Genomic DNA, 224,707 nt, shown 5'->3' with positions numbered 1-224,707 from the left:
TTATCCCGCTGCACTTCGACCTCATGCGCATCGTAGGCGACGAACTCGAGCCCAGCACCTTCGGCATCGAAGACCTGGCTGCAGCAGGTGACAAAGCGTGGGCGATCGGACTGGACCAGACGCACCGCATACGAGATCCCGATATGGGCCGTCTCGGGATCGGCATCCGCGAGCTTCCAGGGAATGCCGCCGGCCTTGACGTAGAGCGCGAGCCCGATTCGCCACATCACGCTGGCCTGGTCGGGATAGGCGAGTGCCTTGTCCTCCCGCAACAATTGGACCGGCAGGCGCCGCGCGGCGGTTGCGGCCTTCAGGTGATCGTGGAGATCGAAATCGTCCGAACTGCCGCCAGTGAACCCGGCCGCCCAGCGCCGAGGGATGTAGACGAAGAGGACATCGAAGTCGGCGCGGCGTGCCTCCAGCGACTGGACGGCACGCAACAGGCGTGCGGCAAGCACGATATGAGGTGTCGCCGTTGCCGCAAGATCGGACTCGAGGTGCTGGTCAAGCTCGATATGACAGCCCCTAGCTGCGCCGCGCATGTGCAGCCCGAACACACGCTGGAAACCAGGCCATTCCGGCAGATAGTCGCGCCGCTCCGTCGGCTTCGACGCCGTGTTCAGTTCCCGCACGAAGCCGAAGAGACGCTCGCTCTCTCCGGCCGGCGAGATCGTCGCGACACGGATGGGGTCCGGCACCAGGCCCGACGAATACGGACCAAAGCGCAGAAGCCCCCGAAGCGGATGGATATCGCGGTCGGACGTGCGTTCGGGATGGAACGCGAGCCTCGGTTCGGGCAGCCAGATGTGGGGGGCGATCTCGCTCGTCATGCTCAGGCTCTCCGGGAGAACGCAGTATCCGGCGACAGACGGAAGACCGCATCGATGCCATTGCCGAGGCCAAGCGCCCGCAGCTCGTCATCCTGTGCGAGATAGCCCGACCAGAAGCCGAGGAGATCGTTAAGCGGTCGATTGTAGCGCTTGACCGTCCGCTCGCGCGCGAAGTCCGCGGCGAAGGCCTTGTTCGTGTCGTCGATCCCTTCGAACACGGTGCAGGGATCGAGGAGAATCCACAGTCGGTCGTCCGCCCAGTCGAGCCGGGTGCTGATGCCCTCCCGCCAACGCAATTCGGGATGATTGGGCACCACGCCCGACAATGGACCGACCAGTCGACGAAGGTCCGACCAGGCGTCCGCTTCACCATCTGAGGGCGCTAGCAGGTCGGCGCTGCGCCGATGGACCGAATTCACCGCGCGTGTGCGGACGATCGCGCGTGTCAATGCCTCGCGCAGCAAGCCGCGTTCGGCGGATTCATATCGCAGCCGCTTGATTTCGATGGTGTGGAGGTCCAAGTCCGTAATGCCGTGGCCATCGAAGACCTTGCGGACGTCGCCGTCAGAACCAAAGGCCAGGACGCCCGCCTTTGTTCGGGCGGCGAGGATGGCGACCTCAGCCTGTTCGATCGCGGCGCGGACGTCGGCATAACCGCCGATCTCGCAGACGATACGCCGGCAGACAGTCGGTGCCTGGGTGATCGGCAGCGCATTCAGGCGCACCACAGGCCAGCCCTTGCGGCCGACCGGACGCGGCGCCGGACTCCAGCGCCGGCGCTCGGCCGCGAACGAGTCGAGTTCCGTCGTATCCAGGCTATCCATCAGCCGGATGATATCGCGTAGAGCTTCGTCGAAATTCTCGATCCGGACCAGCACCGCCTGGATGCCATTGGCCGCAGCGCGGGCGAGTAACGCGCGCACGCGCGGCAGCGGTAGGTCGTCTCCGCGATGGAGCCAGAAAAGACCCGCGGGGAATGCCCCGGATCTGCTCGCTGCCTCGTCCAGCGTGTCCATGATGGAACGGTCGCGGCCGCTATAGCCCGCAACCACCAGCCCGAACCGCGCGCACGCATCGACCAGCAACTGGCGAAGCTGGGAATCCTGCTGCCGCAGCTCATCGTTGGTATTCTTCAGACGGCGCGAACGGAAATCGCCGTGGAGCTTCACTTCGACCGGCCAGCGGCCTTCATCGATCACTTGCTGCGCGAGGTCGGGGGCATCGAGGGCGACGCTCGTCAGCGTCCCCGTGGTCCCGAAGATCTTCGCGCACGAATCGGCCACCAGCGGATCGAAGTTCGTGGTCCACACGAGGCGCGCGCCCTGCCCGCGCATGAGCGCCGCCAGCGCCAGATGCCCATAGGAAGGTTTTGCGCCACTCAGCTTGGCGTCGAGGAAAGCGCGCCGGTCCGATTCGGCCGGATAGACAGCCTCGAACAAGCCTGCATATTCCTCGGGTGAGCCGGCCGCCGGCAAGGCTCCGGCGGCGTCGGTGTGAGCCTGCAGTTGGGCACGGATCGCGGGGTTGGAGAGGTCGGCCACGGTCTGCAACGCAACTCGCCGCTGGCTCACAAACAGCAATTGCTTGAATTCCCAGATCATGTCCCAGGCAGTGGGAATGCCGGCCGAGGCTGACGCGCCGGCACCGAGCAGCCACATGAGATTGCCCGCCCGTAACGCGAAGCGGCGGGTGAAGTCATCTATGCCAAGCTCCGGCGGGTCGTTCCCCGTGGACATCAACGCAAGGTCCTGTTTCCGATTCCACCATAATACATGCACGGGACGAGACCCGTCAGAACCGACGCCATGTCGGCCGGTTACAGGCTGTCCTGGCTCCCGTGCTTGACAGCATGCCTGGACTGGCGAGGCTATCTGTCGTCAGGCCCGTAAGGCTCCGGTTCGTAATCGACGCCTCGAAATCATATCCTGGCCTGCCAGTGGATGCCGGTGCCTCACGCTTAAACCCGAGAGCCGTGAAGTCGAGGCCATCGACGAAGGCAACTGCGACCCCAGTTGATGGAGTCGGCGCGCCGCGGAGCAGAGCCCCACCCAAAGGTGAGGCTCCCGGCGGTTTCCACTAGCCTGTCACGCGCCAGCCTCGGCGAATTGCCACACGGGAATGCCGAGCTTCCTGGCCTTGTCAGCCAGGTTGGCCTGGATGCCGCTGCCGGCGAACACCATGACGCCGATCGGCAGCACCTCGAGCATGGCGTCGTTGCGCTTGAAGGGTGCCGCCTTGGCGTGCCTGTGCCAGTCCGGCTTGAAGGCGATCTGCGGCACCTTGCGATGGTCGGCCCAGCGGGCGGCGATGAGCTCGGCGCCCTTCGGCGAGCCGCCGTGCAGCAGCACCATGTCGGGATGCTTGGCGTGGACCTGATCGAGCTTGGCCCAGATCAGGCGATGGTCGTTGAAGTCGAGCCCGCCGCTGAGCGCGATCTTGGGGCCCTTGGGCAACAAGACTTCGGTGTCCGCGCGACGCCGGGCGGCGAGGAAGTCGCGGCTGTCGATCATCGCGGCGGTGAGCGTGCTGCGGCTGACCATCGAGCCGGTGTGCGGCCGCCAGGCTGAGCCGGTGTGGCGCTCGAACTGCTCGGCGGCCTGGTCGCGGAAGAGCTCCATGGCGTTGCGCCGCTCGATCAGCGTGATGCCCTGGGCGGTCAGCCGTTCGAGCTCGACCGAGCGCACCTCCGAGCCGTTCTGCTCGCGCTGGCTCTTGTGTTGCGCCCGCTCGTTGTCGTCGAGCCCGCGTTCGATGCGATCGGCGGCGCGGTGGAAGAGGTTGACGGTGGACCACAGCAGGTCCTCGAGGTCGGGCTCGAGGCGGGTGTCGCTCAGGGTCGCGACCAGGGCGTCGAAGATGTCGGCGACGGCACCGGCGATGGCTTTGCCCTCGGGCAGGGGCCGCGGGTCGGGCTCATCGTCGAAGGGACGCCAGCCGTGGAGCTGCAGCTCGCTGAGGACGTGCTCGGTCGGGGAGGCGGTGTCGGCGGGTTCGAGATCGTCGTTGGTGGTCATGATGAGGTCCTTTGCCGGATCGGCCGCGCCCATCGCGGCCTTCGTGGGCGCAGACAGACGGCAGGCGGACCGGGCCTGCACCGCGGAGCGGCCGGAGCGTCAGCGGAGGACGGCAGAGCGCGGCTATTTTGCTTCGCGATGCAAAGGCGCGTCAGCGCCGGCGGAAAATAGCCGCGCGCCGCCGTTGCAGGAGCCGGACCGCCTGCCGTCCGATCGCCCTCTAGAAGGCCGGCCGCGGCCTGTCCTTGCGGCCCCGGACCTCATCGTTGCCGACCGCGACGATTGCGGCCTTGCCCGCTCGTCACCCCATCCCGGCCATCTTCGAATCGCAGAAATGCTGGGCGTCCTGCGGCGCGAGTTGATGCCGCAATACTGCCCGCAGTTCGTCAACGCCGAAGGCGCGCAAGTCGTCGTTGAAGTCGCCGAACTTGGGCGAGAGCGAGATCGCCTCGATCCCCGCCTCCTGGGCGCGGGTGCTGAGCGTCACCGTCGCGCGGTCGCCGGCTGCATCGGCGTCGCGCGCGATATAGAGCCGGCGCAGCGTCGATGGGAGAAGCAGGGCGGCGAGGTGATTGGCCGAGAGTGCCGCGGCTGCGGGCATGGTCGGCAGGGCAAATCGCATCGACAGCATGGTCTCGATGCCCTCGCCGGCTGCGAGCACGTCGTCGGCTGTGCCGAAGCGCACGGCATTGCCCAAGAGCTCGCCCATTGCGCGACGCGGCGTGTCGATCGGGGCCTTGCCGCGGCCGGAGCGGTCGAGCCAGGTGCGATGCACGCCAGTGATGCGGCCGTCGAAATCCGTGATGCACGCGATCATGGCCGGCCAAGCCTCAATCGGGGCGTGCTCGTCGGGGCGATAGTAGCAGCGCGGATGGAAACGCAGGGCTCCGCCGTCATGCACGGTGACGATGCCTCGCGCGTGCAGGTATGCCTCCGCGAGCGTGCCCGCGATCGGCCGTGACATCGCATACAGACGTCGGGCAGATTCAGGCGAGCCACGGGGTGCTGGCTTCGTGCCTGGGGACACGAGTCGGCGTTCGGACTTGGGCAGGCCGAGGAACCGTCGTGCCTCCTCGGCGACATCGCGGAAATCGACGAGACCGCAGCTCTCGCGGATGACGTCGAGCAGATCGCCATATTCGGCCGACGCTGCATCTGTCCAGTGCCCGGCGGCGCCGGGACCGGATTCTGGCCCGCTGAGCCTGACGAACATCGACCGGCCCGGCATGTTGTGCACATCGCCGACCAACCAGTAGCGGCCCTGGCGACGGCCGTTGGAGAGATAGTGGCGGCACACGGCCTCGGCGTCGCGCGCGAGGCGGCGCGCCAGATCGGCGGCGAATAGGGCCATGACCGCCTCCTCACGCTGCCACACGCTCGGCGATCCGCCGCATCGGATGCCGCTCGAGCAAGGCCTCGAGGATCGCGGGCCCGTTCGCGCCGGTCGGCACGAACAGCCGGAGCTTCCAGGCAATGATCTCCGACATCAGTCCCATCGCCTTCAGGCGGTCGAGCATGCCCTCGCTGAAGCCTGACAGCTCGACCCGACGGCCATTCATGATGGTCGCGCGGCGTAGTTCCAGACCATCGTCGAGCGTCAGCACCGCGCCGCGCTCGAAGAGAGCGGTCCACGCCTCTTCGGCCGAAAGCTGCGGCGTCTCGCCGACGGCGTCGGCCACCCAGGCCGCGGAGACCTGCCGGCCGATGACGCGCTGGCCGTCATCGGTCTCGAGGCGCCAGACGCGACAGCCCTCCTCCGGCAGGCGCTGCCAGATCGGCAGGAGCAAGCCGGTCACCACATAGAGGTGGCTCTCGGCGAACGCCGGCAGCTCGGCGACCTCGGCCTGCCACGCTGCAGCGAAGGCGGCCTTGTCAGCCTCCTCCCAGGCTGACATCGCGAGCGAGTCGGCGGCGAGAGCCGGGCGCTCCATCGGTCGCACGAGGCGCACCCGCCGCTCGATGGCACCGTCGTCGAGCATCACACTCGGCGCGGAGACCTGGACGGCAGCGCGGTGGGACTTCGCATTGACCAGCAGGCGGCCACGTTCGCGGGCCAGGTCGAGGGCCTCGTTGAGCGCGAGCGGCCGGTTGCGATCGCGGCGCAGGATGGTGAGCACCTCAGTCTCGGCGCCCGTCCCGGCGTGGCTGTAGATCGTGCGCCGGTCGATAATGCGGAGCGAGTCGGCCACGACCGTCTCGACGCCACGGTCATAAGTGCCGGAAGCGATGGCGCCCTCGATCTTGGCGCGCAGCAACGCCTCGAAAACCTCGAAGAGGATGTTCTGCAGCTCGATGGTGAGCGCCAGCAGCCGGTTGAGGAACTGCGCGATCGAGGGCAGTTCCTCGCGCAGCGAGCCGTCGCGATCGGTGAGCGACAACCCGGTCGCCGCCTCGAAGCGCTGCAAGGAGCAGCCCTCGATCTTGCCGGCATAGAGCAGCGTGTAGAGCTGGCGCAGAGCGGCGCGGGCGTAGGGGCTCTCGAGATTGTCCTCGGGCCGGAACAGGCCCTGCCCGCCGGTCTGCCGCTGGCCGCGTGTGATGGCGCCCAGCGTATCGAGGCGGCGCGCGATGGTGCTGAGGAACCGCTTCTCGGCGGCAACGTCTGACGCGATCGGCCGGAACAGCGGTGGCTGCGCCTGGGCCGTTCGGTTGGTCCGGCCGAGCCCTTGGATCGCGGCATCGGCCTTCCAGCCGGCCTCCAGCAGATAGTGGACCCGAAGTCGCTGATTGCGAGCCGAAACATCGGAATGGTAGCTGCGCCCCGTCCCGCCGGCTTCGCTGAACACCAGGATGCGCTTCTTGTCGTCCTGGAACGCGGCAGCTTCGGCGAGATTGGCGGACGGCGCGCGCGTTTCCACGGCGAGCCGATCGCCCTTGCGCACGATGCGGCGGGTCCGGCCCGTCACTTCGGCCACCTGATCGATGCCGAAGCGCTGCACAATCTGGTCCAGCGCGCCGGGCACCGGCGGGAGGGCCGCGAGCTTCTCGATCAATCGGTCGCGCCGCTCAATCGCCTCACGGCACTGCACCGGCTGGCCGTCGCGAAACACCGGCCGCGACAGGAGCTTGCCCTCGTCGTCGGTGTACTCCTCGAAGAGCTGGGTCGGGAACGAATGGGCGAGATAGTCGAGCACGTACTCGCGCGGGGTAATGTCGACCGCGATGTCGTTCCATTCGGACGTTGGGATCTCGGCCAGCCGGCGCTCCATCAGAGCTTCGCCGGTGGATACGATCTGGATGACGGCCGCGTGACCCTGGGCGAGGTCGCGCTCGATCGACTGCACGAGGGTCGGGATCTTCATGCTCGTCAGCAGATGGCCGAAGAAGCGCTGCTTGGCGGCTTCGAAGGCCGAGCGCGCCGCCGACTTGGCCTGCGCGTTCAGCGTGCGGGACCCGCCCTCGCCGGTACCCGTGATGTTGGCCGCCTCGAGGGCGGCATTGAGGTTGTTGTGGATGATCTCGAAGGCGCCGGCATAGGCGTCGTAGACCCTCCGCTGCTCGTCGCTCAGCGCGTGCTCCAGGAGCTCATACGCGATGCCGGCATAGGAGAGGGACCGCGCGGTGTAGAGGCCAAGGCTCTTGAGGTCGCGCGCCAGGACCTCCATCGCCGCCACCCCGCCCGCCTCGATCGCCTCGACGAACTCCGCACGGGTGGCGAACGGGAAGTCGTCGCCGCCCCACAGGCCGAGCCGCTGGGCATAGGCGAGGTTGCGCACCGTGGTGGCGCCGGTCGCCGAGACGTAGAGCACGCGGGCGTCGGGCAGCGCATGCTGCAAGCGCAGGCCGGCGCGGCCCTGCTGGGACGGCGCCTGCTCGCCGCGTTCGCCACCCCTACCGTCCCTTGGGCCGCCCGCGGCGTTCGCCATGGCGTGCGCCTCGTCGAACACGATCATGCCGTCGAAGCCCAGGCCCAGCCACTCAAGGATCTGGTCCAGCCGCGAGAGCTTGCCGTCGCGTTCGGCGGAGCGCAGCGTGGCATAGGTCAGAAATAGGACCCCCTCGTGCAGCTGGATCGGCATGCCCGGCCGGAAGCGTGACAGGGGCTGGACGAGCAGGCGCTCCTGGCCGAGCGCCGACCAGTCGCGCCGCGCGTCCTCGATCAGGGCGTCGGACTTGGAGATCCAGAGCGCACGGCGGCGGCCGCGCAGCCAGTGGTCGAGGATGATGGCAGCGACCTGGCGGCCCTTGCCGCAGCCGGTGCCGTCGCCGAGGAAGAAGCCGCGGCGGAAGCGGACCGCATGCTCGGCCTCCTCGGGCGCGGCCGAGAGCGTGTCGAAGGTTTCATCCACGGTCCAGGCGCCGGCGAGCAGGCCCGAATGGGCCTCGCCGGCATAGACCACGGTCTCGAGCTGGGCGTCGGAAAGCACGCCCTTGGCGGCCAGGCCGGACGCAAGCCGCGGTCGATGGGACGGCTTCGGCGGCGCGACCGATGCCATGGCGGCCGACTGCACAAGCGGCGTCGGATGCGGCTCAGCGCCGGTAATCCGGATCGATTGCAGTGCATAGGGTTCATAGAGCGACTCGGTGAGCCGGCCGGTCTCGGCCGGCCGCCAATCGGTGGTCTGATAGGTCACCTCCGCGAACTTGGTGTCGGCGACAGCCAACGAGACCGAGCGCGGGGCAACCGCGCGGGCGCTGCGCGGCGACACAATGCGGGACGCAGGCAGCGGCGTGACAACGCCGTCGACAGGCAGTCGGGCCGGCACCGATACGAGCGCCCAGGCCAGCAGGGTCGCTGCATCCTTCGCCACGCCGGGCGAATCAGGGAAGCCCTTCGAATCGTCGGCCGGCCGCTTGTCGATGACGAGGAGACGCGTCGGCGTGGTCGTGCCGTGCCGCGCGTACACAGCGCCATCGACTACCGCCGTGAACACGAGGCGGGCCCGTTCCTGCAGGCGCACGAAGGCGTCGCGCCAGGCGGGATGGTCAGGGGACAGATTGGCGCCGGTGATGGCGACCAGGCGTCCGCCATCACAGAGCCGCGCCAGTGCCGAGCGGAGGTGCCTGAGTGCCGCATCGGCGACGCGGCCGTCGACGTGCGCGCCGGCCGAGAATGGCGGGTTCATCAGCACGACGCTCGGCTGCACGCCGGCATCGAGATGGTCGTGAATATGCGCCGCGTCGAAGCGGGTGACAGAGATTGCCGGAAAGAGAAGATCGAGGAGGCCAGCGCGCGTGTCGGCGAGCTCGTTCAGGGCCAGCCCGGCGCCTGCCAGCTCGGCAAAAATGGCGAGCAGACCGGTGCCGGCCGAAGGTTCCAAGACATGGTCGGCTGGTGTGATGGCAGCAGCCGCGCTCGCCGCAAGGCCAAGCGCAATCGGCGTGGAGAATTGCTGCAGGGATTGGCTTTCCTGCGACCGGCGGGTGTGGCTGGGCAGGAGGGCGGCGATCTTGTCCAGCATCGCCAGCAGCACCGCCGGCGATGCCGCGCGCGCTCGCATGCCCGGGCCGAAGCGACGCAGGAAGAGGACCGTAGCCACCTCGCAGGCGTCATAGGCGGCCTTCCAGTCCCAAAGGCCTTCGGCATCGGAGCCGCCGAAGGCGTGCTCCATCGCTGCCCGCAGGGCCGCAGCATCAATGCGCCGGCCACGAGCAAGATCATGCAGGAGATGCGCGGAGGCGCCGAGAAGCTGGGCAGCAGTGTTGGGCGCAGGCGTGCTCGAAGCGGCAGCCGGGCTGGCTGCGATAACGGGGGTCGTCATGGAGGAGACCTCGGGAGAGCAGGAACAGGGCGAGCCGATGGGCGCTCTCTCTTCGACCCGAGCGGCTCACTCCCGTCCCGGCAGGCCTCTCCCTCTCATCACGTCGCGATCACCGCCCCTAAACAAGAAGTGCCGGCCACAAAGCTGCGCCGTAGCGGCCGGGCCGCTCGAAGCGGCACGCGCCTACATCAAAGCAATCCAAGAGACTTGAACGACGCGTGCTTGCCGTGACCGATCACGACATGGTCGTGCAGTTCAATCTCCAGAGCGTCCGCTGCTGCCTTCAATTGACGCGTCGTCTCGATATCTTCCCGGGACGGCTTGGGATCGCCCGACGGATGATTGTGCACGACGATGAGAGCCGAGGCGTTGAGGATCAAGGCACGCTTCATCACCTCCCGCGGGTAAACAGGCGTGTGACTGACCGTGCCGCGCTGCTGCACCTCGTCGGCGATGACAGTGTTCTTGCGATCAAGAAATAGAATTCGAAATTGTTCGATCTGCTGATACGCCATTGCCGTCTGCAAGTAGGCGAGCAGCGCCTGCCAATTACTGAGGACGGGACGGCTGCGCACTTCGGCTCTGGCCATGCGGCACGCGATTTCGTGGACAAGGCGCAAGAGGGCAATATCGCGACCGCTTAGACCGAATGCGCGAAGCTGTGACGCTTCAGCCGAGATCACATGCCCAATGCTGGGAAAGTGCCGCAAGAGGGCAGATGCGTACGCCGTACCTTGCGACGAAGCCAACAATCCCGCGAGCAGGTTCTGGTCTGGGATCTCTTCCGTCGGCAGGGCAACAGCGCTGCCGTCCTGGAAACAACTTTGGCCACCGCGGACGCGCGCCTTCGCTGGTGTGGATTCTGTCGTGGATGAAGGGGCGCGCCCGCCTTCCGTATCGCTGTGACGATAAGCGTCTTCCATGACGGCGCGCAGTACGCCGGCGTCGATGCGCCGGCCGCGTTGGCGATGGCGACCGGGACGAGGATGCTGCGCGGCCTCGGCGACGCACTTGGCGGGATCGAGCGCAGGGGCGACTCGAACGGATGCGGCCGCGCAAGCGGCCGCTGTGGTGACGACAGCAGTCATGGGGAAGACCTCGGGAGAGCCGGGAACGGACAAACCGGTCGGCGCTCTCTCTCGACCTGAACCGGCTCACTCCCTTCCCGGCAGGCCTCTCCCTCTCGTGGCGGCAGTCACTGCCGTCAAACAAAGGCGCCCGGCACACGGCCGGGCGCCAAGGCGTGGTCGATGAAGAACCAGGGATGGGGGATGCCGTCCTGGCGTGATCGTTATTCAGCTGCTTGCTGAGGTCGCTCCTCTGACGTATCGGCCGTGGCGTCGTCGCCAGTCAGGAACTCCGGCAACGCCTCGCCCCGTGCGGATGGCTCGTCGGCCTCCGGTGCGGCGGTGGCGACTCGCAGCGGCTCAGGCAGCCACCCGGAGCCATCGAGCAACCGCTCGGCCTCCTTCGCCATGTCGCCTTTCTTGAGATGATCGATGAGCTGAGCCGCCTGCTCGCCCCTCGCCTCGCGCACCGCTTCGAGGATGCGGGGTTTGGTCACGCGGCCGAGGTAGTTCTCGACGGTCGGTTGCCAGCCAGCGGCGACCATGTCGAGGCCGACGGCCGCAGCCAATCGGTCAGCTTGCACTAGGCGACAGCGCAAGCCGTGCTCGCTGGGACCCGCACCATAGCGGCCCGGCCGTTCGTAGAGAGCATTGACGCCGAACGACACGCAATGGGCCAGGAGTTGAGCTCGCCGACCGTCGTCGAGCGCCGCAAGCCAGTCCCAAAGGACGACCTCCTCTGTCGGCAGCTCCGCCTTCCACGCTTCGTGCCGCTCCGCCACAGCCTTCGCCGCCTCGGCGTCCCCGAGGTCGGAGGCCTGGACGGCGAAGAAGACATGGCCGACCGAGGCCTCGAGACAGGCGGGAGACGTGCTGTGCTGGAAGGCATCCAGACACAGCTTGTGCAGGAGCGCCGTCAGGGCGACGTGCGGATCGTTGGCAACGGCGTTGCGCAGCGCGAGCGTGCGGTGCGCCGTCAGCTCCATCAAGAGGCGCTCCGGCAACGGTCGGATGGCTTCGTCATCCTCGGCTTCGACGTCCGACTGGTATCCAAAGGTGATGACCGTGCCCTGATCGACCGTCGTGCACGGCGATTGGGCAGATGACGCGCCGGAGTCTGCATGTTCCGTTTCCTGCCCGTCGGCGTCCCTTCGATACTCGTCCTCGGGCCGAACGTAGCCGCGGTCGAGCGAAAGTCGGCCCTCACTGTCGATACTGATGAAGGCACCGGCTCGGGCGATCTCGAGGGGATCGTAGGTCACTGGCCGATCGTCGAAGGCGGCCAGCTCCGTCTCGATCTCGCCCAGCCGCTGGTCTACTTCGTCCGGCAATTCGTCGGCGTTTTGGTATTCGGCCTCGAGCCGGGCGTACTCGGCATTCAGGGCGTCGATGGTGGCCTGCTCGTCGGCCGAGAGGTCGGCTTGCACGCCCTTGAGCTTGCGCAGGCGGTGCGTGTGGTCGTAGGGGAAGTCGACGGCGACCTCGATCCACTTCCAGCCCTCGTCCGCGATGGCGTGGGCGTCGGCCTTCAGCTTCTCGGCGACCAAGCCGTCGAGCAGGCCCAAGTCCTCCAGCCAGCCGCCGTGGTCCTGCTCGAACAGGTCGCGGACAACGACGCCGCCCGCCGCCTCGTAGGCGTCGACGCCGACGAAGCGCACGCGTTTGTCGGAGGCCCGTACTGCACGCTCCGTCAGCATGCGGCGGATCTGGTAGGGATCCTGGTTGTACGAGTCCTGCACCGCCTCCCATACCTGTTCCTGCCGTGTCTGGTCGCTGGTCACGGCGAAGGCCATGAGCTGCTCGAGCGACAGGCCGTCTTCGGCGTAGAGGTCGAGCAGCTTTGGCGAAACGGAGGCCAGCCGCAGGCGCTGCCTCACGACGTTGACGGTAACGAAGAAAGCGGCGGCAATGTCCTCCTCTGAACGGCCCTTCTCGCGCAAGGCTTGGAAGGCGCGGAACTGATCAAGCGGATGCAGTGGAACGCGCTGGACGTTCTCGGCGAGCGAATCGTCCTCGGCGAGGATGTCGGTAGCGGCGTCACGAACGATGCAAGGAACGGGCGCTGTCTTAGCGAGACGCTTCTGTTCGACGAGACGTGCCAGCGCCTTGAAACGACGCCCGCCCGCCGGCACCTCGAACGTGCCGGTCTCCTTTCCCTGGGAGTCGAGTACCGGCCGGACGTTGAGGCTTTGTAGGAGCCCGCGTCGGGCGATGTCCTCGGCCAACTCCTCGATCGAGAGACCGGTCTTCACACGCCGGACGTTCGACTGGCTGAGAAGGAGCTTGTTGAAGGGAATGTCGCGCGAGGCGCTGAGCGTGATCTTCTGTACAGTCTTGGCCATGTCGGTCACTCCGTAACGGACGGCCGAGAAACCCTCTCTCGACCTCCAAATCCGTCATGGAACTCGGCGCGGCCCTCTCACTCTCGCTGACCAGGCCTGCATGCCAACGACAAGGGTTCTTGGTCCGTCGTGCGACGTAGCGAAGGCGAAGGCAACGCGAAGGGCTCGCGGCAGATTGATCCGACCGGTTGGCCGACATCGCCCTTTTAGAACCTGCGACTCAGCATGGGGATTGGTTTGCCGACTGCAAGTCTTATGTCGTTACGGCGCTGTGATCTTGGGCGCCGTCGTGCTCAGCATGAAGATCGAACGCATATGCTCGGCGCATTGAAGTGCGCCGACTACTTTTGCGGGTAGGCGAAGGTGAATATCTCGGTAAACGGTTTCCACCAGGCCGGCACGCCGGTTTCCTTGTCGACGTGCCTCAGGAACCCGTTCGCCTCGGGCGGCGTGAACCGATACGTGACCATGTAGGTTCCCGGTCCGTCCATCCGCACATTGTCGGCATAGTGCGGACCGTCCTTGGCGATCATCGGTTTGAGCATGCCGGACGCCTTCCAGGAGGTCCCTTCCTTCTCGAGCACGTACTCTATCGTGAGGTAACCGACCCAGGCGCCATCGGGATAGCCATTGCCGTTGTCGGCCGTGGCGTGAACGTCGGCTTCCAGGTGGATGACGTCAGGTCCATGCACCATGCCGGCCGTCATCGGCGCCATCTCGATACCCACGAGATAGTTGGCGACGATTTCCATGTCGAATTTCTGCACCGGACCGCCGACATAATACTCCCGCGCCCACCCAAGATTTGCCCAGGACGCGACAGCAGTGGCGACAGCCGCGATCAGAGCCAAGCGTCGCATTCGATGTCTCCAGTCTCATTCGGCAACGGGGGATACGTTCGGCGTGTTTCGGGCCGACGAAGCATTGACGAGTCGCGCACCGATCACAAGCGCGCCCAAGGTGGCGAGATAGGCGACAAGCTGGATGCCCATGGGTCGGTCCGAGTAGCCGACCAAAGCCCGCATTGCCCGTCCGACGATGCTGCTTTCATCGAGCAGCCATGACGTATCCCAGATCTCGAAGCCCCAGCTGGGGACGATGTCGGCCTTCGCCAGCAGGGCCACGGATTGGCTTGCCATGCCCGCGGCAAGCAGCGCGATCAGCCAACTCGTTACCTGAAACAACCGGCCGATTGGTATAGCCAGCAGCCCGCGATACAGCAGCCAGGACACCGCGCCGCCGCCCGCAATGCCCAGCGCGCCGCCAAGCAGCAACATCGGCCAGCCACCGCCGCCCGAGGCGGCGATGCCGTAGAGGAACAGCACGATCTCCGCTCCCTCGCGCAGGACGGCTGCGGTAACCACGAAGGCCACGGCAAACAGCGGCCGATTGCCGGCAGAGACCTCAACACCGACGGCCTTGATCTGTTGCGCCATCTCGCGGCCATGACTGGCCATCCAGATGTTGTGCCAACCGAGCATCACCACCGCCGCGGCCAAGATGCTGGCATTGAAGATTTCCTGACCGTTGCCGCCGAAGGCGTCGGACAAGGTGCCCGCGAAGACGGCAAGTACGGTTGCGCCCAATACTCCTGCAGCGATGCCTCCGGCGATCCAAACAGCGCGTCCGGCAACGCCCTGGGTCGCCGCCAGCACGATGCCGACGATCAATCCCGCTTCCAGGACCTCGCGAAAAACGATGAGCAGCGAAGCAAGCATCTCCTACTGCCCCGTCGGTATGGCGGTCAGTGTGCCGTTTGCCGTGTCCGGGTGGTAGTCGTCGAAAAACTTGTAGGTCCCCGGCTTCAGCGGCCCGACCAGCACCGTGATCCGGCCGCCCGGCGCGATGATCTTCTCCACACGAAGATCATGGCTTTCGAATTCGGCCGGCGTTGCATCCTCGTTTCTGACCTCGAGCCGCACCTTCGTGCCTGCCGGTGCCGTCACCGCATTCGGCGCGAAGCGATTGCCCTTGAGGACCAGCACGATGGGGTCGGCGGCCAGCGCCGGCAGCGTCGCCAACCCCATGAAAAAACAGGCAAATCCGACTGATCGACGAGCTTGCATGAGCATTGGTGACGATCGCCTGCGATGCTGGTAACTATCAACTTGATAATGATAACCGCTCGCAATAACAAGCCCCGCATGATCCCGCCGTTTGCTCCTCCAAGTCGAGCCCGTTCGCCATGACCACCGCTCCGCACGCGCTGGAGGTATTGCGCATCCCGACCAGCGTGCTCGTCGCTTTCGACTGGCGCCCGTTTCACTTCGTCCTGCAGCCCGTTCACCACCTCGTCCGCATGGCGCACATCGTCACGGTGTCGGGCTTTTATGGCGCCATTGGGCTGCTCGATCTCCGATTGATGGGTTGGAACGACGCCCTCCCGCTGCGAGCGCTTGCTGAGCGCACGCTTCCGATCCTTCGTGGCCTTTTCGTTGCCGCGGTCATCACGGGGGTGGGTCTTTTCCTGTACGAACCCGTCAAAGTTGGCAGCCACGCCTATTTCACGCCGAAGCTCATTCTGATCGTGCTCGGTATGGCCAATGCCGGGCTGTTCCATCTTGGCAACTTCAAATCGGCTCTCGCGGCAGAGACGATTGGGCGTCATGCCCGACTGGCCGGCGGCGCGTCGCTCCTGTTCTGGACGATGGTGATCGTCTTCGCCTGCCTCAATACCGAAGCCGCCCCCAAAATGCTCCTGCGATAACGACGTACTGAAGAAACGAGGCCTCCGGCGTGCGATTGGAGGGTTGGACAACCAAGACGGGCGCGCCGTTGTGGCCTTCTGGCGCCACGGGCGGTACGGTTTGAGCGCATCAGCCTCGCATGGGCAGACGACAAACGGGGGTCCCGGGTGGAGGAGAGACGGTCCGACATGGAGTAGAATAGTTTGTGTGTCGGTACTCAACACTGAGATTGATGCATGATTGCGTCATCTGTCCTCGCGCGGCCGAAGGTCTTCCAACTTGAGGCGCCCGCTCGCCGGGTCAACGAGATGTACGCGTCCACATGCGAGGCAGGTTTGCAAAACGAACTCCTTGCCTTTTGCTTCTTCGTCACCGATCGATCCTTGAACATTCAACTTAGTTACGGGGCAGCGAAAGATGAAATTGCGCATGCATAAGTGTCAGAAGCGCCTCCAAAGTCTGCATTGATTTGGATCAAAGCACTACCTGGGATGCGAACCTCTCCGAGCGCTCCCAAACGGAGGAAAAAGCATCAAGGGTCCGATGATTCATCGCACTCCTTGATATCACTCCTCGCGAACAATCCCGAGGATTGTCACCGAGGGCAGCGGGCTGTGAATCGTTCGCGAAAATCTTCAAACCTTCTCCCCGTCGCTGACGCGAGATCGACAATTTCGTAGCAGTCGACGCGAGCTGGAGCTCCTAAGTGTCCGGCCTTCCCGGATTGACAACAATCTTGAGTACGTCGGTCTTCAGATACAGCGCTAGCGAGCGACAGTGTGGGCAACGCGCGACAAACCGGTCAGGCAATTCGTCCGCTGATTCGTCAGCGGCCGAGGCAAGGCTAATTTGCCTGTCGCATAGCCGGCAACGTACGAAAGACGCGTCGTTTCTGGCAGGCATGGCCGGCTCTCGTTGCGGTAGTTGAAGGCACGCCGGCAGGTCACACAAGTCCACATACTCGTAAGAACCGCCGCGCGTTTTCATATTTACTACTCTTCATGGCCTGGCTCGGACCTCGCGAATAACGAGCAGGACCAATGCGACCGTACCAATAGCGATCAGGATGCTTCCCAGAATGTCGACCGGGTGATGTAGACCGACATACACGCGGGCGGCACCGACCAGCAGGGCGATAAACCACAGCAAGAGGCTCAGGCGCCCATTCCAACAACTCGCGAGGGCAGCGAGCGCCGATAGCAATAGGGTGTGATCCGAGGGAAAGCCATTGTCCGGCGTGTGTGCGATTAAAGGCGTGAAGTGGTCTACGACGAAGGGCCGAGGGTCGATATAGAGATGGCGATCACACCGATTCCGTACGTGAGAGCCAGCGAGGGAAAGGCTAGCAGCGCCATCCTCTTTCTTGTATCCCACGGCTGCCGCAGGAAATACCAACCAAGGACAATGATCGGTCCGATAAACAGGTATTGGGCAACGAAGACGGCGATCAGATCCATTTAGGACTTGGTTCTCTGGCTGCTGCGTCCGTGAGGGCCTCTGCGACATTAGGCTCGAATCGCCCAAGAGTAACCTTACGAATCGGTAAGGTCCGGGCAATGGCGACCCAAGGCTCAGTCTCCAAGTATCTGTCCAACCGTCAGCAACCTTGCTGGCCAACGTAAGGAACTGGAGACAAGCAATGTATCGTTCAAAATTGACCATGGCCGCGATGGCCACTGTCATTGCCCTTGGGGCCGCCGGTACCGCTTTTGCTGAAACCGGCGAGCACGAAGACAACAAGGAAGTTGGCGTGGTGCTCGGCGCCAAGACCGCGCCAAGTCAGGCCATCGCCACCGCGGAGCAGAAGACGGGCGGGCGGGCTGTGCGCATCGATGTCGAGAAAGAGAACGGCGTCTATCTCTACGAGATCAAGACAATGACACCCGACAAGGTGGCAAACGTCTTTGTCGACCTCGTGTCCGGACAAGTGGTGCGGGTCGATAACGAGGGCCCGATCACCAAGCTCCTGGATCGCGACGACAAGGACGAGCTTGCCAGGCTGGCGGCGGCGCCCACGACACTCCCGGCAGCCATTGCCGCGGCCGAGCAGCATGTGGGCGGCAAGGCCATCGAAGCGAGCTTCGATGACGAAAACGGCACGATTCTCTACAAGGTCGCGGTCGCCAAAGACAGCATTGTGCACCACCTCACCGTCGATAGCACGACCGGCAAGATCACGAAGGCGGCCGTTGGAGAAGACGGCGAACACGGCGAACACGAGGACTGATCGTCGCTAGGGTGCCGGCCTACGCCGGCGCCCCTCGCTCTCAAATCGATTCGGATATTGCCATGCTGATAGAAATCGACGGGCTACGTTTGTCGATCGGCGGGGTTCCCATCCTGCACGACGTGCGACTGGCACTCGGTGAGGGGGAGATCTACGGGCTGTTGGGCCCGAACGGGGCCGGCAAGAGCACGACGATCGCGGCGGCATTGGGTCTCCTCAAACCCGACGGCGGACGGGTTCGCGTCTTCGGCAAGGACCCCTGGATGGCTGGTCCCGAGATCTACGGCGGGATCGGTGTCGTTCCGGAACAGAACGGCTTCTACGACTGGATGACGGCTGAAGAGTATCTCGCCTTCTTTGCGCAGCTCCATCGGCGTGACGACGGGCCGAACAAGATGCGGGAGCAGATTGCCGCCGTCGGCCTGGAGCCACGGCCGGGACAGGCGATCGGTACCTATTCCCGTGGCATGCGTCAGCGCCTGAGCCTCGCACGCGCGCTCGTCGCGGAGCCCAAGCTGCTCGTGCTCGATGAGCCCACGAACGGCCTCGATCCCCGGGGACGTCGCGACATCCATGATCTTCTGATTGAGTTGGCTGGCCGGGGCGTCGGGATCCTTCTCTGTACACACCTGCTGGACGACGTAGACCGGCTCTGCCGGCGCGTCGGGATCATCGCCGAGGGCCGGACGGTGGCGGAAGGGGTCATCGCCGATCTGGTTCGCAGTGAGCGCCGGCTGGCCCGGTTCCGTCTCCGCCTGATCGGCCAACCGGCCACGATGCCGACCGAAATCCGACACGTGTCAGTGGTGGCCCATGAGGGCGAATGGTGGATCGTCGACCTCGATCCCGAAGTGACGCCGGATGCCGCTTGGCGCGAACTCCTGTTCCGTGGCTGGCCGATCGCCGAGATCCGCCGCGAGAGTGGGGGACTCGACGAGCTCTATCTCGCATTGACGGAACGGAGGGCGGCATGAGCGCGGCGCGCCTGATCGCCCGCAAGGAAGCCGGCGAATTGCTGCTCAGTCTACGCGGCCTCTCCTGGCTGATGGCTGTTGCGGTTGCGTTGTCCGTGTTCGGCCTGTTGCTCGTGAGCAACACCGAACTGAGCCTCTTGGACAATGCGCAGGTGGTTTACGACATGGTCGCCATCGTCACCGCGCTGGGCGGCCTTCTTGCCCTTGTCGTCGGCCTCGATGCCGTGGCCGGCGAGCGCGAACGGGGCAGCCTCGTCGCGCTTCTGCTGACGCCGGCATCGCGGGACGCGATCCTTTCAGGAAAGCTGGGAGGAATCGCGGTCGCCTGGGCCGTCATGTACGCCCTTGCCCTGCCGTATCTATGGGCGGTCGGTAGCACCGGACAGAATTTGCGGGAGGCCGTGACCATTCTCGCGGTATTGGGCTCGCCGGTGGTGCTGGGCTTCGGCTTCTTCGGCATGGCTCTTGGCGCCAGGCTCGCAACCGCGCGTACGGCCCTGCTCACCGGTCTGATCGGGCTCATGATCTCCGCCAGCCCCCTTCTGCTCGGTCCGAGCCTTCGCCAGTCCGCGATCGGGCGTGCGTTCGATGTCATCAACCCGATCTCGGCGGCGGTCAATGCCTACGACGGGGTGATCATCGACTCGCAGCCAGTTCTCGGCCAATGGCCCCATGCCCTCCTTGCGGCCGCCTGGCTGGTGCTCGCCTTGTGGCTGGCGCGCTCCGGCTTCCGTCGGGTCGCCCGTTGAGGAGCCGAACATGAAGCTTGTCGGCCTGCTGTTCGCCCTGGGCCTTGCTCTCGTGGCGAACCCTTCCTCGGCCGAGACTTTGTCTGTCGATCTTCGGCCGGCCGCTGCGAACGCGGCATCCCCGCAAATGGGTGACAGACTTTCGTTCCGTACGACGATCCGCAACGATGGCACGGCGGCCGTCCATGGGCTCATTGCCTGGATCAGTCTCGTCCAGCTCGACAAGGGCAAGGAGCAGCCCGTCGATTTGGAGGACTGGAGCGCCCACAAAGCCGTCACTGCTGCTTCGCTTGCTCCCGGCCAGATCCTCGAGACCGACTGGCCAATGCGGTTGATCCAGGCCGGCACATACCGCGTGGTGGTGAGTGCCGTCAGTCGCGGCAGCGCGGGGCTGGTTGTCAGCCCCTTTGCAGACTTCACGGTCCGGCAAAAGCCGGTCGTCGAGTCGCAGCGCGTTCTGCCCGTGGCCCTCGGATTGCCGCTCTTGATCGCTGTCGCGATGCTCTGGCGACGTCGTCGTCGGTAGTGGACGCCGAAACCACCGAAAGTTCTCAGGGAGATACTTTCATGACTTCACCAAGCTCCGATTGTCAGCAGGTCACTGTGCCCGCCGTCATCTACAACAGGGTGCCGAGAGTCACCGCCGACTTCTGGCTGATCAAGCTCATGGCCGTCACCGTAGGCGAGACCGCTGCCGACTTCCTGGCGGGCCATCTCGGCTTCGGCCTTCCGATGACTTCGTGGCTCATGAGCGGCTTCCTGGTTGTCTCCCTCGCGCTGCAGTTTGCACAGAGAAAGTACCTGCCTTCGGTTTATTGGCTGACCGTCGTCGTCATCAGCGTGGTCGGGACGCTGATCAGCGACAACTTGGTGGACAATCTAGGGGTCAGCCTGGAGACAACCACGACTGTGTTCGGCCTTGCTCTGGCTGCAACGTTCATCGTGTGGTTTGCGATCGAGCGGACGTTGTCGATCCATACCATCTATACGACACGGCGCGAGGCCTTCTACTGGCTCGCCATTCTCTTTACGTTCGCCCTCGGGACCGCGGCCGGCGACCTGCTCGCTGAAGGATTGGGGCTGGGCTATCTGCAGGCAGGGCTGATGTATGGCCTTGTCATCGGCGCCATCGCATTCGCCTACTACGTGCGAAAGGCCAACGGAATCCTGGCATTCTGGCTTGCCTACATCCTGACGCGCCCGATGGGAGCTTCCTTCGGGGACCTTCTGGCACAATCCCACGCCAATGGCGGCCTGGGTTTGGGAACCGTCGTCACGAGTTTCGCCTTTCTGGCGATTATCGCCGCAATCATCGTGTACATGACTGTGACGCACGAAGGCTTGGAGGGCGGGTCAGGGCAATAGATCATGCCTCGCCGAGACCGACACCTGCAGTTGAATGAGGGAATAGAATGAACAGCACCATTGAAAGGAGCTTGAGCAAGGTTCCGGAAGTCACCTTGACCTTCTGGATCGTCAAGATCGCCGCCACCACGCTGGGCGAGACTGGCGGCGACGCGGTGTCGATGTCCATGAACCTCGGCTATCTGGTCGGCACGGCAATCTTTGCCGCCTTGTTCGTTGCCGCCGTAGTGGCCCAGGTCTCTGCCCGGCGCTTTCGCCCCTTCCTCTACTGGATCACGATCATTGCGTCGACGACGGTCGGAACCACGATGGCGGACTTTGCCGACCGGTCCCTGGGCATCGGCTATGCCGGTGGAAGCTCGATTCTGTTTGCCCTTCTCATGGCGTCCCTGTTGATCTGGTACCGCACGCTTGGCTCCATATCGGTCAACACGGTGAGCTCTCCCAAAGCGGAAATGTTTTACTGGGTAACCATCATGTTTTCGCAGACCTTGGGCACGGCTCTTGGAGATTGGACAGCCGACACGGCCGGCCTGGGCTACACGGGCGGGGCTCTGGTCTTCAGCGCTCTGCTCGCGGTCGTCGTCGCTGCCTACTACAGGACCGGCATCTCCAGGACCATTCTATTCTGGATCGCGTTCATCTTGACAAGGCCGCTTGGCGCTGTGGTGGGGGATTTCCTCGACAAGCCTCACAGTATGGGCGGACTGGATCTCAGCCGGTTTGCGGCGTCCGACGTGCTGCTCATGTTCATTGTTGCCTGTATTCTCCTTTTCCCGCAGCGGGCAGCGGAAAGAGCCCACTGACGCCCGAGCAATGAAGATCCTGCTGATCGAGGACGATGCGAGAACTGCGCAGCACATCGTGAAGAGCCTGCGCCAGCACGGACATGTCGTCGACCAAGCTGCGAACGGCCGCGACGGTCTGCTGCTGGCGGCAGGCGAAGCCTATGACGTCATGATCGTGGACCGCATGTTGCCCGGCCTGGACGGACTGGCCATCGTCAAGACGATCCGCGGCGCGGGAGTAAGAACTCCGGTCCTGTTCCTGACCACCTTGGGCGGAATCGACGATCGAGTAGAGGGCCTGGAAGCCGGCGGCGACGACTACCTCGTCAAGCCATTTGCGTTCGCCGAGCTTCTCGCGCGCATCAACGCCCTGGCCCGCCGACCGCCAATTACCGCCAATGAGACGAAGCTTCGGGTCTCCGACCTCGAGATGGATGTGGTGAAAAGAATAGTGGCCCGCGCCGGTCGGCGGATCGAGCTGCAACCCCAGGAGTTCAAGTTGCTGGAGTATCTGATGCGCCACGCGGGCCGTGTCGTTACCCGGACCATGCTGTTGGAGAATGTGTGGGAGTTCCATTTCGACCCCCAAACCAGTGTCGTTGAAACGCATATCAGCCGGCTCCGCAGCAAGATCGATCGAGACTTCGACGTCGAGCTCATTCAGACTGTCCGCGGTGCCGGGTACTGTCTCCGTGCCCCCGCTTAGGATTCTTCGGACGATCGGGTTTAGGCTGGCCGCATTCTATGCGGCCTTGTTCGCCGTCTCGGTCATCGTCTTGTTCGGTATCATTTACTGGACGGCAGGCGATGCGTTGCGCCGTCAGTTGGCGGCAAACGTGCAAGGTGAGGTTGGAACGCTTGTCGATGACTACCGAACGGGCGGCGTTGCGCACACCGCCCGCACCATCGAAAAGCGACTTTCCTCGGGCCTGCATCCGGCCACGTACTATTTGCTGCTCGATTCGACGGGTCGAAAGGCAGCCGGGAATCTGCCGCCTGTGTCACGCGATGCAGGCTGGAAAGAGTTACCGCCGCAGCAACAGGAGGGCGAATTCGAAGGGGATAGCGGAGAGCATCGGTTGCTGGCCCTGGGAGCGTCGCTTCCGGATGGCGCTTTTGTCCTCGTGGCCGAAGACACTCATGGCATGGTCGAGGTCCAGGAGGCGATGCTGGAAGCGCTTGCCTGGGCCCTCGCGGCAACGATCTTGCTCGGTGCCGCCGGCGGGACCGTTCTCAGCCTCGGCTTTCTGCGTCGTGTCGACGCGATAAATCGAACGACTCGAGCCATCATCGGCGGGCGCTTGACGGATCGCGTGCCAACTCGTGGCACATCGGACGAGCTCGACGAGCTGGCACGCAATCTCAACGAGATGCTGGATCGCCTCCAGATGTTGATGGAGAGCCTGCGCCAGGTATCGAGCGACGTTGCGCATGACCTGCGAACGCCGCTCAGCCGCCTCCGCCAGCAGCTCGAAGCGGCACGCCTCGAAGCGCGCAGCATGGAGGACTACGAAACCGCCGTTGCAGACGCCATTATCGACGCCGACGAGATCCTCAAGATCTTTTCGGCGCTGCTGCGCATCGCCGAAATCGAAGGGGGCGCGAGAAGGGGCGCCTTTACGACAGTCGATCTCTCCAGCGTGTTCCAGTCCATAGCCGACACCTACGGGCCGGTCGCCGAGGAGCAGGGGCGGTCGCTGAGTGCCGCAATCGAGCCCGGCATCGAAACACGGGGAGATCGGGATCTGCTCATGCAAATGATGGCCAACCTTGTCGAAAATGCCATCCGGCATACGCCGGAGGGGACGAAGATCAGCATCGCCCTGCAAAGAGGCCCATCCGGCCCATTGGGGACTATTGCCGACAACGGCCCAGGCATTCCCGAAGAGGATCGGCAAAAGGTTTTCCGACGCTTCTTTCGGCTGGAACGAAGCCGATCGACCGGTGGTAGCGGACTTGGCCTTTCTCTGGTCGCCGCCGTCGCCGAGATGCACGGGATTGCAATCTCGCTCGCGGACAACGCCCCGGGCCTCAAAGTGGAATTGCGCTTTTCATAAAGTAGTGTGCACTTTTTTGTATGCCGACGGCGGATCGGTCCGGCACTTAACGAGGCGGCCGGCATCACACTTGGAGCAGGCGGAGCCTTCGCAAACAGGCGGACGGAGCCCGAAACCCGCGGTATCATAGGCAGTCTCCTCAAGCTCCGATGGACGCACCTGCCCAACCATTCTTCGTCCGACGTCCGCGGAGATGTGTCTGATGCTGCTAACCCTCGAGAGTGACCCCGGGCGCAACAACTGGCACTCCGCTCGAATTCTCGTGCGGGAATGCTATCATTGAGCCATGAAGATTTTGATCGTAGAGGATGACACCAAGACGGCCGGCTACTTGAAGAAGGGACTGACGGAGAACGGTTTCGTGGTCGATCTGGCGGTCAACGGCGAGGACGGGGTTCATCTCGTACGAACGGGCGGGTACGATGTGATCGTTCTCGACGTAATGCTTCCGGTGCGCGACGGATGGTCGGTGATGGGCGATCTGCGTCACCAGGGCATTACCACGCCCGTGCTCTTTCTGACAGCTCGCGACTCGGTGCTTGACCGCGTGAAGGGTCTCGAACTCGGCGCCGACGACTATCTCGTCAAACCCTTTGCCTTTGCTGAGCTCCTCGCACGGGTGAGGACGATCCTGCGCCGCGGACCGGCGCGGCAATCGTCATTGCTCAAGATCGCCGATCTCGAGCTGGACCTGCACCGACATCGTGCGGTGCGAGCGGGACACGTGCTCGATCTTACGCCCAAGGAATTTCAACTGCTGTCGCTGCTGTTGCGCCGCACCGGCGAGGTGCTGTCGCGTACTCTAATTGCCGAGCAGATCTGGGACGTCAATTTCGACAGCGATTCGAACGTCGTCGAAGTCCATATGCGCCGGCTGCGTGGCAAGATCGACGACCCGTTTGAGAAAAAACTCATCCATACGATCCGCGGCATGGGCTATGTCCTCGATCAACGCACCTGACAAGGCTGCCGACGTGGCGGGCCGCCGCCGTTCCATGTCGATCGCGCTGCGCTTGACCCTGTGGTACGCAGTTTCGACGTTCGCCGTCGTTCTTGTGGCGACTGCGGCTCTTTATTGGTCGCTGGTAAAGGCCATGTACAACGAGGATGTCAGCGACCTTGCTGACAATCTGGACTATGCGCGACTCCTGATTCGCTCGTCACCGGAGTCGCAGTCGGCACTGGCCTTCCGTCTTCAGTCACGGTCTGCACCTCGGAGCGCAATTTACCTGCGTCTCCTCGATAGCGACGCCAACCCGCTGACGGAGAGCCCCGGCATGAAGGAGGAGCTGGCGCCGCCGACGAAGGAAGAGCTTGCCACGCTCGGCTCGATCCAAAGCAACCCTCATCGGAGTTTCTCGCGATCCGGCGAGCCGCTGCTCAGTCTGCTGGCGCGCGTGGACGGCGAGAAATCGCCCGGACCGCCCCGTTACTTGCAAATCGCGATGGAGCGCGGGCACGACGAGCAATTCCTCGTTCGCTATCGGGCTCACGTCTGGTTCGTGCTTGGCCTGGCACTTGTCGTGTGCGCCTTCGTCGGTCACCTCATTGCGCGAACCGGCATGCGGCCGATCGAGAATATCGGACGCGCGGCGGCGCGTATCCGAGCGACGACCCTGCACGAACGAATAGAGACGCGCGGCCTGCCTGCCGAACTCTCGGAACTGGCATCGGCGTTCAACGACATGCTCGATCGCCTCGATCAGTCCTTTCGGCATATCTCGCAATTTTCCGACGATGTCGCGCACGAACTGCGCACGCCGATCAACAACCTCCGCGGCGAAATCGAGGTGGGACTAAGCAAGTCACGCTCTGCGGAGGAGTACCGTGCTGTCCTCGAATCATGCCAGGAAGAATGCGGCCGTCTCTCGCACCTGGTTCGAACGCTGCTCTTTCTCGCCCGATCCGATACGGCAGGCGACGGGCTGCAACGGCAGAAGATCAATGTCGGCGAGGAATTGCGCAAAATCGAGACCTACTATGAGGCTGCGGCCGCGGAGGCCGGCATCGATCTCGAAGTCGCGGCGCCGGGCAGCGTTCACGCCGATCTCGACCGCACCCTGTTCCAGCAAGCAGTCGGCAATCTCGTCGCCAATGCGATGACCTACACGCCCGCGGGCGGCCACGTGCGGCTCGCCGCGAAGACCTGTCAAAGCGGAATCACCGTCAGCGTCAGCGACACGGGCTGCGGCATCGCACCGGAGCATTTGCCGCGCGTCTTCGAGCGCTTCTACAGGGCTGATCCTGCACGAGGGAACTCGGCGCAGAATGTGGGGCTGGGCCTCGCCGTGGTGAAGAGCATCGCCCAGCGCCACGGCGGCCATGTCGAGATCGACAGCAAGGTCGGCCGCGGGACGGAGGTCAGATTGATCTTGCCCGTTTCCGCGTAACACTCAGAAGAGCAGGCCCGCCCCACATTACGATTTCGTCATCGGGGCGTCAGCGACGCTTCAGCTTGGCCGCCTATGTTGTTCCCGCCAAGTCCAACCGGAACCTGTCCAGACGCGTATGCGCCGTGCGCTCGTCATTGCCATTGCCGCTTGTCTAAGCGCGTCTCTTCCGGGCTGCGCGAGCTATAAGCCGGCGCCGATCTCGCCGGCCGAGAATGCGAGATCGCTGGAGAACCGCAGCCTAGACAACCCTCGCCTGCGCCATTTCATTGCTGTCGAGCTCGGTGGCGAGTCCAAGGCGGACCCCGCGCCATCCTGGAACCTTTCGACGCTCACCCTGGCCGCCATCTACTACCATCCCGACATCGAGATCGCTCATGCCAAGCTGGCCGTCGCCCAAGCGGGCATCGTCACCGCCCGGCAGCACCCGAATCCGCCCTTCAGTCTCGCGAATGTCTTCGGTACGGCGGCCGTGGCCACCGCCGCCCCACCGGCCGGCGTCGCAGCGATCACCATCGGGCCGGTTATCGATTTCCTTATCGAGACCTTTGGCAAGCGCGAGAAACGCACTGCCCAAGCGCAGCATCTTGCCGATGCGGCGCGCTGGGATCTCGCCACGGCCGGTTGGCAGGTGCGGGGCCGGGTGCGGACCGCCCTTCTCGACCTTTGGGCCGCCCAGCAGCGCCTAGTCTTGAGCCGCCGACAACTGGCCATGCAGGATGAGCTGTTGGGATTGCTCGAAGAGCGCTTTGCCGTTGGCGAAGCGTCTTCAGTAGACGTCATGCTCGCGCGCGTGGGCAAGACGCAGATCACTCTTGCGATTCGCGGTCTCGAGCAATCCGAAGCGGTCGCCCGCGCGCAGCTTGCGACCGCGCTCGGCATCCCAGTGCGCGCGCTCGGTGGCACAGGCCTTTCGCTCGCCGCGTTCAACCATCCGCCGCCGTTGCCGGCGAGCGTCGACACGGGTCAATTGCGTCAGGAAGCGCTCACGAAGCGAACCGACGTCCAGGCCAGCCTCCAGCAATACGAGGCCGCCCAATCAGCACTTCAGCTCCAGACCGCGAACCAGTTCCCGAACGTCATTGTAAGTCCAGGCTACAACTACGATTTCGGCATCAACAAATACATGCTCGGCCTTGGCGTAGATTCCCTGCCGATTTTCCACCAGAACCAGGGGCCGATCGCTCAAGCTCTTGGCCGCCGGCAGCAAGCGGCGGCGAGCTTGGATGCGCTCCAGGCGCACATCATTGGCCAGATCGACCAGGCGGCGGCGGCCTATCGGGCGGCAACCCGCAGTGTCGCGACAGGGGATGCGCTTCTTGCCGACGATCAGCGCCGAGGGGCCATGATCGAGCGCCAGTTCCAGGCCGGCCAAGTCGATCGCGTGGCACTGGTGACGACGCGGCTCGACGTCGCCGCTACGGAGCTGGCGCGGCTCGATGCCGTGGCGCGACAACGGCAGGCTATCGGCGACCTGGAGGATGCCCTGCAGCAGCCGCTGTTCGACCCCGGCCATTGGCCATCGGTGGCCGGTCAGACCGCCGAGCTCGAGCACACGAAGGGATCGCCATGACCCAACCGCGTTCGAGCACAGGCAGCGGGTTGCCATGGGTCGTTGCTGCTGTCCTCATCGCCCTGGGGCTCGCAGCTCTGCTCGCCTGGGGCTTCATCCGCGGTCGCGGTCAAGCGACGACAGAGGCTCGAAGCGAACAGCCGGTTAAACCAAGTGTCGAGGTATCGTCGGCGAAGATTGGACCACCGACCATCACCCTGGGGCCTGACTTGCAGCAGCAGGCCGACATTCGGGTAGAACCGGCCACCCCATCGGCTTATCAAAAGCATATCCAGGCCTATGGCAGCGTGGTGGACTTGCAGCCGTTCACCGAACTCAGCAATGCGAACGCCAGTGCCAAGGCCCAGCTCGCTATCGCCCAGGCCAGGCTTGCGGCGTCGCAGTCGGCCTTCGAGCGGGCGCAGTTGTTGTACAAGAATGGGCAGAACTTCTCGATCGCACAGCTTCAGGCAGCCGAAGCGGCCTATAAATCGGATGCGGCAAGTGTTGGGGCGGCGCAGATCCGGACCCGGAACGCGGCGGCCAGCGCTTATCAGGCTTGGGGGCCTGTCCTTGGCCAGTCCCTGACCGATGGCACGGACCTCGCGCAGGATCTGATACAGCACCGCAAGGTCCTAGTGCAGGTCACGCTGCCGCTGGGCGTGGCACTGCCGCAGCCGCCGCCATCGGCGTCGATCGAGACCAGCACGGGCCAGCGGGTCAGCATCGACTTCGCCTCCGCGGCAACCCGCACCGATCCGAGGATCCAGGGCGTGAGTTTCTTCTATACCGCCGATGGCTCGAGCGGAGCGCTGCCGGGGATGAACGTCGTTGCATTGCTTCCGGCGGGGCGGCCTGCGCCGGGTATCGCCGTCCCGGCCGCCGCTGTGGTCTGGCTGCAGGGACGAGCATGGGTCTATGTCCAGAGTTCGCCTAACAGCTTCACTCGACGCGAGATATCCACCTCGCTACCACAGCCGGGTGGCGGCTACGTCGTGCCTGCAATCACAGGCGGTTCCGCACGGGCTACTTCTGAGAAAGGACTCTCGGCCAATCAGGCCCTCGTCGTGAGCGGGGCGCAGGTGCTGCTGTCGCAGGAGTTCAGTGCGCAGATCCGAGACCTGGGCGACTAGAGGCGACTAGACATGATTCCGTCCGGTTCGTCGCACCCGTCCGGCTTGCAAGCCGCCATCATCGCCTTTTCCATCCGCTTTCGCGGCGTGGTCATAGCGCTCGCCTGCCTGCTGCTCCTCTATGGTGCCTATAGCCTGCACCGCGCCAAATACGATGTCTTCCCTGAGTTCGCGCCTCCCCAGGTTGGCATCCAGACAGAAGCACCAGGCCTCACGCCCGAGCAGGTGGAGACGCTGGTCACTACGCCGATCGAGACGCAAATCAACGGCGTCCCGGGAATCCAGAAGTTGCTTTCAAACTCGATCCAAGGGCTTTCCGTCATAACCGTCTTTTTCGACCCCGCAACCGACATCTATCGCGACCGACAGGTTGTGGCCGAGCGCCTGAGTGTCGCTGCACGGGACCTTCCGCAAGGGGTCAAAGCGCCAGCGATGACGCCCTTGACCTCGTCGAGCGGACTCGCGCTGGTCGCCGGCCTGACCTCCGACTCGCGCTCGCTGATGGAGCTCAAGACGGTCGCACAATGGACGCTACGTCCTCGACTGCTGGCGGTTCCGGGAGTGGCCAGAGTCGCCCTGTTCGGAAGCGACACACACTCCCTCCAGATCCAGGTCCGCCCCGATCAGCTCATCCGCTATCAGCTTGGCATGAACGATGTCCTGAATGCGGCCCGAAAGGCGACCGCGGTGCGGGGCGCTGGCTTCATCGACACGGCCAATCAGCGCATCCTCTTCCAGAGCGAGGGCCAATCGCTCACGCCCGACCAGCTCGCCCGCACCGTCCTGCTCGGCCGGGGAGCAGCGCGGGTGACCCTCGGCGACATCGCAAACGTCGTCGAAGCGTCCAAGCCTTCCATCGGCGGCGCCACCATCAACGGCAAGCCGGGCGTCATACTGTTCATTTCACAGCAGTATCTCGCCAATACGCTCGAGGTGACGCATGCGCTCGAAGCTGCTCTGGCGGACCTGACGCCGAGCCTCAAGGCACAAGGGATCGAACTGGATACGACGCTCTTCCGCCCCGCTGACTTCATCGACACGGCGATGGGCAACATCCGCGAGTCGCTGTACTACGGCGGTGCGCTCGTCGTCATCGTGCTGACGCTCTTCCTGTTCGACCTGCGCACGGCCGCCATCGCCCTCTCCGCGATACCGCTATCGCTGATTGCGGGCATCATCGTTCTCGAGAGGCTAAACCTCACCCTCAACGCCATGACTCTGGGCGGTCTCGCGATAGCGGTCGGCGTCGTGGTCGACGACGCGGTCATAGACCTCGAGAATATCGTGCGGCGGCTTCGCGAGAACCGGCAAAGGGCAGATCCAAGGCCGGTCGCGCGCGTCGTTCTGGAAGCTGCTTTTGAAGTCCGCAATCCGGTCGTCTACGCGACCTTCGCGGTCCTTCTTGTGTTCGCGCCGATCCTGTTGCTATCCGGGCTGTCGGGCGCGCTCTTCGCTCCCCTGGGCATCAGCTACTGCTTCGCGGTCTTGGCATCGCTTGCCGTGGCGCTGACACTTGTCCCTGCGCTGAGTATGGTCCTGCTGGCGCGCCGGACCGAAACCAAAGCTCCCCCGATCGTGCGCTGGTCGCGCGCGCGCTACGAGGCGCTGCTTGAGCGCATTTCGAGCCGACCGCGCCTGGTGATCGCTCTTGCAGCAACCTTTACCATCGTTGGCTGCGCCACCCTGCCTCTCTTTGGCGCTAGCTTTATACCGGACCTGAAGGAAGGTCACTTCGTGGTCCATAGCTCGGCGGTGCCCGGCACTTCCATCGAGCAGACCATGGCCATGGGGCAACGCGTGGCCGAGGCCCTTCGAAAGATACCTACGGTGCGGTCCGTAGCACAGCGTGTCGGCCGGGCTGAACTGGCGGAGGATACCTGGGGCACCCACTACAGCGAAATCGAGGTGGATCTGAAACCCGGCCTTTCGGGGGATGACCAGGAGAAGGCGCAAGCGGAGATTCGCCAGGCCCTGGCGAGGTTCGTCGGCGTGAACTTTGCAGTGAAGACCTTGTTGAGCGAACGAATCGAGGAGACGTTGTCGGGCTACACGGCCACGGTTGCCGTCAATATCATCGGCAACGACCTCGATATTCTCGACCAAAAAGCGCAGGAGGTCGCACGTGTGCTCGGCACCGTTCCGGGCGTCACCGAAATTTCCCTTCAGTCGCCCCCTGGGTCGCCGCAAGTCACCATCGCCGTTCAAAAGGACGCGCTGGTTCGCTGGGGTTTCGATCCAGTCGATGTGCTGGATGTCGTGAGATCGGCTTACGCCGGGGACACTGTCGGACAGACATATCAGGGCAATCAGGTCTTCGATGTAATTCTGATCCTGAATGCCGCGAATCGCAGCAGCGTCGCCGATATCGGAAACCTGCCGTTGCGGGCGCCCGACGGCACGCTCGTGCCGTTACGGGAGATTGCCGACATCTACGAAGCGAGCGGGCGCTATCAGGTCACGCATCAGGGCGGGCAGCGGATGGCGAGCGTAACATTCAATGTCGCCGGTCGGGCGACCTCCGATGTCGTTCAGGCGGCGAAAGAGCAGCTTGCCGCCCACGTCAAGCTGCCGGCCGGGATCTATATCCAGTTCGCTGGCAGCGCCCAGGCACAGGCAGAGGCGCAGCGTGATCTTATCCTGAATTCCGTCATCGCAGGCGTCGCTATCGTGCTCTTACTGTCCATCGTCACACGCAGCAGGCGCAACCTCCTGCTCATCCTGGTCAATCTTCCGTTCGCACTGGTGGGAGGTGTGCTGGCGGTATTCGGAACTGGCGGCTTCCTCACACTCGGCTCAATGGTCGGGTTCGTTACGGTGTTCGGGATCACGATACGCAATTCGATCCTGATCATCTCTCACTACGAACACCTGGTCGAAGTCGAGAGCATGAGCTGGAACCTCGAGACGGCCATCAAAGGCGCCGGGGATCGGCTGACGCCGATTCTGATGACATCGCTCGTGACTGGCCTCGGGCTGCTGCCTCTGGCGCTGGGCGGTGATGCGCCCGGGCAGGAGATCGAAGGACCGATGGCCATCGTAATCCTCGGTGGCCTCCTGACGTCGATGGTGCTCAACCTTCTGGTGCTGCCAACTTTGGCTCTGCGCTACGGACGTTTTGCGCCCATCGCAGACGAGTTTCGGAGCGATGAGGTCGGGGCGGAAACGGTGGCAGACGACGGAAGCCTGTGGCGATGAGTAACCTCACTCGTCCGACGCACGGCCAAGTTTCCGCGCGACGCAGCGCCGCATCCGAGAAGGAAGCAAAGACAATGAACAAAGAACGCGGAGATGGCGATAGTCCAGAGGGTTTGCAGGCGCTAGCACGCCGTGCCCGCTTTCTTGCTTCTCACCTACCCGAACCCGACAAGAGCCGGATCGAGGCCTACGCCGCCAAGTTGGAGAGAGCGGCTGCGCAGAAAGAGCGATCCGACCAGTGATTCTCAGAACAAGTCACCAGCTGGTGCGTAGTGTTGTCGGATTGGTGGTCGGGTTGAGTAGATGAAGGAGCTAAGTTTCTCGGACGCGGAAGACGGCGGCAAGCGCACTCGGCGTGAGGTGTTTCTGCCGGAGATGCACTTGGCGGTACCGCAGCTCGTGAGCCGCTACGAGACCGTCGCCATGGTGGGCGACGGCGTGAACGACGCCCCTGCGCTTGCGCGAGCGAACCTGGGGATCGCCATGGGGGCCATCGGCAGCGACGCCGCCATCGAGACGGCCGACGTTGCCTTGATGACTGACGACATCTCGAGGCTTCCTTGGCTCATCCGTCACGCCAAGCGGACACTGGCTGTGATCCGCCAGAACATCGCCTTTTCGCTGAGCGTCAAGGCGCTGTTCTTCGTGCTGACATTCGTCGGGATGGCGAGCTTGTGGGGTGCCATTGCCGCAGACGTCGGCGCGTCGCTTCTCGTCGTGTTCAATGCCCTGCGCCTTCTACAGAGCAGAGATGCGACGCCGCCGATTGGTGCGCGCCCGTAGTTGGGCTGGTGGATGCGCCCCCCGGTAGGATTGGCCAAGCGAACGAGGTTCTCGTCCGCCTGGCCCGCCTGATCGGTCGCCAGCTGGCTCGCGAGGCCTTCGAGCGTTGCCTACGTCGAACGCGGGCCGAAAAGGAACCACGACGGCTCCAACAATGTCCCAACGGTCGGGTCGCGCTCCCTCGAGAAGCCAAAGCCAGGCGATAGAGACCGCTACGTAGATACCGCCATAAGCAGCATAGGCACGGCCGGCATAGTCAGAGTCGATCAAGGTCAGTAGCCAGGCGAACGCGACCAGACTAGCCATGCCCGGCAAGATCCAGACTGGCGACTTGCCGCTCCGCAGCCATACCCAGAAGGCAAAGCAACCGGCAATTTCCGCGAGTGCCGCGCTGATATAGATCAAGAGAGCCTTGGCCATGCGATCTATCGAAGAAATCATCTGACGCGGCGCCGTGACCGCGAGCGGCGTATGGCGGTCGGATCCTTGGCTGCATCAACGCCTGTTCTGGGAGCCGTTTTGGGCATAGCTACTCTCACCGTGGGCGCTGCCAGGGCTTCCAGCAACAGGCATTCGGGCACCGTGCTGCCCTCGCAGGAATGGATGAGGTCCGACAATACGCGTTCCATCCGACGCAGGTTCGCGAGCTTCGCGCGTACCTCTGCCAGATGCGCGCCAGCCAGCTCTTGGACTTCGTCGCAGGTATTCACCTTGCGGTCGGCAAGACCAAGTAGCTGTCTCACGGCATCGAGCTTGAATCCGAGGTCTCGCGCATGGCGGATGAACGACAGCCGCTCGACATCGGAGGCGTCGTACAGCCGGTAGCCACCCGCGGAGCGTTCTGGCTTACGCAAGAGCCCTTCCGTCTCGTAATAACGGATGGTTTCAGCCAGCACGCCCGAGCGTCTGGCAAGAGCGCCAATCGACATCATCCCTGTACCGGCCATGGTTCCACCGCCTTCACTCCGGACATACTTGACCTTGTAGTTCCTACAAGGTCTAGGCTCGCCAGACCATGGCTGATCTTCACAACACACGCGCTCCGATAGCTCCGGCAGAAGCCGGCCGCGACGTCGCCAAGACGACGTTTGCCGCGGGCGCGGTCCTGGCGGCATTTGGTGTGGCATCTTGCTGCGCGCTGCCGATCGCTCTCGGCGCACTCGGCATCAGCTCGGCCGGGCTGTTTGCAATCGCAGAACTGGTCGGGCCCTATCAACTCTATGTTCTCGCCGCGGCGGTCATCTGCCTCCTCGGCACCGTCCTACTCCTATGGCGCCAACGCCGCGCGCGTGCCTGTGGCGTTGCGGGTCCGTGCAGTCGGCCGGTCCTAGACCGCTTCACTTACGTCACCGTCGTCCTGGCCTTCGGCCTACTGGCCCTGACGTTTTGGATGGAGCCGCCGCTATGACCCCGATCCTGGAGTCGACGCTGACCTGCCCGGATTGCGGCACTCAGGCGGTCGAGACCATGCCGACGCATGCCTGCCTCTACTTCTACACCTGCGCCGGCTGTGGCCGCCAGCTCAAGCCGAAGCACGGCGATTGCTGTGTCTTCTGTTCCTATGGATCGGTTCCCTGTCCGCCGATTCAGATAGGAGACGGAAACGCGTGCTGTGGCGCCGAACCGACAAGCACGGTCCCCGAGGTTTGCTCGCTGCAGCCGGCCGCATTCCATGAGCGGATGGCGGAAATCGCGGCACTCATGCAGGCCTTCGGCGGCATGGCGGAGCGCACGCCGGACGGCCTGGCACTGCGTTTCAAGAAGGGAGAAGGTTTGCGCGCTGCGCTCGACGCGCTCGCCGAGAAGGAGCGCTCATGCTGCGCGACCCTCGAGTTCACGGTAACGGAAGGGGCCGGTTTGATCTCGTTCGGGATTCGCGGTCAGGCTTCCAACAGCACGGCGGTCGAGGACTTGGCAACGCGTCTTGGCATTGCGCCGAGGGCCGGATGGCGATTCAGGGCATAGACCATCCGCCTATTTCTTCGTTGTGACCACCCAAACGCCGCACAGGCCTCCTGGCAGCCCTGTTAGGGGTCGCCCGCTTCGGCTGATCACAGTTTTATCGTGGCTTACGCGCCAAGAAGGCATAGCCATACACGGCGAACCGGCGTGCATTCTTTTCGCCGCGCGCACCCTTGAAGGTGTCTATCGGCGGGCCGATCCGGACATCGGTGAATCCTGCTTCTTCCAACATCTGCTGCCAGGCTGCACACGGCAGACCACCGGCAATTCAAGCCGTCCAAAGGTCGACATTGTTGAGTGCCGAGGCCGGAACCGGATTGCCGTTGGCGATGTCGGCGAATTGCAGCCATCCACCGGGCCGCAGCGCTCGATGGATTTCCGCGAAGACGGCCCGTTTGTCGGCGCACAGGTTGATCACCCCGTTGCTGATGACAACGTCGGCCCAGCCGTCCTCTACCGGCAGTCGTTCAGCCAGTCCTTCACGGAACTCGACGGTCGCGTTGGCGAGCAAGGCAGCCGTCGATCGCGCCTTACTCAGCATCTCCTGCGTCATGTCGACACCGACCACATTGCCGTTTGGCCCGACAAAGTGGGACGCCACGAACGAGTCGAAGCCCGCTCCCGACCCGACATCGACGACCCGCTCGCCTTCTTGCAGCGGCCGCAGGGAGAACGGATTGGCCACGCCGGCAAAGGACTCGACGGCCACATCAGGCAAAGACGCGACGAAGACGTCGTCGTATCCCAGGTGCGCCGCGAGGTAGCGTCCCGTATGGAAGTGATGTTCGCCGTGGGGATTGGTGGCAACCTCGCGATACTTATCCCTGACCTGATCTCGCAGGACGTCAGCGTCGACGGTGACGTCGTCTTTCGCGGCAATGCTCATCTCGATCTCCTCATCGGCCGGTGATGGTCGTCCGCTACTGAGGCCACTGGCCCACAAAGCTACGCTCACTTCAAGTGCAGCCACGGCAGCTGCTCATTGCGGAAAAAGTGCTTCGATGGCTCGAACTGGGTCGGATCATCGAACGCGCCCACGTGGAAATGCGTCTCGGTCGGCAGTTGCCTGACTTCGCAGGTCAGCGTGGAGCCGCAGGCTCGGCAGAAGCCGCGCGTCGTGCCCGGCGAAGACTTGAACTTCGTGATCTCTCCCTTCGTCACCGTGTAGGCATGGAGCTCGATACCGACGAAGACCGAGACCGGCGCACCACTGTGCCGGCGACAGCTCTGGCAATGACACCAGAACACTCCTTTGGGCGCCCCAGTAGCGAGGAAACGGACGGCGCCACAGAGGCAGCCGCCTTCGAACTTGTCGCTCATGACGAACCAACGGGCAGCCCGGCCGCCCTCCACTCGGGATAGCCGTCCTGCAGGCGGCGGACCTTGTAGCCGTGACGGCGCAGAAGGGCGACGGCCTCGAAGGAGAAGACGCAATAGGGGCCGCGGCAGTAAGCGACGATCTCCTGGTTCTTCGGGATATCGGCAAGGCGGCGCTTCAACTCGTCGACCGGGATGTTGACCGCCCCGGGAAGGTGGCCAAGCACGAACTCGTCCTGAGGGCGCACATCCAGAACGACCACGGTGCCGGCTTTCAGGCGGTGTACCAGCTCCTTGCGTGAGACGGGCTCGAGTTCGTCGAGACGATGGAAGTAGTCCGAAACGATCTTGCCCACTTCGGGGCGGTTGCGCTCGGCGTAGGTTCGGAGCGCTGCGAGCAGCGACAGGATGGGGCCGTCGGCCAGGCCATAGAGAACACGTTTGCCGTCACGGCGCGCCTGCACGAAGCCGCCCAGCCGCAACTGCTTGAGATGCTGCGAGGCGTTGGCGACGGACAGTCCGCTGAGTTGCGCCAGGCGCTCCACCGAGCGCTCGCCCTGCGCTACGTATTCGAGCAGTTCGAGTCGGTGTGCGTGGCCCAGGACGCGTGCCAATTCGGCAAATTGCTCAAAGACCTGAAGTTTGGCGCGGCTCATTGACAGAAGCCTAGTGGTCCGGAATCATTCAATCAATAAATTAAGTGATGTCAGTGGTCGATTTCAGGGAGACACCCCATGATCCTGCGCCCGTTCCTCCACGCCGATCCGGTGGCGATCTCCTATCTGTTCGGTTGCGGCGGCAAGGCGTCGGCTGCGGTCGTCGATCCGCTGGGCGACGTCAAGCCCTACCTCGCCGCCGCGGACGCCACCGGCATGAAGATCCTCTACGTCGTCGACACCCACCTGCATGCCGATCATCTGTCGGCCGGCCGTCGGCTCGCCGACGCGGCGGGTGCCGAGTACGCGATGTTCGCCGGGGCCGATGCGTCCGTGCCGTTCCGCGGCGTGCACCACGGCGACGTGCTGCCGCTCGGCAACGTCACCGCCGAGGTCCTCCACACGCCCGGCCATACGCCCGAGCACCTCTGCCTGCTGGTGACCGATCACACCCGCGCCGAGGAGCCATGGTTCGTCCTCACCGGCCATACGCTGATGGTGGGCGATGTCGGACGCACCGAGCTCGCCTCGGCGGCCGACGAGGGTGCGCGGATTCTGTTCAAGAGCCTGCAGCGCCTGAAGGCGCTGCCGGATTACGTCGAGGTGCTGCCCGGCGCCTATTCCGGCTCGGTGTGCGGGCGGCGGCTGAGCGGCAAGCCTGCCTCGACCGTCGGCTTCGAGCGGCGCCACAACGCGGCGTTCCGCATCGACGACGAGGCGGCGTTCGTGCGCTTGATGCTCGAGGACATTCCCGCCCCGCCGCCGCAGGCAGCGCGTTTGCGCGGGATCAATGCGGGGCTGCTCGCCGCATAGCCCGGTACCAGGGCATGAACGCGAGCGGTGCACCGACGACCATCGGACCGAAGGCCTACGAAGCCTGGCGGGCGCAATCGCTCGGCGCGCTCACCGAAGCGATCGAGTTGCGCGCAGTCCTCGACCTGGCGGGCGACGTCTCGGGCGTGCGCCTTCTCGACGCCGGCTGCGGCGACGGCGCGCTGGTCGCTACAATGGCGGCAAAGGGTGCCGAGGTGACGGGCGTCGATCCCGATCCGGCGATGCTGCTCGCCGCGCAAAAACGCGTGGCTGATGCAGGCGTCAAGGCGACGTTCACCGAGGGCAGGCTCGAGGGGCTCCCTTTCCCCGACGCCAGCTTCGACGTCGTCGCCTCGATCACCGTCCTCTGCTTCCTGCCGGATGCCACCGGTGCCTTTCGCGAGATGGCGCGGGTGCTGCGGCCGGGCGGCCGGCTCGTTCTCGGCGAGCTCGGTCGATGGAGCCTGTGGGCCGCCCAGCGTCGCGTGCGGGGATGGCTGGGGTCGCGCACCTGGAAGGCGGCCCGCTTCCGCACCCCGGGCGAACTGCGCGCGCTCGCCGAGCAGGCGGGCCTCAGGGTCACGGCGCTGCGCGGCGCCGTCTACTATCCGCGGATCGGCTGGCTCGCGCGCGTGATGGCACCGTTCGACCGGTGGTTCGGACGTCTCGGCACCTTCGGCGCCGCCTTCCTGGCACTGCGTGCGGAGAAGCCATGACGGCGCCCGCCGACTCTCGGGGCGTGCGGCTCGGCTTGCGCGAGAACTGGCGGCAATTCTCCCTGCTGGTGCTGGTCAACGCCTTCGTTGGCGGCATGGTCGGGCTTGAGCGCACGGTGGTGCCGCTGATCGGCGCCGAGGAATTCAAGATCGCCTCGACCACCATCGTCGTCTCTTTCATCGTGAGCTTCGGCGTCGTCAAGGCACTGGCTAATCTGGTGTCGGGGCACTTCGCCGACATCTACGGCCGCAAGCACATGCTGATCCTGGGCTGGCTGGTCGGCCTGCCGGTGCCGTTCATGATCGGCTGGGCGCCGAGCTGGGGCTGGGTGGTGGCGGCCAACGCCCTGCTCGGCATCAACCAGGGCTTCGCCTGGTCGATGACGGTGATCATGAAGGTCGACCTGGTCGGGCCGAAGTCGCGCGGACTGGCGGTCGGCCTCAACGAGTTCGCGGGCTACCTCTCCGTCGGGTTGACCGCCTTCCTGACCGGCTATCTTGCCCAGCGCTACGGCCTGCGTCCCGAGCCGTTCTATCTCGGCATCGCCTATGCGGTATTGGGGCTCGGCCTTTCACTCCTGCTGGTGCGTGACACGCGTCACCATGTCAGGCTCGAGACGGCGGGGCACGCGGCGGCCACCGAGGCGCTGCGCTTCTGGCAGATCTTCCATCGCGCCTCGTTCGGCGACCGCAACCTGTTCGCCGCCTCGCAGGCCGGCCTGGTCAACAACCTCAACGACGGCATGAGCTGGGGCATTTTCCCGCTGTTCTTCGCGGGCTTCGGCCTCGGCGTCGAGAAGATCGGCATCCTGAAGGCGGTCTATCCCGCCGTGTGGGGCGTGCTGCAGACGATCACCGGACCGCTCAGCGACCGCTGGGGCCGCAGGGGCCTGATCGTCGGCGGCATGTGGGTGCAGGCGGCCGGCCTCTTCCTCACCGCGCTCACCGCGACCTTCTGGTGGTGGTTCGCTGCCAGCGTGCTGCTGGGGCTGGGCACGGCGATGGTCTATCCGACCCTGATCGCCTCGGTGTCCGATGCTTCGCACCCCTCGTGGCGGGCGCTCTCGCTCAGCGTCTACCGCTTCTGGCGCGACCTCGGCTACGCGATCGGCGCGCTGTCGGCGGGCATCATCACCGACCTTTTCGGCGCCGCCTCGGCGATCGGCGCCATCGGCTTGCTGACCTTCGCGTCGGGCGCCGTCGTCGCCGCCGTCATGAAGGAAAGCCGCCAGCAATGAAAAAACGGCCGAAGCCGATGCAATCCCCTGCCGGCGCCGGAACTTTCCCGGCCTCCCTGGAAGCCACCAGCGTCGTCCGCGATCTCGGTGCTGGCGCTCAATCGGCTTACTTTCGACCTCGCATCAAAGCGTCGGCTCCGGTTGCCAGTTCCAGGATCTCGGCCGTGATTTCCTGCTGACGGTACTGTCGCTCGCGCCGGTGCAGCGTGTCGAGCTTGGCATCGATGTTCGTGCGCGCCGCGCCCATCGCCAGCATGCGCGCTTCATTCTCGGCCTCGAACGCCAGCATGGCGGCCTGACAAAGCTGGGCAAACACATACTCCGAAGCCAGGCGCGCGAGCAGGCGCGACGGAGCGAGATTGGTCAGCGGAATCCTGCGCTCGATGGGACGCCTGAACTGGCCGAAGTCGAGCGGCAGCAGCGAGCGGCGCTCGATCTCGATGCCGCCCGACGCGGCAGTCCGCGAATAGACCATGTCGACGAAGGCGAGACCGTCGTTCGAAATGCGGGCATAGAGCGTTTCGGCAAGGCGGCTCGCGAGGTGCGGAACGGCGGCTGCGCTGGTCGCCATCGGCGACGTCCAGGCCGGCGCCATCGCCCTTTCCCGGGCCAGCATGGCTCCCCGCGTCCCCACCAGCAGGAGGGTCGTCTCCGGAGGGACGCCGGTGGCCCGGTCGAGCACGCGCTCGCTGAAGGCGCCGACAAACCCCTGCTCGGCACAGAACAACACGAGGCTCCGGCGCTTGGCCCGGTCGGGCGGCGACGGCGAACCGTCGCCCTCGCCCGGTATCAGGTTCAGGGCCGCACCGATCGCCCGCGAGACGACCCAGGCATAAGCGTCGATGCCCGGCAGAAGCGTGCGCCCGCTTTGGGCCCGCGAGGCGGCGATGCCGCGCATGGCCGTAACGACCGCCTCCAACTGACGGACGCTCTCGATCTGCGCGCTGAGGTCGGACAGGCGCTCCGCCATCAAGGGCTCCCCTTTGTCATCCGCGGCGGCGTCTGTCCCGGCGGCTGAATGGCCGCCACCAGCGCGCGAACGGCCTTCTCCAACCCGGCGCGCGCAACCGGCGTCAGCCGGCCGTGCTGCTGGATATCGGCGACCGATGGCCCGGCCAGCCGATCGAGCCACGCCGGGAGTTGGCTGCGGAAGCTGCGGACCGCTTCGACCGGCAGCCCGTCCAGCAATCCGGCCTGGACGCCATGGACCAGGGCGACCTCGTCGGCCAGCCGCAAGGGCGCGTGCAGCGGCTGCGACAGGATTTCGCGAATACGCCGGCCGCGCTCCAGACGACCGCGGACCTGGCGGTCCGTGACTCCGCCGAAGCGCGTGAACACTTCCAGCTCGAGAAACTGCGCGTAGTCGAGCCGCAACGTCTCCGACGCTTCTCGCAGCGCCGGCGCCTGCGTCTTGCCGCCGACCCGGCTGACGCTCGTGCCCATATCGACCGCGGGCTTGTGGCCTTCCTGGAAGAGCCGCGAATCGAGGACGATCTGGCCGTCGGTGATCGAGATCAGGTTGGTCGGTATGTAGGCGCTGAGGTTGCCCGCATCGAGCTCGGCGATCGGCAGCGCCGTCAGGGAACCGCCGCCGGCCCTCTTCCCCAGCTTGGCCGCCCGTTCCAGGAGCCGCGCGTGGACGTAGAAGATGTCACCGGGATAGGCCTCGCGGCCCGGCGGCTGGCGCGTCAGCAAGGCGATTTCGCGGTGCGTCGCGGCGTGCTTGGTCATGTCGTCCACGACGACGAGCGCGTGCTGGCCCCGATCGCGAAAATACTCGGCCATGGTGAACCCGGCGAAGGGACCGAGCCACTGCAGGCCCGGCGCCGCCGAAGCCGCGGCGCACACGAAGAAGCAGCGTTCGAAGGCGCCGTGCGTACGGATGGCCTGGATCACGCGGCTGACCGTCGAGGATTTCTGGCCGACCGCCACGTAGACGCAGACGATGTCGCTCTCGCGCTGATTGATGATGCAGTCGACGGCGATGGACGTCTTGCCGACGGCGCGGTCGCCGATGATCAGCTCGCGCTGGCCGCGCCCCAGCGCGAACATCGCGTCGAGAACCAGAAGGCCAGTCTGCACCGGCTCGGTGACGAAATCGCGGTCGATGATGGACGGCGCCGGCCGGTCCACCGCTTCGTGTTCGCGCGCTTCGATGGGCGCCCCGCCATCCAGCGGCCTGCCCAGCGGATCGACGACACGGCCGAGCAGTTCCGGCCCCACGGGCACGCGCACTATTTCGCCGGTGCCGCGAACCTCGTGCCCGGCCTCGATCCCCTCGGACTCGTCGAGCAGCACGCAGCCCACCAGATCCCGTTCCAGGGTGAGCACGAAACCCATCTGGCCCTTTTCGAAGCGGACGAGCTCGTCGAGACGCACCCGGCGCAGGCCGCTGATCAATGCGATGCCATCCGCCACCGATTCGACACACCCGAGCTCCTCCGCCATGACGCCGAGCGTCGATGCGCGCAGGCGTCGTCGGGCGTCGTCCAGCCAGGCGTCAAGTCTTGCCGAGACGTCCGTCATCAGTGAGCTCCTCGCGAATGCGTTCGAGGTCGGAACGCCAGCTGTTGCGCACGACCGTCGTGGGACCGCGCAGTTCCAATCCCACCATCAAGGTCTCGTCCCGCCGGAAGGTCATGGGCACCTCGGCGCCGAGCGCTTCCACGAGCTTGCGACGCAGGTATTGCTTCTGTTCGTCGGACAAGTCGGTCGCGGTCAATACCTCGATCGTTCCGCCGGGCTTCGACATCGATATAAGGCCGGCACGCGACGAATCCGGCAGGGACCGCACTTCCCGACAGAGCTCCTCGGCGAAAGTCTGCAAGGCCATGTCGGGCGGCACACGCGACAGCAGGCGCCGCGCGATCTCGAGTGACAATTCGCCCGCATGCCGCATCATCGCGCTGTCGCACGCAACGCGGTCGCGCTCGGCGGCGGCGGCGGCCGCCTCGCGCATCTTCGCCAGGTCGCGGGAGGCTTCATCGAGCAGGCGGGCCTTCTCGGCCATCGCTTCCTGTCGCGACTGATCGAGGAATCGCAGCCGCTGCGCGTCCAACTCGGCGCGCGCCTTGTCCGCTTGCGATCGCGCCTCCTCCGCCTGATGCCGAATCGACGAGGCGTCCGACAGCAGCTTCTTCGCCGCCTCCTGCCGCTTGGCGACGATCGCCGTCACGGGACGGAAGAAGAACCGACCGAGGATCCAGACCAGGATGAGGACGTTGACGGTCTGAAGAGCCAGCGTCCACCAATCGATATGCATTGCCCTAGCGAATGAACGGATTGGCAAACAGGACGAGAAGAGCGACCACGAGACAGTAGATCGCCATCGTCTCGATCATGGCGAGGCCCACGAACAGCGTGCGCGAAATCGTGCCGGCGGCCTCGGGCTGTCGCGCGATGGCGTCCATCGCCGCGGCGACCGCGCGTCCTTCCGCCAAGGCGGGGCCGATGGCGCCGAACGAGACGGCTATGGCCGCCGCGGCGATGCTGACGATCTCCAACCAATTCATGCTGCGTCTCCTTGCTTGCCATCGGCGGAACGAGTCTCGCCGACCGCCCCGCCAATGAAGACCATGGCCAGCACCGTGAAGATGTAGGCCTGAACCGCGCCGGTCAGCAGATCGAGTGCCATCAATGGTATGGGCACCAGCAGACCGGCCAGCGAGAGAATAATGCCGACGATGAAGACACCGCTCATGACGTTCCCGAACAGGCGCACGATGAGCGAAAAAGTTCGGGTAAAGGTCTCGATGATGTTCAAAGGCACCATCAGCAACGTCGGCTCGGCAAACGTCCGGAGATAGGCGGCCAGTCCGCGGGCACGGATGCCGAAGTAGATGACGGCAACGAAGACGATAACGGCCAGTGCAGCATCGGTCTCGATATGCGCCGTCGGAGGCTCGATGCCGGGCACCACGGACGACCAGTTGGCCAGCAGGATGAAAATGAAGATCGTGCCAAGGAGCGTCAGGTAAGGTTCGGGAGATCTCCGCATCGTGTCCCGAATCAGATCCTGCATGGCCACGACTATTGCCTCCAGCGCCGCCTGGCTGCGCGACGGGATGATCGAAAGGCGAGGCCGGATCAGGATACCGGCGAGCGTCAAGAGCACCATCAGTCCCCAGGTCACAACAACGGGCTCGGTGACCGTGACCGGTCCCAGCGTGAACACGACCTTCGTGGCGAGGGGCGAGCCCATCAGGTCCTCGCTGCCCGACGAAGGGCCACTGCGCGCGCGGCCAGAACGCCGCCCGCCGAAGCCAGGAGCGCGTAGGCGCCTTGATGGACGGCGGCGAAAGTGAGGGCAGCGCCGATCGAGGCGAAACGTGCCAATTGAGTTAGGAAGGGCAACAGTACGGATCGCCCGGCGGCAAACAGCCCGATGCTCCAGCGCAGTGACATCCAATGCAGGGTGCCGAGGATCGCCCCGGCGATGAACCACGCCAACAGAAAGGGAAGATGCGCCGTCATTGCCTCTTTATCCACTTCCAGGCCGAGAAGCTGCCGATCACCACGCCCACCAGCAGCAGGGGCGCACTCCAGAAAATGCCGGTTCCGAACCTGTGGTCGAGCCATCGGCCGGCGAACAGGCCGATCAGAATGGGCGCAACCACGATCCATCCGAGCACACCGATCTGCCCGACGAAGCGCGCGATGGATGGCTCGCCTTCCGTGAGCCAATGCTGGCGCCGTTTGCTCTGGCGGCGCGCCGCGGCTGCCATCTCTTCGTCATGTGGCGGTCTGGGACCGGAAGCGCCCGCAGTCATGCTCATCGCTCGCCGGCGCCATGCCGCTCAGGCCGCAGGTAGCGAACGATCTGCCTGATCACTTTCATCTCGAGCTCGAGCCCCGTCGCCCTGGCGGCACGCTCGCTCTCGGCCCGTTGGTGAAATTCGGCAAGAACCACCCGCTCCAGACGGTCGAGGTCATCGCCCATGACGGCTTCGCGGGTGGCGATCGCAACCTCCCGGCCGTTGGCGACCGACAAAATACCGCGACACACCGCGCAGTACCTCGGGCGGTCACCTGGCCGATGCCAACTCACGACGGAAACCGTCAGCGCGGTCAGGAGGTCGTCGTGGCCGTCGAGGATGCCAAAGCTGCCGCTTTCGTCCTCGGCCCGCACCGAGCTCACGGCGGGCTCGTCGACCACCACCGCGGTCGGGGTTGTGATGAGGAGCCTCATGACGCCTTCGCAGCGTCAGCGGCGCCTTCGAGCCTCTCATGTGCCTCTTCGATGGCGCCGACCATGTAGAGCGCACTCTCCGGCCAACTATCGGAGACGCCGTCCAGGATCTTGCGGCAACCGGCGAGAGTGTCCTTGAGCGGCACGGAACGGCCGGGCTTTCCCGTGAAAGCCTCGGTGACGGTGAAGGGCTGCGTCAGGAACCTTTGCAGGCGTCTTGCTCGCGAGACGATCAAGCGATCTCGAGCGCTCAGTTCCTCGACGCCGAGAAGGGAGATGATGTCCTGCAGCTCGACGTAGCGCGCGATCGCCTCGCGGACCTCCTCGGCGATGCGGTAGTGTTCTTCGCCGACAACCACCGGATCGAGCAATATCGACGACGAGCGCAGCGGATCAATCGAGGGATACATCCCCTCGGCAGCCATCGACCGCGACAACACGATCATGCTGTCGAGATGGCTGGAGATGGCGGTGACTGCCGGGTCGGTGAAGTCGTCGGCCGGCACATAGACCGCTTCAATGGCAGTCACGGCCTGCCCGCCGACCGAGGCGATGCGTTCATGCAGCGCCGCGACCTCGCTGGTGAGGGTCGGCTGATAGCCGACGCGTGACGGCAGCCGCCCGAGCAGGCCGGAGACCTCGCTGCCTGCCTGGACGAACCGGAAGACATTGTCCATCAGCAGCAGGACGTTCTGCTTCTTCACGTCCCGAAAGTATTCGGCGATCGTCAACGCCGTCATGCCGACCCGCCAGCGCGCACCCGGCGGTTCGTTCATCTGGCCATAGACCAGCACACTGCGATCGAGCACGCCGGATCGGCGCATCTCCGAGAGAAGCTCATGACCCTCGCGCGATCGCTCACCGACCCCTGCGAAGACGGAGATGCCCTGGTAGCTCTGGACCATGGCGTGGATCAGCTCCATGACCACGACGGTCTTGCCGACGCCCGCGCCGCCGAACATGGCGGCCTTGCCGCCCTGAGGCAGAGGTGCCAGCAGATCGATGACCTTGATGCCGGTCTCGAAAATCGACGTTGCCGAGTTCCGGTCGCGCAACGGCGGCGGCGCTCGATGGATCGGCGAGCGTGCCAGGTCCGTCGGCAAGACGGGCCCGCCATCTTGAACGTCACCGGTGGCGTCGAGCAGGCGACCAAGGATAAGGTCGCCCACAGGTACGGTGATGGGACTGCCGGTGGCGCGAACCCGCTCTCCCCGGCGCATCCCGGCGGTGGACTGTAGCGCCACGCCGCGTACCGCTTTGGAGTGGAGATGCGCCTGGACCTCGACGACGATCGAGCCGAGTAGCCCGCTCTCTACGACGAGAGCTTCATCTATCTGAGGCAGCTCGCCTTCTTGAAAGGACACGTCGACGACAGCGCCGCGGACGGCGAGTACCTTGCCTGTCGATCGTGTCGCTTGCTCCATTTGGAAACGTCCGATCCTGCTGGATTGCGACAATAGGTTGCACAGTGCCAGCTTCCGTGATCGCGGAGGCCCGCCCATCGCGTTGCGCACCGTAGCCAGATGTACTGAGGCCAAACCCATCAAAATCGGTGCAATAGCGCATTGTCATAGATCAAATATCGTTTGTTTACCGCGGCTTTGCTGTCGGCGCTCCGCGACGTCTCGGATGTCTGCCAGTTCCACTCGCCAAGAGCTGTTTCCACTCACAGCTCCCGCACAACACCTGATCCAGATCAAACCGACGTCAACGGCCGGTCAGTAGCATCACTGGGCGAGCAGGAGCGCCCGGCGGATGCGCATACTATTTGTGACATCAGAGCTGCACCCATTGGCTAAGTCTGGTGGACTGGGAGATGTGTCTCGCGGCCTGGCCGCCTCGCTGCATGGGCTGGGTGTGGATGTCTGTGTCGTCCTGCCTGCTTATTCACAGGCAAAGGCTGCATTACAAGACATCCATACAATCGCACAATTGCCTCCACTTCTCGGGATCAGTGGCGGAGCGGTCCTTTCGGGTCGCGTTCCGGGCTCTTCGGTGCCGACACTGCTGATTGACGCGCCCTCGCTGTTCAGTCGCACGGGCGGCCTTTACCAGGATGAAAACGGCGCAGACTGGATCGACAATGCCGAGCGCTTCGCCTATTTCGCCCATGCCGCGAGCCTTATTGCAGAAGGTCTGGTGGGCAACTGGGTCCCTCACGTTGTGCATGCCAATGATTGGCACGCTGGCCTGTTACCCTTGTTGCTTTCGTTGAAGCCCAAGCCGCGGCCCGCCACAGTGTTCACAATCCACAACCTCGCGTTCCAGGGGAACTTCCCCAAGCATCTCCTCCCCAAAGTGGGTGTGCCGCAAAGCCTGTTCACGCCGGCCGGCATCGAATTCTATGATCAAATATCCTTCATGAAGGCCGCGATCCGGTATAGCGATCGCATCACCACTGTGAGCCCGACCTATGCTCAGGAAATTCTGACGCACGAATTCGGCTGCGGAATGGATGGACTCCTGCGGGAACGTGCCGGCGACCTGTCGGGAATCCTGAACGGCATCGACACAGATGAATGGAATCCGGCGGAAGATGGATATCTGGCCAATCCGTACGGGCAACACAATTTATCCGGCAAGCGGATCTGCAAAGAAGCCATACAAAAAGAATTCGGTCTCGAGAGCAACAGGACGTGTCCGCTGATCGGCTTTTGCAGCCGCATCACACAGCAGAAGATGGCGGATGTGGTGGCCGAGGCCATTCCAACGCTTATCGAAGCAGGCGCACAGTTCGCCTTGCTCGGAGAAGGCGATCCCTCGCTCGAGGCAGCGCTTGCTGACGCCGGCCGCCGTTATCCGCGGCAAGTCTCAATCAATCTCTCGTTCGAAGAAAGTATGGCGCACCGGCTCCAGGCTGGCGCCGATATCCTGCTTGCCCCGGCGCGTTTCGAGCCCTGCGGGCTGACGCAGCTCTATGCGCTGCGATACGGGACGCTCCCCGTGGTACGGCGCACCGGCGGGCTGGCCGACACTGTCATCGACACAACGGCCGAGACCTTGAAACGCCGCGAGGCGACAGGATTTTCCTTCGAGGAGGCGGATCAGGCCGCACTACTCAACGCGGCGCTGCGCGCGATGTGTATCTATCACGACTCGCTGACTTGGCGACGGCTGCAAGAACAAGCGATGTCACAAGATTTTAGCTGGGACGCCAGTGCCGCTACATACGCAAGTCTGTATATCGATATGGCGAGATGTAGATGAGGCCAGCGATTGAACGGCCCATGGGCGCAGACGTCGGAGCAGACGCGCGCAAGATTAGTTCGCTCGTTGGATCTTGGCGACCTCGCGTACGCGTGCGACACCCCCCATAGGCGTCGGAGCGCTAACTCGAAGGATCGAGAGAGCGGCTGACCATCGTGCCGGTGGGCGCTAAGCTTCTTATATGCGTGCGGAACGTGTTCCCATGGAAAGGACCGACAAGGTAACGTTGACGGTCGACGCGCTGCAGGGCCTCCTGGATGAACTCAGAGGCCGAGGATTCCGCGTCGTAGGACCGACGTTGCGCGACAAGGCAATCGTCTATGACGACATAGCTCAATTGTCGGAACTGCCACGAGGCTGGACCGACGAGCAGGCGGGCGGCCACTATCGCCTGGTGCGGCGCGAAGACGACGCGCTCTTTGGCTATGCCGTGGGACCGCAGAGCTGGAAGAGGTTCCTTCACCAGCCGGTGCAACGCCTGTGGCAGGCCGTGCGCGACGGAGAAGGTGCGCGGATCCTTCCCGAGCTCCCGTCCAATGAGTGCTTCGCCTTCATTGGGGTGCGCGCCTGCGAACTGCACGCCATCGCGATCCAGGACCGGGTCCTGCTTGGCGGGCGATACGTCGATCCGCACTATCGCGCAAGACGGGATGGCGCGTTCATCGTGGCGCTGAATTGCAGTGCGGCGGGCGGGATCTGCTTCTGCGTATCGATGAAGACCGGGCCGACGGTCGAAGCGGGGTTCGATATCGCGTTGACTGAGATCGTCGTGGACGGGCAGCGCAGGTTCATTGCCGAGGCCGCTTCCGCACCCGGTCGCGATGTGCTCGCGCAGCTGCCTCAGCGACCTGCAACCACGGAGGAGATCGAGGAGTCGAGGGCAGTCCTGGCCCGGACGGCCGCAACGATGGGCCGAACGATGCGCTCGGACGACTTGCGCGACCTGCTCATGCGCAATCTCGATCATCCGCGCTGGGACGATGTTGCCGCTCGCTGCCTGACCTGCGGCAACTGCACCATGGCCTGTCCGACCTGCTTCTGTACCTCGGTCGAGGAGTCGAGCGACCTCGCCGGTGAAACGACCAGCCACAGCCGGCGCTGGGATTCGTGCTTCACGATGGATTTCTCCTACATCCATGGCGGCAGCGTCCGCGCCAGCGCGCGCTCGCGTTACCGGCAATGGATGACTCACAAGCTTGCCTCCTGGATCGACCAGTTCGGGAGTTCGGGCTGCGTCGGCTGCGGCCGATGCGTCACCTGGTGCCCCGTGGGCATCGACATCACGGAGGAGGTGTCGGCAATCCGCGAGAGCGAATCGGCCAAAGGAGGGCAACATGAAGGTTAGGCCCCTCGAGCAAATCGTGAGCGAGCATCGCTTCTTTGCCGGATTGGACGAGGTCTATTGCAAGCTGGTCTGCGGCTGCGCCAGGAACGTCCGCTTCGAGGCCGGCCAGTACTTGTTCCGCGAGGGCGATCCCGCCGACCAGCACCCTCTTTTCGGGAACATGTACAGGCCGCATCTCATTGCTCGCTCTCGCGCGGATTGTAGAATTGGAAGTGGCGATGTAGATCGTCTAGCCGCTTGAAACGGCGGATCAAACCCCTGAAGACATAGACACGACCACCGATCTCGACGATATCGCCCGCCAAAAGCCAAAGTGGGAATTGCACCGGACGCGGCTTTGAGTAGAGCCAGTTCGGCAGCACGCGACTACTCTTCGTCTCGCTCGTGCAGAAGGTGAGGTGGTCGCGCGGAACGTTCTGTGCGAAGCGCCGCCCGCACCATTGCTCGGTAAATCTCCGCAACGAGCGCGTAGTCGTCGAGGGAACGATGTTGGCCGAGTGCATCGGCCCCCGCTTTGAGCATGGCCGGAGACACGACAATTCTCGATGATCTTTGAGCGTCCTTCATTCGGTTGGAGTCTAGGGGACTTCGCTTACGCCAGACTGACTGTCGCCTGCCTTCAGGGGCTGTCCAGGCCGAGCTCGGAGGCCGCCGAGACGGAATGGCTGGGAACTCGAGATGCTGCGCGAGGAACTGAAGGGCTGAGTTTGAATTCGAAAAAAAATCGCCAGTGTCAGGCTAGTGTCAGCACAGGGTCAGGACATCGTCAGGCGGGAAGCGCTCAATGGAGGAGACTAGGGGGAGTAGAAAGGGATCTCCACCATGACTCGTACACTCATACTGACAGGAATTCTCTTTGCAGGGATGGCCTCATTGGCCCACGCCCAGAGCGCCGCATCCTCGACGAGCAAATGCGGGCCGGAGGCCTGGTCCACCGATAAGATGACCTACGTCGGTGTTCCGTGCCCCGGGGGCCAGGGTGGCACGTCGTCGGCGAGCAACTGCGGGCCCGAGACGTGGTCCACCGACAAGATGGCCTATGTCGGCGTTCCGTGCTCAACCGGCCAGACCCCTGGCACGCAGCAGGCCTCCGCGCCGACCAGTCTTCAGTATTGCAACGAGCTCGTCGCGCGCTACGACCAGTACCTGAACAAGGGCGGCAAGAGCGGCGGTATGCAGTCGGCCAACGCGGCTGCCAACGTCGCCGCGGCCAAGTGCCGGGCCGGGGACGCGAGCGACATCAGCGCGCTGGAAGGAGCGCTGAGGGATGCCCGGATCGCGCTGCCGCCGCATAGCTAACCGCTAGGTGTCAATCGGCGTTCAACTTTGACCCCGGATCGGCGTCCAATGTTGACCCCCTTGTTCGGCGGGGTTTGGTGGTAGCGCTCGCGCCGACGGAGCCGGTCGGGGTTGCGGAGGCGGCGCGAGCGCGGCTTTCCGGCAGGTCCTCATCTCGGCTCTTGAAGCGCCAGCTGTCGTTGCCGGTCTCGACGATGTCGCAGTGATGGGTCAGGCGATCGAGCAGCGCGGTGGTCATCTTGGCGTCGCCGAAGACGGTCGGCCATTCGCCGAAGGCGAGGTTGGTGGTGACGATGATCGAGGTCCGCTCGTAGAGCCGGCTGACGAGGGGGAACAGGAGCTGGCTGGCCGCCGGCTTGGGCGAATGGCAGGTAGCCGAGTTCGTCCAGCACGATGAAGTCCATGCGGGTCAGATGATCGGCCAATCGGCCCTGGCGGCCGCTGCGGGCCTCGGTCTCGAGGCGATTGACGAGATCGACGACGTTGTAGAAGCGGCCTCGGGCGCCGCCGCGGATGCAGCTTCGGGCCATGGCGATGGCGAGGTGGGTCTTGCCGGTGCCGGTCCCGCCGATCAGCACGGCGTTGCGCTGCTGAGCGAGGAAGTCCGCGCCTGCAAGATCGCGCACCAGCGTCTCGTTGATCGGGGTGCCGGCGAACAGGAAGTCGTCGAGGTCCTTTGCCAGGGGCAGCTTGGCGATGGTGAGCTGGTATCGGATCGAACGCGCCTGCTTCTCGCTGACCTCGGCGGTGAGCAGATCCCATCGCTTGAGGTTGAAGCGGTTGCAGTTGTCATTCCGAGTAACCGCGTGCCGAAGGCCCGGCGCCAGGGCGTTCAGTTGGAGAAGGACTTTGAGCGTCGAGCGATTAATCGGACGCATAGCCAGCGTCTTTGAAGTAGTTCCAGCGCTCCTGCTCGGAGTACAGGGCGCAGACGTCGCCGATGGCTTTTCAGAGAGCGCGATGATCCGGGCGCCGATACGTCGGAGATGGGCCTTGAGCTTGGCGAAGGCCATCTCGATCGGATTGAGATCTGGGCTATAGGGCGGCAGGAAGAGGAACCAGGCGCCGCGTTGCTTGAGGATAGCCTCGTCCTTTGCGCTCTTGTGACTGGGCAGATTGTCGAGGATCACCACATCGCCCTGCTGGAGTGTCGGAGCGAGTTGGGTCTGGACATAGGTATCGAAGGTCTCGCGGTTCATGGGATGGTCGATCACCCAGGGCGCGGTCAAACCATCGCACCGCAGCCCGGCGATGAAGGTCTGGGTCGCCCAGTGTCCGAACGGCGCATCGGCCTTCAATCGGGTGCCGCGGCGCGCCCGGCCGCGCAGCCGGATCAACTTGGTCGTCGTGCCAGTTTCGTCGAGGAAGACCAGTCGATGCATTGCCTCGCGCATGCGTGGCTGGCGGTGCACTTTCCATTCGTCAAGCGCCTGGCGCACGTCCTCGCGCTCGACTTCCGAGGCCAGCAGAGTTTTTTTGAACGACAGGCCAGCCTGCAACAGCACCCGCGACAGCGAGGCCGGATGCGCCGTCACAGCTCTCTCGGCCAGCAATTTGGCAGCCAGCTCCGGCATCGTGATGTCCGGCTCGGCGGCGACCCGCGAGCAGAAGTCCCAGATGCCGCGCCAGCTTCCCGCCGCCGGGAGGGCGGCCTTGCCGCGCCGGCTCTGCTGATCCCGTCCGCGACACCCGATCGGCCAGCTTCACTGCAAAGCTGGCGCTGACATCGTAATGGCGAGCTGCGGCACGCCGAGACTGCCCGCCAGTGACCGCGGCTTGGACACGTTCCCGAAGGTCAGCGCTACGTTCCCTTCGGCGGCAAGTGTCCCACGAACATTCGCTCCAACTCTGGTGTTATTTTTGCGAGCCAAGCCAAACGTATGAAACTTCGGTTTGCGATGGCTACCCCTCGGCCATCGTCGCTACTCCTTGCCATCAGGCGATGATTGGCGGCTCGATTGCCGGACTTCTGCCGCTCGGAGGAGCAATGCCGATCGAGCAACGAACTCCGCCGACACGCCTGTCAGCATCAGCAGGGCGGGCCCCATTGGCATCGAATAGAGGCGGTCCGGCGTGGCGAGAATGGCCTGGACGATGAACAGGCAAATGATCACGAGGGCAGCGCCTCCCAGCAGAAGGCCTTGGGAATAGCCAATGCGAGACCACAGCCCAAGCGCTGTCGCCGCAAGGAAGAGAGAAAGCGCCGACGACAGGACGACGGCCAATGGCGGCGCCGAGTCGAGAATCCGGTCGGCAAGAATGCGCTTGGCCTTTTCGAGGTAGATGCGCATGACCTCGGCGGGTTGGCTCGCGACCGTGTGGAAGTAGAGTCGCCACATGATCTTGAAGTATCTCCCGGAGCAATAGACGACCCTGGGATCGATCCGCTCGGCGGCTCTTTTCGCCACGTCGTCGGCGTACGAAATCCCCAGCGAGTTCGGAACCGCTCCCAGGCCCATATAGAGAATGTCCGAGAAACCGTGCCTGCCCATGCGTCCCGATGGCTGAACGGTGAAGAAGACGTCCCGGGCTGCGGGAGCAATTCGCGGGGCAACGGGCGAAAGGAAGGCCAAGAGGCCGACGACCAGCAGATGGCGATATTGGAGACCTTTGCATCGACGGCGGGCCACGACGAGCATGATCGTGACAAGGGTCGTCACGATACCCATCACTCCAACCGCCTCTCGAACGAGCATCGCGATGGCAAGCCCGAAGATGCCGAGGGCGACATACGCAATGCCGAGCCTGCGTGACAGGAAGCGGCATTCCCTCGCCAGGATCGCCATCGGAAGAAGGGCTGCGATGCTGGTGATGCCGATGAAGCTCCAATGCGGGGAGACACCGATCCATCCGAAGTAGATGGTCGGACCAAGGATGATGAGCGCAATCGCTGCAATATATGAGCCGGTGGCGAACAGGAAGCTTGCCAGCACGACAAAGCCCAGGATGTTCAGGCCGATGTTCAAATGGGCGACATCGACAAGCGAGGCCGGCGTGTCGCTCGCGATCGCCCACAAATCCAGCAGAAGGGCGTGACCAAGGTCGTCGCCCAGGGCCGATTGCGTGATCGCAACCAATGTGCCGTCATCGCGGCAAAGAGCGAGCCAGACGCGCTGTCGTTGGGCGCACTCACTGCTCTTCAGCCAGACATTCGTCGGTTCCCAGCCCGACGTCCTTACTTCAGCAAAATGCCCGGCCTTGTCGAGTACCGTCTCGATCGGTCCCCAACCGCTCGCGATCAACAAAAGGGCAAACAGCATCCAGCGACACCAGCCACTCTCTTTGATGGCGTGCAGAATACCCTGGCGTTCGAAGTCGTGCCTTTCCGTCAGAGCGACATCGCTCGCTCGGAAATTGCCGGGAGAGGTCGCACCAGTCTCCAATGGGAAAAAACGCTCGGCATTCGCCTGACGTTCGCGCCTTAAGGCCGGCGCGTCATCACCCGTCCAACTGACCATCTTTGCCGTCCCCAATACGACCACTCCGGGCTCATTGCCGGGTTCTGGTCGCCTCCCTCTACAATCGTCGCTCGATCCGAGCGAAAGAGCAACCTTCCGTGACAACACTTAGGGGGAGATGTCAACGCCGACCTAAAAGTGACCCGCCTTTGGCGACAGTCGCCGAAGTAAAACTGACCCACCTGGACGCTTGATGCGCTGGTCGGGTGCGGAGGGCGTAGCCCGCAGCAGCCGACCAGCGCGGCATCCTATTTGTCGGTCGTCGCCACCTTTCTGGCCGCCTGGCCGGCCTTGCGTTTGTCTCTCAGGCGATAACTCTCGCCGCTGATCTGCACGATGTGGGCGTGATGCAGCAGGCGATCGAGCATGGCCGCCGTCAGCGTCTGATCGTCGGCGAATGCCGAAGCCCACTGCGTGAACGGCAGATTGCTGGTCAGCACGATCGAGCCACGCTCGTAGCGCTTGGCCACCACGTTGAAGAACAGGTTGGCCTCCTCCCGGCCGAACGGGAGGTAGCCGATCTCGTCGATCACCAGCAGCTTCGGTCCGAGTACGGCACGGTTGAAGTATTCCTTCAGCCGGCCTTGGGCACGCGCCGCTGCCAGCTGCAGCATCAGATCCGCCGCCGTGATGAAGCGCACCTTGTGGCCCGCCATCACCGCGCGATAGGCCACCGCCAGGGCGATGTGCGTCTTGCCCACGCTGCTGGGACCCAGCAGCACCACGTTCTCCGCCCGCGCAACGAAGCTCAGGTGCCCGAGCTCCAGGATCTGCGCCTTCGGCGCTCCACTGCCAGCGCTCCAGTCGTACTGCTCCAGCGTCTTGACCGCCGACAACGTCGCACGGGCTGTGCCTGTTCCTCGACGACGGTCGCGTTGAGATCGATAGCAACGTTGTCGAACGAACCATCCGTCCGCTGGCACTGACCCGCAAGAACGCTCTGTTCGCCGGTTCCGACGGCGGCGCCGAGCATTGGGCCGTCATCGCCTCGCTCGTCGAGACCTGCAAGCTGATCGGCCTCGAACCTTACCGTTACCTCGCCGACGTCATCACCCGCATCGTCAACGGCCATCCCAATAGCCGCCTCGATGAGCTCCTGCCTTGGGCCTATCACTCTACGACCGAGCTCAAGCCTGTGGCCTGAGAACGACGCTTACCATAGGCCACCGCGATCGTCAGGATCATCCCATCGTAGTTTGCAGTCGCTTCCCGGGCTGCGCGAATCGCCGCGACCAGAGAACTGGGCAACAACTCGAGCTTGCCGATCGCCTGCACGCGTACCCGCTGGCGATGGATTTGCGGATCATGCGCGAGGGCCCTTAGCTTGGCTTCCGTGGCCGCCAGGATCCCCGAGACCTGATCGGCCGGACGCTCCAGGTTGTCGGTCGAGAACACCCAGAGGGTGACAGCAGGGATGGCCAGCTCGGCGCACCCGTCCAGCACGTCGTCAAGTTTACGCGCTCCCAAATCATAGATTTGGCGCGGATCATGGAGGCCGAGTCGCGCCCCGTTCCGCCGGTTGCCGTCGAGAATGATGCCGATATGGCGCGGCGCCGGCATAGATTGAACCTGGCGAAGGAGCCAGTGTTGATAAAGCCGATAAAGCGGATGAGCTGCAAGGCCCGCCCAACCACGCCAGAGTGCCTCGCTGGACTCATGCCATCCAAGGCGCGCGGGCAAAGTGCTCGTCTCGGCGGCCGGTCGATCCCGAAGCCTCTGTCGTTGATAGGAGGTGTTATCCATTCCGTCGCTCCCGATCGCCCGGGCGCTCCCCGTCGCCATTGCTCATGCGGCGCCGTCTGATGCAGTAGCGCTCCGTTCAATCATCGGCGGAGCCGGGGCACACGAGGACAAGTACCGTCGACGGTCTCAGTTACAAGGAGGCGGCCGGCGTGCTCGGGATTGCCGTCGGAACCGTCATGAGCCGCCTGGCGCGAGGTCGCCAGGCACTGAATGAAAAATTGGGCGAGCGGTCGGCTGGCAACGGCACCGTGCTGCGCCTGGGGCGGTAACAATGACCGATATGGAACTGCAGCTCATGGCCTATGCCGACGGCGAGCTCGGGACCGAAGAGGCAGCCGAGGTCGAGCGGGTGCTCGACACCGATCCGCGCGCCCAGCGGCAGCTCAGGATCTACCGCGAGACGGCGGTGCTGCTGCGCGCCGCATGCGCCGAACCGTTCTACGCGACGTTCCACCAAAGCTCGTCGCGACGATCCAGAGGGATCACCCGAAATTGCCGGTGCGCCGGCGTCTGGTGTTCGCGCTTGCCGCTTCACTCTTGCTGGGCGTCTTCAGTTTCGCGGCCGGATACGGCATCGGCGCCCGGCCGGACTCGGCGTATGAAGCGCTGCTCACTGATATCGCGCAATATCATCCGATCTACGCCCGCGATACTGCGCATCTCGTCGAGATTCCCGCCAGCCGCATCAACGACCTCGAGGCGTGGATCAAAGAGCGCACTGGGCGCGAATTCGCTGTGCCAGACCTGTTCTCGACTGGCTTCGACTTCACCGGCGGGCGGGTGCTCGTGGTGAACGGTCAATCAGTCGCCCAGCTCCTTTACGCGCGCGCTGGCACGATGCCGCTCGGCATCTGCTTTACGGCCCTGGTGGGTGCGCCGCAGCCGCAGCGCATCGACCATCACAGCGAGGTCAATCTGCTCTCGTGGAGTGACGGGCACTATGCCTATGTCATCGTCGGCGATGTGGCTGACAGTATGTTGCGCGCACTCGCAACGCGGGTTTCCGCCGAGTTGGGTCGTGGAGCGTAGCGGACCTCGCCGCTAAGCCAGCGCGGCAATGACCGTCGCTCCGCCTCAAGATAGGCATAGTGCAAGGTCGCGGCCGCCATGGGGACGAAGCCGCCGACGCCGCAGAAAAGCGTGAGCCGCCAGCACGGTATTCAGTGCTCCCAAAGGTAGCCGGCTATCGGATCACTTCGAGCGACCTTAAGGAAGACAACGTCATCTTCCTCGTCAGCCTATCGCTGACGATGTGATGCGCCTGCACTATAAGCCAGCAACAGTGCAAGACCTTCCAGCAGCTCCTCCGGCATCAGCGGCTTCGCTATATACGACTGGTTGCGCACCGCAACTGGAATTAGATGCGCGCTCGTAACCCGTCATGAGGATGAACGGCACCGCCTGCTCCTTGAGCACTGTTGCGACATGCTCACAGGTTTCCGTCCCGGAGAGAAAAACCTCCATCAGGGCCGCGTCGACCTGCTGGTTATGCAGCAGGCCTAGGGAAGGTCTGACCTAGTCCCCCAGCCGGCGGCACTCCGATAATGGCGTCGTATCGGCTGATTTTCGTCGGGAGGTGGTTGCGATTATGCGCCGGACTTGAGGTTGAGGGCGGCGTTCTCGCTGTCTTGGCCCTCCTCGGACGCAGCTATCCTGTGGCGAGCGGCTGCCCGCGTCAGGTTGTCAGCCCGTGCGCCCGGTGGCGCTGATCGGGCTTGGTGCCGCCCGAAGGTCATCGTATGGCGATCTCGTTGTTGACGCTGCGCACGCCCTTGACCCGTTGGGCGATTTGCACCGCGCGCTGCCGTTCGCGATCTGAATTCACTTGGCCTGTCAGTCGAACATTGCCGTTCAGCGTGGTCACGCCGATATCGAGTATATGAACCACCGAGTCTTCGACGAACCTGGCCCGAATGGTGTTGGTGATGGTGGAATCGTCGGCATATTCAGTAACGTTCTGCTTGCCTTGGAACACGTCACAGGCCGCGACAGGGATGACAAGCACCAAGGCCGTCAGCAGACGGTTTGTCAGCGAAGCGAGAGACATGGAAGGCCTCCTCCGCAATACAAAGCAGTCGCCAGATCGAAACGACGGCCCAATGGAGCAGGTTCCTTGCCGGGAACGTTCGGGCATCTCATTGGATCACGGCCACTTTGCTGATCTAGACCAGCCTGCCGAGGAGCGGCGAACTGTCAGAACCGTCAGCACTGTCAGCAGGATTCCTGAGGGGCATCGGCATCATAGGGTGTCCATTCGCCGGCGACGCACGCCGATCTACTGCCGTAGGACCAGGTTCTCAGCCTCCAGCTGGGCTCTCAACTTTAACAGCCAAGCGATAACAGCGAAAGCAAGCTGGAGCAGGTCGGCCATCAAGTAGCCATCTTACGCTGTCTCCTCCATGCGTCGACGTCGAATTGCATTTTCAGTACAACGATTGACCTGCGTCAAAGCAGCATGGATGTATCGGTAAATGATTATTCGCGTGGGCTATCCGACCTACCATGCTGTCAATCAATCGCCGGGACGAAGTTCGCCTTTCCCACACGGGTAACTACCTGATCTATTCATGAAATAGGATGCAATCGAATCGGCTGGAGACTTCCGCCCTATCACCCCAAGCCCCACGCGCCCGACGGCTCTCACGCTGGCGCGTACTGGTGCTTGTGCTCCTTGCGGGCCTGGTCGCCGTTGGCATCGTGACCTGGGATCGTCGTTCCGAAGTGCTGACTGCCGCGGCAACGCGGGCACTGGAGCAGCGCGGCGTTGGACCGGTTCGGCTGACGATCGATCGGATCGGGCTCTCGTCCGCCCATGCCAGGGATATCGGCCTCTATGGCGGTGCAGTCCGGGCGTCTTCCATCGAGTTCACGTTCCGGCCAGGCGACCTTTTCGATGGGAGGGTGGAAAAGATCGAGATCCAGGGCATGCGCGCCAAGATCGCGATCGACCGTGGACAGATCACCATAGGCGGCCATGCGTTGCCCGTTGCATCGACTTCCGGCACGCCGGACGCAGCGGGTGTCGGGTTGCTGGTATTGAGCGACGCCGAAATCGAAACTGCCATTCCCGATCTTCCGGAGCCGATCCGCCTGGTCGGCCGGGCCGTCGTCACTGGCCCGACTTTCGAGTTCGATGGCATTGCAACCACGAGCGGCCAGCACCCATCGACCGTGGAGATCGTGGCCGCCGGCAAGCACGACATCGTTGCCGGCAGCGGTGCGGCCAACGTCACCATCAAAACGAAGAAGTTCAATCGGGACGGCACACAGCCGAAGGACCTCTTGCCGGCACTCGGCACAACGCTGCCGCCGATGGATGGCCAGGCAAGCGCCGCGGGTACGGTGCAGTGGACCCGCTCGACCATCTCTCCTGACTTGGTGGTGCATCTCGACCGCGTTGGATTCGATACTGGAAATGCCAAAGTGGTCGACGTTTCCGGCGAATTCCACCTGAGCGGACTACTGCGGTTACCTTCTGTCTCGGCTACTGGGGCACAGACCCCAGCGGACTTCGACTCTATCGTCGTGAGCGATGCCAGCATCACCGCCGTCACCCCCTCCCTTGCCGCGCCGCTCCGTGTGGTCGGAAAGGCCGGCTACGCCAGTGGCTCGGTGAAGTTCGATCTCGCGGCGAAGATGAGCGGTCCGCATGAGTCCGTCCTGGAAATCGTCGCCACCGGCGCACACGACTTCAATGCCAGCAGCGGCAACTCCGACGTTCAGGTCAAGACAATGAAGTTCCATCGGGGCAGTAAACAGCCGAAGGACTTGCTGCCCGGACTGGGAATGACACTGCCGCCGATCGACGGTCAGGCGAGCGCGAAGGGCACGGTGCACTGGAATGGCTCGACAATCGTGCCCGATCTGCTGGTCCGGTTGGAGGACATCGCCTTCGATACCGACAATGCCAAAGTAAGCAGCATCGATGCCGAGATCCGTCTGTCCGGCCTGGTGCCACCGTCGACGCCGCCGCATCAGATCGTGAAGGCCTTGCTCCAGCCGGGCGGCCTGCCGGTGAGCGCGTTGACGCTTCAGTTTCAGCTTCAGACCAAACCCGCAATCATCGTCGAGGCGCTTGCCTCCGAATTCGCCGATGGCAAGATCTCGGCTTCGCCTTTCACCATCGATCCCGCCCATCCGGCGATCGATACGGCACTGCGTTTTTCTGCGGTCAATCTCGAGCGCGTGCTTGGATTGCTGAACATCGAGGGCGTCGCCGGAACAGGCCGCCTCGACGGAACGGTTGGGCTGCACGTGAGCAATGGCAAGCTGCGCATCGATGACAGCCGCCTGACTGCTTCTACTCCCGGCATCCTCCGCATCTCCAACCGGTGGCTGACGGAACAATTGGGTGGAAGCAACGAAACCGTCCGCCAGGCAACGTTGGCCCTGAACAACTTCTACTACGACACCCTCGCGATCGAATTGGCACAGGCCAAAAACGGCGACGGCTCGGTCATGTTGCGCCTTCAGGGTAGCAACCCGGCGGTCCTCCAGGGCCAGAAGTTCAACTTCAACATCAAGCTCGAGAGCAATTTCGACCGACTGACCGAGATCGCGTTGCGCAGCGTGACTGTCGCCCATCAACTGCTGCGCGGTAAGGAGCGTTGAGAGCATGAGACCTGGCAGTTCCCATTTACGCCGACCGCTGGCGGCGCTGCTTGCGGGCAGCGTCGCCGCGGCCTGTACGCCCAAGGTGGAGGTCGTCGCGCCAAAAGAGCCGATCACCATCAACCTCAATATCAAACTCGATGCCGACGTGCGCCTGCGCGTCGAGAAGGAGGCGACCAATGACGTCCGGAACAAGCCGATTTTCTAGGCGCCTGCTACTTGGTGGGTTCGTCGCCTTTATCGCTCCGTCGCTAGGGGCCGAGGCACAATCGGCCCGGGTGCTCGACGGGCCGCGTGCGGCCGGTCTCGTCGGCGAACGTTTCGATGGCTATGCCGCCATCCGCGGGGCGGCGCCGGCCGATGTTCGGGCACTCGTCGACCATGTGAATGCGGAGCGGCGCGCCCTCTACGCCCAGCGGGCCGCCGCCACCAACGCGCCAGTGGACGCTGTCGGTCGCCTTTATGCGGCCGAGATTTTCCGCCGTTTGCCTGCCGGCTCATGGATCCAGGCCGAGGACGGCAGATGGGTACAAAAATAGTCTTTGCGCCTTGGCGCAAAGATGAAGCGGATCGGTGTCCCCACCAAGAACCTGTGTGTACCGAATATTGGATTCGACCATATTGATGCTGAAGACCGCCAAGGATCGGGTGCGATGTAACAGTGCCGAGGCGCTCGATGATGCGATGGAGCGGCGTGTCCTTGATCAAAGATCAGTGAATTCTGAGTTTGTTGTAAATAGTCCCGGCGCAGCTGCGCTTTGCCCAAGATCACGCCATGATCCAGCCAGTCTCCTCGAATCGAGCCGGTTATCCGTTCGATTTGTCCATTTTCCAGGGTGAGCGGGGCGCCGTTGGCCGATCCTGGATGCCCGTGGCCGCAAGACGTCGCGTAACAGCGCGGCCATAGAGGCACCTCTGTCGCGAATGACGTATCGGAGCGCCTGATCCCCAGGGGAAAGCCTCGGTGATCTGTTGGGGCGATCCACTCCGCTGTCCCCCATACCGCGACACGCGGTTCGCTTGGACGCGCTTGCATCGCGTTTGCGAGGCGACTGCGACGCATTCTCATTGACAATAATTGCGAATCACTCTTAAAAGCAATCCTCCAGTGCATCTGAAGACCCAGTGCACAGAAAAAGAACCGGGGACCATCAGTGAATATTGGATCAAGGCTGATGAAATCATTGTTTGCCGGGGCGTTGGCGTTGTCGATGACAGCGCCCGCTGCGCGGGCGGGCGAAGGGCCGTTCGCCTTCATCTACACGCTGGATCTGCAGCCGCAGGGCACCTGGCAGTTCGAGCAATGGGAATGGCTGCAGACCGGACAAAGCCAGGGCAACTATTACTTCCTGACCAACCGCAGCGAACTCGAGTACGGCTTCAAGCCGTGGTTCCAGGTCGGCCTCTACGTCAACACCGAATACGCCTATGCCTTCCGCAACGGCGTCGACGGCACGACCGGCGGGCCCGGCACGAACATCGATCCCAGCTCCGACCTCTCGGCGCCTTACTCGTCCTTCCGGTTCAAGAGCATATCGTTCGAGAACATCGTCCGCTTCATGAACCCCTACACCGACGGCTGGGGGCTTGGCCTCTACTTCGAGCCGGCGATCGGACCGTATGGCTACGAGCTCGAATGGAAGCTTCTTCTCCAGAAGAACTTTATCGACGACCGGCTCGTGCTCGCCGCCAACATCGTCTTCGAGACCGAGCAGGAATGGCGGAGCGGCGCCACGGAATTTGCCAGCGTCCTCGACCTCATCGTCGGTGCCTCCTATCGCTTCACCGACAACTGGGCGGCCGGCGTCGAATTCCGCAATCACCGCGAGTTCACCGGCCAGCTCCTGAACGAGCCCGAGCACTCGGCCTACTTCCTGGGACCGACGATCCACTACTCTGCCGAGAAGTGGTGGGCGACCCTCGGCTGGCGCCATCAGCTGCCGATCGTGGCAGCCTTCAACGACGACCAGCGGTCGGTCGTGGTCAACGGCCAGATCTTCGGCAATGAGCATGCAAGCGACGAGTTCATGCTGCGCATCGGCTTCCCGTTCGGCGGCGACAAGCGACACGAGCGGTACTAGCGTGCGCTGGATGCCCCTTCTCGCCGCGCCCGCCGCCGTGATCATCACGGTGCCGGCGCATGCGACGATCTACTTCACGACCGAGCAGGCGCAGCAGAAGATGTTCCCCGGCGCGAGCTTCAGCCCGGCGCCGGCGCAGCTTTCCGACGCCGACCGCCGCGCCATGTACGACCGTTCCGGCGTGCACGAGCCCTTCGATCCCAGCAGGGTCTGGCGCGCCTCGACCGGCGGCTGGTTCGTGATCGACGAGGTCGTGGGCAAGCACGAGCACATCAAATACGCCGTCGCTATCGGCGCCGACGGCGCGGTGCGCAGCATCGAGATCATGGAGTACAACGAATCCTACGGCTACGAGGTGCGTGACCCGTCGTGGCGCCAGCAGTTCGTCGGCAAGACGGCAAGCTCATCGCTCAAGTTCGGCAGCGACATCAGGAACATCAGCGGCGCCACGCTTTCGTCGAAGCACATCACCGACGGCGTAAGGCGCGTTCTGGCCATGTACGACCTGGTGCTGAAGGGCAGATGATGAAGCGCCTGCGCCCGCTGCTCGGGACCTGGGTCGAGATCGGCGTCGAGGATGTCGAGGCAAGCCGCGCTGCCTCAGTGATCGAGCGCGGCTTCGCCGCGGTCGAGCTGGTGCATCGTCTGATGAGCGTGCACCGGCCGGACAGTGACCTCTCGCGGATCAATCACGACGCCTGGCGCGCGCCCGTGACGGTCCATCCCTGGACGCTCAAGACGCTGCGCTGGGCCTTGCTGATCCGCGCCGCAACCGACGGCCTGTTCGACTGTGCGCTGGGCCACGAGCTTGGCCGCCATGGCCTGGTCGATGGCCACGCCTTCGAGGGTGCCGCGTCGGGCTCGCTCGCCGATGTCGGAATTGCACGCGACGGCGCGGTGCGCCTCACGCGCCGGATCGCCCTCGACTTCGGCGGCATCGCCAAGGGCTTTGCGGTCGATCGCGCCATCGCAATCTTGCGCGCGGCCGGGGCGCGGCGCGCCTCGGTCAACGCCGGCGGGGATCTGCGCGTCATGGGCGATGCGCCGCAAGCCGTCCATGTAAGGACTCCGTCCGATCCGCGCGGTCTGCGGCTCGCGGGCTTTCTCACGAACGGGGCGATCGCCACGTCGGCCACCGACGGCGCGATCGACGTCACGACCCGGCAGCCGATCCGCGACGGCAGGATCTGGTCAGTGATCGCGCCGCGCTGCATCGTGGCCGACGCCCTCACCAAGGTCGTGGCGCAGACCGGCCGAACCGAAGCGCCCTGGCTCGCGCGTTTCGGCGCTACGGTGTGGGTGCCCCCGCCTCTCCTCGCCACGGCTTGAGCGGGGGCGGTCGTGCGGCTCGGCAAATGGCACCGCCAACTCGTGATTGCGGCCCTCGGCCTGGTCGGCGTCTCCGGCGTGCTGTGGTTCGCGCTGCACGATGTGATGGACCGTGCGCCGGACGATCTGCTGCACTGGCTGCTCGTGGCCCATGGCGTCACCGCCTACCTCTCGGCCGTCGCCTTCGGTTCGCTCCTGCCGCTGCATGTGGTCGCGGGCTGGCGCTACAGACGTCATCTGATCAGCGGTTTTGCCGCCGTCGTTACGCTTGCCCTCCTGATCGGCTCGGCGTTGCTGCTCTACTATGGCGGCGAGGAGACCCAGGCCTGGGCCCGGCTGGTGCACATCGCCACCGGCTTCGGCGCCGTGCTCGCCGTACCGATCCACATTGTGCTCGGCCGCCGCCTCAGGAAACAGACTGACCGCGTGGAGCTTCGACGGGTGTTGACGGTCCGTGCGAGGTAAACGTTCTCGCGCAATACGCGCGCGCGAGGCGCACTCGTTTCGTTGCTCGTCGGGCCCCTCCTATTGGTCCCTTTGTGACTCCCGTTCTTGCCGTTTCTCATCTCCAGCGTCAGCGCGAAGGCGAGCTCGCGCGCCAGATCGTTGGAGGACATCTCCTCGTCGACCGGCGTCTTCACCTCGGCCGTCAGCCTGTTCGCCGTAGACCTTCGGCAGCATCTTGGCCAACATCCACTTCCTTGTGTCGACGCGCAGGCGAGCGCGGGCGACGCGGCTCGCCCGGTGGCCGCCGGGCCTCGACGTGCACGCCTTGAAGCGCGTTGTCGAGGCGGGCGCGCCGCTGCAGCTGATTGACGTGCGCTCGCGCGACGAGGTTGCCGAGGGGCTCATACCCGGTGCGCGGCCCATCTAGGATCGAGGCGCGTGCCCGGCGAGATTTCTCCGGGGCCAGTCGTGACCTACTGTGCCTCGGGACGCCGAGTGCTGGTGGTGGCGGCGGCGCTGAAGCGAATGGGGGGCCCGACGTCTCGGTGTGCTGGGGCTCGATGACAGCTTGGCGGGCGGCGGGCTATCCGCTCGATCAGCAGTGACCGCATAAGCGGCTACAGAGCGCCTCGCGCGATCCGTTGTCACGCGTTGTGGTCATAGCTTGGCAGGGACGAGTCGAGCGTCCCTAGAGGAAGGCGCCCCCTGCCCTTCTCCAGGGCTTTGCCGGGTCATGCAGGCTGTTGATGAAGAGTCGGCCGATGGAACTGAGGCCGCGGCCTTTGAGCGTCACGACACTGAGCGGCAACGACCACCGCGACATGTCGATCGGCAAGACCTTGATGGGCGGGCGTTGCGGCCCATAGTACAGGGCCGAGCCCGGAATCAGGGTAATGAACCGGCCGGTCGCCAGGAGCCCGTACCTTAGATTGAGGGACTCGCTGGTCACGACGCGGGGGAACCGCCGCACCGATCGCGCGGAACGCTTCAACGAACAGCTGCTCATAGCATACAGGGTCCGCCGTGAAGTCCGGCTCGGCCGCGGTCGGCCGAATCACCGCCATCGGCTGGTGCCGGGTAAACCCGAAGCTCGCCACGTTCGGCTCGCCCGGGGCGGGAACACTGCCGCACTTCCTTGGATCGGGTCTGGCGCGGGAGGCGGTGTTGAGCTTGTCCACCTGCCCTACAAGGGCGGGGCGGCCGCCATTCAGGACCTCCTCCTGGCTGGCCAGCTTCCGGCAGCCGTCTTCACGCTTGCCGCCGTCCTCGGTCCGATCCGAAGCAGAAGCCTGAGAGTCCTGGCCACGACGGCTCCGAAGCGCAGCTCCCTGCTTGCGGACGTCCAGACAGTGCGGGAAGCGGGCTACCCTGCGCTCGAAGGACTCATTTGGTTCGGCATTCTCGTTCCCGCGCGGACACCCACCGACATCGTCGCGAGGCTGAACACGATGGTTTGCCAGGTCCTCCAAACCGACGCGATCAAGGCAGGGCTCGCGAGGCAATCGCTCGAGGTCGCGGGGTCGACGACGAGCGAGTTCGCCGAGCTCTTGACGTCCGACACAAGACGGTGGGGCGAACTCGTGAAGAAGTCTGAGTTCACGCGGGTGGAGTAAGCATCGGGTCATCGACCGCGCTCATCGTGCTGGTGATCCCGGCCATATGTGTCTGGCTGCGTGACGAGGGCAGGCCGCTCGAAATGACCCGACCGTCAGCCAGCACGACGATCTCACCCTCGCCGAGCGGGCACCACCGCTCGCTGCTAAGCGGCACGCTGGCCAGCAATGCAATGCGCTGCGTCTCCCCGCCCGGCTCGACGTTGACGCCCGCCGATGCCATCGCCCCGGGGTCCACCGCGCACTCACGTTGCAGGCACCACAAGCCCGGCGGCTCGATGGTACCGTTCGCCTGGGTCCGGCGATGCCCGTGGCCAAAGATGAAGTCGCCGTCGCTGTACAGGAAATTGGCCGGTCCGAGCGCCCGCATGTCTTCGGCAAACTTGGCGAGCACAGCCAGCCTGAGAGGAAGAGCGGGAGTACTGCCGTTCTCCCAAAGGCGAGAGAAGCGCTCCAGCAAGAGGCAGAAGGCCATCTCCGAGTCGGTCTCGCCGACGGGCCGAAACCGGGCGCTGGATCGGCCAACTTCTCCCTGGATGCCATTCAGGAAGCCGTTGTGCGCGAAGGCGTGGGCGCGGCCGCCCAACTCGCGCACAAAGGGCTGGGTATTGGCCAGGGTGACGCCGCCGCCCAAGGCATGCCGAATATGCGAGATCAGGATTCGAGTCGGCAGGTGCCGCCCCTGGATGAAGCCCAGCCACGAGCTGTCGGTCGCCGGCTCGGGCTCCTTGTAGAGCCGAACGTCGCGGCCGTCGTGAAAGGCGAGCCCCCAGCCGTCGACATTCCGGCCACCCGGCGCGCCATGGGCGGCAAAGGCCTTTAGCGAAAAGGTCGCGCGGGTCGGCAGGCAACTGGAGAGACAGAACAGCTCACACATGGTCGGGCTGTCCTGCGGGGTCACGCCGCCTTCAGGATGCGCCCGTCCGGCGCCGCCACCGTGACCTTGAAGGGCATCCCTGCCTCGACGCTCTTGGACACGGTGCAGAAGTCTTGGAACTGCGCCAGCGCACGGTCGAGATGGCCGAGCGCTTCGGGTGCGACGCCCAGGGTCATGTTTACGTCGAGGGCGATGATCCGCAGGCGGTTCTCGTCATTTCGCCCGATCCGGCAGAGCGCGGTCGCTTTCAGGGTGCCCGGATCCTCTTTGAATTTGCCGCAGGCAAACAACAGGCTGGCGCTAAGACAATTGGCGACGGCGGCGGCCAGCAGCTGCACCGGCGACGGGCCCGCTCCATCGCCGAGCGGCGGCGGTTCGTCGGCCACTGCCGGCGTTGTTCCCAGGCCGAAATCGACAATGAAGCGGTACTTCTCCTGTCGGGTGATAGTGACCGATACCTGATCGCTCATTGCCTTACTCCTGCCAAGGGCCTGACGGCTATCGGCGAAGCCAAGTGTCGATGGACCGAAGGGGTGTCGCCTTGATCTCCCTCAAATTGATTGCCGCACCTCGGGCTGCCGACAGACCGCACGCGAACGTCCTTCCAAGGCGTAAACAGTCAGCCGCCTGATGGAGGAGTACCGCGATCCTCGGGCCGTCCTGCTCGAGATCGCCAGCATGGACAGGCAAGAGCTCGCCACGAAGATGTCGATGCCGCTGGCCGATGCCCTTGCCGAGCGCCGACTGGGTGACCAAGCGGTTCTTCCGTATGTGGCCCAGAAGCTACCCGTGCAGGTCGACATGGGACACACGCGTGCGATCCATAGGACGTCTATGAGCCTGGCACCGTCATCGACGAAGACGGCCGCACCACCTTGCCGAACAGCCAGTACGAAGAGGTGGTCGAGTTGGCCGCTCCCCGAGATACAGAGGCCGAGGCACTGCACGACGAGCCATTGCGACTGCTGGCGGGGCTCGCACTGGAGACTGGGCGCCGGTCGTTCGCGTGAAGGACGGCGATGTCAGCCGAGCACGCGCGTACTGCGCAGAAAGGGAACGACAAGGGCCCTGCTCGTCATGCAAGTACCCCTATTTCGAGCGGCCTCGAAGCCCAAAGACCTCGAAACTATCGAGCGAATCTGGCAGGACGTGCGATCCGAAAGAGGTCAGTTCTTCGGCGCAGTGGATCGCGAATTCGCGGGAAGCCACGAGCCGGCTTCCCAATGACTTGTTGAGCGCCTCGAGATGGGTTGTGAAATTCAGCGCCGAGCCAATCGCCGTGAAGTCTAGGCGGTCGGGTGCGCCAACGTTCCCGAAGAGAACCTCACCGACATGCAGCGCAATACCGATGCCGATCGACGATAGCCCGGCCTTGGCGCGTTCTGCGTTCAGCCGGTCAATGGCTACAAGAGCGGCGCGCGCAGCATCCAGGCCGTGATGCACCGCAACTTCAAGGTTTCGGCTCGTTGCAAGCGGAAAGACTGCTATGAGGCCGTCGCCGACGAATTTCAGGACTTCTCCGCCGCGTGCCTGGATAGGTTCAACAACGGCGGCGAAGAACTCGTCGAGCAAAGTGATAGTCTGCTCGCCGCCGAGCGTTCGCGATAGGGCGCTGAAACCACGCATGTCGGCAACCAGAATCGCCGCTTCAATTCGCTCGGTCATGCCGCGGCGGATAGCACCGTCGAGAACGCGAGAGCCCGCTTCGCGCCCGAGGTAGATTCCGAGAAGGTCACGCGCCATGCGCTTTGTGGCGTGGAGTTCCAGGACGAGAGCGAGGAGCCGACTGAGTTCGGTAAGTCGTGCAACGTGGGTATCGGTGAACCCGTCCGCCCGATCGGTCGCGAAGGTCAGACACTGATGGCGGCCATTCGAAAAGGTCACCGGCATGGCGATATAGTCCGTACCGCCACGGGCGCGGAGCTCCGCCAGGACGGGAAATTCAAGTGCCTCCGCGTCACCCAGGCGTCGATGCACGATTTCACCCCGCTCCATGACCAGAGGTACCGGGCTATTGCGATAAGCGCCGGTCTCCTCCATGCCGTGAAGGACGGATAGCTCCTCCACAAGGCCGGCGTCATGCCACCATCGGACGGCATAGGCGCGCAGCTGCGGGTGGAGCGTGGCGAGATGGAGAGTCGATCGCCAGATCGGAACGCCGGCATCGATGAGACGCCAGCAAAGCTCATCGATCACTTCATAGAGCTGCGTGCGGCGGCTCGCTTTTTCGATCAACCAGTCGGAAAGCGACAGGCCGTCGGCCGGCGGCGGCAAACTGGTGTGATCGGCAATGGTGACCAAGCCAGCGGGTAGCGGGACACGCCGTGGCGCCTCGCGGGGCTGGCTCACGCTGGTTTTCTGCTCGGCCATGCTCCCCTACCAGTAATCGGGCAAAGGCGCGGCAGCTCTTGGCAAATCATCAGCCCACCACGCCAACTGGCGCTGTGATTACCCGGTTGACGACCGACTGCGCGACCCAGTTTAGAAAAGAATGAGCGAGACACCCAAGCCGCGGCCTTGACCTGCATCAATGTCCGCTAACAGCCGTGGTCGCATCGTTTTGCCTTCGGGGAAATTACCATGAGCGGCCACGTTCTGATGTCCCCACACGATTTGTCGAAGCTGATGGCTGACGAGCCGACGGTCCTCATCGATGCTCGCGAGCGCGGCGCACATCGCGGGCCGTGAATGTCCGCAAGGTCTTTACGGCTTACGATCCATCCCCTTGACGCCCGTTTGGCGCATTCCTAGTTAGTTACCAATAACTCACTACTGAAATTGGCCATGCGCATCAGGAAGTCTGCCGAGGCCCGGAGGCTGGAAATCGTGCAGGCGAGCCTTCGCCTGGCGGGCGAGTTGGGCCCCGACCGCCTCACGACGGCAACGGTGGCCCGGAACGTGGGCCTTACACAGCCGGCCATCTTTCGGCATTTCGCGACGAAGCAGGATCTGTGGGATGCGATCACCGACTACATCGGCAAGACAATGGAAGCGGGCTGGGCCGAAGCGGCCCAGTGTAACGGCACGCCGGCGCAGCGGCTGCGCTGTCTTGTCGCCGTGCAATTGCGCTTGATCCAGTCCACGCCGGCGATCCCCGCCATCCTATTTTCGCGAGAACTGCATTCGAGGAATGTGGCTCTCCGGAAGGCCCTGTTTGGGCTCATGCGGCGCTTTGGCGGCTTGGTGGCCCGATGCATCGCCCAGGCGCGCGACGTCGGAGAGTTCCGCGATGATCTCGACCCCGACGATGCTGCCTTGCTCATCATCGGCTTGATCCAAGGATTGGCTCTACGGTGGTCTCTGAGCGGGCGGGCATTCGGCCTGGCCAAAGAGGGAGGCCGTCTGCTGGACATCCAGTTGCGCGGGTTCGCCCCCCTGCCGGCGACTACGACGCGAAACAGGAGGCCCAGGTGAACAAGCGCCTGCTGTCCTATCTTTCTGTGGCCATCGTCCTGGCGGCGAGCGCAGCCTCTGTTGGCCTCTTTCTCCACATGCGTCCCGTCTCGGTGACGGTCGTAGCCCCCGAGCAGCACGTACCGGTGCGCGTCTTCGGCCTCGGCACTGTCGAAGCGCGCATTGTTTCAAAGATCGGCTTCGAGATCGGCGCGGCGATCGTCGAGTTACGGGCCGATCATGGCGACATCGTAAAGAAGGGCGACGTCCTCGCACGGCTTCACGCCTCCGCTCAAGAGGCCAAGGTCGTACGGGCGAAGGCCATCGTGCTCAGTGCCGAGGCAGGTCTCACGAAGGTGGACGCCAACATCGCCAAGGCGCGCGCCGTCTTTGCCCAAAAGCAGGCTACCAATCGACGCGTGCAGCAGCTTGCCGACCGCAAGGTCGTCTCCGAGCAAACTGCGGAAGAAACGCAGCGCGACGAGGGTGTCGCCAAGGCGGATCTCACGGTAGCGCTCGCAGAGGCGGAGGTTGCCAATGCCTTCCTGGCGGACGCGCGCGCACAGCTCCAGGTGGAAGAGGCGCTCCTCGCGCAATATGTGTTGATCGCTCCCTTCGACGCCATGGTCGTTGAGCGGCACAAGGAGCTCGGCACCGTCATAAAGCCGGGCGATCCGATCTTCACTCTGGTCGCCCCCGAGACGGTATGGGGACTGGCCTACATCGACGAAGCGCGCGCCGGGCCGATCGCGGAGGGCCAGCCGGCAATCGTGCGTTTGCGCTCGCTGCCGCAGCAGCGCTTCGAGGCGAAAGTGGTCCGCATTGGCATCGAAAGTGATCGCGTCAACGAGGAACGGCGTGTCTATGTCAAATGCGGACAGTGTCCGCCGCAGTTCCATCTCGGTGAGCAGGCCGAGGTGCTTATCACCGTGGCCAATCTCGATCATGCGCTGCTCGTGCCGGAGGCGGCCGTCCGGGGCTTCGATGGGACCACCGGCACGGTCTGGACAGTCGAGAACGGACTACTGGAACGTCGCGTGCTCATCTTCCGATATCGCACCGAGGATGCGCGACTCGAGGTTGTGGGCGGCCTGCCCGACCATGCCAAGATCGTCGCTGCACCTGGCGCGGGCTTTCGCGGAGGCCGCGCGGCACGCGTCATCGCGGAGACCGGCAAATGAACCTCGCCTACCGCGATGTCCGCCATAGCCTCGGGCGCTTTCTGTTGACCTGCGCAGGCCTTGGCCTGCTGCTCGGAGTGGTGCTGGCCATGATCGGCATCTACCGCGGCCTAGTCATCGAAGCGCTTACGATCGCGCGCGCGCCAGCAGTCGACCTATGGGTTGTCGAATCCGGCACCCGGGGGCCATTCGCCGAAGCTTCTCGCATTCCGGGCGACACGCGGGAAGCGATCGCCCGACTCGGTGGTGTCGCCCAAGCCGGCAGCATTACCTACCAGACCGTCGAAACTGAGCACATGTCGGGCAAGCTGCGCCTCTACGTCATCGGCTACGAGCCTGGCAGGCTCGGCGGGCCGCCGCGCCTGGTCGCCGGGCGCGGCCTTGCAGCCAGCCATTTTGAACTCGTAGCCGACCTCAGCGCGGGATTGGCGCTCGGTGACCGACTTCAGCTGGGACGCGAGACATTCACAGTCATCGGCCTGACCGAGCAGCAGGTAAACTCGGGTGGCGATCCTGCTGTTTACATTTCGCTGCTGGATGCGCAAAAGCTGCAGTTCGACTTGGCCCCGCCCGCCGCGCGACAGCAGCTCGCGCGCGGCACGGCAAGAACCAACCTGGATACCGTCAACGCCGTCGTGGCGCGGTTGCTGCCGAACGCAACGCCGGAGAGTGTTGCCGAGGCGGTCAACCGCTGGAAGCATCTCTCCGCGATCACGCAGGAGGGGCAGGAGGGCATCCTGACCAAGTCCCTCGTCGATCGGGCGCGGCGCCAGATCGGTCTCTTCACTTCGCTGTTGCTTGTCGTCTCGGCCGTTATCATCGCGCTGATCATCTATACGATGACCATGGAAAAGCTCAAGCAGATCGCCACCTTGAAGCTCATCGGTGCGCCGGATCGCACGATCATTGGAATGATCGTGCAGCAGGCGCTGGCGCTCGGCCTGATCGGCTTCACGATCGGCGCAACGCTGATCCTGAACGTCAAGGACTACTTTCCCCGGCGTGTCGTTCTCGAACCGGACAATATATTCGTGCTGGCGGCCGTCGTTTTCCTCGTCTGCCTCTTCTCGAGCGGACTGGGCGTGCGCGCGGCATTGCGCGTCGACCCCGCCATTGCGCTCGGGGGCTGAGCATGGTCGAGAGCGTCCCGCAAGAGCCGCTGGTCAGACTACGCAACGTCTCGAAGCATTTTGGCGAGGGCGAGACGCGCGTCGATGCGCTAAAGGACGTGTCGCTTGAGGTCTTCCCCCGCCAAGTGGTGGCATTGCTCGGGCCATCGGGTTCGGGCAAGACCACTCTCCTCAATACCATAGGCTGCGTTCTCGCACCGTCTAGCGGCTGGATGCAGCTCGACGGCGATGTCGTCTACGATGGCAGGTGGCTCCGTTCTGATTTGCGAAGACTGAGGCTCGACAAGATCGGGTTCATCTTTCAGTTCCACAACCTTCTGCCGTTCCTCGATGCCACCGACAACGTGGCCGTCGTGCTAAGTCTCGCCGGCGCGAACACCAGAGTGGCCCACCGGCGAGCCGTCGAACTGCTCGACTATCTCGAGGTTGGTCACCGCAAGACCGCTTTTCCAGCCAAGCTCTCGGGTGGAGAAGCACAGCGTGTTGCCATTGCGCGGGCACTCGCCAACCGGCCACGCATCATTCTGGCCGACGAGCCGACTGCGGCGCTTGATTCGAAGCGTGCCGGCATCGTCATGGACCTGTTGCGCAAGCTCGCCGTCGAGCAGCAGGCGGCCATCATTGCCGTCACGCATGACGAGAAGATCTTCGATCGCTTCGACCGCATCTTTCACTTGCGCGATGGCCGCCTCGATCAGGAGGCAGAAGGATGAGCGCAGGCGATTCAGAATCTCCCCTATGACGCCCTTGCAAGTAGCGACAAATGCTGTCCGTCGTCAGATAAATTGTTACGGCTGGGGTCTATTTAGAAGAGAGGGTCCTGCGCATCTGCTGATTGATGTTAAGCGGCGATTGCACGGTGGTTCAAGCGTCTGCGTTGGATGGTCTGTCGTTTGATCCTTTCTCGTTCCAATAGGATGGTTTGGCCGCGCCCGAAGTAGACGTCGGCCGGTGTTAGATTGGCGATGGCCTCGTGGTAACGCTGGTGATTGTAGTGATCGACGAAGGCGTTGATCTGGGCCTCGAGATCGCCGGGCAGATAGTAGTTCTCGAGCAGGATGCGGTTCTTCAGCGTCTGGTGCCAGCGTTCGATCTTGCCCTGAGTTTGGGGATGGAAGGGTGCGCCCCGGATGTGCCTGATGCCGCGGTCCTCGAGCCATTCCGCCAGATCGCCGGCGATGTACGAGGAACCGTTATCGCTTAGCAGACGTGGCCGACGGGCAACCTGGGCGCTCTCGCAGCCTGATGCTGTGAGCGCCAGCTCCAGTGTGTCGGTTACATCCTCGGCTTTCATCGTCGTGCACAGCTTCCAGGCGATGATGTAACGGGAGAAGTCGTCGAGGATTGTCGACAGGTAGAACCAGCCCCAACCGATCGCCTTCAGGTAGGTGAAGTCGGTCTGCCATAGCTGGTTCGGCGCCGTCGTCTTGTCCTTGAACTGATCGGCCGCCTTGACGACGATGAAGGCCGGACTGGTGATCAGGTCGTGCGCCTTGAGCAGCCGATAAACCGATGCCTCAGATACAAAGTACTTCATCACATCGGTGAAGCGCGTCGCCACCTCCCGCGGGGAGAGCTCCGGCTCGTCCAGCGCCAGTTCGACGATCTGTTCCCGGACCTCCTGCGGGATCTTGTTCCATACCCGCCGGGGCCGGGACGGCTTGTCTTCCAGTGCCTCGGGCCCGCCCGTCTGCAGGCGGGCATACCAGCGATAGAACGTCATCGGCAGGATACCGAGCATGGCCAGGGTTCGCCGAACCGGCTGATGCGATTGCTCGACCAGGCGGATGATCTCCAGCTTCTCGGAGCCGGGGTATCTCATTCCCCGTCTCCCCCATCCGCGATCATGCTTTTTTTCAGCAGACGCAGCTCAAGCGCCTGCTCGGCCACAACCTCCTTCAGGGCCCGCGCTTCACGGCGCAGGTCGGTCACCTCGCTGCTCGTCGCCGCCCGCGCCGTGTCACCCGCCAGCCGGCGCTTGCCGGCTTCCAGGAACTCCTTCGACCAGCTGTAATAAAGTCCCTCCGCGATCCCCTCGCGGCGGCACAGCTCGGCAATGCTCGACTCGCCCCGCAGGCCGTCCAGCACAATCCGGATCTTCTCTTCGGCTGAATAGTGCTTGCGGGTCGCCCGGCGGATGGTCTTCACAAGCCGTTCAGACGGCGACTTGGCCGTCGTGGATTTCTCTCTCATCTCGGTCCCCTCACGGTGACGATGAGCCGGAAATCCTCAGTTCCTCAAGACCCTAAATCCGTAACAACGGCCCTGACGCCGAACATACTTGCCATTGCTCCAGATGATCGTCTGAGCGAAAGAAGGCAATAGAAGGACAGCACGAAGTGGAAGCGCTGCCATCGTAGGCGAAGTCATACCAAACGACGCTCCCCAGCGGCTCGACGATTTCCAGCGCAGGCCTGCCCTGGTGGTCCTTAGCCGAATGGCCTGACCGCAGTGACGGCACTGCGATTGAATAGCGGTGTCGACGCCATACATCGCGCCGGCTCCGAGTGCATCGATAGCGCAGAGGGCATAAAGCGTCCGCCCATTGAGATCGACTTGGTGCTCGGTCCTTGCTTGCGTGAACGGATAAGCCAGGCGAACTTGTCCTGACTCGCGGTCGAGCTCGAGAAGGTCGCGCGCTTCCAATTCATCGAGCAGGGCAGGCACGCTGGCCGCCGGGAGGCCGGTCTTGGTTACGAGGTCGGCGTTCTGTGGCGCCCGCCCGAAGTCTGCATAGAGCAGCAATGTCGCCCGCGAAACGAGATCCTAGTCCGCGCCGAGCTTGCCTGACCATCGGTCCAGGAGCCCGGCACGTGCAGCGATGCGTCCCGCCAGGGCATGGCGGGCTGCAGGCTTCCCGATCGCGGACCAATCCGGGCGGAAGATGCCCGGCCTGATTTCGGTGGCGCTATCCGGCACAGCAGGACAGCTTCTTGACATCGCGGTCGAATGTCTGGGCCGCGAGCTTCAGACCTTCGACTGTGGTCAAATAGGGGAAGATCGTGTCGGCAAGATCGTCGATCGTCAGCCCACCCCGGATCGCCAGCGCCGCCGTCTGGATGCTGTCGGCCCCTTCCGGCGCGAGAATATGCGCACCTAGGAACTTCCGGGTTCTCCCATCGGCCACCAGCTTGATGAGGCCGCGCGTGTCGCGTGCGGCAAGGGCGCGCGGAACGTTGTCGAGGCTGAGCACCGACATCCGCACATCGTGGCCCAGAGCGCGCGCTCGCGCCTCCGTGAGCCCGACGCTGGCAACCTGCGGATCGGTAAACACGACGGCGGGCATGGCAGCGCTGTCGTAACGTAGGCTGTTGCCGTTCAGGGCATTCCTGGCCGCGAGCTTGGCGCCGTAGGCCGCCATGTAGACGAACTGATCCCGGCCCGTCACGTCGCCGGCCGCATAGACGCCTGCTCGCGAGGTGCGCATGCGATCATCGACGATAATTGCGCCAGAAGGCTCCTGCCCCACGCCCATTTCGCTCAAGCCCAGGCCCTCGGTGTTCGGCGTACGGCCGGTGGCAATGAGAAGACGATCAGCAGTGATCGCTTCCGGGTGTCCGCCTCGGGAGTAAGCGACTACCACACCACCGGCGTCGGTCCTGTCCACCGATCGATAGGCCACACCACTGACGATCTGGATCCCCTCGGCCGCCAGATAGCGCGTCAACGCCTCGCCGATTTCGGGTTCTGCTTCGGGTAGGAGACGGCTGCGAAAGATGAGTGTCACGGCCACGCCCGCCCGGGCGAACATCTGCGCGAGTTCTGCTCCTACATAGCCGCTGCCAAGTACGATCATCGAGCGCGGTAGCTCGGTGAGCGCAAGCGCCGACGTACTGTCGAGAAAATCGACGGTTTCGATCCCGGAGATCACTGGAACGCTGGGCCGCGCTCCAGTGGCGATGACAATGCGGTCAGACTTAAGCAGCTTCCCGTCAGCGTCGACGCCGCCGTCGACAAGTCTCGCGGCGCATTCATTGTAAGTGACGTTGTTGTATTCCGGCAACAAATCGATGTACTTCGTCTGTCGTAGTCCGGAAACAAGGTCGTCTTTCTGCGCCGCCACCCGTGACCAATTCGATACGCGGCCGTGGCCTTCGACGCCTGCGAAGCGTTCGGATGCGATATTCGCCTGATGCACCGCTTCCGTCGCTCGAATAAGCGTCTTCGACGGTACGCAGCCGACATTGACGCAAGTCCCGCCGATCGTGCCGTGTCCGACAAGCGCGACCTGAGCGCCCTCTTCCGCAGCTGCGATCGCCGCCGAGAATCCAGCCGAGCCAGCGCCCACGACCACAAGATCGTAGCGGCCATTTGCATTCCTTACGCCTGGGGCGCAGCAGTCGCTCATGGTGCCCCCCTTCTCATTTTACTGTTCGACGTGTGAGGGGTAGCCTGCATTGGTCGTGGCCGTGATGAGAGCCGCTGTGCTCGCGCGGCTGTCGTCGAAGCGTACCTTGGCAAGGGCCGACTCCTCCTTTTGCGTGATCTGCACATCGAGCACGCCTGGTACGCGATTGAGGGCGCGCTTGACGATCGGGCCGCAGAGCTCGCATGTGGCGTTGGCGACGTCGAGCGTGACGGTTCGCTCGGCGGCAGCAGCCATATTTGCCGACAGGGCCGTTGCGGCTAGCGCAGCGATTGAAAGACTCTTCATGGAAGGTCTCCGATTGGACTAGGCGTCTAAAAGGAAGCGAGCCAGGTAAGGGAAGCCTACAGCGACGACGATGAGGACAGTCGCGATCCACAGGCCAATCTTGCTCACGCTATGCGATGACGGCCGAGCGCAGTAGGAACCCTCCGCGCACTGGGCAGTTTTGGGCTTGCGATAGACGAAGTAGAACCCTGCGGCGAGGCAGCCGACGGCAAGGGCGACGAACAGAGGCTGATAAGGCTTGAGGGCCGTGAGGTTGCCGATCCAGGCGCCGCTCACGCCAGCGAAGAACAGCCCGAATGGCACGACGCAGCAGCTCGCGGCTCCCAGCGCCGCCAGAATGCCGCCAACTGACAAGAGCGTCGCCTTGTCACCGAATTTGGAGCGCGATGACAGATCGGCGCTTTGCAGTCCTTGGTCTTCGGCTTGGATGGTCATTGACGTCTTGCCCTGTATTGGCCTGGACGCAAATGTAGGGTCTGTAGCCACTACAGGTTCAAGTGGGCCCATTGCACAAAACCGTGAGCGGGCCATGAAGACCGTGACTGGTCTGTTCGTCGTTGGCGCCCTTATTTCGTTGGCAACGTGGCGACAAAACGTGAGGCAAGCTTAATCCAGCCTGCGAGCGCACGACCTCGGCAGGCCGCTTCGTCGACCCAAACGAGGCCGCCCATCCGTCGCCCAGTAAAGACAATGGGCGACGCGCCGGGCTTCGCCAGCGCCTTAGCCTCCAGCTCCTTGCCGACCCGAAACATGAAGCGGCCGACCTCCACGCCGCACAGCATGTTGCCGTTCAGCATCCAGCAGATGCCGCCGAACATCGCGCGTTCGCTGATGCCCTTGCGGCGCGCCAGCGCCGCGCGCATGCGGTCGGCCAAGTGCGGATCATGGGGCATGAGATGAGCTTGACTCCGTTTTATGGATTATATACTCCGCTTTTAGGAGTATACCATGAACAAACTGAAGCTCGTCTATTTCGATATCGACGGCGCACGCGGCGAGGCTGCGCGGTTGGCCATGGTCATCGGTGGGGTGCCGTTCGCGGATGATCGCGTGAAGTTCGCCGACTGGCCGGACCGCAAGGCCGACACGCCATTCGGCGCTCTGCCCGTGCTCGAGCTGGACGGCCAGACAGTGGCGCAGTCCAACGGCATCAACCGCTACGTCGGCAAGCTCGCCGGGCTCTATCCGGACGATGCCTGGCAGGCGGCACTCTGCGACGAAGCAATGGACGCCGTCGAGGAAGTCGCCACCAGGGTATGGAGCACCATGTCCCTGCCGGCGGCCGAAAAGAAGGCACAACGCGAGAGCTTGGCGGCTGGGCCGCTCGCTTTTTCACTCGATCGCCTGCAGCTCCGCCTCGTCGCGCATGGCGGCCAGTACTTCGCCGACGGCCGGCTCACCGTCGCGGATCTCAAGGTCTTCGTCTGGATCAGCCATCTGAGATCCGGACGGCTCGATCACGTGCCGGTCGATCTGCCCGACCGCGTCGCCCCGCGGCTCGTCGAGCACCATGACCGCGTGAAGGAACATCCGGCCGTCAAGGCGTACTACGCCGGGCGCAAGGTTGCGGCCTGAGGACGCCGGAATGTCGCGTGCCTTCGGGCTCGGCGTCGTCGCCTACGTCGTGCCGACCTTCGTCATCGCCTATCCCTGGCACCTGACGGTCTTCGCGCCGTCCTACCATGCGCTCGCGATGTATCGCGACGACGTCATCGTGCCGCTCGGTCTGTTGTCGATGCTGGTCCAGGGCGTGCTCTTCTCCTGGGTCTATCCTCGCGTCTTCGCGAAACGTCAGTCAGTCCTGAGGAACGGCCTGCTCTACGGGCTGGCGATCGGCCTGCTGTCGTGGTCGTTCACGACGCTGGCGGTCGCCGCCAAGAACGTGATGACATCGGTGCCGCTCTATCTGACGTTGGAGACCGGCTTCACGCTCGTTCAGTTCATCGTCGTCGGCCCATTGATCGCCTTGGCCCATCGCAGGTGACGCAAACCCATTATCCTCAATTCTGTGCCCTTGCCCGAGCTGCCGAGATCGTCGGCGAGCGCTGGACGCTGCTCATCGTACGCGAGCTGCTGCTCGGCCCCAAACGCTTCGGCGACCTCGTCGAGCGATTGAGCGGCGTCAGCCCGACGGTTCTGACCGGTCGACTGAATGCCTTGATCGGGAGCGGCGTCGTGCGGCGCGCCACCCTTCCCGCGCCCTTCAACGCCCAGACCTACGAGTTGACGCCCGTCGGACTGACGCTGAAGCCTGCGATCCGCGAGCTCATCCGCTGGGGCGGCCACTTTCTCTTCCCGCAGCGTCCGGACGACACCTTCGAGCCCGACTGGGTGCTGCTCGCCCTTGAGGCGATTGCCCGCCAGACGCCGACGCCGGCGCGCACGATCGCGCTACGTGTGACCCAAGGCAGCAAGTCCGCTAGCTTCCTCGTGCAAGGTGGCCCTCATGGCACGACGCTCGCTCGCGGGGACGGCGCGGCCAGTGCCACCATCGAAACCCACTTCGACACGCTGTTACTCATTCTCTCGACCCAGCTGCCACTCGAGCAGGCGGTGTCCAAAAGGCTGGCGCGCGTCGAAGGATCGCTTCACGCAGTGCGGGCGCTGCCAAGCATGTTCGAGTTGACTGCGCGATCTTCGGTCAAGAAGAAAGACACGCGGAGAAGAAGTTCGCTTTCTTAACCTACGAATTTCGAACGCCAACGCCAGAGATGTTGGCAGCCTGGAACGGGTGGTCCGACTGGATGAAGGGCGTGTCATCGAGAGCGCAACGAGATTCTGCGCGTCCGCGATGCCTTCGACTGAGCGCGCGGGTCGCTTCTCGAACCATGAGCGCCGTCCCGTTTCGTAAGCTTCTCAAGCTTGGCGGCGATGTTCACGACCTCGCCGACCACCGCATATTCAAGCCTGGTCTCGTCGCCCACTATGCCACAAACGACTTCCTCAGTCGCACCGGCCATGCCGATATTCGGCGTGGGTAGCCCGAGCGTCTGACGCTCCGATCGCGAGCGCTGCGCCGTCACCGTCAACTGCTCAATAGCACGACAAAGTTCGGCAGCGTGACTGCGGTTTGACGTAGCTGTGCGTGTAGATCGGCCCCCTGTCCCCCGACCCCATTGTTGCAAAGAGAACGAGCGCAAGCCAGCCGGCGGCGCCGCAGCCGCCGGCGATCAGTACGTGGCGGGCTCAAACCGGAGCGTTCGTAATGCTATCACGATGAAGACGTACATGAGCGTCGGCGCCTTGAGATAGAGCGCCGGTGGCGCCTGATACTGAAGGTGAAAGCTCCATATCGTGACGATCAGAACAGTGACGTCGATTACGGTCGAGAACGTGACGAAGCGGTCACTCAAGCGCCCGTGGTAGGCGAGAACGAGGCGCATGCTCGTGAACCCGGCGTAAATCGCGAGCGTCCAAGGGACGGCTTCAAAGCGTGTTTTCGGCGGCAAGGCCTTGGGGGAAATCGCGTAGACGACCGCAAAGAAGACGACGGCGGCTGCCTGTACCCAGGCGATGATGACCTCACTCTTGGCTTGTTGTTGTTCGATACGACGGCGCACACGCTCGGAGACGGGACGCGCGGCCTCGACTCATCCCTGTTGGTATTCGCTCCCGATCCCGGACAAGTTACGAGCCTCGCGATATTTTTTGTCGAGTACTCCGCAACAATCACATTCCATTGAAGTAACCACTGGCTTCGATCAGAGCCTTGAACCTGTAGTGCCACAGCCCCCAAGTCCGCGATCAGCGCCAATTGGACGAAAGCGTTCAGGTCTTTCGCCACGAACGGCAGGGCAGGTGTTTCATGGCATTCTACTACGACATCTCTCACGGGCACGGCTTCGGCTCATGGCTGGAGCATCTGCGTGGTCTTTCCGGCCGAACTCTACGGACAATCGGGTCGTTCCAGGCCTCTGGACAGCTTGCAACTAAACGAGCAGGCGACCGACATCGCGACTTTAGGACCCACGGCGACGATGCCTTCTGGCGCGACCTTGTTGTTAGCTGGTTGCTGGCGTTGTTGCTCATCGCAGCCATTCTGACAATTGAGGCCATCAATGGTCCGCACTCAAGTCGAGCAGCCAGGTTTCTGACCTCCCAAACCGCTCATTCGACAAACATAGCACTTCCCAGCGCCTTGAGCAGTGATGAGGTGGCTGAGTGCTCGGACCTCGATTATGCCCGTGAGTGGTGTTGAGGGCTGCGGCTGACAAGGTTCGCGCAGTCCATACCGCCGGCGCGAGCGCGCAGCATCTTGCAGTCCCGCGCGAAATCGCCACATAAACTGTGAGAGCTACAGGTCGGAGGCGGCACTTGGCGAGTACTGCAATAAAGGACGGCAAGTCATTGACCCGAGGCGCCCTCGCCGCCCGCACTGGCTGCAACATCGAGACGATCCGGTACTATGAGCAGATCGGCATGTTGCCGCCGGCCCCGCGCAGCGAGGGTGGGCACCGTCTCTACGGCCCCGATCTAGTAAAGCGCCTCAGCTTCATTCGGCGCAGCCGGGATCTTGGCTTCACGCTAGACGAGGTTCGCGAACTGCTGCGTTTCGTGGACGGCGGCAAATATACCTGCGAGCAGGTCGAACATTTGGCAATCGAACATGTGCACGAAGTCGATCGGAAGATTTCCGATCTGAGGCGGCTCAAGAGGGTCCTGGAGGCCATGATCTCACGGTGCAGCGGCGGAGAGGTTCCCCGCTGCCCGATCATCGATACTTTATACGATGCGCGAACGTTCCCATTGGCAGGCGCCTCCATCGGCCAGGGAAAGCGCCATTCGAAGAAATAGACTGTGCCGCCCTGACGACCGCCTAAACGGCTACCTTTTCGCGGCCTCGGACTCGTCAATTTTCAGCTCTGTGCGCAGGTCCGCCGTCTGTTCTGCTTTGGTCGCTATCCCTCATTGCCGCTTTTCGCGAATGCGACACACTATTCCCCTTCTACACCGTCATGATCGCGGCCCGTTGTTGTTCGGCTGCGACGCTCCTGTCACGACCGCGATCAGGTCCACCTGGTGAGCCACTCCCTCAATCGATCGCGCTCGTTGCTCCTCGAGTTTGGCTTGTGGCCGATATCCCTGTGCTAACGCGAGCGCATAGGCTTCGTGCGTCAACAGCGTTGGAACCCCTTCGTGTTTTGTCAGTTTCTCAAGCTTGGCGGCGATGTTCACGACCTCGCCGACCACCGTGTACTCAAGCCTGGATTCGTCGCCCACGATGCCGAAGACCACCTCGCCCGTCGCGCCTGCCATGCCGATAGCAGGCGTGGGCAGCCCGCGTGTCTGGCGCTCCAATCGCCAATGCTCTGCGGTCACCATCAGCTGTTCGATGGCACGACAAAGATCAGCGGCGTAAGTCGGAGTCGGTGCGACGGCACCAAAGCTCGCGAGTATTCCGTCGCCCAGGTATTTGTCGACACTGCCGCGATGGCGTTGAATGATGGGCACCAAGCGCGAGTGGTATTCCCCTAGAAGAGCAATAAGATCTGTCGGTGACATGCGATGGGACAGCGCCGTGAAGCCGCGCATGTCGATCGCCAGAATTCCTGCCTCGCGACGTACCCCTTGGCCGGCAGCCGGATCGACCTCGCCGCGGCGGAGCCGTGCCGCTACCTCCGGCGCAAAGAAGCGGGCCAGATCGGTTGCCGCTATGGCGTCCGCGACGGAATTGACCAGAAGCTTGCGGGCGCGGACCAGCGAAAGACCGAGGATGGCAGTGACCATTACGATCGAAACGATCTTGTCGATCTCCGCACCGCGAAGGATCCGGTACGACGTTGCGTAGTCGACATAGCTGTGCGTGAAAGTCGGTGCCGTGCCGCTCGACCCCACCGTCGCGAGGAGAACCAGCACAAGCCATCCGGCCGCGCCGCACCCGCCGGCAATCAGCACGTAGCGGGGCTCGAACCTTAGCGTTCGCAGGGCGATGAAGATGAAGACATACATGAGCGTCGGCGCTTTGAGGTAAAGCGCGGGCGGCGCCTGGTACTGAAGGTGGAAGCTCCAGATCGCGATCATGAGAACGGCAACGTCGACAACGGTCGAGATCGTGACGAAGCCGTCGCTCAAGCGCCCTCGATAGGCGAGGACGAGACGTACAGCCGTGAACACCGCGTAGATCGCAAGCGTCCAGGGCACGGGTTCAAACCGCGTCCCTGGCGGGAAGGCCTTCGGGGAGATCGCGTAGAGCGCGCCGAAGAAGACGATTGCCCCCGCCTGGATCCAGCCAATAATGATTTCGCTCTCAGCCTGCTCTTGCTCGATGCGACGGCGGACTCGCTCCGAGAGAGTGGCTTTCGTCTGCTTGTCCAAGGCGAGGTCGGCAACCCTCGCCGCTGCGCGCTTCAGCAGGCCGCCGCCAACCGGGCTGACGATCGATGATCCTGCGCGAGTTGCGGGAATGGCGACCTCCTTGCCGAAGACGGGTAGGTGTCCTCCGCTTACTTGAAGATTCGCTCCCCGTGCCAGATAGGTTACGGCCATCGCGAAGTATTCTTCGCTGTCGCTTCATCAAATATGGGAATACCCGCCTAGGGCGTTTAGCAGCCTTGATGGTGGCGCGAGATCTCCGTTGAGTCGCTCTATATTGGAGCAGTGGTCGCTTGGGGCAGGCGACAGAATCCTTGGGCAGGAACGTCAAGCGCCGCATTGAACTTCGAGGAGAGGTTCTGAAAAGCGATGAGACCCGTTAGCTCCACAATCGTGTCCTCGTTCCAGTGCGCTTTCAGGCTTGACCTGAGATGGTCATCGACCCGATTGAGCGTCATGGCTTCGGCGTATTCGAGCGCCAGCCGCTCCTCGCTGTCGAAGGCGGAGCTGTCCCGCCAGGCGGAGAGGGCGTCGATCTTCTCGAGAGGGACGCCACGTTTAGCGAGCGTCGCGGAATTGATATCAACGCAGAACGCACAGTGATTGATCTGCGAGACACGCACGGTAACCAGCGAGCGCAGCGCCGGCGCAAGCGGCGACGTGCGTCGATCGAGGGCGCCGTACAGCACGGCGACGCTTGCGAAGACCCATGGCGAGCGGCCCCACAGGAGGCCCGGCTCGAGAACGCGCCCATAGGTTCGTCGCTGTTTCCAGAAGAACAGGCGGATGAACCAAGGATAACTTCCGAGCGGCTTGGCCGTTACCGCGGTCATGGCGGAACCTCTCTCGAAATATGACGGTGCCAGGAGGCGCCGTCGTCGACATCGCAAAGCGCGCGCAGCATAGCAACCTCCTTGCCGGCGAGGTTCGCCACGGTGTCGGCAAGGGCGTGCTTGCTCGACCAGCGGACGTTCGCGAAGGGATCGATGAAGTGCGGGCGACGGCGCAGGCCGACAAGCCAGTAGCCGCCGTCGGTGGCCGGCCCGAACACCGCGTCATTTGCGCCCAACACTCGGAAAGCGTCGGAAATGTCAGCCGGTGAGATGCCTGGAATGTCGCTGCCCACGATGACGACAGGTCCAGGCGGCAGCTTTCTAGCAACGGATACCATTCGCTGCCCGAGGTCGCCGCGGCCTTGCGGTATGGTAGGAAGGCCGCGCGGCCAGGGTCCCGATCGGTCCGGGGTGATTCCGAGCCAGGTCGTCCATCGCCTGTCGTGAGCCAGGCGCCGCACGATCCGCGAAACCATCAGTCGTTGGAAGCGAAGCGCGCCAACGGCTCCGATGTCCTTGGCGAGCCGCCGCTTTCCCGCCCCAAGTTGGGGATATCTCGAGAAGATCACGAGATGTTGCAGCCGGTGCATCGTCAGTCATAAACCTTGAAGATGAGCCGAGGCGGAACACCCAGGAAATACAGCGACAGGCAAGCGAAGTTCCGCAGAGTACGCCTGATCCAGCCGCCTCGGCGCCAGCGCTCGGCGGAGGTATGAGCCGCCGCCGGAAGAATGGTCAGCCGATTGCGGCCGATCCGGCGGACCAGGTGAACATCCTCCATCAGCGGCCACGCCGGAAACCCGCCTAACGACCGATAGAAGTCGCGACGGATGAGCAGACCCTGATCGCCGTAGGGCAAGCCGAAGATCCGGACACGCCAGGAGACGGCTTTTTCGAGGAGCCGCGCTTGCCATGATCTGTCGTCGAGCGCGAAGCGAAAAACCGCGGCCCTCGCCGAATTGCAGGGCTCGGCCACGAATTTATCTACCTCGGCGCGCCAGCCCGGAGCCAATTGGGTGTCGGCGTGCAGGAACAGCAGCCACGGCCCCCTCGCCACGGCCGCACCTGCCATGAGCTGATGGCCGCGGCCCGCAGGCGCTGCGACTACGCGAGCGGCGAAAGCTTTTGCTACCTCGATAGTGTCGTCGGTCGAGGCGCCGTCGACCACGACGAGGTCGTCGACAACGCCGAGGGCCTGCAGCGTCCCTCTCAGCCGGTCTGCGGCATTGAGAGTCGGGATGACCACGGAGAGGCTCATCGCCGCCACCGCCTCATTGCCCACCGGGCGACCATCGGCAGTAGCGCTAAGAGAGCCAGACCGAGCCGCAGAGAGATCATTTCTGGAGTGAAGACCTCGCTCAGCGGGACCCGCGATCCAGCGCTGAAATACAATCCCAATCCATCTCCGACGGCCGCAAAGGCCAGGGTAGCCGGGATGATCCCGATCGCCGTCGCGGCAACATAGGATCTGGTGTTCATCCCCAACAAGGCCGGAACAAGGTTCACCACCCAGAACGGGAACACAGGTACCAAGCGCAAGAGCAGAAGGTAGTTGAAGGCGTTCTTCTCGAATCCTTCTGCCATGCGCGCCATGAAGGGACCGGCTCTCGCCCGAAGCAGGTCGCCGACAGCCAGGCGCGCGACCAAGAAGATGACGATGGCACCTGACGTGGCGCCTGCCACACTGAGCCCCGCTCCGATCCAAAGACCGAAGAGAAAGCCTCCGGTCATGGTCAAGATCGCTCCGCCTGGCAGCGACAGTCCGACGGCAATTGTATAGGTCAAGATAAACGCCGCAGCGGACAGTAGCGGACGGCGGGCAACAAGAGCGCGAAGCCCGGCTTCGTTGTCGTGAAGGCTGTCCAGGGTCAGGTAGTGATCGAAGCCCAGAGCAAAGAAGGCGATGAAGAGGGCCGCGACGACCAGTAGCGGCACCATTTTCTTCAAGGTGACTGAATTGCTCAACCGAACATTCCCAAAAATCGGACGACAGCCCGGGTTCGCCGGCTGAAGAGCATCGGCGCGTAGAAGGTGCCGGCCGCGCGCTTGCTGAGCTCGCTGAGCGTCGGATAGGCGGCAATTATGCCGGTAAGGCTGCCTATGCGCGATCGCTGCGCGATTGCCAGCGCCCATGGCATCAATAGCTCGCCGGCCCGCTGGCCCACGATCGTTGCGCCAACCACGTAACCTCGCCGTGAGACGATTGCCTTGACGAAGCCGTCGGTCGCTCCCTCGGTCTGCGCCCGGTCGCTCTCGGTGAAGTCGGCACGCAGCACACGGAAGCCTGTTCCGAGAGCGTGCCGAGCCTCCGCCTCCGTCATGCCGACTTGGGCAAGCTCCGGGTCGGTGTAGGTCACCCAGGGGAGCGCGCGAAGGTCGGTCTTGGCCGGAAACCGGAATAGGGCGTTACGCAGGATGATGCCTGCGTGATAAGCCGCAACATGGGTGAACTGGTAGCCGCCGACAACGTCGCCTGCTGCGTAGATCCGTCGATTGGTGGTCCTGAGACGTCGGTCGACGTCGATGCCTTTGGCGCCGAAGCGGACCCCCGCAGTCTTGAGGTCGAGGTCGTCGAAATTGGGTATGCGGCCGGCCGCGACGAGCAAGTGCGAGCCGTCGATAGCGTTTTCATTTCCTGCTTCGTGGACGATCACCCTCACGCCTCGATCGCGTTGCTCGATCCGCACGATCTTTACGTTCTCGATCAGTGCCACACCCTCGACGGTCAAGGTCCGGCGCACGACCGCGGCGGCTTCGGGATCGTCTTTGGGGAGCATCGGTCCAAGGTCGAGGACCGTCACCTTCGAACCCAACCTTCGGTGTGCCTGCGCCATTTCGCACCCGATGGGACCCGCGCCAACGATGATGAGGTGGTCGGGGAGGCAAGTGTTGTCGAAGAGCGTCTCGTTCGTGAAGTAGGGAACAGTATCCAGACCCGGGATCGGCGGAATCGCAGGTCGGCTGCCGGTCGCAATGACGAAGCGCCGGGCCCGTATATGCCGGCCGGCCGCTTCGACCGTCCGATCGTCGATAAAATGGGCATATCCCTTCACGACAGTGCAGCCGAGCGCGGTGAAACGCTCAACCGAATCGTGCGGTGCGATCGCGCGGATGACTCGCTGGACATAGTCGTGAACAAGCGAGAAGTCGACGCGCGGTTCGGACACGCTCAATCCGTATCGGGCTGCTTCTCGAACGACCTTTGCTGCCTTGGCGCAGGCAAGCAATGATTTCGAGGGAACGCAGCCGCTATTGAGGCATTCGCCTCCCATGCGGCCAGCTTCGATCAGGATCGTTCGCGCTCCCATCTGCGTCGCGCCGGCAGCCACCGACAGGCCGGCCGACCCGCCGCCCACTACGCATATATCGCCTTCGAGGATCTGGCTGCCCACGGACTCAGCACTCCTCAATAATTAGTGCGTTGCGGCTCCTGTCGGAGGCACTTGGCGCGCGGACCCGCTGCCGGTCGCCCGAAATCGCGGGGCTCACCGGTGGGCGCTGCAAGACGCGCCGCCAAGGACGCAAAATTGGGCGCAATAGCGGTGATTGAGTTTCACCGGCCGGGCCGCATCAGCGAGCGTCGCGCCAAGCTCGAAGGCGCTGTCATAAGGCAGCAACGTGCAGGAGACGACGCACGGCTGATCCGCGCCTTTGCGCTTCACGACCATGCGGGAGTTGGCGCACATGACGGCCTCCGGGCTCTTCCCAAGAGTGCCCCAGCACTGCTCGGTGATCTCGGGAACGTCATCGTTCGCAGTCATCTCGGGGAAGAGCACCAGACGAAGGGGATCCTCGGCATCGATGGCGACCCCGAGCTCGGTGAACAAGGCGCGGTAGCCAGCACGCGTTGCCGCTTCGGGCTCTCGCCACACCGTGCGGCCGGCAACGGATAGGTCAAAGCCGTTCCCTGCAAGCCATAGCAGACCTTCGATTGTCTTCTCCCACGTAAAGGATCCCCTCAGCTGCTCGTGGCCTTCTTGGTCATAGTGATCCAATGACACCCGGAGCGCGAGCTGACCTGGGAAGCGTCGGTTGAGATCGCGCAGCGGCTTAAGATGTCGCTGCATGGGGCGCATGGCGTTCGTCAGCACAAGCACCGTGAAACCGCCGGCGAGACTGTCTTCGATCATGCCCAGGATGTCGGGATTCATGAATGGCTCGCCGCCGGTGAACCCGATCTCGACCGGTCGGGGATCGCGGCCCGCGGCCTCTGCGAGAAACCGCCTCACTTCCGCTCGGGTCAGATACACCAGGCGATCGTTCTTCGGAGTCGATTCGATATAGCAATTCTCGCACGCAAGATTGCAGAGGGTGCCGGTGTTGAACCAGAGGGTCTCGAGCGTCTTGAGCTGCACGCTCGCGCGCCTTTCGCGGGAGAGTGTGATCTCGGGATCACCGAACTTCACGCCCGCTGGATGGGCCTCCACGACCATTGCCGGCCAGGAGGCGGAGGCGCCGTTCCAAATCGTGGCGCCCGCGGGTATCGCCCGCCCCCGCACGCGCAGTTCCGCAGCCGGCAACACATCGCAACTCGGCCACAGTCCCGTCTCCAGCGCAGCGGCGTATCCCTCGGGAAGGCCGCGCCTACGCACCTTGGCCGCAGCGGACGGGGCGTCGTAGTCGAGCGCCTCGGTGCGAATCTGGATGCCGCCGTCGGTCGGAATGAGGAGGCTGTACCAACCTCTGGGCGTGCCGTCGTTCGCCGGGATACCGATCGCCCCCGCATTGTGCCAAAGCTTGCCTTCGACAGCGTGGGTGAAGGGAATGCCGCAATGGCCGCCGATAACCCCATCGCAAGCCGCGAGTGCGATTTGCCGCTCCTTCTCGGACCAGGGTGTGGAGGCGAAGACGAAGCGATTGATGCTGTCGACCGATCCATGCACGACCGCCACGCGACGGCCGCCCAGCAGGAGGTCGATCCGCCGCGGCAGCGTCCTCATCCATTCCCGCTGCTCGTCGGTAATTTCCGCATTGGCATGGGCGTACCAGGCGGCGGACAGTTGGTCGCACGCCGTGCCGTCGGCGAAGCCACAGCCGCAATCGTCTTTCTGCGACCCGAGCGATTCCTCGCAGTTGCCCTTCACCACGTGAATGCCCCAGTCGCGAATGAGCGCCACGGTTTCCCGCGCATCGGCGCAATAGGCGACGACGTCGCCAGTGCAGATCGTGTGCTCGGGCCTGATGCCCAGTCGCGCGGCCTTAGCGCGAAGGGCCTGGGTCGCTTCGAGGTTGCTGTAGCAACCGCCGAACACGAGCACAGGGCTTGCCGCCGCAAGCAGCGAAAACGCCCCCTTCCCTGCCCTCATTGCCGCTGTTCTGGCTGTCTCTTCGAGGCGGACGTCGCCGTGCATGATCACCGACACTCGAACCAACCCTGGTAACGTGATTTCTCTAAGCTGATTCGTTGGACAGGGCAGAAAGGTTTCATGGCCGCGACGATTCGGCCGGATCGGTAACTTTGCAACGTGTGGTGACGAATAAGGACGCAAGCCCCAGAGATTTAACGCCATCACGGATCCGAGACTGCCCATGAAGATCAGCGATAATTTCAATCAGGGGCATGCAGCGGCTTCGCCCGCCTTGTCGGTACTGGACCGTTTGCCTTGGCGGCCGATCCATACGCGCATCACGCTCGTGCTCGGGCTCGGCTGGATGCTGGACGCCTTTGAGGTCAACATTGTGGGAAGCGTCCTCGGTGTGTTGCAGAAATTGTGGCATACGACGGCAGAGCAGACTTCCCTGCTTGTCTCGGCCTGGCTCGTCGGCATCCTGGTCGGCGCGCTGCTATTCGGGTATTGCGCTGATCGCTTCGGCCGCCGACGACTTTTCCTTCTGACGCTGCTGGTTTATTCGGGCTTCACCGTGTTGTCCGCCCTGTCACCCGGATACTATTTCTTTGTGGTCTTCCGCTTCCTTACCGCAATCGGTGTCGGTGCGGAGTACTCGGCAGTAAATGCCGCCATTGGCGAACTGATCCCAGCCCGCCATCGCGGCCGCGCAGGAGCCATCGTGATGAATTTCTGGCCGCTTGGCTCGATCCTGGCCGGACTCTTGACGCTCTACTTCATCAACGTGTTGCCGGCATCGATCGGCTGGCGATTCGCTTTCGCGCTTGGGGCGGTTATCGCACTCTTCAGCATCTGGGCCCGCAAGGCACTGCCTGAATCGCCGCATTGGCTTGCCGCGCACGGACACCACGAAGCAGCCGCGGCCGTGTCAGCTGAGATCGCCGGAGAGAGCGTCACTGCGCTTTTGCCGGCTGAGAAGCCCGCCGCGAGAACTCTCGGCTTCATCGCTCAACTGCGCGAGCTCGCCGGCCGTCACTTTGGCAGGCTGGCGCTCGGCTGCCTGCTCGATTTCTCGGAGGCAGCCGGTTACTACGGACTCTTCGCGCTTCTGCCCTTGGTTGTGCTGCCCCACCTTCACGTGGGCGACGAGATGGTTCCGTGGTTTTTCATCATCGGCAATCTCGGCGCTGCTTTCGGCGGCCTCATTGCTGCCGCCATCCTCGACAAGGCCGGACGCAAGATCACGGTCACCGTTTTTTACCTCCTTGCGGCTGCGTCCATGATCGCTTTAGGCAGTGCGACGCTTACCGAAAGCACGGCCGGCGTTCTCGTCGCCTTCACCTTGGCCAATCTCTGTGCGACCGGGAGCTGGATCGCGGCCTATCCGACCTTTTCAGAACTCTTCCCGACACGCATGCGGGCCACGGGGATCGGCTTCTCCGTCGGGTTCGGGCGGATCGGCGCCGCCATATCGCCACCGCTGCTTGTTGGTGTGGCGCACCACATGACGATAGCCGCCGCATTTGGGCTCCTCGCGTCCTTCTGGCTTATCGGAGTCGTGGCAATGATCCCCTGGACGATCTGGGGTACCGAAGGCAAGAACCGACCGCTCGAAGGGCTCGCAGCTGACTAGGCGGTTTCTGAAAACATTGAGCGGTTTCGACGCCCAAACCGGAACTTGCCTTTGGTTGTGCCGCGAAAACGAAGCACCGACCCTCACTGGCTGCTAGCGCAGCTCTCTTGTCGGCAATTCATGAATCACGACGCCGATGTCGGGCGGGACGGGATCGAGCCACGGCTCTTTCTCCAGCATCGCTTTGGCATCGCGGTAGCCGGCGGCTATTCGCTCTCCGATTGCGATCTCGGAAAAGTCGTAATCCTTGCTCGAGAGCTCCTCTGGCTCGGTGTGGTGCACGAGGCGCACGATGTGCATGGTCGTGGTGCAGCCGAGTTCCGCCAAGGCGTTGAGGTGGGGATCCTTTTGCCGCTCCGGCGGCAGAGCCTCCCATAGCGCCATTACCGCGCGGCGGAGATCGTGCTTTGCGCGGTGGGCCTCGATGCGGCGGCCCGACCGACTCGCATAGACGATGTCCTTGTAGCGCGCTTTGACGTCCTCGATCGTGTGTGGCAGTGGCCCCTCGGCATCGAATAGATCGACCATGAAACACAGTGTGCTGCGCCGGGGCCGTTGATCGATGACGACGTCGAGCGGTGTATTCGACACGATACCGCCGTCCCAATACCACTCCCCGTCGATCTCGACCGGCGGAAAGGCAGGAGGAAGCGCGGCGCTCGCCATGATATGTTCGTAACCGATCCGTTGGGTTCGGCTGTCGAAGTAGATCTGCTGTCCGGATGTGAGCTTCACCGCCCCGAGGCTGAGCCTCACCGAGCCGCTGTTGATGCGGTCGAGGTCGATGATCTCCTTGAGCTTCTGACCCAGCGCATCGGCGACGTAATAGCTGAGCGCCGAGATATCTGGCGACGGGAACCACGGAGCCGGCGCGCGCCAGCGAAAGAACCCCGGTTGACCAAAAGCTGCAGTCTGCCAGGCACTCCACGCGTTGAAGGCGCGCCGAAGGGGCCCTTGGGCTGGCGCTCCCCAGGGAACGATGCGGGAAATGCCGTTCCAGAACTTCCCGAGCCTGATGAGCCGCTGCTCAGGCGCGTTCCCTGCCATGATCGCCGCGTTGATGGCGCCGATCGACGTCCCCGCAAACCAGTCTGGCAAGTATCCTGCTTCTTCGAGAGCGCGGAGGACGCCGACCTGATAGGCGCCCAGCGCACCGCCGCCCTGCAACACGAGCGCGACCTGACCCAAGCGAGCGGCTGGTCGTTCATCCGCGTGCTCGCTTGCGACGGCTTCCGCCGCTGGATGCATTTGGCTCTCTTCTCCTCCGATATCGGTCATCCTATCCGGCCCCGAATCATGCTGCTGCGGTTCTAAGACTCCGCGACCATCACCGAGATATCGAATTCCTGAGACAGTGGTGGCACGCCTCCCCGATTCTCTTTCGCTCGAAGCAGACAAAAGGTTACGACCGCCGCGCCGACCGGAAGAATTTAGCTCGCACTCGCCGTCGGCCTTCAATCACGACTTGAACATTTGTGCCGCTGCCGTCAACCATGTCGCGCGATCCCCATCCTTGTGTTCATCGGAAGGGCCTGCGTTTCGCAACCGTCCGAGGAATTCGGCAATGCTGCCAACGGTGGGGCATGACTTGGGAGAATGACATGGCAAACCGACTGAACGCTGGCGACACTTTTCCAGAACTCTCCTTGACGCTTGTCGGCGGGAAGTCGGTTTGCTTTCCCAGCGAGCTGGACGGGCGGTATCGCATCGCCCTGTTCTATCGAGGACATTGGTGACCCTACTGCCGCCGGCAGTTGGCCGGCCTGCAAAGTAACCTCGACAAGCTGAAGGAACTGGACGCGAGCGTTATCGCCGCCAGCGTGGATCCCGAAGACAAGACGCGCGAACTGGCGGCGTCGTTGTCCTTGACCTATCCGCTGGCGTGGGGCGTTACGCGCCAAACGGCCGACGCGATTGGTGCCTGGTGGGAAGCCACGCGCAACTTCGCCCAGCCCGCGGAATTCATCGTCGGGGCTGACGGCAAGGTGGTTTCGTCGACCTACAGTTCCGGGCCGATCGGCAGAGTTGAGCCCGCCGACATGGTGTCGCTGATCGGCTTCTACGAGAAACGCAGAACGTCCGGCGCCTGATGGGTGAGAGACGATCGGTTTCGGAGTCTTGGGGAAGAACATCGGACTCGGGCGGGTATGCCGACTTCGGCGCTCTCTTCCCGCTCGCCTTCTCGACATCGAAGACAGGCGGACAGGGACAAAGATCTCTGTCCTGCCCTGTAACCTTGACGATGGTCCGCACGAATGTGGAGAGGCAGGCGCAATGCTCGTGAGGCCTACCCAATGAACAGTTTGATAACGATCTTCTATGATTGGTCGAGGGTCTTCGCGAGCTACTTCACGTGGTTGGCACCTCTTGCGGCCCGCATCGTCGTTGGCTGGGTGTTCCTGTGGAGCGGCTGGGAGAAACTGCAGGTACTGCCACGCATGATCGAGAACTTCAGGGGATGGGGTATTCCTTTCCCCGAGGTGCTCACGCCGTTCGTCTCGGCGATGGAGTTCCTGGGCGGCCTGTTCCTGCTGCTTGGGCTGCTCACCCGATTCATGTCGGTGCCCATGATGGCGATCATGCTTGTCGCCATCATCTCGGCAAAATGGGCCGACGTCGATTCGCTCGAAACCCTGCTGGGCTTCGAAGAGGTTTCCTACTTCGTGATGTTTGCCTGGCTCGGTATCGCCGGTCCCGGCCCGGTTTCGTTCGACCATCTGATCCTGAAGAAATTCCGCGGCGACCGGCCGGCCTCGGACTATGGCGCGTGACACACAGCCGGCAGCTGATGAGGTCTTGAAGACTTGAGCAGCGCACAAAAGTCCGGCGTTTAAATCGGCTCAGCACGTCCCCCGACCGCACTGGGCCGCTGGCGCCGTCGGGTTGCCCCCACTACCCCGACGGCGCCTTCCTTTTTCGGAGCAACGACAAGCCCCGGTCTGTAGTGCGACATGGCGCGTGCTCTATCTCGTGAGCGATCGGACTTGGCATCGCTCGAGCGAAACTTCCCGGGTGCACCGTAACCTTCGAGCCACCCCGTCCGAATAGCAGGAAGCGAGCTCGCGCTCGCGCAACCAGGAGGATCCTCATGAACAAGCGTACTTTCTTGATCACAGCCGCGTCCATCTTCGCTGCCGGCACGCTCGCCACCGCGGCGCATGCTGAGGGCGTGAAGTGCCTGGGCGCCAATGCCTGCAAGGGCCAAAGCGCCTGCAAGGGCGGCCAGTCGCCCGCCAAGGGCCAGAACGCCTGCAAGGGGCAGGGCTGGGCCGAAACGGCCGATGCCAAGGCCTGCGCCGCCGCGGGTGGAAAGGTCATGTAAGGACACAGGACCGGGAGGCGCGCGGGTGTCCCGAGCAATCGGCGATGCCCGCCGTCTTTTGAGGGTGGTTGGTTGACCATGAAAAGCGTCATCGATTTTGGCCTCGGGCTGCGCACGGACCACTACGAGGACATCATCGCGAACCCCGGCAAGGTGAGCTGGTTCGAGGCGATCAGCGAAAACTACATGGTGCCGGGCGGCGCCCCGCTCTACTGGCTCGACCGTATCCGGCGCGACTACCCGATGGCGTTGCATGGCGTCTCGCTGTCGATCGGCTCGACCGATCCCTTGGACATGCGCTATCTCGAGGACCTCAAGGGCCTAATCGAACGCGTGCAGCCGATGTGGGTCTCCGACCATCTCTGCTTCACGGGGCTGCGTGGGCTCAACATGCACGACCTGTTGCCTCTTCCCTACACCGAGGAGGCGCTCGACCATGTCGCCGAGCGCGTGAAGCGCGTGCAGGACTATCTCGACCGGCGGCTGGTGCTGGAGAACGCGTCGAGCTATGTAACCTACGCCGCCTCCGAGCTCACGGAGTGGGACTTCATCGCCGAGCTCACCCGTCGCGCCGACTGCGAGGTCCTGCTCGACGTCAACAATGTCTATGTCAGCGCTTTCAATCACGAGTTTGATGCACTCACCTACCTTCGCGCCATACCGCGGGCGCGAGTGCGGCAGTTCCATCTCGCCGGGCACCTCAACAAAGGCACGCACATCATCGACACGCACGATCATCCGATCATCGCCGACGTGTGGGACCTCTACGCCGAGGCGGTACGGCTCTTCCCCGGCGTGCCGACTATGATCGAGCGCGATGCCGACATCCCGCCCTACCTCGAGCTGGTCGCCGAGCTCGACATCGCCCGTCGAATCGCCGCCGAGGCGACGAGGCAGGCGGCATGAATATGAGCGCGAACACCGGCTCGCTTGCAGGCCTGCAGCGCGCCTTTCAAGACTATCTGCTAATCACCAGTGATTCCTTCTCTGGTGCGGTGCGCGACACACGCAAGACCGACCGGCTTACCCTGCTGGGCGTCTATCGCGATGCTTACGCATGGCGCTTGATTGAGGTGCTCACGGCGGACTATCCGGGCCTGATGGCGATGGCCGGCCCGGCCGATTTCGATCACATGGCGCGCGCCTATATTGCCGCCCATCCGTCACGCTATCGCTCGGTGCGCTGGTTCGGCCGGCATCTCGCGGACTTTCTGGCGAGCACGGAGCCCTACATCAAGTCGCCGGCAGCCGCGGAGATGGCGCGTTTCGAATGGACGCTGGGCGAAGCGTTCGATGCGCCGGATGCCGAGCCGCTTGCTGCGGAACAACTTGTGGCACTGCCCGCGGAAGCGTGGGAGACGCTCGCCTTCAACCCCCTGCCCTCCCTGCGCCGGCTCTCGCTTTCGTACGAAGTGCCGCAGGGCTGGCAGAAACGCGAAGAAGTAGAGCCGGGCAACCTAGAGGTCGGCGCTACATCGGACTCAGTGGCATGGGTGATCTGGCGGCCCGAGCGCACCACGCAGTTCCGCTCGATGGAGCCGGACGAAGCAGCCATGCTTACCGCAATGGTCGAGGGACGGCCCTTCCCCGATCTCTGCCAAGCGCTGGCGCCGCATGTCGGCGAGGAGCAATCACCGGCCCGCGCAGCCGCGCTGTTGCGCGGCTGGGTTGAGGCCGGAATGATTGCCACGTTCGCTCATTGAGCGAGTGTCTTGCCCGCTATGACAGGCCGAGGATCGGGATGAGTTCGGCAAGCGTGCGCACCTGTTGGTCGGGTTTTCCGGGCAAGCGCTCGGGCCGCTGCCCATATCGATTGCACCACACCACGCGCATGCCGAAGGCGGACGCGGCATAGGCATCCCAGGCATTGGACGACTGAAATGCTATCTCCCGAGGCGCCACGCCCAGCCAATCGACGGCCAGCTGATAGACTCTTGGATCGGTCTTGAATACTCCCACGGCTTCGACCGAGATCACGTGATCGAACAGGTCGCCCAGACCGGCGTTTGACACCACGGCATCGAGCATCTTCGGCGTTCCGTTGGACAGGATTGCTGCCTTGATGCCGGCGGCCTTGAGCCTGCGAAGCGTCTCGGGCACCTCCGGAAAGGCCTGCAGATTCAAATAAAGTGACATGAGCCTGTCCGGCAGGGCAGCGTCGCGCAGGTCGAGAGCGTCCAGCGCATACTCAAGCGCGTCCCGCGTCACTCTCCAGAAGTCGGCGTGGGCACCCTGAAGCGTGCGCAGCCAAGTGTACTGGAGCTGCTTGTCGCGCCACAAGGCGGTCAGCGCGCTTGTCTTGTCGCCCAGGACGTCCGCGCAACCAGCGGCCGCCGACGCGAAGTCGAACAAAGTGCCATAGGCATCAAATACACAGGCGCGAATCCCGGTCAGCCTGTCATCGTGCGTTCCTGTCATGACGAAGAAACCTCGCTGCTGATCGCTTGCAAGAGTCGAAAGAGGACCGTCCTGTTCCGGCGCGTCGGCCGCCCGACTAGCCGTGCTTTCCGGGCGACCAACCCGATGCGCCAAGATGGGCCTTGGCGAATTCCATTGGGCTCTGCTCCAGATCGCTGGCGAAGGTGTCGTTCCACCTGTTGAGCCAACCGAACAAAGAAATCACCGCGACGACCTCGACGATGCCGCCTTCGCTGAAATGCGCCCGCAAGGTGTCGAAATGTGCGCGCGTCGTCTCGTTCGGAACCCGGCCCGCGGCCAGTGCAAGGGCGATGACCGCCCGCTCTCCCGCCGAATAGAGCGCACTGGACTCGTATTCCATTAGCGCCTCGATCTTCGCCACGGGAAGCCCGGCCTTGGCTGAATTGGCGGCGGTATGCGCTTGGCAGTAGCGACATCCCGCGCTGGCGCTCACCGAGTGAGCGATCAGCCATTTCAGGTCCGCCGGGATCTCCCCGGGTTCCCGCATCACGGCGCTGATAAGGGCGCTGAACGCGCGCAGGAGCGCGGGCTTGCGGGCCATGATGCGCATGCTGGTCGGCACGTAGCCGCTGAACTTTCGCGCAAGATCGATGACGTCGTGGACACTCACCAGTTCGGCGTCCTCCAACGGGGCAATGTGGGCCGTGCTGCAGCTTCGATCGCTCACTGTCATAAAATAATCTCCATGAGGGTTACCGCCTGGACGGCTCGACGTCACCACTTCGCGGATTGGAACGCGTCGAGCTGCAATGTCGCCCGGAGGTCCGCGGTCTGCTCCGCCTTGGGTGGTTCGAGCGGAATGCCCGTCGCATCGGCGATCCGGGTGATGCCATCGAAGCCGGCAATGACGGCCGCTGCATCGACCATGGCGGCGACGCCCAATGCGTGGACGAGCGCCTCGCGCGCCGCAGCGAGCGACTTTGCATTTTCAGCAAATGCGGCGTCGGCGAAGGCGAGCAGTTCCTTTTCCCGAACGACGCCGGTGTGTGTCGTGCCGTCGACGATTCCCGCGAAGCCGTATTGCGCCTCGCCGTGTTTGCCGCTCGCACGGAGCAGGGCCGCATGGCTGGCCGTTCAATAGATACACTGGTTGAGGGCGGCGACCCTGGCGGCCAGCATCTCGATCTGGGCGTGCGATATGGCGCGATATTCACGGGTGAAATCGCGCATCGCGGCGGCCGGCAGGTACATGATCTCGAACATGTCCCACCAGTGAAGCATCGAGTCCGGCACGAGGCTGAGCGCTCGGTGCACGTTGCCGCCGCCGCGCTGTCGCGGCCCGGGATGGTCTTGATAAAGATCCGGGTCATCGGCTGTCCTGTCCTCAGGCGCGAGCGTCGGCATCCAGGCCAGGCCAGGCTTGGCCCCGGCCGGACGGCGGCGCGTGGCCTCGCCCGGGAGTGCACGTGGCAGGGCAAGAGCCGGCAAGCCGGCGGCTCGCCGAAACGTGTCGTTCGCGACCACGACTGCAATTACCGACACCATCTCGACATAGCACTCTTCCGACAGACCCGCCGTTATGACCGAATCGTACCAGCCGCGCCCAAGCCGGCCGGGATCGGTGCGAATGCGATGGATCGCTTCGATCGCAGGCGACGGCAGGCCCACGGCGTTGTCGTGCCGTCCGGACACCATGGAGGCCGAGACTGCCTCTCGACGCGCGCGGCAGAAGTCGCAGTGCACGGCCTGCCGCGTCTCTGCGGCAATGGCGACACGTTCGGCAGCGTTCCACCAGGTCCCCGGTGCGCCGATCCTGGCCCAGGCGGCATCGAGGACATGGGACAAGTCAGGGCGAATCTCGATCTCGGCCGTCGGTATTCCCGCATGTATCTCCACGGCTCCCCTCCCGTCGCTTCGAACAATATCGTCCGCCTCTGGCATGCATCGAGCAAATGCCACCGCTTCACCATTCGCTCGGGGGAAGTCAAAGGTTACCAAAAAATGCAGGGCGATTCCGGACGGCGACCAAGGGCTGGTGCGGCCGATTGTCGAGCGGATCAAGCCGATTGACCCATGAGGCTGGCGCGGCCGTTCGTCAAACGCCGACCCTCGAAAAGACATTGAGACAAGCCGGGATCGGTCTGCCGGAACTCAACTGATCTTCGACAATCCGGCACCGCCGGAATGCGTGCTGCCAGTTTCATTCAAGAAGCGTAGAGGCTTACCACAAGGAGGTAGCGGCCGGTACAGACGGCCGTTACGATTCGCTGTGGCCGATACTCGAACAGACGTATCCGAACTGGCGACACTCATGCGCCTGTCGCAGGAGGGCGATGCGGCCGCCTACGCGCGGTTGCTGACGGCGGCGTCGCCGCTTGTCCGGCGTATGGTCTCGGGGCGGTGGACGGGCTCGGAAGACGTCGAGGACATCGTCCAGGATGTGCTGCTGTCGCTGCATCAGGTTCGCCATACCTACGATCCGGGGCGGCCGTTCCTGCCCTGGTTGTCGGCCATCGCGCGAAACCGGCTAGCCGATGCCCAGCGCCGGCAAGTGCGACGCTCGAGAGGCGAAGTAGCCGTCGAGATTCTGCCTGAAACCATTTCAAGCGATGAAACGAAGGAACCAGTAGATCAAATGGCGGATTCTGAAATGTTGTCGCGGGCGCTTGCAGACCTCCCGCACGGCCAACGGAAGGCCGTAGAACTGTTGAGGATCAAGGAGATGTCACTCAAAGAGGCCTCGGCGGTCAGCGGAATGTCGGTCGCGGCGCTAAAGACGTCGATGCATCGGGCCATGAAGGCCCTGCGCCTTGGCCTCAAAAAGCACTGACCATGAAGACGGAAGACCTCATCAATGCATTGGCCGCAGACGTCAGGACTCCGGTCCGTCGGCTGAAGCCGCCGGTGATTGGGTTGATCATTTGGCTTGCGCTCTCAGCTCCGTGGGTTGCCTTCGTCGTGATGCAGATGGGCCTTCGGCCGGACTTGGCCCTTAAGCTCGCTGAGCCAGGTTGGATGCTCGAAGAAGCAGCGGCTCTGATGGTGGCGGTTACGGCAGCTATGGCTGCGCTCTGCGCCGGTGTGCCAGGACGCCCTCATTGGGAGCGTTGGGTTCCGGTCCTGCCTTTGCTGATCTGGCTCGGTACCCTCGGCGCCGGTTGCCTGCACGAGATGGAGTCCGGTCCGGGCGGGCTGATATTGCGGTCAGACTGGGCCTGTCTGCCGGGCATCATCATGATCGGCTTGGTCCCGGGGGCAGCCATGGCGCTGATGCTCCATCGCCGTGCTCCGCTTGCGCCCGTGCTTTCGGTCGGGCTGGGCGGCCTTGCCGCCGCCGCGCTGGCCGACTTCGGCCTTCGTTTGTTCCATCAACAAGATGCTCGCGTGATGGTCATCGTGTGGCAGGTCGGAAGTGTCGCCCTGCTGACCGCCGTGAGCGCCCTGCTTGGCCCGCGGCTGGTAAGATGGCGCCACTCCCGGGATGGTTGAGCAGCGACGTCAGCCACTTATGCCTCGGCTCGGCCTTATTTGGCATTTCTGCGTCGGCGATGGTGTCCCGCGTCGGTCATTCGCCGTGGCAGCGGTCGTCGGCAGCATCCTGAACCTGATCAACCAGGGGGATGCATTGATGGGCACGGGACACCTCGACTTCACGAAGCTGGCGTTGACTTTCCTCGTTCCCTACTGCGTCGCGACCTACGGCGCTGTCGCCTACCGGCTGAGGGCGACGCACCGGGTTTCCCAAGAGAGGTCCGAGTGACGTCGGGTCGGATGACGCTCTGGGGGTGCGGCGAGATGGACAAATTTTCCATGTAACCTGCTGCCCGTTTCGTCCGAATTCCCGATCGAACCCCGCGATCCCGCGACGGGACTGTTCGAGCAGCAGACGAGAGGCACACATGGTCGGTCGGCGTTTTCTCCTGGCGGCTGTCATACCGGCGATCGGCTTTTCGGCGATGCCGGCTCTTGCCTTCGAACCGGCGCCCTTCAATGCCCGGGAATTCGCCGCAGCCCAGGAGGCGGGAAAGCCAATTCTGATCGACGTCACGGCACCCTGGTGTCCGACGTGCAAAGCCCAAAAGGTGATCCTGTCCGACCTCGCTCAGCAGCCGAAGTTCAAGGATCTGGTCGTTTTTCACGTCGATTTCGACACTCAAGAGGACGTCCTGCACAAGTTTGGTGTGTTTGTGCAAAGCACGCTGATCGTCTTCAAAGGCGCGAAGGAGATCGCGCGGTCATCGGGAGAGACAAAGAAATCGTCGATCGAGAGCCTTCTTGAGAAGGCACTCTAGAGAGCGGTCATGCTCGCGACCGTTAGCTTGGCCTTTTTCGCCGGCGTCTTGTCGACCTTGTCGCCCTGCGTGGTGCCTCTGATCCCCCTAGTGCTCGGCGCAGCGCTGACCGAGCACAGGCTCGGACCAGCCGCTCTTGCCTCAGGGCTCGCGCTGTCGTTTACAGCCGTCGGTCTGTTCGTCGCCACTGTGGGCTTCGCGATCGGCCTCGATGCCGGGGTTTTCCGAAGCGGCGGGGCGATCCTGTTGATCGCAATCGGTCTGGTCCTGCTGATCCCGAAATTCCAGGCGGGCCTCGCTATGGCATCCGGCCCAGTCGGCAGTTGGGCCGAAAGCCGCTTCGGCGGAAGTTCGAAGGCCGGTCTCTCGGGACAATTCCTGGTCGGACTTCTGCTCGGGATCGTGTGGGCGCCGTGTGCCGGGCCGACACTTGGCGCGGCATCGGTACTCGCGGCTCGAGGCGAGAATCTCCTGCAGGTGGCGGTGACGATGCTGATCTTCGGGATCGGCGCGGCGCTTCCGCTACTGCTATTGGGAATGCTGTCCCGGGAGACGCTGCTCCGCGTTCGAGGTCGCCTGGTCGCGACCGGCGCAGGCGCCAAGAACGCGCTCGGCGTACTCCTTCTGGTGCTCGGCCTTCTCGTCCTCACCGCTTTCGACAGAAAGGTCGAAGCCTTCCTGGTCGACATTTCGCCGGGCTGGCTCACATCTTTGACGACACGTTTCTAGCCCCTCTACTTGCTGAAGGTGAAAGATGAGCAGTTTGAAGAGTCGACTGGCCGCCCTGTGTACAACTGTGGTCGTGCTTTTCGGAGGTCCGGCGGTCTCGCTGGCAGAGACTCCGCTGAAGATGGATTTTGTTACCCATGCCACCTTCTTCTCCGGCGAGACCAAGCAGCCGAAAACACTCGATCCCCAGGTGTTCATTCGCGATCCGAAGGCAGCCGAGGCCGTGGGTCCGCAGGGCATCAAGCATGCTGCCGGCGTCAGGCCACCAATCATCGCTGAGGACACCGGCTCTTCTCCCCTGTTCACGGCCGAGGGCCAGCCGCTCGGCTTCGATCTGCAGACCTGGCTCGCTGCCAAGGGCACGGTGACGATCCTCTCGCAGGCCGGGCATATCCGGCTCGAAGCGACGTTTTCGGGACTGAAGGCGAATGCAACCTATAGCCTGTTCGAGAACCACTTCGATCAGAAGCCGGTTGGCTTCACCCCAATGGACGGTTCGGGGCAGACCAACTCCTTCACCGCGGGCCCTGATGGAAAAGCCGCCATCTCGCTGCAGCTCACACACGTTCCGACGCACGACAACGCCGTCCTTCTCGTCTATCACAGCGATAGCCAGGCACACGGGCTGGAGCGCGGCCATATCGGAGTAGATGCCCATCATCAGCTGATCGCCCGACCGAAGTAGCTAGGGGCGAGCTCGAGGGAGCAGTGCCCATCGTATCAAATGACCCGATGAGCGCGCGGAGGGGCCAGTGGATCGGCGTCCATTTCGGTGCGCCGGGGCAGCGGCTGGTCGTGGATCATCCGCTCAACGCCCGCTTGATGGGAGTTCGCGGCATCGCGCAGGTCCTGCGGTCTTCACGATTTACACTGCACTTTGGCGACCGAAGGTCGTCGTCCGCAGCGCGAGGTCAGGCGCCATGAAGGGCGCCACATTCACTCGATCAGGTCCTTACCCTGCAAGCGCAGGAACCCAGAAGAAGTAAGCATTAAGCATGTAGAGGCCTGACAGGACGAGGACGATACCGCCGGCGGTTTCGAATGCGCGTCGAAAGGCATCCAGGCCACGCATATTCTCAAGCCAACCGATGCTCATTGCGCCGATTGCGATCGGGACGGCCCGTCCTGCGGCGAAGGCGAGTAGGAGCGCCGCCCCAATCCAGGGCGAAGCGAGTCCCGCGGTCGCACCGAGCAAGACGACCAGCGCTGGAGTGCAGACCGGGCAGATCGCGACAGAAAATACCGCTCCCAGGACGAACGCGCTCCACGCTGCTGATGGTCGCCTCGCTTTCAGTGCAAACGGCGGCAGAGGTAGCCGCACCCAACCAACCCACATGAGGCCGAGCACGATGAGTAATGGCCCGAGTGCGAGCCCCCACTCGCGCCCCACCAAGTCCGCCACCCATCTGCCGCCCAGTCCAGCGATAAAGCCCATGGTGACATGTATGACAAGCATGCCGACGATGAACATCGTGCCGAACAGGATGGCCTGCTTTCTTTCCCTGGCCTTGGTCACGTAGGCGAGCGATACCGGAATGGAAGCCATGGCCACCGGATTGAAGCTGAACAGGAATCCCGCGAGAAACCCCACACCGATCGCCGCCAAGCCGGCGTGGGCAACGGCGTGCTGAAGAGCCTCCGGTGCCATCTCAGCTTCTCACAGCGGGGCGCCGTAGGAGCGCGGCGCGCAACTGCTGTGGACTGGGCAACGCCGAAAACACCAATTCGCCGTCGATCACAATCGATGGCAAGGAGAGCACCCCCCGTTCGACGGCATAGTCCATCTCATCGAGCGCATTGACCTCGCGCCACTCGACGTCTGCTCGCGCCGCCGTCGCGGCGGCCTTGAGGTCTTCTCGTGCCGCCGTGCATCGGCTGCAGCCCGGCGCATGGAAGAGCTCGACTTTCATGGGTCAGTGCACCTTCTCTCCGGTCTGCTCGAAAGCCGCCAGGATCGTGCATTCGGCAACCGGTCGTCCCTTACGGGTACAGTCGGCGATGAGCCGGTCGAGCGCCTTGGACACGGATTTCATGGCCTTGATCTTGTGTTCGAGCTGAAGCTTTTTCTCGATCGCCTTCGTACGCACATCGTCGCAACAAGCACGGTCGCTGCCGCGCAGCGTCAGAAGCTCGCGAATCTCGGCCAAGGTGAACCCGCAATGCTGCGCCTGCTTGATGAAGCGAATGCGCCTCACGCACTCCTGATCATAGAGACGATAGCCGCTTGCACTCCTGTCGGCAGGCGAGATCAGGCCCTCCTCCTCGTAATACCGCAAGGCATCGGCGCTGATTTCCGCCAGGGCCGCGAGCTTGCCGATGGTCAACATTCCCGACCTCCTGGGCGAGTCTAGTCCTTGGAGTATACTCCAAGGTCAAAGGCCCCCTTATGCCCCTTGCGGCAAAGCGGCGGCCACCGGCCGGCCAACACTGCGGATCGCATCAAAGAACAGGCGCGGGTTGCCCCAAAGCGAATTGATGAAGATCGCAGTGACGCTCACCGCCATGGCGACCATGGCCCAGATGGGGTGGATGAGGCCGGTCGCCGCCAGCGGGATACCGCCGCCGTTGAATAGGAACGCCAGGATGACGTTCTGGACCATCTTGCGGTAGCTCCGACCGCTGATCTCGCGGGCTTCGGCAAGGGCCGTCAGCCGGTTGGACAGGATGATGATGTCCGCCGACTCCAACGCGATGTCGGTCCCGCCGCCCATGGCGATGCCGATGTCGGCTTGCATCAAGGCGGGGGCATCGTTGATGCCATCGCCGACCATCGCCACCCGGGCATCGGCCTGCAGAGTGCGCACGATCGCCGCCTTGTCTTGTGGCAGCATGGCCGCGTGCACCTCGTTGACGCCAATCTCGCGGCCGATGCGCTGTGCCGCGCGCTCGTTATCGCCCGTGACCAGAGCGATCGAGAGCCCCGCCTTGCGCAGGGTCGCGACTGCCGAAACGGCGTCCGGCCGAAGGGTGTCGCCCACGGCGACGATGCCTAGCGCGAGACCCTCTTTCGCCACGGCGATGACCGTGCGGCCCGCTGCTTCGAGGATCTCAGTCCTCCCCCGAAGGGCACCAAGGGCAATATTTCGCTCCGACATAAAGCGCGGGCTGCCGACGACGATTTCCGCGTCGCCAATGCGCGCGACGACGCCTTGTCCAGGGAAGGCCTGGAACGATCCAACATTCGGAGGCGTGATCGAACGCTCGAAGGCCGCTTTGACAAGAGCCTGGGCCAGCGGATGCTCCGACCGTGTCTCTGCCGCAGCAGCCACAGCCAGGAGTTCACGTTCCTGGCCCCCGACCGCTTCGATTTCACGCACCGTGGGACGCCCCTCGGTCAAGGTGCCGGTCTTGTCGAGGACGATCTTCTTGACGAGGCGGAAGCCCTGGAACGCCTCACCTGTGCGCATGAGGATGCCGCGCCCGGCCGCCTGGCCTGCGCCCCGGACGATGGAAAGCGGCGCCGAGATGCCGACGGCGCAAGGGTAGCCCATGACCAGAACGCTGAGACCGGCAAAGACGGCGCGTTCGATATCGGCCTGGTCGGTGACGAGCCACGAGCCGACCAGCCAGCCGACGACGGCCAAGGCTGCCACGAGCAGCACCGTTGGCGTGTAGATGCGTAATACGCGATCGACGAGATGGAGAATGCCGGGCTTGAGCGCCCGCGCATCCTCGACATGGTGGATGACCTGTTGGAGGAAGCTGCCTTCGCCTACGGCCATCGTGTTCACGAGCAGCGTGCCCGTGCCGTTGATCGACCCGCCGATGACGGCGTCGCCCTCGCGCTTTTCGACGGGCAAGGATTCGCCCGTCACCAGCGACTGATCGACGCCCGAGTGACCGCTGACGACGACGCCGTCAGTCGGGATGCGTTCGCCGGGCCGGATGCGGACACGGTCACCGACCCTGACCTCCTCGATCGGCACTTCTCGCTCTGCGCCGTCGCGCACGACGCGGGCGATCTCGGGGCGAAGGTCGAGCAGGCGCTTCACCGCTTGCGAGCTGCGCGTCTTGACGATCAGCGACAGCCACTCCGAGAAGATGTGGTACGTCCCGACCATGACCGACACCGAGAAGAAGGCGGCGGTCGGATAGTCGGGTCGATCCAACACCAGGCCGATGACTCCGCCGGCGATGCCGGCGAAGGCACCGACCTCCAGCAGCACATGCTGATTGAAGATGCCGCGCCGCAATGCCTGGAGGGCCATGCGCAGGATGTGACCGCCGACGCCGAAGACGAGAACCAGAGCGAGGGCGCCCGCGCCCCAAGGAGCGGCGGCAGCCAGGTATCCCGCGAGGTTGAGATAGAGTAGCGAGAGGGCCATGGTGGTGAGGCCTGCCGCGGCGCCCACCGCCGCCCACAGGCCGGTCGATCTCAGGACCAGAAACACGAAGGCGCCGAGGCTGACGCAGACCAGCGCCGGCAGGAAGCCAATCCAGCCAACCGACGGGTCGGCAATGATCGGAATCGTCGCGACGGTGAGGACGACGGCCAGCACGAACCGCCGAGCCTCGTGAACGAGATCGCGCTCTTCTTCCTCGAACGCCCGGAGCTTGCGCGGATCAGAGATCGTGTAGCCGATGTCCTTCAGGGTCTGGAGCAATCGCTCGGGCCGGGCGACGGACGGATCGTATTCTACCAGCGCCTGCTCGTGCGTAAGGCTGACGGCGACCTTGTCGACGCCCGGCATGCGGCCGAGCGCCTTCTCGATGGTGCCGGTGCAGAGCGAGCAATGAAGCCCGCCGATGCGGGCGCGGATCTTGCGACGATCGGGCCGGCTCGCCGGCTCCTCGCTCCATGGCTGGAATGATGCCGAGACATTCTCCGCGACACTCATATCAGCCTCCTTCCGATTCGCGCCTTACGACGCGAAATCCCGGCTGTTGAACGACAGAGACCAGTTGATCCTCGCGAGTGGCATGCGGGTCGCAGAGAATGCGAGCCTGTCCTTCATCAAAAGACACCGAGACCGCCTGCACCCCAGGCTGCTTCTCGACCAACGACCTGATGGTTTCGGCGCAGCCGCCGCAGTGCATGCCCTCGATCTTCAACGTGACGGACTTCATGGGATCACTCCTGACCAGATGCCGTTCAGCCATTCGGTCGTGAGCCTAGGGCTTGGACTTAACCCCAAGGTCAAGCGCGCGTGTCGCATCACCACCCGCATGATGCGCACCACGTGATGCACCCGAAGCATCAGATGACGCGCAAAATGAAACCCCAGCAACTCGTTGAAGTTGCTGGGGTATTTTGACCGACTCGGTTGCGGGGGCAGGATTTGAACCTACAGACTGCTCATGACAGCTCGCGAGGACGGCACTTGGCGCGACTTTGTTATCAGCGCTATGGCCGTCGCCTGCCCCAGACCAGTCGAGCCGAGATGCCATCGGCTGCCGTGATCATCGCTCCGTTCAACGGCTGTGACAGGCTGGGATCATCAAGACGCACGTGGAGATATTTCCCTGCACGATCGCCGCTCCTCCGATCTCGCCAAGCTGCGCCGATCTCGCTGGCGCCTACGTATATTCGGTAATCCGGCGCCTGATCGTTGTTGCGATTGTCGTTGGGAACGAAGCGGACCCTGGTATTGATCGTCAGCGTGCGTATACGGCCGATCCATCCGCCGTCCTTCGCGGGCGTAAGCATCCCGATGATCGCCATCCAAACCTCCCTCAGCTCTCGGGTGGTGACGCATCGCCCAAACGCTGCTTCCGTCGTGTCGACTTCGGGCCATCGACTCGAGCTGCCCCGTCAGGCCGGTTCTTGAGCGCCTTGGCGTAGCTCCGATCGCTGGCGAGGAAGCTCTCCAGCATGTAAGGGATCAGCTCGGTCACCGGCTCCGCCTGGCCATACGTTTCGCGGTAGAGCTCGGCATAGGCCTGAAGCGCGCGCTGAAGGCTTGGCGCAATCGTGATCGTGAGCTTGACCGGTATGCGGTCCGGCAGCTTGCCGAGCTTGAGATCACCCATGATCATCTCCCTCACGGCTGATAGGGCCGCAGCACCAGATCCTTGTGCACGATGACGCGCAGCGGCCAGCCGGGGCGCACGGTGATGGTGGGCTGGATGTTGAGATCCTTCTGCACGATGCGCTGGCCGGCCTGATTGGCGCTCTGCTGGGTGGACTCGCGAATAGCGCGTACGAGGTCGCTTTCGGAACTGCCGAAGCCGATCTGGCTGCCGACGCCCAGCAGCGTTGAGAGCGCGATGCCTTTGATCAGGGTCCAGGTATGATAGTCGACCTCGTCTTCGAGCCCGGTATAGCCCGCCTGGTCGGTGGCGGGCAGGTTGTCGATCTGGATCGACGTGCCGTTGGGCATGACGATGCGCTGCCAGACCAGCAGCGCTCGCTTCTGGCCGAACGCCACGACGCTGTCGTAAGCGCCGACCAGGCGCGAGCCCTGCGGGATGAGCAGGATGCGGCCGGTGACGGTGTCGTAGACGTTCTCCGTCACCTGGGCCACGGCCAGACCGGGCAGGTCGCTATTCATCCCCGTGACGAGGCTCGCCGCGATGACGCTCCCCGCCAGAACCTGATAGGGCGACACCGGCTCCTGGACGCTGTGCGGATTGTAGATGCCGGCCTCCGTCCGCTGGTTGACGAAGTCGAGCTTGCGCTGCTGGTAGTTCTGGTCGCGATCGGGATCCAGCGCGAGGCGCGATCCGTTCGGGCTTGCGGTCGATGCTGGCGATAGCGCCGGCGCTCCCCCTGACGATGGTGTTGTCGAGGAACTCGGGCCCTGCGCCGCCGTAGCGGTGCGCGAGAGCTGGTACAGGACGCCCGCCTCCTTCGCCTGCCGCGCCTGCTGGGCAAGCCGCATGCGCTCGGCGCGCTCGGCGTCTTCGTCCGGGTTGGGCCGCACGCTGGGAGTGATCCCAAGGCTCTTCTCCTTCTGCACGATAGCGGGCCCGAGATCGCCCGGCAGCGGCGGGCCGAGCTTGGGCACCGGCTTCTTGAGCTGGTCGTAGCTGCCCGGCAGCGCCGACAGGCTGTCAGGCGTGGACCTGCGGCCACCGCCCGCCACCTCCTGATCGCCCGAACGAGTCCACTTCGATCCGTAAAGCGCCAACCAGATAGCCGCGAACAGGGCGACGCAGAGCAATGCCGCCATCGCGATGATCAGCCGGCGCTTGAACCGGATCACACGGCGTGGTCGAGCCCGCAGCACGAAGCTTGCGGGATCGCCCTTGGGCGGCTCGGTTCGGGACGGATCGTCGCTCATGGTCATCGGTGCCTGGAGATTTCCGATCAGCGCCTGGCGTCAGACGGCCGTGCAGCATCGGTCCGGCTGATGCGTACGACCTGCTGCGGGCTGGTGCCGAGCCTGAGCTCGGCGGCAGCGAAAAGGCGATCGACGATGTAGTAGTTGGAGCGCACGCGGTAATTGACTAGTTGGTTGTCGCCGTCGGGCCCGACCACGAACAGAGGCGGCGCCTCGCCCTGATCGATGCGCGCGGGGAACTCGATGTAGACTTTTAAGCCGTCGTCGAAGGCACGCACCGGCCGCCACGGCGGCCGGTCGCCGGTGATGTCGTAGCGAAAGCGCAGGTTCTCGATGGCGACCGCGTTGGCGACGGGCGCTGCCGCTTCGGCCTGCGCATTCTTCTTCTGCAGTGCCAGCAGCGCATCCTGAGGATAGGTCCAGGAGATCGCCGCCATCGCTGTCTTCTCGGTGCTTTCCAGCGCCAGGTGGTAGGTGCGGCGGTCGGTGGTGACGACGAGGTTGGTCTTGAGGCCCGCCGCGAATGGCTTCACCAGCACATGGACCTGCTTGGACGACCCGGTACCGCTCAGCGTATCGCCCACGACCCAGCGCACCGTGTCGCCCGAGGAGATGGCGACAAGACTCTCGCCCGGCTGCAAGGCGATGTCGGTGACCTCCTCGGGCGCTGCATAGAGGCGGTAGAGCGCGCCCTCGCTGAAGGGATAGACCTGGACGGCATTGACGTAACCGTCCTTGCTGGGCTCGCGCAGGGCCGCCTGGTTGGCGGCGTCGACGCGTGCCTGCGGCGGTCGCGGATCGGGCGCCGGCGACGAGGGCGGCGGCCTGAGCTGCCCCGGCAGCGGCAGCGGCTTGGGCACCTCGACGATTTTCACCGGCTTGGGCGGGTCGGGCTGCACTTGGGCCGGCTGGAACGACGCCGCGTCGTAAGAGATGGCGGGCGGTTTCTTGGCGCAGGCGGCCAGGGCCAAGGCGGACGTCGAAAGCAGCAGGGCCGAACTCAGGAATCGTGTCATAGCGTCTAAAGTCATGGTCCTTCTCCGGGGTTGAGCTCGCGCGACCAGCTGAGCCCGTTGACGTAGATGCCGAGCGGGTTCTTGCGCAGGGCGTCCGCGGTGCGGGGCTGCTGCACGAGGATGGTCAGGATGGCGGTCCAGCGCTCGGTGCGGGCGAGGCTCTCGTGCTCGTAGGCCTGCTCGGTCCACTTCACCTGGAAGGAGTCTCCCGAGACGCGCACGACGCTGGTCACCTGGACCGAGACCGAGCGCTCGCCGATCGACTTGAACGGATCGTTGGTGCGGGCATAGTCACTTAAAAGGGCGGCGGCGCGCTCGGTGACGTAGTCGTACGCTTCCAGCCAGTTGCGGCGCACGATGACAGGATCGATGGAAAGCGAGCGCAGGTCGGTGACGAAACGGCTGAGATACCAGCCGATCTGCGCGTCGGTCGGGTTGTAGGGCTCGATCGCGGGGCCGACGGCGCGCACCTGGCCGAGCTTGTCGACTTCGACGACATAGGGCGTGATGCGGCTTTGCGCCGCGAGCCAGAGAACACCGCCAGCCAGGCCAATGCTGAGCACCAGAGAGCCGAGGGCCATGAGCCGCCAGTTGTGGGCCTGCACCCGCGCAGACCCCAGCCGGTCATCCCAGAGCTGACCGGCCCGCTGATAAGGCGTAGCGGCCTCCGGGGTCAGGCCATAGCGCTGCATCGGGCGTCGGAACAGCCGCATGGGTCACTCCCCGAGATCGAGCGACAGCCCCGATCCAGACTTGTCGCCGTCGCGCAGAACCTGGCTCATCGTTCGCGCATGGCGCCGACGCCGTGCGGCCCGAAGCTGGCGCGCCCAGCCGGGCTCACCGGCAGTTGTTGCAGATGGTCCCTCTCCTGTCGGCGGCGTGCGGCCCCCCGACGGATCCGCACCGCCGCTCGGCGACGCGGGACCGCGCGGTCCCGATGATGACGAGCGTGAGCCGAGCACCGTGGCAGCCCGAACGGCCGTAAGACCACCGACGCCGGCAAGGCGCGCTGCACCCCAGGCGGCACCACCGGCCAGCATGGCGCCGGAGGCCAGCGCACTGGCCGTCCCAACCGCGGCCCCTGCCCCCAGCTGGGGCCCGCCCGAGACCAGGCCTGCAGCAATGCCAGGACCGAAGATGCCGAGCCCGAACAGCGCGATCGAGGCAAGCACGAGCGACATCGCCTGCGACAGCGTCACGGAGCCTTGCAGGGCGTTGGTGAAGTCGCCGAAGAAGCTGGCACCGATGCCGACGATGACGGCGAGCACCATCACCTTGACGCCGGAGGCCACCACGTGGCCCAGCGTGCGTTCGGCCAGGAACGCCGTCTTGGTCCACAGCGCGAAGGGCACCAGCACGAAGCCGGCCAACGTGCTCAGCTTGAACTCGATGACGGTGACGAAGAGCTGGACGGCCAGGATGAAGAAGGACAGGACCACCACGACCCAGGCGAACAGCAGGACCAGGATCGTGACGAAATTGGCGAAGATGCTGGTGAAACCCATCATCGCGCCGGCCTGCTGCAGGAGCGGCCAGGCGGCCTGGAACCCCACGCCCGCAATCCTGCCGGGGCGCATCAGATCCTGGGCGCTCAGCCCATTGTTGGTGACGTGCAGGCCGAGCTGAGAGAACGACGCGAATATCGCATTCGCCAGAGTCGAGAAGTTGTTCAGGACGAAGGCAAACGAGCCGACATAGAGCGTCTTGCGCAGGAGCTGGCCGAGCACATTGGCCTCGCCGTCGAGAACCCAGAAGACTCCCGCGAGTGTCACGTCGATGGCGACCAAAATGGAGGTCAACGCCGCGACGTCGCCACTCAGCAGGCCGAACCCGCTGTCGATGTAAGCGACGAATACGCTGAGAAACCGGTCAATGACGTTGAGGTTGTCCACGGTCCTGTTCCCGGCTGGGGCTATTGCGCCGTGTAGGCCGAGTTCGTGCCGATGAACTGGCCAAAGGCGGCACGGCCGGCTTCCTCGGCTTCGGCCTGGCGCGCCTGCTCGAGCGCGGTCGCGCGGTATTGAGCCGCCATGAGGTCCTGTGCCTGCAGCTGCTGCTTGACCGAGAGCGCCACCAGCTGGGCGACCGCTTGCTGAGCCTGGAGATTGCCGACGGCGCCCTGAGAGGCACTCACCAGCGAGGAGAGCGTGGCGGTATCGGCTTGAACGTTCTGGGCGACCTGCGCCTGGACGGTCATGGTCTGGCCGAACGCCTCGCGCGCCGCCTGCCAGCGCTGACGCGCATCGGCGACGAGCTGAGGAACGGTGACGGACGAGCCGTATTGCTGAGGGAAAAGCCGATCGAAGGCCGTCTGGCCGGCGCTGACGTTGAAGCCAATTGTCTGCGCCTGGTTCATCAGCCCGCCGACCTGGGTCAAGGCGGAGACCATGCTGTCGAGCTGCGAGACGGGGAGGCTCGTGAGGTTCCTGGCCATGTTCTGCAGCATCAGCACCTGGTTCTGCAGCGCCTGGACCTGGTTGTTGACCTGCTGGAGCTGCCGCGCGGCCTGCAGCACGTTCTCGGCGTAGTTCTGGGCATCGAACACCGCAAACTGCGCCCGCGCCGGCACGCTGGTGCTGGCAGCGCCCAGGGCGAGGACGACGAGAAGAGCACGCGCGAAGCGAGTCATGGCGATGGCTCCGAAGCAGGGGATGGGAACTGGTCCAGAAGCTCGGCCGCCCAGTCGAGACCGCGAGCGGCAAGGAACTGGGCGGCAAAGCCTGTGTCGCCTTCGGCGAGCAGGCGATCGATCAGAGCCTGGGTCGCAGGATCGGAGGTGCCACAGAGAGCAAGCGCCACCGGCCCCAACTCGAGCTCGAACAGGCGGTTGCCGCGCTGGGAATTGAGGTAGTACTGCCGCTTGGGCGTCGCACGGCTCAGAATCTCGATCTGGCGGTCGTTGAGTCCGAATCGTTCGTAGGCGGCCCGGGCCTGCGGCTCGATCGCGCGGTCGTTGGGCAGGAAGATGCGCTGCGGGCAGCTCTCGATCAGGACCGGGGCAATGCTGCTGCCGGTGACGTCGCTCAGCGACTGGGTGGCGAACACCACGGCCACGTTCTTCTTGCGCATCACTTTCAGCCATTCGCGGATGCGGGCGGCGAACAGCGGCTGGTCGAGAAAGACCCAGGCTTCGTCCAGGATCAGGAGCGTCGGCCGGCCATCGAACCGCTCCTCCAGCCGGTGGAAGAGATAGGTGAGGACCGGCGCGACGACGGCCGTCTCATGCAGCAGTTCCTCCATCTCGAAACACTGCACGTCTGAGAGCGCCAGCCGGTCCTGCGCCGCGTCGAGCAGCCGGCCGAACGGACCTTCAAGGGTGTAAGGCAGCAACGCCGACTTCAGCGCATTGGATTGCAGGAGGAGCGAGAGCCCGGTCAGCGTGCGCTCCTCGACCGGTGCAGACGCGAGACTTTTAAGCGCGCTCCACACGGCTTCCTTGATTTCGGGCGTGACATTGACCTTCTCGTGCGTGAGCAAGTCGCCGATCCACTCCGCCGCCCAGCTGGCTTCGGCCGGCTCGGAGAGACGGGCGAGCGGCTGGAAGGCAAACGATCCGTCGGCGCCCAGGACGTGATGGATCCCGTTCATCGCCAGCACGGCGGCGCGGGCGGAGTTGCCCTTGTCGAAGAGGTAGACCTGCGCGCCTGGATAGCGGCGGAACTGCAGCGCCATCAGCGCCAGCAGCACGGACTTGCCCGCGCCGGTCGGCCCCACGATCAGCGTGTGGCCGACGTCGCCGACATGCGTCGAGAACCGAAACGGCGTCGACCCGCTGGTCTCGCCATGGAAGAGCGGCGGGCCGTCGAGATGATCGTTCCGTAGCGGTCCCGCCCAGACGGAACTCAGCGGCACCAGGTGGGCCAGATTGAGCGTATGGACCAGCGGCTGACGGACGTTGGCGTAGACATGCCCGGGCAAGCTGCCGAGCCAGGCCTCGACGGCGTTGAGGCTCTCGCGAATCGTGGTGAATCCTGCGCCGTTGACGACGCGCTCGACGGCCCGGACCTTCTCGTCAACGGCTTGCCGGTCCTGATCGAGCAGCACGATGGTGGTGCTGAGATACCCGAACGCCACGTGATCGCCACCCAGCGCCTGCAAGGCGAGGTCGGCGTCCAACACCTTGTTGTCGGCGTCGGAATCGATCAGCTGGACGGGCTCGTTGTACAAAACCTCGCGCAGGAGCGCGGTGATGGACTTGCGCTTGGCGAACCATTGGCGCCGCAGGCGCGTGAGTTCCTGGCGGGCGTCGGTCTTGTCCAGGGCGAGGAAACGCGTGGCCCAGCGGTAGGGAAAGCCCAAGTGATTGAGGGCGTCTAAAAGGCCGGGATGAGTGTTGCTGGGGAAGCCCAGCGCCGAGACGGCCCGCAGATGATGCTCGCCCAGCATCGGCTCCAGCCCGCCGGTGAGCGGCTCGTCGACCAGCAGGCCGTCGAGGTAGATCGGCGTGTCGGGAACGCCGAGGCGATGGCGGCGGGTCGAGATGGTCCCGTGCAGATAGGTGAGCGTTCCGGCGTCGTCCAACGCCTCCACCTCGGGCAGCAGTCCTGTCAGCAGATCCAGCGCCCGGTCGGTCTCGGCGATAAAGGCCAAAAGTTCCTGCCGCCAGTCACGCTGCGATTCCTCGCGTCCCGTCTCGAGGAACGCATGTGCCAGCCGGCTGACGCGGTCGGCCGGCGGCAGATAAAGAAGTGTGAGACGGTAGGCGCTCTCGAATGGGCTCGACTGCTGCTGCTCCCCCTCTCGATCGGCCTGCTGCTCGAACGCGGCCCGCCGCTCGCGGTCGACCAGCCAGGAGGCGGCGTCAGGGAAGCGCGAATCGGGATAGCCGAGCGCTTCGAACCGCTCGGCCTCGAAGAACAGGGCCCAGCCCGAGCCGAAGCGGCGCAGGAGGTTGTTGAGGCGGGCCGAGGCGGCCAGGAGCTCCGCCTCGGTCGCGCTCTCGAGGTCGGGCCCGCGGAAGCGCAACGTGCGCTGGAAGCTGCCGTCCTTGTTCAGCACCACGCCGCGTGCCACCAGGGCCGCCCAGGGCAAGTGGTCGGCCAGACGATCGGCGCGAGGACGGTACTCGGCTATATTCAGCATGACAGCCACCCGCGCTGCCTGAGATGCCGCGTCAGCACGTCGGCGAAGTGAGGATCGCGCTTGGCCGCGAATACCGCGAGCGAATGGCCGACCACCCACAGCACCAGGCCGGCGAGCCAGAGCCGCAGCCCCAGGCCGAGGGCCGCTGCCACGGTGCCGTTGACGATGGCGACCGTGCGCGGCGCGCCGGCGAGCAGGATCGGCTCGCAGAGCGCCCGATGCAGGGGCACCTCGAAGCCGTCGGCGCTCATGACACCAAGGCTCCGCCCGAGAAGGAGAAGAAGGAGAGAAAGAAGGAAGAGGCGGCAAAGGCGATCGAGATGCCGAAGACGATCTGGATCAGCCGCCGGAATCCACCGTGGGTCTCGCCGAAGGCGAGGCTCAGCCCCGTGACGATGATGATGATCACCGCGACGATCTTGGCGACCGGCCCCTGCACCGATTCCAGGATCTGCTGCAGGGGCTGCTCCCACGGCATGTTGGAGCCGGCCGCCCAGGCCGGGCTCGCCAGGGTCAGCAGCAGGAGAGCAACCGCGGTTCTCAATGGTCGGATGATGGGCATGGAAAACTCTCCTCGGCTCAAAGGGCGTGCAGGCGATGGGGCGCGAGATCGGTGACCTGGTAGTCGCCGTTGGCGTCGAGCCCGGTCACCTCGGCAATGGCCTCGACGCGGCGCGCCAGCCCGCGGCCCTGGATGAACACGACGTAGTCGATCGCCTCGGCGATCAGCCGCCGCGGCACGGCCATCACCGTCTCCTGGATCAGCTGCTCGAGCCGGTAGAGGGCGGCGCGTGCGGAGTTGGCGTGCACCGTGGCGATGCCGCCGGGATGGCCGGTGTTCCAGGCCTTCAACAAGTCCAGCGCCTCGGGTCCGCGCACCTCGCCCACGATGATGCGGTCGGGCCGGAGCCGCAGGGTCGAGCGCACGAGGTCGGCCAGGCTCACCACGCCCGGCTTGGTGCGCAGCGCCACGCAGTCGGGGGCGGCGCACTGCAGCTCGCGGGTGTCCTCAATCAGGATCACCCGCTCCTCGAGCCGCGCCACCTCGGCCAGCAAGGCGTTGGCAAGCGTGGTCTTGCCCGAGCTGGTGCCGCCCGCGATCAGGAGGTTGCGGCGGTCGGCAACGGCGCGCCGCAGCGCTTCCGCCTGCAAGGGCGAGAGGATCCGGTCGGCGATGTAGTCGTCGAGGGTGAAGACCTTGGCGGCGGGCTTGCGGATCGAGAAGCAGGGCGCCGTCGCGACCGGCGGCAAGATGCCTTCGAAGCGCTCCCCCGTCTCGGGCAGCTCGGCGCTGACCACGGGGTTGCTGGCATGCACCTCGACGCGCACGTGCGAAGCCACCAGGCGGATGATGCGCTCGACATCAGCGATGCCCAGCCGGGTACCGGTATCGACTCGCCCCTCCCCCAGCCGATCCAGGCGCAGGCTGCCGTCGGGGTTCACCATGACCTCGATCACGCCTGGATCGGCCAGGGCGGCCGCGATCGCGGGCCCCATGGCGGTGCGCAGCATGGCGCGGCGGCGGCCGCGGGATTCGGACTGACCGCCGCTCACGACGCGCTCTCCGAAGGTCGCTGGTGCGCCAACACGTCTTCGATAGTGCCGCCGCTGCCGGCGAGCCGTCGGCTCACCTGCTGAATAAAAGACTCATAGCGGGCCTGGCCCAGGGCGCGGGCGGCACGGTCGGCCTCGGGGACCGGCGCCGTCACCGTGAGCTGGAAGCGCACGAACAGGGCCAGCATCTCGGCGACCACCTGCTGGTCGCGCTCGAGGCGGCCCAGTTGCATGGAGAGCCTGTCGAGACGGGCACGGAAGCGCTGGTCGAGCTCGTTCGCGCCCCGCCGCTCGAGCCAGGCCCGCAGGGCATCGCTCATGATCGCGGTCTTGGACGCCCCCGGCTTGGCCGCCAGCGCATTGAGCTGCTCGGAGACGTCCTTATCGAGGTAGAACTCGTGGCGCCGCTTCATCGCCTGGCCCTCAGAACGACGGCAGCAGGTCGTCACCGTGATGGTGACGGCCCTCGCCCTGGTTCACGCCATACGCCCGCGTTGCACGCGAGGACCGCGCGCGATCGAGGCTCGTGTCATCGACGGCGTTCTCGTCCAAGCCGAGGTCGGCCTCGTGCTCGGCCGCCATTGGCCGCACGACCTCCGTTGCGACGTCGGGATGGCGGTTGCGCTGCAGGCCGCCCTCGTCCTCATCGGCCCACCGCGGATCGAACGCCTCCTTGAGGCGCGCGTCGGTGTCGCGCACCTGGCCCGTCCAGTCGTCCGATCGCGCCGGCGGGCGGTCGCCGTAGGCCGTTTCCGACAGTGCCGGGCTGGGCTTCACCCGGCCCAGGAAATTGCGGTCCTCGTAGTAGCGCAGCTTCTTGGCGCGGATGGGCGGCAGGCCGGAGACCAGCACCAGCTCGTCCGCGGCCGGCAGCTGCATCACCTCGCCCGGAGTCAGCAGCGACCGGGCGCTCTCCTGGCGCGACACCATGATGTGGCTGAGCCAAGGCGCGAGACGATGGCCCGCGTAGTTGCGCTGCATGCGAAGCTCGGTCGCCGTGCCCAGCGCATCGGAAATACGCTTGGCCGTGCGCTCGTCGTTGGATGAGAACGCGATGCGCACATGGCAGTTGTCGAGGATGGCGTTGCTTTCGCCGTAGGCCTTGGAGATCTGGTTGAGCGACTGGGCGATCAGGTAGGCCCGGATGCCGTAGCCGGCCATGAAGGCAAGCGCGGTCTCGAAGAAGTCCAGCCGTCCCAGCGCGGGGAACTCGTCCAGCATCATCAGCAGCTGGTGCCGCCGCCGCTTGCCGGGATCGCCTTCAAGCCGTTCCGTCAAACGGCGCCCGATCTGGTTCAGCACCAGCCGCACCAGGGGCTTGGTGCGGGAGATGTCGGAGGGCGGGATGACGAGGTAGAGGGTCACCGGCCGCTCGGCGTCGACCAGGTCGGCGATGCGCCAGTCGCAGGCCGCGGTGGTCGCGGCCACTACGGGATCACGGTAGAGGCCGAGGAACGACATCGCCGTCGAGAGCACGCCCGAGCGTTCGTTCTCCGACTTGTTCAGGACCTCGCGCGCGGCGGAGGCGACGACGGGATGCACCACGGGCTGCCGCGCGGTGCCAAGGTGGTTGGTTTCCATCATCCGCCGAAGGGTGTGCTCGAAGGAGCGCAGCGGGTCGGACAGGAAGGTGGCGACGCGGGCCAGCGTCTTGTCCGGCTCGGCGTAGAGCACGTGCAGGATGGCGCCGACCAGGAGGGCGTGGCTGGTCTTCTCCCAGTGATTGCGCCGTTCGAGCGCGCCTTCGGGATCGACCAGGATGTCGGCGATGTTCTGGACGTCGCGGACCTCGTCCGGGCCCTTGCGGACCTCGAGCAGCGGGTTGTAGCGGGCTGAGCGCGGATCGGTCGGATTGAACAGGAGGCAGTGCGAGAAGCGGCTGCGCCAGCCGGCGGTGAGCTGCCAGTTCTCACCCTTGATGTCGTGGACGACGGCGCTCTCGGTCCAGGAGAGCAGAGTCGGGATGACCAAGCCCACGCCCTTGCCGGACCGGGTCGGCGCGAAGGCCATGACGTGCTCGGGCCCATCATGGCGCAGATAGCGATCGTCGAGGCGGCCGAGGAACACGCCCATCGCCCGGAACAGCCCGGCGCGGTCGATCTCGCGCCGGCTCGCCCAGCGCGACGAGCCGTAGGTGGTGACGAGCCGCGCCTGGCGGGCGCGCCACAGGGAGCCGATCACCGCGACGATGATGCCGAGGAAGCCGGTGGAGGCTGCGATGACGCCGGCTTCGTCGAACAGGTGGGGCGCGTAGGCGTCGTAGGCGTACCACCATTCGAACAGCCGCCAGGGGTGATAGACCGGCAGTGCAAATGCCGTGAACCACGGATCGCCCAGGCGCGGTTGGTAGGCGAGTTCGGCGGCCACCCATTGCGTCGCTGTCCACAGGCCGCCGATCACGATGGCGAACACGATGGCAATCTGGCCGACGAGAAAACGGGTCGGGGTCATGGGCGGACGGTGAAAAGCTAGGCGGCAAGCGCGCCGCGGGACCGCGATAGGAATCGTCAAAACACCGAAAGGAAAAACGGCCCTTACCTGCGCAGGTCTGCGCTCACGCACCCTTCATGAGCGTAAAGCGCGTTAGAGAGTGCGTCGGCGCAACTGAGGCAGAGGGTCGGGATTCGATGCCCTGGGGGCAATTGAGCCGTGTCGCAGCGCACATCCGAGGTAAGGCTGCGCCGAGTACCATCTCAAGTTGTTGCAACAGAGCGGCGGCGACTCCACATCGTCCATCGGTGGAGGATGCGATGATTGGCTTGATCGGCTTGGTGGCCCTCCTGGCGTTCTGCACGCTGCTCTACTTCTGCGCCGTCTACGTCGTGCCCTTCGCCGTCGGGGTGTGGGTCGCGTTCTGGGCGATCCATGCAGGCAGTGGTGAAATCGGCGGATTTGCGATCGGAGCTGTGGCTGGCGTTGCGCTGTTCTTGATCGGCAAACTGATTTTCCAGAACAGCCGGTCACCCACCGTTCGGTGGCTGATTGCGACGGCGTTTGCGATACCGGCTGCGATTGCAGGCTTCAGCCTTGTCCAGCAGATCTGGCCGCTAATCACGGCGCCCACGACTTGGGAGTACGTTGTTGGCGTGATGGTCGGAGTTGCTACAGGCGTCACGGTGATCGCACGGCTTGATAGATTTGCGCTCGGAGGGCAGCCGCGTTTCAGCGGTGAACTCACCGGGTCGCGCACGCAAACTGCTGAGCCAAAGTAGGGCTGACTCGATCGCGCAAGGGCCAGCAGCTGTCGTTGCTTCTTCGCGCGCGGGACCTCAGCGCATGGCGAAGAAAGGGTCAGCCAATCAACCAAAGCCTGGCTTCGTGAGGCTGCTCAACATTCCCATGCGGTCGAGTAGAGCCCATTCCTGTGCAGCAGGACGCGCCCAGGCGTTTGATCAAGTAGTCGATGCCTCGTTCTGAAAATAATCGCGTTGTATTTGTTGACAGAGTTGCACTTGCGCGTTTGAGGCAGGAGCGGGACCTGATACGATATGTGAGAGGCAGTGAAACGTTGGTAGGGAGTTGGTGAGCTGCGCTCGAAAGTAGACGATACGAGGATCAGAACGTTGAATGCGCATTACCCGACTGAAGATTGAGAACTTCCGATCGATAAAGAACCTCGACCTGACACTTGGCGATACCACTGTCTTCATCGGCCAGAACAATGCAGGGAAAACAGCGATCCTCGATGCTGTACGCATCGTCCTGACGCGACGTTGGGGTCAACGCGGAACGGGATTTACTGAGCACGATGTCCATCGTCCAGATGAACAAGGCGATCCGCGGACGTTGCCTGCCGTTAAAATCGAGCTGGTCATTGAGGAGCCAAGCGTCGGAGCGTGGAACCCGGACATGGTTGCAGCGCTGGAAGACATTATGGTGCTGCTCCCCGATGGCCGGAACAGTTTGACATTGCGGGTGACGTGCACGTGGAGTGAGGAGAAAGAGGCTTTTGAGCCAGCGTGGCAATTTCTGGATGCGGCCGGTGAACCATTGCCGGAACGGCGCAGGGCGACAAATCTAACGGGCTTCTTCGGCTACATGCCGCTCTTCTGGCTTGGGGCACTGCGCGACGCGGCTGACGAATTCGCGCCCAGGTCGGGACATTGGGGGCGGTTGCTGCGTGGCGTGCGCATCCCAGACGAATTGGAAGCTGAAGCGCTCCGCATCCTCGCGGAACTCGATGCCCGGATCGTCGCGGCTGATCCGAAGCTTGCCCAGATTGCTGACCTGATCGGAGAAGCAACACGTGTGGCAATCGGCGAGGGACCCGGGGCGGCCCGCGTAAATACGTTGCCAATGGCGATCGAGGAAATGCTCCAGCGGACCGGCATTGTGCTACGCAACGAGAACCTGCGACCGTGGCTGCCGCTTGGTCATCATGGCCAAGGCCTGCAAAGCCTTGCTGTGATCTTCCTATTTCAGGCGGCGGTTCTTCAGCAACTTGCGGAAGCCGAAAATCCCGGTGTAGAGGCCATCTTCGCCATTGAGGAACCGGAGGCTCACCTGCATCCGCAAGCGGCGCGTACCCTTTGGGAGCGCGTGCAGTCCCTCACCGGCCAGAAGTTGATGACGACGCACTCGCCGTACTTTGTACAGCAGGTGCCGCTTCGCGACCTGCGCCTTGTAAAGCTACGTAACGGGCGCACCGAATTCTCCTATATCCCTCAGCGGGCCGTCTCCAGCCTCCCGTGGACGGAGGCTTTGGACGGCTTCACGCGGGGTGCTCACGCCTCAAAAATATTCAGCAAAGACGCTGTTACAGGCTGCGTTGCCGCTTCGAGCTGGTTCGACGAAGCCATGCAGGAGGCGCTCGCGAATTGCTATCGCCGCGAAGCCGATGCACAGGCCAAGACGGAAGCCGCTGCTGCCTTTCGTTATGCATGCCGCATCCTTCCGTCCGGCGAAGATGAAGCGGAACTGACTTTCCATGGCCGCCGCGTACGAGGAGAAATATTCTTCGCGCGGCGATGGATCTTGGTCGAGGGCGTCTGCGAGTATCTGTTGATTCATGCTCTCGGCCGAGTGATGGGATGGCCGCTCGACGATCACGGCGTGTCGGTGATCGATTTCCAGCTCAGTGGCAGCGCCGGCATCTATCCGGCGCTTGGCACTGCATTTCAGATTCCGTGGCATATGATTGTCGACGGCGACAGCAAGAAGGACAATTTTCGGAAGCAGATTCTCGACAGAGGCTTCAAGGAGCAGGACCTTACAGGGCGGTTCATCACGCTGACGGACGGAAATGACCTGGAGGCGGAGCTGCTTGCTTGCGGGCATGAACAGCTCCTGCGCGATATACTTCACGACAGCGGGGTGCATAGCGCCCAAACTTGTTCCGTCGAGGTGTTGCGAGGCGTTTTGGATAATCGGAAGACCAACTATATGAGCGTGCTTGCGGCGCGCGTTGCGCAGGATGCCGCCTTGGCGGCGCGGATGCCAAGCCAGTACGTTGACCTGATTACCGGCCTTCGGGATGGCACCGTATGACGAAGGCGTTGAACGAAGCCCTTGAGCGTTTAAGTCTCACGCAGCGACAAGCGGTCGAGTGGGAGGAAGGGGCTGCGCTTGTGCTAGCGGGACCTGGGGTAGGCAAGACGACCGTCCTCACCGCTCGCATCGCGCGGATTCTCGAAAGCTCGCGCAATCGCAATTTCCGCATTCTTGCGCTGACTTTCACGACCAAGGCTGGAGATGAAATGCGGTCCCGCGTCGACGAGCTTGTTCCCGGACTGAGCGAACGAACGGTCATCGGGACGTTCCATGCCTTCTGCGCCCAGGTGCTCCGGCAGCACGGATCGCATCTCGGCATCAAGCCTGATTTCGCAGTGTACGACCAGGATTCAGACCGCGAGGAGCTGCTTAAGGACGCCCTGAGAGCGGCAGCGGAAAAGGGGCAATCTGTCTCTTCCGACGAGGTCCGCTGGCTCCGGACCATCGACCGTTTGCGGAGCAATTTGGTCAGCCCGGCAAAGACGGCTGGCCACTTCAGGGATGAGGAAATGGGCCTGCGGGCTTCTCTCGTCTATTCCATCTATGAAGAGGCGTTGCGTGCGCGGAACATCATGGATTTCAACGGCCTGATCCTCGACACCTGCCGCCTCGCTCATCAGATGCCGGCCGTCGCCGCTCGAATTCGCCAATCCTACCCCTATTGGATGATCGATGAATTCCAGGATACGTCGCCGGCACAATTTCGGCTCGTCCGCTTCCTGGCGGGCGACGATTTCCGCAACGTCTTTGCTGTCGCAGACGATGACCAGATCATCTATCAGTGGGCGGGCGCAAGCTATCGCCAGATCGTGGCATTTCGCGACCGGTTCAAGCCGGAGCTGTTTCAGCTCGTGGAGAATCGGCGTTGCCCGCCAGCAGTCGTGCAGATCGCAAACAATTTAATTGCGTTCAACTCCGATAGGACGCCCGGCAAAGCGCCCTTGCTAGCCACCAAACCCGACGATGGCCCAGCTATACACTTCCGCACCTACGGAACTGAAGCCGACGAAGCGACAGGAATTGCGGCGGAGATTGCGGAAGCAGGTCTTAAGACGTGGCCGCATACAGCGGTGCTCGGAAGGACGCGCGCGATCCTGACGCCCGTTGTCGAAGCCTTGCGCACCGCTGGCGTCAAGGCCGCGATCGTCACACGTCGTGATCGATTCATTTCGCCGCAATTCGTCTGGCTTCAGGCGTGCCTCGACCAGGGCTTACGCCCAACGGACCGACAAGTATTCATTGCGATGACGAACGCGGCAAACCTGATTGCCGGGATAGAGCTGGATGCAAGCTTACTTGAGGCGGAAGCAGAAGGTGCCGGGCATAGCTTGCTGGAGCATTGGGCGCATGCCGCAAGCGGCCTTGGTAACGACATAGCTGGCAAGTTGGCGCAATTTGCGTATCGTCTGGTCCAAACGCGTTCTTCATGGCGGTCGCTAGTGGCCGAAGCACTCGTCTGGCTGCCCGAAACGGCCGCGTCGAGCGAAGGCGTCGAGTCTGATGCGGCAGATGATAAAGCGGCTTGGGAAATCGCGACACGCGCGATCCGCGCAGAAAAGGGTGGTGATCCCGATCTCGCGGAGCTTCTTCAGGGAATCGCGTTGAGACCCAAGGAGCCGCCCCCTGATCCGGACTCAGTGCGGCTATTCACAATTCATTCGGCGAAGGGTCTGGAGTTTGAACAGGTCTGGGTCATGGGAATGGCGGAGACGGTGCTGCCGTCGTGGCAAAGCCTCCAGCCCAAGGCGTCGCCCGCGGAGCTGGAAGAGGAACGTCGCAATTGTTTCGTAGCGATCACTCGAACGAAGCGCACACTCACGTTGACGCGCGCTGAGAAGTATCGGGGATGGGTCAAGAAGCCGTCGCGGTTTCTTGAGGAAATGAAGCTCCCTGAAGAAATCCAACGCTAGTACGAGTTTGGTTCCTTGCCTGCTCGCGTGGGATGGTCGTTGTGGCAGGCGGTGACGGGCACCTGTTCTCAAGTCTGGTGAACGTCGCGATAGGGGGACTCAGTGATGAACGCCGTTTCTGCTCTTCTCGACTGGATTTGTCTCAGCGCAGCTCAGGACATGCGAGATGCGAATCAGTTTCCGTATCGTCCAGGCCACGTCGTACGAACTCAGCTTCAGTACGGTGAGGAAACAATCACGGAGCGGTTTCTTCTGGATTTGTCCCGGCACTTCCCGCGCGACAACACTCTGACCATGCAGCTTGTGAGCATCGCGCATGTGAAGAATTCCAAAGCGCAGTACCCGGAGCCAACGACAGGCTCAGACTGGGAATGGCACTTCGGAGGAACTGGCGGCCAGTGGTTCAGCATGCGGGTCCAGGCGAAGAAGGCGAAGCGTACCGGGAAACAGTGGGGCTACGCAGCAATCGGGTGGCCACGGAGCGGCAAGACGACGTTCCAGATCGATGATTTGATTCGCGATGCGGGCAATCGCTACTGGCCGGCCTATGCATTCTACGACAGCCGGTTCCGGGACAAGACACCTCCGCTTGGAGTCTGTGCCCAGTGCCCCCGGCTACATCCATATTTCGGGGGGATGACCTATGCCGATGCTCACGTCATACAGGGTCTTCGGCAGGCAAAGACACTCGATCGCGATACCGTCCTCACCGTCTCCGCGCCGATGCCATGCCTATTCGACTGTGTGGGACGAGCGCAGGCGAATATGAATCTGCCGCAGCGGGTCAGAGCATTCGCCGCCGGCGTCAGTCAGCGAAGCGCACGCGAAGGGACAGCGGGTCGCGAACCACCCCCTGTTCTGACGGATCCTCCGCCACAGTATGTCCTGAACATCGTGAACCGTGCGGAAGAAACACCGGATGCGCCCGTCGTTCTGGAAGGCCTTAGTGAAGAGGACCCGATTTCCAGACTCCGGGGTATCGTCATCATCAGGGAGCGCGTTGAAATTCCGTTGAACAACCCGAAGTGATCGTCGCCGGCTCCTTCGCTTCGACCGGCAGCATCAGCGGGGCCGATCGAGGCGGAATTCCTTGGCAGGTACGTCTACGCACCACACCTCCTGCGGGTAGACAATGAAGTCATCATCATAGTGGTCGAGGCGGCAATAGATGTCTTTGATAGGCACTGTCGTTACATACACCGCCTTGTTGTCGAGGTGATAGTACTCAGCATGCTTGGCCGCATACCAGATTGCCTTGTCGAGCGATGGCGTCCACGACATACCGAGAGTGTGCACAGGCCCCGCGCAACCCCGAAACAGAGTGATCCGATCACGTCTATCACGGCCTAAAGCAATGGCGTCGCCCAACGGCTTGAGCTTAAGGAGACGCGCGCGCTCGCAGGCGTCGAATACGGCCCTAACGACCGTCTCCCCAATCATGCTGAGATGGGACGCATGCATGTAGGCGTCGATCCACGGTTCCTCCAGGATGCCGAGGGACGCCAGCATGCGATAGTTGCGAACGATGAATTCGAGGCTGTGTGACGGAATGTATCCGTGAAAATTCTCGTGGCGCGCGATTGCGCGTTTGACTGCCTTCGCGTCTTCGTCTGAGAGCCCGGCGTAGTCGAGATCAGCCATGCGCGCCCACAACTCTTCTGCGAAGTGGCGTGTCAACGAAGGCAGGCGCTTTGTTGATATACTCGAATGCGGCGCGGCGTCCGTCCTTGGGAAGATGTTGGAGGTACGCCACTGCCGCGTCGACGGAGAACGACCTGCCTGTCTTCTGCCGGAAGTTGCTTTGCAAGTCTGTCCAGACGACGGCATCGAAACCTTGTGCGATCGCCCATGCCGAGACGACAGCACCTGTCTCGCCGTCTCGTGATCGCTCTTCTCCATTTCGGTGTGTGTAGGCGATGTTTGAGACGTTCTTTGTGCTCTCGCGCTCGCGGAGATCTTCGACAGCCTCCAAAAGGGCACTTCTCCGGCTCGCACAGTACGCGACCTGAGTGGCGGTGCCGTTCCGGGAATCCAGAACAAGCGTCAACGCACCGGCTCGCGACGTAGAGATGCGGGAGAATTCGATCTTCAGCAAGGGGCCGTCAAACTGCCATACGTCATGCTGTTGATCGAATGTCAGTTGCTCATCCCATAGCAGCGATCCCCATCCAAGAATGGCGATGCGGTCAGGCATGATGGTTACATGCCCGCAGCACGGTCCAACGCGACGCTGATGACAAACGTGCTCACGCGGTGTTCCAAACCTGGTAGATGACCTTCCGGCGCTCGAACGCTTCCTTGCCGCCTTCCATGATCTTGACGATCTTGGCCTGGCACTCTTTGGTGTCGATGCTCCCCGATACCGCCGTCGCAACGTCATCCTCTGTATGGCAGGCGGTGACGCTTTCGGCGTCCCCGAGCACAGGGAAATTGGCGTTGTGCGTCACGAAGATGAACTGCCGTTGGGCTTTGATGTCCCGAAGGAGCTTGACGACTTCCTCATAGACGGTCTGGCTATCGAGGTCGTCTTCCGGCTGGTCGATGAGCAGAACGTCGTTCTCATCCTGGCTCAGCAAAAACAACATCATGGCCGACGCACGCTGGCCGAGCGAGTGGGACTTCAGAGGCTTGTTCCTGTACGTGACCTCATAGGAATTCGGAACCTGATAGGAGAGGAGAGCGGTCAGGTTCTTGGCGAAGAGGTCCTTGAACGTCTCGGACTTGCCCTTCGTGATCGCGGCGGCGTTGTCGAGGTCACGGAAAATCTCGCCGAAGTCCTCGTACTTCGTGGCAAGCTCCTGATAGTAGTCCTTGCGAATGCCGCTGCCGGCAAACGCCTGCTCCATCTGGCCGCGGAAGGCAGCCTTGTCGCCCTTGAACACCGGCGCGACCTTGAGCGACCCCTGCGCCTTGTTGATCTTGTCGAGTTCGGCGGAGATGAGCTGGAACTCCTCCAAAAGTGCCGTGTTCCTCTCGCTCAGGACCTTGAGCAACGCGTCCTTGCGTTCATTTTCCTTCGCGGTCTTCTTTGAGAGATCCGCGATGCTGCTCGCGAGCTCGGTCTTCTGGTTCTTGAGCGCGACGTAGTCATCGGGCTGGATCGACGTGACGCCCTGTGATTTCAGCGCCTCAACCAGTTGCCGCTCGACCTCTGCGAATTCGTCTTTCAGGCCATCCTTCGTCGCGTTGAGCTCGTCATGGAGAGTCCTAAGATCGGATTGGACATCCTCGACGGTCTTAGCGACGGCGCGGGCGGCCGCCAGCGTCTGTTTCAGCGCGGCGAGCTTTACGCCGTACTTCTTGAAGAAGTCGACGTTGTGCTTAGAGTCGGGAACCTTCAACGCGTCGAGGCTCTCGGCTGTCTCATCGATCGCGGCATTCAGGGCGTCGAGCCAGTCTTGCGCAATTCCGTCGATTTCTTCGCAGAACGCCGCGTCCTCGTTGAAGGCGATCTGCTTTTCGAGCTTCGCTTCCACGCCGTGCTTGTCGAACTGCTCAAGTTTGAGATTGACGGTGTTCAGCGCGGTCTCGGCTTCCTGCAACACGCCAATATCGTCCTGTACGGACAGCAGGGTGCCGGCAGCTTTCTTGAGGCCGTCGTTAGAAGCCTGAATCTTCTGACGAACGGGCTTCAGCGTGTCGCCCACAAGCTTTTCGACCAGGTCCGTACCGAAGGTCCTCCCGGCATCGGAAAGGTCCTTCTGCCCGAAATACAGCGGCTTGCGCAGAACGATCTCGCGGATGGACACATTGGATTGCAGCTTGCCGTTGACGTGCACGTCCGCCTGGTGGTTCAGGATGCGGCTGATCTCGTAATGCGTGCCGTGTCGGTCGGTCGCCTCGACTACGACCTTGCCGCCGCTTTTAAGGACATAGGGAACAAGCGCATTCTTGTAGTCCTTGTCCTTCTCGCCGGGCGCGATGGTCAGTGCGAAGCGCAGGCATTCCAGCACCGAAGACTTTCCACTGCCTTGAATGCCGATGATGCAGCTCAGATGAGGCGAGAACGGTACCCGGACCCCGTTCAACAATCCGCCCTCGAACCGGATAGAGTTGATGTGGGAGTGCTTGACTTTCGGCACCTCCGCCGCGACGCGATACGTGCTGTCGCTCAGCGCGTATCGGACGGCGTCAAAGGTGAAATCACCGATCTTGAGATAGGACTTCCGTCCGCGTCCGATCTCCGCGAGCTTCTTGGCGTCGCAGCCTTCCACTTCGGCGGGATAGCGTCCCTGCCACCATCCCTTCACCTTAACGCGACACTTGGCGTCCGGCTTGTCGTGGGTGCGAACCTTCTGGAACGCAAGGCAATACTTCTGGACGAGCGGGTTTGCCGACAGCTCCTGAAGTCGTCCGCCGTCGATCTCATTCCACAGCCCGCTGGCGGCTTCGACATGGGCGAAGACGACGAAGAAGTCTCGGTGGAATTCGTCGAGGTCCTTGAGGGTCGTCAGGAGGTCATGGTTCGACCGTCCATTTTCCTGCTCGTACTGGGCCGGCACCCGACCCTTGAAGGCGGTCGCCAGGAACTGGTTGATGTAGTCGTGCCCGCCTTCGAGCCACTGGTCAGAGAAAACAATGACGGTATGCACGCCGTTGGCGCCGTCATTGACCGACAGCTCGACGCCGGGAAGAAGGCCAATGCCTTCCTTTCGGGCACGGGTTCGCAGGGCCTTGTATTCGCCCATGTCGAATTTGTTGTGATTGGCGATGACGCCGATACGGATGCCAGCGCTCTTGAGCGCATCGACATATGCGCCGCCGAAACTGTTCTCTTCGCCGGTGTAGCTGAATTCCTTGTCCGCTTTCGTATGAAGGTGAAAGTCGGCCCGCACCCACTCGGTGCCGTTCTCGAAAATATCCGCAGCGTCCTCCGCCGTTGCCGTGGTCTATCCATTCCCAGCCCAATCGCGCTGCCCAGGCTCAGCCTGTGACGGCTACCGATTGGGTTGAAGGCGGGCTTATAATTGAAATCATCGGGCGCGGCCAGTGCAATTGCTCATTGGCACGAAAAAGATGGGTCCCTATTCCTCGAGCACGTCAGCCAGGCGCTTTACCAGTTCATCCCGCTTCTTCCGGGGAAGCTTGTCGAGGTTCTGCTGGCGCCACTTGACGGCAGGCAGAGAGGCGGCCTGGGGGACACTCAGGAGCGGCCACTCAGGTGTCCCGCGCTTGAATGACATCAGGAATGACCGGTGATCCTGGGGCATGCCACCGACAATTGCCTGGATGAGGTCCTCCCGCGCCGCAACGAGATCGTCAAGCGCCACGGGCTTGTCCGTCATGCCCTCGAAGCCCCTTAAGAATTCCTCCCGTATCGGCTTCCGTGTCGGGGCCAGCACCTCGGACATGGGCCGACCGTGGCTCACTAGGTAGACGATGAACGCACGGCGCAGGTCGTCGCTGATGCCTTCGTTGGCCAGCAGGTCGCGCACGTCGAAGAGGTCGCGCGGATGCTGCCGGTCGAGCGCGGCTACAATCTTCCCGGCATAGAGATCGGCGAAAGAGACGACCTGCATCTCGGCGAAGCCAAATGCCTCTTCCACGACGGCAGAGACGCTCCGAAGTTCCGGCTCATAAACGCAACCGCGCAAGACCGGCGTCACTTCAATCTTGATCTGGGCGCCATCGGCGCGCAGCAGCAGCTTCAAAATGGCACCTTCTCCCCGGGACGGTGTCACACGTGCGCCGGGAATGGCTTTGGTGACGCGCTCCGAGATGCGGGTCATGGCCGCGTCAATGGCCTTGAGGGACTTGTCCCGCGATTGGACTGGCAGATAGGTCAGGTCGATGTCAACCGACAGCCGGGGCATATCCCGGACAAAGAGGTTGATGGCCGTCCCGCCCTTGAGGGCAAAACAGTCTTCTGCGGCGACCAGTGGAACGGTCTTGAGGAGCAGGGCGACCTGGCGCCGGTACTGTTCTTCAAACGGCACCCAGATCCTCCGGCACGGTGATTTGGTACGTGCGGTCGAGCTTGCCACCCTTCACCAGCATACGGTTGCCGGTCCCAAGGTCGATCTGATCCTTCTTCAGTTGCTTGAGCCAGGCGTGTTTGTGGCGATCGGCGAAGAAGAAGAAGAGCCGTTTGACCTTGATGCTCTGGCAATCGACGAGCAGCTTTTGCAAGCGGCGAGGACTGAGGTTGGAGAGGCCTTCCATCAGCTTGTCGACCTGATGGAAGCTTTCATGTTCCGGCAGCTCGTCGAGCAATTCGAGGATCGCGCGCTCTGGCGTCGATAGCGTCAGATGCCAGTCCCAGGGCCCCCACGGCTGATAGGTCAATCCACGTTGCAGCGGGTCGTTGCTGGCGCTGGCATGCGTCAGCAGGTTCATCGTCAGGCTGCTGATGCCGTAGGTTATTGGATCGTTCTTGAACAGCTTGCGGCTGTTGTGGTGAACGAAGCGCACGTCTAGTGGGAGCTTGTTGAGCCAGGTTGGCAGGCGGCGCGGGCCGTAGAGGTGAACTTCCTTGGTCTTCTGTGGCAGGAAGTGCGCATAGCCCTGTAGTTCTAGCGCGGTCCGGCCACCGACGATAAACGGATCGTCAAGAAGGATGGTCTGAAGGGAGATGACGACCTGCTGCCAGCTCAACGTGCCACGCGGTCGGCGGAAGAGGCCGCGTGCGGGCTGCTCAAGCCAGCCAGTCGAGACGTAGTGATTGAGAAGCTGGCGCGAATAGCCTTTCTTCCGGAACCACGCAGAATGCGCGAGCAGCCCCTCCGGGAGCTCCCGTTCCAATCTGTTTAGAAGATTGTCCTTTCGTCCAGTCATATTTGACCATCTATCACATTTCCAAAGCAGGCGAAAGTTTGAATCTCGCTCGATATGACAAGTTAAACTTGACATAATATCCTATGGACAAAGTGGCGCCGACTATCAACGTAGCGAACCTCGCCAGGCGCCAAGTCTTTGAAATCTAAGCGCTTGAGGCGGGTAATAACGAAGGTCGAGGACCGTATGACTGCCACTGACATCTATCGTCAGCCCCTGTCACTGATAGACCTCTCGTTGCTCAAGGCCCTCACACGGCTCTCCGCCGACGCCCTAGCGACGCTGGAAAAGGTCGAGACACTCAACGTAGACGGCTTCTCTGAGCCGGAGGTGCGGACCTTCGTCATCGACCCGATCATCAAGGTGCTCGGCTACGACAAGGAAACAGACTTCTCTGTCGACCTCGGCAAGCGCATCCAATTCCTGAACAAGAAGCGCTTTCCCGACTACAAGTTCAACCTGTGGCGGGAAGACTTTTGGGTCATGGAGGCGAAGAAGCCATCCAAGGGGAAGTCGTTTGGGTACAAGGCGCTCGCCCAGGCGGCGGAGTACGCGCACCATCCGAAGATTAACGCCGCGCTTGTTGTCCTGTGCGACGGACGGAAGATCGAAGTATTTGACGTGGAAGAGAGCGTGATTGATCCGGCGCTCCACGTCGACATCAAGCATCTGCGCCGCGACTTCGAGAAGCTCCGCCACTTCCTCGAGCCGTGGCAGGTCTGGTTCTTCCAGAAGAGGCGCATCGTGCGCCTCATCGACAAGGTGTTCGACAAGGAATTCAACCTTGGACGACTGGAAGAGTTCCGCCGCCTGATCGACCATCGCGTTGTCGCAAAGCGTAGTCTGGTACTTGAGAATTTCCGTCGCAACGTCACGCCGGACTTCGACCAACGCAAGGAACAGCTCGAGAAAGCGCCAACCGCGGACCTGATCGAGGCATATCTGTTCCTGGAGAACCCGCATCCAATGGCGAACGCGCTGACGCGCACGCTCGTCACGCGTAGCGCATCGGGTACATTTCTCATCCTCTCGAGGATGCTGCCTGACGTGCCGCGTGATGTGAACGACGCCTATTTCGCTCAGGTAGTCAAATATCTCGTCGAGTTGGGGCAAACCCGCACAAGCACGGAGTGGTTGCCAGCGTGGCTGACAACAGGCAACCAAAACAAGGCGGACCTAGAGGCAGCCACGAAGCGCTTGATCAGGCACTGCCTGAGCCACTTCAGCGAGCACGAGGCCTGGAAATCGATCCTGCTTGCGGCCAACGCCTTTCGGCGCATCTTCAAGATCATGATGCTGGGTAACGAAGCGCAGTGGCACATGGGTGCGCTGCGTCACATGTTGCACCGCTACCTTGAAGATGAGCGATCATGGTCGCAGCTGACGTCGTCTCCTGAGGGGCATGTGCTTGGAATGATCGATGGCGGCGCCCTCCGGGCAACGCATCAGTTCGTTGCGCAATGCTATCCGCCACAGGAACTGTATCGTCCCGAAGGCCCATTCAAGACGGAAGTCGCACGACGCCGACTGAACGAACTGTGGAATCTCGAAGTCGCGCTGCTCGGGAATATCGGCAACTACCCGAAGCTGCGGGCAGAGCGGAACCTAGGCGAGATGCGAATGACCGAGGCATCCGGCATCACCTTTGACTACCTTGGCCACATGACTCTCTGCTATCTGCCGCAATACCCTAAGTGGATAGAATACGTCACGACCGAGCACCGTTCGCCGGTAGAGGAGCTGGCGAGACTGGGTTCGTTTCGTGCCCGTGAGCTTCTTGGGATTGATCAACGCGAGAACATGCCGCGGGTGCCGGACGCGGAGCTCGCAAATCGCTTCTTCTACGGCGATATCGCCATCCTGAAAGCGCTCCGCGACGGATATGCGGAACGCTCCTCGTCGCGCATATAGCAGCTTGGTCTTTTCAGTTACTGGCCGCGCTTGGGATCGTGGCTCCCTTGCTTTGATTGTGGTAGCGACATAGCACCTGTGCATTGGAGATGACCGTCTGGCCACCGCGGCTGTGCGGGACAACGTGATCCGCGTCGTACTCCAGCCACGGAACGATGCATTCCTTGTCCGGCTTCTGCTCGCTGATACAGGCCTGACACCGGCCATTGTCGTGGCGATAGATGAGTATGCGTTCGGCCTCGCTGAATGCACGCCGGTCGTCCTTCGTCTTGAGGCTCAATCCCTTCGCGCTCAGGTACTGAAAGAATATCTGGCGGATGATCTGATGCCGTACTTCGATTTCGCGAGCTGTTTGCTGCCGACGGTTCGAGAAGGTCTGGATGTCAACGTCATCGGCCTTTTCGTCCGACCAGCGCTGGTGGAAGTCGTGGGTGAAGCTCAGGAACGCCGCGCGCTCGGGCCGGTCCCAGACGTAGTATTTCAGCAGGTGCCGCAAAAGCAGATAGATCGAAATGATAAAATATTCGGTCCGCAGCTCCTTCACAGCGCCTTCGCCGTTCGCGATCATCGTGTCTTCCTTGAACACGTCGTAGAAGGCCCGCATGACCTTCAGAACCTCCCGCGCGGTCGGTTCATTTTCGAAGGTGTCGTTGCCGATGCCGTCGTCGCGTTGGTGCTTGTCGATATATTCCATGACATCGGACTCGCGAACGTCGGCAGGACCGTCCTTTTCCTCGAAGATGAGCAGGCGTGTCAGCAATGCGAGATGCTGCATGCGGTCGTTGCCACGATCGATCACGCTGAAGAACGGGTGCTTGCTCGGGTTCGAGTCCACTGGCTCATAGGCCGCGAAGTCGAAGCCGATCTCGTCGGCGTACTTCACAACGAAGTTGCGCGAGAGGCTGGCGAGCCGCGCGTGGGCAATTTCCATGTAGGTCAGACTCTCGCCCTGCTGGAGGCGCCAGAAGATCTCGGCTGCGATCTTCTGGTGCGCTCGGTTACGCGGGTCGTCAATGCCCTTCACGATATCGGCGTTGTACTTGAGTTCGCGATCCACAAAGCGGCGGAGGTCGGGAGGCAGCTCGGAATACTTCTTGCCGGGGAGGGTCGCATCGATGTCGGTCAGGCTCTTTGGCAGCTCGATTGCGTCGTCGAGAAACTCTTTTGCCGTCGTGATGCGCTGCTGACCGTCGATAACCTCGCGGGCCGTTCGTGTCTCGTCGCGCCGTACTTCCCGGATAACGATACGCGGGACGTAGTAGCGGCGGAACAGGCTGTCCAAAAGGTCTTGCTTTTTCTTTTTCGACCACACGCTCTTGCGTTGGTACGGCGGGCGGACAACGAATTCCTCCCAGTAGTCTCTGAAGTCCCGGATTGGCAATGTCTCCTGGACGATCTCGTAAAGCGGTTTCGGATTGAACATGTTCCCCCTGCCCTGCAGGAAAGCTTCTCCGAAGTCCTTGCAGGACGCAACCTCCCCGTGAGGAGCGGCACGTCGTGTCGGCAAATTCCCCGCTATGGCGAGCATCGGCGCGAGCAACCTGCTATAGTGCCGCCAAGAGGCGGAGGGCACGGGGCATTCATTGACGCATGCGAAGACGCTGGCGGCTGCAATCTCAGCCTTCGGAAGCCTGACCAAAGCAAAACTCTCAAGCCGTGCTGCCTCCGGCTCGCCGGAGGACCAGTTAAGGTCGCCTCTAGAGGGCCTCGTGCGCGATTTGGCGCACCTTGCCGGCTTGCCGGATAGTGCCGTCAGCATGATCGGCGAAAGCACCCTGTCCGATCTCAAGACCCGCCCGGACTATGCCGTCGACGTTCAGAATGCGCTCGTAGGATTCATCGAAGTAAAGTCACCTGGCAAGGGCGCCGATCCTCGACGGTTCACGAATGCGCATGATCGCGAGCAATGGGATCGGCTCAAGTCCTTGCCCAACCTGCTCTATACAGATGGGAATGCGTTCAGCCTCTGGCGTGACGGGAAGCTCGTTGGGTCGGTCATCCGTCTGGAGGGGGATGTCGAATCGTCCGGGCCTGCCCTGGAGGCGCCGCCGACCCTGCTGCCTCTCATCTCGGACTTCCTGCATTGGCAGCCAATCCCTCCGAAAACTGCAAAGCAGCTTGCGGAGACGAGCGCGCGGTTGTGCCGGCTGCTCCGGGAAGAGGTCGTCGAACAGTTGGAGCGGGACAGTCCGGCGCTCACCGAGCTGGCGAAGGACTGGCGCGCGATGCTGTTTCCGCAGGCGACCAATGCAGAGTTTGCCGATGGCTACGCACAGGCCGTCACCTTTGGCTTGTTGGTCGCCCGCGCCCAGAACATCTCCTTGGCAAGAGGCATTGACCAGGCAGCACAGGCGCTCAGGCGGTCGAACTCGCTGATCGGCACGGCGCTTCGGCTGCTGACTGACGAGAGCGCCAATCAGGACGTGTTGTAGACTTCGCTCAATACCCTGACGCGGGTGCTGGAGGCCATTGAATGGTCGAAAATCAGCCGGGGAAGCACGGACGCCTGGCTGTACTTCTACGAAGACTTTCTGGAAGTCTACGACAATGCGCTGCGCAAGCGCACCGGCTCCTACTACACGCCGCCGGAAGTGGTAGGCGCGATGGTCCGTCTCGTGGATGACGCGCTTCGGAGTCCTGCTCTGTTCGATCAAGCGAAGGGATTTGCGTCGGCAGATGTGACGGTCGCCGACCCAGCCGTCGGCACCGGCACGTTCTTGCTAGGTGTGTTCCGCCAGATTGCCCAAACAGTGGAGCAGGATGAAGGTCCCGGCGCCATTGCTGCCGCCGTCACCGCTGCGACGCGCCGTCTCATCGGCTTCGAGCTTCAGTTCGGGCCGTTTGCGGTGGCACAGCTTCGCTTGCTAGCGGAAATGCACACGCTCATTCCTGGCGGGGCTGCGCCGGATCTTCGGCTTTATGTAACGGATACGCTCGGCAATCCGTACCTCGAAGAGGAGCGGCTGCCACAGCTCTATCAGCCGATCGCGCGGTCCCGACGGGACGCGAACAAGATCAAGAGAAGCGAGCCGATTACCGTCGTGATCGGCAATCCACCCTACAAGGAAAAGGCCAAAGGTCGTGGCGGCTGGGTCGAACAGGGAACTGCGGGACGAGAGGCACCGCTCGACCGGTGGGTACCGCCTCCGCAATGGAAAGTCGGGGCGCACGCGAAGCATCTCAAGAATCTCTATGTCTACTTCTGGCGGTGGGCGACCTGGAAAGTTTTTGGGACAGGTTTGCACGACTCGACCGGCCTCGAGGAGACAGATCGGGCCGGCATCGTCTGTTTCATCACTGTGGCCGGGTTCCTGAATGGTCCCGGCTTTCAGAAGATGCGCGACGACCTACGACGCTCATGCAATGAGGTTTGGGTCATCGACTGCTCTCCAGAGGGGCACCAGCCAGAGGTCGCCACACGCATCTTTCAAGGGGTTCAACATCCCGTCTGCATCGTGCTCGCGAGCCGAACGCCGAAGAAGGACTCGAACGTGCCCGCGCGGGTTCGCTTCCATAGCCTTCCGTCCGGCCGCCGGGAGGACAAGTTCGCGGCGCTTGCCAGGCTGTCCCTAGAAGACCAGGCATGGACCGATTGTCCGAGCGGTTGGCGTGAGCCATTCCTGCCAAAGGCTGGAGCGGATTGGGCAAGCTGCGTCGCGTTGGATGATCTATTTGTCTACAACGGCTCGGGTGTGATGCCCGGCCGTACGTGGGTGATTGCGCCGGACGCGCAATCTCTCCAAGAGCGGTGGTCAACATTGCAGCACGAAAAGGAAGCTGCGACCAAGGAGGAACTCTTCTACCCCCACCAGGGCGGCGACAAGACTGTTAACAAACGGGCGAAGAAGGGACTCGCGGGCCATGAGTTGCGGCCGCAGTCCGTGGCGCAGGACAGAGGGCCGTGCATTGCGCCGACAGGCTATGCCTTTCGATCTTTCGACCGCCAATGGATCATTCCAGACAACAGGCTTATCAACAGGCCCAATCCGACATTGTGGGACTGGCATTCACGGCAGCAAGTCTATGTGACAGCGCCGGAGGATCGTTCGCCGTCGGGTGGACCCGCCCTGACAGTGACGGCGCTCATCCCGGACCTTCATCACTACGCGGGAAGAGGTGGCCGTGTCTTTCCCCTGTGGCGCGATTCATCGGCGACGCTGTCCAATGTGAAGCCGGCTTTGCTCTCGCATCTCTCGAAAGCCTATGGATGTGGCGTAAGCGCTGAGGATGTCATTGCCTACGTTGCCGGCATTGTCGCACATCCTGGCTTCACGACACACTTCAAGGAAGACCTTCTTCAGCCAGGGCTTCGTGTGCCGGTGACAGCGGATGCCAAGCTGTTCGAACAAGCATGCCAGTTGGGGCGAGAAGTCGTGTGGCTCCATACGTTTGGCGAGCGCTATGCGAACCCGGCGAAAAACCGCCCCTCGCGTCCGCCGCGAATGACGGCGAGCGAGGCCCCGCGAATTCCGAAGGAAGGCGCCATCCCCGGTGCTCCGGAACCACTGCCCGACACAATGGACTATGACCCAAGCCTGCGTCGTCTTCGTGTCGGCAAAGGCTACATTGACAACGTGTCACCCGCGATGTGGGCATATGCGGTCTCGGGCAAAGAAGTCATCCATCAGTGGTTCGGCTATAGAAAGCTTGATCGAAGTCGTCCTGTGATCGGTGACAGGCGGCCACCATCGGCGCTGGACGATATCCAGCTTGAGCACTGGCCCGCAGAGTACACGAGCGAGCTGCTCAATCTCCTGCACGTGCTGGGTCGTCTCGTTGCTCTCGAACCGAAACAGCAGAGGGTGCTTGAGGATATTGTGCAGGGTCCTCTGCTCGGTGCGGAGGATTTGAAACGTGAGGGGGCGCTCAATGCACCGCCCAAGCTCACAGACGAACCAACGGACGGTCCGGCCCAAGCCAAACTTCTGTAAAACTCAGCCAATATGTCGAGCGAGGAACCGAACGATTTGTTGCTAGGGTCGTTGGACACCTACGTTGTTACAGCGACGGTCCGCGCCTCTGCCGGCCGATGCTCCAAGAGATCGTCTCGCCACGCGACATACCGGACACCTCCTTACCCAAATGGTGGTCGAGCACCGGCCGCCAAGGGACCAAGGTCAACTCAAAGCTCTTCGTGATCAGGGCGAACCGACCGCTGACAAGGTCGACCCGCCGAAGGTAGGTACCCTCGATGTGCTCGTCCGGCCGAGCTTCCGTGTACGGAACACCGAGTTCGGTTGACAGCTGGGCGCCGATGCTGGCTAGCTCGCGGCGGCGGAGTAGGCCCAGCAAATTGGCCCGGTAGATTATGCGGTCTTGCTCGGCACGTGCGAGCCCTTGCTCGATCAGCCATTGCCGGCGGCGGGCAAGCGCCTCGCGCACCTCGTGGCCAAAGCCAGCATCACGTGTGATCGTCGGCGTATTGGCAAGGAGTTGCCGATCAAGCCACGTCGCGCCCTCGGCGACGCCCTGGCGCTCCAGCGGGACCGTCGACAACGTGTCGATGACTATTGGCGTTCGCCGCGCCTGCACCCGTTCGAAGGCCGCTGCGCAATCCAGGTGGTCGGGCGCAACGATCCAAGTGCCGTCCTTTTCACGGGTGACGTCGACGCCAGCCCGTCGCATCGCCTCCAGCCGGCGAACATGAGCTTGGGCAAACGTCTCGCGCGCCGTCGGATCGTGACGAAGATGAAGGTCGACGCTGTAGCGGCCGCCGTGCGCCGCCGCGATTTCAGCGACGGTCCGATCGACCGCCCGGGGCTCTGCCCGCTTAGGCTCGATGGCAACGATGCCGCCGACCGGAATTGGTTCTGCCTCGCCGGCCTGGCCGATATCGACGTAGTGGGTGCGGCCATCGACGCCATCGACGATCACATAGCGCCGGTCGTTCAGTTCGTCTGACAGACCGCGCGCAACGACCCGGCCGACGAGTCGCTGGGCATTGTTCTCAGCCGGCTCGTAGATCACATAGTCCGCCGCTGAGCGGGCCAACCCCTGGCGGGCAAGCTCGTGATGCAGGGTCTTGATGATGTCGCCTCGCTCGCCCAGCCGGCGCAGGACCGGCTCGAGGCCGCTGGCGAGCTTCCATTGTCCAGGCCCAACCTCCTGCGCCAGGCCAAGGTGCCGCAGCTTCTGAAGCCGGCCGGCGCGCAGCGTCTGACGGAAGGCATCCCCGACGGTCGTTCCGGATCGCAGGAGGCCCTGCTCGTCCACCTCGTTGAGCAAGCTGCGATCGAGGGAGGTGAACCTCTGCTGCTCCACCTCGGCCCGCAGCCTGGCCTCGATCTCGCGGTCGCTGCGTGGGCCGAGGTCCAAGCTGACGATTTCAGCGGCGCGCTCACGCATGCCATGGCTGAGATACTCGCGAGCGATGATCAGGTCCCGGCCGCGGTCGTCCTTGCCACGCAGGACGATGTGGGTGTGGGGATGGCCGGTGTTGTGGTGGTCGACCGCGACCCAGTCGAGCTTCGACCCGAGATCCTGTTCCATCTGCTGCATCAGCCGCCGGGTGAAGTCTTTGAGGTCGGCGTATTCGATCGCGTCCTCGGCCGCGACGATGAATCGGAACTGATGGCGATCGCCCTCGCAGCGTTCCAGAAGGGCATTGCTGTCAGCCCGGTCGTGGTCGGCGTCGTAGAGATTGCCCGGCAGGCCCTCGCGCGTTACGCCATCGCGCTGCAAGTAGCGCAGGTGCGCACGGGCCGAGGTTGTGCCGCGACCGGCGTGCTTGATCAGGCGTGTCTTGACGACGACGCGGCGCCGGCGAAACGCTGCGTAGCGATCACGGGCGCCCAGCACCCGGCCGACGCCCGCGCCGCGGCCGAGCTGCCCGAGTTGGCTAGTTCTACGCGACGGGGCATGCTTGCGCCCGCCTGCCCGTGCGACCGTCTGCGCCACGTTACGCAGAAAGGCACTGCGCACTCCCCGATTGCCGATGCGACCCAGCCTCGGTTCGAACTCGCGATCGTGGATGACAGGGAGCTTCATGAAAACCTCGGCAACGACAGCGCTGGTTCGTAGCCGATTGCTGGCGTGGAGGCTTCGACCTCAATCAGATCAAGGGCTTCTTGCCGTATTGGAGGGAAATGCCCGCCCTTCCCTCCTTCAAAACCGATGTGCAGACAAACACTTGGCGACCGTTGGAGGGCGCCTTTTATCTTGCCTACCCGCGATTGTGGCTCTCTCTACCATCCGACCTTCGTCCACATACGCCTTGCGGCGATTGGCTCGCGCACCGGGCGTTCAAGCCGAACTGTGTTGCGGCTCAACGTTGGCAATCGAGATGCGGTGGTTCGCGCGATCAGGGCGGTCCCTGATCGTCCATCGGCGCCGCAGATTTACTGCCGGCAGTCGGTGCACCTGGGCGTCGATTCGTTTCCGGTTCGAGCGGTAACTTGGCTCCAGGTTGATCGGCTCGAGAAGCCGAATCATCGTGGTTCACAAACAGAGTCGAGGGTCGCCCCGGCACAAAGAACAGCAGAGGATTGAGGTTGCGGCGACGCTCTGGCGCAGCAGGCACCGATGAAAGCTGCTTGGCCGCCGGACCATTGTCACTCCCGTTTGCGAGCTCCGCTCCGATTTGAGCGACGTAGGCGTGCGTTTCCGCCGGTAGCGGTTGCACTCCCCGGCGGTAGGCCTCAAAGCGTTCGGGACCGGCATTGTAGGCCGCAAATAAGTGCGGATAGCCAAACCGGTCGAGCATCTCGCGCAAATAAGCTGTGCCAGCGAGAATGTTGTCGCGAGGATCAGCAGGATCTGGACCCAGACCGTGGCGACGCTGCATCTCAGCATATGTCTTGGGCAGCACTTGCATGAGGCCGACGGCGCCCGCGGGCGATGTGATCGGCCGGCCGTCAATCGTGGCCTGGCCATCGCTTTCTGCGCGCATCACGGCACGGATCCAGGCTTCCGGAATGCCAAAACGCTGAGCCGCCTCGGCGATGAATCCCTGCCACTGCCCGACGTTCGTCGTGCCAGGCGTGTCCGCCACGCGCAAAATGTTGGCTCGCGCCAAGGCCTCCTGTGCAGCGGACTCGACAGAGATAGCGCGGCTGATTGTTGCCGCTGTGGGGCTCTCGTAGCTCATGGGCGGCCCGGCGAACGGCGAGCTGCACAGCAGCAGCGCGATCACCGGGTCCATATCGGCACCAGTTTACCCAGGATCGAAGATGTCGGAATCGGTCCGAAGTATCGCCCGTCGAAGGAGTCCCAAACCTCGGACATGAGCAGGAAGACTTCGTCCGCTCCGAGCACGCGACAGCCTGTCCAAGGTGGCAGCGGACGGCCTTGCGGATCGGCGGGCAGCTGAATGGCAGCAACCCAACCGTTGATCAGGAGGAGGCCGTGGCGGCCGCACACGGTGTCGCCCGACGTGGCCGCAATGCGCTTGGTCAGTGGTACGGATTCGGGAAGATAGCCTCGGCTATCCGCCAATCGGCGTGCGCTTTCCGGCGCCCATGCGAGAACAAGGTCGCCCTTTTGCAGGCCCTTGGTCTGCTCTACACGGTAGAGGCCAAGCGGCGCGCTGGCGCTGGCGTTCCAGACGAAGCTGGGGACCGAAGGGCCAAGTGCGAGCGCGGCCAGGCCGAGCCCCGCAAGGGCGCCGACGCGAAGGATGGACGGTCTACGCATCGCCGTCGACCTTGGTGTGAGCGCGACCCTCCGACCAAGCGTCGAGGTCGGCTATGTGGTAGCGCACGTAGCGGCCGTGCTTGCGAAAGCGCGGGCCGCGGCCCGTGCGGCGCATGCGCTCGAAGGTGCGCGGCGATAAGCCGACATAGTGCGCAGCCTGGGCCGTATTGAGAAAGGGGCTGCCCTTCTTGGCGTTGGCGGCCCTGACGGCATCGTCGTCCATGCGTGCCCTCATCGGGGTGGTCGGAAGACGACGCCGCAGGTCGTCTCCTTCGCGGGCAGCATGAGCGGGCAAGCGATGGCTTAGGACTGGCGAAGTCCCTTGAAGAGGTTTTCGCCACCCAAGCGCCGCCTCAGACGGCGGAAGACGGCATTGCCGCGCCTGGTCCGACGGGCCGCGGCCAGCCGTTCAAGCGGCGTGATTTGCTGTGAATCGATGCAGCGCCGGCGACGCAAGAGGCGTCAAATCAGGAAACTTCGATATCCGCCGTTCATGAGGTGTCGTCCCCGCCGGACCGCTCGGCGCACCTGGTCGAAGAGATGGCGCCTAGGGTCCGACCAGTCGGCGAGAACGCGTGCTTCGCCAAACAGGGCGACGGCGATGTCGCGATAGGTGGCGCCGGCCAGAAAGCCGTCCAGGGCTTGCAGAACATGGCGCAACCGCCGGGACCTTGGGTCGATTGGGAAGAGATGGTCGGGCAAGCTCTGCGTGCTGATCAGAGCATTGAGGCCTTCCAGCGCCGTGAGCCGAGCCCGCAAGTGTCGGGCGTCGAAGATGGCGTCCGTGTGCAGGCTGACGGGCTCGAGCAGGCTTGAACCACGGACCGCCAACTGCAAACTGCGGCTGCTATCGCGCGCCAACAGATGCTGGGTTCCGTCCGGCAGGACCAGGAGTGCCGTAGGATGGCGCAGGGCGGCAAGCGAGAACGGAGCCGTCGAGACGGCCGGAACAGCCGTCACCGGCAGGACGTGAGGGCATGCCTCGGGCCGCCAGAACACCGTGGCGGCAGTCGCATCGTGGTCGGGTGGATCTGCGAAAAAACACGCCCCATGGCGCCAGATCATCGAGCGGCCGGTTGGCCGTCAGGAGGGTCAAATGCCGTCGCTGTTCGACAGAAACCGCCGGGCTCATCGCGGCCCATTCGCGCTGATACTCAGGATCCCGGCGTAGGAATTCCCATCCCCAGCCGCGCTTCGGCAGTGAATCGGTGTAGTCATAGGCGTCGGCACGACGCCATGGCTGTTCGTCTTGGGATGGCGGACGGCTGACCATCGTAGGCTCCTCGCGCTGTGGCAAGGCAGACCGTCAGCCGCCTCCCTGAATGTAATTGGACGGTCCCGTCTCGCCGAAATTGCTTCCTTTCCGCTGTCACCGAGGTTGCTCTAGGCCGTGGCCATCGTGACCGGCGCCCAGAGAACTGGCTGCTCGAGTCCACCCTCGCGCCGCAGGCGAGCGAGGGCGTCGCGCGAGACCTCGAGGTAGCCCGCGATGGCTCGGGTCGTACCGACTGCTTGAGGGGCGCCGATGCGCTTCAGCGGCCAGCCGGCCCGCCGTAGAATGCGTTCCATCCTGAGGTCCGTGACCGTGACGATGGCGCTGAGACCGCGTGCCAGGCCAAATTCGACCATGCCGATGAAGAGCCCAAAGGTTGCCTTGGCGATGCCGCTGACTGCCGCGGCCGCGTCGTTGTGCAGATCGAGAGCGAAGCGGCTGCTCTCCCAGATGCTCGGGCTGGCCGGCGGCGATTCGCCGTTCAGAAGAACGCCGAACGCGTCGCGCAGCATGGTGGGACCGGTCGACGGCAGCAGACGGACACAGCCTTGAACACGGCCGTCTCGGCCGCGTTGGAGGAGGTAAATGGGGTGAAAGGCGTCGAAGTCGTCGACCTCTAGATCACCACTGACTTGGACGTCCCAATCGAGCCGCTGCTTGAAGACGCGATAGCGCAAGCGGTACATGTCGGCGAGCTCTTCCACGAACTCACCGTAGTGATCCTGGCTGATGAGCTGCATCATCGTCGCCTCCTGGATGAACAGGCAGCAACAATGAAAGGGTCAAAATTGGGCCCGCGCACCCTGTACACCTGAACAGGGTTGACAGCTCGCCAGTCGTATCAGGGCGTGGTGCGCGTCGAGGCCGAGTAGCGCGCGATGGCTTGGGAGATGGTGCGGACGCCAAGCTTCTGCTTGGCATTCTCGAGGTGGAATACCGTCGTGCGGCGCTTGATGCCCAGGATGTCCGCAGTGTCTCCGGCGGACTTTCCCAAAGCGGCCCAGCGCAGGCAATCGAACTCGCGCGGCGAGAGCGCCACGCCGGCGATGATGCGATCGCCGGACAACTTCTGACGCACCTGGGCGTGGTAGTGGAGCGCCATGAATTGCAGAACTTCCCCGTGTCGCTCGACGCCGCGGCTGAACGCCGGATGGCGCTCGTGGGCGGCGAAGGTGATCGCCGCCACCGGGCCACGTCCATCGTGAATGGGGATGGTGAAGCCGGAGCGGATGTCGAACTGGGCCGCTTCGTCAAAGAACTGCTGTTGCCGCTTAGAGAGAATCATGGTCCCGGCGCCGAGGCCCCATTCAAACGGCTCGGTGTCATGCTGGGCCTGAAGGATCACGGGATCGAACCGTTCGTAGCGGCTTTGCAGATAGTGCGTCGTCCACTCGGCTGGATAGGTGGATATGAGGAGCGGCTTGTCATCGGGCCGGGGCGGCAAGGACAAGTACGCGAAGCAGTGCAGGCCGAATGCCGCTGCCGCATCGGCCAAGGCAGACTGCAAGTCAGCGCGATCGACGCTATCCGACAGCCGGTCGATGAAGGTCTGGAAGACCCGGTGCATCGCTTGGCCCCAATGACGCGAGACCCAGCGACCTTTTCAGGCATGCCAGCACGCTCTTGCCAGTGACAACGTGAGGCTGCATTCGTGCCATGCAGCCGCGACGGTAAGACTCTTGCCGAATGCAGGCATTCCGACGGAAAGCGCACGCTCGGCGGCCGCATTTTACAGCTACATGTCGGGCTAATTGAGGTCAGACACGTTGGCCGGCTCAGCCACGCAGGAGATGGCGGTAACCAACGCGGCTCATCCAGCGGGCCCGGCGCAGGTGGCTGTCGACGACGCGCTCGGCCCGCTGGGGCTCCTTGGCCGGATCGATGCCAAGGATGACCTCGGCCATTTCGTTCTTGCTTGCGCCGTCGGCGGTCGCGTCCAACAGACGGAGGTAAACGACCAGATGCGCCTCATCGTAGGCGGTGATCGAGTCTGACCAAGGGACGTCGTCGGCAATGGGTTGATTGTGACGCTGAGCCACCATTGCGCTCTGCCCTCCTGCTGATGTTCGCCAAGCGCCCTGGACTTCAATTTACGGAGTAAGAGTCGAGAGGCCAGTGACATGCGTCGGGCCGATGTGGATAGAAGTGGTGGTGAACTACGCCACTTCTTCTCCACGCAAACCACGCGATACATAATATAGTTGATAAACTTTATAGTTTGTATACCGCTGACTTCGGCGCATGGACATGCGCAAGTTGGTGGGGCGGAATGTTCGACGCATCAGGCTGAGAAAGGGCCTGACCCAAGAGGAACTGGTGGAGATTTGCGGCTTCAGCCAGCAATACATCAGCGGCCTCGAACAGGGGAATCGGAACCCGACGGTCGTCACGGTTTACGAAATCGCCAACGCGCTGGGCGTCAGCCATCTCGATCTCTTGCGACCGCCCAAACGTCGTTGATGGGTCCTCTCCAGGCAATCAACACCAGACAGCGCCGAGCAGTCGCCTAAGGCGTACGATCAACCCGCCAAGTCAGGAAGGCCATTTGATGCAGGGCCTTGCCATGGAGCGATCGGTAGCTCTGGCGGACAACGGCGCGGTTCTGCGTAGAAGCAGGCCGTTTAGTGAGCACGAAAACCCGACTACGGTCACTCGTGGCTCACAAGCAGTCATCTCCTTTCGAGGATGCGACCGCAGGGTCGCTATTCACTTATGAATGCCTATGCTCCCATACAGAGTACGTGCTCTGCACCTTTGACCTCTGGCGACATCACCCGGCTGTTCAATAAGCCGCCGGGTTGGTTTGACCGCGATCGTGTGCGCAAGAGGCTCTACGGCAAGGGCTTTCCCCATCCCTTCGAGCGTGGCTTGTGGTCGGCCGGGGCCGTCGCCGCTTGGCTCGCCGAGGCAGGCCAGAATCCCTTTCAGAAGCCGCCATCCGACGCCCGCGATCACAAGCCCATTTCACGGGGGCGCCGGAACTCCTATGCACCAGTTGGTTGAGTTGACCAGGCGTCTCGCTCTGCGCCACCCTTCCCGCGGAAGAGAGGTCGGCAGCATGAGCAAGATCGGCGTGCCCTATCTCCAATCCTTCACCAATGACGACGGCACCCGTCGCCATTACTTCGCGCCGCGCCAGGCCGATCGCCGGCACGGTTGGGCGACCGTGCGGCTGCACGATCGTTTCGAGCGGCCGATCCGCGACGACCTGGAGGCCGCTCAAGCGTGCGCGGCCGTCGCCGACATCTACCGCCGCTGGCGCAACGGCGAGGACGGCTACGGGCCCTGGCGCATCGACAAGCTCGGCCGCGTGGTCGAGGCGCCGGCGCGCAAGAAGCAGAAGGGCAAGCTCTATCCGCCCGGCACGATCGGCGCCATGGTCGCCGACTTCCGCGCGCATCCGATGTTCGGCGAGCTGTCGGCCAAGACACAGAAGGAATACACGACCTACCTCGGGCTGCTGGTCGAGCAGTTCGGCGAGACGCAATGGCGCCGCCTGTCGCCTGGTGCGGCGCGCACCTGGCTCATGCAGCGCGCGATCGCCGGCGGCAAATCCGGCGCCCATGCGCTCTATCGCACGGCGCGCGCCTTCTTCAATCAGGTGCGCCTGATCTACGAGGACGTGGATCACCCCGGCATCGTGCCCAAGCACGAGAACCCGCTGGCCTCGCTGAACCTTTCGTTGCCCTCCAGCAACCCGCTGCCGTGGCCGCGCGAGGCGGTGCGCGCCTTCATCGAGCTGGCCGACGGCCAAGGCCAGCCCAGTCTGGGCGACGCCATGGTGTTCATGTCCTGGCTGGGCGTGCGCCGGCAGGACTGGCTGGACTGGCCAGCCGACTTCTTCGACCGGCCCTTGCTCGCCTTCCAGCAGAGCAAGACCGGCGTGCCCAACGTCATCCCCTGGGACCAGGTGCCCGAGCTGGTGGCGCGCGTGGCGGCGGCCCGGGCGCGCCAGGCGGCGTCCGCCGTGCGCGCGGCCCGCTTCTTCACCGATCGCGCCGGCGTGCCCTGGCGCGGCGCCAGCCACTTCCGCGACGCCTTCAACGATCTGCGCGAGCAGCTGGCCGCGACGCATCCCAGCTTCCCCACGCGGTATTATGTCGGCCTGGTCGCCGGCGATCCGCTCGCCGTGCCCACCGAGAAGCTGACCATCCGGACGCTGCGGCACACTTGCGTGACGTTTAATTTCGACGCCGGCGTGCCGGCCGAGCTGATACGCGGCATTACCGGCCACTCGGCCGACGAGATCGAGGACATCCTGAAGCACTACCGCGCGCGCACCGCCGACCAAGCCGCCGCCGCGCTGCAGCTGCGGCTGGACCACGAGGCGAAGGGAGCGAAGGCATGATCATCCCGAAGCCCCATGTGGTCGGGTCGCCTCGCCTACTGCGCCTGGTGGTGCGGCAGCCTCGGCCGTTTCCTCCCCGTTGGCAGATCCCGGTGAAGGTGTCGCCTTGATGCCTCAACCGCACGACCGGATCGCGCCGGCCGAGAGCCTGAGAACAAACCGTGTTGCACGTTTGGGCGACGTGCGACTGGACGTGCAACAAAATCCCCTGTTCGTTCTCCCCCTGTGGATCGCCGGGCCAGTGCGCTTAAATGCTGGCCCGCTTGCATTCTAGCCCTGGTGCCCCCGGTCGGACTCGAACCAACACTTCCGTGAGGAAACCTGATTTTGAGTCAGGCGCGTCTACCAATTCCGCCACGGGGGCACGCTCGGTGCGACCGGAATAAAGCCGAAGGGCGGAACCGGGTCAATGCTTGCGATGACCCGACCTCTCCGGTCATATGGCCGCCGTCACAGACGCCCGAGTCAAGAGCGTAGTCCGGAGGAAAGAGTCCAAGTGCATCCGTATATCCACGCCCAGAAGCATCCCGACAAGCCGGCCTATGTCATGGCCGCCACCGGCGAGACCGTCACTTACCGGCAGCTCGACGACCAGTCCAACCGTATCGCCCAGCTCTTCCGCGCCGCCGGCCTCCGGCCGGGCGACCACATCGCGCTGTTCCTGGAGAACCATCCGCGCTTCTTCGAGATCTGCTGGGGCGCCCAGCGCTCGGGCCTGATCTACACCGCCATCAGCTCGCGGCTGACGGCGCCCGAGGTCGAGTACATCGTCGCCGATTGCGGGGCGAAACTCTTCGTCACCTCGCGCTATCTCTCCGACCGGGCCGCCGAGCTGGCGCCCCTGCTGAAGGGGGTTGCCCGCCGCTACATGGTCGATGGCGTGATCCCGGGATACGAGTCGTGGGAAGACGCCGTGGCCGCCCAGCCCGCGACGCGCATCGCCGACGAGACCGCGGGCCACGACATGCTCTATTCGTCCGGCACCACCGGGCGGCCCAAGGGCGTGCTGCCGGTGGTCGAGCCTCAGCCGATCGACGCCGATAATCCCCTGCTGCAGATCACCAGCAAGCTCTACGGCATCGACGAGAACACGGTCTATCTGTCGCCGGCGCCGCTCTATCACGCGGCGCCGCTGCGCTTCAACATGAGCGTCATGCGGCTGGGCGGCACCGTGATCATCATGGAGCACTTCGACGCCGAGGAGTATCTGCGGCTGGTCGAGAAATATCGCGCCACGCACACGCAGGTGGTGCCGACCATGTTCGTGCGCTTCCTCAAGCTGCCGGAGGAGGTGCGGCGCAAGTACGACGTCTCGTCGCTGAAATGCGCCATCCACGCCGCTGCCCCCTGCCCGATCCCGGTGAAGGAGCAGATGATCGACTGGTGGGGCCCGATCCTGTGGGAATACTACGCCGGCACCGAGGGCAACGGCCTCACCCTCTGCAACTCGGCGGAATGGCTGGCGCACAAGGGCACGGTCGGCCGCGCCATCATCGGCAAGCTCAAGATCTGCGACGACGAGGGCAACGAGTTGCCCCAAGGTCAGCCCGGCACGATCTACTTCGCCGAGGGCCGGCCGTTCGAGTATCACAATGACGCCACGAAGACCGCCGAGTCGCGCCACCCGAAGGGCTGGAGCACGCTGGGCGACGTCGGCTACGTCGATGCCGACGGCTTCCTGCATCTGACCGACCGCAAGGCCTTCATGATCATTTCCGGCGGCGTGAACATCTACCCGCAGGAGTGCGAGAACCTGCTCATCAACCATCCCAAGGTGATGGATTGCGCCGTGTTCGGCGTGCCCAATCCCGACTTCGGCGAGGAGGTGAAGGCGGTGGTGCAGCCGCGCCACTGGGCCGATGCCGGACCAGCGCTGGCCGAGGAGCTGATCGCCTATTGCAAGCAGCAGCTCTCGGCCATCAAGTGCCCCCGCAGCATCGACTTCGAGCCCGAGCTGCCGCGCCATCCCACCGGCAAGCTCTACAAGCGCCTGCTGCGCGACCGCTATTGGCAGGGGCGTGAGAGCAAGATCATGTAGGAGACCCGCCCGTCGTCGGAGTCGGCCTCGCCCCTCGTTTTGTCACACGGTCATTCGCTCGTGATACCGCGGCCGCGCTGTAGCCTCCCGGAACAGCGCGCCCGCGAAAGGGCTTTTCACGCGTGGATCGAAAAGGAGCGTCGCATGAAGTTCGGCATCCACCATCCGTCCTGGCGCTATGGCGCCGGCGATCCGGCCGAGATCTTCGAAGGCACGAAGGCGCGTGCGCAGTGGGCTGAAGAACGGGGTTTCACCTGGTTCTCGGTGATGGACCATCTGATCCAGATCGGCATGGCCGGGCCGCCGGAAGAGCCGTTCATGGAAAGCTGGACGATGCTCGCGGCGCTGGCGGCCGTGACCAAGCGCATTCGTCTCGCGCCGCTGGTCACGTCCGTGCACTACCGCAATCCCGCGCATCTGGCGAAGATCGCGGCTGGCGTCGATCAGATCAGCCGCGGCCGCCTCACCTTCGGCATCGGCGCCGGCTGGTTCGAGGCGGAGTACAGGCAATATGGCTGGGAATATCCGCCCAAGCCCGCGACCCGCATCGCCCAGATGGAAGAGGCCATCAAGCTGATCCGCGCGATGTGGACCGAGAAGCGCGCGACCTTTCACGGCAATTGGTTCCATTGCGAGGATGCGATCCTCGAACCCAAGCCGGTGCAGAAGCCCTATCCTCCGATCTTGATCGGCGGCAGCGGCGAGCAGCTCACCTTGCGCGCCGTGGCCCGGCACGCCAACGCGTGCAATCTCTTCGGCCCGTCGGACGTGGTGCGCCAGAAGCTCGAGGTCCTGAAGCGCCACTGCGAGGCGGAGAAGTGTGACTACGAGGAGATCGAGCGCACGAACGCGATCGCCTTCCTGATCGCGCGCGACGAGGCCGCGCTCGCTGCCAAGCGCCAGCGCCTCGAAGTTCCCGCAACCTACATGGGCGTGGGGGGCACGGTGGCCCAGATCGCCGATCTCGTCGGCAAGTACAAGGACGCCGGCAGCCAGCTCCTGATCTACAGCACCTGGCGCAACGATCCTGAGACGCACGAGCTGATGGCGAGCGAGATCCTGCCGAAGTTCAGGGACTGAAGGCTAGGTCTGCCCGGCTCGCGAGGGATCGGGGCGCAGAGGCCCGGGCAGCGCGCGTTCAGTCTCCTCGGACAGGCGTTCCTCCCGGCTGCGGATGAACAGCCAGGCCGCGATCATCGCCAGCGCCGTTACCGCGCCGAACAAAAGTGTGATCCAGCCCGACATGTACAGGATCGATTCGCCGAACAGATAGCCGCCGAGACCGAACATCGTGACCCAGACCACGGCGCCCGAAGCATCGCACAGCAGGAAGCAGCGCGCCGGTGAGGACATGGACGCGCCAGGGCTGGCTGTTCATCGAGGACGGCGCGCGCTTGGCGTCCTCGATGATCTCGCGGATCACCGCCTTCGGCACCGCCTTGTCCTGGAAGCCGCGGACGCTACGCCATCGAGGATCGGAACGGATCGCCAGCGCGGCGTGGACCAATGTCCATGCCTACTCGATCACCTCGTCGGCGCGCGCTTGCAACTGCGCTGGAATCTTGATGCCGAACGTCTCGGCCGTCCGCATGTTCACCAGCAGCTCGAACCGGGTCGGGCGTTCGATCGGCACATTGCCGGGCGCCGCCCCCATCAGCACCTTGCCGGCGAGAACTCCCGCCTGCCGGGCCGCGCCGACGAGATTGGGGCCATAGGAGAGCATTCCTCCCGCGCGCGCGAACTGCGAGAACAGGGTGATTGTGGGCAACCTGTGCCGAAGCGAGAGCTCGGCGGTTTCGGAGAGATTGTTGTAAGCGAGCGGCGACGACAGCAGGATGGCGGCATTGGCGCCGCGATCCCGTGCGCCGGCGAAGGCACCCGTGAAGTCGGCTCGCTCCCTCACTTCGAGGACATCGAACTGCAAGCCCAATTGAGTGGCGATTGCGGTCAGCGAATCGATCTGGATGCGGCCGGTGCTGGGATCCCAGATCAGGGCGACGCGCGACAGGCGCGGCACACACTCGACCAGCAGCTCCATCCACTTTCCCGAGAAGGTCGGCATGTCGAGAAAGATTCCGGTCACGTTGCCACCGGGATGGGCGATGCTCTGGGCGAACCCTTCGGCCACCGGATCGGTTTCGAAGTCGTAGGTGACGATGGGAAGCGTGCCGGCGATCCCCTTGGCGGCGCGCAGAAGGGCCGGTCCGGGGGGAACCAGAAGCGTCACCTTGCTCTCGATCAGATCCTTGATCGTCGGGACGATCCTTGCCGGGTCACCGCCCGTGTAGCGCAGCACGTCCTCGACATCGCGCAACTCGGGCGAGACGGAGCGCATGCCGTCGGTGAAGGCCGCGGTGGCTGCAGTGGTCTTGGTCGCGGGGATGACGTAGCCGACCTTGAGGCCCGCCTTCCTCGCCTGGGCACGCCTCGCCGACGGCCAGGCGACTGCGCTGGCAAGCAGGCCGGTGAAGGCACGCCGCTTCATGGCGCGATATGCACCCACGACGGTGAGAGCGCGGCCACGGCAGCCGGCGCGATTTCGAATGCGTCCCCCATGTCGTCCTTCCCCTTGCCAGAACGATCGTCGTTTATTGAGGCAATATGACCGAGCTGCCCACGCCTTGAAAAGCATGTTCGAAGTGCACAAAACGGGCGACAGGACGATCGATACGGGCTCTCGCACCATCGGACCGGCAAGCTCTACAAGCGCCTGCTGCGCGACCGTTACTGGGAAGGCCGCGAGAGCCGGATCGTCTAAAGGCGTCGGCGCTCGCCGCGCCGCGTTCCTCGTTGCGGTCGGCCGTAGGTGACCAGAATCGTGTGTTTCCGCGCGAAGCGTTATTGTGCCCGACGACAAGCGCGCGGAGCCACATATGCCGACCGGACTTCATTCAAGAAAAACTCATGAGGGAAATCCCTTCGGCGAACGGGCCCGTTAAATTTCCGTTTTTTTAACGGGAACCCGGTGATTCGGGTTTCTGTCACCACAGAATTTTTAATGAATCGAGGAGCGTCGTCATGAAGGCAGCGGTAGTCGGGGAAAAAGGAGTGGGCCTTGCCGAGGTGGCGAAGCCGGTGCCGAAGGCCAACGAACTGCTGATCCGCGTCAAGGCGGCGTCCCTCAATCGGGCCGACCTCGCCGTCGCGGCCGGCCATCGTCACGGCGCAGTCGGCGGGCCAGGCACCATCGTGGGGCTGGAATGCGCCGGCGAGGTCGAGGCGGTTGGCGCCGCGGTAACGGAATTCAAGCCGGGCGATCGCGTCATGAGTTCGGTCGCGGGTGGCTTCGCCGAGTATGCCGTCGCCGATGCCGGCCGCGCCCACAAGGTTCCCGCCAACAACATGAGCTGGGAGCAGGCCGCCTGCATGCCGGTGGCGGTTCAGACCATGCACAATGCCCTGGTCGGCGCCGGCCGCTTCAAGGCCGGCGAAACGGTTCTGATCCAGGGGGCGAGTTCCGGTGTCGGCCTGCTCGGCATGCAGATCGCCAAGCATATGGGTGCCAGCGTCGTCATGGGCACCTCGACCAACGACCAGCGCCGGGCCCGGCTCAAGGAGTTCGGCTGCGATCTCGCCCTGGACACGCGCGATCCCAAGTGGCCGGAGAAGGTCAAGGAGGCCACCGGTGGCAAGGGCGTCGACCTGATCGTCGATCAGGTCTCGGCCGGCGTCATGAACCAGAACATGGAGGCCGCGGCTATCCTGGGCCGCATCGTCAATGTCGGCCGGCTGGGCGGCATGAAGGGCGAGTTCAACTTCGATCTCCATGCGCTGAAGCGCATCGATTACATCGGCGTCACCTTCCGCACCCGCTCGCCGGAAGAAGTGCGGGCCATCGTGCAGGCCGCCCGCAAGGACCTGTGGCCGGCGATCGAGGCCGGCAAGCTCAGCCTGCCGATCGACAAGACCTTCCCCCTCGCCCAGGCCGCCGACGCGCTTGCGCACATGAAGGCCAATGCCCATTTTGGCAAGATCGTCCTGGTCGTTTGATGGGTACACCCTCCCCTCGGCGGACTCCGCCGAGGGGAGGTGTCCTCGTCTTACGAGGACGGAGGGGTCATAGGCGGCGAGATCGTTGTGGCCCGTGACCCCTCCGTCGCCGTAAGACGGCGACACCTCCCCTTCGCGGGTTCCGCGAAAGGGAGGTCTTCAAGGGCTCGAACCGAGGTACCCTCATGTCAAAGAGCATCAACAATCTCGCCACCGCCGATGGCCTGTTCTTCGGCAAAGGCGCCCTCGACCAGCGCAAGACCGAGAAGATGGTCGACGAGGCGCTCAAGGGCTGCGACGACGGCGAGCTGTTCCTGGAATATGTCCAGAGCGAGAGCCTGAGCTTCGATGACGGCAAGCTGAAGAGCGCCGCCTACGACACCACCCAGGGCTTCGGCCTGCGCTCCGTCGCCGGCGAGGCCACGGGCTTCGCCCATGCCTCGGCGCTGGACGAGAAGGCGCTGAAGCGCGCCGTCGAGACCGTGAAGGCGGTGCGCTCGGGCAAGTCCGGCAAGTCGGATGAATCGCCGCGCGGCACCAACCGGCTGCTCTATGCCGACGACAATCCGATCGATGGCGAGGGCTTCGAGAAGAAGGTCAAGCTCCTGCAGGAGATCGACGCCTATGTCCGGGCCAAGGAGCCCAAGGCGCGGCAGGTTTCGATCTCGCTGGCCGGTTCGTGGCAGGTCGTGGAAATCATCCGCGCCGGCGGCTGGCGCGCCGCCGACGTGCGGCCGCTGGTCCGGCTGAACGTGAGCGTGGTGTGCGCCGACGGCAGCCGCATGGAAGCCGGCAGCACCGGCAGCGGCCGGCGCGCCGCCTATGGCGACATCTTCCATCCCGACCACTGGAAGAAGGAGGCCGACGAGGCGATCCGCCAGGCGCTGGTCAATCTGCAATCGGTCGAGGCGCCGGCGGGCGAGATGCCGGTCGTGCTGGGCTCGGGCTGGTCGGGCGTGCTGTGGCACGAGGCGGTCGGACACGGGCTGGAAGGCGACTTCCACCGCAAGAAGACCTCGATGTTCACCCATCTGATGGGCGAGATGGTGGCGTCGCCGGGCGTGACGGTCGTGGATGACGGCACGCTCTCGGATCGCCGCGGGTCGCTCACCATCGACGACGAGGGCACCCCGACGCAGCGCAACGTGCTGATCGAGAACGGCCGCCTGGTCGGGCTGATGCAGGATCGCATGAATGCCCGCCTGATGGGTGTGAAGCCGACCGGCAACGGCCGGCGCCAGAGCCATGCCCATGCACCGATGCCGCGCATGACCAACACCATCATGCTGGGCGGGGACAAGGACCCCAAGGAGATCATCGCCTCCGTCAAGAAGGGTCTCTACTGCGCCAACTTCGGCGGCGGCCAGGTCGACATCGTCTCGGGCAAGTTCGTGTTCAGCGTCACCGAGGGCTACCTGATCGAGGACGGCAAGATCACCAAGCCGGTTAAGGGCGCGACCCTGATCGGCGCCGGGTCCGAAGCCCTGACGCGCGTCGGCATGGTCGGCAACGACATGGCGCTCGATCCCGGCATCGGCACCTGCGGCAAGGACGGCCAGGGCGTCCCGGTCGGCGTCGGCCAGCCGACCCTGCGTCTCGACGGCATCACCGTCGGCGGCACGGCGACGGGCTGAGGCAGGTCGCCGGCTCTGTTCGTCAATCGAGTTTGGCCGGAACCTTCGAATAATCAGTGTCGCTGACGGCCTCCAGCCAGGTCGTCGCCTCGCCCTTGTCGTTGGTCTCCGACATGGCGAGATGGACCATCATCGTGTCCGGCGCCGCGCCATGCCAATGGCGAGCATTGGGCGGGATGACGACGGTGTCTCCCGGCAGGATCGCCTGTACCGGCTCGCCCTCGAGCTGATAGCGGCCGACTCCCGACAGGACGTAGAGGATCTGTCCGACCGCATGCTTGTGCCAGTTCGTCCGGGCGCCGGGCGTGAAGGTCACGCGCGTGGCGCGCAGTCGCGACGGCTGCTCCGGAGCAAAGACCTGATCCTGCAGAACGGTGCCGGTGAAGTTGTCCGCGCCAGCCTTGGCGGTGGGACGGGACGCAGCTCGCATGATCCTCGGATGCATGGCGTTTCCTCGCTGGATGTTCTTGTGGGCGTCGAGCGCCGAAGTCTAGCAACGGAGGGCGGGAGCGAGAAGCGCCGCTAGACGACGTACAGCCCCTTCGATTCGGCCAGGCTGACGCAGAGCGATTCGATGGCGTCGAGGGTCGGCGTGTCGAGGCCGGCACTGCGCGCAAAGGCGAGCGGCGCCCGCACGATCGCCTCGATCTCCATCGGCCGGCCCAGCTCGTAGTCCTGCAGGATCGAGGGCCGGTGGTCGGGATAGACGCGCGTCGGGCCGTAGCGGACGTCGGGACTGTCGTCGAGATGCACGCCGTGGGCGGCCGCGATCGCCAGCGCCTCGGCATGGGCGCGGCGGGCCAGGCGGTTCACCATCGGCGTCTTCTGGATCGTGGTCGGCTGGCGCAGCAGGAGGCACAGCGTCGAGCCTGTGAAGTTGGCCATCAGCTTATGCCAGACGTCGTAGCGGATATCGGTCGTCTCCGGCGAGGCGATGCCCGCCGCCTTCAAGGTCGCGCGCAAGGCCTTGATGCGCTCGCTCGGACGATCGTCGGTCTCCCCGACCCACAGCGTATTGCGGTCGGGCGAGATGTTGCGCACGATACCGGGCTCGACGACATGGTTGGACGAGGTGACGACCGCACCGACCGTGCGCTCCAGGCCCACTGCCTTGGCCAGGGCGCCGCCGGGATCGAGCCGCGACAGGTCGGGCGCTGGCGGCCGCGACGGCGCGAGGCCGTGGCCGTACCACCAGGGGATGCCGTTCTGCACGAACACGACCGGCGTATCGGACCGCAGCAACGGTCCGACGCTCTCCGCCAGGGCCGCAAGGCCCGATGCCTTCATCGTCACCAGCACCACGTCCTGCGGTCCGAGGTCGGCCGGCCGATCGCTGGCGCGCACGGGCGCCACGATCTTGCGGTCGCCGGTGAGCAGCGTCAGGCCGTTGTCGCGGATAGCGTCGAGATGCGCGCCACGGACCACGATCGAGACGTCGTTGCCGGCCTCGGCCAGACGCGCCGCGAAATTGCCGCCGATCGCCCCGGCCCCGAACACGCAGATCCGCATCGCCCCCGCCTCCGCCCGCTAGGACTTGGTGTCGGCCAGCCGCAGCGAGTCTATGAAGCGCAGCGCGGCGCTGCGGGTCCGCATGTCGCCCTGGGCCGTCGCCAGCATGCGATAGAGGCGGTCCTTCACGAGATAGGTGCGCATCATGACCACGCCGCCATCCTCGCCCTCGATGTCGAGCGCATAGCCGTCCCAACCCTGCAGGGTCACGGGCTCGTCGCGCACGTACTTGAACTTGTTGGTGGGGAATGCCTTCTCGGCCTCGCCGCGGCCCAGCAGGCGGGCGATCTGCTTGGTGTCGCGACCGGCGAACCAGCTCGGCTCGTAATCGACATAGTCGAAATCGAACATCTGGTCGGAGCGCTTCGACTCGTAGGCTTGGCGCGGAGCAGCGTTGCCTTGCTCCTTTTCAGCCGTGCTCCTCGCCACAGGCGAGGGCATCTCGAGGCGAAAGCGCAAGTCGGGACCGACCACGGTTTCCCAGCCTTCGTCGGTCTGGGCTCTTGCGGCAACGGGCAGCGCCGCAAGGCCAAGCATCAAAGCTCTTCTCTTCATAATGCAGGTACCAGATCCTTCCGGCCCGACCATTCCCAGGCGAGCCCCGTGCGGGAAATGCCGAGCAGCAGGCCGTGCAGTTCCTTGGGATGCACCCAGCCGCCGTCCGGATCGGTCTCGGCATCGGAACCGCGCGGCGTGTACTGCGCCTTGGCCTCGAGCAGACGGCCCCGAATCGCCGGCCAGTCATGCGTCTCGACGTAGCACATATAGAGCGAGTCGCCGTGCTTCTTCACGAAGCGGCCCATCGCCTGCACCTCGTCGGTGGCTTGGCTGAGCTCGATGCGATCGAGCCGGTTGGGCGGATCGAACAGGGTCAGCGTGCCGACATAGCCGAAGCGCTCGCTGCCGATGGCACTGAAGCGCGATGGATCGAGTCCGAACAGGCCGGCATAGAGGGTGGCGGCCCGGCGCCAGTCGCTCTTCAAGGTGTTGGTGGTCTCGTACAGGAAGGAGACCGGCCCCACGCGCGGCCGGTAGGTGCTGAGCGAGATCACGATCGGCAGGCCGAAGGTCACGTCGGGTCCGAGATAGAGCTGCTCGTCGTCGCGATCGAAGGCCAGACCGAGCCCTTCCCACCGCTTCATCATGCCGTCGAGGTCGGCGGTGCAATAGCCGGCCGTCATCAGCCCTTCGCCGCGGCGCGCCAGGAACTCCTGGGTACGGCCGGCGCCGTCGGCCTCGCACAATTCGAATTCGCTCTCGCCGACCGCCAGGATGGTGCGCCTGGCGGCGAGATAGCGGCTGTGCTCGCGCCGCGAGATCTCGCTGCCGAGCAGTTGCTTGTAACGCCGCGCCGCCTTGGCAGCGTCATGGACGGCAATCTGAACGCGGTCGCACCGATCGAGCATGAAGGCGACGATAGCCTAGTAGGCGTAATCGCGGAACAGCGGCTCGAACGACCCGCCCCACTCGCCCTGCCATTTCTCCAGCAGTTCGTCGGCCGGCGCGAGGCCGCTGGCAACGGCCCGGTCGAGCGGCGCGAGGTAGATCGTCTCGTCGTTGCCGTCGGCATCGAGCCGCTTGCGCGCCCGCAGCCCGGCATGGGCGATCTCGACCACGTCGCGGGCAAGGTCGGACAGCGGCAGGCCCTGGAACTTGGTCGACAGGCCGGTGCGCGGGGCGTGGCTGCGCAAGTAATCGTGATCCTCGACGGTCCAGTCCTTGACCAGATCCCAGGCCGCGTCGAGCGCGGTCTGCTCGTAGAGCAGCCCGACCCACAGCGCCGGCAGGGCGTTGAGCGCCGGGACCGGCCCCGAATCGGCGCCGCGCATCTCGAGATAGCGCTTCAGGCGCACTTCGGGGAACGCGGTCGTGATGTGGTCGGCCCAATCGTTGACGGTCGGGATCTCGCCCGGCCGCGCCGGCAGCCGGCCCTTCATGAAGTCGCGGAAGCTCTGGCCCGAGGCATCGATGTACTTGCCGTCGCGATAGACGAAGTACATGGGCACATCGAGCATGTAATCAACATAGCGCTCGAAGCCGAACCCGTCTTCGAACACGAACGGCAGCATGCCGCAGCGGTCGGGATCGGTATCGGTCCAGATGTGGCTGCGATAGCTCTTGTAACCCGAGACCTTGCCCTCGAGGAACGGCGAGTTCGCGAACAGGGCGGTCGCCAGCGGCTGCAGGGCCAGCGAGACCCGGAACTTCTTGACCATGTCGGCCTCGGACTCGAAGTCGAGGTTGGTCTGCACCGTGCAGGTGCGCAGCATCATGTCGAGGCCGAGCTTGCCCTTCTTGGGCATATAGTCACGCATGATCTTGTAGCGGCCCTTGGGCATCCAGTGGATGTCCTCGCGTCGCCATTCGGGCGCGAAGCCGAGGCCGATATAGCCAGCCCCCATCTCGCCCGCGACTTCCTTCACCTCGGCGATATGCTCGGCCGTCTCCGCCGCCGTCTCGTGCATCGTCTCAAGCGGCGCGCCCGACAGCTCGAACTGTCCGCCCGGTTCGAGCGTGATGCTGGCCTTGCCGCGCTGGAGGGCGATCGGGTTGTTGCCCTCCGTGACCGGCTCCCAGCCGAAGCGCGTCAGGCCCTCGAGCATGGCCCGCACGCCGACCGGCCCATCATAGGGCAGAGGCTTCAGCGTCCTGAGGTCGAAGCCGAACTTCTCGTGCTCCGTGCCCATGCGCCATTGCGCGCGCGGCTTGTTGCCGGCAGCAAAATAGTCGATCAGCTGACGCCGAGACTCGATCGGCGTGCCGCCGCCCGATGGTGGTGCGGACATGCGTTGACTGCTCCCTGGTCATCCCGCGGCGTGACCCTGCGGGAGTGCGCGACTCACATGAGGAATTCTCACGCGAGAGCGCGGCTGGTTCATGATGTTCGACTCCCCCTCTCCCACATCGCCGGGGGCCAGCGCAAGCGCTCAGGTGACGGTCCGAGATGTGCGATAATCGTTGACCAAACGCGGCGTCGGCTTGCGCCAGTCGCCAAGCAGCGCCTGCCAGCAGGCGAGCGCCGCAAGAGCCGCCGTATCGGCGCGCAGGATGCGAGGCCCAAGCCCGACAGCCGTGACATTGCTCATGCGATGCAGGGCAGCAAGCTCGGACTGCGCGAAGCCGCCCTCGGGTCCGATCACGATCGCCCATGGCGAAGTCCGCGACGCGTCGTCGAGACCGGCCAGAGCCTCGGCGATTGGCGGCCCGCCGCCAGTCTCGTCGCACATCAATAGCCGCCGTTCTGGCGGCCAGCGATCGAGCAGGCGTCCAAGATCGATCGGTTCCCGGACGTCGGGCACCGTCAGACGCTCGGTCTGTTCGGCCGCCTCGATCGCATTGGCGCGCAGACGCTCGACATTGACCCGCTCGACGGCGGTGTGCCGCGTCAGGACCGGCTGCAGGACGGCAACGCCGAGTTCGGTCGCTTTTTCGGCAATGAAGTCGATGCGGGCGCGCTTGATGGGCGCGAAACACAGCCACAGGTCCGGTTCCGCTTCCTGCGCCCGAAGGCACGCCCCCACGCGCGCCGCGGCATCCCGCTTGCCACGCAGCGACAGGGTCGCGCTCCATTCGCCATCGCGGCCGTTGAACAGCGACAGGCGCGCGCCTTCCTCACGCCGCACGACATGGCGCAGATAGTGGGCTTGCGTCTCGCTGAGGGACACTTCGACGCCCGCGGACAGATCCGCCTCGACGAACAGGCGCGATAGGTTCATGGAACTCCTGCTTGCTTGCCCCCATGATGCAGTCATGACCGCCGACCGGACAACCGGCTTCACCGACATCGACCACCAGCACTGGTCGTTGCGCTATCTGCCTGCCTGGGCCCGTCCCTTCGGGCGACTGGCCCGCTGGGATCGGCCGATCGGCATATGGCTGCTGGTGTTTCCCTGCTGGTGGTCGCTGGCACTGGCGAGCGGACGCGACTGGACGCACCTGCTGGGCTGGATGGTCGTGTTCGCGCTCGGCGCCATCGCCATGCGCGGCGCCGGCTGCACCTGGAACGATATCCTCGACCGCAACATCGATGCGGATGTCGAGCGCACACGCTCGCGTCCGCTGCCGTCGGGCGAGGTCCGGCTGCGAGCCGCCGTGATCTGGATGGGGCTGCAGGCGCTGGTGGGCGCGGTGATCCTGTTCAAGTTCAACAAGTTCGCCGTCGCCGTCGGGTTCGCCTCACTTGCCGTGGTGGCCGTTTATCCGCTGATGAAGCGCATCACGTCATGGCCGCAGGTGGTGCTGGGCTTCGCCTTCAACTGGGGGGCGTTGCTGGGCTTCGCCGCCGTCACCGGCACCTTGTCCTGGGCGACGGTGGCGCTCTATTTCGGCGGCGTCGCCTGGACGCTGGTTTACGACACGATCTACGCGATGCAGGACCAGCGCGACGACGCCATCGTCGGTGTCGGCTCGACCGCCCGACGTTTCGCCGAGGCGCCGCGGCTTTGGCTCTCCATCTTCGCGACGACTGCCGCGGCGCTGTGGATGGCGGCCGGCCTGCTGGCGCCGCTCGGCCTGCCCTACTTCGTCGTGTTGGCTGGCGTTGCGCTGCACTTCGGCTGGCAGATCCTGGATCTCAAGCCGCAGAACCAGGCCGACTGCCTGGCGAAGTTCAAGGCCAATGCCCAGGTCGGCTGGCTGATGCTGGCCGCCATCGTGGTCGGGCAGTTCGGCTGATGGCTCGCCTGCCGGTCGATCCCGAAGGCTTCATCACCGCCAACACGGCGCTGGAAGCGCCGGCCATGGTGCCGGAGTTCAAGCTCTGGCTTGCTTCCGAGTACGTGCCGATCTGGCAGGCAACCGAAGCCTGGATGGAAGAGCAGAATATCGATCCGCCCTACTGGGCCTTCTGCTGGCCGGGCGGTCAAGCCGTCGCGCGTTACCTGCTCGACAATCCGGACCTCGTTCGAGGCCGACGCGTCATAGACTTCGCAGCCGGCTCGGGCGTTTCGTCGATGGCCGCCGCCCGCGCCGGCGCCGCATCGGTGATCGCCAACGATATCGACGCGCTGTCCTTGGTCGCGGCCAAGCTCAATGCGTCAGCGAACCATCTTGCCCTCGAGGTCAGCAGCGACGATTGGTTGGCAAATCCTGACGCCGCACCGGAGGCGGATGTCGTGATCGCCGGCGATGTCTGCTACGAGCGTGACATGTCGGCGCGGGCGCTGGCTTGGCTGCGCACTCATGCCAGCGCCGGCCGGCTGGTGCTGCTCGGCGACCCGGGACGCAACTATTTCAGCGCCCAGGGTCTTGAAGAGCGAGCACGCTATCAAATACCCACATCGCTACAGCTCGAGAATCGTGGCATGCGGGAAACTGTTGTCTGGCGTGTCTTGCCTCATCCCTAGGCAGACGTCAGAATTCCTTCACTGTTCTTTAACGTAGCTTTCGGCTACATGGCGGCCGCATGTCAAAAAAGCCAGAAAAAGCAACCATCAAGGCTCGTGACTTCGCCGAGCTCTATGCCGGGTTCCGGTCCAACATCTCCCGCTTCGATTGTGGACGGAAATGCGCCCCACTGAATGGGGGATCGCCGCTGTGCTGTTCCACCCAGCACGCCGTGCCGGTCGTGCACAAGGTCGAGTTCGAGTACCTGAAGCCGCGCACCGATATCTGGACCAAGTTCAAGCCCTACGACTATGCCACCCGGCAGATCGTGAACGAGCTTACGTCCGACTGCATGGCGATCGAGTGCAAAGGCGCCCGGTTCTGCGAGCGTGACAACCGCACCATCGCCTGCCGCGGCTTTCCTTTCTATCCCTACCTGACCCGGCAGAAGGAGTTCGTCGGTCTTGGGACCTACTGGGTGTTCGAGGATCGCTGCTGGATGATGTCCAACATCGAACTTGTGGACAAAAAGTTCGTGCAGGAGTTCGTCGCGACCTACGAGTCGATCTTCAAGCTCGATCCGAGCGAATTCACGACCTATGTCGACTTCTCGGCCACGGCGCGACGTGTCTATTCGCGCTGGAAGCGGGAGATCCCGCTGCTCAGCCGCGAGGGCAAGCTGATGATCGTCGAGCCCAGCACCGGCAACATCAGGCCAGGCACGAAGAAGGACTACCCGAAGATCACGCCGTTCAATTCCGACAAGGCCTATCGGGCCGCGATCAAGGAAGCCGGCGGCGAATATCCGAAGAAGGGCCTGCGGCCGGAATAGGCCTGCCCGCCAAGAGACAGCGGCCGTGCGATGGCGTGATCCGTCGCCGGCCCCTCCTGCTTCGCCAGCCCTTGGCGAACGGGTCCGTTGATGCCATCTCCCTACGATCGGGCTGGTCTTGCCGGACCTTTGACCGGCGACACGTCGATGCGGCCCGCTGAAGGAGCCTGATCATGCGCCGCCTCCTGTTTGGCTTGCTGCTGTCGACCCTGGCCGTGCCGGCGCTTGCCGACGAAATCGGCTCGGTGGGCTATCGCTTCAAGTGGATCGGGCCCAACGACAAGATCGTGGTCGAGGCCTTCGACGATCCCGACGTACCCGGCGTCACCTGCTACTTCTCGCATGCGCGTACCGGCGGTCTGAAGGGCGCGATCGGCGTGGCCGAGGACCCGGGCGAAGCCTCGATCGCCTGCCGGCAGGTCGGCGCCGTCGACGAGTCGGCGCTCGGCAAGCTCAAGAGCCCGCATGAGGTCTTCAGCGAGCGCGCGTCGCTGATCTTCAAGAGCACCCAGGTGGTCCGCTTCTGGGATGCCAAGCGGCGGGCGCTGGTCTACCTCACCTACACCGACCGCATCTTCGAAGGCAGCCCGCGCAATTCGATCAGCGTCGTGCCGCTGGGCGTGAAGTAGCGCCGCGGCCTGCGGCGGCGAACAGGAACGTCCCTAGCAGGACCCACCGTCCCGAGCCTGGCTTGCCGACCAGCGGCGTCGTGTAGTGCCAGAACGGCAGGCGATAGGCCGTGACCGTGGCGGGAGCCGCAACCGAGGCGATCTCGCTGAAATGGCCGGCCCGGCTGTAGACCAGCCATTGGTGCGAGACACCCGGTGTGCACAGGCTGAGATGCAGATCGATATAGCCGTGCGCCGCCCGCTTGTTCTCGGGATGATGGTCGTTGTGCGGACCAGCATAGTCGCCGGGGCCGTAGCGCAGCACCTGCAACCCCCAGCCGCGGGCCAGCTTGCGTCCGGCCAGCGCCTCGGCAAAGGCATGATAGCTCTCCGACCGCATCAGGCGCACCAGCCCGATCCGGTCCGCCGCCTGCACGCCGCGCTCGCGACGGCTATCGAAGAAGATGGTGCTGGCGCGGGCTGTCTTCGGCAACAGCTCGCCATAGTCACGCCGCATCTCCCAGATCGTTTCGGGCGGGATCGGCTTGGCGAGTGGTTCCAGCACCTCGAGCAGGCTCGCCTCCAGCGCGGCGCGGACCCGGGCTGCTTTCGGCCGATCGAGAAGATCGTCCGCGACCACGAATCGCCGGCGCGGATCGGCCAGCGCACCGCATAAAGCATGCGTGCCGGCCAGCACCTTGCGGCCCGCGCGGCTCAGCAGGTCCTCGAACTCGGACGGAAGAGAAGATCGTGACATGCTGCGCACTGTACAGCGTAACGGGTTCGGGTAGCCGACGTTCTTGCCGCTGCCAGGCGTGCCGCCTAAAAGCCAACATGCCCTACGCCTCGCTGCGCGACTTCATCGCGCGTCTCGAACAAACTGGCCGGTTGGTGCGGGTCAAAGCGCCCGTCTCGCCGCATCTCGAGATGACCGAGATCCAGACGCGGCTGCTGGCCGAGAAAGGTCCGGCCGTCCTGTTCGAGAACGTGGTTCGGACCGACGGGACGCGCTCCGACATTCCGGTGCTGGTCAACCTGTTCGGCACCGTCGAGCGCGTGGCCTGGGGCATGGATCGCGAACCGCACGAGCTGCGTGGCGTCGGCGAGACGCTGGCTTTCCTGCGCCAGCCCGAGCCGCCGGGCGGCTGGCGCGAGGCGCTGGAGATGCTGCCGATGGTGCGCACCGTTATGGCGATGAAGCCGAAGACGGTCGGCACTGCACCGTGCCAGGACATCGTGCTCACTGGCACCGACGTCGATCTCGGCCGTCTGCCGATCCAGACCTGCTGGCCGGGCGAGCCGGCACCGCTCATCACCTGGCCGCTGGTCGTGACGCAGGGACCCGATCCCAAGGGCGACCGGCAGGACAGCTTCAATCTCGGCATCTATCGGCTGCAGGTCACCGGCCGCAATACGACCCTGATGCGCTGGCTCAAGCATCGCGGCGGCGCCCAACATCACCAGCGCTGGAAGGGATCGGGCAAGCGCGAACCGCTGCCGGCCGCCGTCGTGATCGGTGCCGATCCCGGCACCATCCTCGCCGCCGTCACGCCGGTGCCGGACACGCTGTCGGAATATCAGTTCGCCGGGCTGCTGCGGGGCAGGAAGGTCGAGCTCGTCGATTGCCGGACCGTGCCACTCAAGGTGCCGGCCGAAGCCGAGATCGTGCTCGAGGGTCATGTCAGCCTCGACGACTATGGCGACGAAGGCCCCTACGGCGATCACACCGGCTACTACAACAGCGTCGAGCAATTCCCGGTGTTCACGATCAGCGCGATCACCATGCGCAAGAACCCGATCTATCTCTCGACCTTCACGGGCCGGCCGCCGGACGAACCGTCGGTGCTGGGAGAGGCGTTGAACGAGGTCTTCATCCCCCTCTTCCAGCAGCAGTTCCCCGAGATCGTCGATTTCTGGCTGCCGCCCGAAGGGTGCAGCTATCGCATCGCCGTGGTGTCGATGAAGAAGGCCTATGCCGGACACGCCAAGCGCGTGATGCTGGGCGTGTGGTCGTATCTGCGCCAGTTCATGTACACCAAGTGGGTGATCGTCGTGGATGCCGACATCGACGCCCGCAACTGGAAGGACGTCATGTGGGCGATCTCCACGCGGATGGATCCGGCGCGTGACATAACCGTGATCGAGAACACACCGATCGACTATCTCGACTTCGCTTCGCCCGTCTCGGGGCTCGGCTCCAAGATCGGCCTCGACGCCACCGACAAGTTCCCCGGCGAGACCAATCGCGAGTGGGGTCGGCAGATCCGCATGGATCAGGCAGTGATCGACAAGGTCGATGCGATGTGGAGCGAGCTGGGACTGCCCGGAAGCGGGAAAAAGATCTGGCGTTAGCGACACCACACACTGATGACGCCGTGAACACCAAGTCGGTCGGGCACAGCTGCGCTCCTCTGTACAACCCAGACGCGCGCTAAAATAATTCACTCCAACATTTCCGGTCGGGCGCCTATATCGGACGCCGTGACCAAGCCCCCCAACAAACTTCTCGAAGGACCGATCCTTCGTTCGCTGCTGACGCTCGCCGTGCCGATCGTGCTGACGAACGTGCTGCAATCGGCCTACCAGATCATCGACGCTTTCTGGGTCGGACGGCTGGGCGGCGCGGCGGTGGCCGCTGTTTCGGTCAGCTTCCCGGTCATGTTCCTGATGTTCGCGGTCGGAGCGGGCCTGTCGATCGCCGGCTCGACCCTGACCGCGCAGTATGTCGGCGCCCGCAACGACAAGATGGTCAGCCATGTCGCCGGCCAGACGCTGCTGATGGTGATCTCCGCGGCGATCGTGCTCGGCCTGATCGGCTATGCCGTCACGCCCTCGCTGCTGCGGCTCATGAACGTGGCGCCAGATGTCTATGCCGGCGCGCTCGGCTTCATGCGCGTCTCCTTCATCGGCCTCGCCTTCAACTTCGCCTTCTTCGTCTTCCAGGGCATCACGCGCAGCATCGGCAAGCCGTCGGTGCCGGTATTCATCGTGCTGGCCACGGTGTTCCTGAACTTCGCCATCAATCCGCTGATGATCTTCGGCTGGGGCCCGATCCCCGGACATGGCGTGATGGGCGCGGCGCTCACGACCTTGATCACGCAGGCGCTCGCCTCGATCGTCGGCGTCTTCCTGCTGCAGCGTGGCCTGCACGGCGTGCATGTGCGCGCGCACGACTTCATTCCGGATTTCCGGCACATAAAGCGCGCCTTCTTCCTCGGCCTGCCGGCGTCGCTCGACATGTCGGCGCGCGCGGTCGCCCTGATGATGATGACCTTCCTGGTCTCAAGCTTCGGCACGCTGGGCCTCGCGGCCTACGGCGTCGGCGGCAACATCCTGCAGGCCGTTGCCATCATTCCGGGCATCGGCCTGTCCATCGCGGTGGCCGCGCTGGCCGGACAGAATATCGGTGCCGGCAACATCAAGCGGGCCGAGCAGATCGGCCGGCTGGGCGCCTGGCTCGGCTTCTTCGCCCTGACAGGCTTCGGCATCGTCGTTTTCCTGCTCGCCTCCCCGATCGTCGCCTTCTTCGTGCCCAACGATGCCGCCGTGATCAGCGAAGGCGCGCACTTCCTGCGCATCAATGCGCTGAGCTGGGGCTTCTACGGCGCACAGTTCGCCCTGATCGGCGTGTTTCGCGCCGCCGGCAGCATGATGATCAGCATGATGCTGACGGTGGTCTCGCAGTGGGTGCTGCAATTCCCGCTCGCCTATGTGCTGTCGAAACACACCACGCTGGGCGTCGAGGGTGTCTACTGGTCGCTGCCGATCGCGACCGTGCTCACTTTCGCCGTCACCGTGATCGTCTTCGTTCGCGGCAGCTGGCGGCGCAAGAAGCTGCTGACGGAAGACGAGCGACTGACGAACAAGGTCACCGACGAGATACTGAGTGACGAGTCGCCGCGTTAGTCGCGGCGGTCAGATCTGTTCGAGCCGGGCACGCATTGGCGAGGTGCGCTCCGCCAGGCGCTAATGTAAAGTCGCTTAACATGAGTTGGAAACAGCGCGCCCGCGAGGGTGCGTACCATCACGGCAATCTGCGCGAAGCCCTGATCCAGGCGGCGCGCGAGCTGATCAAGGAGAAGGGGCCGGCTGGCTTCACCTTCGCCGACGCGGCGCGCTGGGCGGGCGTCAGTCCGGCAGCGCCTTATCGTCATTTCCGGGACCGCGAGGCGCTGCTGGCGGATGTCGCACGCGAAGGCTTCCAGCGCTTCGAGGCGATGCTGTCCACGGGCTGGGCGGGAGGCAAGCCCGATCCCGTCGCTGCCTTCAACAATGTCGGCCGCGCCTATCTCGCTTTCGCGCGCACCGAACCCGCCTACTACGCCGCCATGTTCGAGTCGGCTTTGCCTCCGGACCTCAATCCGGAACTGCGGGCCGCGGGCGATCGCGCCTTCGCCGTTCTTCGGACAGCCGCGGAGACGCTCGCCAATAGCCTGCCGCCGCAGGGTCGCCCGCCGGCGCTGATGATGGCGTTGCATCTCTGGTCGATGGCGCACGGCATTGCCTCGCTTTTCGGCCGCGGCGATGCCGGCCGTCGGACCTTGCCCATGACGGCCGACGAACTGCTGGAATCGGCCATGCTCATCTACCTGCAAGGGTTGGGCTTCCCGTCCACCCGCTGAAATCGCATCGCCGGCCCCTTGACTCGGGAGAGGTCCGAGCCCAATGTAAATGTCGTTAACATTTACATAGCTGTTAACCCCTGGAGGAGGCCAGCCCATGTATTACGGCCTGATGGAAAAACTGGACGAGATGCCCAAGGCGGCCTGGATCGCCCTCGTGGTGCTGGGCTTCATCGTTTTCTGGCCGGTTGGCCTCGCCCTGCTCATCTATCTGAAATGGAGTGGACGCATGTCTTGCTGGAAGCACGGCCGCTATGGCCGCTGGTACACGCCCGACGGTCGTGAAGCCCGCGAGGAGTTCCGCGCCTGGCGCCGCCGTCATCGCTGGGGCCGCGAGTCCAGTGGCAACGTCGCCTTCGACGAGTACCGCGAGGAGACGCTGCGCAAGCTCGACGAGGAACAGCGCGAGTTCCGCGACTATCTCGACAAGCTGCGGTCGGCCAAGGATCGCGCCGAGTTCGATCAGTTCATGGCCGAGCGCCGCAACCGTCCTCCCGCCGCGGAGCCGCCGCCGGCATCGCCTGCCGCCTGACGCACGCGTTCAGACATGCCGCCCGCGATGGGACCATCATCGCGGGCGGTTTTGTTTGGGCGTTTCAGTAATCGAGCTTCATCGGCAGGCTGTGCTCGAGCGCCTGCCTCGCGAGGTTGCGCATCACCGCAAAGGCATAGCGGGCGCGCAATTCAAGGGTCGCGTCGGCACCGGGCCGCCGTCGCTCCCAGGAGGACAGCTCCTCCTCGTCGACCTTCCAGGTTGCGCCGTTGAGATCCGCAAGCTGACTGGCCAGGGTGTTCACGGAGCCGACGACGATGCGACGGCCATCGACATCCTGACCTTCGAAGGTGAAGCGGAACGCGCAGGGAAGCCAGAGTTCGACATTGCGAACGAGATGCGAATAGCGAGACCGGAATCCCTCGGCATTCGAGCGGATGAGTGCCGGATCGTTGTCCCATTCCTCGGGAAGGGCCGACGGAAGGGACATCAACGGATGTTCGGCATAGGCCGCCCAGAGAACCAGCGACCCGAAGCCGTCCCAGCCCGGGCGGCCGGTGAAGTACGGCGCCCGTGCCGCTTCATTCCACTCGAGCGGCTCGTCGATATTGTCGCCCAGCGACCGCGCCAGCACGGTACGCCACTCCAGGACGCGCAGCCGGATACGATCGGACTCGCCGATTTGATCGGGCGCTCGCCGCGCCGGGTTCTGGTTTTGACGCTCCCCCCGCTCGCGAGCGGCTTTTTCAGCGACGTTTTCCCACTCTCCCGCGTAGTAGCGCGTCAACGATCCGACATAGACGTCCAAAGCCATAGACGAGGGGTTCCCCTTCCCGTTACCGCGCCCCGAATCTGCCACCTCAAGTTGATCTATACTCCATCTCATCCCGTGAAAAGAATCGTATGCAAATATCTGGAAGTCGTAAACGCATCTCACGGCGATATGATGCGGGCATGTCGCACCGTCCCGCCGCACTGACGCGCCGCCGCTCCATCAGTCTGCTCGCCGCCCTCGCCTCGTCGTCCGCGACCTGGCGACAGGCGGCAGCCCAAGCGGAAATGTGGGCCATGGCGACCGAGTACCCGGCCTCGACCGTGTCCGGCGAAGGCATCGCCTTCTTCGCCGACAGGCTCGCCGAGGCGAGCCATGGTCGGCTCGGGATCGCGCCGTCCTATGACGCCGCCCTCAAGCTCAAATCCTCCGAGATCGTCGCCGCCATACGCGATGGGCGACTGGCCGCCGGCTGCGCGTTCGGCGGCACGCTGGGCGGGATCGATCCGCTGTTCCTGCTGTCCTCTCTGCCCTTCGTCACGACGACGGAAGCCGAGGCGCGTGCGCTGCTCGATCGTGCGCGACCGCTCTATACCGACCACTTCGACCGCCAGAGCCAGCATCTGCTTTACGCCACGCCGTGGCCCCCCAGCGGGCTGTGGGCCCGCAAGCGCATCGTGACGCCGGCCGATCTCGCCGGTCTCAGGCTGCGCGTCTACGACGCCACCGGCGTTACCGTGTTCGCCGCAGCGGGTGCCCGCCCGGTCAACCTGTCCTTCGCCGAAGCCGCGCCCCGTCTTGCGGATGGATCCATCGACGCCATCCTGTCTTCCGGCGACGGCGGCGCCGGTCGAAAACTGTGGGAGCATCTGCCCTATTTCACCGAGATCGGCTACGCCATGCCCCTCTCCTTCGCCACGGTTGGGCAATCCCGGTACGATCAGCTGTCGCCAGATCTGCGCGCCGCCGTCGATGCGGCGGCGGCGGCGACGCAAATCGAGCAATGGCATCGCCTCGACAAGCGCGTCGAGGAGAACCTCGCGCGGCTGCGCGCCAACAATGTCACCATCACGTCGCCGGAAAAGATCACGCCGGCGCTGCGCACGCTGCTCGCCCAGGCCGCATCCGGTGCCATTGCCGACTGGAAGAAGCAGGCCGGTCCGGACGCGGCGAAGCTTCTGTGAGCTCGCGTGAAAGCGCGCAGACAGGCGTCCGCTGTGGCTGCTGATCAGGTCGTCTTGGTCGCTCCCGACTTCAGCATGGCGTCGATCTCGGCAGCGCCATAGCCCGCCTCGCGCAGCACCTCGACGCTGTGCTCGCCGAGCCGCGGCTGCAGGCGAGTGATTTCCGGCTTGGTCTTGCTGAAGCGAGGCGGGATATCGGGCATGCGGAGCTTGCCTTCGCTCGGATGGTCGACTTCCTTCCAGAAGCCTGTGGCCTGCAACTGCGGATCGACGAACAGATCGTCCAGCGTGTTCACCGGACCGTGCGGCACGTTCGAGTTCTTGAGCAGGTCGACCCATTCGGCGTTGGTGCGCGTGGCGCAGATCTCAGCCAGCGTGCCGTAATAGGCCTCGACGTTCTTGAGTCGGTTGGCGAGCGACGTGAAGCGTGCATCCCGGGCAAGGTCGTCGCGGCCGATCAGGGTGCAGAACTCCTTCCAGTGGCCGTCGGTATAGGGCAGCAGCGCGAAGTAGCCATCCTTCGAGGGGTAAGGCCGGCGCTCCTTGTTCAGGACGCGCTTGTAGCCCGCGGTTTCCAGCGCCGGACGGAAGCTTTCGCCGTAGAGATGCTCGACCATCACGAACGAGACCAGCGTCTCGTACATCGGCACCTCGACCGCCTGGCCGTGGCCGGTACGCTCGCGCGCGAACAGGGCAGCGAGGACCGCTGAGACGACGCCGTTGGAGCTTGTCTTGTCGGCAACGATGGTCGGCAGAAAGCGCGGCTGGCCCGCCACCACCGTCTGCAGCGAAGCGAGTCCGGAACCCGCCTGGATGATGTCGTCGTAGGCGGCCTTCGGCCCCAGCGGTCCCGCCGAGCGATAGCCATAGGTCGCGACATAGACGAGGCGCGGATTGATCCTCTCGAACGCCTCGTATTCCACGCCCAGCCGCTTGGCAGGCTCGGGCCGATAGTTGTGCATCAGGACATCGGCGGTCTCGGCGAGCTTGAACAAGGCGGCGCGGCCCGCCTCCTGCTTGAGGTCGAGCACGATCGAGCGCTTCGATCGGTTGCAGCCGAGATAGAAGGCGGCCATGCCGGGATGACGAGCGGGCCCAAGCTGCCGTGTCGTGTCGCCCTCCGGCGGTTCGATCTTGATCACGTCGGCGCCGAGATCGCCCAGCTGCTGTGCGGCCCAAGGCCCAAGCACGACGGTCGTGCAGTCGAGAATGCGGACTCCGGCCAGCGGCCCTGCCATCACCTTTCCCCCTTATCCATTTCTCGGCGGCATCTAACCATGACCGCCGCGGCGGCGGAACAACCGGCCGCCGTTTGCGAAATTGCCCCCGGCGGCCACAACCTTCTCACAGCCTTCGTACGGTCGAGAACGTTACCTGTTGCAGCTCACTCTGGAGGTGACGATGAGTCCGAGAACGACGAAGTGGCAGTCGACCGTGCGCCGCACGACAGCGACCCTGGTTGCCGGCTTCGGCGTGCTGACGGTGGCGACCGCAGCCCAAGCCCACGACGAGAAGTACTGGAAAAGAAACGGCCCCCCGTTCGTGCCGCCGGGGCATGTCTACTACACACCTCCCGTGTACTACGCGCCGCCCGTGGTCTACGCCGCGCCGCGTCCCGTGGTCGTCTATCCGCCCCCCATGGTCTATGAGGCGCCGCCCGCCTATTACGGTCCGCCGCCGGGCCTGAACCTGAACTTCAACGTGCCGCTGCGGTGACCCATGCCGGCACGCGAAGCAAATGTGGCGGGATCGGTTCGCTCTTTCCGTCACAATGCCCAAATCGGCGGGAGATTAAATCGCGCGACGCTGCGTATCCCTTTACGTCACTGGAGGTGATCCATGCGTATCGTGACCAAGCAGCGCCTGAAGAAACTCTCCATCGCCGCCGTTCTGTTCGGATCCGTCGTCGTTGCCTTCGCCGGCGGGGCGCAAGCCGACGATCCCTGGGACCACGATCGCGGATGGGACCGCCATCGTGAGCATGAATGGCGTGAGCATGAATGGCGTGAACACGAGTGGCGCGAGCACCATGCCTACTATGCGCCGCGCTACGTCGAGCAGCGCCCGGTCTATGTCGCGCCACCGCCGGTGGTCTATGCGCCGCCGGCTTATGCAGCACCGATGCCGTCAAGCCTGAACCTGAACTTCAACATCCCTCTGCAATAAGACGTCGATCGGTCTCTCTCCTCGAAACCCGCCGGAGCCCCCTCCTCCGGCGGGTTGACTCCTGGCCGCGAGGCACTAAAGTGCCCGCATGCTGCGACTGCTGACGCTTCGACTTATTGGCTGATCCGCCGCCCCGACCCAGGTGACTGGCAAGGGGCCCTGCGGGTCGCACTGTCGTTCGTCCCTTCCTTCCACCAGTCGCCGCCACCCTTCTTCCATCGCAGTGTTCGTTCAGAGCCTTTTGGCCGTGCGCGGCGCGAGGAGTCTTTCGATGTCACCCCAGAAACCCATGATGCCGATCGCGGCCGAAAAGTACGTTCCGTTCAAACCGATCGACCTCAAGGATCGACGATGGCCGAACGCCGTCATCACCAAGCCGCCGATTTGGTGCGCGGTCGATCTGCGCGACGGCAACCAGGCCCTGATCGAGCCGATGGATTCCGACCGCAAGACGCGGATGTTCAAGCTCCTCTGCCAGATGGGCTTCAAGGAGATCGAGGTCGGCTTTCCCGCAGCGTCGGAGACCGATTTCGACTTCGTCCGCGAGCTGATCGACAACAAGATGATCCCGGACGATGTCACCATCCAGGTGCTGACGCAGAGCCGGCCGGAACTGATCGAGCGCACCTTCGAGGCCTGCCGCGGCGCCAAGCGCGTCATCGTCCATCTCTACAACTCGACCTCGACGCTGCAGCGCCGCGTCGTGTTCGGCCTCGACTACAGCGGCATCATCGACATCGCCGTGGCCGGTGCCAAGCTGGTCAAGCAGCTGGCCGACGCCAATCCCGGCACCGAGTGGGTGTACGAATATTCGCCCGAGAGCTTCACCGGCACCGAGCTCGAATTCGCGCGCGACATCTGCGCCGCGGTCGCTGAGGTGTACAAGCCGACGCCGCAGAAGAAGATGATCTTCAACCTGCCGGCGACGGTCGAGATGGCCTCGGCCAACGTCTATGCCGACCAGATCGAATGGTGCCACCGCAACTTCAAGTACCGCGACTCCTTCATCCTCAGCCTGCATCCGCACAACGACCGCGGCACCGGCGTGGCGGCGGCCGAGCTCGGCTACATGGCCGGCGCGGACCGCATCGAGGGCTGCCTGTTCGGCAACGGCGAACGCACAGGCAATGTCGACCTGGTCACGCTCGGCCTCAACATGTTCACGCAGGGCATTGACCCGGCGATCGACTACTCGAACATCAACGAGATCCGTCAGACGGTCGAGTACTGCAATCAGCTGCCGGTCCATCCGCGCCATCCTTACGGTGGCGATCTCGTCTTCACCGCCTTCTCGGGCTCGCACCAGGACGCCATCAACAAGGGCTTCAAGGCGCTGCAGGCATCCAACAGCAAGGTCTGGGAGGTGCCTTACCTGCCGATCGATCCGGCTGACCTCGGGCGTTCCTACGAGGCGATCATCCGCATCAACAGCCAATCCGGCAAAGGCGGCATCGCCTATATCCTGAAGACCGACTACGGCATCGACATGCCGCGCCTTCTCCAGGTCGAGTTCTCCAAGGTGATCCAGCAGATCACCGATGAGACGGGCAAGGAGATCCAGCCGGCCATGATCTGGGACACGTTCCGCCGCGAATATCTCGAGAACAGGTCGCCGATCGACTTCGTCAGCCACACGACCGTGCCCGAACCCGGCCATCCCGATCTCCGGCTGATCGACGCCAAGGTCAAGATGAACGGCAAGGAACGGTCGGTCAGCGGTCACGGCAACGGTCCGATCGCCGGCTATGTCGAGGCGCTGGCCAAGGATTGCGGCATCAGGATCAAGGTGCGCGACTATCACCAGCATGCAACCGGCGCCGGCGAGGATGCACAGGCTGTGAGCTACATCGAGGCGGAGACTGGCGATGGCCGCGTCCTCTGGGGCGTGGGCATGGACTCCAACATCGTGACAGCGTCACTGAAAGCGGTGACATCTGCCGCCAATCGATCGGTCGGCGCCAGATAGTCATACCGGTGTTACCCCCGAGCACTCTAATGTCGTGCGTGCAGGGCAACCTGCACGCACGATAACGTTCGGGGGATGTATGTCTCGTTTCAGCTTCAAGGCGCCCATCGCCATTCTGCTCATCGGCATGGTCGCCGGCGCGTCCATTGCCATCGCGGCGCAGCCGCACATGGTCAATGCGCTCAACTCCCTGCAGGCGGCACGCGCCGAGCTGGAGCGCGCCACGGCGAACAAGGGCGGCCATCGCGACCGCGCCATCTCGCTCGTCGACCAGGCGATCAAAGAGACCCGCGAGGGCATGGCCTTCGCCGACTGACCGGATGATCCGGCGCGCCCTCTGCCGCTCGACGGCAGAGGGGATTCGCGCGTAAGAAGGGGCATGGCGACAGCGAAGAAAAGATCCCCTTCCTCCAAGAAGAGTCCGGCCAGTGCGCCGGACGCCAACCTCCTCGCCGACCTCATGAAGTGGGCGACCACGGCTGGCGCCGACGCCGCCGACGCGCTCTACGTCAATGGCGAGTCGATCTCGGTCGCGCAGCGCCTCGGCAAGCGCGAGAAGCTCGAAAGCAGCGAAGGCCGCGATCTCGGACTGCGCGTCTTCGTTGGCAAGCGCCAGGCCTTCGTCTCCTCCACCGACTTCTCGCCGGCGGCCTTGAAGATTTTGGCCGAACGCGCGGTCGACATGGCCCGCGCCGTGCCGGAAGACCCGGTCTGCGGCATCGCGCCCGAGGAACTGCTGGCGCACGACTGGCCCGACCTCGATCTCGACGACAAGCGCCGCCCGCCCTCGCCCAAGACCCTGCTGACGCTCTGCGCGGAGGCCGAGGACTCCGCCCGGTCGGTGAAGGGCGTCACCAATTCCGAGGGCGCCGAAGCCGGGTGGGGCCGCACCTCCGTCATGCTCGCGGCCAGCAACGGCTTCTCGGGCGGCTATCGTCGCAGCGGCTACTCCCTGTCCTGCTCCGTTCTGGCCGGCGAAGGGACCGGCATGGAGCGCGACTATGAATGGACCAGCGCTGTCCACTTCGAGGATCTGATGCCGGCGGCCAAGGTCGGCCGCAATGCCGGCAAGTTCGTGGTCGCGCGCCTCAATCCGAAGAAAGCCGCGAATGCGCGGCTGCCCGTGGTCTACGACCGCCGCGTCTCGGGCGGCCTGATCGGCCATCTTGCCGGCGCCATCAACGGCCGCTCCATCGCCCGCGGCACGTCCTTCCTCAAGGACAAGATGGGCCAGCAGATCTTCGCCAAAGGCATTCGCATTCTCGACAATCCGCATCGCAAGCGCGGCCTCGGCAGCCGCCCGTTCGATGCCGAGGGCCTGCCGACCAAGCGCTACGCCGTGATCGACGACGGCGTGCTGACGACGTGGCTGCTCGATCTCGCCGCCGCGCGCCAGCTCAACCTGAAGCCGACCGGCCATGCCTCGCGCGGCACCTCAGGACCGCCCGGCCCCACGACATCCAACTTCTACCTCGAGAAGGGCGAACTCTCGGTCGACGAGCTGATCGGCGATATCAAGAGCGGGCTGTACATCACCGACCTGATCGGCTTCGGGGTGAACGGCGTGACCGGCGACTACAGCCGAGGTGCATCCGGCTTCTGGATCGAGAACGGCGAACGCGCCTGGCCGGTGAGCGGGATCACCGTGGCCGGCAACCTCAAGGACATGTTCCTCAACCTGACGGCCGCGAACGATCTGCGATTCAAGGGAGCCACCAATGCGCCAACGGTGCGAATCGAGGGCATGACCATCGCCGGCTCGTGATAAAGTCGGTCCATGGTTCCCCTCCACAAGATCACGCTCCTGGCCGCAACGACGGCACTCCTGTCGGCTCCCGCCTTCGCGCAGAGCGAGTTCCGCGACTGCCTGCAGGCCATCAAGACCGAAGCCGTGCGACAGGGCGTGCCGGCCGCGGTCGCCGATCAGGCGTTCCAGAATCTGACACCCGACCAGAAGGTGCTCGACCTCGATTCGCGTCAGCCCGAGTTCACGCTCACCTACGGCCGCTACATCGGCAACGCCGTCACGCCGGACCGCGTCGCCAAGGGACAGCAGAAGCTTGCGCAATATCGTTCGCTGCTCGATTCGCTGCAGCGCGAGTATGGTGTGCCGCCGCAGTACCTCATTGCCTTCTGGGGCATGGAAACCAATTACGGCACCTTTCTTGGCGACTTCTCCGTGGTGCGCTCCGTCGCGACCCTGGCCTGCATGACCAAGCGCATCGCCTTCTTCACCAACGAGACGGTGCAGGCGCTTCGCATCCTTGCCACCAACGGCATGACCAGCTCGCAGCTGCGCGGCTCATGGGCGGGTGCGATGGGCAACATGCAGTTCATGCCCTCGACCTTCATGAAGTACGCGGTCGACCGGGACGGCAACGGCCGCATCGATCTCTGGAACAGCATGCCCGACGCCTTCGCCTCGGCCGCGAACTTCCTGCGCGGCATCGGCTTCCGGCCCGGCCTGCCGTCGAGCGACGAGGTATTCCTGCCGCAGAACTTTCCGCTCGAGCAGGCCGACATGTCGGTCGAGAAGCCGGTCAAGGCGTGGGCGGCCATGGGTGTCCGGCGCGCCGGCGGCGCGGCGCTGCCAGCGTCGGACGATCCATCGTCCATCATCCTGCCGGCGGGTTGGCGTGGGCCCGCCTTCATCCTCTACCCGAACTTCAAGGCGGTGATGAACTGGAACCGCTCGACGCTCTATGCGCTGGCGGTCGGCATCCTCGCCCGCCAGATCGCCGGCGGTCCAGGGGTCATGCAAGCGCCGCCCGACGACGATCAGCCGCTGTCGCGCGAAACGGTGATCGAAATGCAGACCCGCCTCGCCCGCCTCGGCTTCTATAGCGACGAGCCCGATGGACTGCTCGGCCCCAAGACGCGCTCGGCCGTGCGCATGTTCCAGAAGCAGGTCGGCCTGCCCGCCGACGGCCATCCGACGCCGGAGCTCGTGCAACGCCTGATGCAGGCGGTGCGATAGGCGCGGACAGCGGGAGCTGCCGGAATTGCGATAAAGCGGCTAGGCCGGCTGCAGCAATCGGACCGCCCCCGGGGCCAGTCCGATGGACACCGGCAATGTCAGGGCATCGTCGCCGTCGATCTGTACCGGCTGCCGACGGTGTTCGCCGGCATCGCTCAGAACCGAGATCGTCACCTTGTTGCCCGTGACGACGCGATATCCGCCCGTGCGCGGCAGGCGTCCCAGCAGCAGGGCCAGGCCGAAGCGCAGCGTCTGCAGCCGTCCCCACCGCTCGAACAGACAGACATGCAGCAGCGGCTCGCCCAGGGTGGCGTCGGGAGCGACGACATAGGGCCCGGCATAGTGGCGACTGCGGGTCACGATCACCGAGGCCGCCTCGTAGCGCTTGCCGTCGACCTCGACCGCGTAGCGGACGGGCCGATAGCGACGGGCCTCGATGAGTGAACGCCAGACATAGGCAGCCCGCCCCAAACGGCGCTTGAGCGGCGCGCTCACGCCGGCAACCACCTTGGCGTCGAAGCCCGCCCCGGCCATCAGGGAGAAACAGCGCGGGGTAGCCGTTCCATCGACCGGGCCACAGCTTGCTTCACCCGGCCGTACCAGCAGGGCATGGCCGGAGACGATGGTCTGGGCGATGGCTGCGGCCTTGAATTCCAGCCCCAGCTCATGCGCCAGCACATTGGCGGTGCCGAGCGGCACGATGGCCAGCGCCGGTCCGTCGGCGCGATGGGCCAGGCCGTTCACCACCTCGTTGATGGTGCCGTCGCCTCCGGCGACCGCGATGACGGCATAGCGGCTGGCATCGCAACTCTCTGCCAATCGCCGCGCATCGCCGGCACCCTCGGTATCCACAAGGTCGACCCGCCAGCCGGCGGCGCGCACGCGGCGCACCACGGCTTCGAGCAAACCACGGCGTCGCCGCCCGGCAATCGGATTGCGGATCAAAAGAACCGCTTTGGGAGGGGTGAATGTCATCAAAGCGTCACAACCGATTAACAGCCACGAAACGGCTCCCATACACAATCCGCTGCGGGTCGTGCAATCGCGCACGACAGATTTTGTGTCGGTGGAGCTTTATCCACATCACCCTTGCCCCATGACCGTGCCGCTATGACCGTGATCGAGCGTCCCCCTTCTCTCCGACATCGCGCCATCTTCCTGTCGGACATCCATCTTGGCACCCGCGGTTGCCAGGCGGAGATGCTGCTCGACTTTCTGAAGAAGAACGAGAGCGAATATCTCTACCTGGTCGGCGACATCGTGGATGGATGGCGGTTGAAGCGCTGGTGGTACTGGCCGCAGGCGCACAATGACGTGGTGCAGAAGGTGCTGCGCAAGGCACGCAAAGGCACCAACGTCATCTACATTCCCGGCAACCACGACGAGGCGGCGCGGCAATACTGCCAGCTCACCTTCGGGGACGTGCGGGTCGAGGAAGAGGCGATCCACACGACGCCCGACGGGCGCAAGCTCCTGGTGATCCACGGCGACCAGTTCGACGGCATCATCCGCTACGCCCGCTGGCTCGCCATCCTGGGTGACTGGGCCTACAACACCGCGCTCCGCATCAACACCGCCTTCAACTGGTGCCGCCGCAAGCTCGGCCTGCCCTACTGGTCGCTCTCGGCGTACCTGAAACACAAGGTCAAGAACGCGGTGCAGTTCATCGCCGATTACGAGAAGGCGGTGGCCGGCGAAGCGCGCCGGCGCGGTGTCCACGGCGTCGTCTGCGGCCACATCCACCATGCCGAGATCCGCACCATCGACGGCATCCTCTACTGCAACGACGGCGACTGGGTGGAGAGCTGCACGGCGCTGGTCGAGGACTTCGACGGTCGCATGCGCATTGTCCACTGGGCCCAGGAGACGACCCGGAGACGCGCGGCACTGCCTCGGCTGACTGCTCCCACCCACGTGGCAGCGGAGTAGACCCGGTTGCGCATCGCCATTGTTTCCGACGCCTGGCGCCCGCAGATCAACGGCGTGGTACGGACGATCGAAACCATCGTCCGCCTGCTGCAGGCCGAAGGTCACGAGGTCGAGGTCTTCGGCCCCGATCGTTTCCGCACCCTGCCCTGCCCAACCTATCCCGAGATCCGGCTGTCGCTGTTTCCGACGGCGCGGCTCGCGCACATGCTCAAGCTGTTTGCGCCTGATGCCATCCATCTGGTGACCGAGGGACCCTTGGGCTGGGCGGCGCGCAACTTCTGCCTCAAGCGCGATATCCCCTTCACCACCGCCTATCACACGCGCTTTCCCGAATATGTCCATGCGCGCATCCGCACGCCGCTGTCCTGGAGCTACGCGCTGATGCGTCGCTTCCATGCGCCATCGGCGGGCGTGATGGTCGTGGCGCAATCGATCCGCGAAGACCTTGCGGCCCGCGGCTTCCGGAATCTCGTTCCGTGGTCTCGCGGCGTGGATATCACCGCCTTCAAGCCGTGCCCGCATGAGGATGTCGGCGACAAGCGGCCGATCTGGCTCTATGCGGGCCGCATCGCGATCGAGAAGAACATCAAGGCGTTCCTCGACCTCGACCTGCCGGGCACCAAATGGGTCGTTGGTGGTGGCCCGCAGTATCGTGAGCTGAAGCGCCGATACAAGGACGCCCGCTTCTTCGGCTCGGTCGATACCGAAGAGCTTTCCTACCGCTACGCCCAGGCCGACTGCTTCGTCTTCCCTAGCCGCACCGACACTTTCGGCCTCGTCATGGTCGAGGCGCTGGCGTCCGGCGTGCCGGTCGCCGCCTATCCCGTGCCCGGTCCGCTCGATGTCGTGACGACCTCCAAGGTGGGCGCGCTCAACGAAGATCTGCGCGCCGCCTGCCTGGCGGCAGTGGGTTGCGATTCGGCGGACTGTCGTACCCATGCCGAAACCTTCACCTGGGCCCAGTGCGCCCGCCAGTTCCGGGACGCCTTGCACCAGATCCCGCGCGGCGTGTGGCAGCCGCTGAAGCGCCGCGTGGTGCCCAATGCGGCCTCCTAGGGCGGCCGCGAAGGTACTGTCCCGTTAAACAAACGGAAAAATAACGGTTACCGCTCGGCAACCAAGAGAATGACGCCGCCCGGGAATCGGCACATCGAACCGGGCTATCCTTCTCGAAGACAGGCATCGTGCCACAATAATCCCGATCGTGCTCCCGAGGTGATTCCGGTCACCAACGGTGCGAACGCACGGGTTGACGCCCGAGGGCGGCCGCCTATGTCGAATGTGAAAGCAGAGGAGATCTGCGATGGCCGCTCTCAACCACATCATCATCCCTGCGCGAGACAAGGACAGATCGGCCGAGTTCCTGGCCGACATTCTCGGCGCGAAGGCCGAGCCGCAATGGGGTCCGTTCCGGCCGGTGCGGACAAGCAATGGCGTCACGCTCGATTTCGTGACTTCGACCGATGTCCGCACCCAGCATTACGCCTTCCTCGTCGATGATGCCGAGTTCGATGCGGCTTTCGAGCGGCTGAAGCAGGCCGGCGTCGTCTACTACGCCGATCACGACAAGAGCGGGCGCGGCGAGATCAATCACTATTGGGGCGGACGCGGATTTTATTTCGAAGATCCGAACGGCCACTGGCTCGAACTGCTGACCAGGCCGTACGGCAGCTTGAAGTAGCGCGTCCGCTTCTGCTCCGACGCGTGCGACGGGCAGACCGAGCAACAGGCGCGGTGACGAGTAGCCGCGATCACCCCGTCGGCGGTTCACCCGCCTTGATCCAGGCCTGGTAGGCCGCCTTGGTCTCGTCGTTGGGCGGATAAGTGCCGGCGATCGGCCTGCCCTGACCGACGCGAATGGCCACGAACTTCTCCAGCCGCTCCTGTTCGAAGGAATCGCGGGCGACCTCATCGGCAATGTGGCGCGGGACCACGATTGCACCGTCCTCGTCGGCCACGATGATGTCGCCGGGATATACGGGAACACCGCAGACGCCGACGGGAATCTGGACCTCGACCGGATGCAGACTATTCATGCTGGGAGGCGCGGCGGCCGCAGCGCAATAGACCGGAAAATCCATCTTGCCGATCACCGGCGTGTCGCGCATGGCGCCATCCGACAGGACGCCGGCCACGCCACGCACCTTGAGCCGCAGGGCCAGGATGTCACCCAGCGTACCGGCGCGTATATTGCCCTCGGTGCCGATCACCAGCACATGTCCCGCCGGTGTCTCCTCGATCGCCGTACGCTGCGCGTTCGGCGGATCGGCCGGCGTCGGCGGCTTGTCGAGATCCTCGCGCCCCGGCACGTAGCGCAGGGTATAGGCCGGCCCGACGAGACGCGTCGCCTTGGGGTTCAAAGGTCTGACGCCGTTCACCGCAGAATTGCGAAAGCCGCGCTTCAGCATCTGCATCGACACGGTTGCAGTGCTGGCATACAGGAAATTCCTGACGGTCTCTGGCGACAGCGGCGCAGTGCTGGACACGGCTTTTCCTCCTTTTGTTTCCATTGTCGTCCTCAAGGCATCCCACTGGATGCCTTTGCGGTGAGGCAAGGGTCACTCACCCGCTTCCAGCTGACAACTTCTTCCTGGATAGCGCGGGTTACAGCAGTGAGCCCTGATTTCCGTTGTTGCCGCCGTCGCGCTTGCGTGGGGGGACCGATGCGGCCCGCGGCGCCGTACTCAGCCCATCGGTAACGCGGGCGCCGATGCGACCATCGGCAAATTCGATGCTCAGCGTATCGCCTGAACGCGTTCCCGATGCCGCCAGCACCGGATGGCCGTCCTGGTTGCGCACGAGTGCAAAGCCGCGATTGAGCACGGAATGGAAGGAGTAGCTCTCCAACAACTTGCCCAGCTGATCGACCTTGTCGCCGCAGCGTACCAGCATCTCGGCCGTACAGCGGCGCACGCGGTCGGTGAACTGTTCCAGCCGCTCCGCGGTGCGTTCGATCTTCTGGCGGGTATCGCCCGCATAACGGCGCATCGCCCCTTCGAGCACGCGACCCTCGGCGACCAACGCCTGTTCCTTGGCGTTGATGACGGCGAGCGGACTGGCCAGGCGCGCCGCAGCGAGCTGGTGATCGCGGCGCTCGACCAGCCGGTGCATGGCAAGCGCGAGTCGTTCGCCGCAGACATCGAGCCGCTGTTGTCGCTCCTCGATCAGCCGCAGCGGATCGCCCAAGCCTCGCGCCAGGCCGGAAAGCGCGACGTTCGCCTCGCGCAGTGCTCGATTCATGCAGGCGATCGTGCGTTTGCCGAAATCGAGCGTCTGGGTCAGCAAGTCGGCCCGGACCGGCACGGCCATCTCGGCCGCCGCGGTCGGAGTCGGCGCGCGGCGATCTGAAGCGAAGTCGATCAGCGTGGTATCGGTCTCGTGGCCGACCGCCGAAATCAGTGGGATCGTCGAAGCAGCGGCCGCCCGCACCACGATTTCTTCGTTGAAGGCCCAGAGGTCCTCGAGGCTGCCGCCACCGCGGGCGACGATCAGGATGTCCGGCCTCGGCACCGGTCCTTCCAGCGGCAGCTTGTTGAAGCCCGCGATCGCTGCCGCGACCTCGCCAGCCGCCTTGTCGCCTTGCACCGCCACCGGCCAGACGAGGACATGACGCGGAAAGCGGTCGGACAGGCGATGCAGGATGTCGCGAATCACCGCGCCCGACGGCGATGTGACGACACCGACGACCTCGGGCAGGAAGGGCAGCGCGCGCTTGCGCTCGGCATCGAACAGCCCCTCCGCCGCAAGTTTCCGGCGCCGATCCTCCAGCAGCTTGAGCAGGGCGCCTTCGCCGGCGAGCTCGATCCGATCGATGATGATCTGGTAGCGCGAGGAGCCGGCATAGGTGGTGATCTTGCCGGTGGCGATCACTTCCATGCCCTCCTCGATCTTGATGCCAAGGCGCGGCAGCGTGCCCTTCCAGCACACGCCATCGAGCACGGCGTTCTCGTCCTTCAGCCGGAAATAGCAGTGGCCGGAACGGGGGAACGATGGCTGGCTGATCTCGCCGCGCACGCGCACGCGCGGAAAGGCACCCTCGAGCTGACGCTTGAGCGCGAACGAGAGTTCGGAGACGGAGAATTCCGGGACGTTGCTCAGACCCGTGGTTTCCGGGGCGGTCGCTTCCATCGGTCGACGCTACACCCGGGCATCGATGCAGGCGAGCGGACCCTTCCAGGCCAGCAGACGTGCATCCGAGGTGGCCAGCGACGCGCCGAGGCGCAGCGCGGTCGCCACGATCAATCGATCCGTCGGATCGAAATGAAGATCCTGTAACTCGCTTGCGGTGACGCCAATCGTGCCGTCGACCGGAACTTCGCGGACGCCAAGACGCAGCACCTGTGCCCTCCAGTCACTGAGCGGTATCGCCAGGCCGAACTTTCCTTCCCGAATCCTGAGTCCCAGCTCCCAGAACGAGATCGCGGACACATGGGCGACGCCGCCGATCACCGCCTGGTCGATCAGACGGGCCGCACGACTGCCCAGCGCCTTGTCGCCCTCGAGGGCCCAGACCAGGACGTTGGTGTCGAGAACCACGCTCATGCCTTGGGCGGCTCCCCGCTCTCGCTCGGCGCGTCGAGATCGCCCATGTGGATGACGGAGCCCTTCAGGGCGCCAACGATCGTTTTCGGCCGCTCCACGAACGGCACGATCTCGGCGACCGGCTTGCCGTTCTTGGTCACGATGACCCGTTCATGCGTGGACGCGACCTCGTCCAGCACGCCCAAAAACTTCGCTTTGCACTCCGACGCTTTCATGGTTTTTGTCATGGTGGCATCCGCGATGTGACCATGGTCATGACCTATAGTCATATCGCCAGAAAAGCAAGCTTTCTCAAAGGACTAGTTGCACATGCGGATATTGGTGGTGGGCGGCGGCGGTCGAGAACATGCGCTGTGCTGGGCCATATCCGCATCGCCCTTGTGCACGAAGCTCTTTTGCGCTCCGGGCAATGCCGGAATCGCGCAGCTCGCCGAATGCGTCAATGTGGCGGCCGAGGATGTGGCGGGCCAGGTGGCGCTCGCCCAGCGCGAGAAGATAGACTTCGTCGTTGTCGGTCCCGAGGGTCCGCTGGTGAAAGGACTCGCCGATCGGCTGGCCGAGGTGGGCATCAAGGTCTTCGGCCCGTCCGGGAAGGCGGCGCAGCTCGAAGGCTCCAAGGGCTTCACCAAGGAGCTCTGCCGTCGCCACAACATTCCGACAGCAGCCTACGAGCGCTTCACGGACGCCGCGCAGGCCGAAGCCTATATCCGCGCGCAGGGGGCGCCGATCGTCGTGAAGGCGGATGGACTTGCGGCCGGCAAGGGCGTCGTGGTGGCCGAGACCGTTGCGCAGGCAATCGAGGCCGCGCGCGACATGCTGTCGGGCAACCGCCTGGGCGCAGCAGGCGCGTCGGTGGTGATCGAGGAATTCATGGACGGCGAGGAAGCGAGCCTGTTCGCTCTGTGCGACGGCGAGCATGCCTTGGCCCTGGCCGGCGCCCAGGATCACAAGCGCGTCTTCGATGGCGACAAGGGCCCGAACACCGGCGGCATGGGCGCCTACTCGCCAGCGCCGGTGCTCGATGCGGCGATGGTGGAGCGGGCGATGCGCGAGATCGTGCTGCCCACCGTGCGCGGCATGAAGGCCGAAGGCATTCCCTACAAGGGTGTCCTCTATGCCGGGCTGATGATCGGGCCGAAGGGACCGCGCCTGGTCGAGTACAATTGCCGCTTCGGCGATCCCGAGACCCAGGTCCTGATGCTGCGGCTCAAGTCCGATATCGTGCCGGCCCTGATGGCCTGTGCCGATGGCAGCCTGGTTCATTTCGATCTGCGCTGGGCGGAGGAGACGGCCTTGACCGTGGTCATGGCGGCGCAAGGCTATCCCGATGCCTATGAGAAAGGCAGCCCGATCCGCAATCTCGAGGCCGCAGGCAAGGTCGAGGGCGTACAGATCTTCCATGCCGGCACGACGTTCGGCGCGGACGGCAAGACGATCCTGGCCAATGGTGGCCGCGTCCTCAACATCACCGCAATGGCCCCCACCGTCGAGGAAGCCCGCACGCGCGCCTATCGCGCCGTCGACCTGATCGACTGGCCGCAGGGCTTCTGCCGCCGCGATATCGCATGGCGGGCAGTCAGCCGGCGGTCGTGACACCCGAGTGCAGCCGAGGCTAGGTTCACTACATGCCCGATTCTCCCGACCTGTCGCAGCGCCTTCTCGCCCAGCTGCGCTTCCCCTGCGGCGACGTCCCTGAACCCGGCGACATCAAGAATGTCGCGCCCGGCATCTATTGGCTGCGCATGCCGCTGCCCTTCCAGCTCAACCACATCAACCTGTGGCTGATCGAGGAGAAGGATGGCTGGACGCTCGTCGATACCGGCATCAACTCGCAGGCCACGCGCGACCTGTGGGAGAAGATTTTTGCCGGCAAGCTCGGCGGCAAGCCGCTGACGCGCGTCGTCGGCACGCATCTCCATCCCGATCACATCGGCCTCGCCGGCTGGCTGTGCGAGCGCTGGAACGCGCCGTTGTTCATGACCCTCGGCGAGTACATGAGCGCGATCGCCGCGCGCAACGATTTCATCGACGCCGAGGAGGTCCGCGCCGCACACCTGCTGCGCAATGGCGTGCCGGCCGAGAAGATCCCGTTGTTCCATCGTCACAAGGGCGGTTACGCCAAGGGCGTGGTGCCGCTTCCCACTGCCTTCCAGCGACTGATCCATGCCCATCCGATCACGCTCGGCGGCCACCGCTGGGACGTCATCGTCGGCCGCGGCCATGCTCCCGAACACGCGTCACTCTGGTGCCCCGAACTCAACGTCCTGATCGCCGGCGACCAGGTGCTGCCCAAGATCAGCACCAATGTCGGCGTGTGGCCGAACGAACCGCTGGCCGACGCGCTGACCTGGTTCCTCGACGGCTTCTCCCGGTTCCGCCGCTTGCCGGCGGATGCGCTGGTCCTGCCGAGCCACGGCTTCCCCTTCGTCGGCCTGCATACCCGCCTTGACCAGCTCGTGGCACATCACGACGCGCGCATGACCGACATGACCAACGCCATCGCGCGCCTCGGATCCCAAGGGGCGACGGGTTGGGACATGGTACCGGTGCTGTTCCCGCGCCATCTCGACAACAACCAGATCGTCTTCGCCTTCGGTGAAACGCTGGCGCACCTGCATTGCCTCGAGACGCGGGCACGGGTGACGCGGACCGTGATCGACGGCGTGCATCGCTTCGTCGCCCTGCTCGATCCCAATGTCCAGCCGCCGATCGACGACTCCGACTCCGACGTGATGGATATCGGACCGACCTGATCCATTTACCGTCGTGCCTGCGGATGGCGGGAGATCGGCTTCGACACGGAAGCTCGATTGGCTCGTGACGTCCCTGCGAGGCGCGCCACCGTCTCCCCCTGAGGGAGCAGGAAGACTTTGATGCGTGTTGATCTCTTCGATTTCGAGCTGCCGGACGACCTGATCGCCCAGCGGCCTGTCTCCCCCCGCGATTCGGCGCGGCTGCTGGATGTCGCGCCGGACGGGCTGCATGACTGCACGGTGCGCGAGCTTCCCGCGCTGCTGCGGCGCGGCGACCTGTTGGTGTTCAACGACACCAAGGTCATTCCCGCCCGGCTCAAGGGAGTGCGGCCAGGCGGTGCCGGCAGGCAGGACGTCGCGGTCGAGGCGCTGCTGATCCGCGATCTCGGCAGCGCCCACTGGCTTTGTTTCGGACGTCCGGTCAAACGTCTGAAGCGGGGCGACGTCATCGCCTTTGCCGGCGGCATCGGCGCAAAGGTCGAGACCCTCAATGCCGACGGCTCCATCGTTCTCGTCTTCGACCGCAGCGGTCACGATTTTCTCACCGCCTTGGAGAGCAGCGGTGCCGTACCTCTGCCGCCCTACATTCGGGGCGGCGTCGCCGACGCGCACGACCGCACCGATTATCAAACGCTGTTTGCGAGAGTGGATGGTTCCGTTGCTGCTCCTACCGCTGGGCTTCATTTCACCCCCGCCCTCATGGCGGCACTCGCCGAAGCCGGCATCGGCGCCACCAACGTGACGCTGCATGTCGGCGCCGGCACTTTCCAGCCGGTGCGAGTCGAGGATACCGACCAGCACAAGATGCATGCGGAATGGGGAGAGGTGCCGGAGTCGACGGCGCAGGCGATCGGACGCACCCGTCAGGCCGGCGGACGCGTGGTCTCGATCGGCACGACGGCGCTACGCCTGCTCGAGACGGTGGCGCGTGATCAGGAGGGAGCGATCAGGGCCTGGAGCGGCGAGACCGATATCTTCATCACGCCGGGCTTCCGCTTCCGCGCCGTCGACCTGCTGCTGACCAATTTCCATCTGCCGCGTTCGACGCTGTTCATGCTGGTCGCAGCCTTCGCCGGGCTGGAGCGCATCAAGGCGGCCTACGCGCATGCCATTGCGCATCGATATCGCTTCTATTCCTACGGCGATTGTTGTCTGTTGCATCGATGAGTCTTTCGTTCGAACTCCTGGCCACGGACGGCCTGGCAAGGCGCGGCCGCATTGCAACAGCGCATGGTACGGTCGAGACGCCCGCCTTCATGCCGGTCGGCACAGCCGGCACCGTAAAGGCGATGATGCCGCAATCCGTCGCCGAGACCGGGGCGGAGATCGTGCTCGGGAACACCTATCACCTGATGCTGCGCCCGGGTGCGGAGCGCGTGGCGGCGCTGGGCGGCCTGCACAAGTTCATGAACTGGCCGCGCGCGATCCTCACCGATTCCGGCGGCTTCCAGGTCATGTCGCTCAAGGAGCTGCGCAAGATCGATCGCGACGGCGTCACCTTCCGCTCGCCGATCGACGGCATCCAGCATCGGCTGACGCCGGAACGGTCCATCCAGATCCAGCATCTGCTCGACGCCGACATCACCATGTCGTTCGACGAGTGCACGCCTTGGCCCGTCGAGAAGGAGGACGCGGCCCGATCGATGCGCCTGTCGATGGACTGGGCCGGACGCGGCAAGCACGCCTTCGTCGACCGGCCCGGCTACGGGCTGTTCGGGATCGTGCAAGGCAGCACGTTCCCCGATCTGCGCGAGGAGAGCGCCAAAGCCCTCACCGCGATCGGTTTCGACGGCTACGCCGTCGGTGGCCTCGCCGTCGGCGAGGGCCAGGAGCTGATGTTCCAGACGCTCGAGACGACCGTGCCGCTGCTGCCGGCCGATCGGCCGCGCTACCTGATGGGCGTCGGCCGGCCGTCCGATATTGTCGGCGCTGTACGGCGCGGCATCGATATGTTCGATTGCGTCATGCCGACCCGCGCAGGACGTACGGCGCAAGCCTTCACCCGCCGCGGCGAGCTCAATCTGCGCAATGCCCGGCATCGCGACGATCCGCGCCCGATCGACGAGCGTTGCGGCTGTCCGGCCTGCCGACATCACAGCCGCGCCTATCTTCATCATCTGATCCGCAGCGAGGAGATACTCGGCCCCATGCTCCTCACCTGGCACAATCTCCACTACTATCAGGACATCATGCGCGGCCTGCGAGCGGCGATCGAAACCCAGTCATTTGGCCACTGGATCGCCGCATTCGAGCAGGAACAGGGCCGAGGAGATCTACCACCACTTTGAAGGAGAGACGTGGCATGCCGAATGAGGTGTTGATCGTGGTCGACATGCAGAATGACTTTTGCGATGGAGGCGCTCTGGCGGTTCCCGGCGCAAATGCCGTCGTGCCCTTGGTCAATCGCCTCATCAATCGGTACGACCATGTGGTGCTGACGCAGGATTGGCATCCGCCCGGCCATGCCTCGTTCGCCAGCAGCTGGCAGGACGCCGCTCCCTTCAGCACCGCGAAGTTCCCCTACGGCCCGCAGACGCTATGGCCGGAGCACTGCGTGCAAGGCACCACCGGCGCCGACTTCCATCCCGAACTCCATACCGTCAAGGCGCAGATGGTCGTGCGCAAGGGATTCCACACCGGCATCGATTCCTACTCGGCCTTCCGCGAGAACGACCGCATGACGCGTACCGGCCTCGACGGCTACCTGAAGGCACGCGGCTTCACGCGGCTGGTGTTCTGTGGCCTTGCCTTCGACTATTGCGTCGCCTGGTCTGCCATCGATGCGCGACAGGCAGGCTTCAATGTCGCCGTGGTGCTGGACGCCACCGCGGCGATCGACCTCGACGGCAGCAAGAAGCGCATGATGACCGAACTGCGTCAGGCCGGAATCAATCTTACCGAGACCCCGTAGCCGGCAACGCCGGCTACTGCTTCACCAGTTCGACGCGGCGGTTCTTCGCCTGGCCGTCTTCGGTATCATTGGCGGCGAGCGGGCTGAGCGGCCCGACGCCCTTCGACACTATGCGATCGGCGGCGATGCCGTAGCGGCTGGCCAGGGCCCGGGCGACCGAGTCGGCCCGCCGCTGCGACAGGTCCAGGTTGTAGGCCAGGGTGCCCTTGTTGTCGGTGTGCCCGACGATGAAGACCTTGAGCCCTGCCTGCGACTTCAGCAGCGTTGCCATCTCGGCAAGCTGCTTGTCCGATTCGGGCTTGAGGTCGGCCTTGTCGAAATCGAAATAGATGCCGTACAGGGCGACGCGACCGTCCTTGCCCAGCGCACCGCCGATCTGATCCGCCGATACGAAGGCGAGGTTCTGCTGCATGGCCTTCGTCTCGAGCACATCCAGCATCACCAGCACGCGGCCCTTCAAGGCGGCCGAGATGTCGCCCATCGAGCCGCCGGTCTGGGTTGCCGCGTAGAGGGCGACATAGACGTCGCCGCCGCCTTCCTGGCTCCATGTGCCGACCCACAGGCGCTGGTCCTGATCGGGATCGACATAGTCGAGAACATTGCCGGCAAGAGCGCGGCGCTCGCGGCTGTAAGCGGTGCCCTCGGGCTTCAAGGCCCGCGGAATGCCATGCAGCTTGTAGAATTCCTCCCCGCACGCCTGCTTGCTGCACTCGAACAGCGTCTTGGCTCCCTTCGCTTCGAGCTCGTTCGTGTAGTTGCGAACGACCTCGAGTGTCGAACGGCCCTCGGGGATGACATAGATGGTGCGGGTCAGGCGTCCTTCTACCGTCTCCGTCTTGCTGTAGCGCAGCTTCTTGTCGGGATCGCTGGCATAGCTTGCTCCCACCGTCGGGCCGAGCGGCAATACCAGCTCATCGAAGTCCTTGCGCGTCTGCGCCAGGATGATGGAGCCGGCGTAGCGCGGCAGCAGCTGATCGCCGGAACCGGGGGCATTGGCGGCCAGCTCCTTGGCATAGCGCGGCTCGATCTGCGCCTGCGCCAGGCCGCAGGACCAGGCGAGAACTGCGGCCGCGATCAGGAGCCTGCGCATCACACCCGTTCGAGCGCCAGCGCGATGCCCTGTCCGACGCCGATGCACATGGTGCAGAGGGCGCGCTTGCCGCCGGTCGCCTCGAGCTGGTTGAGCGCCGTGATCATCAGACGGCCGCCCGACGCCCCGAGCGGATGGCCCAGGGCGATGGCGCCGCCATTGGGATTGACGTTTTCGGCGTCGTCGGCGAGGCCGAGCTGGCGCAGCACCGCCAGCGCCTGGGCGGCAAAGGCCTCGTTGAGCTCGATCGTGTCGAAGTCCCCGATCTTCATGCCGAGCTTCGCCAGCAGCTTCTTCGTTGCCGGCACGGGACCGATGCCCATCACGCGCGGCGGCACGCCTGCCGACACGGCAGCGAGAATGCGGGCCCGCGGCGTCAGTCCGTTGGCCTTGGCCGCCGCTTCCGAGGCGATGATCATGGCGCAGGCGCCATCGTTGATGCCCGACGAGTTTCCGGCCGTCACCGAACCGCCCTCGCGGAAGGCGGCCTGCAGCTTGGCCAGCGTCTCCATCGTCGTGTCGCCGCGCGGATGCTCGTCCTTGTCGACAACGTACTCGGTCTTGCCCTTCTTGGCCGCGACTTTGATGATTTCCTTGTCGAAGAAGCCGCGATCCTGGGCTGCCTTGCAGCGCCGCTGGCTGCGATAGGCAAAGGCATCCTGATCGGTGCGGCTGATCTGATGTTCCACGGCGACGTTCTCCGCGGTCTGTCCCATGGCATCCACGCCATAGGCCGCCTTCATCTTCGGGTTGACGAAGCGCCAGCCCAGCACCGTGTCCTCGAGCTTCATCGATCGGTCGAACGGCCCCTCGGGCTTGCCCATGACATAGGGCGAGCGCGTCATGCCCTCGACGCCGCCGGCGATGATCATGTCGGCCTCGCCGAGCTTCACGGCGCGTGCGGCGTGTCCGGCCGCTTCCAACCCGGAGCCGCACAGCCGGTTGACTGTCGCGCCCGCCACCTCGACCGGCAGACCGGCCAGCAGGCCGGCCATGCGCGCGACGTTGCGGTTGTCCTCGCCGGCCTGATTGACGCAGCCATAGATCACATCGTCGACCGCGCCCCAATCGACGGCGTTGTTGCGCTGCATCAGCGCCTTGATCGGATGAGCGGCAAGATCGTCGACGCGCACCGCGGCAAGGCCGCCGTTGTAGCGGCCGACGGGCGTGCGAATGGCGTCGCAAATGAAGGCTTCGGTCATCTCAGGGCCCCACACAACAAGGATCGTGCAGCCCGGTTAGCATCGGCAGCGCCAACTGCCAATGCCTCACGCTCCGCAGGGCCATGCAGCGAAAGGGAAGCGGACTTGCCTAGACGCCGAGCCGGCGGCAGACGGCGTATTGTGCGTAGCCGCGGAACGGGCGTTCGATCGCGGTCAGCGCGCCGGACCGCAGACCCAGCAGCGTCAGTTCCTGCTCGAGCTCGTCGCGGGGCGTGACGTGGAACAGCCTCAGCCAGCCGCGCAGGCCGACCCTGAACCACACCGGCAAACCTTCCTGTCCGCCGAAATCGACGACATGCAGCTCTCCGCCCGGCGCCAGCCACGTCAGGGCGCGCCCCAGCACCGCCTGCCAGCAGGGCATCATCGACAGGCTGTAGGAAACGAAGATGCGCGAGAAGGACGGGACGCCGAACAGCAGGGCGGGATCGAACGCCGTGGCATCGGCGCGCGCCAGCCGGATGTCGTGCGCCAGGCCTTCCTGCTCGAGCGTGCGCCGCGCGGTTGCCAGCATCTCGGCCGAGATGTCGATACCGAAGAACTGCACGTCCGGGTAGGCGCGCGCCGCCACGATCAGATTGCGCGCCGTGCCACAGCCGATCTCGAGCACCCGGCTGCCCGCCGGCGGGGCCAGGCGGGCGATCATCCGGTCACGGCCCAGCAGATAGTATTTCCGCGTTGCGTCGTAGACATGACGCTGCCGACGGTAGATTCGGTCCATCAGCTCCGACGAGACAATGGCTTCGGCCACGGTTCAGCCCTCGAACACATAGAGATGGAAGCCGCCGTAGATGGCCGAGCGGTCGCGCTGGCCCAGCGATTGCGACAGCTCCGCCTCGTAGCGCCAGCGCTGCAGCAGGCTGTCGTCGAGACGTCCCGGCAGCAGCGACGGCTCGGCGGCGGTACGGAAAATGACCCGTGCCCCGGGACGCGCGGTGCGAGTGATCTCCGTCCACAAGGCGTTGAGCTGGTCGTCCGTCATCCAATCCTGGGCATCGAGCAGCACGTAGCGATCTGCCGAGCCCGATGGACAGCCGGCGAGATATTCGGTGATCGAGCGGTTCAGGACCTCGACGCGATCGACCCGCGCGCGCAAGGCATCGAAGTGCTCGCGCCGCAGGTACGGCGGCAACGGACCGCTGGCACCGTCGGCGTAGGATCGGCCGAATGCCTGCCAGGCAAAGTAATTCTGTTCGAGACTGAAGCCGCAGGCGAGTCGTTCCAGCCGCTGGCGCAGCACATGGCGCATGTCCGTGCCCCCGGCCAGTGCGTCGTACTGCGCCGGAGGAATGCCAAGACCATAGAGCGACAGGCGGTTGGCCGTCGCCCAGCGCACGGCACGCTTGTCGAACAGCGGCGCCAGCGTCGTCTCGAAGAAGTGGCGCTGCTCTTCGAGCGACCGTGCACTCAGGAGATCGCGCAGATCGACGCCGTAGAACCGCGCCACCGCATGGCCGAGGCCGATGAACCGGCCGAGCACGCCGTGCCTGTAGGCATTGCGCTCGAAGATGGAAATCCGCCGCCGGCCCAGCTGGTTCAGGCTGCGGCCCTCCCAGTAGGTCCGGCTCTGCAGGTCGAGATACGGCGCGATCAGCCGCTCGTAGGCGGCGACATTGGCTTCGTCGTCAGCCGCGCCGAAGAAGCGATAGAACGCCTCCCAGGACGGCAACCGGCTGGCAGCGACCAGCTTCAGCCGGTTGAGCGCGACATGGGCAAGGCTGAGATCGAGCGCCGTAATATGCGCCGGATTGGCCGTCAGATACGACAGGACATTGCAGCCGCCCGAGGCGATGGCGACGACATGGTGGTCGGAGCCGAGTGCCAGCGCCTCGAGGTCGATCTCCGGGTCTTCCCAGATCTGCGTGTAGACGAGGCCATGGAACAGCCGTTCGAACAGCCTTTCCAAAAGCCCTTCACGAGATAGAGCGCGATTGCGCCGCACCGCTTGCTTGAGGCGGACGTGACTCTCCGCACGTGGATCTATCAACCCGAACTTCTCCGGCCCGATTCAATCCCGTCACTATGCCGGTATTGGATGCCGGTTTTATGACATGCTCATCCCCAGCTCAGGCCTTCACCAGCCTCAGCCGGGGCACTTCATTGGTGACGAGGCCGCGATAGATTTCGAGATATTCCTCGGCCATGCGCCGCGCCGTGAAGCGCTCCTCGAAGCGGGCTCGAATTTTCTGGCGCGACAGCAGGTCGAGCCGATCACGGATGGCATCGGCAGCCTCGACCTCGTTCTTCACGATCAGTCCCGTGAGGCCGTCTTCGACGATCTCCGGCACCGATCCGCTGCCATAGGCGACGACGGGTGTCCCGCAGGCCATGGCCTCGATCATCACCAGTCCGAACGGCTCCGGCCAATCGATGGGCATCAGGAGAGCTCGCGCCCCGCTCAGAAAGCCAGACTTCTCGCGATCGCTGATCTCGCCGATGAACTCGATGCCGGGCAGCTTGAGCATCGGTTCGATCTCATGCTCGAAATAGGCCCGATCCACCGGATCGACTTTGGCAGCGAGCTTGAGCGGCATCTTGCATCGAACGGCGATGCGGATCGCCTGATCCGGAGCCTTCTCAGGCGCCATGCGACCGAGAAAGGCAAGGTAGTCGCCCTTCACCGGCCGAGGGGTCAGGAGATTCTCGGGCAGGCCATGGTGGATCGTCTTGACCCAATGCGCCTGGGGCAAAGGCTTGCGCTGGCTATGGGAGATCGAGATCACCGGCACGGATGGAAACGCATCGAACACCGCCTGATGCTCCGGAAGGTCCAGCCGCCCGTGCAGGGTGGTCACGAAAGGGGCGGACTGACGCGAGAAGAGCGAGAACGGATAGTAATCGAGATGAAAGTGCAGGACGTCGAATTCATCGGCGCGCTGCCGCACATGTTCAAGCATCGCCATATGCAGCGCGACCGGGTCGCGCACGGCGCCATCCAACCGTAACGCCTGCGGCCACATCGGCTCCAGCTTGGCCTTGGTCAGGGAGTCGCCGCTGGCAAACAGTGTGACATCGTGGCCGAGCTCCACCAGCTCTTCCGTCAGCCAGGAGACGACGCGCTCCGTGCCGCCATACAGTTTGGGGGGAATTGCCTCGGTCAGCGGAGCAATTTGCGCGATACGCATACACGTAACCTCCTGGTTGACGGCGATTTGGCGGTCTCTCTGGTCAAGGGAAAATGCGGTGAGCGTGCGGCAGCCCCTTTTTGGTCACAGCGAAATCGATCTGTTCATGCCGCCGAATCCGATCCTGCAGCATTAGGCTGTGGCAATGCTCAGCCTTTGTAATTACGCGGGGCGACCCGTCGCGTTCCTGTTGCGCTATGTCGGTCGTCGGCCGATGGCGCATGCATCAATCCTAGCCGCGGTCCTCGCAGCCGTAGGGTGTTCCGTCAGCACCCAGTATGCGGTAAAGTTTCTGGTCGATACTCTCGCGGCGGGGCGCGCCCACCCCGGCATATGGATTGCGTTCACGATCCTGGTATCGCTGGTTGCGGCAGACAACCTGCTCTGGCGGGTCGGAGGATGGATCGCGAGCCACGCCTTTGTGCGCGTAAGCGGTGACCTGCGAGGCGAGCTGTTTCGCCATCTGACCGGCCACGCACCCAGCTATTTCTCCGACCGGCTGGCAGGGACGCTCACCGGCCGGATCACCGCGACCTCGAACGCGGCCTTCGCCGTCGAAAATCTCTTTATGTGGAACGTGCTGCCGCCCTGTGTGGCGACAGCGGGAGCCCTTGCCTACCTGATCGCCGTCAGCCTTCCCATGGCAGCGGTGCTGACCACGATCGCCGCGATCCTCATCGTCGTTCTGTTCAGGCTCGCGGCGGCGGGTACGCCTCTTCATCACGGTTTCGCCGACAAGGCCGCCCGCGTGGAAGGAGAACTCGCCGATGTGATCGGCAATATGCCGCTGGTCCGCACGTTCGGGGCGATGGCGCGGGAGCATGCGCGGTTCGACGAGACCGTCGGCCAGGAAATGACGGCCCGTCGCAAGAGCCTGCTCTACCTCGAGCGCCTGAGGCTGCTGCATGCCGCCGTCGTCATCATCCTCACGGTCGGCATGCTCGCCTGGGCCATCCTGCTATGGCAGCATGGCCGGGCCACGACGGGCGATGTGGTCCTGGTCTGCACGCTGGGCTTCACCATCCTGCATTCCACGCGCGATCTCGCCGTGGCCCTCGTCGACGTGACACAGCACATGGCTCGATTGTCCGAAGCCATCGCCACCCTGCTGCAACCGCACCAGATGAGCGACCATCCCGAAGCGACCCCGCTCGAACCGACGCATCGGGGAATCGATTTCGAGAAGGTGTCGTTTGCCTATCCAGGCGGCGACAAGGTGTTCGAACATCTCGACCTGAGCTTCGAAGCCGGACAGCGCACGGGGTTGGTCGGGCCGTCTGGCGGCGGCAAGTCGACCATCCTGTCGCTGATCCAGCGCTTCTACGACGTCGACGACGGCCGCATCCTGATCGATGGCCAGGATATCAGGCGCATCACCCAGGACAGCATGCGACGCGCCATCTCCTTCGTGCCGCAGGATATCAGCCTCCTGCACCGCTCGGTGTTCGACAACATTCGTTACGGCAAGCCGGAGGCGACCCAAGCCGAGGTGATGAAAGCGGCCGAGGCCGCCTGCTGCCGAGACTTCATCGAGGCACTGCCACAGGGCTTCGACACCGTCGTTGGAGATCGCGGCGCCCGTCTGTCCGGTGGCCAGCGTCAGCGCATCGCCATCGCCCGCGCGCTTCTCAAGGACTCGCCCATCCTGCTGCTCGACGAGGCGACCTCCTCGCTCGACAGCGAATCGGAGGAGGCGATCCGTCAGGCGCTCGACCGCCTGATGGAGGGGCGCACCGTGATCGCCATCGCGCATCGACTTTCGACGCTGCGCAACTTCGACCGGATCATGGTCCTGCAGGCGGGACGCGTCATCCAGGAAGGCAAACCCGACGAACTGCTGCATCGCCGCGGCCCCTACCGCATGCTTATCGACGAGGAACTGGCGCGCCTGACGCGACGGGCCGCCGCCTGAAAGGACCGACTTGACGGGTTTACCGGTTAGGTAGAGGCTGCCGCCATGACGGCGCGCAGCTTCGTCCTCTTCGACACACCGATCGGCACATGCGGCCTGGTCTGGGCCCCCACCGGCATTTGCGGCCTGCAGCTTCCGGAGAAGACGCCGGCAGCAACGCGGACGCGGCTGCGGCGACGCTGGCCGGAGGCCGAGGAGACCGCACCGCCGCCTGATGTGCAGACGGTCATCGATCGGGTCGTGACCCTCCTCAAGGGTGAGCCAATCGACTTGTCCGATGTTCGGCTCGATCTCGATGCCGTACCGCCGTTCCATCGTCGCGTCTACGAGGTGGCGCGCGCCATCCCGCCCGGGCAGACCATGACCTACGGCGAGATCGCGCGCCGGCTCGACGCCCCGCACGAGTCGCGCGAAGTGGGTCAGGCCCTTGGCCGCAATCCAATCGCCATCATTGTCCCCTGCCATCGTGTTCTGGCCGCCGATGGCCGGATGGGCGGCTTTTCAGCCAGTGGCGGCGTCGCCACCAAGCGACGCATTCTCGAGATCGAGGGTGCCGCTGCCCTGGGAGCCGGGCCCCTGTTCGAGCGGCTTGGACGCCCCGGTGGCTGACTGGACGTTCGATTGCCGTCGCGCGGTGCGGCATCTCAAGACCTCGGATCCGGCTCTCGGGGCCATCATCACGAACGTCGGCCCGTTCGTCATGGAGTTGAAGACTTCGCGCAGCCTGTTCGGCGCGTTGGCCGAGGCAATCGTCTATCAGCAGCTCTCGACCAAGGCTGCGGCTACCATCTACGGGCGTCTCGAAGCTCTTTTTCCCCGGAGCATCGGCGGCTTCACGCCCCGGGACATTTTGCAGACTCCTGTCGACAAGTTGAGAGGCGTCGGTCTGTCGGCAGCCAAGGTGCTCGCACTGCACGATCTGGCGCGGCGCGTCGACAATCAGGAATTGCCCACGCTGCAACAAGCAAATGAACTGGAAGATGCGGTCCTCATCGAGCGTCTGGTGCAGGTCCGCGGCATCGGCCGCTGGAGCGCCGAGATGTTCCTGATGTTCAGGCTCGGGCGTCCGGACGTCCTGCCGCTCGACGACTACAGCCTGCGCAAGGCCTACGCCGCGGCCTTCGGCAAGCGGCAGCTGCCGGCACCACGAACATTGGAAAGACACGGCGAGAAGTGGCGGCCCTATCGTACGGTGGCCAGTTGGTATTTGTGGCGCACACTCGATCTGACGGACAAGTGAAGGCGCGTTCATCTGCGCCACTGGAGTGACACATCGGCCATGACATAATCAGCGTCATGGCACTACCCTTCTCCAATACCGTCGATCGCACGCTCGAACGCCTGCGTACCGCTTTCATCCAAACCGCCCGTGGCGCCCGCGAAGCCGTCGGAGCACCACTTCGCCCCGATCTCCCCGAAGATGACGTTCCCCGGCTCAAGGGCCGCATCGATGCCTGCCTCGAGGGCAAGGGTGGCGAAACGGCACGGCGTGCACGGGCTGCCGAATTGGGGGAAGCCTATCTGTCGCTGTCGGCGACGGGCCGACGCAAGTTTCTGCTGACGCTGGCCCACGACTATGGGCTGACGCGCGAAGCGGCAATGGCCCGGGTCGAGCAATGGCGCAATTCCAAGGAAGCGCCGCGCTCTTTGGTCAAGGCGCTCGAACCCCCGGCAGTTCATCTGCTGCGTGAATTCGTCGGCGTTCCGGAAGGCGTGAAGTTCGTGGTCGATCTGCGCGCGGAGCTGATGGTTCTCGGCAAGACGGACGTTCCCGCCCGCACACTGGCCGAGGATCTGCGGCCGTTGCTGGGCGCCTGGTTCGATGTCGGCTTTCTCGATCTCGTACGCATCGACTGGCGGTCCTCGGCGGCCCTGCTCGAGAAGCTGGTCGCCTACGAGGCCGTTCACGCCATCCGCTCCTGGCGCGACCTCAAGAACCGCCTCGATTCCGACCGGCGCTGCTTCGCCTTCTTCCATCCGCGCATGCCCGATGAACCGCTGATCTTCGTCGAGGTCGCGCTGGTGAACGGCATGGCCGGCAACGTGCAGCGATTGCTCGACGCCAAGGCCGAGACATCGGATCCCGAACATGCCAATACCGCCATCTTCTATTCGATCTCCAACTGCCAGCGCGGTCTGGCCGGCATCAGCTTCGGCAACTTCCTGATCAAGCGCGTGGCCGAACAGCTTTCCCGCGACCTGCCGAACATCAAGGATTTCGCCACCCTGTCGCCGATACCCGGCCTGCGGAGTCACATCGATGGTCGGTTGAAGAACGAGGGCGACGGCGCGCTGACACCGGGCGAGATCGCTTCCCTGGTACCGGTCACCAACAACAAGGCGACCGGCGCCGCTGCCGTGCGCGAACTGCTCGACAAACCCGTGTGGTGGGAGGTGCCTGCCATCGACAAGGCATTGCGGCCAATCCTGACCCGCATCACGGCACGCTATCTCACCGGCACTGACGAGAGCGGGCGCGCCCTCGATCGCGTGGCGCATTTCCATCTCGGCAACGGCGCGATCGTCGAGCGCATCAACTGGCTCGCGGACACCAGTACCAATGGCCTCAAGCAGTCCTACGGCCTGATGGTGAATTACCGCTACAAGCTCGGCGAGGTCGAGGCCAACCATTCCGCCTATGCCAACGGCCGTGTGGTCGCGAGCCGCGAGGTCCGTGCCATGGCGAAGGCCTGAGCGTCGCACCGCGTTGAGCGAGAGGCCGGCGACGGCCTCTCCCCCTATCGAACCGCGGCTTTCTCCCCGCGCACCAGGTGGTCGATTCGCTCGACCACCTGTTTGAAGCGATCGAGGTCGCGGCCCTTGAGGCGTTGGCGCAGCGACTGCTGGGCAACGCCGAGAGGGTTGACGGGCAAGCCAGCGCGTCTCAGTTCGAAATGCAGATGCGGGCCGGTCGACAGTCCCGTGCTGCCGACGAAACCTACCACCTGGCTCTGGCGCACCTGCACGCCGGGCCTTATGCCGGGCGCCAGACGGAGAAGATGGGCATAACCGGTCGCCAGTCCGCCGCCGTGCTGGATCTCGACCCAGTTGCCATAGCCGCCGTTGGGACCAGCCTGCACAATCTTGCCGTCGCCGGCCGCGAGGACCGGCGTCCCGGGCGGGGCCGCGAAATCGACGCCCTCGTGCATGCGCGTGAAGCCGAGAAGCGGATGCATACGACGGCCGAAGTTCGAGGAAATCGTCACCCGCGCCAGATCGAGCGGCGTGCGCAACAGCGCCTTCATCACGCTCTCGCCATCGCGGTTATAGAAGAACTCCCGCCCACCTTGCGGCTTGAAGCGATAGACACTGAAGCTCTGCCGGCCACCGCCGGTCGTGAGCCGCGCCCACAGCAGCCGACCGTCATCGATCCGCTGGCCGTCTTCCGTCCAGGATTGTTCGATCAAGGTGGCGAAGCGGTCGCCAAGCTTGATGTCATGCTGGAAATTCACGTCCCAAGAGAAGGCGTGCAACAGTTCCGTCAATGCCTTCATCGGCAGATCGGCCGCATGCAGGCTGGCAATCAGTGAGCCGCGAATGGTGCCGGCGGCATGCATCACCCGTTTCACTGTCTCGAAGACCTTCTCCGAGACACGATAGGCGCCGGAGTCGAGCCGCTCGAGCAAGAGCTGCCGGGTCACCTCGGGGCGGATCGTCAGCCCCTCCAGCGACGGCGCACCATCACCGGCAGCGGCGAGGCGGGTCCGCACCTGGATCTCCTGTCCGGCCGGCAAACGCCTGAGGCTCAGATGCGGCGCGAGCGCCGCCAGTGCACGGTTGATTTCTTGTCGATCGAGGTCGAGGCCACCCAGAAGACCGGCCAGCGTCCCACCCTTGGCGAGATGCAATTGGGATTCACGCACCACGTCTTGCGATGCCATCGCCGGTGGCGGCGGCAACTCATCCGGTGGCGGAATCTGCGACGCCAGGAAAGCATCCGGATCAGGCGCTCTCGACTCGTCACGCGGCTCGGCTGAAATGGCCGCGACGGGCTCTGCTAGGCGAAGTCGCGACAGGTCGAGCATCGGCAGGCGCTGCATCGTCGCGACGATGAGAACCGAGGCTGCCACCACGACGGCGACGCTGAAAGCGAGGCCGAGCTTTCCAGGCTGTCGTTGCCGCGGCGGCCGCAATACCACGAAGGTCGGCGCTTTCGGCGACGCGGCAGGATCACGCCGCGATGCCAGCGACACGACGGTGGATGGACGATTCTCTCCCGCATGCGGCGTGTAATCCGCACGAGCAGCCTGATGGGGCATCCGCACTCCCTGAGGGGCAAGGGGTGAAGCGCTGACGTCTTGGTATTCGGTGCACGCACTCCGGCGGAGAACGTGCGAAGTCGTCGGCAGTGCCGATCGACTCGTTGTGTCCTTTCCTATGACATTCGGTCTGCAGTCACAAGGGCGGCGGTGGCGCCGACCCCACGCGCGCCCTCCACGCTCGTCGAGCAGCTCGCTACTTGTTCAGATAGTTCAGCTTGAGGCCCGGTCGCGGCCATTCGAAGCTCACCAGCTTGCCGGTCATGGAAAGCGTGGCATAGGCCGTCCGCAGATCCTCGCCGCCGAAGCAGACATTGGTGACCATCGGATCGGGCAGCTTGTACTGCGTCACCGACTGGCCGTCGGGCGAGATGTCGCTGACCGCACCGGTGATCAGGGTCGCAACGCAAATATGGCCCGCGGAATCCACGGCGAGGGAATCGAACATCTGATAGCCGCCCAGGCCGGCGATCACGCGGCCCTTCTCGCCACGATAGGGACCTTGCGCATCCTTGATCACGCCAGGTGACGCGAGTTTGAATGCCCAGCAGCGCGCCGTCGGCGTCTCGACGACATACAGCGTCTTCTCGTCCGGCGACAGGCCGCAGCCATTGGGTCTTTCGAGCGGGAAGACTTTTTGCTCGATCCTGGAGCCGTCCGCCTTGGCGTAATAGACCGCGCCACGATCGCTGTCGTAGTCGCGCGTCTTGCCAAGATCGGTGAACCAGAAGCCGCCATCCTTGTCGAAGACGAGATCGTTCGGCCCATTCAGCTTGCGGCCGTTGCAGGAGTCGTACAGCGTTTCGAACTTGCCGGTTTCCGGATCGACAACCTGGATCGAGCCGCCCTTGTAGTTCGCCGGCTGGGTGCCGGGAAACAGGCGGCCGTCCGGCCGCTCGATCCAATTGAAGCCGCCGTTGTTGCAGACATAGATCTTGCCGTTCGGACCCATGGCGGCGCCGTTGGGGCCGCCACCGAGCTTGGCGATGATGTGCTGCTTGCCATCGGACGTCACGCGCGTGAGCGTCTCGCGCGCGATCTCGACCAGGATCACCGAGCCATCGGGCATGGCGATCGGCCCTTCGGGAAAACGCAGCCCCGAAGTGATTTCCTTGTATGGCGTCATGAGCGTCTCCTCGACTTATTTTCCTTTGAAGCTCGGCTTGCGCTTGGCCAGGAACGCCGCCACTCCCTCTTTGAAGTCGGCGCTGCGTCCGAGTTCGCGCTGGAAATCGCGTTCGACGTCGAGCTGGGCCGAGAGCGTGTTTTCCGACGCCCGGTTCATGGCCTCCTTGATGCGCGCCAGCGCCAGGGTCGGCCCATCGGCCAGACGCCGGGCCAGTTCGGTGGCCGTCGTCATCAGTTCGGCATCATCGACCACGTCCCAGATCAGGCCCCACTGCTTCGCCTGCTCGGCCGGGATCTGCGGAGCCAGCATGGCCAGCGCGCGGGCCCGGGCATCGCCCACCAGCCGCGGCAGGAACCATGTGCTGCCGCCGTCCGGCAGCAGGCCGATACGCGCAAACGCCTGCAGAAACGAGGCCGACTTACCGGCAACGGCGATGTCGGATGCCATCGCGAAGCTCATGCCGACGCCGGCCGCAACGCCGTTCACCGCGGCGACGATCGGCTTCGGCACCGCGCGCATCGTGCGGATCACCGGATTGAAATACTTGTCGAGCGCCGCGCCGGAATCCGCGGTGGCACTGGCCTCGCGGTCGGGATCGGCGAGATCGGCGCCGGCGCAAAAGCCGCGCCCGGCGCCGGTCAGCAGGACGGCCCGCACCGTGGAGTCCGTCGCGAGTTCCTCCCAGCACTGCTTGAGCTCGGCGATCATCTTCCGCGAAACAGCGTTCAGCTTGTCCGGCGCATTGAGGGTCAGCGTGGCAAGGCCATCGGCCTTGGCCAGAGTTATCGTCTCGTAAGTCATGTCGTTCATTGCCCCGTGAAATGTGCCGGTCGCTTGGCGAGGAACGCCGCGACCCCTTCCTTGAAGTCGGCGCTGCGCCCGAGCTGCCGCTGGCTGTCCCGTTCGAGATCGAGTTGCTGGTCGAGCGTGTTGGTTGCCGCCGCGTTCAACGCGCGCTTGATGGCGGCGTAGGACAGCGTCGGTCCGGCCGCCAGGCGCGATGCGAGACGCATCGCCTCGGGCAGCAGCGCCTCGTCGTCCAGCACCTGCCAAATCATGCCGATGCGCTCGGCCTCCTCGGCCGGCACCGATTGGCCCAGCATGCCCAGCGCACGCGCGCGGGCATCGCCGACGATATGCGGCAGGAACCAGGTTCCGCCAAGGTCGGGAACCAGAGAGATCCGCACGAAGGCCTGGTCGAAGCGCGCCGACCGCGCTGCCAGCACGATGTCGCAAGCCAGCGCCAGGTTGGCGCCGCCCCCGGCCGCCACGCCGTTGACGGCGGCGATCACCGGCTTGGGTAGCTCGCGAATGGCGCGGATCATCGGGTTGTACAGCCGCTCCATGACCAGGCCGAGATCGGGCTTGCCGTCCGGCCCCATCACCGTGCCGACGCCGCTGCCGGCAAGATCGGCACCGGCGCAGAAGCCGCGCCCTGTTCCCGTGATCAGCACGGCGCGGACTCCCGGCTCGACCAAGGCCCTGTCGAGTTGCTCGATGATCAGGCCGATCAATTCCTGGCTCATGGCGTTCAACCGTGCCGGGCGGTTGAGCGTCAGTGTCAGAACCCCGCCCTCCAATGCGGTCAGCAGGGGCTCTTCTTCCTTGGGTATCGCATCCATGCGCGCACACTGGCATGCGTCCCGGCCCGCGCCAACCGGTCGCGTCGCAGGGCGGCACGTCGTCCCGTATGTCGGGGCAATGTCGAAGATTCTGATCCTGGTCGGCACCGAGTCCGGCAATGCCCAGATGGTGGCCGATGCGCTGAAGCCGGTCCTCGAGACCGCCGGCCACGCCGTCGATGTCAGCGACAAGGCCGCATCGTCGGCCGATCTCGTGGCGCACGATGTTCTGCTGGTGGTGTGCGCGACCCACGGTTCGGGCGACATTCCGACCAACATCCTGCCGCTTGCCGAAACGCTGGAGCAGGCCAAACCCGACCTCTCCGGCCATCGCTATGGCGTGATCGCGCTCGGCGACATGACCTATCAGGACACCTTCTGCGGCGGCGGCAAGAAGCTCGATCGGGTGCTTGAACTGTGCGGGGCCCGAAGGATCGGAGATCGCCTCGAGGTCGATGCGTCGACCCAGCCGCTGCCGGACGAGGAAGCCCTGACCTGGATCGAGAGCTGGAAGAGCCTCGTCTAGGAATCAGAGGCCCTTCAAGGCAGTGTAAACACTTCTACAGGCTCGGGCACGCCGCGCAGCGTGTGCTTGCCCATCGACACCATGGGCTGGGTCGTGGCGTCCTTGAACTCGGCCGAGGCCAGGACCGGCACCCCGGTTTCCTTGGTGAGGCTTTCGAGCCGCGCCGCCCGGTTCACGGCCGGGCCGATGACGGTGAAATCCAGCCGATCCTCGGTGCCGACATTGCCGAACGTCACGGGCCCGATATGCAGGCCGATGCCGAAGCGCAGCGGCTCATGCCCGCCCGCGGCACGCGCCTCGTTTGCGGCGCCGATATCATCGATCAGCTGACGTGCGGCACCGAGCGCGTTCGCCGTCACCATCGGCAGGAACAGCGCATCCTCGGCCGGGAAATAGGCCATCACGCCATCGCCGATGAACTTGAGGATCTCACCACCATGCTTCGTCAGCGCGTCGCCGACGAGCTGAAGATAGTTGTTGAGGAGCTCGATGAGATCGCCCGAGGCCATGCGCTCGTTGAGGCCGGTGAAATCGCGCAAGTCCGAGAACCACAGCACGGCGTTGATCTCCCGGCCGTCGCCGCGCTTGATCAGGCCGCCCATGATCTGTTCGCCGACGATGCGGCCGAGATAGGTATCGAGCAGGGTCGTTGCCAGCCGCTGATTGATGCGGCTCTCGAAGACCGGGGCGAGATAGTCCATCAGGCGATGGAACTTGGCCAGATCGGCCTCGCTGAAACCATCGGGCCGATCGGTCGTGAAGGTCAGAGCGGGAGAGCGGCCATAGGCCACGCGCATGGGCGCGGCATAGTAATCGGTGCCGCCCGCCGCCGCGATCTCGTGCAGGACCTCGTGGTGGTTCTCCGTCAGCCCGTCCAGCCGATAGCGCACCGGTCTGCGCGTCTCGGCCAGCTCCTGCATCGGGCTGCCGATATAGGCGGAGGTGGTCTCGATGCCGTGCGGCCGGCCGCCCAGCTGCACCTTCTCGCCCCGGCGCCACTGGATGGCGAAGGAGCGCCACTGCGGATGGATCGCCTGCAGGCCGATCGTAAAGCGCAGCAGCGGCGCGCCCGCGGCCACCATGCGGTTGGCCAGCTCCTCGACCAGCCTGCCGGGGTCGGCAATGAGCCGACCCTCATGCACCAGCCAATCGACGACCGGCTCGACCTTCCAGTCGAGTGTCGCGCTGGCCCCCGAATCAGGCACCGACCACCGCCTGTACCTCCTCTCCCGACGTCCGGTAGATCTTGTTCGTCGTGAGATCGGCGATCTTCTCGATATTGGCCTCGACATCCTCGATGGTCGGCGCACGGCCTTCGATCCGCACGCCCGGCGCCTCGCGGTACTCGATACGCGCGAAGTAGCCGGCACCTGCGCTCCAGATCTCGCCGGTGCGCTGGCACTGCTCGCTGCACAGATAGGCGACCATCGGCGAGACGTACTCCGGCTTGAGCTTCTCGAGCGCCTCGGGCGTCATCAGGCTTTCGGTCATGCGCGTCCCGGCGACCGGCGCCAGCGCATTGATGAAGACGTTGTACTTCTGGCCCTCGAGCCTGAGCGCGTTCATGAAGCCCACCACCGCGAGCTTGGCGCCGCCGTAATTCGACTGACCGAAATTGCCGTAGATGCCCGAGTTCGACGAGGTCACCACGACGCGGCCATAGGCCTTGTTGCGCATGATCGGCCACGCCGCATGCGTGACATAGGCGGTGCCGAGGAAGTGCACCTTCACGACGAAGTCGAAATCCTCGACCGTCATGTTGTGGAAGGTCTTGTCGCGCAGCACGCCGGCGTTGTTGACCACGATATCGACGGTGCCGAAGGAATCGACGGCGGTCTTGACGATGTTGGCCGCGCTCTTGGGATCGGCGACCGAATCGTAATTGGGAACCGCCACGCCGCCGGCCGCCTTGATCTCGGCCACGACCTGGTCGGCGGCGGCATGGTTGCCGCCCTTGCCGTCGACCGCTCCGCCCGGATCGTTGACCACCACCTTGGCGCCGCGGCTCGCCAGCAGCAGCGCATGGGCACGACCGAGTCCGTTGCCGGCGCCGGTGACAATGGCGACGCGATTGTCGAAGCGAATGGTCATCTTTCTCATCTCCCTCGAATTCTATTGGTCCGGGAGAGGTTATAGGACCATCGCCGGCGGGAGACACCATGTTGGGTCTCCGCCGGCGGTTTCAACCCTCTACGCCGCAGCCCTCAAACGCGTTGCAGGATCACCACGGAAGCAACCGCCTCCTCCATGCCGATGACGCCGCCGCCGTTCTCGGCCAGGGCGATCTCAGCACCCTTCACCTGACGCGGCCCGGCCTCGCCGCGCAATTGCGCGGTGAGCTCCGCCAGCATGGAAAGCCCCGTTGCTCCGACCGGATGGCCCTTCGAAACCAGCCCGCCCGAGGTGTTCACCGGCAGCGTCCCGCCCGGCCCCGTCGCACCGGAGGCGACGAACTTGCCGCCCTCGCCTTCGGGACAGAAGCGCAGCATTTCGCATTGGTAAATTTCGCAGAAGCTGGTGGCGTCGTGCACTTCGGCGACATCGATGTCCTGCGGCGCCACGCCGGCCATCCTGTAAGCCTTGTCGGCGGCGGCGCGCGTCAGGCCGGGCTTGTCGAGGTCGCGGTACATGCCGCCCGAGAAGCCGACGCCCGCGATCTTCACCGCCCGCTCCCGCACTGCCTTCGGCAGCTTCTCCAGATATTCCTTCGAGCACAGCAAAGCCGCGGCTGCGCCGTCGCCGATCGGCGCGCACATGGCGCGCGTCAGCGGATAGGAGACGGGGCGGTCCTCCAGCACCGACTGCGGCGTCATCTGAAAGCGATACTGCGCCTTCTCGTTCAGGGCCCCATAATTGTGGTTCTTCGCCGCACCGATGGCGATCTGCTCCTGCGTCGTGCCGTACTTCCACATGTGCCACTTGGCCTGCATGGCGTAGGTGTCCATGAAGATCGTGCGGTCGTCGCCGGGCTTGAATTCCGAGCCGACCATCGCGGCCACGCGGTCCATCTCCGCCACCAGCCGGTCGTGCTGGCCCGTGATGTAGCCCTGGTTGAACAGGTTCGAGGTGCGCTCCGGCGCCTCCGGGCTGAACAGCTTGTCGATGCCGAGGCAGAAACTGAGCTCATGCGTGCCGGCCAGCACATCCTTCCAGGCGCCCATGAAGGCGGTCGAGGCGGTGGCGCAGGCATTCTCGACGTTGAACATCGGCACCCGCTCGGGGAACAGCCCCTCCTCGACCAGGGGCTGGAACAGGGCCTGGCCGCGGATCGAGTTCTGGCCCCAGAACACCATGCCGCAATTGCCCACCCAGCCGGATTCGATATCCGCCCCGGTCTTCATGCCGGCATCCGAAAGGGCGCCGAGATAGGCCTCCCGGGCCAGCGCCTCGAAGCTCATGCCGGGGTGCTTCTTGAAGGCGGTCGTATAGGCGCCGACGATGTAGACATCGCGCATTTTCAGGTCCTCTGGGCGTTTCCGTTGGTTGGCTTTGGCCGCATTTGAGCGTATCCAACGGCCTTACGCTAGGAGAACCGACATGGCTGCCCAGACGGCTTCCCACGCCCCGGCCAAGGCCCCGCACGTGGACGAGACGATCGCCGAATTGAAGGCGCTCTACGGCGATCGCGTCAGCACCGCGCCGGCCGTACGCGAACAGCACGGCAAGGACATCTCCTATCACGAGGCCCACCTGCCCGATGCCGTCGTCTTCGCCGAATCGGCCGAGGAGGTGCAGCGCATCGTGCAGATCTGCGCCCGCCACAAGACGCCGATCATCCCGTTCGGCACCGGCACGTCGCTCGAGGGCCATATCAGCGCTCCCAACGGCGGCATCTCGCTCGATGTCAGCCGCCTGAACAAAGTGCTGGCGGTGAACAGCGAGGACCTCGACGTGGTGGTGCAGCCCGGCGTGACGCGCAAGCAGCTCAACGAATACATCCGCGATACCGGCCTGTTCTTCCCCATCGATCCCGGCGCCGACGCCTCGATCGGCGGCATGACCAGCACGCGCGCCTCGGGTACCAATGCCGTGCGCTACGGCACCATGCGCGAGAATGTGCTGGCGCTGCAGGTCGTCACCGCCGATGGCCGGCTGATGCGGCTGGGCCGCCGCTCGCGCAAGTCGAGCGCCGGCTACGACCTCGTGAAGCTGTTCGTGGGCTCGGAGGGCACGCTCGGCGTCATCACCGAGGTCACGCTGCGCCTCTACGGCATTCCCGAATCGATGGTCGCCGCGACCTGCGCTTTCGACACGCTGGAAGGCGCGGTGAACACCGTGATCCAGACCATCCAGTCCGGCATTCCGGTGGCGCGCATCGAACTGATGGACACCTACACCGTCGATACGGTGAACAAGTATTCCAAGCTCGACCTGCCACCGAAGAACCTGCTGCTGCTGGAATTCCACGGCACCGAGGCCGGCACCAAGGAACAGGCCGAGATGGTACAGGCGATCGCTGCCGAGAATGGCGGCGGCAATTTCGCCTGGACCAACCAGGCCGAGGAGCGGACGAAGATGTGGCAGGCCCGGCACGATGCCGCCTGGGCCGCCAAGGCCGCCCGGCCCGGCTGGGGCATGTGGGCGACCGATGTCTGCGTGCCGATCTCGCGCCTCGCCGAATGCATCCTCGAGACGCAGAAGGATATCCAGGCCAACGGTCTCTATGCGCCGATCGTGGGCCATGTCGGCGATGGCAATTTCCATCTCACGATGATGATCGACCCCGATGATCCGACCTACCTGCCGCGCGCCGAGGCGCTGAACGACCGCCTGGTGGCGCGGGCGCTGGCGTTGGGCGGCACCTGCACCGGCGAGCACGGCGTCGGCATCGGCAAGATCAAGTTCCTCTACGAGGAGCATGGCGAGGCGATGTCGCTGATGCGCTCGATCAAGAAGGCACTCGACCCCGACAACATCATGAACCCGGGCAAGATCATGGGCCCGATCAACTAGGGGCTGCCCGCTACGCGCAGGCATGGCCGCACGCGCGCGGCCGGAAGTCGTTCATCGAGACCGGCAAATGCGAGGCCGAAGCGGATTGAAGGCTCATAGGAGCGCGCCGCTCCCATGAAAAAGGGCCGGCGATGGCCGGCCCTTTGCGTTTCGTCCAGGACGAACGGCTTACTTGGCCGCCTGCACCATGATCTCGACCTTGAGGCCGGGCGCGGCGAGCTTTGCCTCGACGGTGGCGCGCGCGGGCGCATTGCCGGGGGAGACCCAGGCGTCCCATACCTCGTTCATCTGGCCCCAGGTCGCGATATCGGTCAGCCAGATGTTGGCCGACAGCACCTTCGACTTGTCGGTGCCGGCCTCGGCCAGGAACTTGTCGATCTTGGCCAGGATCTGCTTGGTCTGGCCCTTCACGTCGAGGCTGGAATCGTCCGCCGTCAGGCCAGCGAGATAGACCGTGTCGCCATGGACCACGGCGCTCGACATGCGCGGACCGGCGTTGATTCGCTTGATGCTCATTGCTCTCTCCTCGTGGCAGCGATGCCTGAAAACGGCGCGGACCTTAGCAGATCGTGTTATCCTGTTGAAAAAGAAACGGACGACCTTTTTTGCCCGACGCCGATCCTCAGAGTTTCGAAAGTCACGCCGACCACTCGCCCGCCTTACCCGTCCCCGCCAAGCGCCGCCGCCGCGTTTGGCCGTGGATCGTGGCCGCGATCGTCGTGTTGATCGGCGGCGGCGCGATCGCCTACTGGCAGTTCGCCGATCAGCCACCGCCCTGGTTCGTTGGCACTCCGATCTATACGGCGCGCACTGACATCACCGGCAATCGCCTCCTGGTGATCCACTCCAAGCTGCTCTACAGCGCCGACGGCAAGTATTCGGCGACGCGCACGGTCTATGAACACGGCAAGCCGCCCGCCGAGCAAAGCTACGCAGGCTCGTGGCGGCAGGACGGGCAGTGGATCTGCCTGCGCATGGACTGGAAGCCCGACCGGGAGTTCTGCAACACCTTCATCGAAACGGAGCAGGGCTGGATCGTGCTCAACAAGGGCGATGCGCGGACGACACCCGTCATGCTCGCCGCTCCGTCGCCGCCCTCCGAGCAGGATCTGGTTCCGCTGCCGCCCGGCGCGAGCTGCTCTTTCGCCGGCAGCACCGTGGCGCATGCGACTTCCGTGATGGCGTTCGAAGCATCGGTCGTGAACCCAGGTCAGTCCTGCAAGGCGGAGGTGCGCACCTGCACCGACGGCGAACTGTCCGGATCGTTCCCCTATGCGGTCTGCTCGGCTGCCATCGTGCTTCCCCTGCCGTCGAAGAAGCCGGCGCCACGGCGCTCGCCGCCGCGGCCGTGAACGGACTGGCGGCCTAGATCGCCGCCACGACCATGATCTCCACCTTCATGGCGGGATCGCTGAGTCTGGCCTCGACGGTCGCCCGCGCCGGCGCCTGGTCAGGCACGACCCAGGCATCCCACACCGCGTTCATGGCCGCGAAATCGCGGATATCGGCAAGCCAGATGGTGGCGGTCAGGATCTTCGACTTGTCGCTGCCGCCCTTGGCCAGCAGCGAGTCGATCTCCGCCAGCGTCTGCCTCACCTGGCTGGCGATGTCCGTGCCGGTGTCCTCGGGGATCATGCCCGAGCAGTAAATGCGGTTGCCCTTCACCACGGCCTCGCTCATGCGGGGGCCGGGATCGATTCGTCTGATGGCGCTCATGGCGCGAGCTTAGAGCATATTCCCGTCGGTATCGGAACGGCGCTCCGCACAACGGCTCGGCATGCGCTTGGCGCTTCCCGGGCCGGCGGTCCGCGATAAAGTCGCCGATGCGAGGTGATCGATGACCGATGAAGAGGCCGGCCGCGTCCGCGATTTCGTGGGCTACGGGCGCAATCCCCCCGACCCGCGCTGGCCGGGCGGCGCGCATGTCGCGGTCAATTTCGTCATCAACTACGAAGAGGGCGGCGAGTATGCCGTGCCGGATGGCGATCCCGCCTCCGAGACGGCGCTGACCGAAGGCTCGACCGCGGCGGTCAAGGGACGCGACCTCGGCGCCGAAAGCATGTTCGAGTACGGCAGCCGTGCCGGCTTCTGGCGCCTGCACCGCATCTTCGCCAAGCGCAAGCTGCCCTGCACCGTCTTCGCCATCGCCCGCGCCCTCGAACGCAATCCCGAGGCTTGCGCGGCGATGCGCGAAGCTGGATGGGACGTCGCCGGCCATGGCTACCGCTGGGAGATCCACGGCAACCTGACGCCCGATGTCGAGCGCCGTCAGATCGAGCGGGCTACCGAGAGCATCACCCGCACCATCGGCACGCGGCCGGCCGGCTGGTACAGCCGCTACGCGCCTTCGCTCCAGACGCGGACGCTGCTGCTCGACGCGGGCTACGAATACGACAGTGACGCTTACGACGACGAGCTGCCCTACTGGCGCAAGGTGGGACAGCGCCAGCAGCTCATCGTGCCCTACTCGCTGGTCCACAACGACGTGCGCTTCGCCCGCCAGGGCATGACCAGCGGCGACGAATACCTCGCCTACATCAGGAACGCGGTGCAGTGCGTGCTGGAGGAGGATCCGCCGCGCATGCTGAGCTTCGGCCTGCACGATCGCATCATCGGCCATCCCGGCCGCGCGTTCGGTCTCGCCCGCGTGCTCGACTGGCTGGCCGAGCAGCCGAAGGTGTGGGTCGCGCGCCGCGTCGACATCGCGCGGCACTGGAAGAAGGTTCATCCCGAGTCATGACTTCCCGCTCCCGTTCCGCGTCCCCGAAGCCCCCGTCCCCGAAGAAAGCCGCCGCGACCGGTCTTCCGCCCATCAAGCGGCCGCTGGACGGCATGCTCGTCCTCGATCTCGGGCAGATCTACAACGGCCCCTATTGCGGCCTGCAGCTCGCCTTCATGGGCGCGCGCGTGCTCAAGATCGAACCGCCGGAGGGCGACGTCGTGCGCCGCCGCAAGCGCGAGGTCGAGCCCTATCCGCTGGTGATGCTGAACTCCAACAAGGAGTCGGTCGTGCTCGACCTCAAGCAACCGCGCGGCAAGGAGATCTTCCTGGCGCTGGTCGAAAAGGCCGACGTGCTGATCGAGAACTTCGCCGCCGGCGTCATGGATCGTCTCGGATTGGGCTGGGACGTGCTGCACAAGCTCAATCCGCGCCTGGTCTATGGCGGCAGTTCCGGCTTCGGCCTCGACGGTCCCTATCGCGATCTTCCCGCCATGGACGTCACCGTGCAGGCGATGAGCGGCATCACCAACGCCACAGGCGATGCCGACGGGCCGCCGACCAAGGCGGGCGCGGCGGTGTGCGACTTCCTGGCCGGCATCCATCTCTGCGCCGGTATCCTCGGGGCGCTGGTGCAGCGCGAGCGCACTGGCGAAGGACAACGCGTCGAGGTCGCCATGCACGAGGCCGGCGCCATCTCGATCGCCTCGGCGCTGGGCGCGGTGATGGACGGCGACACCAACGTCCCGCACCGCACCGGCAACCGCCATCCCGCGCTCGCGATCGCGCCCTACAACACCTATCCCTGCAGCGACGGCTATGTCGCGATCTTCACCTCGGCCGAGCGGCACTGGCACTCGATGTGCCGGATGCTGGGGCGGCCCGACCTGCTCGAGAACCCCGATTATTCGACGACGCCGGGCCGCGCGAAGCACATGGACGAGATCGATGCGCTGGTGTCGGCCTGGACGCTGCCGCGGACCAAGGACGAGGTGCTGAAGCTTCTGAATGAGGCGCATGTTCCCTGCGCGCCGGTCAAGACCGCGCGCGAGGTCGCCTACGATCCGCATCTCGAGGCGCGCGGCTTCTGGGTCGATGTCGATCATCCCCGGCGCGGCAGGACACGCGTGCCGATCTCGCCGATCCGCCTCCACACCGGCGGCAAGTCGGAGATCAGGCGGCCGGCGCCGACGCTGGGGCAGCATACCGACGCCGCCCTCGGCGACATTCTGGGCCTGCCCGCCGCCGAGCTCGCCAGCCTGCGCGCCGAGGGCGTCACGGTGCCGGTGACGGAGAAGAAGGGGACGGAGAAGAAGAAGGCGTAACCGGGAGCGCGCGACTCCAGCAACCACAGGAGGAAGCCAATGACGATCATCGACAGTCAGGTTCACGCCTACGAAGCCAACACGCCGAAGCGGCCCTGGGCCAGCGTGCCGAACTGGCCGCCGCATGTGACGGGCGACGAGATGGTCGCGGCGATGGACAAGGTCGGCGTCGACGGCGCGATCTTCGTCTCGGCCTTCTCGCTCTACCAGTACGACGCGAGCTACGCCGTCGAGGTGCAGCGCCAGCACCCGGGACGCCTGGCGATCGTCAAGCCAGTCGATCCCGACAATCCGGCGGTGGCCGACGTGATCGCCGAGTGGAAGAAGCAGCCGGGCGCGGTCGCCATCCGCATCTTCCTGCGCGAGGAGAACCCGCGCGCGCCCGACGATCCCGGCTTCGACCGCGTTCTCAAGGCCGCGGTGCAGCACGATTTCCCGGTCAACTTCCTGTGCTGGGGCAAGATCGAGGACGGCACGAAGCTGATCGACCGCCACCCCAACGTGCGCTTCGTCCTCGACCATATGGGGCTGCTGCAGCCACGCGTGCCGCCGGCGCCGCCGCAGCCCTGGGCCGACCTGCCGAAGGTGCTGGAACTCGCCAAGCGGCCGAACGTGGTGATCAAGGTCAGCGGCGCCTGCACCCTGTCGAAGCAACCCTATCCCTTCCCCGACATCTGGGACCCGCTCGCCCGAATCTTCGATGCCTGGGGCTTCGAACGTTGCCTGTGGGGCACCGACTGGACCCGCGCCTTCGCGGTCGTGAACTACGAGCAGGCGGTGAAGCCGTTCCTGGAGACCAAGCGCCTCAGCGACTCCGAGCGCGCGATGCTGATGGGTGGCGCCTGCGCCAAGGCCTATCACTGGTCGCCGAAGCGGTAGAAAGCGCGCCTCCCCATTCAGATGGGGAGGTGTCGGCCTCATAGGCCGACGGAGGGGTCATGATTGACCGCGGCGCCATGACCCCATCGCCCCTTCGGGGCACTTCCCCATTTGAATGGGGAAGAAACGAAGCCGCGAACCGCGTGATTGATGGACGTGAAGGCTTCCAGGTCGGCCTTGCTCTCGGCCGAGCTCCAGAATGCTGATGGGCGGCGCCTGCGCCAGGGCCTGTCGCTGGTCGCCGAGCCGCCCGTCGGGCCGATCGTCAGGCCGTCGACCGCACCAGCTTGCCGGGGCGCGCCCCGGTCTCCTCGCCTTTCTCGAAGATCGGCACGCCCGAGCAGATCGTCATGTCGTAGCCGTCGACCTCCTGGACGAGTCGGCGGCCCCCGGCCGGCAAGTCGAAGATCATCTTCGGCGAATAGAGATGCAGGCCGTCGAAGTCGATGACGTTCACATCGGCCTTCTTGCCCGGCTGCAGCCGGCCGCGGTCGTGGAACCCATAGAAATCGGCCGTGCTGCTGGTCATGCGGCGGACGGCGAATTCCAGCGGCAGACGCGGCCCGCGCGTGCGATCGCGCACCCAGTGGGCCAGCATGGTGGTGTTGAGCGAGGCATCGCAGATCACGCCGCAATGCGCGCCGCCGTCGGACAGGCCGAGGATGGTGTGCGGATCCTCGATCATCTCGCGCACCACTTCGAGATCGCCATGCACGTAGTTGGTGACCGGGAAATAGACCATGCGCTGCCCGTCGCCGCCGACCAGATAGTCGTAGCAATACTCGGCCGGTGTAACGCCGGCCGCCGCCGCCATGGCGTCGACGCTGCGTTCCGGTGCGGGCTCGTAGTCCGGCGTCTCGCCCAGCAGGTACATGCGGTCCCAGCGCGTCGCGATCTGGCGCGACAGCGGCGGCAGCACCTCGAGCAGCCGCGGCGAGGCCTCCTGCGACAGGATCAGGCGACGCATCGCAGGATCGCGCAGCTTCGCCAGCATCTCGGCCGGCGGCAGCCTGGAGATGTCGGCGAAGGCCTCGCGCAGCGCGAAGGGATTGAGCGAGGTGTTGAGGCCGAGCGTCAGCCCGACCGGCCGACCCGCGACCTGGGCATAGAGCGGCAGGTTGTCGGCGCGCGCGGCCCGGACGCCGTCCATCAGGCGGCGATAGCGCTCGGGGTCGTAGCTCCGGTCGGTGAGCAGGAACCAGACCGGCCGGCCGCTGTCCTTCGCGACCTGGCGCAGCCAGCCGAACTCGGCCGCCTCGTCCTCGAAGTCGGACAACATGCCGAAGGTGCCGCGCCCGGCGCGGCCCATCGCCTTGCCGATGGCGATCAGCTCCTCATGCTCGGCGTAGCGCCCGGGCACGAGGTCGCCGGCCAGCGTCTTGTGCTGGTCGGTGCGGCTGGTGGTGAAGCCGACGGCGCCGGCCTTCAGCGCCTCCTCGGTCAGCCGGGCCATCGTCTCGATGTCCTCGGCCGTGGCGTTCTCGCGGGCGATCGCGCGCTCGCCCATGGCATAGACGCGCAGCGGATGATGCGCGAGCTGGGCGCCGATATCGATGGTGCGCGGCAGCCGGGCGAGCGCATCGAGATAATCGGGGAAGCTCTCCCAATCCCACTTGAGGCCCTCGGACAGCACGATGCCCGGGATGTCCTCGACGCCCTCCATGAGCTCGATCAGCGCCTTCTGGTGCCGCGGCCGCACCGGCGCGAAGCCGACGCCGCAATTGCCGAACACGACGGTCGTGGCGCCGTGCCAGGAGGATGGCGCCAGCACCGGATCCCAGGTCGCCTGGCCGTCATAGTGGGTGTGCACGTCGACCCAGCCGGGCGTGACGAGACGGCCGTCGGCCTTGACCTCGCGCCGGCCCGGTCCGGCCTTGCCGCCGACCTGGGCGATCGTGCCGCCGGAGAGGGCGACGTCGCCCTGGACCGCCGGCGCTCCCGTGCCGTCGACGATGGTGCCGCCGCGGATGACGATGTCATGCATGGTCCGCCCCGTCCTGTTCTGCGAATGGAACCACGAGCTTTCCACACCTCGCCGAGCGCGGAAAGCCCGCCATTCCGCACGCCAGTCGTGAGCGCCTAGGCCTCGGAGGAGCACGCAGCAACTGCGCGCCCAAGCGAGGGATCCCGCCTCGGTCGGGTGTTGGCAGGGATCCTTCGCTGCGCTCAGGATGACACCGCCTTCTTGCGAAACACCCAACCACCCGACAGGTCGAGGACGGCGTTGGCGGATGACACCGCCTTCTTGTGAAACACCCAACCACCCGACAGGTCGAGGACGGCGTTGGCGGATGACACCGCCTTCTTGCGAAACACCCAGCCACCCGACAGGTCGAGGACGGCGTTGGCGGATGACACCGCCTTCTTGTGAAACACCCAGCCACCCCGACCGTGTCATCCTGAGCGCAGCGAAGGATCCCTGATCGACGCAGCCAGAGATCCCTCCCTACGGTTGGGATGACACAGTCCGGGTGGTTAGGCGTCAGGCCCGCTCCCGGATGTCCGAGAACTCTATCTTCGGGCTTTTCTCGGCGATCAGGTCGAGGACGGCGTTGGCGGATGACACCGCCTTCTTGTGAAACACCCAGCCACCCCGACCGTGTCATCCTGAGCGCAGCGAAGGATCCCTGATCGACGCAGCCAGAGATCCCTCCCTGTGGTCGGGATGACACAGTCCGGGTGGTTAGGCGTCAGGCCCGTTCGCGGATGTCCGAGAACTTTATCTTCGGGCTTTTCTCGGCGATGTAGCCCAGTTCCCAGGCGTTGCGGGCGAGGAAGACCGGGGAGCCGTCGCGGTCCTCCGACATGCCGCCGCGGTTGGCGGACATGAAGGCTTCCAGGTCGGCCTTGCTCTCGGCCGAGATCCAGCGCGCCGTCTCGAACGGCGCCGGCTCGAGATCGATATGCACGCCGTACTCGGCCTCGACGCGGGTCTTGAGCACGTCGAGCTGCAGTTCGCCCACCACGCCGACGATATTGTCGCCGCCGATGACGCGGCGGAACACCTGCGTCACGCCCTCCTCGGCCAGGTCGTCGAGCGCGCGCCGCAACTGCTTGGACTTCATCGGATCCTCCAGCCGCACGCGACGCAGGATCTCCGGCGCGAAGTTGGGGATGCCGGTGATCTTGACGGTCTCGCCCTCGGTCAGCGTGTCGCCGACCCGCAGCACGCCGTGGTTGGGAATGCCGATGATGTCGCCCGGCCAGGCCTCGTCGACGATCTCGCGCTCACGGGCGAAGAACAGGATCGGCGAGTTCACCGACAGCGTCTTGCCGGTGCCCATCTGCGAAAGCTTCATGCCGCGGCGGAACTTGCCGCTGCACAGCCGCAGGAAGGCGATGCGGTCGCGATGGTTGGGATCCATGTTGGCCTGGACCTTGAACACGAAGCCGGTGACCTTGCCCTCGGTCGGCGCGATGGCGCGCGGCTCGGCCGGCTGCGGGCGCGGCGGCGGCGCCCAGGCGGCCAGCGCATCGAGCAGCTCGCGGACGCCGAAATTGTTGTAGGCCGAGCCGAAGAACACCGGCGACAGATGGCCGGCGCGATAGGAGTCGAGATCGAAGGTGGGGTAGCCGCCGCGCACCAGCTCCACCTCCTCGGCGAGCTTGTCGTACTGGTCCTTCGGCAGGGCGGCCGCCAGCTTCGGATCGTCGATGCCCTCGCACTTCATCACCTCGCCGATGCGCTCGCGATGGCTGGCGTCGAACACCAGCATGCGGTCGTGGGCGAGATCGTAGGTGCCCTTGAAGTTCTGGCCCGAGCCGACCGGCCAGCTCATGGGCGTGATGTCGAGCGCCAGCGTGGAGGCGATCTCGTCCAGGAGCTCGATCGGGTCCTTGGACTCGCGATCCATTTTGTTGATGAAGGTGACGATCGGCACGTCGCGCAGGCGGCAGATCTCGAACAGCTTGCGCGTGCGCGCCTCGATGCCCTTGGCGGCGTCGATCACCATCACCGCCGAATCGACCGCCGTCAGCGTGCGATAGGTGTCCTCGGAGAAGTCCTCGTGGCCCGGCGTATCCAGAAGGTTGAAGACCGCGCCGCCATATTCGAAATGCATCACCGAGGTGGTGACCGAGATGCCGCGCTGCTGCTCGATCTTCATCCAGTCCGAGCGCGCCCGCCGCGCCTCGCCGCGCGCCTTCACGGCACCGGCGACATGGATGGCGCCGCCGAACAGCAGCAGCTTCTCGGTCAGCGTCGTCTTGCCGGCGTCCGGATGCGAGATGATGGCGAACGTGCGCCGCAGCCCGGCGGGATGCCCGGCCAGGGCGGTATCAAGCGCGGTAGCGCTAACTGCGGTAACTGCGGAATCGGGCACTTCAGGGGACCTGTCGGGGGAGGCGCGAGGGGGTAGCGGACGGGGACGCAGGCGTCAACGCCCGGCCCTCCCCGCGCGGTCGGATGGGGTAGTTACCGCGCGGTAATCGTTTAAGAAACGGAAATTTAACGGGAGCGCCGGCCAGCGTGGAGATCGGATGGAGCATGCTCGGCAGAATACGCCTGTGAGGGCAGGAGGGACGATTATGGTCACCTACGACTCTGCGGTCCCTCCCCTCTTCTTCCCTCCTCGCTCCCGCTTGGCGAAGACGTTGGATGAGGTATCGACACACGTCGTCATCACGCGGAGCCAAACGGTCGACCACTCCCTTACCAAGGGAGTGGATCGTTGTTGCAAAACAAAGGCTTATCTCATCATTTCCCCGGTATCCCCGAGAAAGCGGCTAAAAGAGTCGTTGTGAGGGAGAGTGCGCCGTAAAACCAGCATATCGCCGAGGCGGCGAAGATTAGAACTGAGAGGATATTGGAGATCGTAGCTCGGCTGGAGGCTGTCGCCTGTTCTGCTGCCAGCCATTTGTCAGTAGCGGCGCGCCAATCCTTATCGAACTCAAATTCGACACCCTTCAACCACTCGGTGTCCCGGCGGGCTTGATCAAAATAGAACTTGGCGTGGCTTGCATAGTTGAAATGGGCAGTCACAGCGATCACCACACCCAAAGCAGCACCTAAAGCAAAGGCCGCCGCCGGCCAGAACTGATGGGCCAGCCAGCTCTTGTCTGGCACGAGTGGTGCTATGACGATCAAGGCGCCGAGACCACCTGCATTGCCGATAACCATATAGTTTATGACTGTCTTGCCGAAGTCGGCAGCTGCCTTGGCCGCCTCGACTGCGATGGTCTGCGACGGCTTCACCAGCTTATCGAATTTTGTGACGTAACGGTCTTGCGCATCCTTGAACTGAGAGTCCGGCATGCCAATGGGGGCGTGGGGCGCTGGAGGCAGCGCCCCGATGGCCTTTTTGAATGGCCAACGTTCTTTGAACCAAACCAGCATCGTCAGCTACTCTTCCTCACCTTCGGTCCGACCTCGGCCGATTCAATCACTCGATAGCACAGCGTCGTTCTCACGCTGGCATGGCGTACCATTCAGTAGCATCAAAGCGCCGGCTTCTCATTCAAGGAGAAGTTGTTCTCATACTCGCTCAATATTCTCTCGACCTCATCAATTCGGTAGTAGTGCTCAGCCGTCTTGGCGTTCGGTCCGTCTTTTCTCGCTTTCTCATCGGACACAGCACGTGGAACCAGAAAGATGCGTCGCGGTTTATCTCCTTCACATTTCAAAAGGACGATGGCCAGCCAGTCGAAGTTGTCACGGACGTTGTAGGTGACAAATTTTCCGCTGCCTTTTGCATAAGTCCGGGCCTTCACGGAGATGCGGAGTGGATTCGGTTCAGCTTCTCGTTGCGCGATCAGATCGTAGTGTGGCCAATTGTCGGGCACCTTGAGCGTGGGCACACCGGCAAGTGTTACTTCAGCGGCTACCAGCATCTCGCAAGCGTCACCAAGCTGTTTGGAAGTGTAGGGTCTCATCGAAAACATTCCCTTTGCGCTAGGCTAGACGATAACTCAATAGGGGAAGAGCAACGGCCTTCGATATCAGCGTTGGAAATGTCCGGATTGCAACCCACTACTTGCAGCTCGGCCGCTTGCTTTAAGTCGCGATCGCCGCTCATGACTTCTCGCGACCGTTTACGTTCTGCCGGCCCGATGGCGAGTTCTGGCGCCAGTGGGAAATTACGTGGGAGTTCCCGACGCTCACGGGCCGAAGGAAGCGGTTAGCCCAAGCCGCAGCGAGCGGGGCGGCGATAGGCGTCGCGAGTGTGTCTGAGGGGTGTCTGGAGGCCACTGGCGGCCTTTTCTTTTGGGAGTTCGGTAGAGGTTGTGGCAGGATTTCAGCGGGAGATTGTGGGGAGATAATGAATGCCACGAGCCGCACGCTTGAAAATCCATGGGGAAGGCGGCGCTGAAGTTGCGCTTATTAGTGATTACCTGCGGGACCTAGAGGGTGCGTACAATTCATTGATCGCCTTTGAAAGTGTGATGGTAGATCATTTCTACGATGACTGGCGTTTGGCGTATCTACCACGCAATCGAATTGGCAGGCGGAGGACTGGTCGCCCTGTTGCGAACATCCTATTCACTGCCGAAGAAGTTGAAAGCACTGTGCCATCTGCGGAGACGCTGGTGATGGCAGCAGTACACCTTGCTTCGCCCGGCATCTGGGAGTTCTTGGGCAGCCTCAATGCGTTGGAAGTGATCCGTAAATATTTGCACGACAGGCACGAGCGTCGAAAGGATAAGGCGTATCGAGAAAGTGCAGATCAACGGCGATTGGAGCTAGATAACCTCCACAAAGAAAATGTTGTCATAGCCGAGCGCATCCGCCTCGCTAAGGATTTAGGGGCGACTAACCGGGACCTTGCCCCCATCCTCAATCAATTGATCGGACAACCTCTGAGGCGATTAGACAGATACCAAGACAAGGGCCTCATCGGGGATGCCGAGATAGCCGAAGAGAAATAGCTGAGGGTACATGAGCCGAATAGGGGCGCTGAGGACCGGTGATAATTGATATTAGAAAGCCCCTCGAAGGAGCCCCTGGCCTTCTTCTCCTAGCCGCCCTTGTGCTCTTCGGCGCGACCATCGGCGTATCGCTCGCGTTGATATTCTCTTGGGTGGAGATGAAGGACAGCCTCGCGAACTTCCTCGGGGGCGTTGTGGGCGCGGGGCTGGGCGCGGGCCTCGCTGTCTTCGGTGCTGTCTATATCCAGCGGCGAGAGCGGCGGGATGCACTTGTGCCGGCTGCGACCGAGTTAATTATTAGATTGGAGGAACTTCAGCGCGATACGTTCACATTGACAATAGCGCTTGAGAATCCCTCACCGGACAATCTGCAATATAGCGTGCAGTATCAGCGCTACATCGCGGTGGCATCTGGAATGCGCGAGCGCTACCGGTCTCTGCCATTCATGTTTGACCTGGGGCAAGACATAAATACAAAGCTCGAACGCCTAAAGATGGATGGCCAGATTACTATGGAGGCGATACGCCAAGACCTGACAGACCCAAGCCTCTCTCCAGAGGTGCAGCACCAGCGCAGCGGTAGGGCGGCGCGCTTGCTGGTGGCTAAGATGGACGAATTGTTGAGCTTCCTCGGGAAGAGCTTTGGGGTGCGTACTACGACGTTTGCCGATCAGTTAATCGGGCTACGCCCGACGGATGCCAAAAGCGGACCCTAGGGGTCACAATCTCCTGCCTATTCAACTCGGTAGCGATTGCCGAAAACGACAGATCAACATTAACGCGTGCGATCACGCATTTGCAGCCCTCATCTCAGCCTTGATGCGCTGAACGGTGCCGGAGCCCACGTGAAACTCACTGGCAATCTTCAGTATTCCCTTGTCGCCCTTCCGGATACGCTCTTCTACCTTCTCATCAATCTTGGGGCGACCGAACTTGACGCCATTCGCTCGGGCTCGCCTGAAGCCTACCCCAGCCGATGAAGGACGATGCCGCCTCTCTCTCGGCCCAATGGAGAAACAATGATCGCCGATGGATTGCACGACGTACCCGACGACAGGATCGCTGCTGTCGTCACGTCGCTTCAGATGATGGCGCGGCCGGCGCCGCGGCCGGAGATCGAGGGGCCGTGGCGGCTGGAGCGCCTCGTGCAGCCGGACGCCGAGGCCTATCGCGCGATCTACCGGAAGATCGGCGACGAGTGGTTGTGGTTCTCGCGCATCCTGATGGCGGATGAGGAATTGCTCGCGATCATCCGGCATCCCGAGGTCGAGATTTATGCCCTCAAGGTCGGCGACGATGTGGAGGGCCTGCTGGAACTCGACTTCCGCGTGCCGGGCGAAGCCGAGCTGGGCTTCTTCGGCGTCGGGTCGTCGCTGGTCGGCGGCGGCGCCGCGCGCTGGATGATGAACCGTGCCCTGGAGCTTGCCTGGAACCGCCCGATCAATCGCTTCTGGGTCCATACCTGCACCCTGGACCATCCGGGCGCGCTGGCCTTCTACATCCGCACCGGATTCGTGCCGTTCAAGCGGCAGATCGAGATCGAGCCGGATCCTCGCCTGCGCGGCGTCTCGATGGCGTCGCTCGGGCGGACGCCGCTGCTGGCGCGGTAGGGGCGGCTTCCGAGGTACCGCTTCGAGCGCTTGCGCGCGAAGCCAGCGCCCCCTCACCTAGCCTCTCCCCCGAAGGGGGAGAGGAACCTGAAGGGAAAAGAAGGCGAGGAACTTGAGAGAGTTCTAGCCGCCCAGTTCCTCTTTCAGCATCTCCAGCTCCAGCCACTCCGTCTCCGCGGCGTCGAGTTCGGCCTGGGCGGCGGCGAGGCGGGTGGACTTGGCGGCGAAGGCCTTGGGGTCGCGGGTGTAGAGGCTGCCGTCGGCCAGCGCGTCGTTGAGGGCGGCCATCTCGGCGTGAAGCGCTTCCATCTTCTTCGGCAGTTCGGCCAGCGCGCGTTCACGCTTGTAGCCGAGGCGCTGCTTGGGCGCGGCGTTCTCGCGCGGCGGCGCGGGCTTGTCCTTGCGCGCGGCGGATGAAGCTGTCGCCGGCGTCTCGCGCGGGCCGCGCTGGGCGAGATAGTCGCTGTAGCCGCCGGCATATTCGGTCGCGGTGCCGTCGCCTTCGAGCGCGATGGTCGAGGTCACGAGCCGGTCGAGGAAATCGCGGTCGTGGCTCACCAGCAGCACGGTGCCGTCGTAGTCGCTCAGCGCCTCCTGCAGGAGGTCGAGCGTGTCGGCGTCGAGGTCGTTGGTGGGCTCGTCGAGCACCAGCATGTTGGAGGGCGCGGCCAGCGCCTTGGCCAGCAGCAGGCGGTTGCGCTCGCCGCCCGACAGGGTGCGCACGGGCTGGCGCGCCTGCTCGTCGCGGAACAGGTATTCGCGCAGATAGGTCATGACGTGGCGTTGCTGGCCGCGCACCAGCACGTGGTCGTTGCGGTCGGCCAGAATCTCCCACGGCGTCTTGTCGGGATCGAGCGCGAGGCGGCGCTGGTCGATCACCACCGGCATCAGGTTAGCGCCAAGCTTCACCGAGCCGGTGTCGGGCTCGATCTCGCCGATCAGCATGCGCAGCAGCGTCGTCTTGCCGGCGCCGTTGGGGCCGATCAGGCCGACGCGGTCGCGGCGGAAGATGCGGGTCGAGAAATCCTCGACGATCACCCGGTCGCCGAAGCGCTTGGAGATGTTGCGCGCGGTGATGGCGAGGCTGCCGGACTGCTCGGCGCTGCCGGTCTCGATCACGGCGCGGCCGACGGGGCCGATCTGCTGGCGGCGCTGCTTGCGCAACTCGCCCAGCGCGCGCAGGCGGCCTTCGTTGCGCGTGCGCCGCGCGCGGATGCTCTTGCCGGCCCATTCGGTCTCGCGCTCGATCAGCCGGTCGAGCTTGTGCCGCTCGGTCGCCTCGCGCTCGAGGATGTCGGACGACCATTCGTCGAAGGCGTCATAGCCCTTGTCGAGGCGGCGCACGATGCCGCGATCGAGCCACAGCACGGCGCGCGTGAGGGTGGAGAGGAAGCGGCGATCGTGGCTCACCAGCACATAGGCGCCCTTCCAGGCGCCGAGCTTCGCCTCCAGCCATTCGATGGTCGGCAGGTCGAGATGGTTGGTCGGCTCGTCGAGCAGCATGACATCCGGCTCGGCCACCAGCGCACGGGCGAGCGCGGCACGGCGTGCCTCGCCGCCGGAGAGGTGCATGGGATCGCGCGCGCCGTCGAGCCTCATCTCCTCGAGCAGCGCCTCGACCCGGTAGTCGGAGGGGCCGAGCGAATCGGCGAGCGCCGAGGCGACGTAGTGGGCGACGCTGGCATGGCCGCTGAAGTCCGGTTCCTGCGGCAGGGTGGCGATGGTGACGCCGGGCTGGGCGAAGCGCGTGCCGCCGTCGGCGATCGGCTCCCCGGCCAGGATGCGCAAGAGCGTCGACTTGCCGGCGCCGTTGCGGCCGACCAGCGACAGCCGCTCGCCGGGTGCGATCGAGAGATCGACGCCGTCGAGGATCGGCTGGCCGCCGAGGTGATAGCGGATGCCGCTCAGGGCCAGGAGAGGAGGAGGTGCCATGACTCGCGCGATATAGGGGGCCGCGTGTCATGGCGGAAGCCGCCCGCCTCGGCAAGGGGCGGTTGCGGCAGGTGACCGACGACATTCCTTGGACTCCTCTCCCCCGCAAGGGGGAGAGGAATATGAAAGCGTCGACACCCTTCGGACTCCTCTCCCCCGCGAGGGGGGAGAGGCGGGG

Annotated in this window: 222 protein-coding genes, 1 tRNA gene and 8 pseudogenes (1 of these 231 cut by a window edge); 105 read left to right on the top strand and 126 right to left on the bottom strand. The window is 64.2% G+C overall.

Annotated features, from left to right (window positions below; all coding sequences use genetic code 11):
• The 10 genes from B5D62_RS22680 to B5D62_RS22635 form a co-directional block, all read right to left on the bottom strand.
• A protein-coding gene (locus B5D62_RS22680) for an argonaute/piwi family protein (RefSeq protein ID WP_085936214.1) crosses the window boundary here: on the bottom strand, positions 1–830 show its 5' portion. The gene continues 592 nt to the left of window position 1, outside the view; only the first 830 of its 1,422 coding nucleotides appear in the window; it begins with the start codon at positions 828–830; its stop codon lies beyond the left edge, outside the window.
• A gap of 2 nt (positions 831–832) precedes the next feature.
• Entirely contained in the window at positions 833–2,431 is a 1,599-nt protein-coding gene (locus B5D62_RS22675) for an SIR2 family protein (protein WP_218191228.1), read from the bottom strand.
• A gap of 483 nt (positions 2,432–2,914) precedes the next feature.
• The gene (locus tag B5D62_RS22670) at positions 2,915–3,844 is read right to left on the bottom strand and encodes a DUF2493 domain-containing protein (protein ID WP_085936266.1); all 930 of its coding nucleotides are present in this window, start codon (positions 3,842–3,844) and stop codon (positions 2,915–2,917) included.
• Between the two features lie 301 nt (positions 3,845–4,145).
• Complete coding sequence (locus B5D62_RS22665) at positions 4,146–5,195, bottom strand: DUF7146 domain-containing protein (protein WP_085936212.1); 1,050 nt, start codon at positions 5,193–5,195, stop codon at positions 4,146–4,148.
• Between the two features lie 10 nt (positions 5,196–5,205).
• Positions 5,206–9,546, bottom strand: coding sequence for a strawberry notch family protein (locus tag B5D62_RS22660; RefSeq protein WP_085936211.1), 4,341 nt, complete (start codon positions 9,544–9,546; stop codon positions 5,206–5,208).
• A gap of 188 nt (positions 9,547–9,734) precedes the next feature.
• Entirely contained in the window at positions 9,735–10,634 is a 900-nt protein-coding gene (radC, locus tag B5D62_RS22655) for a RadC family protein (RefSeq protein ID WP_231714902.1), read from the bottom strand.
• Between the two features lie 203 nt (positions 10,635–10,837).
• Positions 10,838–12,955, bottom strand: a complete 2,118-nt coding sequence (locus tag B5D62_RS22650; protein ID WP_085936264.1) for a ParB/RepB/Spo0J family partition protein — start codon at positions 12,953–12,955, stop codon at positions 10,838–10,840.
• A 341-nt stretch (positions 12,956–13,296) separates the two neighbouring features.
• Positions 13,297–13,815 carry an iron transporter gene (locus tag B5D62_RS22645; RefSeq protein WP_085936210.1) on the bottom strand — a complete coding sequence of 173 codons (519 nt, stop codon included), beginning with the start codon at positions 13,813–13,815 and terminating at the stop codon, positions 13,297–13,299.
• 15 nt (positions 13,816–13,830) lie between these two features.
• Positions 13,831–14,673: an FTR1 family iron permease gene (locus tag B5D62_RS22640; protein WP_085936209.1), complete on the bottom strand. Its 843-nt coding sequence runs from the start codon at positions 14,671–14,673 to the stop codon at positions 13,831–13,833.
• A gap of 3 nt (positions 14,674–14,676) precedes the next feature.
• Positions 14,677–14,982, bottom strand: coding sequence for a cupredoxin domain-containing protein (locus B5D62_RS22635; protein WP_231714901.1), 306 nt, complete (start codon positions 14,980–14,982; stop codon positions 14,677–14,679).
• Positions 14,983–15,140: 158 nt separating this feature from the next.
• On the opposite strand from B5D62_RS22635, the gene B5D62_RS22630 reads away from it, so the two are divergent.
• Positions 15,141–15,662, top strand: coding sequence for a hypothetical protein (locus tag B5D62_RS22630; protein WP_085936208.1), 522 nt, complete (start codon positions 15,141–15,143; stop codon positions 15,660–15,662).
• Between the two features lie 979 nt (positions 15,663–16,641).
• Here the strand turns inward: B5D62_RS22630 and B5D62_RS34395 are convergent.
• Both B5D62_RS34395 and B5D62_RS34050 read right to left on the bottom strand, forming a co-directional pair.
• On the bottom strand, positions 16,642–16,890 hold the full coding sequence (locus tag B5D62_RS34395) for a phosphatase PAP2 family protein (RefSeq protein WP_419188808.1): 249 nt from the start codon (positions 16,888–16,890) through the stop codon (positions 16,642–16,644).
• 17 nt (positions 16,891–16,907) lie between these two features.
• Positions 16,908–17,099, bottom strand: coding sequence for a hypothetical protein (locus B5D62_RS34050; protein ID WP_231714900.1), 192 nt, complete (start codon positions 17,097–17,099; stop codon positions 16,908–16,910).
• 203 nt (positions 17,100–17,302) lie between these two features.
• On the opposite strand from B5D62_RS34050, the gene B5D62_RS22620 reads away from it, so the two are divergent.
• The 14 genes from B5D62_RS22620 to B5D62_RS22555 all read left to right on the top strand — a co-directional run bounded on the left by B5D62_RS22620 (position 17,303) and on the right by B5D62_RS22555 (position 32,855).
• Positions 17,303–17,869 (top strand): PepSY domain-containing protein, encoded by a 567-nt coding sequence (locus B5D62_RS22620; protein ID WP_170921077.1) that lies wholly within the window; start codon positions 17,303–17,305, stop codon positions 17,867–17,869.
• A gap of 11 nt (positions 17,870–17,880) precedes the next feature.
• Positions 17,881–18,843, top strand: a complete 963-nt coding sequence (locus B5D62_RS22615; protein WP_218191227.1) for an ABC transporter ATP-binding protein — start codon at positions 17,881–17,883, stop codon at positions 18,841–18,843.
• Positions 18,840–19,592, top strand: coding sequence for an ABC transporter permease (locus B5D62_RS22610; RefSeq protein ID WP_085936205.1), 753 nt, complete (start codon positions 18,840–18,842; stop codon positions 19,590–19,592). Before B5D62_RS22615 ends, B5D62_RS22610 begins: the two co-directional genes overlap by 4 nt.
• Positions 19,593–19,602: 10 nt before the next feature.
• A complete protein-coding gene (locus B5D62_RS22605; RefSeq protein ID WP_085936204.1) occupies positions 19,603–20,118 on the top strand; it encodes a hypothetical protein in 516 nt (171 codons plus the stop codon).
• Between the two features lie 41 nt (positions 20,119–20,159).
• Positions 20,160–20,957 carry a COG4705 family protein gene (locus B5D62_RS22600; protein WP_085936203.1) on the top strand — a complete coding sequence of 266 codons (798 nt, stop codon included), beginning with the start codon at positions 20,160–20,162 and terminating at the stop codon, positions 20,955–20,957.
• 47 nt (positions 20,958–21,004) lie between these two features.
• Positions 21,005–21,763, top strand: a complete 759-nt coding sequence (locus B5D62_RS22595; RefSeq protein ID WP_085936202.1) for a COG4705 family protein — start codon at positions 21,005–21,007, stop codon at positions 21,761–21,763.
• A 10-nt stretch (positions 21,764–21,773) separates the two neighbouring features.
• Positions 21,774–22,451 carry a winged helix-turn-helix domain-containing protein gene (locus B5D62_RS22590; RefSeq protein WP_085936201.1) on the top strand — a complete coding sequence of 226 codons (678 nt, stop codon included), beginning with the start codon at positions 21,774–21,776 and terminating at the stop codon, positions 22,449–22,451.
• A 46-nt stretch (positions 22,452–22,497) separates the two neighbouring features.
• Entirely contained in the window at positions 22,498–23,802 is a 1,305-nt protein-coding gene (locus B5D62_RS22585) for a sensor histidine kinase (RefSeq protein WP_218191221.1), read from the top strand.
• Positions 23,803–24,088: 286 nt separating this feature from the next.
• On the top strand, positions 24,089–24,763 hold the full coding sequence (locus tag B5D62_RS22580) for a heavy metal response regulator transcription factor (protein ID WP_085936199.1): 675 nt from the start codon (positions 24,089–24,091) through the stop codon (positions 24,761–24,763).
• A complete protein-coding gene (locus B5D62_RS22575; protein ID WP_085936198.1) occupies positions 24,741–26,192 on the top strand; it encodes a heavy metal sensor histidine kinase in 1,452 nt (483 codons plus the stop codon). Before B5D62_RS22580 ends, B5D62_RS22575 begins: the two co-directional genes overlap by 23 nt.
• 118 nt (positions 26,193–26,310) lie before the next feature.
• Positions 26,311–27,765 carry a TolC family protein gene (locus tag B5D62_RS22570; protein ID WP_085936197.1) on the top strand — a complete coding sequence of 485 codons (1,455 nt, stop codon included), beginning with the start codon at positions 26,311–26,313 and terminating at the stop codon, positions 27,763–27,765.
• Positions 27,762–28,877, top strand: coding sequence for an efflux RND transporter periplasmic adaptor subunit (locus B5D62_RS22565; RefSeq protein ID WP_085936196.1), 1,116 nt, complete (start codon positions 27,762–27,764; stop codon positions 28,875–28,877). Before B5D62_RS22570 ends, B5D62_RS22565 begins: the two co-directional genes overlap by 4 nt.
• Before the next feature lie 12 nt (positions 28,878–28,889).
• Positions 28,890–32,072 carry an efflux RND transporter permease subunit gene (locus tag B5D62_RS22560; protein WP_085936195.1) on the top strand — a complete coding sequence of 1,061 codons (3,183 nt, stop codon included), beginning with the start codon at positions 28,890–28,892 and terminating at the stop codon, positions 32,070–32,072.
• Between the two features lie 303 nt (positions 32,073–32,375).
• Complete coding sequence (locus B5D62_RS22555) at positions 32,376–32,855, top strand: HAD-IC family P-type ATPase (RefSeq protein ID WP_139374027.1); 480 nt, start codon at positions 32,376–32,378, stop codon at positions 32,853–32,855.
• Positions 32,856–32,993: 138 nt separating this feature from the next.
• Here the strand turns inward: B5D62_RS22555 and B5D62_RS34045 are convergent.
• Positions 32,994–33,275, bottom strand: a pseudogene (locus B5D62_RS34045) (YnfA family protein); the annotation flags it as partial.
• Positions 33,276–33,292: 17 nt separating this feature from the next.
• Complete coding sequence (locus B5D62_RS22545; protein ID WP_085936193.1) at positions 33,293–33,802, bottom strand: MerR family transcriptional regulator; 510 nt, start codon at positions 33,800–33,802, stop codon at positions 33,293–33,295.
• Positions 33,803–33,870: 68 nt separating this feature from the next.
• On the opposite strand from B5D62_RS22545, the gene B5D62_RS33660 reads away from it, so the two are divergent.
• Positions 33,871–34,263 carry a hypothetical protein gene (locus B5D62_RS33660; protein ID WP_085936192.1) on the top strand — a complete coding sequence of 131 codons (393 nt, stop codon included), beginning with the start codon at positions 33,871–33,873 and terminating at the stop codon, positions 34,261–34,263.
• Positions 34,260–34,469 (top strand): annotated as a pseudogene (locus B5D62_RS22535) (GDCCVxC domain-containing (seleno)protein); the annotation flags it as partial. The gene B5D62_RS33660 and the pseudogene B5D62_RS22535, both read left to right, overlap by 4 nt.
• Positions 34,470–35,085: 616 nt before the next feature.
• On the opposite strand, the gene B5D62_RS22530 reads toward B5D62_RS22535, so the two are convergent.
• From B5D62_RS22530 to B5D62_RS22520, 3 genes are all read right to left on the bottom strand, one after another.
• The gene (locus B5D62_RS22530; protein ID WP_085936191.1) at positions 35,086–35,703 is read right to left on the bottom strand and encodes a methyltransferase domain-containing protein; all 618 of its coding nucleotides are present in this window, start codon (positions 35,701–35,703) and stop codon (positions 35,086–35,088) included.
• Between the two features lie 65 nt (positions 35,704–35,768).
• A complete protein-coding gene (locus B5D62_RS22525; RefSeq protein ID WP_085936190.1) occupies positions 35,769–36,137 on the bottom strand; it encodes a GFA family protein in 369 nt (122 codons plus the stop codon).
• Complete coding sequence (locus B5D62_RS22520) at positions 36,134–36,790, bottom strand: ArsR/SmtB family transcription factor (RefSeq protein ID WP_085936189.1); 657 nt, start codon at positions 36,788–36,790, stop codon at positions 36,134–36,136. The genes B5D62_RS22525 and B5D62_RS22520 overlap by 4 nt, the downstream gene beginning before the upstream one ends.
• A 78-nt stretch (positions 36,791–36,868) precedes the next feature.
• On the opposite strand from B5D62_RS22520, the gene B5D62_RS22515 reads away from it, so the two are divergent.
• From B5D62_RS22515 to B5D62_RS22505, 3 genes are read left to right on the top strand one after another with little or no spacing between them, the layout of a single operon-like run.
• A complete protein-coding gene (locus B5D62_RS22515) occupies positions 36,869–37,603 on the top strand; it encodes an MBL fold metallo-hydrolase (protein WP_085936188.1) in 735 nt (244 codons plus the stop codon).
• 14 nt (positions 37,604–37,617) lie between these two features.
• The gene (locus B5D62_RS22510) at positions 37,618–38,319 is read left to right on the top strand and encodes a class I SAM-dependent methyltransferase (RefSeq protein ID WP_085936187.1); all 702 of its coding nucleotides are present in this window, start codon (positions 37,618–37,620) and stop codon (positions 38,317–38,319) included.
• A complete protein-coding gene (locus B5D62_RS22505) occupies positions 38,316–39,557 on the top strand; it encodes an MFS transporter (protein ID WP_085936186.1) in 1,242 nt (413 codons plus the stop codon). Before B5D62_RS22510 ends, B5D62_RS22505 begins: the two co-directional genes overlap by 4 nt.
• A 106-nt stretch (positions 39,558–39,663) precedes the next feature.
• On the opposite strand, the gene B5D62_RS22500 is transcribed toward B5D62_RS22505, so the two are convergent.
• Genes B5D62_RS22500 through atpD form a run of 9 tightly spaced genes read right to left on the bottom strand, consistent with a single transcriptional unit; the run spans position 39,664 to position 46,169 of the window.
• Complete coding sequence (locus tag B5D62_RS22500) at positions 39,664–40,527, bottom strand: F0F1 ATP synthase subunit gamma (RefSeq protein ID WP_085936185.1); 864 nt, start codon at positions 40,525–40,527, stop codon at positions 39,664–39,666.
• Entirely contained in the window at positions 40,527–42,083 is a 1,557-nt protein-coding gene (locus B5D62_RS22495) for a F0F1 ATP synthase subunit alpha (RefSeq protein WP_085936184.1), read from the bottom strand. The genes B5D62_RS22500 and B5D62_RS22495 overlap by 1 nt, the downstream gene beginning before the upstream one ends.
• On the bottom strand, positions 42,058–42,819 hold the full coding sequence (locus tag B5D62_RS22490; RefSeq protein ID WP_085936183.1) for a F0F1 ATP synthase subunit delta: 762 nt from the start codon (positions 42,817–42,819) through the stop codon (positions 42,058–42,060). Before B5D62_RS22490 ends, B5D62_RS22495 begins: the two co-directional genes overlap by 26 nt.
• Positions 42,820–42,823: 4 nt before the next feature.
• Positions 42,824–43,069, bottom strand: a complete 246-nt coding sequence (locus B5D62_RS22485; protein WP_085936182.1) for a F0F1 ATP synthase subunit C — start codon at positions 43,067–43,069, stop codon at positions 42,824–42,826.
• Complete coding sequence (locus tag B5D62_RS22480; protein ID WP_085936181.1) at positions 43,066–43,758, bottom strand: F0F1 ATP synthase subunit A; 693 nt, start codon at positions 43,756–43,758, stop codon at positions 43,066–43,068. The genes B5D62_RS22485 and B5D62_RS22480 overlap by 4 nt, the downstream gene beginning before the upstream one ends.
• Positions 43,758–44,030, bottom strand: a complete 273-nt coding sequence (locus tag B5D62_RS22475) for an N-ATPase subunit AtpR (RefSeq protein WP_170921076.1) — start codon at positions 44,028–44,030, stop codon at positions 43,758–43,760. The genes B5D62_RS22480 and B5D62_RS22475 overlap by 1 nt, the downstream gene beginning before the upstream one ends.
• Positions 44,027–44,326, bottom strand: coding sequence for an AtpZ/AtpI family protein (locus B5D62_RS22470; protein ID WP_231714899.1), 300 nt, complete (start codon positions 44,324–44,326; stop codon positions 44,027–44,029). Before B5D62_RS22470 ends, B5D62_RS22475 begins: the two co-directional genes overlap by 4 nt.
• 2 nt (positions 44,327–44,328) lie before the next feature.
• Positions 44,329–44,745, bottom strand: coding sequence for a F0F1 ATP synthase subunit epsilon (locus tag B5D62_RS22465; RefSeq protein WP_085936178.1), 417 nt, complete (start codon positions 44,743–44,745; stop codon positions 44,329–44,331).
• Positions 44,742–46,169 carry a F0F1 ATP synthase subunit beta gene (gene atpD, locus B5D62_RS22460; RefSeq protein ID WP_085936177.1) on the bottom strand — a complete coding sequence of 476 codons (1,428 nt, stop codon included), beginning with the start codon at positions 46,167–46,169 and terminating at the stop codon, positions 44,742–44,744. Before atpD ends, B5D62_RS22465 begins: the two co-directional genes overlap by 4 nt.
• A gap of 331 nt (positions 46,170–46,500) precedes the next feature.
• Here atpD and glgA point away from each other — a divergent pair, with 331 nt between their 5' ends.
• The gene (gene glgA / locus B5D62_RS22455) at positions 46,501–47,952 is read left to right on the top strand and encodes a glycogen synthase GlgA (protein ID WP_085936176.1); all 1,452 of its coding nucleotides are present in this window, start codon (positions 46,501–46,503) and stop codon (positions 47,950–47,952) included.
• 202 nt (positions 47,953–48,154) lie between these two features.
• Entirely contained in the window at positions 48,155–49,297 is a 1,143-nt protein-coding gene (locus B5D62_RS22450; RefSeq protein WP_085936175.1) for a 4Fe-4S dicluster domain-containing protein, read from the top strand.
• A gap of 176 nt (positions 49,298–49,473) precedes the next feature.
• Here the strand turns inward: B5D62_RS22450 and B5D62_RS33000 are convergent, their stop codons facing one another.
• Positions 49,474–49,800 carry a hypothetical protein gene (locus tag B5D62_RS33000; protein WP_139374026.1) on the bottom strand — a complete coding sequence of 109 codons (327 nt, stop codon included), beginning with the start codon at positions 49,798–49,800 and terminating at the stop codon, positions 49,474–49,476.
• A 370-nt stretch (positions 49,801–50,170) separates the two neighbouring features.
• Between B5D62_RS33000 and B5D62_RS22440 the strand changes: the two genes are divergently transcribed.
• Complete coding sequence (locus B5D62_RS22440; RefSeq protein WP_139374025.1) at positions 50,171–50,596, top strand: hypothetical protein; 426 nt, start codon at positions 50,171–50,173, stop codon at positions 50,594–50,596.
• 10 nt (positions 50,597–50,606) lie between these two features.
• Here B5D62_RS22440 and istB (B5D62_RS22435) read toward each other — a convergent pair.
• The 4 genes and pseudogenes from istB (B5D62_RS22435) to istB (B5D62_RS22420) all read right to left on the bottom strand — a co-directional run.
• Positions 50,607–51,411: pseudogene (gene istB, locus B5D62_RS22435) on the bottom strand (IS21-like element helper ATPase IstB); the annotation flags it as partial.
• 49 nt (positions 51,412–51,460) lie between these two features.
• Positions 51,461–52,399, bottom strand: a pseudogene (locus B5D62_RS22430) (IS630 family transposase); the annotation flags it as partial.
• Between the two features lie 119 nt (positions 52,400–52,518).
• A complete protein-coding gene (locus B5D62_RS22425; RefSeq protein ID WP_139374024.1) occupies positions 52,519–53,856 on the bottom strand; it encodes a hypothetical protein in 1,338 nt (445 codons plus the stop codon).
• A 446-nt stretch (positions 53,857–54,302) separates the two neighbouring features.
• Positions 54,303–54,926, bottom strand: a pseudogene (gene istB, locus B5D62_RS22420) (IS21-like element helper ATPase IstB); the annotation flags it as partial.
• Between istB (B5D62_RS22420) and B5D62_RS22415 the strand changes: the two are divergent.
• Positions 54,899–55,198: pseudogene (locus tag B5D62_RS22415) on the top strand (transposase domain-containing protein); the annotation flags it as partial. The pseudogenes istB (B5D62_RS22420) and B5D62_RS22415 overlap by 28 nt on opposite strands.
• Here B5D62_RS22415 and B5D62_RS22410 read toward each other — a convergent pair.
• The gene (locus tag B5D62_RS22410) at positions 55,165–55,797 is read right to left on the bottom strand and encodes an undecaprenyl diphosphate synthase family protein (protein ID WP_085936260.1); all 633 of its coding nucleotides are present in this window, start codon (positions 55,795–55,797) and stop codon (positions 55,165–55,167) included. The pseudogene B5D62_RS22415 and the gene B5D62_RS22410 sit on opposite strands and share 34 nt — an antisense overlap.
• A 116-nt stretch (positions 55,798–55,913) precedes the next feature.
• Here B5D62_RS22410 and B5D62_RS34195 point away from each other — a divergent pair.
• A pseudogene (locus B5D62_RS34195) lies at positions 55,914–56,066 on the top strand (sigma factor-like helix-turn-helix DNA-binding protein); the annotation flags it as partial.
• A gap of 154 nt (positions 56,067–56,220) precedes the next feature.
• Positions 56,221–56,826: an anti-sigma factor gene (locus B5D62_RS22400; protein WP_139374023.1), complete on the top strand. Its 606-nt coding sequence runs from the start codon at positions 56,221–56,223 to the stop codon at positions 56,824–56,826.
• Positions 56,827–57,529: 703 nt separating this feature from the next.
• Here B5D62_RS22400 and B5D62_RS22395 read toward each other — a convergent pair.
• Positions 57,530–57,844: a BON domain-containing protein gene (locus B5D62_RS22395; protein ID WP_170921075.1), complete on the bottom strand. Its 315-nt coding sequence runs from the start codon at positions 57,842–57,844 to the stop codon at positions 57,530–57,532.
• A gap of 593 nt (positions 57,845–58,437) precedes the next feature.
• Positions 58,438–58,611, bottom strand: a complete 174-nt coding sequence (locus B5D62_RS33465) for a hypothetical protein (RefSeq protein WP_170921074.1) — start codon at positions 58,609–58,611, stop codon at positions 58,438–58,440.
• A gap of 87 nt (positions 58,612–58,698) precedes the next feature.
• On the opposite strand from B5D62_RS33465, the gene B5D62_RS22390 reads away from it, so the two are divergent.
• The 7 genes from B5D62_RS22390 to B5D62_RS22360 all read left to right on the top strand — a co-directional run bounded on the left by B5D62_RS22390 (position 58,699) and on the right by B5D62_RS22360 (position 64,283).
• Positions 58,699–60,408 carry an intermembrane phospholipid transport protein YdbH family protein gene (locus tag B5D62_RS22390; RefSeq protein WP_170921073.1) on the top strand — a complete coding sequence of 570 codons (1,710 nt, stop codon included), beginning with the start codon at positions 58,699–58,701 and terminating at the stop codon, positions 60,406–60,408.
• A gap of 4 nt (positions 60,409–60,412) precedes the next feature.
• Positions 60,413–60,616 (top strand): YnbE family lipoprotein, encoded by a 204-nt coding sequence (locus tag B5D62_RS22385; protein ID WP_085936166.1) that lies wholly within the window; start codon positions 60,413–60,415, stop codon positions 60,614–60,616.
• On the top strand, positions 60,588–60,947 hold the full coding sequence (locus B5D62_RS22380) for a YdbL family probable chaperone protein (protein WP_170921072.1): 360 nt from the start codon (positions 60,588–60,590) through the stop codon (positions 60,945–60,947). Before B5D62_RS22385 ends, B5D62_RS22380 begins: the two co-directional genes overlap by 29 nt.
• Before the next feature lie 636 nt (positions 60,948–61,583).
• A complete protein-coding gene (locus B5D62_RS22375) occupies positions 61,584–62,489 on the top strand; it encodes a DUF6662 family protein (protein ID WP_085936164.1) in 906 nt (301 codons plus the stop codon).
• A gap of 10 nt (positions 62,490–62,499) precedes the next feature.
• Positions 62,500–63,015: an FMN-binding protein gene (locus tag B5D62_RS22370; RefSeq protein WP_139374022.1), complete on the top strand. Its 516-nt coding sequence runs from the start codon at positions 62,500–62,502 to the stop codon at positions 63,013–63,015.
• The gene (locus B5D62_RS22365) at positions 63,012–63,818 is read left to right on the top strand and encodes an FAD:protein FMN transferase (protein ID WP_085936162.1); all 807 of its coding nucleotides are present in this window, start codon (positions 63,012–63,014) and stop codon (positions 63,816–63,818) included. Before B5D62_RS22370 ends, B5D62_RS22365 begins: the two co-directional genes overlap by 4 nt.
• Before the next feature lie 12 nt (positions 63,819–63,830).
• Positions 63,831–64,283 carry a hypothetical protein gene (locus tag B5D62_RS22360; protein WP_085936161.1) on the top strand — a complete coding sequence of 151 codons (453 nt, stop codon included), beginning with the start codon at positions 63,831–63,833 and terminating at the stop codon, positions 64,281–64,283.
• A 60-nt stretch (positions 64,284–64,343) separates the two neighbouring features.
• Here the strand turns inward: B5D62_RS22360 and B5D62_RS34390 are convergent, their stop codons facing one another.
• Positions 64,344–64,535 (bottom strand): hypothetical protein, encoded by a 192-nt coding sequence (locus B5D62_RS34390; RefSeq protein ID WP_419188806.1) that lies wholly within the window; start codon positions 64,533–64,535, stop codon positions 64,344–64,346.
• On the opposite strand from B5D62_RS34390, the gene B5D62_RS22355 reads away from it, so the two are divergent.
• Positions 64,501–64,692 carry a hypothetical protein gene (locus B5D62_RS22355; protein WP_085936160.1) on the top strand — a complete coding sequence of 64 codons (192 nt, stop codon included), beginning with the start codon at positions 64,501–64,503 and terminating at the stop codon, positions 64,690–64,692. The genes B5D62_RS34390 and B5D62_RS22355 overlap by 35 nt on opposite strands.
• Before the next feature lie 466 nt (positions 64,693–65,158).
• Positions 65,159–65,878 carry a Bug family tripartite tricarboxylate transporter substrate binding protein gene (locus B5D62_RS22350; protein WP_085936159.1) on the top strand — a complete coding sequence of 240 codons (720 nt, stop codon included), beginning with the start codon at positions 65,159–65,161 and terminating at the stop codon, positions 65,876–65,878.
• Here the strand turns inward: B5D62_RS22350 and B5D62_RS22345 are convergent.
• From B5D62_RS22345 to B5D62_RS22330, 3 genes are all read right to left on the bottom strand, one after another.
• Positions 65,862–66,779, bottom strand: coding sequence for a class II glutamine amidotransferase (locus B5D62_RS22345; protein ID WP_218191219.1), 918 nt, complete (start codon positions 66,777–66,779; stop codon positions 65,862–65,864). The two genes, B5D62_RS22350 and B5D62_RS22345, sit on opposite strands and share 17 nt — an antisense overlap.
• Positions 66,776–67,225, bottom strand: a complete 450-nt coding sequence (locus B5D62_RS22340; protein WP_085936158.1) for an OsmC family protein — start codon at positions 67,223–67,225, stop codon at positions 66,776–66,778. Before B5D62_RS22340 ends, B5D62_RS22345 begins: the two co-directional genes overlap by 4 nt.
• Positions 67,226–67,844: 619 nt before the next feature.
• Complete coding sequence (locus tag B5D62_RS22330) at positions 67,845–69,125, bottom strand: adenylate/guanylate cyclase domain-containing protein (RefSeq protein WP_085936156.1); 1,281 nt, start codon at positions 69,123–69,125, stop codon at positions 67,845–67,847.
• A 414-nt stretch (positions 69,126–69,539) separates the two neighbouring features.
• On the opposite strand from B5D62_RS22330, the gene B5D62_RS22325 reads away from it, so the two are divergent.
• From B5D62_RS22325 to B5D62_RS22310, 4 genes are read left to right on the top strand one after another with little or no spacing between them, the layout of a single operon-like run.
• Positions 69,540–70,169, top strand: coding sequence for a TetR/AcrR family transcriptional regulator (locus B5D62_RS22325; RefSeq protein WP_085936155.1), 630 nt, complete (start codon positions 69,540–69,542; stop codon positions 70,167–70,169).
• Complete coding sequence (locus B5D62_RS22320; protein ID WP_218191218.1) at positions 70,166–71,329, top strand: efflux RND transporter periplasmic adaptor subunit; 1,164 nt, start codon at positions 70,166–70,168, stop codon at positions 71,327–71,329. Before B5D62_RS22325 ends, B5D62_RS22320 begins: the two co-directional genes overlap by 4 nt.
• Entirely contained in the window at positions 71,326–72,459 is a 1,134-nt protein-coding gene (locus tag B5D62_RS22315) for an ABC transporter permease (RefSeq protein WP_085936154.1), read from the top strand. Before B5D62_RS22320 ends, B5D62_RS22315 begins: the two co-directional genes overlap by 4 nt.
• Positions 72,460–72,461: 2 nt before the next feature.
• A complete protein-coding gene (locus B5D62_RS22310) occupies positions 72,462–73,172 on the top strand; it encodes an ABC transporter ATP-binding protein (RefSeq protein WP_085936153.1) in 711 nt (236 codons plus the stop codon).
• A gap of 128 nt (positions 73,173–73,300) precedes the next feature.
• Here B5D62_RS22310 and B5D62_RS22305 read toward each other — a convergent pair.
• The 6 genes from B5D62_RS22305 to B5D62_RS22280 form a co-directional block, all read right to left on the bottom strand.
• Positions 73,301–74,652, bottom strand: a protein-coding gene (locus tag B5D62_RS22305; RefSeq protein WP_139374021.1) for an IS3 family transposase whose coding sequence is annotated in 2 segments (ribosomal slippage) — positions 73,301–74,316 and positions 74,316–74,652 — 1,353 coding nt in all. Because the reading frame shifts where the segments join, the coding sequence is not laid out codon by codon here.
• Positions 74,653–74,688: 36 nt separating this feature from the next.
• Positions 74,689–75,204, bottom strand: coding sequence for an organomercurial lyase (merB, locus tag B5D62_RS22300; RefSeq protein ID WP_085936152.1), 516 nt, complete (start codon positions 75,202–75,204; stop codon positions 74,689–74,691).
• A gap of 163 nt (positions 75,205–75,367) precedes the next feature.
• Complete coding sequence (gene merA / locus B5D62_RS22295) at positions 75,368–76,807, bottom strand: mercury(II) reductase (RefSeq protein WP_085936151.1); 1,440 nt, start codon at positions 76,805–76,807, stop codon at positions 75,368–75,370.
• A gap of 18 nt (positions 76,808–76,825) precedes the next feature.
• Complete coding sequence (locus tag B5D62_RS22290; RefSeq protein WP_085936150.1) at positions 76,826–77,113, bottom strand: heavy-metal-associated domain-containing protein; 288 nt, start codon at positions 77,111–77,113, stop codon at positions 76,826–76,828.
• 18 nt (positions 77,114–77,131) lie between these two features.
• Complete coding sequence (locus tag B5D62_RS22285; RefSeq protein WP_085936149.1) at positions 77,132–77,548, bottom strand: mercuric transporter MerT family protein; 417 nt, start codon at positions 77,546–77,548, stop codon at positions 77,132–77,134.
• A 131-nt stretch (positions 77,549–77,679) separates the two neighbouring features.
• Positions 77,680–77,988, bottom strand: coding sequence for a TfoX/Sxy family protein (locus tag B5D62_RS22280; protein WP_218191216.1), 309 nt, complete (start codon positions 77,986–77,988; stop codon positions 77,680–77,682).
• A gap of 73 nt (positions 77,989–78,061) precedes the next feature.
• Between B5D62_RS22280 and B5D62_RS22275 the strand changes: the two genes are divergently transcribed.
• Genes B5D62_RS22275 through B5D62_RS22265 form a run of 3 tightly spaced genes read left to right on the top strand, consistent with a single transcriptional unit; the run spans position 78,062 to position 79,795 of the window.
• Entirely contained in the window at positions 78,062–78,688 is a 627-nt protein-coding gene (locus B5D62_RS22275) for a glutathione S-transferase (protein WP_085936147.1), read from the top strand.
• Between the two features lie 10 nt (positions 78,689–78,698).
• On the top strand, positions 78,699–79,097 hold the full coding sequence (locus tag B5D62_RS22270; protein ID WP_085936146.1) for a hypothetical protein: 399 nt from the start codon (positions 78,699–78,701) through the stop codon (positions 79,095–79,097).
• The gene (locus B5D62_RS22265; protein WP_139374020.1) at positions 79,094–79,795 is read left to right on the top strand and encodes a winged helix-turn-helix transcriptional regulator; all 702 of its coding nucleotides are present in this window, start codon (positions 79,094–79,096) and stop codon (positions 79,793–79,795) included. Before B5D62_RS22270 ends, B5D62_RS22265 begins: the two co-directional genes overlap by 4 nt.
• A gap of 488 nt (positions 79,796–80,283) precedes the next feature.
• On the opposite strand, the gene B5D62_RS22260 is transcribed toward B5D62_RS22265, so the two are convergent.
• A complete protein-coding gene (locus B5D62_RS22260) occupies positions 80,284–80,673 on the bottom strand; it encodes a hypothetical protein (protein ID WP_085936144.1) in 390 nt (129 codons plus the stop codon).
• Between the two features lie 245 nt (positions 80,674–80,918).
• Here B5D62_RS22260 and B5D62_RS32990 point away from each other — a divergent pair, with 245 nt between their 5' ends.
• Together B5D62_RS32990 and B5D62_RS22255 are read left to right on the top strand one after the other, a co-directional pair.
• Entirely contained in the window at positions 80,919–81,311 is a 393-nt protein-coding gene (locus B5D62_RS32990; RefSeq protein WP_139374019.1) for a hypothetical protein, read from the top strand.
• A 116-nt stretch (positions 81,312–81,427) separates the two neighbouring features.
• On the top strand, positions 81,428–81,907 hold the full coding sequence (locus tag B5D62_RS22255) for a MerR family transcriptional regulator (protein WP_231714897.1): 480 nt from the start codon (positions 81,428–81,430) through the stop codon (positions 81,905–81,907).
• A 159-nt stretch (positions 81,908–82,066) separates the two neighbouring features.
• On the opposite strand, the gene B5D62_RS22250 is transcribed toward B5D62_RS22255, so the two are convergent.
• The 7 genes from B5D62_RS22250 to B5D62_RS22220 all read right to left on the bottom strand — a co-directional run bounded on the left by B5D62_RS22250 (position 82,067) and on the right by B5D62_RS22220 (position 89,564).
• Positions 82,067–83,428, bottom strand: a complete 1,362-nt coding sequence (locus B5D62_RS22250) for an adenylate/guanylate cyclase domain-containing protein (protein WP_170921071.1) — start codon at positions 83,426–83,428, stop codon at positions 82,067–82,069.
• A gap of 269 nt (positions 83,429–83,697) precedes the next feature.
• Entirely contained in the window at positions 83,698–84,258 is a 561-nt protein-coding gene (locus B5D62_RS22245; protein WP_085936142.1) for a carboxymuconolactone decarboxylase family protein, read from the bottom strand.
• Complete coding sequence (locus B5D62_RS22240; RefSeq protein WP_231714907.1) at positions 84,255–84,734, bottom strand: TIGR04282 family arsenosugar biosynthesis glycosyltransferase; 480 nt, start codon at positions 84,732–84,734, stop codon at positions 84,255–84,257. Before B5D62_RS22240 ends, B5D62_RS22245 begins: the two co-directional genes overlap by 4 nt.
• A gap of 116 nt (positions 84,735–84,850) precedes the next feature.
• Positions 84,851–85,516 (bottom strand): TIGR04283 family arsenosugar biosynthesis glycosyltransferase, encoded by a 666-nt coding sequence (locus tag B5D62_RS22235; RefSeq protein ID WP_085936256.1) that lies wholly within the window; start codon positions 85,514–85,516, stop codon positions 84,851–84,853.
• Entirely contained in the window at positions 85,513–86,223 is a 711-nt protein-coding gene (locus B5D62_RS22230) for a TVP38/TMEM64 family protein (RefSeq protein ID WP_218191214.1), read from the bottom strand. Before B5D62_RS22230 ends, B5D62_RS22235 begins: the two co-directional genes overlap by 4 nt.
• Positions 86,220–87,650 carry a dihydrolipoyl dehydrogenase family protein gene (locus B5D62_RS22225; protein ID WP_231714896.1) on the bottom strand — a complete coding sequence of 477 codons (1,431 nt, stop codon included), beginning with the start codon at positions 87,648–87,650 and terminating at the stop codon, positions 86,220–86,222. The genes B5D62_RS22230 and B5D62_RS22225 overlap by 4 nt, the downstream gene beginning before the upstream one ends.
• A 93-nt stretch (positions 87,651–87,743) precedes the next feature.
• Positions 87,744–89,564: a radical SAM protein gene (locus B5D62_RS22220; RefSeq protein WP_085936138.1), complete on the bottom strand. Its 1,821-nt coding sequence runs from the start codon at positions 89,562–89,564 to the stop codon at positions 87,744–87,746.
• 223 nt (positions 89,565–89,787) lie between these two features.
• Here B5D62_RS22220 and B5D62_RS22215 point away from each other — a divergent pair, with 223 nt between their 5' ends.
• Positions 89,788–91,179 carry an MFS transporter gene (locus tag B5D62_RS22215; RefSeq protein ID WP_085936137.1) on the top strand — a complete coding sequence of 464 codons (1,392 nt, stop codon included), beginning with the start codon at positions 89,788–89,790 and terminating at the stop codon, positions 91,177–91,179.
• Positions 91,180–91,272: 93 nt separating this feature from the next.
• Here the strand turns inward: B5D62_RS22215 and B5D62_RS22210 are convergent, their stop codons facing one another.
• On the bottom strand, positions 91,273–92,637 hold the full coding sequence (locus B5D62_RS22210) for a patatin-like phospholipase family protein (RefSeq protein ID WP_139374018.1): 1,365 nt from the start codon (positions 92,635–92,637) through the stop codon (positions 91,273–91,275).
• 290 nt (positions 92,638–92,927) lie between these two features.
• On the opposite strand from B5D62_RS22210, the pseudogene B5D62_RS22205 reads away from it, so the two are divergent.
• From B5D62_RS22205 to B5D62_RS22185, 5 genes and pseudogenes are all read left to right on the top strand, one after another.
• Positions 92,928–93,269 (top strand): annotated as a pseudogene (locus B5D62_RS22205) (redoxin domain-containing protein); the annotation flags it as partial.
• A gap of 204 nt (positions 93,270–93,473) precedes the next feature.
• Positions 93,474–93,950, top strand: a complete 477-nt coding sequence (locus B5D62_RS22200) for a DoxX family protein (RefSeq protein ID WP_085936134.1) — start codon at positions 93,474–93,476, stop codon at positions 93,948–93,950.
• 317 nt (positions 93,951–94,267) lie between these two features.
• Positions 94,268–94,501 carry a BufA2 family periplasmic bufferin-type metallophore gene (gene bufA2 / locus B5D62_RS22195; RefSeq protein WP_085936133.1) on the top strand — a complete coding sequence of 78 codons (234 nt, stop codon included), beginning with the start codon at positions 94,268–94,270 and terminating at the stop codon, positions 94,499–94,501.
• Positions 94,502–94,579: 78 nt separating this feature from the next.
• Positions 94,580–95,407, top strand: coding sequence for an MNIO family bufferin maturase (gene bufB, locus B5D62_RS22190; RefSeq protein ID WP_085936132.1), 828 nt, complete (start codon positions 94,580–94,582; stop codon positions 95,405–95,407).
• Positions 95,408–95,409: 2 nt separating this feature from the next.
• Positions 95,410–96,204 (top strand): HvfC/BufC N-terminal domain-containing protein, encoded by a 795-nt coding sequence (locus tag B5D62_RS22185; RefSeq protein WP_170921070.1) that lies wholly within the window; start codon positions 95,410–95,412, stop codon positions 96,202–96,204.
• Between the two features lie 16 nt (positions 96,205–96,220).
• Here the strand turns inward: B5D62_RS22185 and B5D62_RS22180 are convergent, their stop codons facing one another.
• The 3 genes from B5D62_RS22180 to B5D62_RS22170 form a co-directional block, all read right to left on the bottom strand.
• Positions 96,221–96,919: a haloacid dehalogenase type II gene (locus B5D62_RS22180; RefSeq protein ID WP_085936130.1), complete on the bottom strand. Its 699-nt coding sequence runs from the start codon at positions 96,917–96,919 to the stop codon at positions 96,221–96,223.
• A 76-nt stretch (positions 96,920–96,995) separates the two neighbouring features.
• Positions 96,996–97,613: a carboxymuconolactone decarboxylase family protein gene (locus B5D62_RS22175; protein ID WP_085936129.1), complete on the bottom strand. Its 618-nt coding sequence runs from the start codon at positions 97,611–97,613 to the stop codon at positions 96,996–96,998.
• A 41-nt stretch (positions 97,614–97,654) separates the two neighbouring features.
• On the bottom strand, positions 97,655–98,776 hold the full coding sequence (locus B5D62_RS22170) for an alkylhydroperoxidase-related (seleno)protein (RefSeq protein WP_269435118.1): 1,122 nt from the start codon (positions 98,774–98,776) through the stop codon (positions 97,655–97,657).
• A gap of 292 nt (positions 98,777–99,068) precedes the next feature.
• Here B5D62_RS22170 and B5D62_RS22165 point away from each other — a divergent pair, with 292 nt between their 5' ends.
• The 6 genes from B5D62_RS22165 (at position 99,069) to B5D62_RS22140 (ending at position 102,586) form a co-directional block, all read left to right on the top strand.
• Positions 99,069–99,710 (top strand): sigma-70 family RNA polymerase sigma factor, encoded by a 642-nt coding sequence (locus B5D62_RS22165; protein ID WP_336470169.1) that lies wholly within the window; start codon positions 99,069–99,071, stop codon positions 99,708–99,710.
• Positions 99,711–99,712: 2 nt separating this feature from the next.
• Positions 99,713–100,369: an NrsF family protein gene (locus B5D62_RS22160; protein ID WP_085936126.1), complete on the top strand. Its 657-nt coding sequence runs from the start codon at positions 99,713–99,715 to the stop codon at positions 100,367–100,369.
• Positions 100,362–100,640 carry a nitrate/nitrite transporter NrtS gene (nrtS, locus tag B5D62_RS34190; RefSeq protein WP_085936125.1) on the top strand — a complete coding sequence of 93 codons (279 nt, stop codon included), beginning with the start codon at positions 100,362–100,364 and terminating at the stop codon, positions 100,638–100,640. Before B5D62_RS22160 ends, nrtS begins: the two co-directional genes overlap by 8 nt.
• A gap of 139 nt (positions 100,641–100,779) precedes the next feature.
• On the top strand, positions 100,780–101,172 hold the full coding sequence (locus B5D62_RS22150; RefSeq protein WP_085936124.1) for a thioredoxin family protein: 393 nt from the start codon (positions 100,780–100,782) through the stop codon (positions 101,170–101,172).
• A gap of 9 nt (positions 101,173–101,181) precedes the next feature.
• Positions 101,182–101,901, top strand: a complete 720-nt coding sequence (locus tag B5D62_RS22145; RefSeq protein ID WP_085936123.1) for a cytochrome c biogenesis CcdA family protein — start codon at positions 101,182–101,184, stop codon at positions 101,899–101,901.
• A 25-nt stretch (positions 101,902–101,926) separates the two neighbouring features.
• Entirely contained in the window at positions 101,927–102,586 is a 660-nt protein-coding gene (locus B5D62_RS22140) for a hypothetical protein (RefSeq protein ID WP_085936122.1), read from the top strand.
• 267 nt (positions 102,587–102,853) lie between these two features.
• Here B5D62_RS22140 and B5D62_RS22135 read toward each other — a convergent pair whose 3' ends face one another.
• The 18 genes from B5D62_RS22135 to B5D62_RS22050 all read right to left on the bottom strand — a co-directional run bounded on the left by B5D62_RS22135 (position 102,854) and on the right by B5D62_RS22050 (position 119,227).
• Positions 102,854–103,549, bottom strand: a complete 696-nt coding sequence (locus B5D62_RS22135; protein ID WP_085936121.1) for a cytochrome c biogenesis CcdA family protein — start codon at positions 103,547–103,549, stop codon at positions 102,854–102,856.
• Position 103,550: 1 nt separating this feature from the next.
• The gene (locus tag B5D62_RS22130) at positions 103,551–103,811 is read right to left on the bottom strand and encodes a thioredoxin family protein (RefSeq protein ID WP_085936120.1); all 261 of its coding nucleotides are present in this window, start codon (positions 103,809–103,811) and stop codon (positions 103,551–103,553) included.
• A 3-nt stretch (positions 103,812–103,814) separates the two neighbouring features.
• A complete protein-coding gene (locus B5D62_RS22125; protein ID WP_085936119.1) occupies positions 103,815–104,228 on the bottom strand; it encodes a heavy metal-responsive transcriptional regulator in 414 nt (137 codons plus the stop codon).
• Between the two features lie 57 nt (positions 104,229–104,285).
• Positions 104,286–106,739, bottom strand: coding sequence for a heavy metal translocating P-type ATPase (locus B5D62_RS22120; protein ID WP_085936118.1), 2,454 nt, complete (start codon positions 106,737–106,739; stop codon positions 104,286–104,288).
• 1 nt (position 106,740) lies between these two features.
• Positions 106,741–106,968 (bottom strand): heavy-metal-associated domain-containing protein, encoded by a 228-nt coding sequence (locus B5D62_RS22115; protein WP_085936117.1) that lies wholly within the window; start codon positions 106,966–106,968, stop codon positions 106,741–106,743.
• 277 nt (positions 106,969–107,245) lie between these two features.
• Positions 107,246–107,563 carry a DUF736 domain-containing protein gene (locus tag B5D62_RS22110; protein ID WP_085936116.1) on the bottom strand — a complete coding sequence of 106 codons (318 nt, stop codon included), beginning with the start codon at positions 107,561–107,563 and terminating at the stop codon, positions 107,246–107,248.
• Positions 107,564–107,574: 11 nt separating this feature from the next.
• Entirely contained in the window at positions 107,575–107,871 is a 297-nt protein-coding gene (locus B5D62_RS22105) for a DUF2274 domain-containing protein (protein ID WP_085936255.1), read from the bottom strand.
• A gap of 11 nt (positions 107,872–107,882) precedes the next feature.
• Positions 107,883–109,124 (bottom strand): TraB/TrbI/VirB10 family type IV secretion system protein, encoded by a 1,242-nt coding sequence (locus B5D62_RS22100; RefSeq protein WP_085936254.1) that lies wholly within the window; start codon positions 109,122–109,124, stop codon positions 107,883–107,885.
• Positions 109,125–109,150: 26 nt separating this feature from the next.
• Positions 109,151–110,155, bottom strand: a complete 1,005-nt coding sequence (trbG, locus tag B5D62_RS22095; protein WP_085936115.1) for a P-type conjugative transfer protein TrbG — start codon at positions 110,153–110,155, stop codon at positions 109,151–109,153.
• Entirely contained in the window at positions 110,152–110,853 is a 702-nt protein-coding gene (gene trbF / locus B5D62_RS22090) for a conjugal transfer protein TrbF (RefSeq protein WP_085936114.1), read from the bottom strand. The genes trbG and trbF overlap by 4 nt, the downstream gene beginning before the upstream one ends.
• A 3-nt stretch (positions 110,854–110,856) precedes the next feature.
• On the bottom strand, positions 110,857–112,032 hold the full coding sequence (gene trbL, locus B5D62_RS22085; RefSeq protein WP_085936113.1) for a P-type conjugative transfer protein TrbL: 1,176 nt from the start codon (positions 112,030–112,032) through the stop codon (positions 110,857–110,859).
• A gap of 20 nt (positions 112,033–112,052) precedes the next feature.
• Positions 112,053–112,769, bottom strand: coding sequence for a P-type conjugative transfer protein TrbJ (gene trbJ / locus B5D62_RS22080; RefSeq protein WP_085936112.1), 717 nt, complete (start codon positions 112,767–112,769; stop codon positions 112,053–112,055).
• Positions 112,766–115,222, bottom strand: a complete 2,457-nt coding sequence (trbE, locus tag B5D62_RS22075) for a conjugal transfer protein TrbE (RefSeq protein WP_085936111.1) — start codon at positions 115,220–115,222, stop codon at positions 112,766–112,768. Before trbE ends, trbJ begins: the two co-directional genes overlap by 4 nt.
• Positions 115,216–115,473, bottom strand: a complete 258-nt coding sequence (locus tag B5D62_RS22070; protein ID WP_085936110.1) for a VirB3 family type IV secretion system protein — start codon at positions 115,471–115,473, stop codon at positions 115,216–115,218. The genes trbE and B5D62_RS22070 overlap by 7 nt, the downstream gene beginning before the upstream one ends.
• Complete coding sequence (locus B5D62_RS22065; RefSeq protein WP_085936109.1) at positions 115,470–115,784, bottom strand: TrbC/VirB2 family type IV secretion system protein; 315 nt, start codon at positions 115,782–115,784, stop codon at positions 115,470–115,472. The genes B5D62_RS22070 and B5D62_RS22065 overlap by 4 nt, the downstream gene beginning before the upstream one ends.
• Before the next feature lie 17 nt (positions 115,785–115,801).
• Entirely contained in the window at positions 115,802–116,734 is a 933-nt protein-coding gene (gene trbB / locus B5D62_RS22060; protein WP_085936253.1) for a P-type conjugative transfer ATPase TrbB, read from the bottom strand.
• 38 nt (positions 116,735–116,772) lie between these two features.
• Complete coding sequence (locus B5D62_RS22055) at positions 116,773–117,189, bottom strand: ribbon-helix-helix domain-containing protein (RefSeq protein ID WP_085936108.1); 417 nt, start codon at positions 117,187–117,189, stop codon at positions 116,773–116,775.
• A gap of 10 nt (positions 117,190–117,199) precedes the next feature.
• Positions 117,200–119,227 (bottom strand): conjugal transfer protein TraG, encoded by a 2,028-nt coding sequence (locus B5D62_RS22050; protein ID WP_085936107.1) that lies wholly within the window; start codon positions 119,225–119,227, stop codon positions 117,200–117,202.
• A gap of 299 nt (positions 119,228–119,526) precedes the next feature.
• Here B5D62_RS22050 and B5D62_RS22045 point away from each other — a divergent pair, with 299 nt between their 5' ends.
• From B5D62_RS22045 to B5D62_RS22030, 4 genes are all read left to right on the top strand, one after another.
• Positions 119,527–119,988, top strand: coding sequence for a hypothetical protein (locus tag B5D62_RS22045; RefSeq protein ID WP_085936106.1), 462 nt, complete (start codon positions 119,527–119,529; stop codon positions 119,986–119,988).
• 355 nt (positions 119,989–120,343) lie between these two features.
• Positions 120,344–122,263, top strand: coding sequence for an ATP-dependent nuclease (locus B5D62_RS22040; RefSeq protein WP_085936105.1), 1,920 nt, complete (start codon positions 120,344–120,346; stop codon positions 122,261–122,263).
• Positions 122,260–124,176 (top strand): ATP-dependent helicase, encoded by a 1,917-nt coding sequence (locus B5D62_RS22035; RefSeq protein ID WP_085936104.1) that lies wholly within the window; start codon positions 122,260–122,262, stop codon positions 124,174–124,176. The genes B5D62_RS22040 and B5D62_RS22035 overlap by 4 nt, the downstream gene beginning before the upstream one ends.
• Positions 124,177–124,281: 105 nt before the next feature.
• Positions 124,282–125,205, top strand: coding sequence for a DUF6615 family protein (locus B5D62_RS22030; RefSeq protein ID WP_085936103.1), 924 nt, complete (start codon positions 124,282–124,284; stop codon positions 125,203–125,205).
• A 33-nt stretch (positions 125,206–125,238) separates the two neighbouring features.
• Here B5D62_RS22030 and B5D62_RS22025 read toward each other — a convergent pair whose 3' ends face one another.
• The 5 genes from B5D62_RS22025 to B5D62_RS22005 form a co-directional block, all read right to left on the bottom strand.
• Positions 125,239–125,817 carry a hypothetical protein gene (locus B5D62_RS22025; protein ID WP_085936102.1) on the bottom strand — a complete coding sequence of 193 codons (579 nt, stop codon included), beginning with the start codon at positions 125,815–125,817 and terminating at the stop codon, positions 125,239–125,241.
• Positions 125,810–126,370: a hypothetical protein gene (locus tag B5D62_RS22020; RefSeq protein WP_085936101.1), complete on the bottom strand. Its 561-nt coding sequence runs from the start codon at positions 126,368–126,370 to the stop codon at positions 125,810–125,812. The genes B5D62_RS22025 and B5D62_RS22020 overlap by 8 nt, the downstream gene beginning before the upstream one ends.
• A gap of 52 nt (positions 126,371–126,422) precedes the next feature.
• The gene (locus tag B5D62_RS22015; protein ID WP_419188805.1) at positions 126,423–129,035 is read right to left on the bottom strand and encodes a TrlF family AAA-like ATPase; all 2,613 of its coding nucleotides are present in this window, start codon (positions 129,033–129,035) and stop codon (positions 126,423–126,425) included.
• 165 nt (positions 129,036–129,200) lie between these two features.
• Positions 129,201–130,112 (bottom strand): nucleotidyl transferase AbiEii/AbiGii toxin family protein, encoded by a 912-nt coding sequence (locus B5D62_RS22010; RefSeq protein ID WP_085936100.1) that lies wholly within the window; start codon positions 130,110–130,112, stop codon positions 129,201–129,203.
• The gene (locus B5D62_RS22005; RefSeq protein ID WP_085936099.1) at positions 130,102–130,950 is read right to left on the bottom strand and encodes a type IV toxin-antitoxin system AbiEi family antitoxin; all 849 of its coding nucleotides are present in this window, start codon (positions 130,948–130,950) and stop codon (positions 130,102–130,104) included. The genes B5D62_RS22010 and B5D62_RS22005 overlap by 11 nt, the downstream gene beginning before the upstream one ends.
• Before the next feature lie 186 nt (positions 130,951–131,136).
• Here B5D62_RS22005 and B5D62_RS22000 point away from each other — a divergent pair, with 186 nt between their 5' ends.
• A complete protein-coding gene (locus B5D62_RS22000; protein ID WP_085936098.1) occupies positions 131,137–132,861 on the top strand; it encodes a type I restriction enzyme HsdR N-terminal domain-containing protein in 1,725 nt (574 codons plus the stop codon).
• 13 nt (positions 132,862–132,874) lie between these two features.
• Here B5D62_RS22000 and B5D62_RS21995 read toward each other — a convergent pair whose 3' ends face one another.
• Entirely contained in the window at positions 132,875–134,284 is a 1,410-nt protein-coding gene (locus B5D62_RS21995) for an HNH endonuclease family protein (protein WP_170921068.1), read from the bottom strand.
• 286 nt (positions 134,285–134,570) lie between these two features.
• Between B5D62_RS21995 and B5D62_RS33810 the strand changes: the two genes are divergently transcribed.
• Both B5D62_RS33810 and B5D62_RS21990 read left to right on the top strand, forming a co-directional pair.
• Positions 134,571–135,293 carry a hypothetical protein gene (locus tag B5D62_RS33810; protein ID WP_218191209.1) on the top strand — a complete coding sequence of 241 codons (723 nt, stop codon included), beginning with the start codon at positions 134,571–134,573 and terminating at the stop codon, positions 135,291–135,293.
• 24 nt (positions 135,294–135,317) lie between these two features.
• Complete coding sequence (locus B5D62_RS21990) at positions 135,318–137,792, top strand: type ISP restriction/modification enzyme (protein ID WP_218191208.1); 2,475 nt, start codon at positions 135,318–135,320, stop codon at positions 137,790–137,792.
• A 67-nt stretch (positions 137,793–137,859) separates the two neighbouring features.
• Here the strand turns inward: B5D62_RS21990 and rlxS are convergent, their stop codons facing one another.
• The 9 genes from rlxS to B5D62_RS21950 all read right to left on the bottom strand — a co-directional run bounded on the left by rlxS (position 137,860) and on the right by B5D62_RS21950 (position 144,807).
• A complete protein-coding gene (rlxS, locus tag B5D62_RS21985; protein ID WP_218191206.1) occupies positions 137,860–139,848 on the bottom strand; it encodes a relaxase/mobilization nuclease RlxS in 1,989 nt (662 codons plus the stop codon).
• Positions 139,849–140,161: 313 nt separating this feature from the next.
• Entirely contained in the window at positions 140,162–141,001 is an 840-nt protein-coding gene (locus tag B5D62_RS21980) for a lytic transglycosylase domain-containing protein (protein WP_231714893.1), read from the bottom strand.
• Positions 140,989–141,492, bottom strand: coding sequence for a S26 family signal peptidase (locus B5D62_RS21975; RefSeq protein ID WP_085936096.1), 504 nt, complete (start codon positions 141,490–141,492; stop codon positions 140,989–140,991). Before B5D62_RS21975 ends, B5D62_RS21980 begins: the two co-directional genes overlap by 13 nt.
• Positions 141,485–141,715, bottom strand: a complete 231-nt coding sequence (locus B5D62_RS21970) for a helix-turn-helix transcriptional regulator (protein WP_085936095.1) — start codon at positions 141,713–141,715, stop codon at positions 141,485–141,487. The genes B5D62_RS21975 and B5D62_RS21970 overlap by 8 nt, the downstream gene beginning before the upstream one ends.
• A gap of 239 nt (positions 141,716–141,954) precedes the next feature.
• On the bottom strand, positions 141,955–142,452 hold the full coding sequence (locus tag B5D62_RS21965) for a DUF2285 domain-containing protein (RefSeq protein ID WP_419188803.1): 498 nt from the start codon (positions 142,450–142,452) through the stop codon (positions 141,955–141,957).
• Positions 142,340–142,765, bottom strand: coding sequence for a transcriptional regulator domain-containing protein (locus tag B5D62_RS34385; RefSeq protein WP_419188802.1), 426 nt, complete (start codon positions 142,763–142,765; stop codon positions 142,340–142,342). The genes B5D62_RS21965 and B5D62_RS34385 overlap by 113 nt, the downstream gene beginning before the upstream one ends.
• Positions 142,766–142,875: 110 nt before the next feature.
• A complete protein-coding gene (locus B5D62_RS21960; RefSeq protein ID WP_085936094.1) occupies positions 142,876–143,508 on the bottom strand; it encodes an acyl-homoserine-lactone synthase in 633 nt (210 codons plus the stop codon).
• Between the two features lie 98 nt (positions 143,509–143,606).
• Positions 143,607–144,332 carry a helix-turn-helix transcriptional regulator gene (locus B5D62_RS21955; protein ID WP_085936093.1) on the bottom strand — a complete coding sequence of 242 codons (726 nt, stop codon included), beginning with the start codon at positions 144,330–144,332 and terminating at the stop codon, positions 143,607–143,609.
• A 208-nt stretch (positions 144,333–144,540) separates the two neighbouring features.
• Entirely contained in the window at positions 144,541–144,807 is a 267-nt protein-coding gene (locus tag B5D62_RS21950) for a DNA -binding domain-containing protein (RefSeq protein WP_085936092.1), read from the bottom strand.
• A 199-nt stretch (positions 144,808–145,006) separates the two neighbouring features.
• Between B5D62_RS21950 and B5D62_RS21945 the strand changes: the two genes are divergently transcribed.
• Both B5D62_RS21945 and B5D62_RS21935 read left to right on the top strand, forming a co-directional pair.
• Positions 145,007–145,225 carry a helix-turn-helix domain-containing protein gene (locus tag B5D62_RS21945; protein ID WP_085936091.1) on the top strand — a complete coding sequence of 73 codons (219 nt, stop codon included), beginning with the start codon at positions 145,007–145,009 and terminating at the stop codon, positions 145,223–145,225.
• A gap of 598 nt (positions 145,226–145,823) precedes the next feature.
• Positions 145,824–147,113, top strand: a complete 1,290-nt coding sequence (locus tag B5D62_RS21935) for a site-specific integrase (RefSeq protein WP_085936089.1) — start codon at positions 145,824–145,826, stop codon at positions 147,111–147,113.
• A gap of 277 nt (positions 147,114–147,390) precedes the next feature.
• On the opposite strand, the gene B5D62_RS21930 is transcribed toward B5D62_RS21935, so the two are convergent.
• Positions 147,391–147,477 (bottom strand) — tRNA-Leu (locus B5D62_RS21930).
• Between the two features lie 132 nt (positions 147,478–147,609).
• On the opposite strand from B5D62_RS21930, the gene B5D62_RS21925 reads away from it, so the two are divergent.
• Positions 147,610–149,151 (top strand): AMP-binding protein, encoded by a 1,542-nt coding sequence (locus tag B5D62_RS21925; RefSeq protein WP_085936088.1) that lies wholly within the window; start codon positions 147,610–147,612, stop codon positions 149,149–149,151.
• Between the two features lie 144 nt (positions 149,152–149,295).
• Positions 149,296–150,231 (top strand): LLM class F420-dependent oxidoreductase, encoded by a 936-nt coding sequence (locus tag B5D62_RS21920; protein WP_085936087.1) that lies wholly within the window; start codon positions 149,296–149,298, stop codon positions 150,229–150,231.
• Positions 150,232–150,234: 3 nt separating this feature from the next.
• Here the strand turns inward: B5D62_RS21920 and B5D62_RS21915 are convergent, their stop codons facing one another.
• Positions 150,235–150,504 carry an SNARE-associated domain-containing protein gene (locus tag B5D62_RS21915; RefSeq protein ID WP_231714909.1) on the bottom strand — a complete coding sequence of 90 codons (270 nt, stop codon included), beginning with the start codon at positions 150,502–150,504 and terminating at the stop codon, positions 150,235–150,237.
• Between the two features lie 163 nt (positions 150,505–150,667).
• Positions 150,668–151,636: an ABC transporter substrate-binding protein gene (locus B5D62_RS21910; RefSeq protein ID WP_170921066.1), complete on the bottom strand. Its 969-nt coding sequence runs from the start codon at positions 151,634–151,636 to the stop codon at positions 150,668–150,670.
• A 533-nt stretch (positions 151,637–152,169) separates the two neighbouring features.
• Here B5D62_RS21910 and B5D62_RS21905 point away from each other — a divergent pair.
• Entirely contained in the window at positions 152,170–153,141 is a 972-nt protein-coding gene (locus B5D62_RS21905; RefSeq protein ID WP_085936085.1) for a zinc-binding dehydrogenase, read from the top strand.
• Between the two features lie 269 nt (positions 153,142–153,410).
• Positions 153,411–154,775, top strand: coding sequence for a metalloprotease TldD (gene tldD, locus B5D62_RS21900; protein WP_231714905.1), 1,365 nt, complete (start codon positions 153,411–153,413; stop codon positions 154,773–154,775).
• 22 nt (positions 154,776–154,797) lie between these two features.
• Here tldD and B5D62_RS21895 read toward each other — a convergent pair whose 3' ends face one another.
• From B5D62_RS21895 to B5D62_RS21870, 6 genes are all read right to left on the bottom strand, one after another.
• Positions 154,798–155,220 (bottom strand): (R)-mandelonitrile lyase, encoded by a 423-nt coding sequence (locus B5D62_RS21895; RefSeq protein WP_085936084.1) that lies wholly within the window; start codon positions 155,218–155,220, stop codon positions 154,798–154,800.
• A gap of 77 nt (positions 155,221–155,297) precedes the next feature.
• Positions 155,298–156,284 (bottom strand): ketopantoate reductase family protein, encoded by a 987-nt coding sequence (locus B5D62_RS21890; protein ID WP_085936083.1) that lies wholly within the window; start codon positions 156,282–156,284, stop codon positions 155,298–155,300.
• Positions 156,285–156,302: 18 nt separating this feature from the next.
• Positions 156,303–156,821: a hypothetical protein gene (locus tag B5D62_RS21885; protein ID WP_085936082.1), complete on the bottom strand. Its 519-nt coding sequence runs from the start codon at positions 156,819–156,821 to the stop codon at positions 156,303–156,305.
• Between the two features lie 14 nt (positions 156,822–156,835).
• On the bottom strand, positions 156,836–157,690 hold the full coding sequence (locus B5D62_RS21880) for a VOC family protein (protein ID WP_085936081.1): 855 nt from the start codon (positions 157,688–157,690) through the stop codon (positions 156,836–156,838).
• A 15-nt stretch (positions 157,691–157,705) separates the two neighbouring features.
• A complete protein-coding gene (locus B5D62_RS21875; RefSeq protein WP_085936080.1) occupies positions 157,706–159,070 on the bottom strand; it encodes a glutamate--cysteine ligase in 1,365 nt (454 codons plus the stop codon).
• A gap of 141 nt (positions 159,071–159,211) precedes the next feature.
• A complete protein-coding gene (locus B5D62_RS21870; protein ID WP_085936079.1) occupies positions 159,212–160,000 on the bottom strand; it encodes a 16S rRNA (uracil(1498)-N(3))-methyltransferase in 789 nt (262 codons plus the stop codon).
• Positions 160,001–160,034: 34 nt separating this feature from the next.
• Here B5D62_RS21870 and ubiA point away from each other — a divergent pair, with 34 nt between their 5' ends.
• From ubiA to B5D62_RS21850, 4 genes are all read left to right on the top strand, one after another.
• The gene (gene ubiA, locus B5D62_RS21865) at positions 160,035–160,958 is read left to right on the top strand and encodes a 4-hydroxybenzoate octaprenyltransferase (protein WP_085936246.1); all 924 of its coding nucleotides are present in this window, start codon (positions 160,035–160,037) and stop codon (positions 160,956–160,958) included.
• Complete coding sequence (locus B5D62_RS21860) at positions 160,958–161,629, top strand: class I SAM-dependent methyltransferase (protein ID WP_085936078.1); 672 nt, start codon at positions 160,958–160,960, stop codon at positions 161,627–161,629. The genes ubiA and B5D62_RS21860 overlap by 1 nt, the downstream gene beginning before the upstream one ends.
• A gap of 59 nt (positions 161,630–161,688) precedes the next feature.
• Complete coding sequence (locus B5D62_RS21855) at positions 161,689–162,441, top strand: hypothetical protein (protein ID WP_139374017.1); 753 nt, start codon at positions 161,689–161,691, stop codon at positions 162,439–162,441.
• Between the two features lie 173 nt (positions 162,442–162,614).
• Positions 162,615–163,070, top strand: a complete 456-nt coding sequence (locus B5D62_RS21850; RefSeq protein WP_085936076.1) for a CreA family protein — start codon at positions 162,615–162,617, stop codon at positions 163,068–163,070.
• Here B5D62_RS21850 and B5D62_RS21845 read toward each other — a convergent pair.
• A complete protein-coding gene (locus B5D62_RS21845; protein ID WP_085936245.1) occupies positions 163,042–163,806 on the bottom strand; it encodes a hypothetical protein in 765 nt (254 codons plus the stop codon). The genes B5D62_RS21850 and B5D62_RS21845 overlap by 29 nt on opposite strands.
• 77 nt (positions 163,807–163,883) lie before the next feature.
• On the opposite strand from B5D62_RS21845, the gene B5D62_RS21840 reads away from it, so the two are divergent.
• The 4 genes from B5D62_RS21840 to B5D62_RS21825 all read left to right on the top strand — a co-directional run bounded on the left by B5D62_RS21840 (position 163,884) and on the right by B5D62_RS21825 (position 168,203).
• On the top strand, positions 163,884–165,401 hold the full coding sequence (locus tag B5D62_RS21840) for a UbiD family decarboxylase (protein WP_085936075.1): 1,518 nt from the start codon (positions 163,884–163,886) through the stop codon (positions 165,399–165,401).
• A gap of 129 nt (positions 165,402–165,530) precedes the next feature.
• Entirely contained in the window at positions 165,531–166,955 is a 1,425-nt protein-coding gene (locus tag B5D62_RS21835) for an MATE family efflux transporter (RefSeq protein WP_085936074.1), read from the top strand.
• An 80-nt stretch (positions 166,956–167,035) separates the two neighbouring features.
• On the top strand, positions 167,036–167,671 hold the full coding sequence (locus B5D62_RS21830) for a TetR/AcrR family transcriptional regulator (protein ID WP_085936073.1): 636 nt from the start codon (positions 167,036–167,038) through the stop codon (positions 167,669–167,671).
• Between the two features lie 97 nt (positions 167,672–167,768).
• On the top strand, positions 167,769–168,203 hold the full coding sequence (locus B5D62_RS21825; RefSeq protein ID WP_085936072.1) for a DUF2852 domain-containing protein: 435 nt from the start codon (positions 167,769–167,771) through the stop codon (positions 168,201–168,203).
• 64 nt (positions 168,204–168,267) lie between these two features.
• Here the strand turns inward: B5D62_RS21825 and B5D62_RS21820 are convergent, their stop codons facing one another.
• Positions 168,268–168,978, bottom strand: a complete 711-nt coding sequence (locus tag B5D62_RS21820) for a hypothetical protein (protein WP_085936071.1) — start codon at positions 168,976–168,978, stop codon at positions 168,268–168,270.
• Positions 168,979–169,118: 140 nt separating this feature from the next.
• Between B5D62_RS21820 and B5D62_RS21815 the strand changes: the two genes are divergently transcribed.
• Positions 169,119–170,120 (top strand): TRAP transporter substrate-binding protein, encoded by a 1,002-nt coding sequence (locus B5D62_RS21815; RefSeq protein WP_085936070.1) that lies wholly within the window; start codon positions 169,119–169,121, stop codon positions 170,118–170,120.
• Positions 170,121–170,164: 44 nt separating this feature from the next.
• Here B5D62_RS21815 and B5D62_RS21810 read toward each other — a convergent pair whose 3' ends face one another.
• Positions 170,165–171,358 (bottom strand): CaiB/BaiF CoA transferase family protein, encoded by a 1,194-nt coding sequence (locus B5D62_RS21810; protein ID WP_085936069.1) that lies wholly within the window; start codon positions 171,356–171,358, stop codon positions 170,165–170,167.
• A gap of 163 nt (positions 171,359–171,521) precedes the next feature.
• On the opposite strand from B5D62_RS21810, the gene B5D62_RS21805 reads away from it, so the two are divergent.
• The 6 genes from B5D62_RS21805 (at position 171,522) to B5D62_RS21780 (ending at position 177,229) form a co-directional block, all read left to right on the top strand.
• Entirely contained in the window at positions 171,522–171,836 is a 315-nt protein-coding gene (locus B5D62_RS21805) for a hypothetical protein (RefSeq protein ID WP_139374016.1), read from the top strand.
• A 123-nt stretch (positions 171,837–171,959) separates the two neighbouring features.
• Positions 171,960–172,286, top strand: coding sequence for a hypothetical protein (locus tag B5D62_RS21800; RefSeq protein ID WP_085936068.1), 327 nt, complete (start codon positions 171,960–171,962; stop codon positions 172,284–172,286).
• 271 nt (positions 172,287–172,557) lie between these two features.
• Positions 172,558–174,252, top strand: a complete 1,695-nt coding sequence (gene leuA / locus B5D62_RS21795; RefSeq protein WP_231714892.1) for a 2-isopropylmalate synthase — start codon at positions 172,558–172,560, stop codon at positions 174,250–174,252.
• Between the two features lie 79 nt (positions 174,253–174,331).
• Positions 174,332–174,568 (top strand): hypothetical protein, encoded by a 237-nt coding sequence (locus B5D62_RS21790; protein ID WP_085936066.1) that lies wholly within the window; start codon positions 174,332–174,334, stop codon positions 174,566–174,568.
• Between the two features lie 63 nt (positions 174,569–174,631).
• Positions 174,632–176,017, top strand: coding sequence for a TldD/PmbA family protein (locus B5D62_RS21785; protein ID WP_085936065.1), 1,386 nt, complete (start codon positions 174,632–174,634; stop codon positions 176,015–176,017).
• Positions 176,018–176,029: 12 nt separating this feature from the next.
• Complete coding sequence (locus B5D62_RS21780) at positions 176,030–177,229, top strand: lytic murein transglycosylase (protein ID WP_085936064.1); 1,200 nt, start codon at positions 176,030–176,032, stop codon at positions 177,227–177,229.
• A gap of 39 nt (positions 177,230–177,268) precedes the next feature.
• Here the strand turns inward: B5D62_RS21780 and B5D62_RS21775 are convergent, their stop codons facing one another.
• On the bottom strand, positions 177,269–178,204 hold the full coding sequence (locus B5D62_RS21775) for a diacylglycerol/lipid kinase family protein (RefSeq protein ID WP_170921065.1): 936 nt from the start codon (positions 178,202–178,204) through the stop codon (positions 177,269–177,271).
• Positions 178,205–178,339: 135 nt separating this feature from the next.
• On the opposite strand from B5D62_RS21775, the gene B5D62_RS21770 reads away from it, so the two are divergent.
• The 3 genes from B5D62_RS21770 to B5D62_RS21760 all read left to right on the top strand — a co-directional run bounded on the left by B5D62_RS21770 (position 178,340) and on the right by B5D62_RS21760 (position 180,839).
• Positions 178,340–179,158 (top strand): UDP-2,3-diacylglucosamine diphosphatase, encoded by an 819-nt coding sequence (locus tag B5D62_RS21770; RefSeq protein WP_085936062.1) that lies wholly within the window; start codon positions 178,340–178,342, stop codon positions 179,156–179,158.
• A gap of 6 nt (positions 179,159–179,164) precedes the next feature.
• Complete coding sequence (locus tag B5D62_RS21765) at positions 179,165–180,214, top strand: glycosyltransferase family 4 protein (RefSeq protein ID WP_085936061.1); 1,050 nt, start codon at positions 179,165–179,167, stop codon at positions 180,212–180,214.
• 247 nt (positions 180,215–180,461) lie between these two features.
• Positions 180,462–180,839 carry a VOC family protein gene (locus B5D62_RS21760; RefSeq protein ID WP_085936060.1) on the top strand — a complete coding sequence of 126 codons (378 nt, stop codon included), beginning with the start codon at positions 180,462–180,464 and terminating at the stop codon, positions 180,837–180,839.
• A gap of 70 nt (positions 180,840–180,909) precedes the next feature.
• On the opposite strand, the gene B5D62_RS21755 is transcribed toward B5D62_RS21760, so the two are convergent.
• From B5D62_RS21755 to B5D62_RS21740, 4 genes are all read right to left on the bottom strand, one after another.
• On the bottom strand, positions 180,910–181,644 hold the full coding sequence (locus tag B5D62_RS21755) for a ribonuclease activity regulator RraA (protein WP_218191203.1): 735 nt from the start codon (positions 181,642–181,644) through the stop codon (positions 180,910–180,912).
• A gap of 118 nt (positions 181,645–181,762) precedes the next feature.
• The gene (gene xseA, locus B5D62_RS21750) at positions 181,763–183,286 is read right to left on the bottom strand and encodes an exodeoxyribonuclease VII large subunit (RefSeq protein ID WP_085936058.1); all 1,524 of its coding nucleotides are present in this window, start codon (positions 183,284–183,286) and stop codon (positions 181,763–181,765) included.
• 9 nt (positions 183,287–183,295) lie between these two features.
• Complete coding sequence (locus B5D62_RS21745; RefSeq protein WP_085936057.1) at positions 183,296–183,700, bottom strand: type II toxin-antitoxin system VapC family toxin; 405 nt, start codon at positions 183,698–183,700, stop codon at positions 183,296–183,298.
• A complete protein-coding gene (locus B5D62_RS21740) occupies positions 183,697–183,927 on the bottom strand; it encodes a type II toxin-antitoxin system Phd/YefM family antitoxin (protein WP_085936056.1) in 231 nt (76 codons plus the stop codon). The genes B5D62_RS21745 and B5D62_RS21740 overlap by 4 nt, the downstream gene beginning before the upstream one ends.
• Positions 183,928–184,009: 82 nt before the next feature.
• Here B5D62_RS21740 and purD point away from each other — a divergent pair, with 82 nt between their 5' ends.
• The 5 genes from purD (at position 184,010) to pncA (ending at position 189,364) form a co-directional block, all read left to right on the top strand.
• Positions 184,010–185,293: a phosphoribosylamine--glycine ligase gene (purD, locus tag B5D62_RS21735; RefSeq protein ID WP_085936055.1), complete on the top strand. Its 1,284-nt coding sequence runs from the start codon at positions 184,010–184,012 to the stop codon at positions 185,291–185,293.
• Between the two features lie 32 nt (positions 185,294–185,325).
• Complete coding sequence (locus tag B5D62_RS21730; RefSeq protein WP_085936054.1) at positions 185,326–186,453, top strand: MBL fold metallo-hydrolase; 1,128 nt, start codon at positions 185,326–185,328, stop codon at positions 186,451–186,453.
• A 120-nt stretch (positions 186,454–186,573) separates the two neighbouring features.
• Positions 186,574–187,620 carry a tRNA preQ1(34) S-adenosylmethionine ribosyltransferase-isomerase QueA gene (queA, locus tag B5D62_RS21725; protein ID WP_085936053.1) on the top strand — a complete coding sequence of 349 codons (1,047 nt, stop codon included), beginning with the start codon at positions 186,574–186,576 and terminating at the stop codon, positions 187,618–187,620.
• Complete coding sequence (gene tgt, locus B5D62_RS21720) at positions 187,617–188,741, top strand: tRNA guanosine(34) transglycosylase Tgt (RefSeq protein WP_085936052.1); 1,125 nt, start codon at positions 187,617–187,619, stop codon at positions 188,739–188,741. The genes queA and tgt overlap by 4 nt, the downstream gene beginning before the upstream one ends.
• Before the next feature lie 14 nt (positions 188,742–188,755).
• Positions 188,756–189,364: a bifunctional nicotinamidase/pyrazinamidase gene (gene pncA / locus B5D62_RS21715; protein WP_085936051.1), complete on the top strand. Its 609-nt coding sequence runs from the start codon at positions 188,756–188,758 to the stop codon at positions 189,362–189,364.
• A gap of 13 nt (positions 189,365–189,377) precedes the next feature.
• On the opposite strand, the gene B5D62_RS21710 is transcribed toward pncA, so the two are convergent.
• The 5 genes from B5D62_RS21710 to B5D62_RS21690 all read right to left on the bottom strand — a co-directional run bounded on the left by B5D62_RS21710 (position 189,378) and on the right by B5D62_RS21690 (position 194,799).
• On the bottom strand, positions 189,378–190,454 hold the full coding sequence (locus tag B5D62_RS21710) for an OmpA family protein (RefSeq protein ID WP_085936050.1): 1,077 nt from the start codon (positions 190,452–190,454) through the stop codon (positions 189,378–189,380).
• On the bottom strand, positions 190,454–191,656 hold the full coding sequence (pcaF, locus tag B5D62_RS21705) for a 3-oxoadipyl-CoA thiolase (protein WP_085936049.1): 1,203 nt from the start codon (positions 191,654–191,656) through the stop codon (positions 190,454–190,456). The genes B5D62_RS21710 and pcaF overlap by 1 nt, the downstream gene beginning before the upstream one ends.
• Before the next feature lie 109 nt (positions 191,657–191,765).
• Positions 191,766–192,425: a class I SAM-dependent methyltransferase gene (locus B5D62_RS21700; protein WP_218191201.1), complete on the bottom strand. Its 660-nt coding sequence runs from the start codon at positions 192,423–192,425 to the stop codon at positions 191,766–191,768.
• Positions 192,426–192,428: 3 nt separating this feature from the next.
• Positions 192,429–193,580 (bottom strand): BtaA family protein, encoded by a 1,152-nt coding sequence (locus tag B5D62_RS21695; protein ID WP_218191199.1) that lies wholly within the window; start codon positions 193,578–193,580, stop codon positions 192,429–192,431.
• 160 nt (positions 193,581–193,740) lie between these two features.
• Positions 193,741–194,799, bottom strand: a complete 1,059-nt coding sequence (locus tag B5D62_RS21690) for a glycosyltransferase family 4 protein (protein ID WP_085936048.1) — start codon at positions 194,797–194,799, stop codon at positions 193,741–193,743.
• A 145-nt stretch (positions 194,800–194,944) separates the two neighbouring features.
• On the opposite strand from B5D62_RS21690, the gene B5D62_RS21685 reads away from it, so the two are divergent.
• From B5D62_RS21685 to B5D62_RS21670, 4 genes are read left to right on the top strand one after another with little or no spacing between them, the layout of a single operon-like run.
• Positions 194,945–196,711 carry an ABC transporter ATP-binding protein gene (locus B5D62_RS21685; RefSeq protein ID WP_085936047.1) on the top strand — a complete coding sequence of 589 codons (1,767 nt, stop codon included), beginning with the start codon at positions 194,945–194,947 and terminating at the stop codon, positions 196,709–196,711.
• Positions 196,712–196,756: 45 nt separating this feature from the next.
• On the top strand, positions 196,757–197,320 hold the full coding sequence (locus B5D62_RS21680) for a methylated-DNA--[protein]-cysteine S-methyltransferase (RefSeq protein ID WP_085936046.1): 564 nt from the start codon (positions 196,757–196,759) through the stop codon (positions 197,318–197,320).
• Complete coding sequence (locus tag B5D62_RS21675) at positions 197,313–197,951, top strand: DNA-3-methyladenine glycosylase family protein (protein ID WP_139374015.1); 639 nt, start codon at positions 197,313–197,315, stop codon at positions 197,949–197,951. The genes B5D62_RS21680 and B5D62_RS21675 overlap by 8 nt, the downstream gene beginning before the upstream one ends.
• 56 nt (positions 197,952–198,007) lie before the next feature.
• Entirely contained in the window at positions 198,008–199,405 is a 1,398-nt protein-coding gene (locus B5D62_RS21670) for a malonyl-CoA decarboxylase domain-containing protein (RefSeq protein ID WP_085936045.1), read from the top strand.
• 44 nt (positions 199,406–199,449) lie between these two features.
• Here the strand turns inward: B5D62_RS21670 and B5D62_RS21665 are convergent, their stop codons facing one another.
• From B5D62_RS21665 to B5D62_RS21650, 4 genes are all read right to left on the bottom strand, one after another.
• Positions 199,450–200,970, bottom strand: coding sequence for a M23 family metallopeptidase (locus B5D62_RS21665; protein WP_085936044.1), 1,521 nt, complete (start codon positions 200,968–200,970; stop codon positions 199,450–199,452).
• A 196-nt stretch (positions 200,971–201,166) separates the two neighbouring features.
• Positions 201,167–202,096 carry an SMP-30/gluconolactonase/LRE family protein gene (locus B5D62_RS21660; protein ID WP_085936043.1) on the bottom strand — a complete coding sequence of 310 codons (930 nt, stop codon included), beginning with the start codon at positions 202,094–202,096 and terminating at the stop codon, positions 201,167–201,169.
• Positions 202,097–202,111: 15 nt separating this feature from the next.
• Complete coding sequence (gene paaG, locus B5D62_RS21655) at positions 202,112–202,900, bottom strand: 2-(1,2-epoxy-1,2-dihydrophenyl)acetyl-CoA isomerase PaaG (RefSeq protein ID WP_218191198.1); 789 nt, start codon at positions 202,898–202,900, stop codon at positions 202,112–202,114.
• A gap of 5 nt (positions 202,901–202,905) precedes the next feature.
• On the bottom strand, positions 202,906–203,721 hold the full coding sequence (locus B5D62_RS21650) for an enoyl-CoA hydratase-related protein (protein ID WP_085936041.1): 816 nt from the start codon (positions 203,719–203,721) through the stop codon (positions 202,906–202,908).
• A 79-nt stretch (positions 203,722–203,800) separates the two neighbouring features.
• Here B5D62_RS21650 and B5D62_RS21645 point away from each other — a divergent pair, with 79 nt between their 5' ends.
• Positions 203,801–204,247 carry a flavodoxin domain-containing protein gene (locus B5D62_RS21645; RefSeq protein WP_085936040.1) on the top strand — a complete coding sequence of 149 codons (447 nt, stop codon included), beginning with the start codon at positions 203,801–203,803 and terminating at the stop codon, positions 204,245–204,247.
• A gap of 14 nt (positions 204,248–204,261) precedes the next feature.
• Here the strand turns inward: B5D62_RS21645 and B5D62_RS21640 are convergent, their stop codons facing one another.
• The 3 genes from B5D62_RS21640 to B5D62_RS21630 form a co-directional block, all read right to left on the bottom strand.
• On the bottom strand, positions 204,262–205,452 hold the full coding sequence (locus B5D62_RS21640) for an adenylate/guanylate cyclase domain-containing protein (RefSeq protein ID WP_170921064.1): 1,191 nt from the start codon (positions 205,450–205,452) through the stop codon (positions 204,262–204,264).
• Positions 205,445–206,338, bottom strand: coding sequence for an SDR family oxidoreductase (locus tag B5D62_RS21635; protein ID WP_139374014.1), 894 nt, complete (start codon positions 206,336–206,338; stop codon positions 205,445–205,447). The genes B5D62_RS21640 and B5D62_RS21635 overlap by 8 nt, the downstream gene beginning before the upstream one ends.
• A gap of 113 nt (positions 206,339–206,451) precedes the next feature.
• Positions 206,452–207,702, bottom strand: coding sequence for a thiolase family protein (locus B5D62_RS21630; RefSeq protein WP_085936037.1), 1,251 nt, complete (start codon positions 207,700–207,702; stop codon positions 206,452–206,454).
• Positions 207,703–207,784: 82 nt separating this feature from the next.
• Here B5D62_RS21630 and B5D62_RS21625 point away from each other — a divergent pair, with 82 nt between their 5' ends.
• Positions 207,785–209,200 (top strand): FAD-binding oxidoreductase, encoded by a 1,416-nt coding sequence (locus B5D62_RS21625; RefSeq protein ID WP_085936036.1) that lies wholly within the window; start codon positions 207,785–207,787, stop codon positions 209,198–209,200.
• 168 nt (positions 209,201–209,368) lie between these two features.
• Here B5D62_RS21625 and B5D62_RS21620 read toward each other — a convergent pair whose 3' ends face one another.
• Positions 209,369–209,716 (bottom strand): RidA family protein, encoded by a 348-nt coding sequence (locus B5D62_RS21620; protein WP_085936035.1) that lies wholly within the window; start codon positions 209,714–209,716, stop codon positions 209,369–209,371.
• Positions 209,717–209,904: 188 nt separating this feature from the next.
• On the opposite strand from B5D62_RS21620, the gene B5D62_RS21615 reads away from it, so the two are divergent.
• Entirely contained in the window at positions 209,905–210,552 is a 648-nt protein-coding gene (locus B5D62_RS21615) for a hypothetical protein (protein WP_139374013.1), read from the top strand.
• Positions 210,553–210,565: 13 nt separating this feature from the next.
• Here the strand turns inward: B5D62_RS21615 and B5D62_RS21610 are convergent, their stop codons facing one another.
• Positions 210,566–210,916, bottom strand: a complete 351-nt coding sequence (locus B5D62_RS21610; protein ID WP_085936033.1) for a RidA family protein — start codon at positions 210,914–210,916, stop codon at positions 210,566–210,568.
• 121 nt (positions 210,917–211,037) lie between these two features.
• Between B5D62_RS21610 and B5D62_RS21605 the strand changes: the two genes are divergently transcribed.
• The 3 genes from B5D62_RS21605 to B5D62_RS21595 are packed head-to-tail and all read left to right on the top strand — an operon-like array spanning position 211,038 to position 214,123.
• On the top strand, positions 211,038–211,940 hold the full coding sequence (locus B5D62_RS21605; protein WP_085936032.1) for a polysaccharide deacetylase family protein: 903 nt from the start codon (positions 211,038–211,040) through the stop codon (positions 211,938–211,940).
• Entirely contained in the window at positions 211,937–213,244 is a 1,308-nt protein-coding gene (locus B5D62_RS21600; protein WP_085936031.1) for a CaiB/BaiF CoA transferase family protein, read from the top strand. The genes B5D62_RS21605 and B5D62_RS21600 overlap by 4 nt, the downstream gene beginning before the upstream one ends.
• A gap of 39 nt (positions 213,245–213,283) precedes the next feature.
• Complete coding sequence (locus tag B5D62_RS21595; RefSeq protein WP_085936030.1) at positions 213,284–214,123, top strand: amidohydrolase family protein; 840 nt, start codon at positions 213,284–213,286, stop codon at positions 214,121–214,123.
• A 265-nt stretch (positions 214,124–214,388) separates the two neighbouring features.
• Here the strand turns inward: B5D62_RS21595 and B5D62_RS21590 are convergent, their stop codons facing one another.
• The 5 genes from B5D62_RS21590 to B5D62_RS21570 form a co-directional block, all read right to left on the bottom strand.
• Entirely contained in the window at positions 214,389–216,107 is a 1,719-nt protein-coding gene (locus tag B5D62_RS21590) for an N-acyl-D-amino-acid deacylase family protein (RefSeq protein WP_085936029.1), read from the bottom strand.
• A gap of 182 nt (positions 216,108–216,289) precedes the next feature.
• Positions 216,290–216,499 (bottom strand): hypothetical protein, encoded by a 210-nt coding sequence (locus B5D62_RS21585; RefSeq protein ID WP_085936028.1) that lies wholly within the window; start codon positions 216,497–216,499, stop codon positions 216,290–216,292.
• A gap of 314 nt (positions 216,500–216,813) precedes the next feature.
• Positions 216,814–218,394 (bottom strand): peptide chain release factor 3, encoded by a 1,581-nt coding sequence (locus B5D62_RS21580; protein WP_085936240.1) that lies wholly within the window; start codon positions 218,392–218,394, stop codon positions 216,814–216,816.
• Positions 218,395–218,819: 425 nt separating this feature from the next.
• The gene (locus B5D62_RS21575) at positions 218,820–219,458 is read right to left on the bottom strand and encodes a hypothetical protein (protein ID WP_085936027.1); all 639 of its coding nucleotides are present in this window, start codon (positions 219,456–219,458) and stop codon (positions 218,820–218,822) included.
• Positions 219,459–219,559: 101 nt separating this feature from the next.
• Positions 219,560–219,994, bottom strand: a complete 435-nt coding sequence (locus B5D62_RS21570; protein ID WP_218191197.1) for a hypothetical protein — start codon at positions 219,992–219,994, stop codon at positions 219,560–219,562.
• Positions 219,995–220,384: 390 nt separating this feature from the next.
• Here B5D62_RS21570 and B5D62_RS21565 point away from each other — a divergent pair, with 390 nt between their 5' ends.
• The 3 genes from B5D62_RS21565 (at position 220,385) to B5D62_RS21555 (ending at position 222,597) form a co-directional block, all read left to right on the top strand.
• A complete protein-coding gene (locus tag B5D62_RS21565; protein WP_085936025.1) occupies positions 220,385–220,987 on the top strand; it encodes a hypothetical protein in 603 nt (200 codons plus the stop codon).
• Positions 220,988–221,025: 38 nt separating this feature from the next.
• Positions 221,026–221,703 (top strand): hypothetical protein, encoded by a 678-nt coding sequence (locus tag B5D62_RS21560; RefSeq protein ID WP_085936024.1) that lies wholly within the window; start codon positions 221,026–221,028, stop codon positions 221,701–221,703.
• 303 nt (positions 221,704–222,006) lie between these two features.
• A complete protein-coding gene (locus B5D62_RS21555) occupies positions 222,007–222,597 on the top strand; it encodes a GNAT family N-acetyltransferase (protein WP_085936023.1) in 591 nt (196 codons plus the stop codon).
• A gap of 123 nt (positions 222,598–222,720) precedes the next feature.
• Here B5D62_RS21555 and B5D62_RS21550 read toward each other — a convergent pair whose 3' ends face one another.
• Complete coding sequence (locus B5D62_RS21550; protein ID WP_085936022.1) at positions 222,721–224,529, bottom strand: ABC-F family ATP-binding cassette domain-containing protein; 1,809 nt, start codon at positions 224,527–224,529, stop codon at positions 222,721–222,723.
• Positions 224,530–224,707 lie beyond the last annotated feature (178 nt).

The organism is Enhydrobacter aerosaccus (genome assembly GCF_900167455.1).
Classification (GTDB): Bacteria; Pseudomonadota; Alphaproteobacteria; order Reyranellales; family Reyranellaceae; genus Reyranella; species Reyranella aerosaccus.
Note: the sequence above shows the minus strand (reverse complement) of the source record. Positions and strands in the feature narration are given on the sequence as shown.

Excerpts from the sequence above, each read along its gene's own strand:
- B5D62_RS22675 (WP_218191228.1), bottom strand. The coding sequence starts at position 2,431 with ATGATCTGGGAATTCAAGCAATTGCTGTTTGTGAGCCAGCGGCGAGTT.
- B5D62_RS22670 (WP_085936266.1), bottom strand. The coding sequence starts at position 3,844 with ATGACCACCAACGACGATCTCGAACCCGCCGACACCGCCTCCCCGACC.
- B5D62_RS22665 (WP_085936212.1), bottom strand. The coding sequence starts at position 5,195 with ATGGCCCTATTCGCCGCCGATCTGGCGCGCCGCCTCGCGCGCGACGCC.
- B5D62_RS22660 (WP_085936211.1), bottom strand. The coding sequence starts at position 9,546 with ATGACGACCCCCGTTATCGCAGCCAGCCCGGCTGCCGCTTCGAGCACG.
- radC (WP_231714902.1), bottom strand. The coding sequence starts at position 10,634 with ATGACTGCTGTCGTCACCACAGCGGCCGCTTGCGCGGCCGCATCCGTT.
- B5D62_RS22650 (WP_085936264.1), bottom strand. The coding sequence starts at position 12,955 with ATGGCCAAGACTGTACAGAAGATCACGCTCAGCGCCTCGCGCGACATT.
- B5D62_RS22645 (WP_085936210.1), bottom strand. The coding sequence starts at position 13,815 with ATGCGACGCTTGGCTCTGATCGCGGCTGTCGCCACTGCTGTCGCGTCC.
- B5D62_RS22640 (WP_085936209.1), bottom strand. The coding sequence starts at position 14,673 with ATGCTTGCTTCGCTGCTCATCGTTTTTCGCGAGGTCCTGGAAGCGGGA.
- B5D62_RS22635 (WP_231714901.1), bottom strand. The coding sequence starts at position 14,982 with ATGGGGTTGGCGACGCTGCCGGCGCTGGCCGCCGACCCCATCGTGCTG.
- B5D62_RS22630 (WP_085936208.1), top strand. The coding sequence starts at position 15,141 with ATGACCACCGCTCCGCACGCGCTGGAGGTATTGCGCATCCCGACCAGC.
- B5D62_RS34050 (WP_231714900.1), bottom strand. The coding sequence starts at position 17,099 with ATGGATCTGATCGCCGTCTTCGTTGCCCAATACCTGTTTATCGGACCG.
- B5D62_RS22620 (WP_170921077.1), top strand. The coding sequence starts at position 17,303 with ATGGCCGCGATGGCCACTGTCATTGCCCTTGGGGCCGCCGGTACCGCT.
- B5D62_RS22610 (WP_085936205.1), top strand. The coding sequence starts at position 18,840 with ATGAGCGCGGCGCGCCTGATCGCCCGCAAGGAAGCCGGCGAATTGCTG.
- B5D62_RS22605 (WP_085936204.1), top strand. The coding sequence starts at position 19,603 with ATGAAGCTTGTCGGCCTGCTGTTCGCCCTGGGCCTTGCTCTCGTGGCG.
- B5D62_RS22600 (WP_085936203.1), top strand. The coding sequence starts at position 20,160 with ATGACTTCACCAAGCTCCGATTGTCAGCAGGTCACTGTGCCCGCCGTC.
- B5D62_RS22595 (WP_085936202.1), top strand. The coding sequence starts at position 21,005 with ATGAACAGCACCATTGAAAGGAGCTTGAGCAAGGTTCCGGAAGTCACC.
- B5D62_RS22590 (WP_085936201.1), top strand. The coding sequence starts at position 21,774 with ATGAAGATCCTGCTGATCGAGGACGATGCGAGAACTGCGCAGCACATC.
- B5D62_RS22580 (WP_085936199.1), top strand. The coding sequence starts at position 24,089 with ATGAAGATTTTGATCGTAGAGGATGACACCAAGACGGCCGGCTACTTG.
- B5D62_RS22575 (WP_085936198.1), top strand. The coding sequence starts at position 24,741 with ATGTCCTCGATCAACGCACCTGACAAGGCTGCCGACGTGGCGGGCCGC.
- B5D62_RS22570 (WP_085936197.1), top strand. The coding sequence starts at position 26,311 with ATGCGCCGTGCGCTCGTCATTGCCATTGCCGCTTGTCTAAGCGCGTCT.
- B5D62_RS22565 (WP_085936196.1), top strand. The coding sequence starts at position 27,762 with ATGACCCAACCGCGTTCGAGCACAGGCAGCGGGTTGCCATGGGTCGTT.
- B5D62_RS22560 (WP_085936195.1), top strand. The coding sequence starts at position 28,890 with ATGATTCCGTCCGGTTCGTCGCACCCGTCCGGCTTGCAAGCCGCCATC.
- B5D62_RS22555 (WP_139374027.1), top strand. The coding sequence starts at position 32,376 with ATGAAGGAGCTAAGTTTCTCGGACGCGGAAGACGGCGGCAAGCGCACT.
- B5D62_RS22545 (WP_085936193.1), bottom strand. The coding sequence starts at position 33,802 with ATGGCCGGTACAGGGATGATGTCGATTGGCGCTCTTGCCAGACGCTCG.
- B5D62_RS33660 (WP_085936192.1), top strand. The coding sequence starts at position 33,871 with ATGGCTGATCTTCACAACACACGCGCTCCGATAGCTCCGGCAGAAGCC.
- B5D62_RS22530 (WP_085936191.1), bottom strand. The coding sequence starts at position 35,703 with ATGAGCATTGCCGCGAAAGACGACGTCACCGTCGACGCTGACGTCCTG.
- B5D62_RS22525 (WP_085936190.1), bottom strand. The coding sequence starts at position 36,137 with ATGAGCGACAAGTTCGAAGGCGGCTGCCTCTGTGGCGCCGTCCGTTTC.
- B5D62_RS22520 (WP_085936189.1), bottom strand. The coding sequence starts at position 36,790 with ATGAGCCGCGCCAAACTTCAGGTCTTTGAGCAATTTGCCGAATTGGCA.
- B5D62_RS22515 (WP_085936188.1), top strand. The coding sequence starts at position 36,869 with ATGATCCTGCGCCCGTTCCTCCACGCCGATCCGGTGGCGATCTCCTAT.
- B5D62_RS22510 (WP_085936187.1), top strand. The coding sequence starts at position 37,618 with ATGAACGCGAGCGGTGCACCGACGACCATCGGACCGAAGGCCTACGAA.
- B5D62_RS22505 (WP_085936186.1), top strand. The coding sequence starts at position 38,316 with ATGACGGCGCCCGCCGACTCTCGGGGCGTGCGGCTCGGCTTGCGCGAG.
- B5D62_RS22500 (WP_085936185.1), bottom strand. The coding sequence starts at position 40,527 with ATGGCGGAGCGCCTGTCCGACCTCAGCGCGCAGATCGAGAGCGTCCGT.
- B5D62_RS22495 (WP_085936184.1), bottom strand. The coding sequence starts at position 42,083 with ATGACGGACGTCTCGGCAAGACTTGACGCCTGGCTGGACGACGCCCGA.
- B5D62_RS22490 (WP_085936183.1), bottom strand. The coding sequence starts at position 42,819 with ATGCATATCGATTGGTGGACGCTGGCTCTTCAGACCGTCAACGTCCTC.
- B5D62_RS22485 (WP_085936182.1), bottom strand. The coding sequence starts at position 43,069 with ATGAATTGGTTGGAGATCGTCAGCATCGCCGCGGCGGCCATAGCCGTC.
- B5D62_RS22480 (WP_085936181.1), bottom strand. The coding sequence starts at position 43,758 with ATGGGCTCGCCCCTCGCCACGAAGGTCGTGTTCACGCTGGGACCGGTC.
- B5D62_RS22475 (WP_170921076.1), bottom strand. The coding sequence starts at position 44,030 with ATGACGGCGCATCTTCCCTTTCTGTTGGCGTGGTTCATCGCCGGGGCG.
- B5D62_RS22470 (WP_231714899.1), bottom strand. The coding sequence starts at position 44,326 with ATGACTGCGGGCGCTTCCGGTCCCAGACCGCCACATGACGAAGAGATG.
- B5D62_RS22465 (WP_085936178.1), bottom strand. The coding sequence starts at position 44,745 with ATGAGGCTCCTCATCACAACCCCGACCGCGGTGGTGGTCGACGAGCCC.
- atpD (WP_085936177.1), bottom strand. The coding sequence starts at position 46,169 with ATGGAGCAAGCGACACGATCGACAGGCAAGGTACTCGCCGTCCGCGGC.
- glgA (WP_085936176.1), top strand. The coding sequence starts at position 46,501 with ATGCGCATACTATTTGTGACATCAGAGCTGCACCCATTGGCTAAGTCT.
- B5D62_RS22450 (WP_085936175.1), top strand. The coding sequence starts at position 48,155 with ATGGAAAGGACCGACAAGGTAACGTTGACGGTCGACGCGCTGCAGGGC.
- B5D62_RS33000 (WP_139374026.1), bottom strand. The coding sequence starts at position 49,800 with ATGCACTCGGCCAACATCGTTCCCTCGACGACTACGCGCTCGTTGCGG.
- B5D62_RS22425 (WP_139374024.1), bottom strand. The coding sequence starts at position 53,856 with ATGCTGTTTGCCCTTTTGTTGATCGCGAGCGGTTGGGGACCGATCGAG.
- B5D62_RS22410 (WP_085936260.1), bottom strand. The coding sequence starts at position 55,797 with ATGGATAACACCTCCTATCAACGACAGAGGCTTCGGGATCGACCGGCC.
- B5D62_RS22400 (WP_139374023.1), top strand. The coding sequence starts at position 56,221 with ATGCGCCGAACCGTTCTACGCGACGTTCCACCAAAGCTCGTCGCGACG.
- B5D62_RS22395 (WP_170921075.1), bottom strand. The coding sequence starts at position 57,844 with ATGTCTCTCGCTTCGCTGACAAACCGTCTGCTGACGGCCTTGGTGCTT.
- B5D62_RS33465 (WP_170921074.1), bottom strand. The coding sequence starts at position 58,611 with ATGGGCGGACGAGAGCCCGATCCGATCGATCGTCAGCCGAACCGGTCC.
- B5D62_RS22385 (WP_085936166.1), top strand. The coding sequence starts at position 60,413 with ATGAGACCTGGCAGTTCCCATTTACGCCGACCGCTGGCGGCGCTGCTT.
- B5D62_RS22380 (WP_170921072.1), top strand. The coding sequence starts at position 60,588 with ATGACGTCCGGAACAAGCCGATTTTCTAGGCGCCTGCTACTTGGTGGG.
- B5D62_RS22375 (WP_085936164.1), top strand. The coding sequence starts at position 61,584 with ATGAAATCATTGTTTGCCGGGGCGTTGGCGTTGTCGATGACAGCGCCC.
- B5D62_RS22370 (WP_139374022.1), top strand. The coding sequence starts at position 62,500 with ATGCCCCTTCTCGCCGCGCCCGCCGCCGTGATCATCACGGTGCCGGCG.
- B5D62_RS22365 (WP_085936162.1), top strand. The coding sequence starts at position 63,012 with ATGATGAAGCGCCTGCGCCCGCTGCTCGGGACCTGGGTCGAGATCGGC.
- B5D62_RS22350 (WP_085936159.1), top strand. The coding sequence starts at position 65,159 with ATGAACCGGCCGGTCGCCAGGAGCCCGTACCTTAGATTGAGGGACTCG.
- B5D62_RS22340 (WP_085936158.1), bottom strand. The coding sequence starts at position 67,225 with ATGAGCGATCAGGTATCGGTCACTATCACCCGACAGGAGAAGTACCGC.
- B5D62_RS22330 (WP_085936156.1), bottom strand. The coding sequence starts at position 69,125 with ATGGCCGAGCAGAAAACCAGCGTGAGCCAGCCCCGCGAGGCGCCACGG.
- B5D62_RS22325 (WP_085936155.1), top strand. The coding sequence starts at position 69,540 with ATGCGCATCAGGAAGTCTGCCGAGGCCCGGAGGCTGGAAATCGTGCAG.
- B5D62_RS22315 (WP_085936154.1), top strand. The coding sequence starts at position 71,326 with ATGAACCTCGCCTACCGCGATGTCCGCCATAGCCTCGGGCGCTTTCTG.
- B5D62_RS22310 (WP_085936153.1), top strand. The coding sequence starts at position 72,462 with ATGGTCGAGAGCGTCCCGCAAGAGCCGCTGGTCAGACTACGCAACGTC.
- merA (WP_085936151.1), bottom strand. The coding sequence starts at position 76,807 with ATGAGCGACTGCTGCGCCCCAGGCGTAAGGAATGCAAATGGCCGCTAC.
- B5D62_RS22290 (WP_085936150.1), bottom strand. The coding sequence starts at position 77,113 with ATGAAGAGTCTTTCAATCGCTGCGCTAGCCGCAACGGCCCTGTCGGCA.
- B5D62_RS22285 (WP_085936149.1), bottom strand. The coding sequence starts at position 77,548 with ATGACCATCCAAGCCGAAGACCAAGGACTGCAAAGCGCCGATCTGTCA.
- B5D62_RS22275 (WP_085936147.1), top strand. The coding sequence starts at position 78,062 with ATGAACAAACTGAAGCTCGTCTATTTCGATATCGACGGCGCACGCGGC.
- B5D62_RS22270 (WP_085936146.1), top strand. The coding sequence starts at position 78,699 with ATGTCGCGTGCCTTCGGGCTCGGCGTCGTCGCCTACGTCGTGCCGACC.
- B5D62_RS32990 (WP_139374019.1), top strand. The coding sequence starts at position 80,919 with ATGGCATTCTACTACGACATCTCTCACGGGCACGGCTTCGGCTCATGG.
- B5D62_RS22245 (WP_085936142.1), bottom strand. The coding sequence starts at position 84,258 with ATGACCGCGGTAACGGCCAAGCCGCTCGGAAGTTATCCTTGGTTCATC.
- B5D62_RS22240 (WP_231714907.1), bottom strand. The coding sequence starts at position 84,734 with ATGGTTTCGCGGATCGTGCGGCGCCTGGCTCACGACAGGCGATGGACG.
- B5D62_RS22235 (WP_085936256.1), bottom strand. The coding sequence starts at position 85,516 with ATGAGCCTCTCCGTGGTCATCCCGACTCTCAATGCCGCAGACCGGCTG.
- B5D62_RS22220 (WP_085936138.1), bottom strand. The coding sequence starts at position 89,564 with ATGAGGGCAGGGAAGGGGGCGTTTTCGCTGCTTGCGGCGGCAAGCCCT.
- B5D62_RS22215 (WP_085936137.1), top strand. The coding sequence starts at position 89,788 with ATGAAGATCAGCGATAATTTCAATCAGGGGCATGCAGCGGCTTCGCCC.
- B5D62_RS22200 (WP_085936134.1), top strand. The coding sequence starts at position 93,474 with ATGAACAGTTTGATAACGATCTTCTATGATTGGTCGAGGGTCTTCGCG.
- bufA2 (WP_085936133.1), top strand. The coding sequence starts at position 94,268 with ATGAACAAGCGTACTTTCTTGATCACAGCCGCGTCCATCTTCGCTGCC.
- bufB (WP_085936132.1), top strand. The coding sequence starts at position 94,580 with ATGAAAAGCGTCATCGATTTTGGCCTCGGGCTGCGCACGGACCACTAC.
- B5D62_RS22185 (WP_170921070.1), top strand. The coding sequence starts at position 95,410 with ATGAGCGCGAACACCGGCTCGCTTGCAGGCCTGCAGCGCGCCTTTCAA.
- B5D62_RS22180 (WP_085936130.1), bottom strand. The coding sequence starts at position 96,919 with ATGACAGGAACGCACGATGACAGGCTGACCGGGATTCGCGCCTGTGTA.
- B5D62_RS22175 (WP_085936129.1), bottom strand. The coding sequence starts at position 97,613 with ATGACAGTGAGCGATCGAAGCTGCAGCACGGCCCACATTGCCCCGTTG.
- B5D62_RS22160 (WP_085936126.1), top strand. The coding sequence starts at position 99,713 with ATGAAGACGGAAGACCTCATCAATGCATTGGCCGCAGACGTCAGGACT.
- nrtS (WP_085936125.1), top strand. The coding sequence starts at position 100,362 with ATGGTTGAGCAGCGACGTCAGCCACTTATGCCTCGGCTCGGCCTTATT.
- B5D62_RS22150 (WP_085936124.1), top strand. The coding sequence starts at position 100,780 with ATGGTCGGTCGGCGTTTTCTCCTGGCGGCTGTCATACCGGCGATCGGC.
- B5D62_RS22145 (WP_085936123.1), top strand. The coding sequence starts at position 101,182 with ATGCTCGCGACCGTTAGCTTGGCCTTTTTCGCCGGCGTCTTGTCGACC.
- B5D62_RS22140 (WP_085936122.1), top strand. The coding sequence starts at position 101,927 with ATGAGCAGTTTGAAGAGTCGACTGGCCGCCCTGTGTACAACTGTGGTC.
- B5D62_RS22135 (WP_085936121.1), bottom strand. The coding sequence starts at position 103,549 with ATGGCACCGGAGGCTCTTCAGCACGCCGTTGCCCACGCCGGCTTGGCG.
- B5D62_RS22130 (WP_085936120.1), bottom strand. The coding sequence starts at position 103,811 with ATGAAAGTCGAGCTCTTCCATGCGCCGGGCTGCAGCCGATGCACGGCG.
- B5D62_RS22125 (WP_085936119.1), bottom strand. The coding sequence starts at position 104,228 with ATGTTGACCATCGGCAAGCTCGCGGCCCTGGCGGAAATCAGCGCCGAT.
- B5D62_RS22120 (WP_085936118.1), bottom strand. The coding sequence starts at position 106,739 with ATGAGTGTCGCGGAGAATGTCTCGGCATCATTCCAGCCATGGAGCGAG.
- B5D62_RS22115 (WP_085936117.1), bottom strand. The coding sequence starts at position 106,968 with ATGAAGTCCGTCACGTTGAAGATCGAGGGCATGCACTGCGGCGGCTGC.
- B5D62_RS22110 (WP_085936116.1), bottom strand. The coding sequence starts at position 107,563 with ATGGCGATCATCGGGATGCTTACGCCCGCGAAGGACGGCGGATGGATC.
- B5D62_RS22105 (WP_085936255.1), bottom strand. The coding sequence starts at position 107,871 with ATGGGTGATCTCAAGCTCGGCAAGCTGCCGGACCGCATACCGGTCAAG.
- B5D62_RS22100 (WP_085936254.1), bottom strand. The coding sequence starts at position 109,124 with ATGAGCGACGATCCGTCCCGAACCGAGCCGCCCAAGGGCGATCCCGCA.
- trbG (WP_085936115.1), bottom strand. The coding sequence starts at position 110,155 with ATGACTTTAGACGCTATGACACGATTCCTGAGTTCGGCCCTGCTGCTT.
- trbF (WP_085936114.1), bottom strand. The coding sequence starts at position 110,853 with ATGCGGCTGTTCCGACGCCCGATGCAGCGCTATGGCCTGACCCCGGAG.
- trbJ (WP_085936112.1), bottom strand. The coding sequence starts at position 112,769 with ATGACTCGCTTCGCGCGTGCTCTTCTCGTCGTCCTCGCCCTGGGCGCT.
- trbE (WP_085936111.1), bottom strand. The coding sequence starts at position 115,222 with ATGCTGAATATAGCCGAGTACCGTCCTCGCGCCGATCGTCTGGCCGAC.
- B5D62_RS22070 (WP_085936110.1), bottom strand. The coding sequence starts at position 115,473 with ATGAGCGCCGACGGCTTCGAGGTGCCCCTGCATCGGGCGCTCTGCGAG.
- B5D62_RS22065 (WP_085936109.1), bottom strand. The coding sequence starts at position 115,784 with ATGCCCATCATCCGACCATTGAGAACCGCGGTTGCTCTCCTGCTGCTG.
- trbB (WP_085936253.1), bottom strand. The coding sequence starts at position 116,734 with ATGCTGCGCACCGCCATGGGGCCCGCGATCGCGGCCGCCCTGGCCGAT.
- B5D62_RS22055 (WP_085936108.1), bottom strand. The coding sequence starts at position 117,189 with ATGAAGCGGCGCCACGAGTTCTACCTCGATAAGGACGTCTCCGAGCAG.
- B5D62_RS22050 (WP_085936107.1), bottom strand. The coding sequence starts at position 119,227 with ATGACCCCGACCCGTTTTCTCGTCGGCCAGATTGCCATCGTGTTCGCC.
- B5D62_RS22045 (WP_085936106.1), top strand. The coding sequence starts at position 119,527 with ATGATTGGCTTGATCGGCTTGGTGGCCCTCCTGGCGTTCTGCACGCTG.
- B5D62_RS22040 (WP_085936105.1), top strand. The coding sequence starts at position 120,344 with ATGCGCATTACCCGACTGAAGATTGAGAACTTCCGATCGATAAAGAAC.
- B5D62_RS22035 (WP_085936104.1), top strand. The coding sequence starts at position 122,260 with ATGACGAAGGCGTTGAACGAAGCCCTTGAGCGTTTAAGTCTCACGCAG.
- B5D62_RS22030 (WP_085936103.1), top strand. The coding sequence starts at position 124,282 with ATGAACGCCGTTTCTGCTCTTCTCGACTGGATTTGTCTCAGCGCAGCT.
- B5D62_RS22025 (WP_085936102.1), bottom strand. The coding sequence starts at position 125,817 with ATGGCTGATCTCGACTACGCCGGGCTCTCAGACGAAGACGCGAAGGCA.
- B5D62_RS22020 (WP_085936101.1), bottom strand. The coding sequence starts at position 126,370 with ATGCCTGACCGCATCGCCATTCTTGGATGGGGATCGCTGCTATGGGAT.
- B5D62_RS22005 (WP_085936099.1), bottom strand. The coding sequence starts at position 130,950 with ATGACTGGACGAAAGGACAATCTTCTAAACAGATTGGAACGGGAGCTC.
- B5D62_RS22000 (WP_085936098.1), top strand. The coding sequence starts at position 131,137 with ATGACTGCCACTGACATCTATCGTCAGCCCCTGTCACTGATAGACCTC.
- B5D62_RS21995 (WP_170921068.1), bottom strand. The coding sequence starts at position 134,284 with ATGTTCAATCCGAAACCGCTTTACGAGATCGTCCAGGAGACATTGCCA.
- rlxS (WP_218191206.1), bottom strand. The coding sequence starts at position 139,848 with ATGAAGCTCCCTGTCATCCACGATCGCGAGTTCGAACCGAGGCTGGGT.
- B5D62_RS21980 (WP_231714893.1), bottom strand. The coding sequence starts at position 141,001 with ATGGACCCGGTGATCGCGCTGCTGCTGTGCAGCTCGCCGTTCGCCGGG.
- B5D62_RS21975 (WP_085936096.1), bottom strand. The coding sequence starts at position 141,492 with ATGCGTAGACCGTCCATCCTTCGCGTCGGCGCCCTTGCGGGGCTCGGC.
- B5D62_RS21970 (WP_085936095.1), bottom strand. The coding sequence starts at position 141,715 with ATGGACGACGATGCCGTCAGGGCCGCCAACGCCAAGAAGGGCAGCCCC.
- B5D62_RS34385 (WP_419188802.1), bottom strand. The coding sequence starts at position 142,765 with ATGGTCAGCCGTCCGCCATCCCAAGACGAACAGCCATGGCGTCGTGCC.
- B5D62_RS21960 (WP_085936094.1), bottom strand. The coding sequence starts at position 143,508 with ATGATGCAGCTCATCAGCCAGGATCACTACGGTGAGTTCGTGGAAGAG.
- B5D62_RS21955 (WP_085936093.1), bottom strand. The coding sequence starts at position 144,332 with ATGCACCGGGTCTTCCAGACCTTCATCGACCGGCTGTCGGATAGCGTC.
- B5D62_RS21950 (WP_085936092.1), bottom strand. The coding sequence starts at position 144,807 with ATGGTGGCTCAGCGTCACAATCAACCCATTGCCGACGACGTCCCTTGG.
- B5D62_RS21945 (WP_085936091.1), top strand. The coding sequence starts at position 145,007 with ATGGACATGCGCAAGTTGGTGGGGCGGAATGTTCGACGCATCAGGCTG.
- B5D62_RS21935 (WP_085936089.1), top strand. The coding sequence starts at position 145,824 with ATGAGCAAGATCGGCGTGCCCTATCTCCAATCCTTCACCAATGACGAC.
- B5D62_RS21920 (WP_085936087.1), top strand. The coding sequence starts at position 149,296 with ATGAAGTTCGGCATCCACCATCCGTCCTGGCGCTATGGCGCCGGCGAT.
- B5D62_RS21915 (WP_231714909.1), bottom strand. The coding sequence starts at position 150,504 with ATGTCCTCACCGGCGCGCTGCTTCCTGCTGTGCGATGCTTCGGGCGCC.
- B5D62_RS21910 (WP_170921066.1), bottom strand. The coding sequence starts at position 151,636 with ATGAAGCGGCGTGCCTTCACCGGCCTGCTTGCCAGCGCAGTCGCCTGG.
- B5D62_RS21905 (WP_085936085.1), top strand. The coding sequence starts at position 152,170 with ATGAAGGCAGCGGTAGTCGGGGAAAAAGGAGTGGGCCTTGCCGAGGTG.
- tldD (WP_231714905.1), top strand. The coding sequence starts at position 153,411 with ATGGTCGACGAGGCGCTCAAGGGCTGCGACGACGGCGAGCTGTTCCTG.
- B5D62_RS21895 (WP_085936084.1), bottom strand. The coding sequence starts at position 155,220 with ATGCATCCGAGGATCATGCGAGCTGCGTCCCGTCCCACCGCCAAGGCT.
- B5D62_RS21890 (WP_085936083.1), bottom strand. The coding sequence starts at position 156,284 with ATGCGGATCTGCGTGTTCGGGGCCGGGGCGATCGGCGGCAATTTCGCG.
- B5D62_RS21885 (WP_085936082.1), bottom strand. The coding sequence starts at position 156,821 with ATGCTTGGCCTTGCGGCGCTGCCCGTTGCCGCAAGAGCCCAGACCGAC.
- B5D62_RS21880 (WP_085936081.1), bottom strand. The coding sequence starts at position 157,690 with ATGCTCGATCGGTGCGACCGCGTTCAGATTGCCGTCCATGACGCTGCC.
- B5D62_RS21875 (WP_085936080.1), bottom strand. The coding sequence starts at position 159,070 with ATGTCCGCACCACCATCGGGCGGCGGCACGCCGATCGAGTCTCGGCGT.
- B5D62_RS21870 (WP_085936079.1), bottom strand. The coding sequence starts at position 160,000 with ATGAACCTATCGCGCCTGTTCGTCGAGGCGGATCTGTCCGCGGGCGTC.
- ubiA (WP_085936246.1), top strand. The coding sequence starts at position 160,035 with ATGACCGCCGACCGGACAACCGGCTTCACCGACATCGACCACCAGCAC.
- B5D62_RS21860 (WP_085936078.1), top strand. The coding sequence starts at position 160,958 with ATGGCTCGCCTGCCGGTCGATCCCGAAGGCTTCATCACCGCCAACACG.
- B5D62_RS21855 (WP_139374017.1), top strand. The coding sequence starts at position 161,689 with ATGTCAAAAAAGCCAGAAAAAGCAACCATCAAGGCTCGTGACTTCGCC.
- B5D62_RS21850 (WP_085936076.1), top strand. The coding sequence starts at position 162,615 with ATGCGCCGCCTCCTGTTTGGCTTGCTGCTGTCGACCCTGGCCGTGCCG.
- B5D62_RS21845 (WP_085936245.1), bottom strand. The coding sequence starts at position 163,806 with ATGTCACGATCTTCTCTTCCGTCCGAGTTCGAGGACCTGCTGAGCCGC.
- B5D62_RS21840 (WP_085936075.1), top strand. The coding sequence starts at position 163,884 with ATGCCCTACGCCTCGCTGCGCGACTTCATCGCGCGTCTCGAACAAACT.
- B5D62_RS21830 (WP_085936073.1), top strand. The coding sequence starts at position 167,036 with ATGAGTTGGAAACAGCGCGCCCGCGAGGGTGCGTACCATCACGGCAAT.
- B5D62_RS21825 (WP_085936072.1), top strand. The coding sequence starts at position 167,769 with ATGTATTACGGCCTGATGGAAAAACTGGACGAGATGCCCAAGGCGGCC.
- B5D62_RS21820 (WP_085936071.1), bottom strand. The coding sequence starts at position 168,978 with ATGGCTTTGGACGTCTATGTCGGATCGTTGACGCGCTACTACGCGGGA.
- B5D62_RS21815 (WP_085936070.1), top strand. The coding sequence starts at position 169,119 with ATGTCGCACCGTCCCGCCGCACTGACGCGCCGCCGCTCCATCAGTCTG.
- B5D62_RS21810 (WP_085936069.1), bottom strand. The coding sequence starts at position 171,358 with ATGGCAGGGCCGCTGGCCGGAGTCCGCATTCTCGACTGCACGACCGTC.
- B5D62_RS21805 (WP_139374016.1), top strand. The coding sequence starts at position 171,522 with ATGAGTCCGAGAACGACGAAGTGGCAGTCGACCGTGCGCCGCACGACA.
- B5D62_RS21800 (WP_085936068.1), top strand. The coding sequence starts at position 171,960 with ATGCGTATCGTGACCAAGCAGCGCCTGAAGAAACTCTCCATCGCCGCC.
- leuA (WP_231714892.1), top strand. The coding sequence starts at position 172,558 with ATGTCACCCCAGAAACCCATGATGCCGATCGCGGCCGAAAAGTACGTT.
- B5D62_RS21790 (WP_085936066.1), top strand. The coding sequence starts at position 174,332 with ATGTCTCGTTTCAGCTTCAAGGCGCCCATCGCCATTCTGCTCATCGGC.
- B5D62_RS21785 (WP_085936065.1), top strand. The coding sequence starts at position 174,632 with ATGGCGACAGCGAAGAAAAGATCCCCTTCCTCCAAGAAGAGTCCGGCC.
- B5D62_RS21780 (WP_085936064.1), top strand. The coding sequence starts at position 176,030 with ATGGTTCCCCTCCACAAGATCACGCTCCTGGCCGCAACGACGGCACTC.
- B5D62_RS21775 (WP_170921065.1), bottom strand. The coding sequence starts at position 178,204 with ATGACATTCACCCCTCCCAAAGCGGTTCTTTTGATCCGCAATCCGATT.
- B5D62_RS21770 (WP_085936062.1), top strand. The coding sequence starts at position 178,340 with ATGACCGTGATCGAGCGTCCCCCTTCTCTCCGACATCGCGCCATCTTC.
- B5D62_RS21760 (WP_085936060.1), top strand. The coding sequence starts at position 180,462 with ATGGCCGCTCTCAACCACATCATCATCCCTGCGCGAGACAAGGACAGA.
- xseA (WP_085936058.1), bottom strand. The coding sequence starts at position 183,286 with ATGGAAGCGACCGCCCCGGAAACCACGGGTCTGAGCAACGTCCCGGAA.
- B5D62_RS21745 (WP_085936057.1), bottom strand. The coding sequence starts at position 183,700 with ATGAGCGTGGTTCTCGACACCAACGTCCTGGTCTGGGCCCTCGAGGGC.
- B5D62_RS21740 (WP_085936056.1), bottom strand. The coding sequence starts at position 183,927 with ATGACAAAAACCATGAAAGCGTCGGAGTGCAAAGCGAAGTTTTTGGGC.
- purD (WP_085936055.1), top strand. The coding sequence starts at position 184,010 with ATGCGGATATTGGTGGTGGGCGGCGGCGGTCGAGAACATGCGCTGTGC.
- B5D62_RS21730 (WP_085936054.1), top strand. The coding sequence starts at position 185,326 with ATGCCCGATTCTCCCGACCTGTCGCAGCGCCTTCTCGCCCAGCTGCGC.
- queA (WP_085936053.1), top strand. The coding sequence starts at position 186,574 with ATGCGTGTTGATCTCTTCGATTTCGAGCTGCCGGACGACCTGATCGCC.
- tgt (WP_085936052.1), top strand. The coding sequence starts at position 187,617 with ATGAGTCTTTCGTTCGAACTCCTGGCCACGGACGGCCTGGCAAGGCGC.
- pncA (WP_085936051.1), top strand. The coding sequence starts at position 188,756 with ATGCCGAATGAGGTGTTGATCGTGGTCGACATGCAGAATGACTTTTGC.
- B5D62_RS21710 (WP_085936050.1), bottom strand. The coding sequence starts at position 190,454 with ATGCGCAGGCTCCTGATCGCGGCCGCAGTTCTCGCCTGGTCCTGCGGC.
- pcaF (WP_085936049.1), bottom strand. The coding sequence starts at position 191,656 with ATGACCGAAGCCTTCATTTGCGACGCCATTCGCACGCCCGTCGGCCGC.
- B5D62_RS21690 (WP_085936048.1), bottom strand. The coding sequence starts at position 194,799 with ATGCGTATCGCGCAAATTGCTCCGCTGACCGAGGCAATTCCCCCCAAA.
- B5D62_RS21685 (WP_085936047.1), top strand. The coding sequence starts at position 194,945 with ATGCTCAGCCTTTGTAATTACGCGGGGCGACCCGTCGCGTTCCTGTTG.
- B5D62_RS21680 (WP_085936046.1), top strand. The coding sequence starts at position 196,757 with ATGACGGCGCGCAGCTTCGTCCTCTTCGACACACCGATCGGCACATGC.
- B5D62_RS21670 (WP_085936045.1), top strand. The coding sequence starts at position 198,008 with ATGGCACTACCCTTCTCCAATACCGTCGATCGCACGCTCGAACGCCTG.
- B5D62_RS21665 (WP_085936044.1), bottom strand. The coding sequence starts at position 200,970 with ATGCCCCATCAGGCTGCTCGTGCGGATTACACGCCGCATGCGGGAGAG.
- B5D62_RS21660 (WP_085936043.1), bottom strand. The coding sequence starts at position 202,096 with ATGACGCCATACAAGGAAATCACTTCGGGGCTGCGTTTTCCCGAAGGG.
- paaG (WP_218191198.1), bottom strand. The coding sequence starts at position 202,900 with ATGACTTACGAGACGATAACTCTGGCCAAGGCCGATGGCCTTGCCACG.
- B5D62_RS21650 (WP_085936041.1), bottom strand. The coding sequence starts at position 203,721 with ATGGATGCGATACCCAAGGAAGAAGAGCCCCTGCTGACCGCATTGGAG.
- B5D62_RS21645 (WP_085936040.1), top strand. The coding sequence starts at position 203,801 with ATGTCGAAGATTCTGATCCTGGTCGGCACCGAGTCCGGCAATGCCCAG.
- B5D62_RS21635 (WP_139374014.1), bottom strand. The coding sequence starts at position 206,338 with ATGACCATTCGCTTCGACAATCGCGTCGCCATTGTCACCGGCGCCGGC.
- B5D62_RS21630 (WP_085936037.1), bottom strand. The coding sequence starts at position 207,702 with ATGCGCGATGTCTACATCGTCGGCGCCTATACGACCGCCTTCAAGAAG.
- B5D62_RS21625 (WP_085936036.1), top strand. The coding sequence starts at position 207,785 with ATGGCTGCCCAGACGGCTTCCCACGCCCCGGCCAAGGCCCCGCACGTG.
- B5D62_RS21620 (WP_085936035.1), bottom strand. The coding sequence starts at position 209,716 with ATGAGCATCAAGCGAATCAACGCCGGTCCGCGCATGTCGAGCGCCGTG.
- B5D62_RS21610 (WP_085936033.1), bottom strand. The coding sequence starts at position 210,916 with ATGAGCGCCATCAGACGAATCGATCCCGGCCCCCGCATGAGCGAGGCC.
- B5D62_RS21605 (WP_085936032.1), top strand. The coding sequence starts at position 211,038 with ATGACCGATGAAGAGGCCGGCCGCGTCCGCGATTTCGTGGGCTACGGG.
- B5D62_RS21600 (WP_085936031.1), top strand. The coding sequence starts at position 211,937 with ATGACTTCCCGCTCCCGTTCCGCGTCCCCGAAGCCCCCGTCCCCGAAG.
- B5D62_RS21595 (WP_085936030.1), top strand. The coding sequence starts at position 213,284 with ATGACGATCATCGACAGTCAGGTTCACGCCTACGAAGCCAACACGCCG.
- B5D62_RS21590 (WP_085936029.1), bottom strand. The coding sequence starts at position 216,107 with ATGCATGACATCGTCATCCGCGGCGGCACCATCGTCGACGGCACGGGA.
- B5D62_RS21575 (WP_085936027.1), bottom strand. The coding sequence starts at position 219,458 with ATGCTGGTTTGGTTCAAAGAACGTTGGCCATTCAAAAAGGCCATCGGG.
- B5D62_RS21570 (WP_218191197.1), bottom strand. The coding sequence starts at position 219,994 with ATGAGACCCTACACTTCCAAACAGCTTGGTGACGCTTGCGAGATGCTG.
- B5D62_RS21565 (WP_085936025.1), top strand. The coding sequence starts at position 220,385 with ATGCCACGAGCCGCACGCTTGAAAATCCATGGGGAAGGCGGCGCTGAA.
- B5D62_RS21555 (WP_085936023.1), top strand. The coding sequence starts at position 222,007 with ATGATCGCCGATGGATTGCACGACGTACCCGACGACAGGATCGCTGCT.
- B5D62_RS21550 (WP_085936022.1), bottom strand. The coding sequence starts at position 224,529 with ATGGCACCTCCTCCTCTCCTGGCCCTGAGCGGCATCCGCTATCACCTC.